This window comes from Rhodococcus ruber (genome assembly GCF_016804345.1).
GTDB classification, from domain to species: domain Bacteria; phylum Actinomycetota; class Actinomycetes; order Mycobacteriales; family Mycobacteriaceae; genus Rhodococcus; species Rhodococcus ruber.
Genome location: NZ_CP044211.1, coordinates 4,299,347 through 4,524,266, shown reverse-complemented (window position 1 = coordinate 4,524,266; position 224,920 = coordinate 4,299,347). Strand labels below are relative to the sequence as shown.

Below are 224,920 nucleotides of genomic sequence, written 5' to 3'. Positions count from 1 at the left end.
CGGCGGGCGAGCAGCCCGGCGATCTGGACGACGGCCACGTCGGCTCCGTCGCGGGTCTCGAGCAGCATGCTGTTGCGCTCGTTGACTTCGCTGGCATCGGCGAGATCGGCCGAGAGGAACTGCCCCGGCCGGTGCACGACCTTGGTGACGGTGCCGCCGACGGGACTGCGCTGGACGTGCACGTCCAGCACGGAAAGGAAGATGCTCACCCGCGGCCGTGGTTCGGTACCCATCTCGAGTTCGGCGGGTGGCACCGCCGTGTCGACGAGGGCCACCTCCCCGTCGGCGGGCGCCACGACGACGCCGACCCGGTTCGGCGGCACCCGGTGCGGGTGCCGGAAGAACCCGGCGGTGGCGGCGGCCGAGACGAGGCCGGCGCGACGGATCCACTTGCGGTTGCGGCCGAGCGCCGCGACGGCGAGAGGCGCGGCGACGAAGGGGATGCCGGCCGGGTGGAGCGGTGGAATCGTCTTCCGGACCAGTTCGAGTACGTGTTCGACGCTGGTGGGCGGTGGGGTTCCGGGGGGTGTGGGCTTTCGGGCCACGGCTCCTCTTAGTGTCGCGCGGTGTGACCCGCGGGCGTGCGGCCCGCGGGCTCTCACAGCCTACGCGAGGAGGGTCACCGGGCGAGGGCCGCGCCCTCCGCCTCCCGCTTGATGCGCGCGAGGGTGGCGTTCATGCCGACGACCATGTCGTCGTCGAAGGCGGTGGCGCCACCGAGAACCTTGTCGATGAGGAACTGCGAGACCTTGCTGGTGCCGTTGGGGGCTTCCCGCCTCTGGGTCACACGGGTGCCGGTCTGCGTCGGTTCCAGAGCGAACGACCAGACGGTGCCGTTCTCCGCGACCCGGAAGCGGAGCAGGCGGCCCGGCTCGAACGAGAGCACCTTGGCGGTGGTGGGCCACACGAGCAGGCCCTTGCGGTTGATGTTGATCGTCTTGGTCCCCGCGCCGACGGGTCCGCCGAGGACGACCATCTTCCGGCACTGCGGGCTCCGCTCGCCCATCCGCTTCAGGTCGGAGATCACCTGCCACACCTGCTGCGGCGATGCGGTGATCTCGACGGTGGCTTCGAGGGTCTTCGACACGGGGGTCCTCCCTGATCCTTCGCGTAACCGCGAGTTACAAGTAATTCCCGTCGATCATAGCCGAGTTTGTGATGCGCACCACCGGAGGGTGTGCCGTCCGCCGAGGCCGGGGCCCCTCGGGAGGGTGGTGCCCTCTCGGCCGGCGAGCGTTCGGCCGAGCAGTACCAGTCCCCACGGTCCGATCACCCAGATCGGCCACGGGTACACCGTCGCGCCGACGGCGATCGACACGATCGACCAGATCACGAGGTTGATCGTCCCGGCTGCAGCCCACGCCGCCCATTCGATCCGCTGATGCGCGGGGAGCCGGGGGGCTGCGGTGCGGGCGGGGGTGCGAGCGGGGGCGCGGACGGGTGCGGGGGCGGGTGGGGGTGCCGTGGGAAGGTCGCTCAGCACGCGGCGCGCCTCGTCGGTGGTGACGGATCGGTACACCGCTCCGACGCGCTGGTCGAACTCGCCGATCGTGAGCCGGCCGGCGGTGAGGTGCCGGCCCAGCTCGTCGACGAGGCGTTCACGTTCGGAGTCGGAGATGCGGATGCCGTCGGCGTAGTCCATCGCTGCCTCCCGGAGGGGTCGAAGCGACCGAGGGTCTGCGGATGGAAGTTCCACAATGGAAGGTCGCTATCACCATGGTGGATATGCCACAGTGGAATGTCAACCCCCTGGAAGGTGCCGAATATGGCCGATCGCCCGTCCGAGGCCCCCGCCCGTCCGCACGAGGCCACTGCGGCTCGTCCGCTCGAGGCCACCGCGGCGCGCCCGCTCAAGGCCACCGCGGCGCGTCCGCTCGAGGCCACCGCGGCGCGTCCGCTCAATGCCACCGCGGCATCGCTGCTGGGATTCCTGCACGAAGGGCCGAAGACGGGGTGGGACCTGGTGGTGACCGCGCAGGAGCGGATCGGGAAGTTCTGGTCGATCACGACCAGCCAGGTGTACCGCGAACTCGCCGCGATGGAACGGGCCGGTCTGGTCGAGGCCGGCGAGGTGGGCCCGCGCGACCGCAAGCCGTTCGCGCTCACCGGCGCCGGCCGGGCCGCGTTCGCCGAGTGGATCGAACGCGAACCCGGGCCGGAGAACATCCGCTACCCGCTGCTGCTCACCGTCGCGTTCGGCAGGCACCTGCCCCCCGGCAGGCTGGCCGAGATGCTCGCCGTTCACCGTGTCGCCCACGAACGCCGGCTCGCCGACTACGAGCGCGCGGCCGCCGAGTGCGGTGCGGACCCGTACTCGTCGGCGACCCTGGACTTCGGCATCGTCTACGAACGAGCCGTGCTCGAGTGGTTCGACCGGGTCGAGGGCTCGTTGGGGGGCGGACTCGTGAACCCGGACGTCGTGTGAACCCGAGGCAGGCGACCGCGCCCCCGATCGAACCGGACCTGCCTCGGTCACCCGGCCGGCCTTGCCGCCGCGATTCCGCGGCGCACCGGCCGGTGCCCGGGACACAATCCGGATAGCGCGTATCGATCGGGAGGTGACCGTGGCCGGGGAGGTCGTCGTCGGGGTCGGTCCCGTCGCCGCGGACGACGTCCTGCGCGTGGCGCGGTCCGGTGTGCCGGTCCGGATCTCCGCGGAGGCGCTCGCCCTCGTCGGCGCCGCCCGCGCAGTGGTCGACGCGCTCGCCCACGACCCCCGGGCCGCGTACGGCATCACCACCGGCTTCGGCGCGCTCGCCACCCGCCACATTCCGCCGGAATCACGAATCGATCTGCAGCGCAGCATAATCCGATCCCACGCCGCCGGGACCGGCCCCGAGGTGGAACGGGAGGTGGTCCGCGCGATGATGCTGCTGCGCCTGTCGACCTTCGCCACCGGGCACACCGGGGTCCGTCCCGGGACGGCCACGGCCTACGCCGCGATGCTGAATGCGGGCATCACCCCGGTGGTGCCCGAGCACGGCAGCCTCGGCTGCTCCGGGGATCTCGCGCCCCTCGCCCACGTGGCCCTCGCACTCACCGGCGAGGGCGACGTCCGCGACGCCGCGGGCAGGCTCGTACCGGCCGCACAGGCTCTCGCCGCGGCGGGCCTCGATCCCGTCGTGCTCGCCGAGAAGGAAGGACTCGCCCTCGTCAACGGCACCGACGGGATGCTGGGCATGCTGGTCCTCGCGTGCCACGATCTGCGCGCCCTGCTGCGGCTCGCCGACGTCACGGCCGCGATGAGCACCGAAGCGCTGCTCGGCACGGACCGGGTCTTCGCCGCCGACCTGCACGCCCTGCGGCCGCACCCCGGCCAGGCGGTGGCCGCCGCCAACATGACCCGGCTCCTCGCCGGTTCCGCCGTCGTGGCCAGCCACCGCACCCCAGACTGCCCGGTGGTGCAGGACGCCTACTCGCTGCGGTGCGCCCCGCAGGTCGCGGGAGCGGCCCGCGACACCCTCGCCCACGCCGAGCAGGTCGCCGGGCGCGAACTCGCCTCCGCGATCGACAACCCCGTCGTCACCGGCGACGGCCGGATCGAATCGAACGGCAACTTCCACGGCGCCCCGCTGGCGTACGCCCTCGACTTCCTCGCGATCGTCGTCGCCGACGTCGCGAGCATCAGCGAACGCCGCACCGACCGGCTGCTCGACGTGGCCCGCAGCCACGGCCTGCCGCCGTTCCTCGCGCACGACCCCGGCGTCGACAGCGGGCACATGATTGCCCAGTACACCCAGGCCGCGCTCGTCGCCGACCTCAAACGCCTCGCCGTGCCGGCCAGTGTCGACTCCGTTCCGTCGTCGGCCATGCAGGAGGACCACGTGTCGATGGGCTGGTCCGCTGCCCGCAAGCTGCGCCGCAGCCTCGACGCACTGACCCGCGTCCTGGCCATCGAGGCCCTGACCGCGGCGCGCGCCCTGGACCTGCGTGCCCCGCTTGCTCCGGCGCCCGGGACCGGCGCTGTCGTCGCCGCACTCCGCCGGTACGTGGCCGGGCCCGGCCCGGACCGGCGGCTCGGTCCCGAGATCGACGTCGCGGTCCGGCTCGCCGCGAGCGGGGAACTCGTCGCCGCGGCGGAGGCGGCAATCGGGGCGCTGGACTGATCGTCAGCGCAGCGGATCGAAGTGCCGCAGGACCGCCGCCGGCGTACCGGTCATCGCGTCGGCCAGCAGCCGCCCGGTCAGCGGGCCCAGCGCCACCCCCCACATGCCGTGACCGCCGGCGACGAACACACGCGCCGAGCGGGTCCCCCCGACCAGTGGCAGACCGTCCGGGGTGCAGGGACGCGAGCCCACCCATTCCTCCGTGCGGGCGGACCAGTCGATGCCGGTGAGCAGCGGCCGTGCGGCGTCGACGATGGCCTGGATCCGGCGCGGGTCGAGCGGGGCGTCGGGCCGCCGGAACTCCATCATCCCGGCGATGCGGAACCGGTCGTGCAGCGGCGTGCACGCGACCCGCTGGGCCGGGAAGTAGATCGGGTTCTTCGGCAGGTCCGCCGGGCGCACGCTGAAGCTGTACCCGCGGCCGGCCTGAACCGGCGTCCGGACCCCGAACGGCCGGAGCAGGTCGGTCAGCCTGGCGCCGGTGGCCAGCACCACCGCATCCGCCGCCCGGTCCGTGCCGTCGGTACCGACTACCCGCACACCCCGGGCGTCGTCCCGGACCGCCTGCACCTCGCATCCGGTGACGACCGCACCGCCGCGGTCACGCACCGAGTCCGCCAGTGCGGCGACGAACCGCGGCGGATCGACGAACCGCTGCCCCCGAAGGCGGATCCCGGCCCGCACCCCGTCGCCGAGCAGTGGTTCCAGAGTGCGGATCGTGTCCCCGTCGAGCAGGTCGAAATCCACCTCGCCGCCGGCCGCGGTCACCTGCTGGAACTCCTCGACGAGGACGCGACGGTCGTCCTCGGACGCGAACGCGGCCAGGAACGGATCCGCCGGGCGGGTCTGTTCGACGACACCGCCGCGGGCCAGATCGTCGTAGGCGCCCAGCGCGCTCCGGTTCACCTCGGCGAACACGGTCATCGCCGCCCGCCACCGGCGGGGGGTGCAGTGCCGCGCGAAGCCCACCAGGAACCGCCACAACCGCAGGTCGACCGCGGGCGGCACGTACACGGGCGACGACGGCGTGAGCATCGATCGGATCCCGTACCGCAGCACCGCCGGTTCCGGCAGCGGCAGCGTCAGCGCGGGCGCCAGCCAGCCGGCGTTGCCCCACGACGCATCCGCCGCCACCCCGGTCCGGTCGAGCACCGTGACCTCGACGCCGCGCTCCTGCAGGAACCACGCCGTCGACAGGCCGGCGAAGCCCGCCCCGACGACGACGACCCGACGAATCGCCATGACGCACTCCCGATCTCGAGGTACCCCATCACCTCCATCATGGACCGCCGGCGGGTTCGGTGCCCGCGAACCGAGGGTGGCCGTCGTCCGGCCGGCCCGTGACGATCCGGTGGATCAGCCGCGCCGCCGCCCGCGCCGTCCGCCCGTCGACGTCGAAGGCCGGCGCCAGTTCGGCGACGTCGACGAGCGCGAGCCGGCCGCTGCGCGCCACGACGTCGCACACGTGCTGCACCACCTCGAACGCGACCCCGCAGGCCGCCGGGGCGCTCACCCCGGGCGCCACCCAGCCGGGCAGCACATCGAGATCGATCGTCAGATGCACCGCGTCCAGCTCGCGGACGAACTCCTCCACGAACGTCTCCACGACGGGCAGGTTCGTGGCGCGGCACTCGTCGTCCAGCAGGTACCGCGCCCCGATCGCGTCCGCGGCGGCGAACAGCGCGGCCGTGTTGCTCGGCTGCGCGATGCCCACTACCGCGTAGCGCAGCGACCGGCCCTGCTCGCGTTCGCGCTCGGCCATCTGCCGGAACGGGGTGCCCGACGTCGCGACGGGCGCGGCCCGCAGGTCGAAGTGCGCGTCCAGGTTCAGCACGCCCCACCGGGCCCCGGCCCGCGCGGCCGCGGACCCCGCCCAGCCCAGGTAGCTGCCGAAGGCGACCTCGTGCCCGCCGCCGAGAACCACCACCGCGTGCTTCGCGTCGAGCAGCGCGGCGACCGCGGCACCGAGACGGCGCTGCCCGTCGTCGAGGGCGCCGCCGCGCACCTCGATGTCACCGGCATCGTGGATGACGGCCGGCGCGGGCAGCGCCAGCGACGCCAGGGCGCGCCGCAACGCGACCGGCCCGTCCACCGCGCCGGCCCGCCCCTGGTTGCGGCGCACGCCCTCGTCACTGCGGAATCCGATCAGGACCTGAGCCCGCGCCGCGTCCGCCGGCAGCGGCGAGACCACGCCGTGCCAGCGCAGGTGTTCGACACCGGGCCCGTCGTCGCGGCCCGTCCACGGCACCGGCGGCACGTCGACCGGAATCGTCACATCAAAAGTCCCTCCAGCCAGACCTCACGGATCAGCTGCACACCCGGCCGATACGCCAGGTGCAGATACGACGGGGCGTCCAGCGCGATCAGATCTGCCCGTGCGCCCTCCCGGACGACGCCGACGTCGGTGCGGCGCAACGCCGCGGCGCCACCGGCGGTCGCCGCACCGACCGCCTCCTCCGGGCTCATGTGCATCTCACGCACCGCCAGCGCGACGCAGAACGGCATGCTCGTCAGGTACGAGGTGCCGGGGTTGCAGTCGGTGGCCAGGGCGACGGTCACGCCCGCGTCCAGCAGTGCCCGCGCGTCCGGATACCGGTTGCGCGTGCAGAAGTCGGCGCCCGGCAGCAGCGTCGCGACCGTGCCGGAACCGGCGAGCGCCGCCACGTCCGCCGCCGTCGTGTACGTGACGTGGTCCACCGACGCCGCGCCGAGCTCCACCGCCAGCTGCACGCCGGGCCCGGGACCGAGCTGGTTGCCGTGCACCCGCGGGGTGAGGCCGTGCGCCATCCCCGCCTGCAGCACGGCCCGGCACTGATCGGCGTCGAACGCGCCCCGCTCGCAGAACACGTCGATCCACCTGGCGTGCGGAGCGCACGCGGGAACCATCTCCTCGCACACCAGCCGGACGTAGTCGTCGGGGCGGCCCGCGAACTCCGGCGGCACGACGTGCGCGGCGAGCAACGTCGTCTCGGGTGTGTACACCTCGGCGATCTGCAGGCTGCGCAGTTCGTCGGCGACGGACTGGCCGTACCCGGACTTGCACTCGACCGTCGTCGTCCCGGACCCCCAGCCCTCCGCGACGAGCCGCGACGCCGTCGCCGCGAGCGCGCGATCGGTCGCCGCGCGGGTCGCCGCGATCGTCGTGGCGATCCCACCGGCCGTGTAGGGCACACCGGCCATCCGGGCGGCGAACTCCTCGGCGCGCTCACCGGCGAACACGAGATGGGCGTGACTGTCCACGAACCCGGGCAGCACGGCTCGGCCCTGCAGGTCGTGCCGGGTCCCGGCGGCGCCCTCGGGGATCCGTGCGCTCGGCCCCACCCACCGAACCAGACCCTCGCCGACGACGACGGCGGCGTCGACGAGCACCCCCAGCGGGCCCCGGCCCAGCTCCGGGTCGTTCGTGACGAGGCAGCCGATGTTGTCGAGCAGGGTCCAGTTCCGTCCGGGCGACATGGCGTCAGCTCTCCCGCATCGGGATGCGCAGTCCGCGACGCGCCGCGACCTCGGTGGCCCGGGAATACCCGGCGTCGGCGTGCCGGAGGACGCCGGTGCCGGGGTCGTTCGTCAGCACCCGCTCGAGCTTGCGCGCGGCGAGGTCGGTGCCGTCGGCGATGCACACCTGTCCGGCGTGCAGCGACCGGCCGATACCGACCCCGCCGCCGTGGTGGATCGACACCCACGATGCCCCGGACGCCGTGTTGACCAGGGCGTTGAGCAGCGGCCAGTCGGCGATCGCGTCCGAACCGTCGGCCATCGCCTCGGTCTCGCGGTACGGCGAGGCGACCGACCCGGCGTCGAGGTGGTCCCGGCCGATGGCGATCGGAGCGGAGAGCTCTCCGGCGGCGACCATCTCGTTGAACCTCAGGCCCGCCCGGTCCCGTTCGCCGTAGCCGAGCCAGCAGATGCGGGCCGGCAGCCCCTGGAACGGCACCGCGCGTCCGGCCAGCGTGAGCCATCGGGCGAGATGCTCGTTCTCGGGGAACAGTTCGAGCACGGCGCGATCGGTGGCGGCGATGTCCGCGGGATCGCCCGACAGCGCGACCCACCGGAACGGTCCGCGGCCCTCCTCGAACAGCGGACGGAGGTACGCGGGGACGAAGCCGGGAAACGCGAACGCCCGGTCGAAGCCGCCCTTGCGGGCCTCGTCGCGGATGGAGTTGCCGTAGTCGAACACCTCGGCGCCGCGATCGAGGAACCCGACCATGGCTTCCACGTGCCGGGCCATCGACCGGCGGGCCTGCTCGGTGAACCACACGGGGTCCTTCGCCGCGAGGGTGGGCCACTCCTCGACCGTCACCCCGCGCGGCAGGTAGGACAGCGGGTCGTGGGCCGAGGTCTGATCGGTGACGATGTCGATCGGGGCCTGCATCGCGAGCAGCTCCGGCACGACGTCGGCGGCGTTTCCGACCACTCCGATCGAGCGTGGTTGCCGCGCATCCCGTGCCGCGAGCGCCTCGGCCAGCGCCGCTTCGACGCCGTCGGCCTTGGTGTCGAGGAAGCCCTGCGCGAGCCGGCGGCCGACCCGGGCCTCGTCGACCTCGACGCAGATCGCCACACCCTCGTTCATCGTGATCGCCAGCGGCTGCGCCCCGCCCATGCCGCCCAGGCCCGCGGTGAGGGTGACCGTTCCGGCGAGAGTGCCCCCGAACCGCGCGCGGGCGACGGCCCCGAACGTCTCGTAGGTTCCCTGCAGGATGCCCTGCGAGCCGATGTAGATCCAGGACCCGGCGGTCATCTGCCCGTACATCGTCAGTCCCAGCGCCTCCAGGCGGCGGAACTCCTCCCAGTTCGCCCAGTCGCCGACCAGGTTCGAGTTGGCCAGCAGCACGCGCGGTGCCCACTCGTGGGTGCGCAGCACCCCGACGGGTTTGCCGGACTGCACGAGCAGCGTCTCGTCGTCGCCGAGGGTCTCGAGGGTCCGCACGATCGCGTCGAATGCGGCCCAGTTGCGGACCGCCCGGCCGGTGCCGCCGTAGACCACCAGGTCGTCCGGCCGTTCGGCGACGTCGGGGTCGAGGTTGTTCATCAGCAGTCGCAGCGCGCCCTCCTGCTGCCAGCCCCGGCACCGCAACCCGGGGCCGCGCGGGGCGCGCACGGGCCGCGGTCCGGGCCCGGGGGAGGGGGTTGTTCCGGTGGCCATGGGGCCTCCTCTCGACACCGGCGCGCCTTCGCCTCACTCCATGACACTGCGGTGGAGCACCCCACGACAACAGGTCCGGGCGGATGTGTCGGATCCGAGACCGAGTGCCGCCCGCGGCCCGGGCGCGGCCCCTTGGAACAGTGGACCGGACCGGTCGTACGATTTCGTCGAACGTTCTGCTGTCGAAGGGAACCATCCATGACTACGGGTATCGAACAGCTCGAGTTCCAGGCGGAGACTCGTCAGCTGCTGGATCTGCTGATCCACTCGGTGTATTCGAACAAGGACACCTTCCTCCGGGAACTCGTCTCCAACTCGTCGGACGCGCTGGACAAGCTCAAGCTCGAGGCATTCCGCAACAAGGACCTGCAGGTCGACACCTCGGACCTGCACATCGAGATCGAGGTCGACAAGGAGCAGCGCACCCTCACCGTCCGCGACAACGGCATCGGCATGTCGCGGGACGAGGTGGTCGACCTGATCGGCACCCTCGCGAAGTCGGGCACGGCGGAACTGCGGCGCAAGCTGCGCGAGGCGCAGGAATCGGCTGCGCCGGCAGAGCTCATCGGGCAGTTCGGCGTCGGCTTCTACTCGACCTTCATGGTCGCCGACAAGGTCACCCTGCTGACCCGCAAGGCAGGGGAGCACGACGGCACCCGGTGGGAGTCGAGCGGTGAGGCGACGTACACGATCGAGACGGTCGAGGGCGCACCCCAGGGCACGTCGGTGACGCTGCATCTCAAGCCGGAGGACACCGAGGACCACCTGTTCGACTACACGGCCGAGTGGAAGATCAAGGAGATCGTCAAACGCTACTCGGATTTCATCGCGTGGCCGATCCGGATGCAGGTCGAACACACCGAGCCGGCCGAGGGTGAGGGGTCCGTCGCCGAGGTGGTCCGCGAGACCGAGACCCTGAACTCGATGAAGGCGCTGTGGGCGCGCTCGAAGGACGACGTCTCCGCCGAGGAGTACAACGAGTTCTACAAGCACGTCAGCCACGCGTGGGACGAGCCGCTCGAGGTCATCCCGATGAAGGCCGAGGGCACGTTCGAATACCAGGCGCTGCTGTTCATTCCGTCGCAGGCGCCGTTCGACCTGTTCATGCGTGAGCGCAAGACCGGGATCCACCTCTACGTCAAGCGCGTGTTCATCATGGACGACTGCGAGGAACTGGTCCCGGAGTACCTGCGCTTCGTCAAGGGCGTGGTCGACGCACAGGACCTGTCGCTCAACGTCTCCCGCGAGATTCTGCAGCAGGACAGGCAGATCCGCGCGATCCGCCGGCGGCTCACCAAGAAGGTGCTGTCGACGATCAAGGACATGGCGGCCACCGAGCCGGAGAAGTACCGGACGTTCTGGTCGCAGTTCGGCCGGGTCCTCAAGGAGGGTCTGCTCTCGGACTTCGACAACCGCGACACCCTGCTCGCCGTGTCCTCGTTCGAGTCCACGCACAGCGAGGACGCGACGACGACGCTCGCCGAGTACGTCGCGCGGATGCAGGAGGGCCAGGACGAGATCTTCTACATGACCGGCGAGTCCCGGCAGCAGATCGAGAGTTCGCCGCACATGGAGGCGTTCCGCGCCAAGGGGCTCGAGGTGCTGCTGCTCACCGACCCGGTCGACGAGATGTGGGTGGGGTCCGTCCCCGAGTTCGAGGGCAAGCGGTTCCAGTCGATCGCCAAGGGTGAGGTGGACCTCGGTACCGAGGACGAGAAGAAGGCCGCGGAGGCCGAGCGCGAGGAGCGGGAGAAGGAGTACGCCGGCCTGCTGTCGTGGCTCGGCGAGACGCTCGACGAGCATGTGAAGCAGGTGCGGTTGTCGTCGCGGCTGACCACGTCGCCCGCGTGCCTCGTCGGCGACACGTTCGCCATGTCGCCCACCCTCGAGCGGATGTACCGGGCGTCGGGCCAGCCCGTCCCGCACACCAAGCGCATCCTCGAGCTCAACCCGGACCATCCGTTGGTCACGGCCCTGCGCGACGCGCACGCTCAGCGCGCCGACGATCCGACGCTCGGTGAGACCGCCGAATTGCTGTACGGCACCGCGCTGCTCGCGGAGGGCGGCGAACTCGACGACCCGGCGGCGTTCGCCCGCCTGCTCGCCGATCGCCTCGCGCGCACGCTGTAGCCGCTCACCCTTCCGGCCGAATGTCACATCGCGTCGATCCGATCGACGCGATGTGACATTCGGTCCGTGGGCGGCGGGGGCGGGGCGACCCGATAGGCTCGCACCATGGCCGGTGTGGACGGGGTGTTGTTCGATATCGAGGGCGTGATCGTGACGTCGTGGGTGCCCGTGCCGGGCGCCGCCGAGGTGCTCGCCGGGCTTCGTGAGCGCGGCGTGCATCGGGCCTTCCTGACCAACACCACGTCGCGGACGTGTGCGCAGATCGCCGAGACCCTCTCCGGCCTGGGCATGCCGGTCGAACCCGCCGAGATCGTGACGGCCGCGTCCCTCACCGCCGAGTATCTGCGGCAGACCTACCCGGACCGGCGCTGCTGGGTGCTCAACCACGGCGACGTGGAGGCGGACCTCGCGGGCATCGTGCGCGACGAGGACGATCCCGAGGTGGTCGTGCTGGGCGGGGCCGGGCCGGAGTTCAGTCACCGCGCCCTCAGCCGTGTCGCCGAACTGATGCTCGACGGGGTGCCGGTGGTGGCGATGCACCGCGGCGCCACGTGGCAGGCCGCGGACGGGTTGCACATCGACACCGGCGTCTACCTGCCGGGTCTCGAGGAACTGAGCGGGCAGACCGTCGTCGCGGTCGGGAAGCCGTCGATGCGGGGCTTTCTCGCCGCGGCCGAGCTGATGGGCACCGAACCGGACCGGATGGCGGTGGTGGGCGACGATCTCCACGCCGAGGTCATTCCGGGCCAGCGCCTCGGTATGACGGGAATCCTGGTGCGCACCGGCAAGTTTCGGCAGTCGGTGCTCGATCTCGCGGTCGAGCGTCCCGACCGGGTGATCGATTCGGTGGCCGACCTGCCGGAGCTGCTCGACACGCTCTGAAGACCTCTCGCTCCGGAAGGGTCCGGCCGGTACCCTCGCGCCGGGGGAGTCGCCCCCGTCCGCAGTATCCGAGCCCCGGCCCAGCGCAGAGGAGACCTTGTTGTCCATCCGATCCATCCGTGCCGTCGTAGTCCCCCGCCGTCTCCTCCGGGCCGGTGTGGTCGCCGCTCTCGGTGTCGCATCGGCGGCCCTGCTCGGCGTGGGCACCGCCGCGGCGGCACCGGTGACGTGCGTGTCGCCGCCGTCGGCCAACGAGATCCTGGTGTCCGACGCCGCGAGCTGCGGTGCGACGGCCACCGAGGGCGGCACGGCCCACTCCTTCGCCTCCGAGAGCGGCACCGCGGTGTCGTCGGCCCGGACGGCCGGCGCGGCCGAAGCCCGTGCGACGGGCTTCGGGACGGCCTTGAGCGGCGCCGGGGACGGTGGCCGCGCCTACGCGTACGCCCTCGGCGGCGGGCTGAGCCATTCCTCGGCCCAGGGCCCGGTGACGACGGTGTCCGTCGCCGGCTGGGGTTCGGGGGCGACGGCCGATCCGACCGGCGTGACCTGCGTCGGTCCGCAGTCGTTCGCGGTCAACACGGCCACCGGCCAGTGGTGCGCCGTCGGCGTCGGTTCCACGCGTCGCTGAGCCCACCCCGGACCGGTCCTGCACGACGAGGGTGGCGGGTGCTCCAAACCTTGCACTCGCCACCCTCGAGTGCTAAGAATGCTCTTGGCACTCGCAACACGTGAGTGCCAGGTCGGGACGGTGAGGCCGGGAATATCGACACCCCTGGTCGTCCGTCGCGGGCACTGCTTCCGGCCGAAGGCGTACATGGGGCGACCCGACGAGCGGTCGCCCTGCGTGTCACCCCCATATCCGGAGGATCACTTCGCAATGGCCAAGATCATCGCGTTCGACGAAGAGGCCCGTCGCGGCCTCGAGCGGGGCCTGAACAGCCTCGCCGACGCTGTCAAGGTGACGTTGGGGCCCAAGGGTCGCAACGTCGTGCTCGAGAAGAAGTGGGGCGCCCCCACGATCACCAACGATGGTGTGTCCATCGCCAAGGAGATCGAGCTCGAGGACCCGTACGAGAAGATCGGCGCCGAGCTGGTCAAGGAAGTTGCCAAGAAGACGGACGACGTCGCGGGTGACGGCACCACCACCGCCACCGTGCTCGCCCAGGCGCTGGTGCGCGAGGGTCTGCGCAACGTCGCTGCCGGTGCGAACCCGCTCGGTCTCAAGCGCGGCATCGAGAAGGCCGTCGAGGCCGTCACCGCCAAGCTGCTCGACACCGCCAAGGAGGTCGAGACCAAGGAGCAGATCGGCGCCACCGCCGGCATCTCCGCGGGCGACCCCGCGATCGGTGAACTGATCGCCGAGGCCATCGACAAGGTGGGCAAGGAAGGCGTCATCACCGTCGAGGAGTCCAACACCTTCGGCCTCCAGCTCGAGCTGACCGAGGGTATGCGCTTCGACAAGGGCTACATCTCGCTGTACTTCGCCACCGACGCCGAGCGTCAGGAGGCCGTGCTCGAGGACGCCTACATCCTGCTCGTGTCGGGCAAGATCTCGACCGTCAAGGACCTGCTGCCGCTGCTGGAGAAGGTCATCCAGTCCGGCAAGCCGCTCGCGATCATCGCCGAGGACGTCGAGGGCGAGGCCCTGTCCACGCTGGTCGTCAACAAGATCCGTGGCACCTTCAAGTCGGTCGCCGTCAAGGCCCCCGGCTTCGGTGACCGTCGCAAGGCCCAGCTCGCCGACATCGCCATCCTCACCGGTGGCGAGGTCATCAGCGAAGAGGTCGGTCTCTCCCTCGAGACCGCCGGCCTCGAGCTGCTCGGCCGTGCGCGCAAGGTCGTCGTCACCAAGGACGAGACCACCATCGTCGACGGTGCCGGCGACGCCGACGCCATCGCCGGTCGCGTGAACCAGATCCGTGCCGAGATCGAGGCGTCGGACTCGGACTACGACCGCGAGAAGCTGCAGGAGCGCCTGGCCAAGCTGGCCGGCGGTGTCGCGGTCATCAAGGCCGGCGCCGCCACCGAGGTCGAGCTCAAGGAGCGCAAGCACCGCATCGAGGATGCCGTCCGCAACGCCAAGGCTGCGGTCGAGGAGGGCATCGTCGCCGGCGGCGGCGTCGCGCTGCTGCAGGCCGCTCCGGTTCTGGACGACCTGAAGCTCGAGGGTGACGAGGCCACCGGTGCCAACATCGTCAAGGTCGCCCTCGAGGCTCCGCTGAAGCAGATCGCCTTCAACGCCGGCCTCGAGCCCGGCGTCGTCGCCGAGAAGGTGCGCAACCTGCCCGCCGGCCACGGCCTCAACGCCGCCACGGGCGAGTACGAGGACCTGCTGGGCGCCGGCATCAACGATCCGGTCAAGGTCACCCGCTCGGCGCTGCAGAACGCGGCGTCCATCGCGGCCCTGTTCCTGACCACCGAGGCTGTCGTCGCCGACAAGCCGGAGAAGGCCGCCGCTCCCGCCGGCGACCCGACCGGCGGCATGGGTGGCATGGACTTCTGATCCACCCCCGACCGTCTTCGAGGCCCGGTTCCACTTCGGTGGGGCCGGGCCTCGTGGCGTCGGTCGTTCGGGTGATTTCTCCGATTTCCGCGTTCTCGGGTCGTCGACTCTTGTAACAATGGCGTCGCGGCCGTACTTCCAGGACCGCGCATCCGTGACACGGACGAAATCAAGGAGGAGTCGCCATGGGATCTCTCGCGGACATCATCGGCTGGGTGCTCGAAAACTTCGATCTGCTGGAAGTTCTGGACTCGCTGAGTGCAGACGACTAGCGGCCACCCACGACCTGGACGGAGAAGATCATGATCGGCAGCCTGCTCGACCTCATCACGCCCATCCTCGAACTGATCGCCGACCTCGGCTCGGGCAGCGCGGACTAGTCCCGGCCCGAGAGCACACCCGAATCGCAGCCGCAGCGCCGGGATCTCCCGCCGCTGCGGCTGCGTTCGTGTGAGGTGCCGACCGGGTCAGACCGCGACGGCCGGGGCGGCCGCGCGCTTCGCCAGCCGCGCCGCGATCGCCGCGCACACCAGCAGCTGGATCTGGTGGAACAGCATGAGTGGCAGGACGATCAGTCCGATCGGTTGGCCCGGGAACAGGACCGTCGCCATCGGCAGGCCCGTGGCCAGGGACTTGGTCGAACCGCAGAACAGGATCGTCGCGCGGTCCTCGTAGGCGAAGCCCAGGCGCGGTGCGCCGAACCACGTGAGCGCCAGGACCAGGGCGAGCAGCACGAGGCACACACCCGCCAGGGCGAGCAGCCGCCCGAGCGACAGGCTCGACCAGATGCCCTCGTTCATGCCGCGACTGAACGCGACGTACACGACGAGCAGGATCGAGCCGCGGTCGACGATCTTCAGCGGCCCGCCGTGCCTGCCGACCCATCCGCCGATCCAGCGGCGCAGGAGCTGGCCGGCCAGGAACGGGACCAGCAGCATGAGCACGATGTCGAGCACCGCGGAGGCACTGAACGTCACGCCCTGCGTGGTCATCGTCAGCGCGACGAGCAGCGGCGTCACGACGATGCCCAGCAGGCTCGAGGCACTGGCGGAGACGACCGCACCCGCGATGTTGCCGCGGGCCACGGAGACCAGCGCGATCGACGACTGCACAGTCGACGGCAGCAGGCACAGGTAGAGGACCCCGAGATACAGCGGTTCGGTCAGTACGGTCGGCACCAGCATCTTCGTCGCCAGCCCGAGCAGCGGAAACAGCGCGAACGTGGTGGCGAGGATCGTCAGGTGCAGGCGCCAGTGCCGGAGGCCCTCGAACGCCTCACGCGTGGACAGTCGCGCCCCGTAGAGGAAGAACAGCAGACCGATGGCGATCTTCGCAGCCCACGTGAAGATGTTCAGGGCCGTGCCCGAGGCCGGCAGCAGTCCCGCGACCGCGACGGTGGTGAGGATGCCGACGAGGAACGGGTCGAGGCGACCGAGCACGGGAATCCTGGAGAACATGAGTCGACGCTAGGACACCGCCGGGACGAGCCGACACCCGGTGTGGGAAGCGTGCACCCTCTCCGGCGTCCCGGAGCGGGTGCATGCTTCCTGGAACGGGTGCAGGCTCGCGGTCACTCCGGCAGCAGCATCCACAGTGCCAGGTAGACCAGGGCGGCGCCGCCTCCGGTCACGAACGCGGCGACCACCACGCCGGCGCGGACGAGGTTGACGTCGATGCCGAAGTACTCGGCGAGGCCGCCGCACACACCGCCGAGCATGCGCTGCGAGCGGGACCGGGCGAAGGGACGGGGAGCGGGGGTGTTGTTCTCGAATGTCATGCGACAAGAGTGCCGCCACGGGCCTGCCGGTCGCATCGGGTGACGCCCCGATTCCTACCCTGATCTTTCGTCTCGGGGTGTGTCCTCAGCGCTTCTGGGCAAGCGTCTTCTTGAAGACCACCAGGGGCAGCAGCATCCGGGCGACCAGCGCGACGGCCCACACGATCACCGTCGCGAGGATCCAGGTCGCCGCGCCACTGATCTGCAGTCCGTCGCTGACGAGTGAGGTGACGATCAGCGCGACCAGCGTCGAGACGAGCGCGCTGCTGCCCAGGAGCGCCGGGGTCTTGGTGACCGCCAGCTGGCGCAGCAGCGGGTCGACGAGCATCGCCGTCACGGTGAACAGGGCGACGGCGATGACGAAGGCGACGCCGTCGAGCGACATGCCGGGCAGGACCCAGGCGCCGACGAGCAGCGCCAGGGCATTGGCGAGCAGTGCGACGACCGCGGACGCGAGCAGACGGACCATGCGAGGAGAGTAGCCTTCCCGGCCGGGTCGGTGAACCGGAAAGACGATCGGGCGGGCCGGAATCCCGGCCCGCCCGATCGTCGGCGAGAACTCGTCAGTTGCAGACCACCGTCAGGCCCACACCCCGCCAGAGCGGCGTCTCGACACGTTCGAACTCGTTCTTCTCGTGGTTGTACTGCATGTCGACCTCGGTGCGGTAGCCCCGGTCGCGCTGCCCGGTGACGTGGCAGTGGCCGGACGCCGTGCCCGCGCGGTTGACCACGCCGTACGGCACGCCCTGCGCCTCGAGCGTGGCCCGGGCGCTCTGTTCGCTCATGCCGACCACGTTCGGGACCGGCCGGGTCGCAGCCTGGGCCGCCGCCGTCCCGGCGCCCAGGAGCACCGCCGTCCCGGCGCCCAGCAACACCGCCGTCCCGGCGCCCAGCAGCACCGCCGCGGTGCACACGGCGGCGACCGAGGCGCGTATCGAACGTCCTGCGCGGTGCGCGGTTTCGGGTACGACGAGAGAACTGCTCGAAGTGGATGTCATGCCTTCGAGCGTGCCGGGCGCAGGACCCGCTCCACATCGGGTGACGCCCCGATCCGCACCCTGAACTTTCTTCTCGGGGTGCGCGCCGACGATGCTCCGTAGGATCTGGGAATGGCCGGACCGACGCGGGTGGCGCTCGCCCTGGGCAGCGGGGGTGCCCGCGGCTACGCCCACATCGGTGTGATCGAGGCGCTCGAGGAACGCGGACTCGAGATCGCCGGCGTGGCGGGCTCGTCCATGGGCGCGCTCGTGGGTGGGTTGTACGCGGCCGGCAGGCTCGACGACTACACCCGCTGGGCGACGTCGTTGACGCAGCTCGACGTGCTGCGGCTGCTCGACGTGTCGCTGTCCGCGCCGGGCGCCATCCACGCCGAGAAGATCCTCGACAAGGTGCGCGAGATCCTCGGCGACACCCCCATCGAGGGGCTGCGGATCCCGTACACGGCCGTCGCGACGGACCTGGCCGCCGGACGATCCGTCTGGTTCCAGCGCGGCCCCGTCGACGTGGCGATCCGCGCGTCCATCGCGATTCCCGGCGTGATCACCCCGTACGTGCTCAACGGGCGGGTGCTCGCGGACGGCGGGATCCTCGATCCGCTGCCGCTCGCCCCGATCCTCGCCGCGGGTGCCGACGTCACCATCGGTGTCAGTCTCGGGGCCGAGGAACGCGACGTCGACGGCGGCGCCCCGGCCCACGCGAGTGCGGAGCCGCGACCGGTCGACGAGTGGATCGGCCGATTCCGCCGCAGCGCCGCGCAACTGCTGGAGCGGGACGTCGTCCGCTCGATGGTGGGTCGTTTCGGCGGTGGGCCGGGGGCGCGCAGCGACGCCGCGGAGGACGTGGCATCCGAGGACGCCGAGGTCGTCGACGATCCGGTCCCGGTCCCGAAGCTGAGCCGTTTCGAGGTGATGAACCGCTCGCTCGATCTGATGCAGTCGGCCCTGGCCCGCTACCAGCTCGCCGGGTACCCGCCGGACGTGCTCATCCGCATCCCCCGCAAGTCGGGTCGCAGTCTCGACTTCCACCGCGCGGCGGAGATGATCGCGCTCGGCCGCAGCCTCACCGAGTCCGCCCTCGACGCCGCGGGACTCGGGACCGCGCCGGCGGCCGAACCGCCTGACCCGGACACCGGAACCGCCTAGGCTGAGCCGGTGGAGACCGTACCGATCCAGCTGCCGGGCGGCACGACGACACCCGTTCGCCTGTTCCCCGGTCCGGAACAACCGGCCCGCATCGACGCGCCGCGGCCCGTGGTGGTGATCCTGCCCGGTCTCGGCATTCCGTCGGGCTACTACGAGCCCTTCGCCGACGCCCTGACCGCGCACGGGTTCGACGCCGCGCTCTGCGAGCTGCCCGGACAGGGCGACAGCCGGCCCCGCCCCGGACCCGACAGCGACTACGGCTACCAGGAGCTGGTGGCCGTCGACCTGCCGGCCATGCTGGAGGTGGTGCACGAGCGGTTCCTCGACTCCACCCCGTACCTGCTGGGGCATTCGATGGGCGGGCAGCTCGGGGCGCTCTATGCCGCCCGCAACCCCGGACGGCTCGGCGGGCTGGTCCTCGTCGCCGCGGGGACCCCGTACTACCGCCACCACGCGGGCATCCGCGGGCCGGGTCTGCTCCTCGGGTCCGCGGCGATGTCGATCACCGCGAGCATCGCCGGATTCTGGCCCGGCGACCGGCTCGACGTCGCCGGTTTCGGTCGCCAGTCCCGGCAGCTCATCTCGGACTGGGCGCGCCTGGCCCGGAGCGGGCGTTTCGAGCCCCGCGACGCCGACGTCGACTACGAGCAGCGGCTCGCCGAGCTGAGCCTGCCGGTCCTGTCCGTCACTGTCGAGGGCGACGACCTCACGCCGGTCGCCGCCGCCCGGCACCTGCTCGAGAAGATGCCGGGCGCGGACGTGACGACGTGGCACCAGTCCCGGCCGCTGGGGCACAACGGCTGGATTCGCGACAACGCGGACACCGTCGACCGCATCGCGGCCTGGTTGAAGGACCGGTGAGTTCTACCCGGACAGCATGCGTTCGAGGAACGTGAACGTCAGCGCCGCCTTGAAGGCGGCCTGGGCGTTGTCCGCGGCACCGCCGTGGCCGCCCTCGATGTTCTCGTAGTACCAGACCTCGTGGCCCTGTTCCTCGAGCCGCGCCACCATCTTCCGGGCGTGCCCGGGGTGCACCCGGTCGTCCCGCGTCGACGTGGTGATGAGGATCGGCGGGTACTTCGCGTCCGCGGCGGTGTTCTGGTACGGCGAGTACTCGCGCAGGTAGCCCCACTCGTCGGGGTTGTCGGGGTCGCCGTACTCGGCCATCCACGACGCTCCGGCGAGCAGCAGGTGGTAGCGCTTCATGTCGAGGAGCGGCACCTGGCACACGATCGTCCCGAACAGTTCGGGGTAGCGGGTGAGCATCACGCCCATGAGCAGGCCGCCGTTGCTCCCACCCTGGATGCCGAGACGATCGGCGGTGGTGATGCCCCGCGCGACCAGATCTCGTGCCACCGCGGCGAAGTCCTCGAACACCTTGTGCCGGTTCTCCTTCAGCGCCTGGGTGTGCCACTGCGGTCCGTACTCGCCGCCGCCGCGTATGTTGGCGATCACGTACGTGTACCCGCGTTCGAGCCACGCCAGGCCGACACCGCCGCTGTACGCCGGCACCATCGAGTTCTCGAATCCGCCGTAGCCGTACAGCAGGGTCGGAGCCGGGGACGAGGTGTCGCGGCCGACCACGAAGTACGGAATCCGGGTCCCGTCGTCCGAAGTGGCGAAATGCTGTGTGGCGGTGATGTTCTCGGCTTCGAAGAACGCCGGTGCCTGCTTGATCGACGCCAGCGGCCCGCCGACCGTGCCGGACAGCAGCGTCGCGGGCACGGTGAAACCGCTGGAGTTGAGGAAGAATTCGTCGCTCTCGAGCGGATCGACGTCGATCACGGAGGTGGTGGTCGCGGGCGGCACGTCGTCGACCGGCCGATCGGTCCACCCGTCCACGCCCGGGGTGAGCACCCGCACCTCGGTCTGCACGTCGCGCAGCACGACCGTCAGCAGGTGGTTGCGCGTCCAGGCGTACTGTTCCAGCGAGCTGTGCGCGTCCGGCGCGAACAGCACCGTCATCTCCCGGGAGCCGGCCAGGAAATCCGGGTAGTTCGCGGCCAGCAGGGTGCCCGCCGGATGTCCGAGCCACGGCGACCGGGTCCGGATCAGCAGGTGGTCGCGGTACACGGAGACCTTCGCATCGTCCGGGGCCTCGATCCGGACGAGTTCCCCGTCGGGCCGCAGTTCGAACCGGTGCGACGTGTAGAAGTCGATCGCGCGCTCGACGAAACTGCGCTCGAAACCCGTGCGGTCGTACCAGGCGGAGACGGCGACGTCGGATCTGTCGCCCTCGTACACCGTCTCGGCCTCCGCCAGCGGCGTACCGCGGCGCCAGCGCTTGGCCAGGCGCGGGTACCCGGAGTCGGTGAGCGAGCCGTCGCCGAAGTCGGTGCCGACGTACACGGTGTCCGCATCGATCCAGCCGATGTCGGTCTTCGCCTCCGGCACCGTGAAACTGTCCGGTCCGTCGACGAATTTCCGTGACTCCATGTCGAACTCGCGGATCACGGTGGCGTCGGCGCCGCCGCGTGACAGTCCGATCAGGGCCCGGGACTGGTCGGGTCGCAGCACCTGCGCCCCCGACCACACCCAGTTCTCGCCCTCCGCCTCGGCGACCGCGTCGAGGTCGACCAGCACGTCCCAGTCCGGTTCGTCGCGCAGGTACTGCTCCATGGTGGTCCGCCGCCACAGGCCGCGCACGTGCCGAGCGTCGCGCCAGTAGTTGTACAGATACTCACCGCGGCGCCGCGCGTACGGGATGCGCGCGTCGGTGTCGAGCACCTCCCGGATCCGGGACTGCAGCGTCCCGAACGCCTCCGTGCGGGTGTATTCGTCGACGGTGCGGTCGTTGTGCGCGCGCACCCACCCGAGCTGGTCGTCGCCGGTGACGTCCTCGAGCCAGAGGTGCGGGTCGTTCGTGTCGTCGGCCATAGGCAATTCTTACCCATCCGGCCCGGGACGACCCGGCGGGGACCGCGGGCGCGGCTCCCGCGCCGCGCCCGCCACACTGGCGGAATGCAGTTGCATCCCTCCGACGCCCTGCGGGACTGGCTCGACGACCGTGTCCGCAGCGACCAGTTCCTGCTGTTCTGTTTCGAAGGGGAAGCCGGCGACCCGGACACCCTGGTGACCGAGCTTCGGCATCGGGCGTCGGCCGTCCCCGAACTCCGGTTGCGCGCCGTGCCGGTGCCGGGTCGTCTGGACTATCCGTACTGGGCGGCGGGGCTAGGGCGTGTTTCATAAGCGGTCGGGCCGGAGCCACTGATTGATAGCCGCGATTCGGACGGTGGCGGTATAGCGGACCGCGAGTTTGTCGTATCTGGTTGCCACCGCGCGGTTCTGCTTGAGCTTGTTGATACCGCACTCGACAGCATGACGCTGCTTGTAGTGCTCGGTGTCGAACTCCGGCGGACGCCCACCGGACGACCCCTTCCGCTTCCGATGGGCGGCCTGATCGGACTTGACCGGAATGGTCGCGCGGATACCGCGTCTGCGCAGGTAGGCGCGGTTTCCGGTGCTGCTGTATGCCTTGTCGGCCAGCACACGATCCGGCCGGGTACGCGGCCGACCGCGGCCGGTCCGCGGCACACCGATCCCGTCGAGAACCGCGGTGAACTGCGGACTGTCCCCACTCTGACCGGCGGTGACCACGATCGACAACGGTTTGCGGCCCTGCTCGCAGGCCAGGTGGGTCTTGGTGGTCCACCCACCACGCGACCGTCCCAACGCGTGATCATCCGGTTCGGTCTCCACCCCGCCGGGTGGCTCGATCTGCTGATCGCCGTCCCCGCGGGCCCCGGCCGCATGCTGGTGGGCCCGCGCGATGGTCGAGTCGACGCTGACGTCCCACACGATCGCGCCGGCAGCGTCGGCGAGCGCCTGCAACGCCGTCAGGATCTGTGCCCACACTCCGCCGCGTTGCCAGCGACGGAACAGCCCGTACACCGTCTGCCACGGTCCGTACCGGGCCGGGATGTCCCGCCAGGGGGTACCCGTGCGGGTCCGCCACCGGATACCGTCGATGAGCTGGCGTTTCGTCCACTTCGGCGGGCGGCCCGCCTTCTTCCCTCGGGGCAGCAGCGGAGCCAACCGCGCCCACTGCGCGTCGGTCAGGTCTGCTCGCCCCGGCACCGCTACGCTGGGCACGAGGTCTCCGGTATTCAAGGTTTTGCTTGGTCGCTAAACCCAGATACCGGAGACCTCGCTCATTCAGTGGCAGCGACACACCTACCGTGTCCGAACTCCCTCACAGTGAGCACTTTTGAAACACGCCCTAGTCGGCGCCGACCGGTTCGTCGTGCACCGGCTGCCGGATCCGTCCTGGCCGGGAGTGCAGCGGGCCCTCGGTGAACTGCTCACCGACCGGCTCGACATCACGACCTCGCCGTGGCGAGTGCATCTGCTGGCCGGCGTGACGGGGGCGCCCCGCTGCGCCACAACCGCAACCGTTGTGGTGCTGCAGGTTTCGCACGCCTTCGCGGACGGGATGCGCGCCTCGGTCCTGGCCCGGGCGTTGCTGTCGGGTACGGGCCCGGCCGCCGACGGTACCCCGACGGGGCCGGAGGCGCCGTCGGTGCCGGCGATGCTGCTGCGTGCCGTGGCCCGGGTGCCGATCCAGCTGGGCGCACTGCTGGCGACGGGGGTACGCGCGGGCCGCGCCGAACGGGACCTGGCCGATCCGGCTGTCCCGCCGGCGGCCCCGGGATGTCCGCTGAGCGCCGTGAACACCGACCCCGGCCCGGGGCGTGCGGTGCGGACGATCGTGTGCTCCGCGACGGACCTGCGCACGGTGGGGACCGTGACCGTCGGTGCACTGACCGCGATCGCGTCCGCGCTCGGCGAGTTCCTCGGCGACTTCCCGGCCGACCGGCTCGGCGCGGAGGTGCCGGTCTCCGTCGCCCCGAACGGGACGGCGCGCAACTCCTACCGCAGCGCCGGTGTCCGGCTGTTCGCGCACGTGGACGATCCCCGGGAGCGTGCCGCGGCGATCGCCGCCGACCTGGCGCTGCGGCGACGACGGCTCGTGCATCCGGCCGTGGATCTCCGGGACCGTCCGTTCGCGCACCTTCCGGCGCCGCTGTTGCGGTTCGGGCTCGCCCGCGCCGACCTGGGTGCGGTGCCGCGAACCGTCACCGGCAACACGGTCGTGTCCAGCGTGTACCGCGGCGCGGACGACCTGGTGCTCGGCGGGGCCGCCGTGCGCTTCACCGCCGGTTTCCCGGGGTTGTCGCCTGTCATGGGCCTGACCCACGGCGTGCACGGAATCGGCGACGCGGTCACGTTGTCGATCACCACCAGTCCGCAGGTGATCGGGCTTGGGGAGCTGGACCGGTACGAGAGCTTGCTGCGCGGCGCCGTCGCGCGGCTCGCGCGCGCGTAGGGGGCGCCGTCGCGCGGCTCGCGCGCGTAGGACAGGCGCGCCCGGAGGCCCCGAGGTGGCGGGCGAGCAACTGCTTGGTTCGGGGTGGCTCCGGCGGTAGCGTGCCGGTCGGAACCGGATCGACGAGGGAGTGGCGATGGGCGTGTACGCGGTGACCGGGGCGGCGTCCGGCATGGGCGCGGCGAGCGCGGACCGGCTGCGGGCCGCGGGCCACACCGTGATCACCGTCGACCTGAAGGAGGCCGACGTCGTCGCCGACCTCTCGACCCCCGCGGGGCGGTCCGCGGCGGTGCGTCGAACCCTCGAGCGGGCCGGGAACCGGCTCGACGGTGCGGTGCTCGCGGCGGGTCTCGGCCCGGTGCCCGGCAAGGAGCACACCCTCGCCCAGGTCAACGTCCGGGGCGTGATCGAGTTGCTCGAAGGGTGGCGGCCGGCGCTCGCCGCGGCCGGAAACAGCAAGGTCGTGGTGTTCGGGTCGAATTCGACGACCACCACCCCGGCCGTGCCCATGTCGGCCGTGCGGGCGTTTCTCGCCGGCGACCTCGAGAAGGGGGTGCGGCGGGCGGGACGCATCAGGCCCGCGGCCGCCCCCTTCACCTACGCCGCGTCGAAGATCGCCGTCACCCACTGGGTGCGCCGGAACGCGGTGACCCCGGACTGGGCGGGGGCGGGGATCCGCCTGAACGTCCTCGCGCCGGGCGCGGTGTCGACCCCCCTCCTCGACACTCAGCTCGCGAGCCCGGAGGGCGATCGGGTCCGGAGTTTCCCCGTCCCGATCGGGGGGTTCGGTGAGCCGGACCGGATTGCCGAGTGGGTGGAGTTCATGCTGTCCCCGGCCGCCGACTTCCTCGTCGGCTCGGTCGTGGTGGTCGACGGCGGCAGCGAGGCGTGGTTCCGTGCCGTCGACTGGCCGCGACCGGTGCCGGTGCGGAAGGTGCTGCGGTACGTGCGGCGGATGCGGAGCTTCCGCCGCTGACCGGGGGCTGCGCCCGCCGCTTCCGCCACGTTCGGGCCCGTGTGCACGCCCGATTCGTGCCTGGTGCCGGGACTACCGGCGGGTAACCGGACCATCCGCAGACACGCCGGAGCGGCAGGTCTACGCTGTTTGTTCGTGACCTCACACTATGACGTCGTTGTCCTCGGAGCCGGTCCCGGTGGGTACGTCGCTGCTATCCGCGCGGCACAGCTGGGCCTGAGCACCGCCATCATCGAGAAGAAGTACTGGGGTGGTGTCTGCCTGAACGTGGGCTGCATTCCCTCCAAGGCGCTTCTCCGCAATGCCGAACTGGCGCATCTCTTCACGAAAGAGGCCAAGACGTTCGGCATGTCCGGGGACGTGTCCTTCGACTTCGGTGCGGCCCTGGACCGCAGCCGCAAGGTCGCGGACGGCCGCGTCAAGGGCGTGCACTTCCTGATGAAGAAGAACAAGATCACCGAATACGACGGTGCCGGCTCGTTCGTCGACGCCAACACCATCTCGGTCGAGCTCAACAAGGGCGGGACCGAGACGGTGACCTTCGACAACGCGATCATCGCGACCGGGTCGGTGACCAAGCTGCTGCCCGGCACGCAGCTGAGCGAGAACGTCGTCACCTACGAGGAGCAGATCCTCACCCGCGACCTGCCGGGCTCGATCCTGATCGTCGGCGCCGGTGCCATCGGCATGGAGTTCGGCTACGTGCTGAAGAACTACGGCGTGGACGTCACCATCGTCGAGTTCCTCGACCGGGCGCTGCCCAACGAGGACGCCGACATCTCCAAGGAGATCGCGAAGGCGTACAAGAAGCTCGGCGTGAAGATCATGACCGGGGCCGCGGTGCAGTCCATCGACGACGACGGCAACAAGGTGACCGTCGCGATCAAGGACAACAAGTCCGGCAACGTCGAGTCCGTGGTCGTCGACAAGGTCATGCAGTCCGTCGGGTTCGCCCCGCGGGTGGAGGGCTTCGGCCTCGAGAACACCGGTGTCGAGCTCACCGACCGGGGCGCCATCGCCATCGACGACGTGATGCGCACCAACGTGCCGCACATCTACGCCATCGGCGACGTCACCGCCAAGCTCATGCTCGCGCACGTCGCAGAGGCGATGGGCGTGGTCGCGGCCGAGACCATCGGCGGCGCCGAGACCCTCACCTTCGACGACTACCGGATGATGCCGCGTGCGACGTTCTGCCAGCCGCAGGTCGCCAGCTTCGGACTGACCGAGCAGCAGGCGCGCGACGAGGGTTACGACGTCAAGGTCGCCACCTTCCCCTTCACCGCGAACGGCAAGGCCCACGGCCTCGGCGATCCCAACGGCTTCGTCAAGCTGATCGCCGACAACAAGCACGGAGAGCTGCTCGGCGGCCACCTGATCGGCCCCGACGTCTCCGAACTCCTGCCCGAGCTGACCCTCGCGCAGAAGTGGGACCTGACGGTCAACGAACTGGCCCGCAACGTCCACACCCACCCGACGCTGAGCGAGGCGCTGCAGGAGGCCATCCATGGCCTCGCAGGCCACATGATCAACTTCTGATCCCGGCGCGTCGAAGATCCTCCGCGCGGGCAGATCCCCGTTCGGATGTACCGGCCTCAGCCCGCGGTGACCGAAACGTCGCCGCGGGCTGTCGTCGTCTCGGGCAACGACGAAACCTGATTGGATACCCGTGACGCGGGGTACCTTGTCGGCATGGCAGAACGGGGTGCGCGTCCCAGGGTGCATCCGGTGCGCAGAATGATGTTGCGCGCCGTCCGACACCTTTTCACTCCTCTCCGGCCCGACGACTACCTCGAGATGATCAATCCCCTGTGGACCACGAGGGAGTTGCGGGGCCGGGTCGAGCGGGTGGTACCGGAAGGTCCCGACGCGGCGTCCGTGCTCATCCGTCCCGCCTACGAGTGGCGCGGACACCGCCCCGGCCAATACGTACGACTGGGCGTGATCATCGACGGCGTCTACCACTGGCGTGCCTACTCGCTGACCTCCGATCCCGATCCCGAGGACGGGCTCATCAGCGTCACCCCGAAGGTGGTCGAGACCGGCGTGGTCTCGCCGCACCTGGTGCGCCGCATCCAGCCCGGCGACGTGGTGCGGCTCGGCGAGGTCGAGGGCGTGTTCACCCTGCCCGATCCACTGCCTGCGAAGATGCTGTTCGTCAGTGCCGGCAGCGGTATCACCCCCATCATGAGCATGCTGCGCAGCCTGGACCACCGCGACCGCCTCGACGACGTCGTTCTGGTGCACTCGGCGCGCACCGCCGACGAGGTCATCTTCGCTTCCACGTTGCGTGACCTCGAGGCACGCCGGTCCGGGTTCCGGCTGGTGCTGCGGCTCACCGCGGAGCAGGGCCGCATGACGCCGGCCGATCTGGACGAGCTGTGCCCCGACTGGCGGGAGCGGGAGGCGTTCTGCTCCGGCCCCGGCGACATGCTCGACGCATTCGTCGAGCACTGGAACGACCACGGTGATCCGAAAAAACTCCACATGGAGCGTTTCCAGCCGATCATCGGCGGGAATGCGGGATCGGGTGAAGGCGGCACGGTCCACTTCCTCGACAGCGAGGCCGACGTCGAATGCGACGGCGGCACGCCGATCCTGGTGGCGGGCGAGAAGGCGGGTCTGCAGCTTCCGTACGGATGCCGGATCGGGATCTGCCATACCTGCGTGGGCACGCTGCGCTCCGGCAAGGTGCGGGACCTGCGCACGGACGAGGTCGCCGAACCCGTCGGCGCTGCGGTCCGCACCTGCATCCACACCGCCGAAGGCGACATCGAAATCGAGCTGTGAACGGAAGGAACGCGAGATGACGACGGAGATCGAGAGTCCACTCGCGCATCTGAGCGAGGAAACGCTGGACGCGTTGGCGAAGGAGTTCGACGCCATCCACGACAGGGTCTACTCCGAGCTGGGGGAGCGGGACCGTCGCTACATCAAGACCGTGATCGCGACGCAGCGACAGCTCGCCGTCGCCGGCCGTGCGCTGCTCCTGGGTTCGGCGTCGAAGTCGGCCTGGGTCGCGGGCACGGCATGCCTCGGCATGGCCAAGATTCTCGAGAACATGGAGATCGGCCACAACGTCATGCACGGGCAGTGGGACTGGATGAACGATCCGGACATCCATTCGTCGGTGTGGGACTGGGACACCGCCTCGACCGCGGCGGGCTGGAAGCACTCCCACAACTACATCCACCACACCTTCACGAACATCCGCGGCAAGGACAAGGATCTCGGGTACGAGATCATGCGGATCGATCCGCACCAGAAGTGGCACCCGGTCTACCTGGCCCAGCCGTTCTACAACGTGCTGCTCATGGCGTTTTTCGAGTGGGGTGTGGCGCTGCACGACCTCGACCTCGATGCGTTGTGGGCGGGAGAGAAGACGCCGGGGCAGGTGCTCGAGGAGCTGAAGGGCATCGCGGGCAAGGCGCGGCGGCAGTTCGTCAAGGACTACGTGGGTTGGCCCCTGGTCTCGGCCGGCGCGTTCGCGGCCGCGGCGCTGCTGTCGGGAGGGCGGATCCCGCAGCCGCGGACCTCTCGCATCGGACGCCGGCTGCGCGGACTCGGCCGTCTCGGGCGCGGCGGTGCCGCCCCGCGGGCCGACGCCGTCGCCGACGTGCTCGACAAGGTCCTGCCGGGCGTGGAGAAGACGTTCCTGGCCACCCTGGCGGCGGACTTCACCGCCAACATCATCCGCAACGTGTGGTCGCACGCGATCATCTTCTGCGGGCACTTCCCGGACCAGACGTACACCTTCAGCCGGAAGGAGGTGGAGAACGAGAGCCGCGGCGGATGGTACGTCCGCCAGCTGGTCGGCGCGGCCAACATCGAGGGCAGTCCGCTGTTCCACGTCATCAGCGGAAACCTCGGCTACCAGGTCGAACACCACCTCTACCCCGACATGCCGAGCACCCGGTACTCCGAGGTGGCGCCCGCGGTGAAGGACATCTGCGAGCGGTACGGGCTGCCGTACAACACCGGACCCCTGTCGAAGCAGTGGGGCACCGTGCACCGGACGATCCTGCGCCTCGCGTTCCCCGGCGGCAAGCCGCGACCGAAGCCCGGTCCGTACCACAGCGCGGACGATCCGTCGCGCAAGACGGCGCCGAGCGAGGCGGCCCGCTTCCGCAGCCGGCTGCCGGCAGACCACCCGGCCGCCGGTCCGGAGCACGAGCACGGTGGCGTGGAGGTCGAGCCGCCGCCGCGCTGACGATCGCGGATTCGCGCGCCCCTTCGGAATCCGCTCACGTCGTGGCGTGAGCGGATTCCGAAACGCCGTGGGAATCCCGGTTATCCACAGGCTGCGGCTTCATCCCCAGATGTGCCGGTCCGCGCAAAGTCGAGCCGCGGCCGCCCGAGCGGTGCGTCGCCCTCCTTGCATGACCGATCCCATCGCCGTGACGAGACAGGACCTCCTGACGCAAGGCGTGCCGGACGACCGGATCCGGGCGGCGCTGCGTGCCGGAGACCTCGTTGCGCTGAAACCCGGCGTCTATCTGCGCCGCACCGACGTCGCGTCCCTCGACGACGTGAGCCGCCACCGGGTCCTGGCGCGGCACTTCGCCGCGGCTCTCCGCCCCGGGGAGGCACTCAGCCACGTGTCTGCCGCCGTCCTGCTCGGCCTGGACGTGTGGAACGTCGACCTGCGCCGGGTGCACGTCTCGCGGGCATCCGCAAGCGGGCGCAGGGCCACGTACCTCCACGTGCACGGGACCGACTGGCGCGACGGCGACGTCGTCGCAGTCGACGGCGTCCACGTCACCTCGGTGGCGCGCACCATCGTCGACCTCGCGCGGTCGTTGCCGCTCGACGAGGCCGTCGTCGCCGGGGACTCCGGCCTGCGCGCCGAACCGTCCGCGCGGGAACGCCTGCCGGATGTTCTCACCGCCGCCCGCCACCGCACCGGGGTGTCCCGGGCGGCCGCCGCGGTGCGTCTGCTCGACGGGCGCAGCGAGAGTGTCGGAGAGTCGTTGTCTCGCCTGCGGATGACGCGATGCGGCCTGCCGCGGCCCGAACTGCAACACGAGGTCGTGGCTCGGGACGGGCGTCGCTACCGGGTGGACTTCTTCTGGGAAACCCCGGGCGTCGTCGGCGAGTTCGACGGCGCCGGAAAGTACTCCGACCGACGCGACCTCGTGGCCGAGAAGCACCGCGAGGACGCGCTGCGCGATCTCGGCCTCGAGGTCGTCCGGTGGACGTGGGCGGACCTGGAGCGGTTCGACCTCGTCGCCGAGAGATTCGCCCGGGCCGTCGATCGGAAATCGAAGCGGTGAACCGGAATCCGCCCACGCCGTGGCGTGGGCAGATTCCGAAGTAGCGCACCGATTCAGCGCGTCCGGTAGGCCACCCAGCCGCCGAACTCGGTGATGTCGACGGCGTCCGCCGCGGCGTCGTGCGTGCAACCGAAACCGACGACCCAGCGCCCGTCCGAGAGTTCGACGCTGGTGAGCGTCATCGGAGCGGGCAGTGCGGCTAGGAACCGGCCGAGTCCCGCCTCGGAGACCCGGAAGAGCTCGCCGGCGATCGGCGCGCCCCGGCCCGCGCCGTGCCGGACGAGACCGGGCTTCGGGGGAGTGGTCCTCAGCGCCGTCAGCCGGTACGCGTCGGAGGTGCGGACCTCGTCGACGAACCGGGCACCGATCTGCTCCAGTTGGACGTGCAACGGCTGGCCGCGCAGGTGCGCCCCGAACACCGCCAGCTCCACCCCGCCCGAGACGAACTTCGGCGTGGGGACACCCGTCAGCCGGGCCGCGAGATCGACAGCGACCTGATCGGCGAAGGCCGGCACGACGAACATCACCCCGAAGGGACGATCCTCGGCGGTCGGTGCACCCGGTACCGCGACGGCCGCCATGTCGAGCAGATTGCAGAAGTTCGTGAACGTGCCCATCCGCCGGTTGATCCCGATCGGGTCGGACTGCACCGCCGCGATCGTCGGGTGCTCGGTGGTGGTGGGCAGCAACAGCCCGTCGAACCCGTCCAGCAGGCCCGCCGCGAACGCCTTGGCGCGGGTCAGCGTGTCGAGGTCGGCCACCAGCTCGTGCGCCGCCGGGTGCTCCGCGGCCGCGACGATCGCCGCGACCGTCGGATCGGCTCCGGCGGGGTTCGTCGCCAGGAACTCGCCGACGGCCGCATACCGCTGGGCGACGACGGCGCCGTCGTAGAGCAGTGTCGCGGCCTCCAGGAGCGGGGTGACGTCGACCTCGGTCACCTCCATCCCGGCGTCGCGCGCCGCGCCGACGGTGCGCGCGAATGCGTCCCGGTAGTCGTCGCACAGCGCGACGAGATTCCCGGCGCGCGGAACCGCGACCCGCGGCGACGCGGGCGCCGCGAACGGTACGTCGGCCGGCCACGTCCGGCTGCGCGGGTCGCGCGGTTCCGGCCCGGCCATGACCGCCGCGGCGGTCGCCGCCAGGTCGAGCGACGTGGCGAACACCGTGAGGCAGTCGTAGTCCACGCATGCCGGCACCACGCCGTGGGCGGGGATCACGCCCAGCGTGGCCTTGATCCCCACCAGACCCTGCAGCGCGGCCGGGACGCGGCCGGAACCCGCGGTGTCGGTACCGATCCCGATGTCCGCGATGCCGAGCGCGACCGCCGTCGCCGAACCCGAACTCGAGCCGCCCGACACCCGTTCCGGATCCCAGGAGCAGCGCACCGCGCCGTACGGGCTGCGGGTGCCGACGAGACCGGTGGCGAACTGGTCGAGATTGGTCTTGCCCAGGATCACCGCGCCGGCGTCGACGAGCCGCGCGACGCCCGCCGCGGTATCGGTGGGGGTGTACGCGAATTCGGGACAGCCCGCCGTGGTCGGCATCCCGGCGACGTCCACGTTGTCCTTCACCGCCACGAGCAGGCCTGCGAGCGGCAGGTGCTCGCCCGCCGCGACGCGCGCGTCCACGGCGTCGGCGTCGGCGAGCACCTCGGCGGCAGGCCGCAGCGCGATCCACACCTCGGGCCGGTCGACGTCGTCGATCCGGCGCAGCGCCGCCTCCGCTCGCGCCCGGCTCGATGTCGATGCAGCCGAGAGTTCCTGTTCCACAACGATGCTCATGCTGCTCCGATCACGAGAAGGGGAGTGCCGGGGGCGACCTTCGCGCCCGGCCCGACGAGGACTTTCAGGACGATCCCGTCCACGGCGGCCGGCACCGGCATCTCGAGCTTCATGGCCTCGAGGATGACGGCGGTGTCGTCGGCGCCGACCTGTTGGCCCTCCGCCACCTCGACCCGCCACACGTTGCCGACCATGGGGGCTTCGACGACGACCGATCCCGCCGGCATCCCGGCGAGCGGGTCGACGGCCTCGGTGACCTCTGCCGGTGTCGTCTCGGCCCGGTCGAACTCACCGGCCGCGTGCCATGCCTGCTTCTCGGTCTCGAACGCCGCGGCCTGACGCTCGTGGAACGCGTCGATGGACTCGGCATTGTCCGCCAGGAACCGCAGATGGTCGGCGAGGGCGAACGTACCCTCCGAGACGTCGGCGTCGAACCGGCCCGCCAGGGACGCGGCGCGGTACTCGAGCAGCTGTTCCGGGCTCACCGGTTCCCATACGATCCGGTCGAAGAAGCGGAACAGCCACGGCTTGCCGTCCTCGAACGGCCCGGACTGCCGGTATCCGGACCAGATCGGTACCGTCCGCCCGATCAACTGGTAGCCGCCGGGGGACTCCATCCCGTAGACGCACAGGTACTTGCCGCCGATGCCCACGGCGTCCGACGGGGTCCACGTGCGTGCCGGGTTGTATTTCGTCGTCACGAGCCGGTGCCGGGGGTCGAGCGGGACGGCCAGCGGCGCACCGAGGTACACGTCGCCGAGACCGAGGACGAGGTACTCGGCGTCGAACACCGTGTCCCGGACCTGCTCGACCGAGTCGAGTCCGTTGATGCGCCGGATGAACTCGGTGTTCGACGGCAGCCACGGCGCCGAGTCGCGCACACCGCTGTGGTAGCGGGAGATCGCCTCGGCGATCGACGGGTCGTCGAACGAGAGCGGCAACCGGACGGTGCGGCTGGGCACCACCAGATCGTGCGTGGCCGGCAGTTCCGTCTCGAGGTCCTGCAGGGCCCCGAGCAGGCGGTGCTGGGGCAGCACGTCCGGGTCGAAATGCACGTGCAGCGAGCGCACCCCGGGCGTGACGTCGACGATCCCCGACAGGCGCAGCGCCGCGAGCGCCTCGGACAGGGCGTGCACCCGCATCCGCAACCCCAGGTCGAGCACCATGTCGCCGTACTCGACGAGGATGTTGTCGTCGCCGCCGCGCAGGTACCCCACCTCGGGACGGTCCAGGAAAGCCGGGGTACCGGCCAGCCGGCCGCCGTCGAGCGCGGCGGGCCGCGCCACTGGCGGGACGTCGAGGGCGCGGGTGGCGGCGCCGCGCAGCTCGACCGCGGCCTCGTCGGTCACGGGGACGAACCGCACCGAATCCCCGGGCCGGATCTGCCCCATCTTCCAGCGGTGACCGGAGACGACCGTGAGCGGGCAGGCGAACCCGCCCAGGCTCGGACCGTCCGGGCCGAGCAGGATCGGGGTGTCGCCCGAGACGTTGAGCGCGCCCACCGAATAGGGGTTGTCGTGCAGGTTCGACGGGTGCAGCCCGGCCTCGCCGCCGTCCGTCCGCGACCAGGTGGGCTTCGGGCCGTCCAGACGGATGCCGGTGCGGTTCGCGTGGGACTGCACCGTCCACGTGGTGTCGTAGAACTGGGCCAGGTCGTCCTCGGTGAAGTAGGCCGGTGCGGGCTGCGGACCCTCGGTGACGGCGAGATGCCACGTGTGGGTGAACTCCGGCCGGCGGTCCACGGGTACCGGTGCCGGGGAGGCAAGCGCGCGGGACTCGGCCACACCGAGCACGTCGCCCGTGGCCACGGCCCTGCCGGTGAGGCCCCCGAAGCCGCCGAGTGTGAACGTCGAAGCGCTGCCGTGGTAGAGCGGGGCGTCGAGACCGCCACGCACCGCGACGTAGGTGCGCAGGCCCTGCTCGGCCGGCGATCCGACGTCGAGCACGCCGCCGGCCGGCACCTCCAGGGGCTCCCACATCGGCACGGGGGTCCCGTCGACGGTGACCACGACCGGGGCACCGGTGACGCACACGAGCGTCGGGTCGGAGAACTCGAGGCGCGGGCCCTGCAACGTGCACTCCAGCGCCGGTGCCCCCTCCGGATTGCCGACCGCGCCGTTCGCGGCGCGCATCGACAGGTCGTCCATCGGACCCGACGGCGGAATGCCGACCGCCCACAACCCGATCCGGCCGGGGAAGTCCTGCACCGTGGTCATGGTGCCCGCGCGCAGCACGTCGATGCGGTGGCCCGTCGCCCGTACCTCCCGCAGCGTCGCGGTGGTGTGGGCGGCCCCGAGCACCTGCTCCGCCGTGCAGATGCGCCGCAGCTGCGGCAGATTCGTCTGCACGCCGTACAGGTGCGTGTCGTCGAGCGCCTCGGCGAGCGCCGCGAACGCGGTGCGGCGGGACTCGCCGCGCACGATGATCTTGGCGAGCATCGGGTCGTAGAACGAACTCACCTCGGTGCCGGTGTCCACCCACGTCTCGACGCGGGTGTGGGCCGGGAACTCGACGGCGGTGAGCAGTCCGGCGCTGGGCCGGTAGTCGTGCCCCGGGTCCTCCGCGTACACGCGCGCCTCCACGGCGTGACCGAGGATGCGGGGCCCGCTGTCGGGCAGGGCGTCGAGCATCTCGGTCTCGCCCCGGCCGAGCCGCAGCATCCACTCCACCAGGTCCACGCCCGTGACCTCCTCGGTGACCGGATGCTCCACCTGCAGACGGGTGTTCATCTCGAGGAACGAGGCCTCACCGCGTTCGACGTCGTACACGAACTCCACGGTGCCGGCGGAGCGGTAGCTCACCGACGACGCGAGCCGGCGCGACGACGCGAGCAGTTCCTCGACGACCGCGTCGGGCAGGTTCGGGGCGGGCGCCTCCTCGACGACCTTCTGGTTGCGTCGCTGCAACGAGCAGTCGCGCGTACCGAGGCTGATCGTGCGGCCGCGACCGTCGCCGAACACCTGCACCTCGAGGTGGCGGGCGTGGGCGACGAACCGTTCGAGGAACACCCCCGACGAGGAGAAGTGTGCGGACGCGAGACGCTGCACCCGCTCGTACGCGTCCCGCAGTTCGCCCGGAGTGTGGCAGGCCTGCATCCCGATGCCGCCCCCGCCGCCGACGGCCTTGAGCATCACGGGGTAACCGACGGTGTCGGCGGCCGCGAGGGCGGCGTCGACGGACCCGAGCAGGCCGCTGCCCTCGACGAGCGGGACGCCGACGGCGCGTGCCGCCTCTCGCGCGGTGTGCTTGTCGCCGAAGACCCGCAGCTGCCCGGGGGTGGGCCCGATGAACGCGATGCCCGCCTTCTCGCAGGCGTCCGCGAATTCGGCGTTCTCCGAGAGGAATCCGTAGCCGGGATGGACCGCGCCGGCGCCCGCCGACAGGGCCGCCTCGATCACCAGATCCGCCCGGAGATACGACTGCGCTGCCGGGGCCGGGCCGAGACGCACGGCCATGTCCGCCATCTCGACGTGCGCGGCGGACGCGTCCGCATCCGAGTACACGGCGACGGTCTTCAGCCCCAGCGCATGCGCCGAACGCATGATGCGGCAAGCGATCTCGCCGCGGTTGGCGACGAGCAGGGTGTCGAAAGCGAACGTCACGACAGGCTCCTTCGGTGACGGGGAAGGGGAAGGTATGGGGCGGAACAGACCTCAGTGAGCGAACGACATCGCCGACACGGCGCGGGTCACCCGGTCGAGCACCACCGCGAGGGATTCGCCGATGTGCCGGTGCAGCAGCCGGTGGGCGAGTTCGAGTTCGTCGCCGAGGACGGCATCGACGATGGCGAGATGTTCGGCGATCGACGTCTCGATCCGGCTGTTGACCATGAAGTCGTACATCCGCACGTGCCGGATCCGGGAGTTGACCGACTCGAGCGAGCCGGCCAGTTCCGCATTGCCCGACGCGGCTATCAAGGCCATGTGGAACTCCTCGTCGAGCACCACGAAACCCGGTTCCTGCTGCGGCGGGTCGGCGGACAGACGCAACCATCGTTCGCGCTCGGCGGTGAGGGCGACGCGGTCGTGCCGCACATCGGGATTGTCGATCGCGCGCGCAATGCCCTGCAGTTCGAGGGTGATCCGCAGCTCGTAGAGGTCACGGACGCGGGGAATGCTCACCGGGACCGGCGAGAATCCGAACTCCTCGCGGCGCAACAGCCCGTCCGCGCACAGCATCGCGAGCGCCTCCCGGACCGGGGTGCGGGAGATCCCGAACCGCGCGGACAGTTTCGGCTCGGTCAGCCGCTCGCCGACGCGGATCGAACCGTTCATCAGCTCGGTGCGCAGTTCCCGGTACACGCGCGTCCGCAGCGGTTGCGCCGTGGCTGTATCCGTACGTGTCGACATAGCTGTATACGCTATGGACGTCGTGTTTCGCCGAGATTGCCCGCGGTAAAGCGACGGTTAGGAAGAGCTCTCAGAAGTCCCGCTCGAGGCGCAGCACGCCGATGGTGGTGGCCAGTCCGTCGTATTGCGCTACGAGCAGGCAGAATTCGATCATCCGACGGTCGTCGAGGTGAGCGGCCAGCGCCGCCCACGTCTCGTCGCCGAGGTCTCCGGTGGCGATCAACTCGTCGACGGCTGTGAGCATCGCCCGGTGCCGCGGGCTCCAGCCGGGCGCGCCGGGTCCGTCGAGGATACGCTGCAGGATCTCGGGGGTGATGCCGGCGCGACGGCCGAGCCGGGTGTGGTGGTCCATCTCGTAGCCGCACTCGCGTAGGTGCGCCACCCGCAGGATGACCAGTTCGGATTCGAACCGGGGCAACCGCCCGAACGGCATGAGCTTGCCGGAGTAGTGCAGCCAGCCGCGGAACAGGCCGCCGGTGCGGCCCAGGGTGCTGAACAGGTGCGCGTCCTTCGTTCCCGCCGCGGTCGAGAGCACGCGCCAGACCGCCCAGTTGAGCGGGCCGAGTTCCTTGAACCGTCCGGGCCGGATGCGAGGCGACATGCCGGTCAGTCTCGCACGGCACGCGCCAATCGGGCCATCGTCCGGGCCTGCTCGGCGCGCTGCACCACCACCGCCCGTGAGGTGTCGATGTGGGCGAGGAGCTGGTCGTGGGCGTCCTCGAGACGGCCGGCGAGCACCGCCTCCGCCACACCGATGTGTTCGTCGACGGTCGCCGCGATCCGGTCGTGCGTCAGGTAGTCGAACATGCGCACGGGCCGGACCTTCGCGTTCACGGCAGCCAGCGCGTCGCACAGGGCCGGGTTGCCGGCGGCGGCCAGCAATGCCAGGTGGAACTGTTCGTCGAGGACGACGAAGCCCGCATCCGGTTCGGGGAGGTCGCGCCGCAGCGCGTACCACCGGTCGAGCTCGGCGCCGAGCACGTCCGGATCGTGGCGGATCGAGTGATCGGCCAGCGCGCGGCGGATGCCGCGCAGCTCCAACGTGGTCCGCAGCTCGTACAGGTCGGCGAGGTCGTCGAAGCGCGGCCGGTACGGGAACAGCCCCTGCTCGCGCCGCTCGACCAGACCGTCGGACACCAGCCGCGCCAGCGCCTCCCGTACCGGCGTTCGGGAGACCCCGTACTGCTCGGCGAGCCGTTCCTCGCCGAGCCGTGTGTCCGGCGGCAGAACGCCCGTCATCAGATCCGAACGCAGCGCCCGGTAGACCCGATCACGCCGCGTGCCGCCGGCGCTCATCAGATCGCCATGGCCGCGCGGACGGTGCCTGCGGCATCGGTCCCGCCGTCGCCGCTGGCGGTGATGCGTCCGGATTCGAGGACGTAGTACCGCTGCGCCGCCTGCAGGGCGAAACCGATGTGCTGCTCGACGAGCAGCACCCCGAGGTCGCCGCGCCGGCTGAGTTCGACGACGGTGCTTTCGATCTCGGCGACGACCGACGGCTGGATCCCCTCGGTGGGTTCGTCGAGGATGAGCATGCGGGGCTCGGTGATCAGGGCGCGGGCGATCGCGAGCTGCTGGCGCTGGCCTCCGGAGAGCAGACCGGCGCGCCGGTCCAGCAGTGGCACGAGGGCGGGGAACAGCTCGAGCATGTCGGCGACGAGCTGCTTGCCGCGCTTGCGTCCGTCGGCGACGACCTGCAGGTTCTCGGCGCAGGTGAGCTGCGCGAAGGACTGCTGGCCCTGGGGGACGTAGGCCAGGCCGCGGGCGACGCGCGCGGCCGGCCGCAGCGAGGTGATGTCCGCACCGTCGAGGAGGATCCGGCCGAAGGTGGTGGGCAGCAGGCCGACGGCGGCGCGCAGCAGGGTGGTCTTTCCGGCTCCGTTGTGACCCATGACGGCGACGACCCCGTCGGCGGGGACGGTGAGGGTGGCCCCGTGGATGATCTCGGTGCGGCCGTAACCGGTCCGCACGTCGACGAGCTCGAGCATCTCACGCCTCCTGTACTGCAGTGGCGGTCCCGAGGTAGACCTCCTGGACCTGCGGGTTGTTCTGCACCTGTTCGACGGTGCCGTCGGCGATCACCCTGCCGCGGGCCAGGACGGTGACGGAGGTGGCGAAGGCGCGCATGAAGTCCATGTCGTGTTCGACGACGACGACGGTGCGCTGCGCCCCGATCCGGCGCAGCAACTGCCCCGTCTCCTCGCGTTCGTCGTGGCTCATCCCGGCGACCGGCTCGTCGAGCAGCAGCACGTCGGAGTTCTGGACGAGCAGCATGCCGATCTCGAGCCACTGCTTCTGCCCGTGGGCGAGGATGCCGGCGGGCACGTCGCGCAGGCCGGTCAGGCCGATCGTCTCGAGGGCTTCCTCGATCTGCGGCAGCACGGTCGTGCGGCGGCGCAGCAGCGACCACGGGGAGCGGCCGGAGCCGGCGGCGATGTCGAGGTTCTGCAGCACCGTGAGTTGCTCGAACACCGACGCGGTCTGGAAGGTGCGGCCCACCCCGAGGCGGGCGATCTTGTGCACCTTCTTGCCGAGCAGTTCGATGCCGGACTTGGTGACCGACCCGGTGGCCGGCACCAGGCCGGTGACGGCGTCGACGAGGGTGGTCTTGCCGGCGCCGTTGGGGCCGATGAGGAAGCGCAGGTCGCCCTGCAACAGGGTCAGGTCCACGCCGTCGACTGCGGTGAAGCCGTCGAAGCTGACGCGCAGGTCGCGGATCTCGAGGTACTCGCTGGACATGCCGGCGTTGCCGCCGTAGTGGGGTTCGGTCATCTCGCCGGCTCCATCGTCGTGGTCGGTTCGGGAATCGGGCGCGCCGGGCCGGTGCGGGTGCGTCGCCGGCGCAACGTCGCCAGCCCGGCGAGGCCCGCGGGGAAGAACCCGATGACGACGATGAACAGCAGGCCCTGCGCGTAGGTCCACGCGGACGGGAAGCTCTCCGACAGGGCGGTCTGGGCCCACGCGACGCCGATGGCGCCGAGGACCGGGCCGAGCAGGGTCGTGCGTCCGCCGATGGCGACGCCGATGAGGAAGGCGAGGGAGGGGACGATGCCGACGTCGGCGGGGGAGATGATGCCGACGATGGGCACGAACAGCGCCCCGGCGATGCCCGCGAAGAAGGCCGCTGTGGCGTAGGCGACGACCTTGACGTCGGCGGGGTCGTAGCCGAGGAAACGGACCCGCTCCTCCTGGTCGCGCACGGCCACGAGCAGTTCGCCGTAGCGGGAGAACATCAACTGCCGGGTGAGCGCGACGACGGCGAGCAGGACACCCGCGGCGACGAAGAACAGCATGCGCTTGTTGGCCGGGTCGGCGAGGGACAGGCCGAAGAAGCTGCGAAAGCGGTTGAGCCCGTTCGATCCTCCGATCGACTGCTGGCCGATCAGCAGGATCGCGAAGGCGGCGGTCAGGGCCTGGGACAGGATCGCGAAGTAGGCACCCTTGACGCGGCGCTTGAACACGCCGAGCCCGAGCAGCACCGCGACCAGGGCGGGCAGCACGAGGATCGCGGCGATCGTCACCAGCGGAGAGGCGAACGGCGCCCAGTAGCCGGGCAATTCGCGGATACCGGCGATCTGCATGAAGTCCGGGACGGTGTCGCCGCGCAGCCCGGCGTCGGCGATCTTCAGGTGCATCGCCATGAGGTAGGCGCCGAGGCCGAAGAAGACGCCCTGGCCGAGGGTGAGCATGCCGCCGCGGCCCCACGCGAGACCGATCCCGACGGCGACGATCGCGAAACACAGGAACTTCGCGAGCAGGTTCAGACGGAAGTCCGACAGCACGGCGGGGGCGAGGGCGAACAGAACGAGTGCGGCGAGGGCGAACCCGGCCCACGTGCGGGCCGGGCCGGGCCGGGTGAGCGCCGGAAGACGTGTCGGGGCAGGCATCAGACCAGGCTCCTTGTCTTGACCGCGAACAGGCCCTGCGGCCGGACCTGCAGGAAGATCACGATGAGCACGAAGACGATCACCTTCGCGATCGATGCGGTGGTGGAGTATTCGATGAACGAGTTGAGCAGGCCGAGTGCGACCGCCGCGATGACGGCACCCTCGATCCGTCCGAGGCCGCCGATGACGACCACCAGGAACGCATCGATCAGGTAGGACTGGCCGATGGTGGGGCTCGTGGAGCCGATCAGGGTCAGCGCCACGCCGGCCAGGCCGGCCAGGCCGGAGCCGAGGAAGAACGTGGTGATATCGGTGCGCCGCGACGAGATGCCCACCGTCTCGGCGAGGTCGCGGTTCTGCACGACGGCCCGGATGCGTCGGCCCATCGGGGTGAACTTCATCGCCGCGATCAGGATCGCCACGCACACCACGGCCAGCGCGAGGATGAACAGCCGGGTCCTGGGCACCACCGCCCCGAGGATCTCCACGCCACCGGAGAGCCACTGCGGCGCAACCACGTTGACGGCCGGTGCGCCGAAGATGTCGCGGGCGGCCTGTTGCAGCAACAGGCCCACGCCGAAGGTCACCAGCAGGGTGTCGAGCGGGCGGTGGTACATGCGGCGGATGAGGGTGACCTCGAGCAGCACCCCCATCACGCCGCCGACCAGGAAACCGACGAGCAGCGACACCAGCAGGGACACCCCGGCGGCCGAGACCACCTGCTGCACCACGTACGCGGTGTAGGAGCCGGCCATGATGAACTCGCCGTGGGCCATGTTGATCACGCCCATCTGCCCGAACGTCAGCGACAGGCCCAGCGCCGCCAGCAGCAGGATCGAACCGATGCTCAGTCCCGTGAACAGCTGTCCTACAACGACATCCATGTCGCCTCCCTTCTCGTCGGCTTCCCGGTCACGATGGTCAGCTGCCGGACAGGCCGGCGGCCCAGTCGTAGCTCTCGAGGTACGGGTCCGGCTCGATCGCCCCGTTCGACTCCCACACCGTGTAGATCAGTCCGTCGCCCCGGATCTCGCCGATGCGGGCCGTCTTGGTGATGTGGTGGTTGTCCCCGTCGATCGTGACGGTGCCCTCCGGCGCGTCGAACGAGACGCCGTCGGCCGCGGCCTGCACGTCGGCGACGGCGAACGAGTCCGCCTTCTCGACGGTGTTCTTCCACAGGTACACCGACGCGTACGCGGCCTCCATCGGGTCGGAGGTGGGCTTGTTCGCACCGTACTTCGCCTTGTACGCATCGACGAACGCCGTGTTCTCGGGACCGCCCACGGTCTGGTAGTAGTTCCAGGCCGTGAGCTGGCCGGTGATGTTCTGCGCGCCGATTCCGACCACTTCCTCCTCGGCGATCGACACCGAGATCACCGGCATGTCGGCGGCGGTGAGGCCGACGTTGGAGTACTCGCGGAAGAACGCGACGTTCGAGTCGCCGTTGAGGGTGTTGAACACCGCGTCCGCGTCGGCGGTGCGGACCTTGTTGACGATCGTGGAGAAGTCGGTGGATCCGAGTGGGGTGTAGTCCTCACCCTTGATCTCGATGCCGTTGGCCTCGGCGTACGCGCGGATGATGCGGTTCGCGGTCTGCGGGAAGACGTAGTCGCTGCCCACGAGGTAGAGGGACTCGACGCCCTTCTCCTTCAGGTAGTCCAGCGCCGGCACGATCTGCTGGTTGGTGGTGGCGCCGGTGTAGAAGATGTTCGGCGACGACTCGAGGCCCTCGTATTGCACGGGGTAGTACAGCAGCGAGTTCAGGTCCTCGAACACCGGCAGCATCGCCTTGCGGCTCGACGACGTCCACCCGCCGAACACCGCGGCCACGCAGTCGGAGCTGATCAGCTTCTCGGCCTTCTCGGCGAACACCGTCGGCTCCGACGCGCCGTCCTCGGCCACGATCCGGATCTGCTTGCCGAGAACGCCGCCGTTCGCGTTGATCTCCTCGACGGCCAGCGCGATCGAATCGCGCACCGTGACCTCGGAGATCGCCATGGTGCCGGACAGCGAGTTCAGCGAACCGACCTTGATCGTGTCCCCGGAGGTGTCGACGCACGAGGCGGACCCGGCGGCGTCGGTACTGTCGGTGGCCTTGCTGCCGCAGGCGCTGAGCACGAGGCCGACGGCGGCCAGCGCGACCGGCGCGGCGACGGCGCGCCTGGCGAACGTGGATGTGGCAACTGGCATGGAGGTGCCCTTCGTCGAAGGTGGGAACCGGACGGGGCCCGGTGTATCCGGGCTGCGTATACAGCGCTGTATCCGTGGGTCCGAAGAGTAGGCGGCCGGTGTTGCGTCGGAATGTCTCGCGGTGACGAGTTCATGACGCGTGTTACGACCTCGTTGCCGAACGCGCACACCCCGAGGTAGCACCTTATCCGCACCACGAATAGCCGTCCGCGCCGGCAATTGCCGATGCGGATGCCTGGGAGTTTCGCGGCTGTTCGCAGCGACGCGATCGGGCGATGGCCCGTTCGAAGCGGGCGACGACGGTCGGGAACCGGAACAGCTCCGCCCACGTCCAGCGGACCACCTCGAAGCCGAGGTCTCGCAGCGCATCCTCGCGCAGCTTCTCGCGCCGCACCGTTTCGGCGGTGGCTCCGGGGTCGCCGGTCCCGTACTTGCCCATGCCGTCGAACTCGCCGACGATCCCGGTCTCTTCCCAGAAGAAGTCGGTCCGCGCGACGAATCGGCCCTCGCTCGTCCGGACTTCGTGCTGGAGCGCCGGGGCCGGCATTCCGGCCTGGTGGATGCGGAGCCGGCTGATCGATTCGCCGGGACTCTCGCTGCGACCGTCCAGGAACGGGACGATGCGCCGTGCCGCGGCGATTCCCGTCCGCGCCCCGGCCCGGTGAAGTGCGGCGGCCAGCGCCGGCCGCAGGCCGGGATGCCCGCGCAACGCGGAGTCCCCCGCCACCACGGCCTCCTCGGCGGTGACCGTGCGCGAGAGGTCCACGACCGTCCGCGCAGCCGAGGTGACGCGGATCCCCTCCACGGTCTCGACTTCGTCGTGGGGGAGGGCCGCGGCGTGGACGTGCTGACGCGGAGTACGTCGACCGCCCGACGCGCGATCGCGGGTGAGGTGGATGCGGGACAGGTCGGTGCGCCAGACCGCGAAGCCGTGGACGACGGCGGCCGAGACGTGGCTGATCGCAGCGCCCTCGTGCAACCGCGCTGCGCCCGACCGGATCCGCAGCACGTGGCGTGCCGCGTCGTCGAGTTGCCCGGCGTCCTCACGCTCGAGGTACACGCCGGGCACGATGCGTTCGAGACGACCCGTACGGATTCCTCGGCGTAATTCGGCGTCGGTGATCCCGGTTGCGAGGACGGCAGGACGCAGCAGTGGCGTGGGTTCGCTCATACGGGGAGCGTGCCCGAATACCGGCGCTGCGTCCGCGAGCCGCGGGCGTGAGGTGGAGATCTGTGGATGAATCGTCCGCCTGTGGACAGAGTATCCGCGAACGTCGCAGTCAGCCGCGCACGCAATTGCTTTCGCGCACGGCGAATACGTGCGCGGGTGTTACTTGATGAGGTAGGGGGACACCGAGCTCTGGTGCTCGTTGATGACGAGTTCCTTGCCCAGCGGGGGGAATGCGCGCTGCGGGCAGTTCAGACGCTCGCACACTCGGCAGCCGGAACCGATGGGGGTACCCGGGTTGGCGTCGCTGAGGTCGAGTCCGTCGGCGTAGACGAGGCGGTGGGCGTGGCGCAGTTCGCAGCCGAGGCCGATCGCGAAGGTCTTCGACGGCTGCCCGTAGCGGGCGGCGCGGCGTTCGACCGTGCGCGCGACCCACAGGTAGCGACGTCCGTCGGGCATCTGGGCGAGCTGGGTCATGATCTTGCCCGGGTACGCGAACGTCTCGTACACGTTCCACAGGGGACAGGTGCCGCCGCTGGTGGAGAAGTGGAAGCCGGTGGCGGACTGGCGTTTGGACATGTTGCCCGCCCGGTCCACGCGGACGAACGAGAACGGCACGCCGCGCAGCTTCGGCCGCTGCAGGGTCGACAGCCGGTGGGCGATGGTCTCGTAGCTGACCGCGTAGAAGGCGGAGAGCCGCTCGACGTCGTATCGGAAGTCCTCGGCCATCTCGTGGAACTGCGCGTACGGCAGCATGATCGCCGCGGCGAAGTAGTTGGCGAGGCCGTGGCGGGCCAGGGCGAGGGAGGCCTCGCTGGTGAACGCGCCCTCGGCGACCAGCTTCTCGATCAGCTCTCCGCACTCGAGGTAGGCGAGCTCGGTGGCGAGCTTGAACACCTGCTGGCCGCCCGACAGTCGCGCGGAGATCTCGAGGGTGCGCGTGGCGGGGTCGAACCGGTGCAGGACGTTCTCGCCGAGGTCGACGCGACGGACGAGCTGCACGTCGTGCACCGTCTCCATGCGCTTGATGATGCCGCCGGAGATGTCGCCGCGATGGAAGCGGATCCGGGTGGCGAGTTCCTCGGCGGCGGTGTCGAGGTCGTGCAGGTAGTTCTGCCGCTGGTAGAAGTAGTCGCGGACCTCCTCGTGCGGCATGGTGATGGTGCCGGTGCCGCTGCCGTCGCTGTACCGGTCCTCGGTGGCGGCGGCGAGTTGCGCGGTGGTGTTGCGGAATCGCCGGTGCATGTTGACCATGGCCCGTGCCAGCCCGGGGTGGGCCGACACCATCGCGGCGATCTCCTGGGCGTCGGCGTCGATGCCCATCTCCTGGTCGAGAGCCACCTCTCGCATCTCGGCGATGAGCCGGGTGTCGTCCTGGGACGAGAAGAACGTGGTGTCGACCCCGAAGACCTCGCTGATGCGCAGCAGGACCGGAACCGTGAGCGGCCGCACGTCGTGCTCGATCTGGTTGAGGTAGCTGGCCGAGATCTCCAGGGTCTTGGCCAGTGCTGCCTGGCTCAGTCCCCGCTCGGTCCGCAGCTGGCGCAGGCGGGCGCCGACGAACGTCTTTGGCATCACCCCAGCGTACGAGCGTCTACACAGCTTTGCAACGGCGGATTCGCAACGTTAGCTCTCCTCGAGTCCCAGCCAGGATCCGGGCGCGAAGGCCTCGTAGTGGACGGCGTCGGGCGACACCCCCGCAGCGAGCAGCGTCTGCCGGATCGACCGCATGAACGGGACCGGACCGCACACGTAGACCTGCGGGTCGGCCGGCAACTCGACCCCGTCGAGCGGGGAGTGGCCGTCCTCGCGGAGTTCCTCGAACTCGGAGTAGCGGGTCTGCATGCGGGCCCGCGGCAGGCGATCGACCAGGGCCTGCGTCTCCGCGCGGCGGGCATGGTCGTAGGGGGAGCGGTCGACGTGCACGACGAGAACCTCGCGCTCGGATCGGTGCGCCGCCAGGTGCTGCAGCGCCGCGAGCGTCGGGGTGATGCCGATGCCGGCCGAGATCAGCACCAGGGGATCGTCGCCGTCCTCGACGACGAGACTGCCGAACGGATGGGAGACGACGAGTTCGGTGCCGATGCCGACGCCCCCGGCGAGGAACGGGGAGACGATCCCGCCCCGGACCCGCTTGACGGTGACGGCCCACTCGCCCGGGACGTGGCTGCGCACGAGGGTGTACTGGCGGATCTGGCGGGTGCCGTCACCCAGCGTGGTGGCGACGGAGATGTACTGTCCGGGAAGGAAATCCGGCAGCGGGGTGCCGTCGGGGGAGCGCAGCGTCAGCGTCGCGACCTCGGCGCCGTCGAACTGGACGTCGCTGACCACGACGACGCGCCAGATCTGACCGGGCCGGACCCCGGCCTTGTCGTAGAGGGCTGCCTCCTGCTCGATGAGCGAGTTGGCCATCAACGTGTAGACCTCGCGCCAGGCCGCGGCGACCTCGGGGGTGACCGCGTCGCCGAGCACCTCGGCGATCGCGGCGAACAGCTGGTGCCGCACCACCTCGTAGTGGGGCGCCTGGACGCCGAGCGAAGCATGCTTGGCGGCGATCCGGGCCATGATCGCGTCGATGTCCGCGGCGTCCTCGGTGACCAGGAGCGTCGCGAACGCGGCGACCGAGCTGGCGAGTGCCTTCTGCTGCTCCCGGTTCTCCTGGTTGGTGCGGTTGAACAGGTCGGTCCGCAGCGAAGGCGCGGCCGCGAAGAGCTTGTCGTAGAACAGTTCGGAGATCCGGCCGATATGGGCGCCGACGATCGGCAGGGTGGCCTCGATCACCGGCTTCGATGTGGCGGAAAGGATGGCGCCCTCCTCGACTCGTGTGCGAGTGGGGAGTGGGCACGCCCGATCGGCGTGACCGGCCCCGACTGATCAACGCGCACATGGTAGACGAGCGATCTCTAGCCCCCCACCGATTCGACCGGCGCGACTTCCCGATTTGCCGGAGTGCCTCTTGTGAGACTGATCACAATCGCGACGGCATCCCTTGCTCCTGTGGCTGGTGGGCTCGCGTTCGGGGGTTTCGTGACCCGCGCCCGGCCGAGGCGCCGGCGCGGACAATGCCGAGGTAGTTGCTACCGGCGGGTAGCTCGGGGCTCGGCGGCCGCGTTCGTTGGACGCCCCGAACATTTACAACCTTTGCAAGGGTGTGGGAAAACCTAGCGAAGATTGGCATTAGCAACAGGTAGACGGCACTTTCCGGGTGTGTCATTGTCGAGTGGTACATCCGAAAGGTCCGCGAAGGATGTGAAGTAGTACGCACGTACTGCAGAGCTTCCGGCGCGGATCAGATCTAGAGAGTGGAGCTTAGATGTCGACCACCGGCACCCCGAGGACCGCTGAGGAAATCCAGAAGGATTGGGACACCAACCCGCGCTGGAAGGGGATCACCCGCAACTACACGGCCGAGCAGGTCGCGAAGCTGCAGGGCACCGTCGTCGAGGAAGCCACCCTCGCCCGCCGCGGCTCGGAGATTCTGTGGGACCTCGTGAACAACGAGGACTACATCAACTCGCTGGGCGCCCTCACCGGCAACCAGGCCGTGCAGCAGGTCCGCGCCGGCCTCAAGGCCATCTACCTGTCCGGCTGGCAGGTCGCCGGCGACGCGAACCTGTCCGGCCACACCTACCCGGACCAGTCGCTGTACCCGGCGAACTCGGTGCCGCAGGTCGTCCGCCGCATCAACAACGCGCTGCTGCGCGCCGACGAGATCGCCAAGATCGAGGGCGACACCTCCGTCGAGAACTGGCTCGCCCCGATCGTCGCCGACGGTGAGGCCGGCTTCGGTGGCGCGCTCAACGTCTACGAGCTGCAGAAGGCGATGATCGCGGCCGGTGTCGCCGGTTCGCACTGGGAGGACCAGCTCGCGTCGGAGAAGAAGTGCGGCCACCTCGGTGGCAAGGTGCTCATCCCGACCCAGCAGCACATCCGCACCCTGACCTCGGCTCGCCTCGCGGCCGACGTCGCCGACGTCCCGACGGTCGTCATCGCCCGCACCGACGCCGAGGCCGCCACGCTGCTGACCTCCGACGTCGACGAGCGTGACCGCGAGTTCCTCGACGGCACCCGCACCGCCGAAGGCTTCTACGGCGTCAAGAACGGGATCGAGCCCTGCATCGCGCGCGCCAAGGCGTACGCGCCGTACTCCGATCTGATCTGGATGGAGACCGGCGTGCCGGACCTCGAGGTCGCCAAGAAGTTCGCCGAGGCCGTCCGTGGCGAGTTCCCGGACCAGCTGCTGGCCTACAACTGCTCGCCGTCCTTCAACTGGAAGGCGCACCTGGACGACGCGACCATCGCGAAGTTCCAGAAGGAGCTCGGCGCGATGGGCTTCAAGTTCCAGTTCATCACCCTCGCCGGCTTCCACTCGCTGAACTACGGCATGTTCGACCTGGCCCACGGCTACGCCCGCCAGGGCATGACCGCCTTCGTCGACCTGCAGGAGCGCGAGTTCAAGGCGGCCGAGGAGCGCGGCTTCACCGCCATCAAGCACCAGCGTGAGGTCGGCGCCGGCTACTTCGACGCCATCGCCACCACCGTCGACCCGAACACCTCCACGGCTGCCCTGAAGGGCTCCACCGAGGAGGGCCAGTTCCACTAGGAACCGGCAACGGATGCAGGCGCGGCGGGATCTCGGACGACCAGGTCCCGCCGCGGCCGTATCCACCCTCTGTCGAAAACCACCTTCACGACCCCCACATGACGAGTAGGAGCTGACGTGACCAGCGAAAAGATTCAGCGCGTCGGCGTGATCGGCGCCGGGATGATGGGCGCAGGTATCGCCGAGGTGTGCGCGCGCGCTCATGTCGACGTACTTGTGTACGAGCAGACCCGCGAGCTCGCGGCTGCCGGGCGTGCCCGCATCCTCCGGTCCCTCGACCGCGGTGTCAGCAGCGGCAAGATCACCGAACGGGAGCGTGAGCAGGCCGCCTGGCGGCTGCGCTTCACCTCCGACCTCGGCGACTTCGCCGATCGCCAGCTCGTCGTGGAGGCGGTCGTCGAGGACGAGAAGGTCAAGGCCGAGATCTTCGCGGAACTCGACAAGATCGTCACGGATCCGAATGCGGTGCTGGCGTCCAGCACCTCGTCGATCCCGATCATGAAGCTGGGCATCGCCACCACCCGGCCCGAGCGGGTCATCGGCATGCACTTCTTCAACCCGGTTCCGGTGCTGCCGCTGGTCGAGCTCGTCACCACGCTCAAGACCAGCCCCGCGGTCTCCCAGCGCGCGGAGGCCTTCGCCTCCGAGGTGCTCGGCAAGCAGGTCGTCCGGTCCTCCGACCGGGCCGGCTTCATCGCCAACGCGCTGCTCGTGCCCTACCTGCTGTCGGCGATCCGGATGGTCGAATCCGGCTTCGCCACCAAGGAGGACATCGACAAGGCGATGGTTCTCGGATGTGCGCACCCGATGGGTCCGCTCGCCCTGACCGACCTGGTGGGTCTGGACACGGTCAAGTCGATCGCCGACTCGATGTACGGGGAGTTCAAGGAGCCGCTCTACTCGGCTCCGCCGCTCCTGCTGCGTATGGTCGAGGCGGGCCTCGTCGGCAAGAAGTCGGGCGCCGGCTTCTACGAGTATGCCGACAACGGTCGTGCCGCCAAGAAAGTCAGCTAGGTAGGTAGCACCACACCGCATCTCGGCGCCCGTGTGCCGACAGCACAGCCGTTGCGCTGGCTGTCGGGGCACGGGCGCGAGGTGCATCGAGGGAAAGGTCGACCCCTGATGGCCAGCAATGCAGACGGATACGGCTCCAGCATTCTCGGGTATCCGCGCATCGGACCCCGCCGTGAGCTCAAGCGTGCGCTCGAGGCCTACTGGCACGGGACCGGCACGCGCGACGAGCTCGTCGCCGTGGCCCGCGAGATCCAGGAGTCCACCTGGAGCGAACTCGCCGCCACCGGACTCACCCAGGTGCCGGGCAACACGTTCTCCTACTACGATCACGTGCTCGACAACGCACTGCTGTTCGGTGCGATCCCCGAGCGGTTCCGTCCGCTCGTCGGCGAGCTCGATCCGCTCGACTTCTACTTCACGCTGTGCCGGGGCCGTGAGGACTTCCCGCCGCTCGAGCTGGTCCGCTGGTTCGGCAGCAACTACCACTACCGGCAGCCCGAGCTCGACGAGACCACCACCTTCGCGTTGAACTCGGCGGCGGTCCTCGACGAGTTCGAGCGCGCCAAGGCCCGTGGCATCGAGCTGCGGCCGGTCGTGCTCGGCCCGATGTCCCTGCTGCTGCTGTCCAAGGTCTCGGAGACGTCGGAGCAGGACGGGTTCTCCACGCTCGATCTGCTCGACCGGCTGCTGCCGGAATACGAGAAGCTGTTCGCGGAGCTCGCGCGCGCCGGCGCCTGGTGCGTGCAGCTCGACGAGCCGTCCTTCACCGAGGATCGCACCCCGCAGGAGCTCGAGGCGTTCGCGCGCGCCTACGACACCCTCTCCCACGCACCGCTGCGCCCGCGCCTGCTCGTCACCGGTCCCTACGGTCACCTCGGCGAGGCGCTGCCCCTCCTCGCTGCCACCAAGGTCGAGGCCATCGGTCTCGACCTGGTCAACGGCCGGATGAGCGCGGAGGAGCTGGCCGCGGTGCCGGGACTCAAGCGCAAACGCATCTACGCCGGGGTCGTCGACGGCCGCAACGTGTGGAAGGCCGACCGGCACCGCACGCTCGAATACCTGAGCAGCCTCGCCGCCGTGGCGCCCGACCTGGTGGTCTCCACGTCGTGCTCGCTGCTGCACGTGCCCTACGACGTGCTCGCCGAGTACGACATCCCGGGCGACGTGGCGGACCGGCTGGCGTTCGCCAAGCAGAAGGTGGGAGAGGTGGTCTCGCTCGCCAAGGCGCTGACCACCGGGGCGGAGGAGCGGTGGCGCAAGCCGCCGACCTCGGTGCACTTCAAGCAGAAGCACACGATCCGCGCGCGCGTCAACGCCCTGCGACCCGAACACCGCCGCCGGGTCCCGTACGAGGAGCGCCGCGCCGCGCAGCAGGAGCGCCTGAAGCTGCCCCCGGTGCCGGCGACCACACTGGGGTCGTTCCCGCAGACGGCCGAGGTCCGCAAGGCTCGCTACGAGCTGGGCGAGGGCCGCATGTCGTGGGACGACTACGTCAAGCGCATCCAGGAGGAGATCGAGTCCACCATCCGGTTGCAGGAGGACATCGGTCTCGACGTGCTCGTCCACGGCGAGCACGAGCGCAACGACATGATCCAGTACTTCGCCGAACTGCTCGAGGGCTTCGCCACGACGCACTTCGGCTGGGTGCAGGCCTACGGTTCGCGGTGCACGCGTCCGCCGATCCTCTACGGCGACATCGTGCGGCCGAAGCCGATGACGGTGGAATGGATCGCGTTCGCACAGTCGCTGACCGACAAGCCGGTCAAGGGCATGCTCACCGGCCCGGTCACGATGCTGGCACGGTCGTACGTGCGGCAGGACCAGCCGCTGCACGAGACGGCCGACCAGCTGGCGCTGGCGATCCGCGACGAGATCGCCGATCTCGAGCGGGCCGGCATCGCGATCATCCAGGTCGACGAGCCCGCGATCCGGGAACTGCTGCCCTTGCGGCAGGACGGCCGGGCCGAGTACCTGGACTGGGCGGTCGACGCATTCCGGCTCGCGACCGGCGGCGCCAAGCCCGAGACGCAGATCCACACGCACCTGACCTACTCCGGTCAGGCGTCGGTGGTCGACGCGATCGCACGGCTCGACGCGGACGTCACGGCGATCGTCGCGACCCGTTCGATCCGCTGGGTGCTCGAGGCCATCAAGGACAAGGCGCTCACCCACGGTGTCGGGCCCGGGGTCTACGAGAGCCGATCGGCACGCATTCCCGACATCGACGAACTCGACGAATTGCTCAGCACCGCTGCGGAGTCCGTCGAACTCGACCGGTTGTGGGCCAATCCGGACGGTGGGCTCAAGACCCGGCACTACTGGCAGCTCGAGCCGTCGCTGCGCAACCTGGTCGCCGCCGCACGTCGACTGCGGCGCCGGGCCGCCGGACGGTAACCGCCGGCGCGCACCCGCGAGCAGCCCCGCGGGTGCGCGTCGTCGCGCCGGCAGGTAGGCATGAACGCATGACTACCGTTGCTGCGTACGCCGCCACCGCGGCGGACGCTCCCGTCGTCAAGACCACCATCGAGCGGCGCGAGCTCGGTCCCCTCGACGTGCTCGTCGAGATCCGGTACGCCGGGATCTGCCATTCCGACATCCACACCGCCCGCAACGAATGGGGCGGCACCCGTTACCCGGTCGTTCCCGGTCACGAGATCGTCGGGGTGGTGAGCGCTGTCGGCGCCGAGGTCACCAGGCATGCGGTCGGCGACCGGGTCGGTGTCGGCTGCTTCGTCGACTCGTGCCTCGAGTGTGAGGCGTGTACCAGCGGCGACGAGCAGTACTGCGCCGGCCGGGTCACCGGCACCTACAACGCGGTCGGCCGCGACGGCGAGGTGACCCAGGGCGGATACTCCACCCATATCGTCGTCACCGAACACTTCGTCCTGAAGATCCCCGACGGCCTCGAGCTCGATGCGGCGGCGCCGCTGCTCTGCGCGGGCATCACCCTGTACTCCCCGCTCCGGCACTGGGGCGCCGGGCCGGGCAGGAAGGTCGCCGTCATCGGCATGGGCGGTCTCGGTCACGTCGGCGTGAAGATCGCCGCGGCGATGGGTGCCGAGGTGACCGTGCTGGGGCATTCACTGGCCAAGCGGGAGGACGGGCTGCGCTTCGGGGCCGTGGACTACCGCGCCACGACCGATCCGCAGACCTTCGTGGATCTGCGGGGCACGTTCGACCTGATCGTCAACACCGTGTCGGTGAACCTCGACATGGATGCCTACCTGTCGATGCTCGCCCGCAACGGCACCCTCGTCGAGTTGGGTCTGCCCGAACACCCCATCACGGTCCGGGCGTTCTCGCTCGCCCGGAACCGCCGCAGTCTCGCCGGCTCCATGGTCGGCGGGATCCCGCAGACGCAGGAGATGCTCGACTTCTGTGCCGAACACGGGATCGGCGCCGAGATCGAGGTCGTCTCGGCCGACCGGATCGACGAGGCGTACGACCGCGTCGTCGCGAGCGACGTGCGCTACCGATTCGTCATCGACGCCACCACCATCTGAGCCGTCCGGCAGGTGTGAGACCGCGACGGCCGGGTACTCCCGCCTCGTACCTCGACACGTGGAGGAAATGTGAAGAAGGCGTTGTACCGGCCCGTGAGCCTCGTAGTCAGTTCCCTGGCGGGTGTGGCCGCCGGAATGGTGTTCCGGAAGGTGTGGGCGCTCGGTGCCGGCCAGGAGGATCCGCCCGAGGCCATGGACAGCCGCTTCGGGTGGCGTGAGGTGCTGGTCTCCGCCGCCGTGCAGGGTGCGATCTTCGGTGCGGTGAGCGCGGCGGCGAACCGCGCGAGCGCGGTCGGCTTCCGCCGCGTCACCGGCACCTGGCCCGGAAAGGAATGACCCGGGGGACGGGCACGCGACTCGCGGTCCTAGAAGCCCTCGCCCAGTTGTTCACGCAGCTGGGCGAGGGTTTTCGTCAGCAGCCGTGACACGTGCATCTGGGACACGCCGACCCGTTCGGCGATCTGGGTCTGGGTCATGTTCCCGAAGAAGCGCAGCAGCACGACCGTGCGCTCGCGTTCCGGCAGGGCGGCGAGCAGCGGACGCAGCGCTTCGTGGTTCTCCACGTGCGCGAGCGCGGCGTCGTAGTCGCCGAGGGTGTCCGCCAGGGTGACGCCGTCGTCCCCGGCCGGGGCCGGTCGGTCGACCGAGACCGCCTGGTAGGCGTTGCCGGCGACGAGGCCTTCCGCGACCTCTTCGGGATCGAGGCCCAGTTCCGCGGCGAGTTCGGCCGCCGTGGGGGCACGGCCGAGGCGCTGCGACAGCTCCCCGGTCGCCTTGCTCAGCGCCAGGTGCATCTCCTTCATGCGGCGCGGGACGCGCACCGCCCACCCGGCGTCGCGGAAGTGGCGGCGCACCTCGCCCATGATGGTCGGAACCGCGAAGGACACGAAGTCCGAGCCTCGCTCGGGATCGAACCGGTCCACGGCGTTGACCAGGCCGAGGCGGGCGACCTGGAGGAGGTCGTCGAATGCCTCGCCGCGGCCGTCGAATCGGCGGGCGATGTGTTCCGCGAGTGGCAGGCACCGTTCGACCAGGCTGTCCCGCATGGTTCCGCGGGCGGGATCGTCCTCGCCGAGCGTCGTCATCTCCTCGAAAACGGGGATGACGTCGGCGTATTCGTCGGCGGCTCGGCCGCTGCGCCGTTGGGCGCCGGTCCCCGTCACAGAACAGCGCTGCTGTCGGTCAGGGACACGTCGATGGTGGTGACAGACCCCTCGTCGGTCTCGTCCACCTTCACGTCGACGGAGTCGGCGAGCGCATTGAGCACGTGCCATCCGAAGGTCCGCGAGTCCGCCGTCAGTCCGCCGTCGACCGTGAGGGCGGACGCGCTGATCCGCAGTGCGGGCGGCATCGCCTGGAACCGGCACGACAACGTCGCACCTTCCGGAGCGCGGGTGATGAGCCGGGTGCCCGCCTCGTCGATCGCAAGCTTGACGTCGGCCACCGCGTCGAGGTCGAAACCCTGCTGGATGGCGATGGCGGCAGCGACCGCGCGCAGTACGGGAAGCTGGCCTGGTTCTGCGCGTACCCGCAACTCCACTACGGGATGGGTGCGTTCGAGGGCCGGATCGATCGATGCCGTGTTCGCCATGTGTGTTGTATCTCCGTTGCGGCAGGTTGAGGGCCCGGGCGAGCGGGTGTTCCTGGCGAGACTACCCGCGGCGCGGTGTTCTCAATCATGCGGAAGCGGCCCCCGTCCGGACGCATCGGGTCCGGCAGATCGGCTCTTTGCAGTGCCGCAACGGCTGCCGTAGGGTGTCAGTGAGGTTGAGCACACAGCCTGACTCGGAGGTGCCGCATACCTGCGGAGACCGGTGTCGGTGCGGTCCCGCTCTGTCGACGCTTCCATCCTCTTCCGAAGATGGGAAGCTCATGACTGTCGCTACTCAACGCAAAGTCACATCGCTGTGGGTCACCCGTTCGGATCGGTCGTCGACCTTCTTCGCCTCGACCGGTGCCGATTTCTCCACCGAGAGAATCAGTTCCGCTCTCGTCCGGGTCGCTGTGGCGGGCGAACTCGACCTTCGCAACGCTCCCGCGTTGTGCAGCTACGCGGGCGCCCGGCTGCACACCTCGTCGCGTCTGGTGCTCGACCTGTCGGAGGTGGAGTTCTTCGGCTCGGCAGGACTGACCGTGTTCGAGGAACTCGACACCCTGGCCCGGCATCGGAGCTCTCGGTGGGCGCTCGTGGGCGGACGGGCGGTGAACCGGCTGCTGCGGGTGCTCGGCGAACCGGTCCACGCGCATGCCACCCTCGAGAGCGCGATCCACGCCCTCCGAGTGCCGGCCTGATCCGTACTCGCCCTGATGCGCCGACGCGACGTTGCGTCCGAGCACCGGCTCGCTCGACTGCGGATCAGGCAGGTTTCGGGGGCTTCGGGCGACGGTTACCGCGCGGATCGACCGCCAGGACGAGCAACAGCACGCCCAGGGCCAGGTGCAGCCAGTTGTCGGCCGCATTGACCGGCACCACGTTGACACGGCTGTCGTGTCCGACCACCATGCCGAACGCCGACAACGCCAGGTATCCGGCACCACCCGCGATCAGGTAGATGCGCGACGCACGCACCTTGCGGGCGGCCAGGATTCCCACCGCGCCGTAGGCGAGGTGCAGCAGGTTGTGGGCGATCGAGACCCGGAACAGGCCCAGCAGATGGGCGTGCGACTCCTGTCCCGCGAGCGTCATCGAGTCGTACCCGCTGGTCAGGCCGGGCACGAATCCGAGCGCCCCGATGAGGAGAAACACGATGCCGACCGCGAAGGCATAGCCCTGGACCCGGGTGCGCTGCACCCTGGGATACGGACTGGGTCGGATCATCGTTCCTCCATCGGGGTGCGCGGGGCGCTGCGCCCCGGGACGGAGGAATAGCCCGGGCGGGTGTTCCCGAAACACGCCCGGCGGGCGTCCTCGCCGGCTCACCCCGTGACGAGGACGCCGGACGAGATCGTCCCGTACACCAGGGTCAGGATCATCAGCCCCCAGCCCGTGCCGTGCCAGATCGGCCATGTCCCACCCGAGCGCCACACCCGGTAGGTCTGCACGAATGCGCCGACCGCGCCGAGGAGCAGGATCGCCGTGGGGCCGAGGGCCAGGACCAGCCGTGCCGGGTCGGTGCACACGAGGAACTCCTCGTCGGCGCACCGGTCACCGTTCGCGGCGGCCCAGATCACCACCGCCGCCATCAGCAGCAGGGCCGCGACCACGACGACGGCCGCATAGCGCACCGCCGAGCGCGCGGTGCGGGGATCCCGCCATCGCTTCTCCACATCCTGTGTCACACTGTCTCCTCATGCTCGGTCGGTAAGCGCACTCTGCCCCGATTGCCGGGCGCAGTGGGCGCAGCAGAACATGGTGCCGTCGGCTTCGACGCCGTGGCCGAGAATGCGGCAACCGCAGTGCGCGCACTGCGGCGCCATCGCCTGTGCCGCACATTCGAAACTGTCGAATGTGCCGGAGACGTCGCCCCGGGTCACGGTGAAGGTCTTGTCGTAGTCGTTGCCGCACGTATCGCACGTGGTCATCACGGTCCTCCTCTCCGGATGTCCGGTCCTGTGGATCGGGTGCCCGGCGCCCGGACCCCTCAAACTGCTCGTCGTCGCCGGCCCTCCACGCCCGTCGTAACCCGGCCGTTTGGCCGGAGACGGTGCGGGAATTCTCCGAGGGATGGGGTGCCCGCTGCGGTCGCGAACCCGTCGGTTCCGGGGTCACCGGCCGCCGAGAGAAGGAGTGGGTGATGAACGCACCCGATCCGCGCAACATCCCCGATCCGCAGGCACATTCCGGTACCGATCCCGATCCTGCCCGCACACCCGATCTGGAGCCCGGCGGCGGGGTGGCACCGGGGTCGACGCCGCCGGACTCGGGAACCACCTCCGGACTGTCGGCGCCCGAGCCGCGCACTCGGAACAATTTTCCGCCCACCGGCGTCCTCGCGATCGTTGCGGTCGCGCTGATCGTCGTTCTCTTCCTCGTGGTGATCGTGGGAATTCTGCTGTAGGCGGCGCAGGTTCGGCTGCCGCACGCGCGCGTGGTTTGCCGGAGTCCGCCGAGGGTATTCCTGGCTCGCAAGCGAGGAACGCCGACGAGGGAGAGTCGCATGGCAGAGAACACGAGCGGACCGAGCGAAGGCGTGAAGGGCGTCGTCGAAGACGTCAAGGGAAAGGCCAAGGAGGCGGCCGGCGCCGTCGCCGGCAACGACGAGCTCACCCGGGAGGGGCGGGCCCAGCAGGACAAGGCGGACAGCCAGCGCGAGGCCGCGAAGAAGGAAGCCGAGGCCGAGAAGGCCCGCGCCGACGCCGACGTGGACGAAGCACGGCAGCGCTCGCATCAGCAGTGACGGGGAGCGGCCCCCGGGTCGCGCCCGACGTTCGTCCCACGACCCGGGGGCCGCTCGGCTCCCGGGTCTTCGTCCCTAGGAGCAATGATGCGCATTCTGACGTTCGTGGTGCTGGTGTGGCTGGTGATCGGAGCGGTTGCGGCGGGCCAGCGCGGATACTTCACGGAAGCCGAACAGAACTGCGCCGACTTCGCCACCGTCGCGGTGACGGTGATCGCGGGACCGCTGAACTACGCCGGGGTCAATCCGAAGGTGGAGTGCGAGCTTCCGCAGCCGAGTCCGTGACCGGACCTGGAGGCGTCTGCACAGACGGGACGCGCTCGTGCACGGTCATGAGCAGATGGTCGAACTCGTTGCGGAACGTCGTCGGTACGTCGAGTCCGGTGGAGACGTCCCGGACGAGCTGCTCGGCGAGCGCGCGGAGCTTGACATTCGACTCCTGCGACCGCCAGGCGAGGATCTCGAAGGCGTGATCCGCCTGGATCCGGTAGACCGCCATGATCATGCCCTTGGCCTGTTCGATGACGGCACGGTCGTGCGCGAGTGCCGAGACCGCCTCGTCGACGCCCTCGCGGACCTCGTCCTCGTACGCGTCGGACAGGTCCACATAGAACCCGGACGTGCCGACGATCCGTCCGCACTCGTCCAGCAGACGGTCGGCGACCACGACCACCGGCCGGACCTTGCCGTGCGCATCGACGATGCGGTGCCGGCCGCTGAACGGCTCGCCGTTGCGCTGCATGGCGCCCAGCAGGGCTGCGACCTGGACCTTGTCGTCGGGGTGCTTGTGCTTCAGCAGCAGTTCGGTGGTCGGCCGTACGGTCCCGGGGCTGTACCCGTGCATCCGTGCCACGTCGTCCGACCATTCCCACGCGTCGTCGTCGATCAGATAGCGGAAACTGCCGACCCGCTGCGGCTTCACACTCGCGAACACCTGTTCGAAGGCGTCGCCCGCCCTCGTGTCGCTGATGCGCGTGCTCGGTTCACTCACGCAACGATTATGCCCCCGGAAGCGCGCACGACCGCCGGGGTCGCAGGACGGGACCCGAGCTAACCGGCGCGCTGCTCCGCGTTCGCGAACACCTCGACGAGGGTCGTGCAGAAGGCGGGCAGATCCTTCGGATTGCGGCTCGACACCAGGTTCCCGTCGACGACCACCTCCTCGTCGACCACGTTTCCGCCCGCGTTGCGGATATCCGTGCGGACACTCGGGTAGGACGTCAGGGTCCGTCCCCGGACCACGTCGGCCTCGACCAGCGTCCAGGGGCCGTGACAGATCACCGCGACGGGCCGGCCCGACTCGACGAAGTCCCGTACGAACGCCACGGCGGTGGGGTCCTGGCGCAGGTGATCGGGGTTGGTGGTGCCACCGGGCAGGATCAGCGCGTCGAAGTCCGACACCGACGCCTCCTGCACCGCCTGGTCGACCCGGTATCTTCCGGCCGCGTTCACGTCGGACTTCATGGCCTGGATCTCGCCGGGTTCGAGCGACAGCAGGCGCACCGTACCGCCCGCTTCCTCGACCGCGCGCCGCGGCTCCACCAGCTCGACCTCCTCGACACCGTTCGTGGCGAGGACGGCCACGGTGCGTCCCGCCAGCCGGCCGTTTCCTGGATCACTCATCGCCGAGTCGTCCTTTCGTCGTGGTTCACCGGTCGCGTACCCGACGCCGGCAACGGGGAAACGTCACTCCCGCGGCAGGTCCCGGGTGGCGGGACCCTCGAGCAGGCCCCCGTCCGCGGCGAAGCGGGAGCCGTGCAGCGGACAGTCCCAGGAGGCTTCGGCATCGTTCCACCGCAGCACACCGCCCAGGTGCGGGCACACCGCGGAGACCCGGTGCGTGGTGCCGTCCACGGTGCACACCCCGACCGGGCGGAGCTTGTCCCGGCGAACCTCGCCGCTGCCGTCGGGCGGCGGCGCGCCGTCCCCGGACAACTCGGCACGCATCCATCCGCGCGTCATCTCCACCGCCACGGCGGCATTGAGACGGGTCGCGGCCGGGAGGTCGAAAACCTGCGTGGGATTCCAGGACTGGAACGCCGATCCCCACTCCGGGGCCGCCTCGCCGAGGATGCGGTCCGCCAGCAACCGGGCCGCAGCCACCCCGTTCGTCATTCCCCACTTGCCGTACCCGGTCCCCACGAGCAACCGGTCGTTTCCGGGTAGCAGCGGACCCACGTACGGCAGATGGTCGAGCGTCGAATAGTCCTGCGCCGACCAGCGTGCCACGGTCTTCGCGCCGGGGAAGTGGCGGCCCGTCCACGCGACGAGATCGTCCGCGGCGCCGCGATGATCGTGTGCCCGCCCGACGGTGTGCCCGTTGCCGCCCACGAGGAAGTACTGCCCCCCGTACGCCGTGCGCAGCGAGCGCGTCGGCGAATCCACGGACAGGTACATGCCGCTCGGGACGTCGCCCGGCACTTCGAATGCGGCCGCATACGACCGTTGGGGCTCGAGGCGGGCGAAGAATCCGCCGCGATCGAGGATCGGTGTCCCCGTTGCGAGCACGATGTGCCCGGCCCGCACCTCGCCGCGATCGGTGACGGCCACGCATCCGTTCCGGTCCGAGCGGACCTTCCGGACCCGGCAGCCGGTGAACAGCGCGCCACCGCGTTCCCGGAATTCCCGGACCAGTTCGTGCAGCAACGGCATCGGATCGATCTGCGACTGGTCCGCCAGCGTCACCGCGGCGGCCACGGGGTACGGCAGTTCCGTCTCGGTCGTCATGCGGGCGTCGAGCCCGGCGGCGCGGCAGGCCTCGTACTCGGCGCGCACCGTGGCGGCGCCCTCCTCCCCGGCGCTGTAGGTGAAGGCCGCCGCGGATTCGATCGGCAGATCCCGTTCGCGGCACAGCTGCACCACCCACCGTTGGGCCTCGAGGTTGCCGGCCACGTAGTTGCGCAGGACGTCGCGCGAATGGCCCCTGGCGATACTCGAGAGGGTGCTGCCCTGCAGCAGGCTGACCTTGCCGGTGGTGTTGCCGGTGGTGACGGCGCCGACCGTGCGGGCCTCGAGGACGGCCACGCGGTGCCCGGCGCGCGCGAGCAGGAGAGCGGTCACCACTCCGGTGAGGCCGGCCCCGGCCACGACGGTGTCGAAGCGGGCCGGACCCTCGGGCCACGGAGTGTCGTCGAGGCGGGCGGTGTCGTCGAGGCGGGCGGTGTCGTCGAGGCGGGCGGTGTCGGTGCGGGCGGTGCCGGTGCGGGAGAGCCACAGGGAGGTCACCTGTGGGGAATGCCCCGTGCCGCGGACGGGAAACCTGCGATTGTCCGGGTGCCCGCAGGGGTATCCGCGGCGCAGCGCGCCGGTGGACGAGTGCGCGAGGAGGAGCGACCGGGATGCGAGTGCGGCGGAGCAACCCGTTCGGTCCCGGCATCCGGCGGGTGCGGCGCGGGCGGGGCTTCACCTATCAGGACGCCGACGGCAATCGTGTGACCGACGAGGCCGTCCTCGCCCGTATCGACGAACTCGTCATCCCTCCGGCGTGGCGCAAGGTGTGGATCTGTCCCCACCCCGACGGGCACATCCAGGCCGTGGGCATCGACGCCGCCGGTCGGCGCCAGTACCTGTACCACCAGCGGTGGCGCGAGGAGCGTGACGAGGAGAAGCACGACCGGGTCCTGGCGATGGCGGCCCGGCTGCCGGCCTGGCGGGACCAGGTGCAGGCCGACCTGACCGAGCGGGGGGTCGGGCGGCGCCGGGCCGAGGCGGTGGCGCTGCGGTTGCTGGACCGGGCCGTGTTCCGGGTGGGTGGGGAGGAGTACGCGGCCGAGAACGGAACCTACGGGGTCGCGACGTTGCTGCGCAGCCACGTGCGGCTGCGTGATACCGCCCTGACGTTCGACTACCCGGCCAAGGGCGGAATCCGGCGGGTCGTCACGGTCGACGACGCCGACCTGGCGACGGCTGTCCGGGCGCTGCGCCGGGTCCGCAGGGGGCCCGGCCGGCTGCTGGTCTACCGCGACGGTGACGCGATCCGCGAGTTGCACGCGGACGACGTCAACGCCCGGTTCAAGGAGCTCGCCGGTGAGGACTGCAGTGCGAAGGATCTGCGCACGTGGGGTGCGACGGTGCTGGCCGCCGCGGCCTTCGCCGAGCACGACGTGCCTGGGAGTCGGCGCGGCCGGGCGCGGGTCGAGGCGGCCGTGATGCGGGCGGTCTCGGAGGAGCTCGGCAACACCCCCGCCGTGGCACGGGCCTCGTACGTCGACCCGCGCGTGGTGCGGGCCTGGGCGGAGGGCCGCACGATCCGTGCCGCACTGCGGCGAGCCGGAAAGTGCGGCGATCCGGACGAATCCCGGGCCGTCGTCGAGCGCGCCGTGATCCGGCTGCTGCGCCGGTCCTGAGTCCGCCCGCGTGTTTCGACGCGGGCGCGGCGCGGTATCCGGCAGTGCCCGCTCGTGGACCCGCGGGCATCGGACTGCGAGGTGGATCCGGTGGGAGCAGGGTACGGGAGCGTGGGGCGGACGGTCGCCGCATGGCTCGTCGCATCGGCCGCGGTGCTGAGCGGCTGTGCGGGGCTGCCGGGTGGCGCGGAGGGTGACCTCTCGCGGGCCGCAGCGCAATCCGCCTCGGCCACCGCCTCCGCGGGACTGGCGATGGAACTGGTGTCCGAGCACCGCACCACCCGCGCCCACGCCGTGACCGTGCTGTCGGACGCACTCGACGAGGTGCTCGCCGCCTACTCGGCCGTGGCTGCGGTCGAGGTCGCCACCGGGCAGCAGGCGGCGCACCGCGCCGCGCTTCTCGACCGGATCGATGCCGCCGCCACCGTCCTCGGCGAGGCCCGCGCTCGAACGGACGCCGTCGCCACAGCCCCGCCCGCGTCGGACCTGACGGGCCGCCTGGCCGATCTCACCGGCTACCTGTCCGAGTTCGCGGAGGGACGCCGATGAAGAGACTCCTCGGTGTCGCCCTCGGAATCCTCACGGCCATCGGCGGCTTCCTCGACATCGGCGACATGGTCACCAACGCTGTGGTGGGCTCGCGGTTCGGGCTGGGCCTGGTCTGGGTCGTCGTCCTCGGGGTCGGCGGCATCTGCCTGTATGCGAGCATGGCCGGGCGCGTCGCCGCGGTGAGCGGCCGCGCGACCTTCGAGATCATCCGGGAACGGCTCGGCCCGCGCGCGGCGCTGGCGAACCTCGCTGCGTCCTTCCTGATCAATCTGCTGACCCTGACCGCCGAGGTCGGTGGGGTGGCCCTGGCCCTGCAACTGGCCGCGGGGACGGGACCGCTGATGTGGATGCCCGTGGCGGCGCTCGCGGTGTGGCTTGTGATCTGGCGGGTGCGGTTCTCGGTGATGGAGAACGTCACGGGACTGCTGGGCCTGTGTCTGATCGTGTTCGCCGTCGCGTTGTTCCTGACGGGCCCGGACTGGGGAGAACTCACCGGTCAGGCTTTCGCGCCCGCGATCCCCGAGTCCGAGGCGACGTCCGTGTACTGGTTCTACGCCGTCGCCCTCTTCGGTGCCGCGATGACCCCGTACGAGGTGCTCTTCTTCTCCTCCGGCGCCGTGGAGGAGCGGTGGACGGTCGCCGATCTCGCCCGCTCCCGGATCAACGTGGCGGTGGGGTTCCCGCTCGGTGGGATCCTGTCGGTCGCGATCGCCGGATGCGCCGCGGTGGTTCTTCTTCCCCGCGGCATCGAGGTGACGTCGCTGTCGGAGGTCGTGATGCCCGTCGTGGTGGCCGGGGGCACGCTCGCGTTGGCGTTCGTCCTCGTCGGGATCGTCGCGGCGACCTTCGGGGCGGCGCTCGAGACCACCCTGTCGAGCGGGTACACGCTCGCGCAGTTCTTCGGGTGGTCGTGGGGCAAGTTCCGGCGGCCGGCGGAGGCAGCCCGGTTCCACCTGTCGATGATGATCGCCCTGGTCGTCGGTCTCGCGGTGCTGGCGACCGGGGTGGACCCGATCCTGGTCACCGAGGTGTCGGTGGTGTTCTCGGCGGTTGCCCTGCCGCTGACCTACCTGCCGATCCTCCTGGTCGCGAACGACCTCGAGTACATGGGAGAACACGTCAACGGACCGGTCGTCAACGCGCTCGCCCTCGCCTACCTTCCGGTGATCGTGGTCGCGTCGATCGCAGCGGTGCCGTTGCTGGTGATGACGGGAGCGGGAGCATGAACGAATCCGGACGGCTGCCCGAGGCGCCGCTGCGCGGCCGGCTCGTCGATGCCCGGCTGCATCTGCTCGACCGGCTGGTCGTGGACGTCGACGGCCGGCCGGTGACCACCGTCGACGATGTCGACCTGGCCGGGGTCGAGGTGGGGACGGACGTCGACCCCGCCGCGCCGGCACCGACGGTGCGGGCAATTCTGAGCGGAAACGCGCTTCCCACGAGGATATTCGGCGGCCGACCGCCCGATTCCCGACTCGACACGATCGACTGGTCGGACGTCGCCCGGCTGGGCACCACGGTGGAGTTGCGCGTGACCGGTGACCGGCTGGACCACCTGTGGGTCGAGCGGTGGGTCCGGGACCGCATCGTCGCGCGCATCCCCGGAGGTCGTCGTGCGCCTCAGTGAACTCGTCGGGGCGCGGGTGCACGACGCGGACGGTCGTCGCGTGGGTTTCGCCGTCGATGTGCGGTTCGTGGAGTCGCCGCAGAACCGGCTGCGGCTCGAGGGCCTGCTCGTCAGCCCGAGTTCGAGCGGCTCCTTCCTCGGCTACGAACGCACGGAGGAGATCCGGCCCGCGCTGATCGCCCGGTATCTGCGGTGGCGTCACCGTGGTGCGTTCCTCGTGCTGTGGCGCGACGTGCGCCGGGTCGGTGACGGCCGGGTCGAGCTGCGGCCGGGGTATTCGCGCTGGTCGCCGATGCTGCGGTAGGGCAGGGAAGGTTTGCGCCCCGCCGTGCGGGGTAGGCGGTTCGAGCCGGCGTTGTGCCGCGTAGCCCACGAGGAAGAGAGCCCGGCACGGCCGGGGTGAGAAGAGCCCGGCACGGCCGGGGTGAGAAGAACCCGGCACGGCCGGGGTGAGAAGAACCCGGCACGACCGGGGCGAGAGGAGCGGCGATGAAGGCAGTGACATGGCAGGGCAAGCGGAAGGTGAGCGTCGACACGGTCCCCGATCCGAAGATCGAGCAGCCCACCGACGCGATCATCCGTGTGACGACCACCAACATCTGCGGTTCGGATCTGCATCTGTACGAGGTGCTCGGGCCGTTCATGTCGCCGGGGGACATCCTCGGGCACGAACCCATGGGCATCGTCGAGGAGGTCGGGGCGGACGTCACGAAGATCAAACCTGGTGACCGCGTGGTCATTCCGTTCCAGATCTCGTGCGGCAGCTGTTTCATGTGCGGGGACGGCCTGTTCTCCCAGTGCGAGACCACGCAGGTGCGGGACCAGGGATCCGGTGCGGCGCTGTTCGGGTACTCGAAGCTGTACGGGAGCGTTCCCGGCGGCCAGGCGCAGTATCTGCGTGTGCCGCATGCGGATTCGACCCACATCTCGGTTCCGGAGGGGCCGTCGGACTCGCGGTTCGTCTACCTGTCCGACGTGCTGCCCACCGCGTGGCAGGCCGTGGAGTACGCGCACGTTCCCGACGGCGGTTCGGTGACGGTGCTCGGCCTCGGACCCATCGGTGAGATGGCCGGGCGGATCGCGGTGCACCACGGCTACCGGGTGATCGGTGTCGACATGGTGCCCGAGCGGCTCGGGCGGGCCGCCACGCGCGGCATCGAGACCATCGACCTGAAGGAGGCCGGGAACTCGCTGGGCGAGATGATCCGGGACCGCACGGACGGCCGTGGCACGGATTCGGTGATCGACGCCGTCGGCATGGAGGCCCACGGGTCACCCGTCGCGACGGCGATGCAGACCGCGACGGGCCTGCTGCCCTCCGCGCTGTCGGCGCCGCTGATGACCCACGTCGGCATCGATCGTCTGCACGCCCTCTACACCGCGATCGACGTGGTACGGCGGGGCGGCACGATCTCGCTCAGCGGCGTGTACGGCGGCATGACCGACCCGATGCCGATGATGACCCTGTTCGACAAGCAGATCCGGCTGCGGATGGGTCAGGCGAACGTCAACAACTGGGTGCCGCAGATCATGCCGCTGCTCACCGACGACGATCCGCTCGGTGTGGACACCTTCGCCACGCACCGGCTGCCGCTGTCGGACGCCCCGCACGCGTACGAGATCTTCCAGCGCAAGCAGGAGGGGGCGATCAAGATCCAGCTCGAACCCTGACCGGGTTCCCGGCTTTCGGTGCCGCCGGGGTCACCCCAGGTCGGCCGCGGTGCGCGGCAGATCCTCGGTGGCGACGTCGGCGGCCTCGAAAGGCGACCGCAGCACCGTCGCGGTCGCCCAGCCCTGGGCGAGCAGGCCCGCATCCGTGTCCTCGGACTCGTCGGCCCGGATGTCGCTGAACGTCACCGTCACGAACCGGCGGTCGTCGTCGTCCGGGGTCTGGTCCGACTCGCCGATGTCGGCCTGCACGGCACCGAACGCAGCGAGCGGTGCCGTGCGCAGCCCCCGCAGCTCGCTCAGCGGGACGTCGGGCACGTTGACGTTGAGCACGGTTCCCGGCACGCCCTGGCCCAGCACCCATTGCAGGGCATGCCGGGCGATGACCTCCGCGCCGTCCCAGTGCTCGTGGACCGATCCCGCCAGGGACACGGCCAGGGCCAGACTGCCGTGGTTGGCGCCGGTCAGCGCCGCGCCGACCGTTCCGGAGTGCAGGATCGCATGACCGGTGTTGGGGCCGTGATTGATCCCGGAGAGCACGATGTCGGGCCGGGGACCGAAGGCGCCGTACATCGAGACGAAGGTGATCAGTGCCGGCGACGCCTCCACGGCGAGCACCGTCGTGTCCGGCAGGTCCGGGAACGTGCGCGGCGAGACGACGAGCCGGCCGTCCTCCTCGAGGGCGCTGAGCGAGGCGCTGGCGCCGCTGCGTTCGGCGTGCGGCGCGGCGACCACCACGTCGAGACCGGCCTCGACCGCCACCCGGCTGAGCACCGAGATGCCGTGACTGTCCACCCCGTCGTCGTTGACGATCAGCGCTCTCACGTGACTACCTCCCCTTCTTCCCCTTCGCGAACGGCCGGACCTCGACGCTCTCGGCGACCTTGGCGACGAGTTCTCGCTGCCCGGTGGCCAGCCCGTGCCGGGTGACGTTGACGGCGCCCGCGGCCGCCCCGAGCCGGAGGGCCTCGGCGAGGGGCCGCCCGGCAGCCAGCGCAGCTCCGATCCCCGCGGTCATGGAGTCGCCGGCGCCGCGGTGGTCGGCAATGTTCAGCGGCGGCGAGACGATCTCCATCAGTTCGTCGTCGACGAGCGCGAGCGCCGGGTCGCCGGCACGGGAGAGCACCACGTTCCGGGCCCCCTGGGCGACGAGTTCCTTCATCGCGGCGATCAGGTCGTCGACGTCGTCGGACCGGGCGCGACCGTCTTCGATGAGATCCTCGTGGCTGACCTTGAGCACGCTGAGGCCGCCCTCGAGCGCCGCGGTCATCGTCGGACCGGACAGATCGGCGACGACGGGGACGTTCATCGCGGTCAGGTCGGCGGCCAGCCGGGTGTAGACGTCGTGCGGTATCGCCTCGTCGCAGTGCGGGCCGCCGAGCAGCGCCACGTCCGCGTCGAGACCCTCGGACAGTGCCGCACCGAACAGGTCGTCGGCCTCGTGCCGGTTGAGTGTCGGCGGCGGGACCTCGACGATCTCCTCGCGCTCGCCGCCGCGACGGTCGTGCACGTACGAGCCGTTCTGCCCGGCGGTGACCACCGGCCGCACCGACACGCCCTCGCGTGCGATGAGATCGCTGACGACGGGACCGGTCTCGCCGCCGAAGGTGCCGCACAGCCGCACGTTCAGGCCGAGGGTGGCTGCCATGCGGGCAATCCAGAACCCCTGCCCGCCGGCGTGGATGTGCAGTTCCGGGACGTCGGACGGCGACGACTCGATGGTGACGGTGAGCAGCGGGGTGGGAGCGAAAACGAAGGCGGAGGGGGCACTGTCGTCGTTGCCGTCTCGGGGCGGGGGAGTCATGCGGATCCTTCGGAGAGAGGTGGACGCGCCGCCCGTGGGGACGGGCGTGCAGTTCGGATGGCGGTGTCGGCCCGTCAGGCTGTTCCGTCGGGCGAGCCCGCGAGGACGGGATCGTAGGCGGGAGCGTTCGGCACCTCGGCCGGGCGCACGTTTGCGCCGAGCGAATACGCGAGGTGACCGCCCAGCAGGCCACCCAGCCCGATCAGTGCCGCGCCGGCGGCGCTGAGTGCCACCGCGCCGGGGGCGTTGAGGGTCACCGCGCCGGGGGCGTTGAGGGTCACCGCGCCGGGGGTGCGCCCGCGCCGCCGGCGGCGGTAGGACAGGGCCATCAGGGCCGCTCCGGTGCCGTTGACCACCGCATGGATCAGCCCGACCCGGCGCTGCACGGTGTCGGTGTGTACCCAGTCGACCCAGCCGGCCAGGACCGTCGGCGGAGCCGCCAGCAGTCCGAGCCCGATCAGCCGCCGCGCGGCCTCGGGTTGCCGCAGGGCGTCGAAGGCGACGGCCGCGGTCCATGCCCCGATGGGCACGGTCACGAGTGCCGGATGCAGTGGGTGACCCACCGGCGTCCCGTGGAGCACGGCGCCGACCGGAGTGTCCGCCAGCCGCGAGAGCTGCCTGCCCAACAGTTCGGCGGGGCCGTCCAGCCACGTCGCCGATTCCGTCCCGGAATAGAGGATCTCCATCTGCGAGCCCGTCATGCCCACGGGCATACCCGTCCCCGAGCGGGTGAAACCTGCCACGACGGGTGTACGACGCAGCCCGGTGGGGAAACTCCTGCGATCATGGGACAGCGCATCGTGATCACCGGCGCCAGCGGCAACGTCGGCACCGCCCTGCTGCGACGACTCGCTCTGCGATCGGAACCGCCGGAGATCGTCGCCGTCGCCCGCCGCGTGCCACCGGCCACCGAACCCTACGGCGAGATGACCTGGCACAGCATCGACCTCGCCGCGCCCGACGCCGGGACCAGGCTGCGCCCGGTCGTCGAGGGCGCCGACGCCGTCGTGCACCTGGCCTGGGGCTTCCAGCCCTCGCACCGCCGGGACTACCTGCGCCGCACCGGGGTGGACGGCACCGCAGCCGTGATCGACGCCGTCCTCGCCGCGGGTGTCGGGCATCTGGTCCACATGTCCTCGGCTGCGGTGTACGCGGCCGGGGCGTACGGCCGTGCGGTCGACGAGTCGTGGCCCGCGACCGGCATCGACTCGTGCGCGTACAGCGTCGACAAGGTCGCGGCGGAGCGGCTGCTCGACCGACGCGTCGCGGACGCGGCCGCGGCGCCGACCGTCACCCGGTTCCGGCCGGGATTCATCGGTCAGTACGCGGGTGGCAGTGCGTTGCGACGCTACGCGGTGCCGGGATACGTGCCCGACCTGGTGCTCCGTCACCTACCGTTGCTGCCCGTGGACCCCGGAACGACGATCCCCGCCGTGCACGCCGACGACGTGGCCGCCGCCCTCGACGTCGCTCTGGAGCGGCGCGCACCGGGGGTGTTCAACCTCGCGACGCCCGAACCGCTGCGGGCGGCCGACATCGCCGGCGCGTTCGGGGCGCGGGCCGTCCCGCTGCCGCGGCAGGTACTGCGTGCCGTCGTCGAGGCGACCTGGCAGGCCCACCTGCAACCGATCGCCGGTGGCTGGATCGACCTGGCGTACAACACCCCGATGCTGAACTGCGACCGGGCCCGCCGGGACCTGGACTGGGAACCGACCGTCCCGGGTCCCCGGGTGTGGCGCGAGGCCATTGCGGGTATGCAGGCCGAGGCCGGCACCGACAGCCCGGTCCTGCGCAGTCGCGGACCGCTCGAGACGATGAGCGCCCTGCTCGGGCGGGGGACCGTCGGGCGCCGCGTGCCGCCGTGACCACTCGCGGCGGAGCGACGAGAGAGGGTATCGGGATGAGTGAGACGGCGCAGCGCGACACCACGGCGACGTCGCAGCAGGTGTGGGACGTCCTCGCCGACGGCTGGTCGTACGCGAGCTGGGTGGTGGGGGCCTCCCGGATCCGGGCGGTGGACGACACGTGGCCGGCGGTGGGCAGCCGCATCCACCACTCGGTGGGGGTGTGGCCCGCCCTGCTGAACGACCACACCGAGGTGGTGGCGTCGGTTCCCGGCAAGGAGCTGAAGCTGCGTGCGCGGGCGTGGCCGGCCGGACAGGCCGAGATCACCATGCGCCTGCACGAGCGACCCGGCGGTTGCCGGATCGAGATGGCGGAGAAGGCCGCCGCCGGCCCGGGTCAGCTCGTTCCCGATGCGATCCAGGCCCGGCTGGTGCTGCCGCGCAACATCGAATGCCTGCGCCGGCTCGTCCTCATGGCCGAACGCGCCACCGAGCCGAAGGGCGTCGGCGAGTGAGTACCGAGACCGTCGATGCCGTCGTCGTCGGCGCCGGTCAGAACGGCCTGACGGCCGCGGCCGTGCTCGCCGACGCCGGGTGGGACGTCCTGGTGCTCGAGGAACAGCACGAGGTCGGCGGCGCGGTCCGCACGGCGGAACTGCACCCGGGCTTCCGGATGGACCTGTTCAGCGCCTTCTATCCCCTCGCGGCGGCCTCCCCGGCCTTCCGCGCGCTCGACCTGTCCTCGCACGGGTTGCGGCTGCGCCGGGCGCCGAGGGTGTACGGGCACGCCGCCGGTCCGCACGACGAGGACGCCGCGGTGGTCTTCCCGGACGTCACCGAGACCGCGGCCGAACTCGAACGGCGGCATCCCGGCGACGGCAGCACCTGGATCCGGCTGACCGAGCAGTGGAAAGACATCCGTGAACCGTTCCTGAGCGCCCTGTTCGAACCCTTCCCGCCCGTGCGCGGCCCGGCGGGGCTGATCCGCCGACTCGGTACCGCGGACGCTCTGCGCTTCGTCCGGATGCTGGCGCTGCCGGCGCGCCGGATGTCCGAGGAATTGTTCGGTGGCGAACACGCGCGGCTGCTGCTGCTCGGCAACGCGATGCACGCCGACACTCCCGTCGACTCGGCGGGCAGCGGAATCATGGGGTACGTGCTGACCATGCTCGCGCAGGATGTGGGCTATCCGGTGCCCGAGGGCGGGGCCGGGGAGCTCGCGGCGGCCCTGGCGCGTCGCGGCGAACACAGCGGGGCCCGGATACTGTGCGGCCGGAAGGTCACCGGCATCGAGGTCGGCGGCGGCAGGGTGACCGAGGTCCGCACCGAGCAGGGCGAACGCGTCCGGGTCCGGCGGGCGGTACTGGCCGACGTGTCCGCGCCGGCGCTGTTCGGCTCGCTCCTGCCCGCGGACGCCGTGCCCGCCGCCGTCCGGGACGACCTGCGGCGCTTCGAGTGGGACACACCCGTCGTGAAGGTGAACTACGCGTTCGACCGGCCGATTCCGTGGCGCTCGCAGGCACTCGCGACGGCCGGGACCGTCCATCTCGGCGCCGACGCCGACGGTCTCGTGCACTGGTCGGCCGACCTGGCGACCGGCCGCGTGCCGGAGCACCCGTTCATCATCTTCGGTCAGATGACCACCACCGATCCGGCCCGCTCCCCGGAGGGGACGGAAAGCGCCTGGGCGTACACCCACCTGCCGCGCGGTGTCGCCGACGACGCCTCCGCCGAGGAGCTCGCCCGGCGCGTCGACGCGGAGCTCGAGGCACACGCTCCGGGGGTGCTGAGCTCGATCGTGCACCGCAGCGTGCAGCGTCCCCGCGACCTCGAGGCCGCCAACGCGAACCTGGTCGGCGGCGCGGTCAACGGCGGCACCGCTCAGATCCATCAGCAGCTCGTGTTCCGGCCGTTGCCCGGCTTCGGTGGTCCCCGCACGCCGGTCGAGGGCGTGTATCTGGCCGGATCGTCGACTCACCCCGGCGGCGGTGTGCACGGCATGTGCGGGTGGAACGCGGCCCGCGCAGCCCTGCGTGACCACGGCGTGGGCGGCAGGCTGCGCCGGCGGCTGAACGAGGCGATCTCGGACGTGCTGACGCGCAGCTGATTTCCCGATGCCGTTGCCGACGCGATTGAGCAGTCCGCCGAACGGGTATCAGTAGGCATGGGAATGCCAGTGGGAACACCGATCCGGCAGGTACACGGCCCGTCGCTCGTGCCGCAGGCGCTGCGCGAGGTGGAAGGCGGAGTCGCCGCCCTCGCTGCCGGGATCTGCGTGATCGCCGCCGTCGGTGTGGGTGTGCTCTCCGCTTCCGCGCTCACGGGCGTCGGGGCCGGACTCGCCGTGGCGGCGGGCCTGTCGTTCATGCTCGGTTCGCTGACCTCGGCACCGGCCGCCGGACAGCCGGATCCGGCGCGGTCCTCGGCGGTCCGCACTCGACCGGACGGAGCCGCGGTGTCGCGACGCGGCACCGCCACCGCCACCGCCTTCCGCCGGCACCGGGTTTCGGGGGGCGTCCCGGAGGGGTACTCCCACGTATGACAACGACGTCTCGCCCGGAATTCATCGTGTCCCTCGCCCGGTCCACCTACGGGGGCCGTGCCGTCACAGCCGGGGTCCGGTAACGTGCCGGCGCCCAGGAGGGTGTGGCGACTGCCCGGTGTGTACCGCCCGCAGGAGGATTCGCATCTGCTCGCCGGAGCGCTCGACCGTGCTGCGGCACCCCCCGGCGCCAAGGTGCTCGACTTCTGCACCGGCACAGGCTTCATCGCCGTGTCGGCGGCGATGTCCGGAGCCGGGTCCGTGACGGCACTGGACATCGCCCCCCGCGCGGTCCTCGCGGCGCGTCTCAATGCGAGGTCGCGGAAGCTTCCGATCCGCGTCGTGCGCGGCGGGCTGGACGAGGCCGGCCGGCACGGACCGTTCGACGTGGTCCTGTCCAACCCGCCCTACGTTCCGCACGACGCCGATTCCGGCGACGCCCGCTGGGATGCCGGGGCCGACGGCCGGGCGGTGCTGGACCCGCTGTGTCGGAGACTGCCGAACCTGTTGTCTCCCGGCGGTTTCGCTCTCGTCGTGCATTCCGAGTTCTCCGGGGTGGACGAGACGCTCGTCCGGTTGCGCGACGCCGGTCTCAAGGCCTCCGTCGTCGCCCGGCGCCGGATTCCGTTCGGGCCCGTGATGCGCAGCCGCGCCGGATATCTGCGGACGCGCTACGAGCTGCCTGCCGGCGTCGACACCGAGGAAGTGGTGGTGATCCGTGCCGATCGAACACACTGCCCGTGAGGTAGCCACGGGTGACAGCCCCCGGGACACGTCCCCCGGGGGCGTCGCTGTGCCCGGCCTGTGCCCGGGACTGCGGGTGGAGGGTCTCGCGGCGGAGGAGCCGAGGGTCGTCCGGCTGGTCCGCGGCGGTCCCGCCCTGGTGGAAGGTCCGGTGCGCATCGTCGCCGAGGACGGCGACGAGGTGGAGTCGGACCGGTTCGTCGTCGCGATCTGCCGGTGCCGTCGCAGCGAGCGGTACCCGCTGTGCGACACCAGTCACCGTCGGCCCCGGCGCGATCCGCGCTGAGTCCGGTCCACGTCCGGTCCACGTCGACCGGCCCCTGGCGCACGGCACGCACACAGCGGGGCGGGCGGTTCCTGAGGAACCGCCCGCCCCGCAACGCGTCACACGTCACGCGTCAATACCAGTACTTCCGGCCGCCGACAGCCCGGCCCGTCGCTCCGAGGATCGCCAGGATTGCGCCCACCACCAGGAGAATGATCCCGAGTGTCCACAGGATCGAGATGTTGGTGAGGAAACCCACCACGAGCAGAATCAAACCCAGAATGATCATGAGTGTCACCTCGCTGTCGGTGCCCGTTGCCGGTCGGATCCGGGCCTTGCCGAGGGGATACCCGCATCGGATGTGCCGAAACCTCACGAACCTCACACCGGTGGACAGCAGGTACTTCGCGTCGATTCGTGGCGCGCCGACGGTCCCGGTGGCATTGTCTGGGGCATGCCTACTTCGGAGAACCCCGGGGACAGCGTCCCGGGCGAGTACAGCGTCGACGACGAGGACCAGTTGCAGCCGGAGGACTCCCTGATCGACCGCGGCGTCGACGACGTCCTCGACGAGGGATTCTCACCGATGGAACGACCTGTCGGCCTCGACCGGCACGAGACCCTGGACGAGCGGCTTCGTGAGGAGGAGCCCGAACGGGAGGACGAGGGCGAGAGCGAGTTCCGCAGCTCCGTCGCCGAGGCCGGCCGGACGCGCGCCGGGCGCCTCGTCGCGCCGGACGAGGGCACCGCCGAGGACGAGGACGCCGAGTTGTTCGGAACGGACGTGGGAATCGACGGGGGCGCCGCGTCCGCCGAGGAAGCGGCCGTGCACCTGATCGACGAGGAGGATTCCCGCCGGGAGGACTGAACGGCGACGGCCCGGCACCCGAGAACTCGGATGCCGGGCCGGATATCGGCCGGAGGGACGCTCAGACGGATCCGGTGCCGAGCAGGGACGATTCGTCGTTCTTCCACCGCTCGAGCAGGTACGCGGCGAGCCGGCCCTCGAGGTATTCCATCGCCTCTGCGCCGAACGCGACGTCGCCGGCACAGCGCGGATCGCGCTCGACGAGATCACCCGCCACGTCGTAGCGGAGCACCTGCTCGTGCACCGCGTCCGCCTCGATGTGCTCGGTGTAGAAGTGGATGCACGCGTCCGGCGCGCCCAGGCGTTCGAGGCCGCGTGCCATCCGGCGCGCCATCGGCGAGGAGGTGATCTCCGCGGAGGCGAACAGGCCCACGAGTTTCGGGGTGTGCGCGCGGTGCAGTCCGCACAGGGACATGAAGTTCACCGTCGCGAGCGTCTCCGCGGGCACCCGGTCCAGATAGGCCAGGTATCCCGTGTCGAGACCGGCCGCGGCGAGCAGGTCCGAGTAGAGGACCGAGTGCATGCGCTCGGCCCGGCCGCCGCCGAACTCGTCGAACTCCACCGCCACCAGCGCCGCCTTCGCCCTGCCGGTGAGCCGCGGGATGGCGAACGAGTGGGGGTCGGCCTCCTTGAGGTGGTAGACGGACCGGTGGACGAAGAACTCGCGCACCTGCTCCCACGTGCCCCGGTCACGGATGTGATGGGACACGCCCCACGCGTCCTCGGGTTCGCGGCACAGGTCGTCGAACACCCGCTGGGGATCGTCGCCCGACGGCACGTCGGCGCGCAGCCGGTCCAGGAAGAGCCGTTCGAGACCGGCTCGGACGGCCAGCGGGCCCGGCGCCCATTCCCAGCCGGCGTCGACCCCGTCGAACCCGCGGTAGGACAGTTCGTACAACACCGTCAGAGCCAGCTGGGCATCCTCGCCGTAGGGGTCGGTCCCGGCCACCTCGATCGGCCAGAGGCCGGTGTCGGCCGGACGCGCGAGCCGTTCGATCACCTGCCCGGAGACAGGCCCCCGGGCCCGGGGGAGGGCGGCGGACTGCAGCACGGCGGTCGCAGAATTCGCAGGCATGTGCGCGGATACCCGGACCCGATTCGTGCGAAACGCCGGGTGTGGGGCGGGTCCGGGCGGGTATCCGCCCGGACATGAACAGTGAAAAAAGCGACGGTGACAACAGCGACGTGGAGAACGGGACTCCATCCGGCGGCGAGGATGTCGAGCGCCCGCCGCACACGATCGATTACCCCGGTGAGACGGCCGACATGGCCGAGCAGCCCCGCGACGAGATGCGGAACTATCGGGGCCGCGACCTGCTCGCCGGCCGCAAGGCCCTGATCACCGGCGGTGACTCCGGTATCGGGCGCGCGGTGGCGGTGGCCTTCGCGAAGGAGGGCGCCGACGTCGCGATCGCCTACCTCGACGAGCACGACGACGCCGAGCACACCGCGGACCTCGTGCGGCGTGCGGGTCGTCGATGCCACCTCCTCCCGGGAGATCTCGCCGCGGCGGACCACTGCCGGGCGGTCGTCGCCGAGACGGCCGCGGCGCTCGGCGGCCTCGATCTGCTGGTCAACAACGTCGCGTACCAGGAGCCGGTGGACGACCTCACCGAACTCGACGACGCCCAGTGGCGGCGGACGTTCGCGGTGAACATCGACAGCTACTTCCACGTGACGAAGGCGGCGCTCGCCCACCTGCCGCGCGGTTCCGCGGTGATCAACACCGCCTCCATCAACGGTCTGCGGGGCAACAAGTCGCTGATCGACTACTCGGCCACCAAGGGTGCGGTGCTCGCGCTGACGTACTCGCTGGCGCAGTCGTTCCAGGACCGGGGAATCCGCATCAACTGCGTCGCGCCGGGACCGGTGTGGACGCCGCTGATCCCGGCGACCATGGATGCGGAGAAAGTCGCGACGTTCGGGCAGCAGGCCCCGTTCGGCCGGGCGGCGCAGCCGGACGAGATCGCACCCTCGTACGTGTTCTTCGCCTCCGAGACGATGTCGTCGTACTACAGCGGTGAGGTGCTCGCACCGATCGGTGGTGAGACGCTGCCGGGCTGAGCCGGGTCAGCGTCGGTATCGCCAGGGGTAGGCCACCCACAGGGTCAGGAACAGCACGACCGTGACGAGGCCCCCGGCGATGCCGGCGGCGGTGTTGACCACCAGCCCGACGACCAGCACGACGACGCCGGCCATCGCGACCCCGAGCAGGAGCAGGCCCGCCATGGCGAAGCGGTGCGCCGTGACCACCAGTTCCGGGAGGCGGCGCTGCCGGAAGAGCAGGCGGTGCATACCGACGGGGGCGACGAGCAGGATGGTGGCCGTGATCGACGCCAGCACGGTGACGAGATAGACGCCGCGCTGGAAGCCGGTCAGCTCGTCGAACCGGCTCTGGAACGGCAGGGTGAGCAGGAAGCCGGTGAGGAGCTGGACGCCGGTCTGCACGACGCGCAGCTCCTGCAGCAGACTCGACCAGTTCCGGTCCAGTCGCTGCACGGGCGTCTCGTGCCGGACCCGCTTGTTCCAGTCCTCGTTCGGAACCGCTGTGGGCTGCACTCTCTCGGCATGCCCCGTACGGCGCTCGTCAAACCTCCCCGGTAGCACCACCGTCCTCTTGTGACCTGTATCACTGTACGGGTACTGTCGGCTCCACCAGGGACAACGTCGCTCCGAGGAAAGGAGGGCGGTCATGAAGCTCAATCTGTTCGTCGCATGGACCGGCTACATGCTCGCGTTGGTCTCGATCGTGAGTCTTGCGGGTTTCCTCTACGCCGCGGGGTCCGGCAACGGCGGGTGGGCGCTCGTCGCGGGCGCGGTGTGCGTCCTCGCGGTGGCGTCGGCGATCGCGATGATCGGTAGTACCGTCCATCACGACCATCGTCTGCATCGCGAGACACCGCACCTGTTCTGACGGTTCCGCCGTCTCACGCCTCGGCCAGGCGCCGCTTCTCGAGTTCCACATCGAACCCGGCTGCCGGCCAGTCCAGGTCGAGGCGCTCGAACGCGTCGACGAGCAGTTCCATGACGGCGATGCGGCTGTACCACTTGCGGTCGCAGGGCACGACATACCAGGGGGCGTGCTCCGTCGAGGTCTTGTCCAGCATCGCCTGGTACGCCTCCTGGTAGGCGGGCCACAGCGTGCGTTCGGAGACGTCGCCGGGGTTGTACTTCCAGTGCTTGTCCCGCCGCTCGAGCCGTTCGGCCAGGCGGCGCTTCTGCTCGTCGAGCGAGACGAACATCGCCACCTTGACCAGCGTGGTCCCACTGTCGACGAGTTCACGCTCGAACTGGTTGATCTCGTCGTACCGGGTGCTCCACACGCTCTCGGGCACGAGGTTGCGGACCCGCACGACGAGCACGTCCTCGTAGTGCGAGCGGTCGAACACCCCGAGCTGTCCCGCCCGCGGCAGCGCCTTGTGGATGCGCCACAGGTAGTGGTGGCGCTTCTCCTCGGGCGTGGGCACACCGAACGACGTGTGGTCGACGCCCTGCGGATCCACGTGGCCGATGACGTTGCGGACCATGCCGCCCTTGCCCGCGGTATCCATGCCCTGCAGGATCAGCAGGATTGACCGGCGGTCCCCCGAGCGTCCGTTGGCGAACAGCATCTCCTGCAGGCGCGAGAGCACCGCCCCGCGTTCCTCGATGAGCCGTTCGCCGGTGGCCTTGTCGCCGGTGAAGCCCGGGGTTCCGTTCGTCTCGATGTCGGCGACCCTGGTCCCGGGGTGGGCACGGAGCACCTCGACGGCCGGCGCCTGCCACGGATCGGTGCTCTTGACGGTCATCTGCCGAGCGTGCCACATCCCGTGGCCGGATCAGCCGAGTTCGAGCTCGGTGTCGTCCGGGCGGGTGGGGTAGGGCGGAGCCGACATCCCGTCGACCATGTGGCTGCCCCACAGGTCCGTCTCGGTGATCCGGGCGATCGCCGGAACGGGGCCGTCGGGTCCGGGCACCGTGAGGTGGACGTCGGTGCCGGGGGAGAGGTCGGTGCCCGGCAGGGCTGCCGCGAGTCCGCGGAGACGCCCCCGCCAGCGGTAGCGGCCGCTGATCGGGTCGAATGCCCCCGAGAGCTGGACCTCCGTCGTGGCGTGCTGCTCGCCGACGGTGACCTCGGCGGGGCCGCGGTAGCCGTCGGGTTCGTCGTCGTGTGGGTCGGACATGCCCGCGACCTTACATGTAAACGTCAGTTACACAAACAGGGTCACGGGGTGCCGGCGTCCGGAAGCAGCGGGTGCGGCCGGCTCTTGAAGCGGGCCGGCGAGCCGCCGACGGCTGCGATCCCGGATATGCCGCCCCAGGTCATCATCGTGAGGTAGTTGGTCAGGTCCTCCGCCGACATCGACTTGTTGGAAATCCACCAGTGGGTGGCGAGCTGGATCGCGCCCACGATCGCGTACGCCCACGGGACGGACCCGCCCGAGTCCATCTCCAGGTGCCGCAGCCGCTCACCGATCACCGTCGCGACGAGCTCGGCGATCATCCGCTCCGAGTCGGCCACGACGTCGCGCCCGGCCGCGGCGCTGTTGGTCATCACGTACAGATACACCTCGGGATCGGAGGCGACGGTCTCGACGTAGGTGGCGATCGCGACCCGGGTCAGGTCGTACTCGTCGAGGTCCTCGGCCACCGCCGCGTAGATGCGCGGCGCCAGGATCGTCTCCACGTACCGCAGCATCGTCGCCGTGGTCAGGTCGTTCTTGTCGGTGAAGTACCGGTAGAGAACGGTCTTGGAGACACCGATCTCGGCGGCGATCTCGTCCATCCCGACGTCGCGTCCGCGGGACCGGATCGCCTTGATCGTGCCGTCGACGAGTTCCTCGCGCCGGGCGATCTTGTGTTCGTGCCAGCGACGCTTGCGGCCGTCCTGTTTGGTCGGCGCGGCGGCCGTCGGGACCGGCGTGTCGGTCGGGGACGGGGGCTGGGGAACTCGGTGGTTCGGCACTGGGTGGCACATCCGTTCGCTCGATCGTCCGTCCAGTTTAGAGGGGGCCACGCGGCCGGCCGTGCGGACGTCCCGTTCGGGGCACGACGTCCGTTTCCGCCGCGTCCGCCCTCGCCGGGCGCAGCTTCGGCACAATAGCGGAGGTGCAGCTGATGAGCATCGACGATGACGCCAAGCGCAGGGACCTGCGCCGGATGAAGGCGGTCGCCACCGGCTTCCTGCTCGTGGCGACCGCAATCTACCTGTTCTGCCGCTGGCAGGAGACGCGCGGCGCCGGCGAATGGGTGGGGTACGTGCGGGCCGCCTCCGAGGCCGGGATGGTCGGCGCGCTCGCGGACTGGTTCGCGGTCACGGCGCTGTTCCGGCATCCGCTGGGCATCCCCGTTCCGCACACGGCCATCATCAAACGGAAGAAGGATCAGCTCGGGGCGAGCCTGAGTTCGTTCGTCGGCTCCAACTTCCTCGCCCCCGAGGTGGTGTCGGCGAAGGTCGAGAACGCCCGGATCCCGCTGCGCCTGGGAACCTGGATGGCGGAGCCCGAACACGCCGAGCGGATCGCGCAGGAGACGTCGACGGTGCTGCGGGGACTCGTGACGGTCCTGCGCGAGGAGGACATCCAGCAGATCATCGACAACACCATCGTCAAGCGCATCGCCGAGCCGGAGTGGGGGCCGCCCATCGGCCGGGTGCTGTCCGAGCTGCTCGCCGAGAACCGGCAGCTGCCGCTGATCGACATGCTGGCCGAACGGGCTCACCAGTGGGCCCTCGGCAGCCAGGAGACGATCGATCGCATCATCAGCCGCGACTCGCCGTCGTGGTCGCCGAAGTTCGTGGACCTGCTGCTCGGCGAGCGGATCCACCGCGAGCTGGTCGAGTTCACCTGGAAGGTGCGGTCCGACCCCGACCACGAGGTGCGTGTGGCCGCGAACCGGTTCCTCGCCGACTACGCGCGGGACCTGCAGCACGATCCGGTCACCATCGCCAAGGCGGAGAAGGTCAAGGCGGAGATCATGGGTCGGGAGGAGGTCACCCAGCTGGCCTCCGCGACGTGGCGGGCCGCCAAGCGGATGATCCTCGAGTCGGTCGACGACCCGCACAGCACGCTGCGCACGAAGGTCACCGAGAACGTCATCCACTTCGGGGTGCGGCTGATGGAGGACCACGAGCTGCGCGGCAAGTTCGACCGCTGGCTGCTCGACGGGGCCCGGTACATCGCGGCCAACTACGCCGACGAGATCACCGCGGTCATCCGGGAGACGGTGGAGCGCTGGGACGCGGAGGAGGCCAGCCGCAAGATCGAGCTCCAGGTGGGGCGCGATCTGCAGTTCATCCGGATCAACGGCACGGTGGTCGGGTCGCTCGCCGGTCTGGCCATCTACACGTTCTCGAATCTGCTGTTCGCGTGACGTTCCACACCTGCTAGCAGAGTGCTTGCTACAGCTAGCACTTGTCGGTACAGTGGAACCGTGTCCACGAAGGAACGGGGTGAACCCGCCGACGGAGGGGACGATGACAAGGACGATGCGTCCGGCGCCACCGAGATCGCCACGCGGGTGGTCAGCACTGCCGCGCAGGACATCGGCAGTTTCATCCGCTCGCAGCGCGAGGCGGCGCAGGTGTCCCTGCGTCAGCTTTCCCAGCTCGCCGGCGTCAGCAATCCCTATCTGAGCCAGATCGAGCGAGGGCTGCGCAAGCCCTCGGCCGAGGTGCTCGGGCAGATTGCCAAGGGGCTCCGGATGTCCGCGGAGGTCCTCTACGTCCGGGCCGGGATCCTGGAGCAGCGCCCGACGAGCGCGGTGCGCGACGCGCTGCTGGCCGACGCCGTGCTCAACGAACGGCAGAAGCAGGTCCTGCTCGACATCTACGAATCGTTCTGCCGAGAGAACGGTTCCCACCCTTCCGGGGCGGACCTCTCACCCGAGGTGTCTGCACCCGAGGTATCCGCACCCGCGGCCGCTGCCCCGAACGGCGCGACCGACCCCGATCGACAGGAGAACTGACATGACCGATCCGAAGAACCTCGCCACCCCGCTGTACGCCGCTGTCGGCGCCGGCGACACCGTGGTCCAGGCGGTGGCCGACATCGTGGCTCGCACCCGCCGTCGCGCCGAGACCACCCAGACCGACGTCGGCGACCGGGTCGACAGTGCCCGGGGCCGTCTCGCCGACTTCCAGGAGGACCTGACCGAGAACGTCGAGTCCCTGCGCGAGCGGCTCGCCGGCCTGCCGGCCGAACTGCCCGAGGATCTCGCCGAGCTGCGCGAGAAGTTCACCGCAGAGGAGCTGCGCAAAGTCGCCGAGGCCTACCTGAAGGTGGCCTCCGACATCTACACCGCACTCGCCGAGCGCGGTGAGGAGACCATCGAGCGGCTGCGCAAGCAGCCGGTCGTGGAGGAGGGCATCGGTCGCGCCGAGGCCGCGTTCGGTGACGCCGTCGAGCTCACCGAGGAGGCGCTGGGCACCGTGGCCCGACAGACCCGCGCCGTGGGCGAACAGGCCGCCCGGCTCGCGGGCCGCGCCGCCGGCCGGATCGAGGAGACCGCCGGCGACGTCGGCGAGGCCATCTCCGGGGCCGGCGAGGAGGCCGGCCTGCGGGTGCTCGACCTCGGTGGCCAGGCCCAGGAGGCGGCTTCGGAGGCCGCGGACCGGGTCGAAACCGCCGCGCTCGAGCTCGACGAGGCCGCCACCAAGGTCGAGGAGGCCGCGGAGAAGGCAGCCGCGCCGAAGACCGAGGCTCCGGCGCCCAAGACGCCGGCCAAGGCCCCCGCCAAGGCTGCGGCCAAGACGCCGGCCAAGGCGCCCGCCAAGAAGGCGGCGCCGCGCAAGACCACCGGCGCCTGATCACACCGGTCGGTAGAACCGCCGACGGCCCCCACGCGACCTCCGCGTGGGGGCCGTTGCTCGTACCATGGGAACGTGCCCAACGTCGATTCTCTCGCCGCCCTGATCATTTTCGCTCTGCAGATCGTCGCGCTCGCCGGGGCGGGTTTCGCCCTCCTGCATGCCGTGCGGCAGCCCGCCGAGGCGTTCCCCGCGGTCGACAAGCTCACCAAGCCGGTGTGGCTCGGCATCCTCGCCGCCTCGCTGCTGGTGATCGTCGTCTTCTGGGGCACCTTCATGATGCTCGGAATCATCGCGGTGATCGCCGTGAGCGTGTACCTCGTCGACGTGCGACCGCGGGTGGACGAGGTACAGCGGCCGCGCTGGTAGTTCCGCTCGGAGGCCTTGACAAGCGCCGAGCGGTTGATGACACTTCGGGTAACGGGTAATTACCGAGACGAGGTGATCGACGATGGCGCTCACCCGGACCGTCCGCACGGACGACCGTGAGGACACCGCCGAGAGGCTGCTGGCCTCCGCGGCCCGTTCCTCCTACGACCCGGCCCTCGAGATCGACTGGGATGCCCCTGTCCCCGCCGACAAGTACGGGATGACCCCCGAGTGGAGCAGCCTCTACGGCACCGCCCTGTGGGAGTCGATGAGCGAGCGGCAGCGGATCGTCCTGACCCAGCACGAGGCCGCCAGTATCGCCGGCACCGGCATCTGGTTCGAGATGATCCTGATGCAGATGCTCGTACGCGACCTCTACCGCCGTGACCCCGCCACCGCCTACGTCCAGTTCGGGCTCACCGAGATCGCCGACGAATGCCGGCACTCGACGATGTTCGCGCGCGCGGCACAGCACTTCGGGATCCCGTCCTACCGGCCGAAACGCTGGATCCGGGAGAGCGGCCGGCTGTTCAAGGCCACGGCAGGCGGGGCCCTCGCGTTCGGTGGAACCCTGTTCGCCGAGGAGATCCTCGACGCGATGCAGCGCGACTTCATGCGCGACGAGCGGGTCCAGCCCGTCACCCGCACCGTCAGCCGCATCCACGTCGTCGAGGAGTCCCGGCACATCCGCTACGCGCGCGAGGAGATCGTCCGCCGCACCCGCCACCTGTCCCGCACCGAGCGCGTCCGCGTCCGGCTGCAGCTGGGCATCTCCGCGTACTTCGTCGTCACGAGCCTCGTGCACGACGACGTCTACGCCGCCGCGGGGCTCGACGTGGCCGAGGCCACGGCTGCGGTACGGGCCAACACGCACTACCACGACCGGCTCCGTGAGGGCGCCCGACGGACGATCGAGTTCCTCGACGGCGTGGGCCTGATCGGGGGGCCGTCGACCCTGCTGCTCCGCCGCGCCCACGTCCTGTGATCGCGGACCCGTCCCTCGGCCGCCGCGTCCCGCGACGGCCGTCGTTCCAGGAACCAGGAGAACAACACAGGTGAAGAAGCCGTCCCGCAGGACCACCCTGGCGCTCGCCGGGGCGGCCGGCGCTGCCGCCGTCGCCGGACTCGTGGCCTACCGCGCCCGCCGTCGCCGCACCGTGGTGCGCGCCGCCGACCGGCCACCGCACGCGCTGCTCGCGCCGCCCACGCTGGACCCCGACATCGTCGACCTCACCACCGACGACGGCGCTCACCTCCACATCCGCGCCTACGGCGATCCGGACGCCGATCCGATCGTGCTCAGCCACGGGTGGACGTGCAACGCCGACTACTGGATCCCGCAGATCAACGCACTCGCCGGGCGCTACCGGGTGATCACCTACGACCAGCGCGGTCACGGCCGCAGTGACCTCGGTACCCGGACCTTCGGCCCCGACGTCCTCGCCGACGATCTCGCAGCGGTCCTCGCGGCGACGGTGCCGGCCGGCCGCAGGGCAGTGCTCGCCGGGCACAGCATGGGCGGCATGAGCATCATCGCGTGGGCCGGCCGCCACCCCGAGCAGGTGCGGGAGAAGGCGTCCGGAGTGCTGCTCGCGAGCACCGGCACCGACAGCCTGCTCGCCGAGGCCGCGCTGCTGCCGCCCCGCCTGGGCCGGGTACCGGAGCCCGTCGCGCGGCGTGTTCTCGGCGCCGCCGTGCCGCTCGTCGCCTCCCCCCTGACCACCCGCGCGCTGAAGTACGTCGCCCTCGCGCCCGGTTCGAGCACCGCCGAGGTGGAGTTCTGCGAGAAGATCGTGCTCGGCTGCACCCCCCGGGCCCGGGGCAACTGGGGGACGGCGCTCAGCGCAATCGACATCCGAACGGGGCTCGAGCACCTCACCGTCCCGACCACCGTGCTGGTCGGCACCGCGGACCGCCTCACGCCGCCGGTGCACGCGCACCGGCTCGCCGAGGCCCTCGAGGCCGCCGGGCACCTCGAGCATTTCGTCGTCCTCGACGGGATCGGACACATGAGCTCGGTCGAGGCGATCGACGCGTTCGACGACGAACTGCTGTACCTCGCCGAACGGGAGCCCGTGCAGGCAACCGCCTGACGCTCCCATCCGCGGGGGTCGCGGCACCGAACCCCCGGTGTGCCGTCGACCGGAGAAGGACCCGTGACAGTGTCGGGCCACCGCGCCGCGCGTGCCCTCGCCGGACTGGTGTCGTTCGGCGTCGTCCTCGGCGTCGGCGAACTGCTCGCCGCGCTGATCGGCCCGGCGTCGTCGCCGTTCTACGCCGTCGGCGCCACGACCGTGGACCGGGCGCCCGCGTGGGCCCGCGAGTTCGCGATCGACACCTTCGGAACGTCGGACAAACCGGCGTTGTTCATCGGCATGTCGGTGATCCTCGCGGTGCTCGCCGTGGTGGCGGGGCTGCTCGAACAGCCCCGCCGCCCGCGTGGCGGCGTCGTCATCGCGGTCCTGGCCGCCGTCGGCGGGTACGCGGCGCTGAGCCGGCCGGGCGCCACCGCCGTCGCCGCGTTGCCCACGGTCGTCGGCGCCGTCGCGGGCGCGGTGCTGCTGCAGTACGCCGTCCGGCTCCTTGCCGCATCCGGCGTCCGCGACGACGGGACGGTCACCCCGGCGGCGTGGCCGCGCCGCCGGTTCCTCACGGTGCTCGGCACCGCGGCCGCCGTGGCCGTGGCCGCCGGCGCCGCCGGCCGGCACCTCACCGACCGGCTGGCGCGGGCCGTCGAGGACCGTGCCCGGTTCCTGATCCCGCGGCCGGCCCGGGCCGCCGCTCCCGTGCCGGCGGGCACCGAGGTGACGGTCCCCGGCGCGACGCCCTTCCTCACCTCGCCGGCGGAGTTCTACCGCATCGACACCGCACTGCGGGTGCCGCGGTTGCGCACCGCGGACTGGCAGCTGCGCATCCACGGCATGGTCGAGCGGGAGGTGACGCTCACCTGGGACGATCTGGCCGCGTTCGAACCCGTCGAACGGATCCTCACCCTCACCTGCGTGTCCAACGAGGTCGGGGGCGACCTGGCCGGCAACGCCCGCTGGATCGGATACCGGATGCGCGACCTGCTCGCGTGGGCCGGGGTCCGGGCCGACGCCGACATGCTCCTGTCCACCAGCGCCGACGGCTTCACCTGCGGCACCCCCGTCGCCGCCGTCCTCGACGGCCGCGACGCCCTGCTCGCCGTCGCGATGAACGGCGAACCGCTGCCGTTCGAACACGGATACCCGGCCCGGCAGGTGGTACCGGGCCTGTACGGCTACGTCTCCGCCACCAAGTGGGTCGTCGACTGGGACCTGACCCGCTTCGACCGGGCCGAGGCCTACTGGACGAAACGCGGCTGGGCCGAGCAGGCCCCCGTCCGGACCGCCTCACGCATCGACGTTCCCGCCGCCTTCGGCCGGCTCGAATCCGGGCCCGTGGTCGTCGCCGGTACCGCGTGGGCGCAGCATCGCGGCATCGACCGCGTCGAGGTCCGCGTAGACGGCGGCCCCTGGAACGACGCCGTGCTCGCCGAGGAGTACTCGCTCGACACGTGGCGGCAGTGGACGTGGCGCTGGGATGCGACACCTGGCACGCACACCCTCGAGGTGCGTGCCACCGACGGGGAGGGCCGGGTGCAGGACGAGCAGCGCCGCCCGCCGATCCCCGACGGCGCCACCGGCTGGCACAGCCGCACCGTCACCGTCGGCTGACCGGCGGATCCCGCGTCGTCAGCTGAAGACGACGGTCTTGCTGCCGTGCACCAGCACCCGGTCCTCGAGGTGCCAGCGCAGACCGCGGGCCAGCACCAGCTTCTCGACGTCCCGTCCGAGGCGCACCATGTCGCCGACGGTGTCGGCGTGACCGACGCGCACCACGTCCTGCTCGATGATCGGGCCGGCGTCCAGCTCGGGGGTCACGTAGTGGCACGTCGCGCCGATCAGCTTCACACCGCGTGTGAAGGCCTGATGGTAGGGGCGTGCGCCGATGAACGACGGCAGGAAGCTGTGGTGGATGTTGATCGCCCGGCCCGCCCAGTGCTCGCACAGCTCGGGCGGCAGGATCTGCATGAACCGCGCGAGCACGACCGCGTGCGGATCGTGCACGTCGACGAGCTTGCGCACCTGCTCGAACGCGGGCCCGCGCTGCTGCGGATCCTTGGGGAAGGACACGTAGTGGAAGTCGATGCCGTGCCGGCGGGTCACCCGCTCGAGGTCGGGATGGTTCCCCACGACCGCGCAGATCTCCGCGTTCAGCTCGCCGGCGGCCACCCGGCCCAGGATGTCGTGCAGGCAGTGGCCTTCCTTGCTGACGAGGAGCACCACCCGCTTGGTCTCGCCGGTGTCCTGCAGCGTCCACTCGGTTTCCGGGCCCAGTTCCGCCGCGACGGTCGCGAATCGCTGGCGCAGTTCGTCGAGGCCGAGCGGAATGGAGGAGGCGCGCACCGCCTGACGAGTGAAGAACCAGCCGCTGTCGGGGTCCGCGTGGTAGCCGGCTTCGACGATCGAGCCGCCCACGTCCGCGAGGAAGGTCGAGATGCGGGCGACGATGCCGGTGGCGTCGGGGCAGCCCAGTGACAGTACATACCGACGGTCGTCGGACGAGGCAGCGGAGGTCATGCCGTCCAGTCTCTCAGGTGGGATCCCGGCCCCACCCGACCGGTCACACCGTCGCGGGGGGCCGCCGGACCGTGGCGGTCCCGACGAGGGTCGTCGCGTCGATCGTGTGGATGCCGCGCTCGGTGACGGCCGCGAGGAATTCGGCGCGCACCGCGGCGACCGCGTCGGCGTCGAGCCCGGCCAGGACCGCCCGCAAGCCCGATCCGGTCACCAGTGCCCAGCACAGCTCGTCGGTGGCGGGGAGCAGGCTCGACAGGGTGCGTACCTCCACCGAGTGGGTGCCGGCGGCCGCGAGCCACGCCTCGAGGGTGCGCGGCAGGTCGATCGTGTGCAGCGGCGTCCGGTCCCGCAGCGACGGCCGGCCGGCCACCGCCGGGTTGCGCCGGCCGACGACGTCGAACAGCGTCGCGCTGATCTCCTCCATCGCCCCGGCCCGCCACACGGTCACACCGACCCGGCCGCCGTGCCGCACCAGGCCCACCAGACGATCGAACGTCGCGTCCATGCGGGGCAGCAGGAACACCCCGTAGGAGACGGCGAGCGCGTCGTACCCGGCCTCCGGGACCGCGGACGGCGGTTCCCACGTGGTGGCGTCCGCGCACACGAAGTCGATGTTCTGCAGCGCCCGCTCGGCGGCGACGAGCCGGCCGATCTCGAGCAGGTCGTCGGCGACGTCGATCGCGTGGACCCGGCCGGTCGGTCCCACCGCCGCCGCAGCGGGCAGCGCCGAGGCGCCGGCGCCGCAGCACACGTCCAGCACCGTCGCGCCGGGACCGGGCCCGAGCTGGAAGATCAGCGCCTGCCCGGCCGGACCCCACACCGTCGGGGTGAGCCGGTCGAAGTCGCCGCTCGCGTCGTCGAAGGTGCTCGCGAGCCGTGCCGTCTCGTCCACTGCGTCGGCCATGCCTGGTCCTCGGGTTCTCGAAGCCGGGGCCGGAGCCCCGGACGCCCAGCGGTGCAGCCGATACCTTATTGCAATTCCGAACGTTTCAGTTCCGTAGGCTGGATGGCTCCTTCGCGTCCGGTGAGACGAGTGCGGTGCGGCGGCGAGGACGGGGATGCCGGTCGTGACCGTCTTCCGGGCGACAGGAAGCGTTGGGCGAGTTCGACGTCGGAGCCGGGGTGCGCATGGTCACCGCCGGCGCGGTGCCGTTCACCCGCGCAGGACCTCGCGCTCCTCGCCGGCAGGGAATGACCCGCGAATCCGGCCGCAGCCGTGGAGAGAACCGGCCCGTCGGCACGACGGACTTCGCGCGGGCGGCGCCTAGAATCGGAAGCAATCCGAGGTGGCGTCATGATCAGGTCCGCAGATCACCGGCCGGCAGAACCGGCCACCGGCAGTGCCGCGGTATACCTCCCGGAGTGCCGGGCGCAGTCCGAAGACCGGGTGCACAGTGTCCGGTGACGCCGCTGCACGTTCCGCTGATCCGCCCCCGAGGGAGCTCGCGGACGAATTGGGCGCGGCCGGTTTCGTCGAGCCGCGGGTGGCAGGGCGGGGAGGGTTCGGCATCGTCTACCGCTGTCGTCAGCCCGCCCTCGACCGAGTGGTAGCGGTCAAGGTGATGAGTCCCAGTCCGGACGAGACCGACCGCGTGCGGTTTCTGCGCGAGCAGCAGGCGATGGGCCGGCTGTCGGGGCATCCGAACATCGTGCACGTGCTCGAGGCCGGCGTCACCCGTACCGGGCGTCCCTTCATCGTGATGCCGTTCCACCGCCGGGACTCCCTCGAAGCCTGGATCGACCGGCGCGGGGCCCGCACGGTCGCCGAGGTTCTCGACATCGGCATCAAGGTGGCCGGGGCGCTCGAGACGGCGCATCGGGCGGGTGTCCTGCACCGCGACGTCAAACCGGCGAACATCCTGATCTCCGAGTACGGCGAACCGCAACTGACCGATTTCGGGATCGCCCGGCTGTCGGATCGGCAGGACACCACGCGGGGCTTGGTGGTGGGCTCGCCCGCCTACACCGCGCCGGAGCTGCTGCACGGGCAGTCTCCGTCGGTCGTCTCGGACGTCTACGGACTCGGCGCCACCTTGTTCACCGCTCTGGCCGGCCGGCCTGCCTACGCGCGCCGCCGTGGGGAGGAACTGGTGGCGCAGCTGCTGCGGATCAGCACCGAACCGATTCCGGATCTGCGCGAGCGGGATGTTCCGGAGGGGGTGTGTGCGGTGATCGAGCACGCGATGGCCCGGGAGCCCGCCCACCGTTTCGGTACGGCGGCGGCGTTGGGGGAGGCGCTGCGCAGCGCCGGGACCGATCTCGGTTACCTCGTTGCCGACCTGCCGCTGCCGTTGGCCTGGGACGAGGAGAGCCCACCGCAGCCGGAAGGTCGCGAATCCCCCGCGACCGCGGCGTATCTGCGCCTCGACCCGTCGGCTGGTGGATCCGTGCCCGCTCGTCCGCCCGCCGTGGCGACCAAGTACCGTCCACCGGTCGCGGCTCATGCGATGGTGCAGCGCACCCGGTTGCTCGACCGGCTCGGTACCGCGACCCGGGCGCGACTGATCTTGATCCACGGCCCGGCCGGATACGGCAAGACCACTGTGGCCGCCCAGTACGTGCGGATGCTCGAGCACGACGGTGGCAAGACCGCGTGGTTGTCGATCGACGAGGACGACAACACCCCCGCCTGGTTTCTCGCGCATCTCGTCGATGCGGTCACTGTGACCCTGCCCCGGCTGGGCAGAGAGCTGACCCGTGTCCTGGAGGGACACGGGGAGGGCGCCGAGCGGTTCGTGCTGACCACCCTCATCAACCGGACACACACGGGCGGGCAGCACATCGCGGTGGTACTCGACGACTGGCACCGGGTGACCAACCCCGCCAGCCGGGCCATCACCCGGTTCCTGCTCGAGCAAGGGTGCCACCACTTGCAGCTGGTCGTCACCAGCCGGGCCCGGCAGGGCCTGCCGCTGAGCGGCCTGCGCGTGCACAACGAGTTGATCGAGATCGACGCCGCCGCTCTGCGCTTCGATGTCGACGAGTCCCGCGAGCTGCTCACCGGTACTACCGGATTGACCATGGAGGACAAAGACATTGCCGAGCTCGAGGAAACAACCGATGGGTGGGCGGCGGCCCTGCAGCTGGCCTCGCTGGCACTACGCGAACACCATGACCCCCGGACGGTCATCCGCCAGCTGTCGGGCCGGCATCGCGCCCTCGGCGAGTACCTCGCCGAAAACGTCCTCGACAGCCTCGAAACGGACCTGCTCGACTTCCTGTTGGCCACCGCGGTCAGCGAACGCACGTGCGCAGCCCTGGCCACCGCCCTGACCGGCCGCCGGGACGCCCAGGCCGTGCTCGAGGACGTCGAAGACCGGGACCTGTTCCTCACCCGGCTCGACGAGGAAGGACAGTGGTTCCGTTACCACCACCTGTTCACCGACTATCTACGCCGCCGGCTCGAACGAGGCGACCCGGAACGGCTGCACGAGCTGCACCGGACCGCGGCCCGGTGGTTCGCCGATCAACGCCTCTCGAGTGCGGCGGTCGATCATTTCCGCGCTGCCGGCGACGACGACGCGGCGATCGACGTGGTCGAGCGGGAAGCAATCCCACTGCTCGAACAATCCCGGATGAACACTCTGCTCGGGTTGGAGACCAAGCTACCGACGACCGCCGGCGCGATGCGGCCACGCCTGCAGCTGGCGGTGGCCTGGGCGCACGCACTGCTGCACCACCGCACTGCGGCCAACGACGCTCTCAGCCGCCTCGAGGCAGTGCTGCCGACCGTGTCCGGCGACGAAGAGGCTGACGCCCGGGCCGAGGCCTCTCTCATCCGGGCCACCATCACCGTCTTCGACGACCGTCTCGACCACCTCGGTGAGGCACTCGAGGCATGCATCGCCCGCGCCGACAGACTCCGTCCGTGGATTCTGTGCGGTGTTGCCGATGTGGCCTCGTTCCGCGAGATCCAGCGGTTCGACTTCGACGAGGCCCGGCGCTGGCAGCAATGGGCACGCCCGTACCACCGCCGCGCCTCCGGGCCGTTCAGTGTCATCTACGGCTATTGCCTCGATGCAGTGGCCGCACGGGAACAACTCGATCTCGACGGCGCCGAGACGAGCCTGCGCCACGCCATGCACCTGGCCACCGCTTCCGACGAAGACAATTCCTACAGCTCCCGCCTCACCGGTGCCCTCCTCGGGGAAATGCTGTACGAACAGGGAAACCTCGCCGAGGCCGAAGGCCTGCTCGACGAGAGCTACAGCCTCGGCGCCGAAGGCGGAACCGTCGAGTTCATGCTCGCCACGTACGTCATCGGCGCTCGCCTGAAGCATCGCCTGGGGCAGCACGAACAGGCCGCCGGGCGACTGGCCGAAGGGGAGCGGCTGGCACTGTCACTGCAACTGCCCCGTCTGGCGGTACATATCACCAACGAGCGCATCCGGACGGGCATCGGGATACCGCAGGTCTCCCCGGACGCCTTTCCTCCCGGGCTTCCGAGCGACGTTCCTGACGGGATCGCCCAGGTCACGGCCGAGACCACGGAAGAGGCGGCAATCCGGCTGCTGCTCGCCGCCGGCTCCGACAGTGACCGGACACACGCGTGCCGGCGCGCCCGAATCCTCACCGAGTCGATCAGCGCCACCGACCGGCCCCGAGCGTCCCTCTATGCCCGCTTGCTGCTGACCGAGTGCCTTGTCACGGTCGGCTCACTCGAGGAAGCGGAACGAGTGTTGCTGCCCGTCCTCGAGCAGTGTGCACGGTCGGGGTTGGTCCAGCCGGTCCTCGATACCGGACCCGCTGTGCGAGAACTCGTTCGACGGGTCGGTGCGGACCGGCACGACCGCAGCATCAGCCCCGCCCTCGCCCACTTCCTCGATCGGCTGCACACAGCACCACAGCCGTCCGCAACACCGGAGGACACGTGAGTCCTCCCACTCCGGGGAACACCGGATCGAGCGCATCGCGACACCGCGATTGCCGCCCCGACGATCCCCCGCGCTAGCCGATCTCGTAGAACGGAGGGGCGTAGTGGAAGACGCCGCGCAGCTGCGGCCGGTGCGCGGTGAGGGCGCGGGCCTGCAGGTGCGACGCCCATTCGGGCACGTCGGGATCGACACCGAGCTCGGCGGCCGGGACGAACCCGAAACGCGGGTAGTAGTCCAGGTGCCCGAGCAGCACGACGAGCGGTTCGTCGAGGGCATCCGCCGCGCCGAGCACCGCGTGCATCAGGGCGCCCCCGACGCCGGCGCGCTGCCACGCCGGCAGCACCCCGATCGGCCCGAGCGCCAGCGCCGGCTCGCCGTCGACCGTGCCGCGGGTGACGCACACGTGCCCGACGACCGAGCCCTCGGCTCCGGTTGCGACGAGCGAGAGCCGGGGCAACCACGCCGGGCCGGCACGCAGCGCCTCGACGAGGCCGGGCTCGACCGGCTCCACGCCGGCGGGAGCGAGCGGCGCGAATGCGGCGCGGTGCACGTCGCTGATCGCAGGGATGTCGGCGGGACGTTCTCGTCGGATGAACACGAGAGCAGTGTGGACACCGGCGCCGGGCCGGGCAACGGAATATCGCTGTGGAAAGCTGACGGGCATGCCGGAGACCACCCTCACCCGTGCCCGGGTCGCCGCGATGGTCGACCACACCCTGCTCAAACCCGAGGCGTCGGGCGCCGACGTGCGCGCGCTCGTCGACGAGGCCCGCGAACTCGGGGTCTGGTCGGTCTGCGTGTCGCCGTCGATGCTGCCGCTGCGGGCGGACGGACTCGTCGTCGCCACCGTGGCGGGCTTCCCGTCGGGCAAGCACCATTCGCTGATCAAGGGCGCCGAGGCCCGGCTCGCCGTGGATCAGGGCGCCGCCGAGATCGACATGGTGATCGACATCGGCGCGGCCGTCGCGGGGGACTACAACGCGGTGCTCGCCGACATCCTCACCGTCCGGGAGGCGATCGGGTTCGAGCCCGTGCTGAAGGTGATCCTCGAGTCGGCGGCCCTGTCGGACGAGGCGATCGTCGAGGCGTGCCGGTGCGCCGAGCGGGCGGGCGCGAACTTCGTCAAGACGTCCACCGGGTTCCATCCCGCCGGGGGCGCGTCCGTGCACGCGGTGCGGCTGATGGCCGAGACCGTGGGCGGCCGGCTCGGCGTCAAGGCCAGCGGCGGCATCCGCACGGCCGAGGCGGCGCTGGCCATGATCGAGGCCGGTGCCACCCGGCTCGGCCTGTCCGGCACCCGCGCGGTGCTCGACGGCCTGCCCGAGTGAGCGGGCTGCGGCCTCAGCAGTCGAGCTGGTTCTGCGACTGCTGGCCGGCCGGCGGCTCGGGCATCGTGTAGGCGCCGCCCTCGAGCGTCACCTCGATGCCGGAGTCGGTGACCGACACGGACGTCGCCTGCATGTCCAGCGGGTACTGCTGCAGGCTCTCGGTGAGGATCTGCACGATGCCGTCGACCAGCGCTGTCGGCAAGCCGATGCCGAACAGCGACGCATCCACCGTCTCGATCGCGATTGCCCCGTTCCGGGCCTCCGGTCGCACGGTCAGTTCCGCCAGCCCGGCGCCGCCCACGGTGAATCGGAGGGTGCCGGCGTCCGCGTCGGGGGTGACGTCGGTGATCAGCGAGCCGAGGGGCAGCGTCTGCACCGTCGCGAGAATGCCCGACGACGGCCACACGACCTCCGCGCTCGAGCTGCCGATGGTCCCGGCGCCGGCGGCGCTCTCCCGCAGGTCCACGTCGCGGACCACGGCGTGTACCTGCATCTCCTGGGCAGGGCCGAACGCCGTGTCGTCGCTGTCGAGCGTGACGGACGAGACCTGCTTGTCCACGAGCGAGAGCAGCACCGGTTTCCACCCGAGATCCACGTCGACGTTCGTGCCGAGTTCGCTCTCGAACGACTGCGCGAGGCAGTTGGTGGCACGGTTGCGGACGTAGACCTCGGCGCCGACGAGCACCGCGACCAGCGCGACGGCGAGGACGATGCCGATGGTGGCGAAGGGGACACGCTTCCGGTTCGTCATGGTTCCGGATTCTCCCGAAGAACTCTGAGGAAGGTCTGTGAAGATGCGCCGCCGGGACCGGAAAGTGTGAGGTGTACCACAGTTGTTCGGTACTGTGGCGGCATGACGGGCTGGACGGAACCTGAACACGACGCCTCCGGCCGGGTGGATCCGGACGAGGCCCTGCGACACACCGCGCTCGCCCAGGCGGGCTTCTTCACCACGCGGCAGGCCGTGGCCCACGGCATCGCCACGATCGACTTCGTCGGCCGGATCGCGGCCGGGCACTGGGTCCGGATCCAGACGGATCTGTTCCGGCTCGGTGACAGCCCGCACACGAAGTTCGACGAATTCGCGCAGTGGTGCGCCTGGTACGAGGGCGCCGCGGTGGTCTCCCACCAGAGCGCGGCGGACCTGCACGGCATGGGCCACCTGCAACCCCGCTTCCTGCACCTGTCGACAGCCGACCAGCGGACGGTGCCGAGCAACCGGCTCGCCCTGCACCACCGGCAGCTGCGCGAGCAGGACTGCGAGCAGGTGGGGTGCTTCCGCATCACGACCCCCGCGCGGACCGCCGTCGACCTGGCGGCGGGCGGAGTCTCCCAGGAGGTGCTCGACGAGCTCGTCGGCGACGCCATCGCCATCGGACGGGTCACCTCGGCGCAGCTGCACGCCGCGGTCGTCGATCAGCCCGCGGCCGTCGCCGACCGCATCGAGCTCGCGCTGCTCGCGGCCGGCTGAGTCTGCGCGGGGGCGACGAAGTCCCACGGCACGGTCAGCACACAGTCCCGCAGGCGACGGCGTTGCGGCGCCGCCGGCACCCCCTGGGCGCGCAGCAGGTCCAGGGTCGCGCGCCAGCGCACGCGCGGCCCGAACGCCGCGTGCGGGGCCGCCGCCGCCCAGGCCCGATCCGCCACCTGCAGCAGCTCGTGGATCCGTTCCCCCGGCACATTGCGGTGGATCAGCGCCTTCGGCAACCGCTCGGCCAGGTCCGACGGTGCAGCTGAATGGAACGGGCTCCACGCGAGGGTGAGCGTGCGCGGGCCGTGCTCGTCGAGCAGCACCCATGCGCACCGCCGGCCCAGTTCGTCGCACGTGCCGTCGAGCAGCAGCCCGCCCGGTGCGAGCCCGGCCCGCAGCCGAGCCCACGCCGGCGCCACCGCCTCCTCCGGGTACTGACGCAACACGTTGAATGCGCGGATCAGCACCGGCCGGAGCCCGGCCAGCTCGAAGCCCCCGCGGGCGAACTCCACGCCGTCGCGGCCCGGCACCACCCGCCCGGGATCGATCTCGAGACCCACCACCCGCAGCCGGCGGCGCACCGTGCGCAGCCGCGCGGCCAGTTCGAGGGTGGTCACCGGCATCGCGCCGTAACCGAGGTCGACGACGAGCGCATCGTCCCGCGAGTGCAGGACGCGGGCGACGTCGGGATGGTGCATCAGCCACCGGTCGCTGCGGCGCAGGCGATTGATGCCCGTGGTGCCGCGGGTGACGACACCTTCCGGGCGCGGTACGCGCACGGGGGGAACTACCCGAACCGGCGCGCGAGCCAGTCGGCGGTGATCTCCGCCTCGGTGCGGAACAGGTCGACGAGGTTGACGAGCATGAGCTGCTCGAGTTTGCCGCCGATGAACGGCAGGAAGACCTTGGCCTCCGACGTGGTGCGCAGGGTGCTGCCCCCGTCCGAGGCGAACAGTTCCATCGTGCCGGTGAGGCTGCCGGGCCCGGCGGGGACCGAGGCCTGGTAGCTGCCGGTGATCGTGTCGCCGAGGGGGGTGTAGGTCTCCTTGCGGGTGATGACCATGTCCTTCTTCATCACCGTCCGGGCGATCTCGGGCAGTTCCGTGCGGGGCAGGACGTGGTGCAGGACCAGGTCGATACCGTCGTCCGACACCTCGAACTCGGCGAGATGGTTCTCGGAGTACTTGCGCATCTCCACGATGCGCGCCTCCCAGTGCGTGCGGTCCGAGAGCGCCTCGTACACCTGCTCCGGGCTGTACGGATAGCGGGCGGAGTAGTCGATTCGCCGTGCCATGACAGCCGAGGTTACCGGTTCGTTACCGAACCACGGAAATCGTCACGGCTCCGCAACGGCACGTCGGTGCGGTTCGGACAGCCGTCAGTGCGGTTCGGACAGCCACTGCGCTGTGAACGTGCGCTCGACGTCGAACAGTTCGACGATCTGCTCGACGATGATGCCCTCGATCTTGCCGCCGAGGAAGGGGATCCGCACCTCGGCGGTGCCGTCGATCTCCACGATGGTGCCCGAGCCGTCCGGGGCCATCGTGGACGTGCCGTCCACCTTGCCGGGCAGCCCGTCCACGTGCGCGGAGAAGCTGCCCGTCGCGCGGTCCCCGCTCAGCGGCTGCCACGACTCGTGCCGATGGATGACCAGGTCGCCGGGATGGAAGTTGGTGACGAAGCTCGGCAGGTGCTCGGCCGGGATGGACTGCGTCATGTGCAGGTCGATCGTCCCGTCGCCGATGCGCACGTCCTCGAGGGTCGCGCCCGGGCCGCCGATCTCCGCCAGCCGGGTCCGCCAGTAGTTCTCGTCGACGAGCGCCGCGTGCACCGTGGCGACGGGGAACGCGTAGTGCGAGTAATGGTCGATGCGGCTGCCCATGGTCGGCACGCTACCGTTTGCGGGTGTCTGATCCGCGTATTGGGGCCCAACTCGTCGAGGCGGGCGCCGCTGTGTCCGAGCACGTGCCGCTGTCGACGCTGACCACGCTGCGGCTGGGCGGTCCGGCGCGGTGGCTCGCCGAGTGCACCACCACCGACACCCTCGTCGACGTCGTCCGCCTGCTCGACGCGGCCCGCGTCCCCACCCTGGTCCTGGCGGGTGGCTCCAATCTCGTGATCGGCGACGCCGGATTCGACGGCGTGGTGGTGCGCATCGCGACCACCGGGATCGAACCGGGGGAGGACACCGTCCGCGCCGAGGCGGGCGCGGTGTGGGACGACGTCGTCGCCCTCACCGTGAAGTCCGGTCTCGGGGGACTCGAGTGCCTGTCGGGGATCCCCGGCTCCACCGGCGCGACCCCGGTGCAGAATGTCGGCGCCTACGGGGTGGAGGTCGGATCGGTCCTGCGCGCCGTACGGCTGCTCGACCGCACCAGCGGCGACGTCCGGTGGGTCGGCCCCGGGGAACTCGGGCTCGGCTACCGCACCAGCGTCCTCAAACATTCCGACGACGCGCTGGTGCTCGAGGTGGACCTCGCCGTGCGGCCGGACGGGGCGAGCGCACCGCTCGGCTACCGGGAACTGGCGTCGGCGCTGCACGCCGAGGAAGGGGAGCGGCGCCCGGCGGCGGAGGTGCGTGAGCAGGTGCTGACGCTGCGCCGCGGCAAGGGCATGGTGCTCGATCCGGGCGACCTCGACACCTGGAGCGCCGGATCGTTCTTCACCAACCCGGTGCTCTCCGACGACGAGCTGTCCCGGGTGCTCGCGGTCGTCGAGGAACGCGTCGGGCCCGACGTGCGGATCCCGCGATTCCCCGCGGACGGCGGCACCAAGCTCTCCGCGGGATGGCTGATCGAGCGAGCCGGGTTCGGCAAGGGCTTCCCCGGGGCCGACGCACCGGTGCGGCTGTCCACCAAGCACACCCTCGCACTCACCAACCGGGGAGCCGCGACCACCGCCGATCTGGTGGCCCTCGCCCGGGAGGTGCGCGACGGCGTGCAGGACGCGTTCGGGGTGCGGCTCGAGCCGGAGCCGGTGACCGTGGGCTGCTTCATCTGAGAGCCGGTCTGCCAGACCTGCCGCCGCGCTGCGACGCGACAGCGCGGCGGGCGTACCCTCGTCGGAGTGCTCCACCTGGGTGAACGAAGTCGTCGGTTGTTGTGGTTCGGGCTGCTCGCACTCGTCGCGGTGCTTGCGGCGTGCTCGTCGGGTCCCGGCGGGAGCGCGGTACCCGCCGGCACCGGGCCCGTCGTGTCGATCGTCACCGACCCCGCCGACGGCGCCACCGACGTGAACCCCACCGCCCCGGTCCGTGTTTCGGTCACCGACGGCGAGCTCACCGACGTCGCCCTCACGAACGTCGGAACGAGCGCCGTCGTGCGTGGCGCCCTCGCCGCCGACCGCCGCAGCTACACCGTCGCCGAACCGCTCGGCTACGGCGCGACCTACCGCTGGTCCGGCACGGCCGTCGGCTCCGACGACGAGACCGTGGCCGTCGAGGGCAGCTTCGACACCGTCGACCCCGACCGGGTCGTCTCCGCGAACCTGAACATCGCCGACGCACAGCCGGTCGGAATCGCCGCCCCGATCATCGTCCAGTTCGACGGCCCGATCACCGACAAGGCCGCCGTCGAGAAGGCCATGGTGGTCGGCACCGACCCGCCGACCGTCGGCAGCTGGGCGTGGCTGCCCGACGACAACGGCGGTGCCCGCGCGCACTGGCGCCCGCAGCAGTACTGGACGCCGGGCACCGCGGTACACCTCGACGCGCGGCTCTACGGCCTCGACTACGGCGACGGCGCCTACGGGGCGGAGGACCTCACCCTCGACTTCACCGTCGGCCGGAGCCAGGTCGTCGTGGCCGACGCCACGTCGCACCGCATGCAGGTCGTGCGCGACGGGGTGACGATCATGGACATCCCGGTGAGCTACGGGCAGGGCAACCAAGCCCGCAACGTCACCCGCAGCGGCGTCCACGTGGTCACCGAGAAGCACGAGGACTTCCTGATGTCCAACCCGCCGTACTACGAGAACGTGCGGGAACGCTGGGCGGTGCGGATCTCCAACAACGGCGAGTTCATCCACGCCAACCCCGCGACCCTCGGCCAGCAGGGCGCGACCAACGTCACCAACGGCTGCATCAACCTCTCGCTCGGGGACGCCCAGGAGTACTTCGCGACGGCGATGTACGGCGACCCGGTCGAGGTGTCCGGAACGTCGATCGAGCTGTCCGCCGCGGACGGCGACCTGTACGACTGGGCGATCGACTGGCCCACCTGGCAGTCGATGTCCGCGCTGTAGAAACCCGCCGGAACCGGGGCGGCACCGAGCGGCAACGGGTGCAGGCTGCGGCGCTGTCGGGGGGACCGCGCGTCGTCGGTGGCCACCGAGTATCCGCTGAATTCTCACGTGCTGGAAAAGCTCTTCGGTGCCGAGGTGCAGAAGCTCCCGACGCGGGCAATCAGGGACCCGGTCGTGCTTGTGGGATCGCGACCGATCGCATCCGAAACGCCGGCGACGGGACGGCGTGAGGGTGATCATGTAGGCGGAGGTAACCATGGAACCGAAGGTCCCGGGTTCGCGCGGCGGTTCGCTGCCGAGCACCCCAGAGGCACCGGACGACCATGGAGTTCGGCTCGAGACCGGGCAGGGTGCCGCGGCGGTCCGGAATGCCGCCGGCACCGACGCTGGTGGGCCGCCCGAGGCCGGGGAACGCCGGAAGCTGCTGTACGTCACCTTTCCGGGGTGCTGGGGTGCACTCGTTTTCGCGTGTCTGTCGTTCACGCCGTCGCTCGCTCCCGCGCGGCGGGCTCCTGCAGGGCATGATCTGCGGGATCACTGCCGCGATCGGATACGGGCCGGGCGTGCTCGCAGCCTTCGTGTGGCGCGCGTTCGCCGACCGCCCGGCCCTGGAGCCGATTCGGAGCTATGCCGGGCTCACCTCGGCCGAGGACTCCGAGAGCCGGGCGGCCGTGGCAGTCGAGGGCCTGACCCGGGTCGGGGTTTCCAGCGCGGCGATTCGGTCGTGGTGACGACGACCGGGAGCGGCTGGGTGGACCCGGCCCTGGTGGACACGCACCCGCCCCCGCAAGCCCGACGCGGGCGACCGGGCGTTCGACCACGTCCACGGATGCGAGGAGGGTGGGTCTGCCGTGACCGAAGAATCGACCGCCGCCGGTTCCGCGGGGGCAGCGCGCCCGCAACGACTGCTGGCCATCCTGCTGGCGATGGCGATGTTCGTGCTGGTCGTCGACACGTCACTGATGAACGTCTCGATCTCGTCGGTGGTCCGGGATCTCGAGACGACCGTGAGCGGCGTCCAGGCGGCGATCGCGCTCGAGGCGCTGGTGTCGGCGGCGTTCATCCTGATAGGTAGCAAGGTCGGCGATCTGATCGGACGCAAACGTGCCTACGTGCTGGGTCTGCTCGGCTACGCCGTAGGTGCGGCGGCGATGGCACTCGCGCAGAGCCTGACGGCGGTCATCGTCTTCTGGGCACTTCTGGGTGGAATCGGCGCATCACTCCTCCTGCCCGCGATGCAGTCCCTCATACACGGCAACTTCGAAGGAGACGATCAGAAGAAGGTCTACGCCCTCGTCGGGGCGGCGGCCGCGATCGCCGCGGCCGTCGGACCGCTGCTCGGAGGTTTCATCACCACCTACCTTTCCTGGCGCCTCGCGTTCGTGCTCGAGGTCGTCATCATTGCGATCGTGCTGTCCGGCATCAGACTCGTCCGAGATGTGCCGTACACAGGACCTCGGGGCGTCGACACAGTCGGTGCCGTGCTCTCGGTGTTGGGCATGGGCGGCATCGTGCTGGGAATCCTGGTGTGGCAGGAGGGCGGCGAGGCAGTCGCCGCGCTCCTGGTGAGCGGTGCGGCGGCCCTGGCCGGACTGGCGTACTGGCTCGGGCGGCGCAAGCGGCGAGGCGAACCCAGCCTGCTGGACCCGGATCTGTTCACGTCCAAGATCTTCAGACTGGGGATCTCCCAGCAGATGCTCCAGCAGATAGCGCTGGGTGGCACCATGATTGCGCTGCCGATCTACCTGCAGATGGTGCTCGAATACAATGCGATGCAGGCGGGTTTGTCCCTCGCACCCCTCTCCCTCAGCATGTTCGCAGTGGCGCTGCTCGCGGGGAAGAAGGCGGGCGATCGGCGCCCCAGCAGCATCATCCGGTGGGGATTCGTTCTGCTCACGATCGGGATCGTGGCGCTGATCCCGATCGTGCCCCGGGCAGAGTTCGGTTGGGCCCTGGTGGTCCCCCTCATGATCGCGGGGTCGGGTCTGGGGCTGTTGGTGTCGCAACTCAACAACTACACGCTGGCTCCGATCTCGCAGGAGCGTGTCAGCGAGGCAGCAGGTGTGAACTCGGCGGCCGGATCGTTCGGGTTGTCGTTCGGGTTGGCGTTCGCCGGTGCCATCATGCTGGCAACGCTGTCCATCACGTTCACCGCGATGGCGGAATCGAGCACCGTCCTTCCCCCAGCCGAGCAGCAACAGGTGGCACAGGTGCTCGAGGACGACGCCGAGGTCATGAGCAACACCCAGCTCACGGAGTTGCTCGCCGATCAGCCCCCGGACGTTCAGGACGAGATCATCCGCATCAACACGGACGCGCGGCCTCTCGCCCTGCAGGTGGCGCTGCTCGTTCCGCTCCTGGCCGGTCTCCTCGGGCTGTTCAACTCGTTCCGAATGAATCGGCTACCGGACACCCCGTCCACGGTCTCCGACCGGACGGAACCGCACTGACGGACGGGAATGTCACGGCTCGGGTGGACCTTCGACCCGAGATCGTCCGTCCCCCTGCCGTGGACGGACGATCATCATGCCCGAGCCGCATGCCGTGGAGTTCCGCGCGACGTCGTTGCGTGGCAGGAATGACTGCAGTACTCCGGCACGCGCACGCCACTCGTCTCGTCGGTGCACCGCGACTCGGTGGACTGCGGTTCAGGGGATCGGGACTCAGTGGCGGTGGAAGCGCATGGGGCTGGCCTGGTCGCGCGGCTGCACGATGATCTGATCCAGGTTCACGTGCGACGGGCGCGACGCGACGAACCCGACGATCTCCGCGATGTCCTCGGCCACCAGCGGGGTGATCCCCTCGTACACCTTGGCGGCGCGCTCGGCGTCGCCCTCGAACCGCACGAGGGAGAACTCGGTCTCCACCGCGCCCGGCGCGATCTCGGTCAGGCGCACCGGCTTGCCGAGCAGCTCACCGCGCAGCGTCCGGTGCAGCACCGCCTGGGCGTGCTTGGCGGAGGTGTAGCCCGCGCCGTTGTCGTAGGCGTGGAACGCCGCCACCGACGTGATCGTGACGATCAGGCCGTCGCCGGAGTCGACGAGCTTGGGCAGCAGGGCCTTCGTCATCCGCAGGGTGCCGAGGACGTTGGTCTCCCACATCCAGCGCCAGTCGTCGAGGTCGGCCTCGGCGACCGGGGCCATGCCCTTGGCGCCGCCCGCGTTGTTGACCAGGACGTCCACCCGGGGGAGCACCGTCGTGAAGGCGGTCACCGAGTCCTCGTCCGTGACGTCCAGCTCGAGGGCCGTGCCCCCGATCTCGTCCGCGAGCTTCTCGATCCGGTCGACGCGGCGAGCGCCGACGACGACGTGGAAGCCCTGGGCTGCGAGGGTGCGGGCGGTGGCCTCGCCGATGCCGGAGGAGGCACCGGTGACGACGGCGACGGGAGAATCGGGAGAAATCGTCATGCGAGCGATCCTAGGGTGCCCCGGGTGCGGTCGCGCGGGGGTCCGCGCGACCGCGGCACCCGCTACGACGCGAGCGGCCGGGGCGTCTCGATGATCGAGTAGGCGCCCGCGTCGCCGGCGACGGACCGGCTCGTCTCGCCGTGGACGCTCACCGGGACGTCGCCGGCGAGGGTGATGCGGTGCAGCCGACGATGCCGGCCGTCGTAGTCGGCGACGGCGTAGTGCTGGGTGGCCCGGTTGTCCCAGATCGCGACGTCGCCGGCGGCCCAGTGCCAGCGGGTGGTGTACTCGAGCCGCGTCTGGTGGTCCTGCAGCAGCCGGAACAGCGCCTGCGACTGCCGGCCGCTCAACCCGACGAAGCCCTCGACGAAGTGGCCGAGCAGCAGCGACCGCTCCCCGGTCTCGGGGTGCACGCGCACCACGGGATGCTCGGTCGCGAAGTATTCGGACCGGAACTCGGCGCGGTACTCGGCGACCCGCTCGTCGGCGCCGTCGCGGAGGTGCTCGGCGCTCTCGGCGGCGTAGTCGTACACGTTGGTGTGGGTGGCCCACAGGTTCTCGGCCAGTGTCTTCAGCGGTCCGGGCAGGCCCTCGTAGGCCGCCACGCCGGAGGCCCACGTGGTCGAACCACCGTAGGGGGGCAGTTCCACCGCGCGCAGGATCGACGCCTTCGGGATGCGGTCGACGAACGAGACGTCGGTGTGCCAGCTGTTCGCTGTGCCGTAGTCGGAGTCGATGGGCAGCACGTGCGCCCCGCGCGACGTCACCGTCGGGTGCGCGGTGGTCGGTGTGCCGAGCAACTCGGCGAACGCGTACTGCGACGCGTCGTCGAGGTGGTGCTGGTCCCGGAAGAAGATCACCTTGTGCTCGGCCAGCGCGCGACGGATCGCTTCGACGGTGCGCCCGTCGAGGTCGCCGCCGAGCCGGACTCCGTCGATGCGGGCACCGACGTGCCCGCCCAGGCGGACCACGGTCACGTCGCGAGCGGGTGCGGTGCGGGTATCGAAATCGACAGACATGAAGGACCTTTCGTGGATCGGATATCGGTACCGTCGACCTCATCACCGGTGATGTTCCGGCGTAAGGGTTTTCGTCACCCTGATCGGGATGGTTGCCTGCGCGTCGCCGGGCGGAGTGGACACGGCGGCGCGCGGCGGCTAGGTTGCGGGTATGTCAGCTCGCCGTCTCCGTGCTCCGCGGGTCACCTATGTGACCGCCGCGCTGGGCTCGCGGCTGCCGCTGGCGCGCGACCTGTGTTGTCGCTGACACCGCACCTCGCGCCCCGCTTCGTCGCCCGCCGTCACCCGGCGGATCGCCACGGTCGAGCGGATCGGCGCCTCCCCGTCACGCCCCGGGTCCTCGAACCCGTCCCCGAGGAAGAGCCGCAGTGTCTGCAGCAACCACATCGAATGTCTTGTACCCCAATGTCGTCCGTCCGAAGACCGGTGCCCGGTCCCGCGGCGCCGCCGCCCGCGTGCAGCCGACGGCGCGCGTGCAGATCGTGCCGCCCGAACTGAAGATCGCCGACGGCACCGCCGCGGCCGTGTTCCGGACCGCCGCGGCGCGCGGGCCGATCTGCCGCGACCAGGCGGCAGCGGCGACGGGCGCGAGCATCGCCACCGTCAACCGACAGGTCTCCGCGATGCTCGCCGCGGGACTGCTGCGGGAGCGGCCGGAGCTGATCGAGTCCGGCGCCGTGGGCCGGCCCCGGGTGCCGTTCGAGACCGACCACGAGCGCTACCTGACCGTCGGGATCCACGTCGGGGCGGCCGTCACCGGTATCGTCGCGAGCGATCTGCGCGGGCGCGTGATCGGCGGGGTGGAGATCCCCACTCCGCGCGGCGGCCAGGAGGCGGCGCTCGGGACGATCACCGGCAGTGCGAGGGCCTTCGCGGCGCGCTGGCATCGGCGCATGCCGCTGTGGGCGGGCGTCGCGCTCGGCGGGCGCGTCGACTCGGCCACCGGAACCGTGGACCACCCGCGGCTCGGCTGGACGGATGCGCCCGTCGGCGCGGTGGTGAGCCGGGGTCTGGGCCTGCCGGTTTCCGTCGCCGCGCACGTCGAGGCGATGGCCGCGTCGGAGCTGCTGCTCACCCCCGACCGCGACACCGCCGACGTCGAGGGCGCCACCCTGTACTTCTATGCCCGTGAAACCGTGGGTATCGCAATCGCATTCGACGGCCGGGTGCACACGCCGCGCGGTGGCCCGGGTTCGGTCTCGCACCTGCCCACCGGATCGTCCGTGCCGTGCGCCTGCGGTGCCCGCGGCTGCCTCGAGGCCACCGTCGCCGACCGGGCGGTGCTGGCCCGGGCCCGTGCCGCCGGGTTGCTCGACGCGCGTGCCACGTCCGTCGCCGCGCTGTACGCGCTGGCCCGCAACGGCTCTCGCGAGGCGCACGAGATCCTCGCGGAGCGCGCGCAGGTGCTGGGGCGGTCCGTCGCGATGCTGCGCGACCTGTTCAATCCGGACCGGGTGATCCTCGGCGGCCAGGCGTTCACCGCGTACCCGGCGGCGGCGCCGCACGTCGCGCGCGCGCTCGGGTCGACGTCGGGCGCCGACGTCCGCGTCACCGGATTCGGCGACCGGGTACAGGCGCACGCCGCGAGCGTGGTGTCCCTGAGTTCGCTGTACTCCGACCCGCTCGGAGCGATGCGTCGGGCGCTGGGCTGATATGCGCACGAAATATCCATCCGAGCATACGATTTCATTCGCGTGTGGCCGGAAAGTGCGCGGATCCGGGGCCGCCGGTCATCGGCTGCGCAGGGGCGGGCCGTCCGTGGCGTCCGCCGGCGCAGCGCGACGGTCCAGTTCGGCCCGTGCGCGCGCCAGACCGCCGTGTTCGAGTGCCGCGAGGGGGGACTCGTCCGCCCACACCGGGGTGCCGCGGTCTCGGACCGTCACGCTCAACGAGCCCGCCAGGTGCTCGAGGGAGCCGGGCACGTTGCGGCGTTCGAGCGGCAGCGGGACCGGCAGCACGTGCGCGTCGCCCAGCGGGGCGGTCCCCTCGATCTCGACGGTCCACCGCGGCCCGCGCCCGAACAGCGACCACCGCTCGTCGGTGACGTGGGCCCGCACCGGCGAGACCACCGGGTTGCCGAGCCGGATCACGGGCCCGTCCGGCAGGGCGACCACCACGGCCGTCACCTCGGTCCGCAGGGGACCGGCGTGGACCTGCCCACCGGCGAAGGCGACGCACGCGGCGGAGTCCGCGAAGCCGTGTGCCTGGCCCCACCACCACGACTCCGGGAAACCGCCCCTGCCCCAGTTCTTCTCCGCGTACACCTGCGCGCCGTCGAGGTTCCACGTCTCGCCGCCGAGCACGGCCTCGCCCTCGGCCCGCCCGTCGAGCAGCCACGGGTGCCAGTACTGGTTGAGGGCGGGAACCGCGTGGAAGACGCTGGAGCCGCCGAATCGGCGACGCGGCCACGGCCGGGGCGCCGTCACTCGCACCTCGAGGCGTGCGTCGTCGCCGAGGTCCACGCGCAGCCGGTCGGGTTCCCCGCGGAACGCCGTGCCCGCCGAGGCGCCGAGCCGCAGGGGGTCGGCGAATCCGTCCGGATGCGCCGTCGTCCGCAGGAACCCGCCCGGGTGCGCCGCCAGGCCGAGCGTCGCCCACGACCCGTCGCCGGCGCGGTTGACGCCGCACAGCGCGATCACCACCCGTTCGGTTCCGGGTTGGGTGAATCGCCAGAAGTACCCCTCCATCGCGACGTCGTGGGCCGTCAGGGGGTCGCCGAAGGGCAGGTCGGCGCCGGTGGCGCGGTAGCGCGAGTACAGCGACACGGCGCTCAGATCCCGGCCCGGGCCGCGGCCGCGATGTCGTCGAGGTCCCGCTGCAGCGCCGTGCGCGTCGCCCGCAGGCCCAGCGGAGCGAGGAGCGCCGTCAGTACCCGCCGGATCCGGCCGGGACGTCCGTCGTCCGCGGAGAACCGCACGGTCAGCATCGTGCCGGCCCGATCCGGGGCCACGTCGAATTCGGTGCGGTAGCGCACCCCGCCGGATTCGGCCTCGACGACCGTGTGCCGCCCCGGCTCCACGGCCGTCACCGTCATCTCCTCGGTTGCCGCCCTGCCGAACATCGTGCGTGTCTCGCGCCAGCGGGTGCCGACCTCGTAGCCGACGCCCGCGAGCCGTTCGACACTGTCCACCCCGCTCAGGACCTGCGGGGCCGAGTCGACGGAGGTGAGCACCCGCCACACCCGGTCGGGTGGGGCGTCGACGGAACGGCTCAGCTCGATGTGGTGGCCCATTCGTGCTCCTTCGGTCGGATCGGTCACAGGGGCAGGGCGTGCTCGCGCAGCGCCGGTTCCGCGCCGCGCCGGCGGAACCACTCGAGCCCGAACGCGCTCGCGAGCTGTTCCGGCGTCATCGCCAGCATCGGCCCGAAGTCACCGACCTGCGAGGCGTGCGCGAGCATCGCCGCCCGTTTCGCAGGGATCGTCGCGGACACGTCGATCGTGGTGGTGATCTCGGCCTCCGGCAGGCCGAACGTGTCCAGGTCCGGTGGCGCCGCGTCCGGGCTCACCTCCGGGGTGGCGGCGAGCAGGCGACGGATGTGGTCCCGGTTCATGGCCGCCTCGTACACCGACGGATGTGCCGTCAGCTCCTGGGCCCGGGCACCGACGCGGTGCACCTGCACGTGGTCGGGGTGCCCGTACCCGCCGTTGGGGTCGTAGATGGTGACGACGTCGGCGCTCTCCTCCTCGAGCACGGCCGCGAACCGGGCCGCGGCCGCCTCCACATCGACGTTGCAGAACGCCGCCGGGTCCGAGTTCCGCGGCGTCCCCGCCATGCCCGAATCGGCGTAGCCGAGCGGCACCAGGCGGGCGACCCCGAGCGTCTCGGCCGACGCCTCGAGTTCGGCGCGGCGGCGCTGGGCCAGGGACTCGCCGGGACCGAGCAGGCCGTCGGGAACCTCGCCCGCGGCACCGTCCGTGGCCACGACCAGCACCACCCGATGCCCCGCGTCCGCGGCCAGGCGCATCACCCCGCCGGTGGTGAACACCTCGTCGTCGGGATGGGCATGGAAACACACCAGCACGCTCACGTACTGCATGCTGGCACGAATGCGCTCCTACCGTGCACTGTTCACCGCGCCGGGCGCCGCCGCGTTCTGCCTGGCGGGGTTCGTCGCGCGGCTGCCGATCGCGATGGTCGGCATCGGCATCGTGACGATGTTCTCGCAGCTGCGCGGCGACTACGGCCTCGGCGGCGCCCTGGCCGCGGTGTTCGCGCTGTCCTACGCCGCGCTCACCCCGCTGGTCTCGCGGGCCGCCGACCGGCACGGACAGTTCCGCGTCCTGCCGGTCGCCGCCGGGATCAGCGCGGCCGCGACCGCCGCGATGCTGGCGGGGGTGCGGTGGGAGGCCCCCGAGGCGCTGCTGTTCGCGTGCGCGATCCCGGCGGGACTGATGCCCACGATCGGTGCCATGGTCCGGGCCCGGTGGACCGAGCTGCTCCGCGGCACCGATCGGTTGCGGACCGCGTTCGCGCTCGAGGCGGTGATCGACGAACTGTGCTTCATCGTCGGGCCGGTGCTGTCGGTGGGGCTGAGCGTCGCCGCGTTCCCCGAGGCGGGCGCGTTGCTCGGGGCGGTGCTGCTGGTGATCGGCACCGTCGCCCTCGCCGTGCAGCGCGGCACCGAACCTCCCGCGCGCCCGGTCGCCCGGGGTGCGCCCGGGGTGAGCGTGCTGCGGATCCCGGTGTTGCTCGTGCTGGTGGTCGCGATGACGGCGATGGGCACGATCTTCGGTGTCGTCGACGTGGTCGGGGTCGCGTTCACCGCCGAGCAGGGCGTGCCCGGCGCCGCGACCGTGGTGCTGGCGATGTTCGCGACGGGATCCGCGCTCGGCGGCCTCGTCTTCGGTGCGGTGCGGCTGCGGGCGCCGCTGACGCGGCAGCTACTCGGGGCGACGACGGCCGTCGCGGTGCTGCTGTGGCCGCTGCTGCTCGCCGGCACCGTGCCGGCCCTCGCCGTGCTCTACCTCGCGGCCGGGGTGGCCGTCGCCCCCACCATGATCGTCGCGACCTCCCTGACCGAGCGGATCGTGCCGCCGGGCCGGCTCACGGAGGGCATCACCTGGACGGTCACGGGACTCGGGGTCGGGGTCGCGGTCGGCTCCGCCGTCGTCGGTCAGGTCATCGACCGGTCCGGGCCGAGTGCGGGCATCGCGGTCGCCGTCGTGGCCGCGCTCGTCGGGTGCGCGTGTGCCGTGGGAGTGGCCCGGCTCGCCCGGCTAGGGTGACCCGCATGACAATCCGTGAGGTCGAGAGTTCCGACGGCACCCCCATCGTCTACCGCGTCACCGGCGATCCCGCCCACCGCCCGCTGGTCCTGCTGCACGGATGGGCCCAGTCGTCGCGGTGCTGGGGCGAGTCCGTGCTCGACGAGCTGGCCCGCACCCACCGGGTGATCGCCGTCGACCTCCGCGGACACGGGTACTCGGGCGCCCCGGAGACCGGATACGACGAGTCGAAACTGTGGGCCGGGGACGTGCAGGCCGTGCTCGGCGCCGAGGACGCCCACGACGCGGTGCTGCTCGGCTGGTCCTACGGCGGCCTGGTGATCTGCGACTACCTCGCGACGCACGGCACCGACCGCGTCGCCGGGATCGTGCTGGTCGGCGCGATCACCAGCATCGGGCGCGGTGAGAAGGGCGGCAAGGTCGGGTCGGCCATGCGCGCCGCCGTCCCCGACGCGATGTCCGAGGATGCGGCGACGGCGATCCGCGCACTCGGTGCCTTCGGCACCGCCCTCACCGGGACCGGGGCGGACACGGGCGTCGCGGCGCAGGCGCTGTTCGGCACCAGCCTGTGCACCCCGCCCCGCGTGCGGGCGGCGATGTTCGCCCGGACGGTGAGCAACGACGAGCTGCTGCGCAGTCTCGACATCCCGGTGCTCGTCCTGCACGGCACCGCCGACTCGGTCGTCGACGTCTCGGCCGCCGAGCACGCGGCGGCACTGCTGCCGAACGCGACGACGTCGTACTGGGAGGGCACCGACCACGGCCCGTTCGTCGAGGACCCGCAGCGGTTCGCCGCGGAGGTCACGCGCTTCGCGGGATCGCTGTAGCGTCCACCGACCCGATCGCCTGCGTCCCGGCGAGCAGGAGCGTCTCCTCCGGTGTGAGCGGGTGGAACTTGACCCCGCGCACGTCGCGATAGCACTGTTCGAGCGGGCTCGACCGGTAGAAGCCGCGGCCCCCGGCGACGTCGAGCGCCAGGTCGCACACCTCGATCGCGGTCCGCGCGATCTCGGCCTTGGCGGTCATCACCGCGGCGACCGTGCTCATCGACGGCACCGGATCGTCGCCGACGGTGTCGAGGGCACCGTCGAGGGCCCACGACGCGACCTGCAGGCGGGTGGCCGCCACCCCGAGCTGGCGGCGCACCGTCGGGTCGTTCGCCCGCGGGGTTCCGGCGACGAGTGCGTTCGCGGTCGCGTGCGCGGTCTCGGCGACGCCGAGATAGACGGCCGCGACCACGGGCATGGCGACGCTGAGCACCAGCTGGAACGGCGGGTCGATCACCCCGTAGGGGCGGCGGGCGACCACGGCCGCGTCCGGGACGAACACGTCGGTCAGCTCGACGTCGTGGCTGCCGGTGCCGCGCATGCCCAGTGAGTCCCAGTTGTCGTGGACTCGTACCCCGTCGGTGTTCATCGGGATCATCATGTTGAGCACGATGCGGCCCTCGTCGGGGTCGTCGAACGGGAACATGGTGGCGAGCACGTCGCCGACGGGGGCCTGGCTGCAGAACACCTTGCGGCCGTCGACGCGGTAGCCGCCGGGCACCTTCCGGGCGGACCCGCGGGGGTGGGTCTGGTCGGCGCCGCCGGTGGAGACGAGCACGAGCGCCTCCTCGGCGACGCGGCGCAGCATCCGGTCCGCGCCGGGCGCGCCGTGCCGGTACCGCCACGCGGCGGCGAGCACGACGTGGTGGTGCATGGCCGAGGCGAGCGCGGTCGCCGCGCAGTGGTGTGCCAGGGTGCGCTGCACGGTGGCGACATCGCGCACGGTCGCGCCGCCGCCGCCGAGTTCGCGGGGGACGGCGAGGGCGAGACGGCCCTCCGAGCGCAGGATCTCGTAGGCCTCGGCGACGAACGTGCCGTCGCGGTCGTGGGCGCGGGCGTAGGGGGCGATCCGCCGGCCGAGTTCGTCGGCGCCGGCGACGAGTTCCTCGCGGGGCCGGGATCGGGGGTACTGGGTGATGTCTACGGTGGTCATGTCTCGACGGTAGGAGCACGGATCGATACCGCCCAGTGCACGTTCTGGACCTACTCTGGAGGTGTGCGCGAGTACGGGCAGTACTGTCCGGTCTCGATCGGCAGCGAGGTGCTCGCCGACCGGTGGACCCCGCTGATCCTGCGCGAAATGGTCTACGGAAGTACCCGCTTCAACGAGATCGAACGCGGTCTGCCCGGCATCTCGCGCACCCTCCTCGCCACCCGGCTGCGGCACCTCGAGCGCAAGGGCGTGCTGGAGCGGGTCCCGCAGGCGCGGGGCTGCGAGTACCACCTCACCCCGGCCGGCCGCGAACTCGCCCCGATCCTCGTCGCGATCGGGGAGTGGGCGGTGAAGTGGTTGTTCTCCGAGCCCCTGCCCGCCGAGGTCGACCCCGTGACACTGACCTGGTGGATGCACCGGCGGGTGGACCGGGACCGGGTGCCGCCGCAACGGGTGGTGATCGAGTTCGACTACACCGGTCCCGCCCCGATCCGGTTGTGGATCGTCCTGGACCGCGGCGAGCCGTCGGTGTGCCGGAAGCATCCGGGCTTCGACGTCGACGTGTACGTGACCGCGGAACCGGTGGCCCTGATGCGCGTGTTCGCCGGCACGCGGACGCTGATCGAGGCGCTCGACGACGGCAGCGTGCGACTGCACGGGCCGGCCGCGCTGGTGCGCGGGTTCGGCGTCTGGTTCCTGTGGAGCCCGTTCCACGCCGCGGTGCGCCGCGCAGTCACGGGTTCCGAGACGGGCGAGCGGTCCTGACCGGCCGGGTGCGACGTCGCGCAGACGAGCCCGGTCGGGGCGCAGCGGGACGGAGCGCAGGGGAGGGCGGAACCGGACGGGGATGCCCGGCAGGGCAGTATGGAGAAGTGACGTCGAAGTCGAACAGCCGTCCCCGCCGCGTGGCCGTCCTGTCGGTCCACACCTCGCCTCTCGCCCAACCCGGCACCGGGGACGCCGGCGGAATGAACGTCTACGTTCTGCAGACCGCCGTGCAGCTCGCGCGGCGCGGGGTGGAGGTGGAGATCTTCACCCGGGCGACCTCGTCGGCGGACCCCGTGGTGCAGGAGGCGGCACCGGGCGTGCTCGTACGCAACGTCGCCGCCGGTCCCTACGAGGGACTCGACAAGCACGACCTGCCCACGCAGTTGTGCGCCTTCGCCGCCGGGGTGCTGCGGGAGGAGGCCCGGCACCCGCAGGGCTACTACGACCTGGTGCACTCGCACTACTGGCTGTCCGGCCAGGTGGGCTGGCTCGCCCGCGACCGGTGGGGCGTCCCGCTCGTGCACACCGCCCACACTCTCGCCGCAGTGAAGAACGCCTCGCTCGCCGACGGTGACGTGCCCGAGCCGGCGGCCCGGCAGATCGGCGAGCAGCAGGTGGTCGCCGAGTCCGACCGGCTCGTCGCCAACACGATCGACGAAGCGGCGCAGCTCGAGCGCAGCTACGGTGCCGACCCGTCACGGATCGACGTGGTGGCGCCGGGCGCGGACCTGTCCCGCTACCGGCCGGGGGACCGGGCGCTCGCCCGCGCCGAGCTGGGGCTGGACCCGAACGAGACGATCGTGACATTCGTCGGCCGGATCCAGCCGCTCAAGGCACCCGACGTGCTGCTGCGCGCCGCCGCGGCGGCGATGGCCGCCGACCCCGAGGTGCCCCTGCGGGTGCTGGTGGTGGGCGGGCCCTCGGGCACCGGGCTCGAGCGCCCGCACTCGCTGATCGACCTGGCCGCCGAGCTCGGGATCGCCGCCCGGGTGACGTTCCTGCCCCCGCAACCTCCCGAACGGCTCGTGCAGGTCTACCGCGCGTCGGACGTGGTGGCGGTGCCGAGCTACTCCGAGTCGTTCGGCCTGGTGGCGATCGAGGCGCAGGCGTGCGGGACCCCGGTGCTGGCGGCGAACGTCGGCGGCCTCGGCGTCGCGGTGCGCGACGGCGAGACCGGGCTGCTCGTCGACGGGCATCGCACGAGCGACTGGGCCGCCGCGCTGCGCTCGCTGGTCACGGATCCGGGTCGGCGGGCCGTGCTGGCGGCGGCGGCGCCCCTGCACGCGGAGAACTTCTCCTGGGAGCACACGGCGGACGGGCTGCTCGCCAGTTACCGTAAGGCCGGTGCGCTGCGGGACCGCTCCCTCGCGAGCGGCGAGTTTCCGCTGCGCCGGCAGCGCGGAGTGTGGAAGATCCGGCGGACGACGGGGGTGCGGGCGTGAGCGAGCGACTGAGCGAGACGATCGAGGCGACGCTGCGCGATCGCGGCCTCGAGTTCTCCCGCAAGGAGGGTGGGCACTTCGTCGTCGACCTGCCGGGGGAGAACAAGCTCAAGACGACGACCCTGCTCTCCCTCGGCAACCACGGCCTGCGGGTCGAGGCGTTCGTGTGCCGCAAGCCCGACGAGAACTTCGAGGGCGTGTACCGGTTCCTGCTCCGGCGCAATCGGCGGCTGTACGGGGTCGCGTACACCCTCGACAAGATCGGGGACATCTACCTCGTCGGCCGGATGTCGGAGGCATCGGTCACTCCGGACGAACTGGACGCGGTGCTCGGCCAGGTGCTCGAGGCCGCCGATCACGACTTCAACGTCATCCTCGGGCTGGGTTTCCTCGCCTCCATCAAGCGGGAGTGGGAGTGGCGGGTCTCCCGGGGCGAGTCGCTGCGCAACCTCGAACCCTTCCGGCACCTGATCGAGGACGGCCGGCCCTTCGTGGTGGAGGACGCGCAGCCGTAACGGCGCGATATCGGTGACCCGTCCCACAATATTACTGTGAGCCTGGTCACATAACGGCCGTGTAACTACGCGGTGTCGAAACGGCGATACTTCCGACGTCACCTGGGAAAACGGCGCCGCCCGATCTTGGAATGTGGGACGCACGTGCCGGAAAACAGCGCGTGACCGATCCGTGATGACTCTCTAGCGTCGTAATCAGCCCGATACCACCGGGCAAGCAAGACCGGCCCGTCGCCGCTGACTCTGCCCCGCGGGACCGGAACTCGATACCTGATCGAGGGGCAGGGACGAGGCACAGCTCCGAATCCGGGCAGCGGGATCGACATCGTCGGCCGCCGCAGTGCCTCGCCAGCAGACGCGAGAGGAATTCAACCGCATCATGGCTAACTTCACCTTCAAGCGCGCCCTCGGCACCGTCGCCGCCACCGCGGCCCTGGCCGTCACCCCGCTCGCCCTCGGCACCGGCACCGCCAACGCCGCGTCCGGCAACTGGGACGCCGTCGCGCAGTGCGAGAGCAGCGGGAACTGGGCGATCAACACCGGCAACGGCTACCACGGCGGCCTGCAGTTCGCTCCGAGCACCTGGAACGCCTACGGCGGCCAGCAGTACGCCCCCACCGCCGACCAGGCGACCCGGGAGCAGCAGATCGCCATCGCCGAGAACGTCCTGGACGGCCAGGGTCGCGGCGCGTGGCCGGTGTGCGGTCAGTACCTCTGATCCGACACTCGGACACGTGCCCGGGCTCGCGCCCGTAGCAGCCGAACGAGCCCCGCGTGCACCGCACGCGGGGCTCGTCGCATCTCACCGGATCGCCGCACCTCGATAAGCGGCGGTCTCGAAGTCGAGATAGCCCTGGAACGACACGGCGTCCGCGAACGGCAGGATCTGCGTGGCCCAGAAGCCGCCGAGCCCGTTCTCCCGGTCGATCCAGTAGTAGAGATTCGCCAGACCCGCCCAGCCGAGGGCACCGGCCGGGCGGCCCGTCGGCGCCGGCTCCTCGTTCACCAGGAACGTGTACGCCCAGTTCTTGGCCAGCCCAGGGAAGAACTCCGCGTCGTTCGACAGCGCCGGGACGACCCCCGGCAGCGCGGTCACCTGCTGCCCGTCCAGGCCGCCACGCACCGCGTCGGCGACGGTCGCAGGCGAGAGAACCCGGTCACCGCCGGGGGCCGCGCCGTCGCGCAGCCACATCCGGATGAACTTCAGGTAGTCCGGCACGGTGGTGTAGAGCCCGTGGCCTCCCATGTGGATCTCCGGGTCCTGGGGCAGCACCATCTCCGGCATCGGCGCGAGTGCTCCGTCCTCGCTGCGCTGGTGGACGACGGCCAGCCGCGCGCGCATGTCGTCGGTGAGTGCGAACGCCGTGTCGCCCATCCCGAGCGGCTCGAAGATCCGCTCGCGCATGACCTCGCCGAGACGCCGGCCCCGCACGGCCTCCACCACGAGACCGCACCAGTCGATGTTCGAGCCGTACATCCACCGGTCGCCGGGATCGAACAGTAGCGGTGTCGTCAGCGCGGCCTTCGATCCCGTGATCACGCTGGGCTGACCGTGCTCCTCGGCGAGGCGCCGGTAGTTCTCGTCGAAGAAGTCGTATCCGAGACCGGCCGTGTGGAGCAGCAGCATGCGGGTGGTGATGTCGCGCTTCGGCGCGCGCAGCAGGGGCGCGCCGTCCGTTCCGAAGCCCTCGAGAACCTGGAGTTCCCCGATCTCCGGGACGTAGCGGGCGGCGGGGGCGTCGAGGTCGAGCAGGCCCTCCTCGACGCACTGGAGTGCGGCGGTGCCGGTGATCGCCTTGGTCGTGGAGAAGGCGGCGAACACGGTGTCCGCCGTCATCGCCGAGCCCGAGCCCGCTGCGCGTTCCCCGGCCACCCCCTCGTACACGACGCCGTCCCGGTCGGTGAGCATGGCCACCACGCCCGGCACGCCCGTCGGGCGGTGGGTGAGTTCTCGCAGGGTTGCGTCCATCGTGGTCGCGAAGTCGTCTGTCACGGTTCCTCCTGTGTGCGGTCCGCCGCCGGCCGGCGTCGGAGGGGGACGCTACGGACGGAGCTGTGACGCGGGCCACCTCGGATCGGCACGCGTTGTCGGATTACGGCACTCGGCGCCCGCGGGCCCGGGCGAGCGTGCGCGACGGATTCTCGCCGAATCGGCGACGGTAGGCGGCGGCGAAGACCCCCATGTTGACGTAGCCCCACCGGGCCGCCACCGCCGAGACGGTGCACTCGGCCGACGGGATGGAGAGCTCGTCGCGGATGTGCCGCAATCGCACGTCGGTGAGGTACCGGTTCGGCGTGGTGTCCAGGTGGCGGCGGAACGCCCCCGACAGGGCGCGCACGCTGACACCCACGGCGGCAGCGACCTCGGAGACCGTGGGCAGGTCCGCGGCGTGCTCGCGGATGTAGCGCTCCGCGTGCCGGACGTACGCCGGGGCGGCCGGCGGTTCGCCGGGGTCGAGCGCGACGCCCGCCGCGGCGGCCCATTCGGTGACGAGGTGACCGAGGAGCAACTCCTGCAGATGGGCGCCCGGCCGGCCCTGCGCGATCCGCACCGGATCGGCCCGGATCGCGCGGACCGCATACGCGAGCAGCGTGTTCCAGCCCGACGACCCGGTCCCGACGACGCACTTGTGCTGCCACAGGCGATCGTCGGGGACGACGCCGAACCAGCGGTCGGCGAGGTCGGCGACGAGCCGGTGCGGCACCGTCAGGTTCAGCTGCAGGTGCTCGTCGTCGAAGTCGACGCGATGCTCGATGCGGCTGCAGTTGGCCACGAACGTGGCGCCGGAATCGACCTCCACCTCGCCCGCTCCGACGCGGTGCCGCGCGTGCCCACGGATCGTCGTGAGCACGAGGATGTTGCCGGCCTCGGCGGAGAGCCGGTCGACGGTCACCGGAATGCCGTAGCGGAACCGGGTGAGCACGATGTCGCCGATCGACGCCGAGAACATGCTCGATCGCGGGTGCAGCAGGCGTCCGCTCGGCCGCACGCGATAGGGCATGTACACCCGGTCCGACCACGTCCGGATCTCGTCCCAGTCGGTCGAGACCGTCGCGGGCGAGGAGCCGCGGCCGGAGAACGGGTCCAGCGAGTGCACGACGTCCGTCATCCGGTCGAGCCTAGGGTGCCGGACCGGCCGCCGACACTGCCCGATCGGCCGGGCTCCGGGGCGCGTGACCGGGCCCGCGACGGTCCCCGACCCGGTAGTGTCCGGCATGCCTGTGACTGCCTTCACAGCCGTCGGATACCGTACTCCCGGCACGTCTGGCACGGCGTGCCACAGATTCCTGCCCCCGAGGAGAACCAATGAGCTTTCGCAGTCCCTTTCCCGACGTCGACATCCCGGCACTGAGTGTCTACGACTTCCTGTTCGGTTCGATCGCGGAGTCGGACCTCGATCGCCCGGCGTTGACGGAGGGCGCGACCGGGGCCGTCACCGACTACCGGACCCTGATCGGGCAGATCGACGCGATCGCGGGTGCTCTTGCGGCGCGCGGTGTGGGAGTCGGCGACGTCGTCGGCCTGCTCTCGCCGAACGTGCCCGCCTTCGCGGCCGTCTTCCACGGCATCCTGCGGGCGGGGGCCACCGCGACCACCGTCAACGCGCTCTACACCGCCGAGGACATCGCCAAGCAGCTCGAGGATTCCAAGGCGACGTTCTTCTTCACGGTCTCGCCGCTGCTGCCGCACGCGAAGGAGGCCGCGGCCGCGGTCGGTATCCCCGACGATCGCCTGGTCGTGCTCGACGGCGCCGAGGGGCATCCCTCCCTGCGCGACCTGCTCGCCGAGAACGCCCCCGCCCCCGAGGTGTCGTTCGATCCGGCCACCCATCTGGCGGTGCTGCCGTACTCGTCCGGCACCACCGGTCGCCCGAAGGGCGTGATGCTCACGCACACCAACCTGGTGGCCAACGTGTGCCAGATCAAGTCCCCGATCAGGATCGACCCCGACGACCGGATCCTCGCCGTCCTGCCGTTCTTCCACATCTACGGCATGACCGTTCTTCTCAACGCCGCCCTGTTCAACCGCGCGTCGCTGGTGACGATGCCGAAGTTCGACCTGCCGGAGTTCCTGCGGATCGTCTCCGAACAGAAGTGCACCTACGTGTTCATCGCACCGCCCGTCGCGGTCGCCCTGGCCAAGCACCCGCTCGTGGACCAGTACGACCTCTCGAGCGTGCACACCGTGTTCTCCGGCGCGGCGCCGCTGGACAGGGCGCTCGGGAACGCGGTCGCCGCGCGACTGGGATGGAAGGTCCGTCAGGGGTACGGCATGTCCGAGATGAGCCCGGTCAGCCACGCCATCCCGTTCGACGGCGACGACGTGCCACTCGACTCGGTGGGACCGACGATCGCCAACATGGAGTGCAAGCTCGTCGACCCGACCACCGGCGAAGAGGTCGAGTACCCCACCGGTGAGGGTGTCTCCGAGCCGGGTGAGCTGTGGTGCAAGGGCCCCAACGTCATGGTCGGCTACCTCGGCAACCCGCAGGCCACCGCGGAGACCCTCGACGCCGACGGGTTCCTGCACACCGGCGACATCGCCACGGTCGATGCGGCCGGCAACGTCACCATCGTCGACCGGCTCAAGGAGCTGATCAAGTACAAGGGCTACCAGGTGCCGCCCGCCGAACTCGAGGCGCTGCTGCTGACCCACCCGAAGATCGCCGACGTCGCGGTGATCGGTGTGCTCGACGACGAAGGCGAGGAGGTGCCCAAGGCGTTCGTGGTGCGTCAGCCGGACGCCGAACTCACCGAGGCCGAGGTCGTCGAGTTCGTCGCCGAGCGGGTCTCGCCGCACAAGAAGGTGCGGCAGGTGCAGTTCATCGACATCGTCCCGAAGTCCGCCGCCGGCAAGATCCTCCGGAAGGATCTGCGCACCCCGGCGACGTAGCCGGTCATTGCCCGGGCCGCAGGATCCGGCCGAGATGCGCCGCGAGCGCCTCGATCGTCGGATCCTGCGCCCGGAACCCGACGTAGCCGTCCGGCCGCACCACCACAGCCGCGGCGGCACCGTCGAAACCGTACGCCCGCGCGGCGCGGCCCGCGTCGTCGCGCAGTACCCGGCCGTCGGCCGGGCTCCCGGTGCTTCCCGCCACGAGCACGTACGCCCGCAGCGCGTCACCGAAGCGGTCCGTCGCCCGCTCGGCGAGCTCTCGCTGCGCCTGCAGCGCCTGCGCCGTGGGCGCCCACAGCAGCACGGTGTGACCGGGATGGCGCAGCAGCTCGTGCAGCCGCAGCGGCGAGGCGACGGCGTCCTGCCGCAACTCCGTCGCATCGGGGGCGCGATCGCCGGGAGCCGGACCGCCGCCGTGCGGCACGTCGCTACCGCCGCCGTGCGGCACGTCGCTACCGCCGCCGTGCGGCACGTCGCTACCGCCGCCGTGCGGCATGTCGCTACCGCCGCCGTGCGGCACGTCTTCACCGACGAGCGGGCTGTCCCGGTAGCCGAGCAGCAGCTGGGCCTCGCGCGCGATCGCGGTCGCGGCGTCCGTCTCGCCGGCCCCGAGGCCCTGCCGGGCGTGCCGCACGGTGCGGCCCACCACCTCCTCCCCGACGGGCCGGCGCTCGGCGTCGTAGCTGTCGAGCAGGCCGTCGGCAGCGCGTCCCTGCACCGCCAGCGCGAGCTTCCAGCCGAGGTTGTAGGCGTCCTGGATGCCGGTGTTCATGCCCTGTGCCCCGGTCGGGGGATGGATGTGCGCGGCGTCTCCGGCCAGGAACACCCGGCCCCCGCCGTAGCTCCCGGCGAGGCGGTGGCTGATCCGGAACACCGACGACCAGCGCAGGGCACCGGCCCGGGTCGGTTCGGGCGCCAGCCGGTCGAGCACGGCCTGGATGTGGCCGAGCGTGGGCCGGCGCCCGCCCTCCAGTCCGTGCGCCACGGCTCCGGCGCCGGACGCGGAGGTCGCCAGGTCCGGCGCGACGAAGGTCGACAGGCGGTAGCGGCCGGTGCCGGGCAGCGGGATGCACACCATCATGTCCGTGGTCGTGCCGTCGCTCGTCGTCGAGGCGCGGATGCCGTAGCCGCCCGGCATCGACCAGTCCAGTTCGACGTCGGCGAGCATGTACTCCTCGCGGAACGCGTCGCCGTCGAAGGACACGCCGAGTCCTTTCCGTACGGCGCTGTGCGCACCGTCGCAGCCGACCAGGTAACGGGCCGCCAGCCGCGTCGTGTCGTCGCCGTCGCGCAGGTCGGCGACCACGCCGTCCGCGGTCTGCTCGAACCCGGTGAGCTCGATGCCGCGGCGCACGACGGTGCCGTGCTCGGCCAGGGCCTGCGTCAGCACCCGTTCCGTGGCGTACTGGGGCATGCAGACGAACCGGTACGGCACGTCCTCGGGCAGTTCGAGTTCGAGGCGCATCACCTGCCGGCCGTCGACGTAGACGATCTGCCCGTGCATCGGCGCGGACACGTCGAGCGAAGGGCGGACCACGCCCATCGCGTCCCAGACCTCGAGGGTGCGCGGCTGGATGCCGACCGCCTTGGCGTACTGCGGCGGTTCCGGCAGCCGGTCGACGATCACGACGTCGACGCCGCGCCGGCGCAGTTCCAGCGCGGCGGTCAGTCCGACCGGGCCGGCGCCGACCACGAGTACCGAGGTCTCGCTCATGGGCATGCCCTTTCGTCGCGTTCGAGGGCAGTATGTCGGAATTCGGCGGCCGCGCGGGCCTGTTCGCCGCATCCGGATCCTCGACGTGAGCGGTGCCCGGCGCCGGAACGCGCGCCGTCACACGTCGAGCAGGTGCGGCAGGCCCGCGCGGTAGCGGTCGGCGTCGATGCGGCGCATCGGTTCGAGTTCGGGTGGCTCGTGCAGTCGGTACAGCGCCGGCGGTGCGGCGGGCGAGTCGGCGGCTTCGAGCAGCGCGGTGACGGCCGCACGCGCGGATTCGCCGGCCGACTCCATGGTCGCGAGATCGATGTCGGTGCGGACGTAGTCCCCGGCCAGGAAGAGGTTCGGGATCGCGGTGCGGGCGTCGGGCCGGTCGGACAGGGAGCCGACGGTGTTGACGAGCAGGGGTGTGGCGTTGGTGTTGCGGCCCTGCGCGGGATCCCACCGGATGCCGGGGTCGAGGAACCACGAGACGATGTCGTCCTCGTCGAGGACGCTGGTGCCGGTGTCGTCGAGGCATGCCGACATCTGGGCCCACGTCTCCTGGGCGATCTCCTCGGCCGTGCACTCCTTGGCGGTCTTGCCGTGGAGGACGCCCGGGGTGTCCCAGTCGGAGATGTCCACGGACAGGCAGTCGTGGGCGCTGCCGTCGCCGTAGCGGCCGGCGAAGTCGCCGCGCCAGAACTGGCCCTGGCTGATGGAGGTCAGTGCCCACGGCGAGCCGAGGTATGCGACGTGGCCGGCGGCGATCGGGGTGGGCCGGCGCAGGAAGTACTGGATGCCCACCATCCAGTCCGTCTGCAGGTTCCGCATGCCTTCGAGGCGAGGATCTGCGGCGAGGATCCGCGGTGACCACAGGGGCGCGGCCCGTTCGACGGGCATCGCCGCGACGTACCAGTCGGCTTCGGCGACGGACCGGGTGCCGTTGCCGTCCACCAGCCGCACTCCGGTGATCGAACCGGACGCGATGTCGAGTGCTTCTGCCGCCCAACCCATTTCGAATACGACGCCCAGGTCGCGCAGGTGCGCGGCCCACGGGCCGATCCACGCCTCGTCGGTGGGAGCGGCCAGGACCCGGTCCAGATGGCCGTATGCGGGGACGGTGCCCATCGCGTTCCACACGAACGCCTGGCCCATGATGCCGATGGTGCGGGTGGAGGCGACGGTGGGCCGGGCGGCCACCAGTTGACGGGTCAGGGCCGAGACGAGGATGTCGCGGTAGGCCGACGACTTGCCGTCGGCCTCGAGCGTCTGCGACCACGTCCGGTGTTCCCACTGGCCGTCGCGTCGTTCGAGACTGCTGGTCAGGAACATCACCAGCTTGCGGGTGAAGACGGCCAGTTCGTGCGGGGGGATGGCGTTGCCGAGGGAGAAGGCCGCGGCCAGGGATTCCTGCAGCGAGGCGGGATCGAGGACGCCGTGGGGGAGCGGGGCGATCGACGCCGGGGCGATGAGGTCGGGCCCGCCGGGGATCGCCATCCGGAAGGCGGCGCCGGCGACGAGATTGTCGAACACGCCGTTCGGATTGCCCGGGAAGGGGATCCGTCGCATCGTGTCGGGGATGTGCTGGTAGAAGCCCGGGAAGAAGCGGAATCCGTGCTCGCCGGGCAGGTCGGCGCGGCCGCCGGCCGCGGTGCCCGGCGACGGGATGCTGCGGGCCTTGCCGCCCAGGGCGGTCGGTTCGAAGACGGTGACGTCGAAGCCGCGTTCGATCAGTTCGTGGGCGGCCGTCAGGCCCGCCACCCCGCCGCCGAGCACGGCGACGCGGCGGCCCGTCGAGCGCAGCGCCGGGGAGCGCGGGGCGGCGTGGGCGGGGGCGGGCGCGACCGCGAGGGCGCCCAGGGCGGTGAGGAAGGTGCGGCGGGAAAGTCGGGTGTCGAACACGAGAAGCCCCCATCCGGACGTCGTTCTGAAAACAACCGTTGTCACATATATCCGATGTGTGCGTCTCGCGCGGGGAATTCACTGAACGGTGCCGACGTAGCGTTGCCACGCGGGCGTGCCAGGATTGGCCCATGACCAACGGAACACTTGTGTTGCTCCGCCACGGCGAGAGCGAATGGAACGCGATGAACCTCTTCACGGGATGGGTGGACGTCCACCTGACCGACAAGGGGATCGCCGAGGGCAAGCGGGCCGGCGAACTGCTCGCCGAGCACGATCTCCTGCCGGACGTGCTCTACACGTCGCTGCTGCGCCGCGCCATCAGCACCGCCTACTACGCGCTCGACGCCGCGGATCGGCACTGGATTCCGGTCGTGCGCGACTGGCGCCTGAACGAGCGGCACTACGGTGCGCTGCAGGGCAAGAACAAGGCGGAGATCAAGGCGGAGTTCGGCGACGAGCAGTTCATGCTGTGGCGCCGCAGCTACGACACCCCGCCCCCGCCGATCGAGCCCGGCAGCAAGTACAGCCAGGACAGCGACGTCCGGTACGCGGACGTCGACGAGGTGCCGCTCACCGAGTGCCTGAAGGACGTCGTCGATCGCCTCATCCCGTACTGGGAGGAGACCATCTCCCAGGACGTGCGGGCCGGCCGGACCGTCCTGATCACGGCCCACGGCAACTCGCTGCGTGCTCTGGTCAAGCACCTCGACGGGATCTCCGACGAGGAGATCGCCGGGCTGAACATCCCCACCGGCATCCCGCTGCGTTACGACCTCGACGAGAACCTGCGCCCGCTGAACCCGGGTGGCACGTACCTCGATCCCGAGGCGGCCGCGGCGGGTGCCGCCGCCGTCGCGGGTCAGGGCGGCCGGTAGTTCCCAGGGGCCGCGGGCGACTGTCCGCGGCCCCGGGAAACGGGCGGTGAACACGCGGCAAATGCTGCGAACATGCGGTGTGACGTGCGGCGGAATGCCCCGACCCGCTGTCACCGCCGCGCCGCGCGTACGTACGATTCGAGACGTGACTGTTGCGCAGGCCGTGCTGCTCGCCGGGGCCGCCGTCCTCGGTGCCGTGTCCGCGATCGTGCTGATGCGGCTCCTCCGGCGCCGGGCCGCCGACCGCACCGACGCCGACCTCACCATGGCGCAGGTCCTCGATCGCGTGGTCTTCGGCGCGGACACCGGCATCGCCGTCGTCGACCGGTTCCACGACGTCGTCCTGTTCAATCCGCGTGCGGAGGAACTCGGCCTGGTCCGCAACCGGCTCGTCGAGGACTCGGCCTGGGCCGCCGCCACCCGTGTCCTCGAGACGGGTGAACCCGCCGAACTCGACCTCACCGCGAAGACGCCCCGCGGTCGCGAGCGCGTGGCGGTGCGCTGCGTCGCGCGGCGTCTGCTCGACGACGACGCGCGCTTCGTCGCGCTCTACGCCTACGACGACTCCGAGCAGGTCCGGATGGAGGCCACCCGCCGGGACTTCGTCGCCAACGTCAGTCACGAACTCAAGACCCCCGTGGGCGCGATGGCCCTGCTCGCCGAAGCCCTGCTCGAATCCGCCGACGACCCGGAATCCGTGCGGCACTTCGGAACCCGGCTACAGAGCGAGGCCAACCGGCTCGGCAACATGGTGACCGAACTGATCGCGCTCTCGCGCCTGCAGGGGGCCGAGAAGCTGCCGAACCTCGAGGTGGTCGAGGTCGACGACGTCGTCGAGGAGGCGCTGCGCCGCACCCGCCTGACCGCCGAGAACGCGCAGATCACCGTCACCACCGACGCCGCCGGCGGGTACGAGGTCCTCGGCGACCAGACCCTGCTCGTCACCGCGCTGGCCAATCTGATCGAGAATGCGATCGCCTACTCGTCTCCGGGTTCGCCGGTGTCGGTCAGCCGGTCCCTGCGCGCGGGCAAGGTCGCGATCGCGGTGACCGACCGCGGCATCGGGATCGAGAAGGAGGACCAGGAGCGCGTCTTCGAACGGTTCTTCCGGGTCGACAAGGCCCGTTCCCGCGCCACCGGTGGCACCGGTCTCGGGCTGGCGATCGTCAAGCACGTCGCCGCCAACCACAACGGGGAGATCCGGTTGTGGAGCCAGCCGGGAACCGGGTCGACGTTCACGCTCCTCATCCCCGCCTGTTCGCCCGATCCCCGCGAATCCCACGGAGCCACACCTCGCCACGAGGGCGGCCCCGCGCTGACGGTGGAGCGGTGACGGGCGAGCGGTGACGGTGGAGCGGGGCGACCATGCCGACACCTACGACGAGAATCGGAAATGAGCCGGATGCACCAGGTGACAAAGGGTACGGAGGACCAGCAGTGACGCGTGTGCTGATCGTGGAGGACGAGGAATCGCTGGCGGATCCGCTCGCGTTCCTCCTGCGCAAGGAGGGCTTCGAGACCACCGTCGTCGGTGACGGACCGTCGGCGCTCGCGGAATTCGACCGCGCCGGCGCGGACATCGTCCTGCTGGACCTGATGCTGCCCGGCATGAGCGGCACCGATGTCTGCAAGCAGCTGCGCAACCGGTCCGGCGTGCCGGTGATCATGGTGACCGCGCGCGACAGCGAGATCGACAAGGTGGTCGGCCTCGAACTGGGGGCGGACGACTACGTCACCAAGCCGTACTCGGCGCGCGAACTCATCGCCCGCATCCGTGCGGTGCTGCGCCGCGGCGGGGAGAACGACGCCGAGGCGACGCAGGACGACGGGATCCTCGAGGCCGGGCCGGTGCGGATGGACGTGGACCGGCACGTCGTGCACGTGGCCGGGAATCCCGTCACGCTGCCGCTCAAGGAGTTCGACCTGCTGGAGTACCTGCTGCGCAACTCCGGCCGGGTGCTCACGCGCGGCCAGCTGATCGACCGGGTGTGGGGTGCCGACTACGTCGGCGACACCAAGACCCTCGACGTGCACGTCAAGCGGCTGCGCTCGAAGATCGAGGCCGACCCCGCCAAGCCGCAGCACCTGGTCACGGTCCGCGGCCTCGGCTACAAGCTCGAGGGGTAGGGGCCCGCCCCCGGGGTGCGCTCGGCGGCGGCCGTCGTCGCGGGATGCACGGCGATCAGGCCCAGCCCCTCGCGACGACGGCACAGCCGCGCGAGTTCGTCGTAGGCGGCGTCGCCGATCAGCTCGCGCAGTTCCGGTGCGTACGACTGCCACACCGGTGCGGCCCCCACGTGGGCGTCCGGCGAGCCGGAGCAGTACCAGTCCAGGTCGTGGCCGCCCTCGCCCCAACCGCGCCGGTCGTACTCGGTGACGACGGTGCGCAGCACCTCGGTGCCGTCGGGACGCTCGACCCAGTCCTGGGTGCGGCGGATCGGCAGTTGCCAGCACACGTCCGGCTTCACCTCGAGAGGCTCGATGCCGCGTCGCAGCGCCATCTTGTGCAGCGCGCAGCCGATGCCGCCGGCGAAGCCCGGCCGGTTGAGGAAGATGCACGCCCCCTTGTAGCGGCGAGTGCGCAGGGCCGGCTCGTCCTCGAGGTCGTCCTCCTCGAGATAGCCCTTCTTGCCGAGTCCCTTCGGCATCAACTGCCAGTCCTCCGGCGTGAGATGTCTCACTGCGGCGTCCAGCTTGGCGCGATCGTCGTCGTCCGACAGGAACGCGCCGTGCGAGCAGCATCCGTCGTCCGGCCGGCCGGCGATGATGCCCTGGCACGCGGGCGTGCCGAACACGCAGGTCCAGCGGGAGAGCAGCCACGTCAGGTCGGCGGCGACGACGTGCTCGCTGTTGTCCGGGTCGATGAACTCCACCCATTCGCGCGGGAAATCGAGGGGCACTTCGGGGGCCGGGACCTGCTTGTGTGCGGCACCGGGCATACCTGCTGTCACAGGACCCGACGGTAGACCCAGTACCGTATGTATGTGCGCCTTGGGGTACTCGACGTCGGAAGCAACACCGTTCATCTACTCGTGGTGGACGCTCATCGCGGTGGCCATCCCACCCCCATGAGCTCGACGAAGGCAACCCTGCGCCTGTCCGAGAACACGGACGACCGCGGTGACATCACCCCGCAGGGCGCCGACCGGCTGGTCGAGACGGTCGCCGACTTCGCCGGCATCGCCCGCACCTCCGGATGCGAGGAGCTGATGGCGTTCGCGACCTCCGCGGTGCGCGATGCCACCAACTCCGACGCGGTGCTCAGTCGCGTCCGCGCCGAGACCGGCGTCGCGCTCGAGGTGCTCTCCGGTGTGGACGAGGCCCGGCTGACGTTCCTCGCGGTGCGGCGGTGGTACGGCTGGAGCGCGGGACGCATCCTGTGCCTGGACATCGGCGGCGGCTCCCTGGAGCTGACCTTCGGCGGCGACGAGGACCCCGATGTGGCGTTCTCGCTGCAGCTCGGTGCCGGGCGCCTGACCCGGGACTGGCTGAGCGAGGACCCGCCCGGTAAGCGGCGCGTCGCGGTGCTGCGGGACTGGCTCGATGCCGAACTCGTCCGGCCCGCCGAGGAGCTGCGGGCGGCCGGTGCTCCCGACCTGTGCGTGGGGAGCTCGAAGACCTTCCGCACCCTCGCACGGCTGACCGGTGCCGCCCCGTCGTCGGCGGGCCCCCGGGTGCGGCGCACCCTGACCGCCGCCGGGTTGCGTCAGCTCATCGCATTCATCTCCCGCATGACGGCCGCGGACCGTGCCGAGCTCGAGGGCGTGAGCTCCGACCGGTCGCAGCAGATCGTCGCCGGTGCCCTCGTCGCGGAGGCCGCCATGCGCGCGCTGGGAGTGGAAACTCTCGATATCTGTCCCTGGGCCCTGCGCGAGGGGCTCATTCTCCGCAAGCTCGACACCGAGATGGGGGGCGAACTGATGGTGGTTTCGCAATGACGGACGGCAGCAGCACCGACACCGGGCAGATCTCCGTCGCGGAGCTGCTGGCCCGCAACGGCCAGAAGGTGAATTCCCGCGCCGGCGGACGCCGCCGCCGTGGCGTCAGCGGCGGCATCTCGGTTGCGGAACTGACCGGCGAGATTCCCGTGACCGCCCCGGAACCGGCCCAGGCGCCGAAGACCGGAGTCTCCGAGGCCGACGTCCCCGAGACCGAGGCTGCCGAGACCGAGGCTCCCGAGACCGAGGCCCCCGAGACCGAGGCCCCGGAGAGCGAGGCCCCGGAGGCCGAACCCGTCGTGTCCGCTCCGCCGAAGGCGCAGGCGCCGGTGCCCTCGACGACGCAGGCGCCGGTGGCTCCGAAGGCGCAGGCGCCGGTGGCTCCGAAGGCGCAGGCGCCGGTGGCTCCGAAAGCGCTGGCGCCGGTGCCGCGGCGGCCGGACCGTCGCGAACCCGAGCCCGAACCCGAACCGTCCGAGACCGAGGCGACCGGGCCCGGGACCCCGGCCCCGACGTCCCCGCCCCGGACGCGCGAGGAGCCGGCGGCCGAGCGGGTGCCGGTGAAGGTCGAGTCGCCGACCGAGATCATCCGTCCGGCCGTCCTGCCGCGACGAGCGCGCGCGCACGCCGAGGTGGCCGTGAGTACTCCGGCGCGGCCCGCGGATACCCCCGAGCCGAGGCTGCTGTCCGGGCCCGCGAGCGACCTGCGGGGCAGCGGCGACGACACCGCCGACGGCGAGACCGAGACGATCGGCAAGGCCGTGGCCGCGGACGAGCCGGACGTGGAGCAGCGGGAGAAGCCCGCGTCCCGTCGCAGCGACGCCGCAGCGGCGGAGACCCCGTCCGCGGCGGAGTCCGACGTCTCGTCCGGCACCGGCGAGTCCCGCAGCGCGATCGCGCAGTGGGCCCGGTTGATCGGCGAGGGTGTCGTCGCGATCGTCGCGGGCGCCCTGCTGTTCAAGGGCTTCGAGCAGTTGTGGGATGCGTTGCCGTGGGTGGCATTCGCACTCGCCCTGCTGGTCATCGTCGGCCTGGTGGCGATGGTGCGCATCCTGCGCCGCACCGACGACATCGCGAGCCAGCTCATCGCCCTCGCCGTGGGTGCCTTCGTGACGTTCGGTCCGCTGTTGTTCCTGCTGCCCACCGGCTGACCCGGCACATCGTCATGAGCACCCTGTCGCGAGAGATCCTGGTCGGACTGTCCACCGCTTCGGTGTACCCGGAGAACACCGAGGCGGCCTTCCGCTATGCGGCCGAGCTCGGCTACGACGGCGTGGAGCTGATGGTGTGGGCGGAGTCGGTGAGCCAGGACGTGCGTGCGGTGCAGGCGCTGGTGCGCAAGTACGGCATACCGGTGCTGGCGGTGCACGCGCCGTGCCTGTTGATCTCGCAGCGTGTGTGGGGTTCGGATCCGGCCGCGAAGCTCGAGCGGTCGGTGCGCGCAGCGGAAGCGCTCGGGGCCGCGTCGGTGGTGGTGCATCCGCCGTTCCGATGGCAGCGCCGGTACGCGGAGGGCTTCGCGGATCAGGTCGCGGACCTCGAGGACCGCAGCCACGTGGTCGTGGCGGTGGAGAACATGTACCCGATGCGCGCCGACGTGTTCTTCGGCGGCCGCGACCGCACCGCGCAGCGCATGAGACGGCGTGGCGGGCCCGGCCGTGCGGTGTCGGCCTTCAGCCCGTCGATCGATCCCACCGACACCGGCTTCGCGCACTACACACTGGACCTGTCGCACACGGCCACGGCGGGGATGGACGCGATGGCCCTCGCCGAGCGGATGGGCGGCGGTCTGGCTCATCTGCACCTCGCGGACGGTCACGGCGCGTCGACGGACGAGCATCTGCTCCCGGGCGACGGCGGCCAGCCGTGCGAGCAGGTGTGCCGGCTACTGGCCGAGAGCGACTTCACCGGGCACGTCGTCCTGGAGGTCAGTACCCAGGGGGCGCGCACGCGGTCCGCGCGGGCGGGAGCGCTGACCCGGTCGCTGGCCTTCGCGCGCGAGCATCTGCACCGGGCCCCCCGCCTGGCGATCACCACCGGGCCCGAGCATCCGCGTGCGACGACGATCGAGCAGGTGCACCCGTCAGGCCAGAGCACCGAGTCCGGCGCCGAGAACCACGACTCCTGAGATCGTCACGCCGGCGACGAGGGCGGCGGCACCCAGCCATACGCAGGCGATCATGGCGCCCGGCCGCCTGGGGTCCGGGCCGAGCACGGACAGGAAGAACCCGGCGGGAATCAGGATCGCCGAGCCGAGCACTGCGATCGCGCCGGCGGCGGCCCATCCGGGTGAGGCGCCGACGGCGTCGGTGAGCACGGCGACCAGCAACCCCAAGGTGACGAGGACGCCGGCGTGGGCGTGACCGGCGCGGAAGAAGGACTTCTGCAGGTCGTTGGCCGGCACGTGCCCGCCCGCGACGCGCAGCAGGAACGTGCCGCCGAAGGCGATCCCGGTGACGGTAAGCAGGGTGGCGCCGAGAGCGACGACGAGTACGGGGTGCACGGAATCCTCCTCGCGGAGTATTGGATAGTTACAGTATCCAATACTGGATAGTTGTACTATCCACTGTCAAGGGGAGGTGGCAATGCGGATCTCGGAACTGGTGGACCGGACCGGCGTCCCGCTGGCGACCGTGAAGTACTACCTGCGCGAGGGGCTGCTGATGCCGGGCGAGGCGACCAGCGCCACCCAGGCCCGGTACGACGGGCGGCACGTGCGGCGCCTCGCGCTGATCCGTGCGCTCGCCGCCCAGGGGCTGCCGCTGCCGCGCATCCGCGAGATCGTCCGCCTCCTCGACGGCACCGACGAGTCGCTGTTCGTCGCCCTCGGCCGGGCCATCGCGGCGCTGCCGCCCTACCCGCCGGGCGACGGCGAGTCCGTACCCCACGACTATCCGCGCGCCCGGCACGTCCTCGAACGGCTCGGTCAGCTCTACGACCCCCGGTTCGCCGCCGTCGCACAGCTCGAGCGGGCCCTCGCCGCCCTCGACTCCGCCGGCCTGACGATGAGCGACGAGCGCATCGACGTCTACGGACGGCACGTGCTCGGCATCGCCGAGATCGACATCGACCTGCTGCCCACCCGCTCCCGGGAGGCGACGGTCGAGGCGGCGGTCCTCGGCACCGCCCTGTACGAACCCGTCCTCACCGCGATGCGCCGTCTCGCACACCAGCACCTTGCCGCCCGTCGCCTCACCGAGTCCGGCCCGCCCGTCCCCGATTCACCGGACGGACCCGTCCCCGATTCACCGGACGGACCCGTCCCCGATTCACCGGACGGACCCGTCCCCGATTCACAGGAGCAGCAATGACCGACACCGTGCCCGATCCCGGCAACCACCCCTTCCGCGACCTGACGACGCTCGACGCCGCCGGCGACGACCGTTGGCTCGCGCACATCGCCCCGGTCTGGACGATCGGCCCCAAGGTCCACGGGGGCTGCATGCTCGCGGTGTGCGCCGCGGCGGCCCGGTCGGCGGCGCAGGCGGCGGGAGCCGATCCGGCGGTGCAACCTCTTGCGGTCAGCGCCGGGTTCGTTGCCGCCCCCGACCCGGGCGACGTCCAGCTGACCACCATCGTCCGCAAGCTCGGGAAGCAGGTCGGGCTCGTCGACGTGGAGCTCTCGCAGGGCGATCGGGTCGCGGTCCGTGCCTCGGTGACGCTCGGTCGGCCCGACACCGGCGAGCCGCGATACACCACTGCCCATCCGGTGGCCGAACTGTCGGTGCAGCCGCCCGCGGACGCGCCGCTGATCGGCCCCGGCCACCCGATGGCCCAGGTGGTGAACCTGTGCGGGGGCGCCGACCTCGTGGTGGACGAGACCAGTGCCCGTTTCCTCGCGGGAGAGCAGGGTGAACCGGTGGTGCGGATGTGGGCGCGGCCGTGGCCGGGGGACGAGGCCGACGTCGACACCGCCGCGCTGTTCGCGCTCATGGCCGGGGACATCTCGGCTCCGGTCACCATGAACCGGGGCCTGTTCGGCTGGGCGCCGACCGTGCAGCTCACCGCGTACCTGCGGCGACTGCCGGCGCCCGGCTGGCTGCGGATCATGGCCGACAGCACGGTCCTGGGCAACGCCTGGTTCGAGGAGGACCACACCGTCGTCGATGCCACCGGCGCCGTCGTCGTGCAGAGCCGTCAGCTCGCCATGGTCCCGCGCTGATCGTCGGGGCGATGCGGGCCCCGGCAGCGGCCGTGGCAGGCTGTTGCCCATGACGAGAATTGCGGTGATCGGCGGCGGCAGGATCGGTGAGGCGCTGGTCTCGGGGCTGCTGCAGAGTGGATTCGCGACCAAGGATCTGGTGGTCGTCGAGAAGTTCCCGGCGCGGAGCGAGGAGCTCACCGCCGAGTACTCGATCCGGGTCACCGACTCGATCGCCGACGCGGCCGAAGGTGCGGACGTGCTGGTGATCGCGGTCAAGCCGGGCGACGTCGACGTCGTGCTCGCCGATCTGGGCAAGGCAGACCTCGACAGCGAACGCGAGAAGCTGCTGATGTCGCTGGTCGCCGGCGTGCCCACGTCCCGGTACGAGAACCGGCTGCCGGCCGGATCGCCGGTTGTGCGCGTCATGCCCAACACCCCGATGCTGGTGGGGGAGGGCGCGAGCGTGATCGCCGCCGGCCGGCACGTCAAGCCCGACCACCTGGCGCTGGCACGTGAGGTCCTGGAGTCGGTGGGGACCGTGACGGTGGTTCCCGAGTCCCAGATCGACGCGGTGACCGCTGTGTCCGGTTCCGGTCCGGCATATTTCTTCCTCGTCGCCGAGGCGATGATCGACGCGGGCGTCGCCCTGGGACTGACGCGGGCGACGACGACCGAGCTCGTGGTGCAGACGATGACCGGCTCGGCGGCCATGCTCGCCCGGTCGGGGGAGAACGCCGCCGACCTGCGCGCGGCGGTGACATCGCCGGGTGGAACCACCGCGGCGGCGATCCGGGAACTCGAGCGCGGCGGCGTGCGGACGGCGTTCTACGAGGCCCTCGCGGCCGCCCGGGACCGCTCTGCGGCACTCGGTTCGTCCGCCGATTGAGGAAATTGGTCGTCCGCATCGTCGCACGGGAACCATTGGTCACGCTAAGCTCGATTGAGCACGTGCGTGTCTGTTCCGCCGGAGGGGAAGCCGGCGGCGCGGGACGTGCCGGAGGTGTGTAATGGTATCTGGAAGCAAACCGTCGAAGGGTCAACCCGAGGACGGTCAGTCGGTTCTCTCCGGCACCCAGTTCCTCACCGTCGCCGAAGTGGCGGCGCTGATGCGGGTGTCGAAGATGACCGTGTACAGGCTGGTGCACAGCGGGGAACTGCCCGCCGTGCGAGTGGGACGTTCGTTCCGGGTGCACGCCAAGGCCGTGCACGATTACCTGGAAACGTCCTACTTCGACGTCGGCTGAGCGGTCGACGGCCGCAATCGGAGCCCGGAGCGGACCTCGGTTTCACTACTCGAAACCCGCCCCGGTACGATTGCTTGTCGTCGTACCGGCCACCCGGTGTCGTGAGGCGCTGAGCTCGTCACCACGCGGCCCAGCGTCGACTACAGGCGTACGTCACCGGCGTGCGCGCAGGAACGCTAGAGAGAACGTGAGGGAAACCCAGATGGGTTCTGTGATCAAGAAGCGCCGCAAGCGCATGTCGAAGAAGAAGCACCGTAAGCTGCTCCGCCGCACCCGAGTGCAGCGTCGTAAACTCGGCAAGTAGATCGATTCCCCGATGCCCGTCACCCGTGTGGTGGCGGGCATCGAGCGTCTGTGCCGACGGCCCGTCACGAGGTCGTCCGCGGAACGCCCGATCCGGGTGGTATGCGGAGTCCGGGTGGCTGAGGACGAACGTCCCGCCTCCGGGTCTTTCCAGTGATCGGTTACGCCGGTGTAATGCTCTGTTGCGAGAGTCACCGTATCGTGAGAGACCGGAGTGACAGCAGGGGGTGAGTGGGTGAGTTCGGAGATCGACGGCATCGACCCGCCGAGGGTGGCTCTGGTCACCGGCGCGAGCCGATTCCTCGGCGGGTACCTGGTCACCCGTCTGGCCCAGCACCCGGACGTCGAACGCGTCATCGCGGTCGACACCCAGTCGCCCACCAAGGACATGCTGCGGCGCATGGGCCGCGCCGAGTTCGTGCTCGCCGACATCCGCAACCCCCTCATCGGCAAGGTCATCCGGAACATGGACGTCGACACCGTCGTCCACACGTCCACCCTCACCAAGGCGCCGAAGTCCGGCAGTCGCGCCGCCATGAAGGACATGAACGTCCTCGGCGCGATGCAGTTGTTCGCCGTGTGCCAGAAGACCCCGTCCGTGCGACGCGTCGTGCTGCGCTCGTCGTCGGTGGTGTACGGATCGAGCGCGAAGGACCCCGCGAAGTTCACCGAGGAGATGAGCGCGCGCCGCCGTCCGACCGGCGCCTTCGCCCGCGACATGATCGAGGTCGAGGGCTACCTGCGCGGGATGGCACGCCGGCGGCCGGACATCGCGGCGACGATCCTGCGCCTGGCCCCGACGGTGGGCAACCACCTGCCCGGCTCCGTCTCGCGATACCTCACCTCCCCGATCGTGCCCACCATTCTCGGCCGCGATGCCCGGTTGCAGTTGCTGCACGAGGAGGATGCGCTCTCGGCGCTCGAGCGAGCCACCGTCGCCGGCCAGTCCGGGACCTACAACGTCGCCGGGGACGGCATCGTGATGATGTCGCAGGCCGTGCGGCGGGCCGGCGGACTGACCGTGCCGATGCCCTACGGCTTGTTCCGCACCGTCGGGCAGGCGCTGATGGGGCCGGTGATGAAGTCGTTCAACAAGGAAGAACTCGACTACTTCCACTTCGGGCGCGGGCTGGACACCACGCGGATGCGCACCGAACTCGGCTTCGAGCCGAGGTGGACCACGAGGCAGGCCCTCGACGACTACGCTCGCAGCGTCGGGCTGCGGCAGGTCGTCAGGACGGAATGGGTCGATCGAACCGAGTCGATCCTGCTCTCGGCGCTCGGAGAGCGAATGGAGGCGCGATGACAGAAGTGGCCAAGGTGATTCCACTCCACGGGGGAGCGGGGTCGGCACGACGGGCGGGTGCACGCCCGGGCGCCGGTTCCGGTCACCCGTCGACGTACGGCTCCCCGATCCCACCCGAACCGCCCGCGGCGCCGGTGCAGGAGACGGCGGCGGACGGGTTCCTCGACGACCTGCGGCACAAACTGGTCGGGCAGATCACCGGCACCGCCGAGTTCCTGCGGCGACGGATCACCGGCGACTACGAGGTGGACGACTTCGGCTTCGACCCGCATTTCACCGACAACGTCCTGCTGCCGGCGCTGCGGCCGCTGTTCGAGAAGTGGTTCCGTGTCGAAGTGCGGGGCATCGAGAACATCCCGGCCGACGGGCGCGCGCTGATCGTCGCCAACCATGCCGGCACCTTGCCCGTGGACGCATTGATGACCTCCGTCGCGGTGCACGACCTCGCCCACCGTCCCCTGCGTATGCTCGCCGCCGACCTCGCCTTCGGTATGCCGGTCGTCGGCAGCGTCACCCGCAAGGCGGGGCACACCCTCGCGTGCCATCCGGACGCCGAGCGGCTCCTGCGCGAGGATCAGGTGGTCGCGGTGTTCCCCGAGGGGTACAAGGGTCTCGGCAAGCCGTTCAGCGAACGCTACAAGCTGCAGCGGTTCGGGCGCGGGGGCTTCGTCTCGGCTGCGCTCCAGACGAAGGCACCGATCGTGCCCTGCTCGATCGTGGGTTCGGAGGAGATCTACCCGAAGATCGCCGACCTGACGTCCATCGCCCGGCTCCTCGGTCTTCCGTACTTCCCGATCACCCCGTTGTTCCCGGCCCTAGGCCCGCTGGGCATCGTGCCGCTGCCCTCGAAGTGGTACATCGAGTTCGGTAGTCCGATCGCCACCGACGTCTACGACGATGCCGCGGTGGAGGATCCGATGGTGTTGTTCGAGGTGACCGACCACGTGCGGGAGACCATCCAGCAGACGCTGTACCGGTTGCTCACCAAACGGCGCAACGTATTCCTCGGTTGAGTCCGGCCGTCACGCCGCGGAGTCGCGGCGACGGCCGAGAGCGGCGGCGAGCGCGCCCCCCGCGGCACCGAGAGCCAGCGCCGTCGGAACGCCGATGCGCGCCGCCTTGCGGGCCGTGCGGAAATCCCGGATCTCCCACCCCCGGGTCTTCGCGAGTTCCCGCAGGTCGGCGTCGGGGTTGACGGCGACCGGCGTGCCGACGAGCGAGAGCATGGGTACGTCGTTGTGGCTGTCGGAGTACGCCGTGCAGCGCTTGAGGTTCAGTCCCTCGCGGATCGCCAGGGCCCGCACCGCGTGGGCCTTGCCCAGGCCGTGCAGGATGTCGCCGACGAGACGGCCGGTGAACACGCCGTCCTGCGACTCGGCGACGGTGCCGAGGGCGCCGGTCAGACCGAGGCGCTCGGCGATGACATTCGCCAGTTCGACCGGGGTGGCGGTCACCAGCCACACCTGCTGCCCGGCGTCGAGGTGCATCTGCGCCAGCGCGCGAGTGCCGGGCCAGATCTTGTCCGCGATGATCTCGTCGTAGATCTCCTCGCCGAGGCGGGCCAGCTCCGCCGTGGACCGGCCGGCGACGAACGACAGCGCCTTCTCGCGGCCGCTGGCGACGTCGTCCGAGTTCTCCTTGCCGGTGACCCGGAACTTGACCTGCTGCCAGGCGAACTCGGCCAGGTCGGACTTGGTGAAGTAGTCGCGGGCGGCGAGTCCGCGCGCGAAGTGGATGATCGACGCGCCCTGCACCATCGTGTTGTCGACGTCGAAGAACGCGGCCGCGGTCAGATCCTGCGGAACGGGAGTCGTCGAGATGCCGACGGGCTCGGCTTCGGTGCGGGCCTCCTGCAGGGCGAGCGCGGCATCGGCACTCGCCTGTCCGGCGAGGTTCGCGCGGACCTCGGCCTCGCTGGGGCCGAACTTGCTCCACAGCCGGCGCCGGCCCGGCCGGATCAGACCGGCCAGGGTCTCGCTGACGCGACCGGCCAGGTTCTCGCCGAATCCCCAGCCGTGTGGCACTGGACGTTCCGGCACCTGCACCTCCCTGTTGCGCGACGGCCGTGCCGTCGAGTGCTGCCGGCCGGGTTTGCCGGCGGCCGGCCGTCGTGTGTGGCAGACCGCCTCAGCCTAGCCCGCGCCGTGCCCCGCTCCGCGCGTTGCCGCATGTGGACCGGGGGTGTGACATTCGTCTCGGCGGGGTATGGCGCACAGTTGACCTCATGAGCGAACACCTGTCCGGGCCCGCCGCCACACCCGGCGCCCGCCACGAGATCACTCTCCTCGTCCGAGCCGGCTGCGGCGCCTGCGCTCCCGCGCTGGCGCTGCTCGAGCAGCTGTGCGACGAGTTCGGCGCGGGCCTGACGTGCATCGATGTCGATCGGGCTGCCTCGACGGATCCCGACCTGCGCGCCGAATTCGGCGATCGTCTGCCGGTGGTGCTGCTCGACAGCCGGGAGCACAGTTACTGGGAGGTCGACGAGGCACGATTGCGGGCCGATCTGGCCGGTTGAACACCGTCGGGCGGAACCGTGGTGCAGGTGAGAAGCACATTCGGGGCCGTTCGAGCAACTTTGTGCAGGGCTTCACAAGCGGTTACCGTGGTGTGAACGAATCCCCCGGATCACCGTGAGGACCGACGTGTACCCGTCGGCCGGACGAGGAGCCACGAACGTGACAGAGCTGCACCCCCCGCAGGGCGATGCCGCCCGCGGCGGCGTCGCCGAAGTCGACGGGGGTGCGTCTCCCGGTGTCCCCGTGCGGGACATCCCCCAGGCTACTGTGACGCGTCTCGCGACGTACCTGCGGGTCCTCGGAATGCTCGCCGACGAGGGCACGCTCATCGTCTCGAGCGAGGAACTCGCCACCGCATCCGGGGTCGGTTCCGCGAAACTCCGCAAGGATCTGTCCTTCCTCGGCCCCAACGGGGTGCGTGGCGTCGGGTACGACGTGCTGCGCCTGCAGGCCCGCATCGAGAACGCGCTCGGCCTCGACCGGGGACACCGCGTGGTCCTCGTCGGCGTCGGCAATCTCGGTCGCGCACTGGCCGGCTACGCAGGGTTCGACCGCCGCGGCTTCACGATGGCCGGACTGTTCGACGCCGACCCGGCGCGGGTGGGCACCCGGGTGGGCAACCTGACCATCCGGCACGTCGACGGGCTCGAAGCGGCCGCCCGCGAACTCGCCGCCACGATCGGCGTGATCGCGACCCCGGACGACGCTGCTCAGGGCGTATGCGACCTGCTGGTGCGGTCCGGCGTCCGGTCCGTGCTGAGCTTCGCCGCGGCACCGCTCGAGGTACCCGACCATGTCGAGGTCCGGCGGGTCGATCTGTCCGTGGAAATGCAGGTCCTCTCGTTTCACAGCGCCCGCAACGACACGCCGGTGGACGGCGGTCGCGCCGGTCTGCCCGACATCCGCCGGGTCGCGTCGGGCGAAGCACGACGGGCCGCGACCGGCGCGTCCCGGCTCACCGCCCAGAGAGCGAGCGCGACCGGGCGCACCGCGCCGAGCGCGACCGGGCGCACCGCGCCGAGCGCGACCGGGCGCACCGCGCCGAGCGCGACCGGGCGTACCGCGCCGGGCGCGACCGGATTCACCGCATCAGGAACGCCGAGCCCAGTGGCCTCGGCAGCGACAAGAAACGGATCGGTGATTGCGCCGTGAGTGTTCTCCTCGTCGGGGTCTCGCACAGGACCGCGCCCGTCTCGGTGCTCGAAAAGGTGGCCGTCACCGACACCGACCGACCCAAGCTCACCGACAAGATGATGGCCTCCGGCCACATCTCGGAGGCGATGATCGTCTCCACCTGCAACCGGGTGGAGATCTACGCGGTGGTCGACGCGTTCCACGGCGCGCTGGCCGACGTGAGCGAGCTCATGGCCGAGCACTCGGGTCTGACCCTCGTGGATCTGCACAAGCACGCGTACGTGCGCTACAGCGAGGCGGCCGCCGAGCACCTGTTCGCCGTGGCCAGCGGCCTGGACTCGATGGTGGTCGGTGAGCAGCAGATCCTCGGCCAGATCCGTACCGCCTACGCGAGTGCCGACGCTCAGCAGGCTGCCGGCCGGGCCCTGCACGAGCTGGCTCAGCAGGCGCTGCGCGTGGGCAAGCGAGTGCACACCGAGACCGGCATCGACGCGGCGGGTGCGTCCGTGGTGTCGGTGGCGCTGGACAAGGCGGCGACCGTGCTCGACGGTCTGGCCGGCCGCACCGCCGCCGTGATCGGTGCGGGCGCGATGGGCGGGCTCGCCGTCGCGCACCTCACCCGCGCCGGGATCGCGCGCATCGTGGTGGTCAACCGGACCCGGGAGCGCGCCGAGCGGCTCGCCGAGACCGCCCGCGGCAACGGCATCGAGGCCGACGTGCTGCCGTTCGACCGGCTCGCGGCCGCGTTGTCGCAGGCCGATGTGGCCGTCACCTGCACGGGTGCGGTCGGTACGGTCGTCACTCTCGCCGACGCACACCGGGCCCTCGCCCAGCCCGAGCGCGGCACCCGTCCGCTGGTGATCTGCGATCTCGGCCTGCCGCGCGACGTGGAGCCGGCCGTCTCGGGTCTGCCCGGCGTCACCGTCTTCGACATGGAGTCGCTGCAGCGCGATCCCGCGGCCGGCGCCGCCGCCTCCGATACGGACGCCGCGCGTTCGATCGTGGCCGCCGAACTCGCCGACTATCTCGCCTCCCAGCGTCTGGCCGAGGTCACCCCCACCGTCACCGCGCTGCGTCAGCGCGCCGCCGAGGTCGTCGAGGGCGAACTGCTGCGGCTCGAGTCCCGGTTGCCGGGGCTCGACGACGGCCAGCGCGGCGAGGTGGCCCGCACGGTGCGCCGCGTCGTCGACAAGCTGCTGCACGCGCCGACGGTGCGGGTCAAGCAGCTGGCGTCCACCCCGGGCGGCGACCAGTACGCCGAGGCGCTGCGCGAGCTGTTCGAATTGCGGCCGGGTGCCGCCGAGGCCGTCGCCACCCCGGTGGCGAAGGAACTCGGTGCTCTTCCCGACGTGACCGGCGCGACCGACCTGTCGGCCGCGCTGGATCCGGCCGTCACCACGGAGCTGCGGTCGCCCCGGAAGCAGTCGCCCGGAGCACTGGGAGCTTCTCGAGAGGAAAGGCAGGCATGAGCGCCGAGGTCGCATCGGACACCCGGATCGAAGCCGGAACCGGCAGCCGCACGCTGCGGATCGGAACGCGCGGCAGCCTGCTGGCGACGACGCAGGCGGGCACCGTCCGGGATGCGCTGATCGCCGCCGGCCATCCCGCCGAACTGGTCGTCATCACCACCAAGGGTGACGTCACCGCGGGCCCGGTCGAGCGGATCGGCGTCGGCGTCTTCACCGCCGAGCTGCGTGAGGCGCTGCTCGCCGGCGACGTCGACCTGGCCGTGCATTCGTACAAGGACCTTCCGACCGCGCAGGATCCGCGACTGGTGATCGCCGCCGTGCCGCCGCGTGAGGATCCGCGCGACGCGCTCGTCGCCCGCGACGGGCTGGTCCTCGGCGAGCTGCCGCCGGGCTCGCGGGTGGGCACCTCCGCGCCGCGGCGGCGTGCCCAGCTCGCCGCCATGGGTCTGGGCCTCGACATCCGGCCGCTGCGCGGGAACATCGACACCCGGCTCGGGAAGGTCGCGTCCGGCGAACTGGACGCCATCGTCATTGCGCGCGCGGGACTTTCGCGTATCGGCCGCCTCGACCGGATCACCGAGTCCCTCGAACCGGTGCAGATGCTGCCGGCGCCCTCCCAGGGTGCTCTCGCGGTCGAATGCCGCGCGGAGGACACCGCACTGATCGAGATCCTCGCCGGTCTCGACGACCGCGCCAGCCGCGCGGCAGTCGTCGCCGAGCGGGCGCTGCTCGCGGAGCTCGAGGCCGGCTGCACCGCCCCCGTCGGGGCCGTTGCCGAGGTCGTCGAATCCCTCGACGACGACGGCCGCGTGATCGAGGAACTGTCCGTGCGCGGCTGCGCCGCCGCCCTCGACGGCTCGGATGTGCTGCGCGCGAGCGCCGTCGGCGCCACCGCGCGCGCGGAGGAACTGGGCCGGGCGGTGGCTCGCGAGTTGCTCGATCTCGGTGCGCGTGAGCTGATGACCAGCCGGGGGGACGACGCGCCGGAACAGGGCACGGCCGATGTTTGACGCCGTCCGCCCGCACCCCAGGTTTCCCTTTACCGCAGATTCGACCGCACTGGAGAATGACCGATGAGCCGAGTCCGTAAGCACAATCCCGGACGGATCCTGTTCGTGGGAGCTGGGCCGGGCGACCCGGCTCTGCTGACCGTGCGTGCCCGCGACGTGCTCGCGGGCGCGACGATCGCCTTCACCGACCCCGACGTCGACAGGGGGGTGGTGGCGCTCGTCGGCACCACCGCCGGCCGGGACGCGGAGACCGGGGAGCCCGTCGCCGAGGTGCGTCCCGCGCTGGGCGAGCCCACCGAGGTCGCCAAAACCCTCGTCGCGGAGGCGAAGAACGGCCACGATGTCGTGCGCCTCGTCGCCGGCGACCCGCTGACCACCGACTCGGTGATCGCCGAGGTCAACGCCGTCGCCCGCACCCAGGTGGTGTTCGAGGTCCTGCCGGGGCTGACCCCCGGCTCGGCCGTGCCGAGCTACGCCGGTATGGCGCTGGGCTCGTGCCACACCGAGGTCGACGTGCGCGGCGAGGTGGACTGGGCGGCGCTCGCCGCCGCGCCCGGCCCGCTGGTGCTGCACGCCACGTCCGGTCATCTCGCGGAGACTGCGAGCGCCCTCGTCGAGCACGGGCTCGCGCCGCAGACCCCGGCGGCGATCACCGTCCGTGGCACGACCCGGCAGCAGCGCACCGTCGAAGCCACCCTCGCCACGCTCAACGACGCCGGTTCCGAGCTCGTCGGTCCGCTCGTCGTCACCGTCGGCAAGATCGTCTCGCAGCGCGGCAAACTCTCGTGGTGGGAGTCCCGCGCCCTGTACGGGTGGACGGTGCTGGTGCCGCGCACCAAGGAGCAGGCCGGGGAGATGAGCGAGCGGCTCGTCACGCACGGAGCGATCCCGATCGAGGTACCGACCATCGCGGTGGAGCCGCCCCGCAGTCCGGCCCAGATGGAGCGGGCCGTCAAGGGACTCGTGGACGGCCGCTACCAGTGGGTGGTGTTCACCTCCACGAACGCGGTGCGCGCGGTGTGGGAGAAGTTCGAGGCGTTCGGCCTCGACGCTCGCGCCTTCTCGGGTGTGAAGATCGCGTGTGTCGGGCAGGCGACCGCGGACAAGGTGCGCTCGTTCGGGATCACCCCCGAGCTGGTGCCCTCGGGCGAACAGTCCAGCGAGGGGCTGCTGGCCGAATTCGCCCCGTACGACGACGTTTTCGATCCCGTCAACCGGGTGCTGCTGCCGCGCGCCGACATCGCCACCGAGACCCTCGCGGAGGGCCTGCGCGAGCGGGGCTGGGAGATCGACGACGTGACTGCCTACCGCACGGTGCGGGCGGCACCGCCGCCGGCCGAGACCCGCGAGATGATCAAGACCGGTGGGTTCGACGCGGTGTGCTTCACCTCGTCGTCGACGGTCCGCAACCTCGTGGGTATCGCGGGTAAGCCGCACGCGCGCACCATCGTCGCGTGCATCGGGCCGAAGACCGCGGAGACCGCGATCGAGTTCGGGCTGCGGGTGGACGTGCAGCCGGAGACCGCGCAGATCGGTCCCCTGGTGGAGGCGCTCGCCGAGCACGCCGCCCGGCTGCGGGCCGAGGGCGCATTGCCGCCGCCCCGCAAGAAGTCCCGCGCCCGCCGCTGACCCCCGTGCGCGGTTCCGGTAGCCCCCGCTACCGGAACCGCGCACGGCTTGCCCGGAAGGTGAGTCCGCCGATGTATCCCGATGTCCGTCCCCGCAGGCTGCGCACCACCCCGGCCATGCGCCGGCTGGTTGCCGAAACCTCCCTCGAGCCGCGGCATCTGGTGCTGCCGATGTTCGTCGCCGACGGCCTCGACGCGCCGCGAGAGATCCCGTCGATGCCCGGTGTGTACCAGCACACCCCCGATTCGCTGCCCGCCGCGGCGACCGCGGCGGTCGAAGCCGGTGTGGGTGGGCTGATGCTCTTCGGCGTGCCGCGAGCCGAGGACAAGGACGCCCGCGGCTCGGGCGGCACCGACCCCGACGGCGTGCTCAACCGTGCGCTGCGGGACCTGCGCGCCGAACTCGGCGATGCGACGGTCCTGATGGCCGACACGTGCCTCGACGAGTTCACCGACCATGGTCACTGCGGCGTCCTGGGCGCCTCGGGTGCGGTGGACAACGACGCCACCCTCGAGCGGTACGCGGAGATGGCCGTCGCGCAGGCCGAGGCCGGCGCGCACCTGCTCGGTCCGAGCGGGATGATGGACGGTCAGGTCGCGTCTATCCGCGCGGCGCTCGACGCCGCGGGGCATCAGGACGTGGGGCAGATCGCGTATTCCGCGAAGTACGCCTCCGCGTTCTACGGGCCGTTCCGGGACGCGGTGGGGTCCTCGCTCGAGGGCGACCGGCGCACCTACCAGCAGGATCCGGCGAACCGCCGGGAGGCGCTGCGCGAGGTCGATCTCGATCTCGCCGAGGGCGCCGACCTGGTGATGGTCAAACCCGCGATGTCGTACCTCGACGTGCTGCGCGAGGTCGCCGACCGCTCGGACGTGCCCGTCGCGGCGTATCAGATCTCGGGCGAGTACGCGATGATCACCGCTGCCGCGCAGAACGGCTGGATCGACCGGGATACGGCGATCCTGGAGTCGCTGACGAGCATCCGCCGCGCCGGTGCCGACATCGTGCTCACGTACTGGGCGGCCGAGGTCGCGGGCCGGCTCTCGTGAGCACGCCCGAACCGTCGCAGTGGCCCGGGCCGCCGGACACCCCGCCCGGGCCGGCACCGGCGCAGCGGCGCCCCACTCCCGTGGACGTCGAGACCGCGTTCCAGTTGTGGTGCGCGGTCGCGGTCCTGGGGTTGGTGTACCTCGGCGCGAGTGTGCTGCTGATGTGGGAGCGCCGGGACGAGTTCGTCGACCAGATGACGGCGGAACTGGCCCGGCAGACGCCACCGGTGGACATGCCGCGCGAGACGGTGGAATCGTTGCTGCCGTTGGGATTCGGCATCACCGCCGTCCTGGGGCTCGTGTTCACCGGCCTGTTCCTGCTCGTGGCCTTCGCGATGCGGCGCGGCCGGAACTGGGCGCGCATGCTGCTCACGATGATCGGTGTCTTCCTGACCGTCACGGCGATCCCGACGGTGTTCGGCGTGGGTGCGCTGGGCGGCGGTGCCGGCCTCGTGATCGGTCTGGTGAGCATCCTGCAGGGGGTGTGTTCGGTCGGGGCGATCGTGCTCATGCACCGCCGCGAGCCGAATCTGTACTTCCTCCGGTTGCCCCCGAGCTGACCCGACGAGCGCGCGGAGTACGGTGTCTGACGACCCACGGCCCGCGCGGTCGTTTCCGACGAGCGAAGAGGACTTTCATGCAGGTGGAGCCCCGGCCCTACGGTCGTCGTCGTGAGCTGGTCCTGATCGGCCTCATCGCCGTCCTGGGCGTGGTGACGCTGGTGCTGGTCGTCGTTCCGGGCATGCTCAGCGCCTGATCACGACGTGAACGAGTCGGCCGAGCCCCGCTTCCACGAGCCCGGTGGCCGTTGGCGCACCGTGGCGTTCGGGCCGGTGCTGTGCCTCGTCGCGCTCGTCGTCGAACTGGCGACCGGGCCGGTGGTGCACTGGGTCGCACTGCCGGTGATCGCTCTGGTGCTCAGCGGCTTCGCGTACGTGATGGTCGTCGCGGCCCGGCGGCACGTGAGCGTGGAGCTGACCGCGAAGACGCTGCGCCTCGGGACCGAGGAACTGCCGCTCGAGGAGATCGAGGCGGTGCTGTCCGCGGCCGATCCCCGGGCCCGGGATCCCGAGCGGTGGGAGACCGCCCGGCCGTTGGGGGAGCTGGCGAACGTGCCGCGGGGCCGGACGGCCGTCGGCCTGCGGTTGCGGGGTGGCGCCCTGGTGCGGGCGTGGGCCCGGGACCACGAACGGCTGCGGTCCGAACTCGAGGCGGTGCTGGCCGAGCGCGCCGATCCGCCCTTGCTCTAATACCCCCTAGGGGTACGATACGAGTATGGCCGGATACACCCCGCACCAGGAGGACCTGCTCAAGCGCCTGCGCCGCATCGAGGGGCAGGTCGCGGGCATCGCCCGGATGATCGAGGACGACCGCTACTGCATCGACGTCCTGACCCAGGTCTCCGCCGTCACCAAGGCCCTGCAGACGGTCTCGCTCAAGCTGCTCGACGCGCACCTGGCCGGCTGCGTCGTCGACGCCGCCCGGCAGGGCGGACCCGAGGCCGACGCGAAGATCCAGGAGGCCTCGGACGCCATAGCGCGCCTCGTCCTCAAACCCTGACCACCGAGGAGCCGATCGGCATGCGGATCGCCCACGGACTGTGCGCTGCGGCGCTGGCCTGCGCGCTGACCGCGTGCGCGTCGGAGGAGCCCGCGCGGACGGTGCTCTCGGGCGCACCCACCGCGGTCCCCGACGCGGGAACCCCGCCGCGGGTCACCGTCACCACCGTCGTCGACGGTCTCGACCATCCGTGGGACGTGGTGCAGGCCCCCGACGGGACGTTGCTGACCGGTGAACGCTCGGGCCGGTTCGTCGTCCGCCGGCCCGACGGGCGCGTCGAGGAGCTGCGCGCCGACCTGTCGGACCTGTACGCGGTGGGGGAGACCGGCCTCATGGGCGTCGCGCTCGCCGTCGACTTCGGGGTCAGCCGCACCGTCTACACGTGCCAGGGACACCGCGACCCCGACGACGTCCGCGTCTACGCCTGGACCGTCGATCCCGGCTGGACCACCATGACGCGGCAGCGCACCGTCGTGGAGGGGCTGCCCGTCGCGCGCGGCGGCCGCCACGCCGGCTGCCGCATCCTCGCGCACCCGGACGGCACCCTGTACATCGGCACGGGCGACGCCACCCGCCCGACGGCGCCGCAGGACCCCGGCAGCCTCGGCGGCAAGGTGCTGCACCTGAACCCCGACGGGTCGCCGGCCCCCGGCAACCCCGACCCGGGCAGCGTGGTGTTCACCCTCGGCCACCGCAACGTGCAGGGGCTGGCGCTGCAGCCCGGCACCGGGCGGCTCTACGCGGTCGAGCAGGGCAGCAGCCGCGACGACGAGGTCAACCTGCTCGTGCCGGGCGGCAACTACGGCTGGCGACCCGACCGGGAACCCGGAATGTACGACGAGTCGGTGCCGATGACCGATCCCGAGCGCGTCCCCGGCGCGATCCCGGCGGTGTGGAGTTCCGGGTCGCCCACCATCGCCACCCCCGCGCTGGCGTTCGCGGCCGGACCGGGGTGGGGCCCGTGGTCCGGCGCGCTCGTCGTCAGCAGCCAGCAGGACGAGAAGCTGCTGCTGCTGCGCCTGTCCGAGGACGGCCGCAGCGTGACCGAATCGACCGACCTGCTCGAGGGGGAGTACGGGCGCCTGCGGTCGCTCACCCCACTGCCCGACGGCTCGCTCCTCGTCACCACCGACAACGGCTCCGACGACAGGGTGCTGCGAATCGCCCCCGTCTAACGTGCCCCTGGGTCGACGCGCCGCGCGCCCGCGCCGTCCTTGCCCAGCCGATCGCCCGGATTGAACAGTGTGCACGCCTGCAGCGACAGGCAGCCGCAGCCGATGCACCCCGCCAGTTCGCGCTGCATCCGGTCGATCGCCTGCTTGCGCTCCTCGAGTCGCTCGTGCCACGCCCGCGAGATGCGCATCCAGTCCCGTCGGGTCGGGGGCCGTTCGGCCGGCAGCGCCGAGAACACCTCGGCCACCTCGGCAAGCGGAATGCCGAACCGGGTCGCCAACTGGATGATCGAGATGCGCCGGATCGTGTGCCGGGGGAAGCGGCGCGTGCCGCCTGCGGTGCGGTGTGCGGTCACGAGTCCCAGCGACTCGTAGTAGCGAATCGCAGACACGGCGGCTCCGGTGCGCCGGGAGACTTCACCGATCGCCAGCAGTTCTTCGCTCGTGCGGCTCATCACGACTCCGTTCCCCGCGCTTGATCTCGAGTGCACTTGAGACTCTACAGTCACCGTCATGCACGGATCCACGACTCGCGCCGGCGCCTGGTCGGAACTTCTCGGACGCGAATACCTCGGTACGGCAGCGGTTCTCGCCGGCGGAGTTGCCCTCTACGCCACCAACGTGTACCTCACCACGAGCCTGCTGCCGACCGCGGTCGAGGAGATCGGCGGCCACGCCTACTACGCGTGGACGGCGACGGTGTTCCTGCTCGCGTCGGTGATCTCCTCGACGGCCGTGGCCCGGACCCTCGCCGTCCGCGGACCCCGGGGCGCCTACCTCATGGGGCTCGGGTCTTTCGCGGCCGGCACCCTCGTGTGCGCGCTCGCACCGTCCATGGAGGCGCTGCTGGCGGGCCGGGCGGTCCAGGGGCTCGGTGGCGGCCTGCTCGCCGGACTCGGCTACGCAGTACTGAACAGTGCTCTGCCGGAACGTCTCTGGAGCCGCGCCGCGGCGCTCGTATCGGCGATGTGGGGTGTGGGGACCTTCGCGGGACCCGCCGTCGGCGGCGTGTTCGCCCAGTTCCACGCCTGGCGATGGGCGTTCGGCGCGTTACTGGTCTGCACGCTCGCGGTCGCAGCCGCGGTGCCGTTCGCCCTGCCGGCGCACGCCCGCGGATCGCGCGCTGCCGGCAGGATTCCGCTCGTTTCGCTGGCCCTGCTCACCGCCGCGGCCCTGGCGGTCGGCGTGGCCGCCGTCGTGACCGGCGGTGCGCCCACGATCGCCCTGCTCGCGGTCGCGTCCGCCGCCGTGGTCGCGTTCGTCGCCGTCGACCGCCGCAGCCCGCACGGCATCCTGCCGGCGGCGACGTTCACCACCGCCCGGCTGCGCTGGGTGTACCTGACGATCGCAGTGCTGGCGGTCGTCTCGACCGCCGAGACGTTCGTCCCGTTGTTCGGGCAGCGCCTCGCCGGCCTCGCGCCGCTGGCCGCCGGCTTCCTCGGCGCCGCCCTCGCGGTGGGGTGGACGCTCGGCGAGATCCCGAGCGCCTCGGCGTCCGCGCCCCGAACCGTGGTGAGTGCTCCGGTGCTCGTCGGCCTCGGTCTCGCGCTCATGGCGGCCGCCGTGCGTGACGAGGCCGGACCGGCTGCGGTCACGGTGTGGGTCACGGGACTGGTCGTCGCGGGCGCGGGCATCGGCATCGCGTGGCCGCACCTCGCGGTCGGCGCGATGAACGCCGTCGCCGACCCGCGCGACAGCGGCAAGGCGTCCGCTGCGATCAACACCGTCCAGTTGATCGCGAACGCGTTCGGCGCAGCACTGGCCGGAGTCCTCGTCAACGCGGGACAACCGTCCGACGTGCGTTCGGCGCGGCTGCTGCTGTTCGGGTTCGCTGCCGTGGCGGTGCTCGGCGTGCTCGCCGCGCGCCGCGCGGGTCCGGCGCGCGCGCACCGGAACCGGTCGGCACCCGCGGACGCCTCCGCAGCGGAACCCGAACGAATCTGACGCCGCCGCGCGTGTCGTCGCCGTCCGGCGCATCGTCTTCCGTAGCATCGCCGGGATCCGACGACGAGGAGATGCGCGTGCGAATCTCGGGGAGATGTGCGGCGGCGATCGCAGTCGGCGTGCTCGCGGCCGGGACGCCGAGCGCCCACGCGGCGCCACCCGAGGCGGGCGCGCTGCCCGAGCTGACCGTGACGCCGCTGATGGAGGGGCTGAGCAAGCCCTGGGACGTCGTCGCCGCTCCGGACGGGACGATCCTGACCGGGGAACGGCGGGGCCGCTTCGTGGTCCGGGATCCGGACGGTGGGATCCGGGAGGTGCGCGCCGACCTGTCCGGCCTGTACGCCGAGGGCGAGACCGGCCTGATGGGTCTGGCGCTGGCACCGGATTTCGGGACGAGCCGGACCCTCTACAGCTGTCAGGGCCACCGCGGCCCCGACGGCACCGACATCCGCGTGCAGTCCTGGACGGTCGATCCCGGATGGACGGAGCTGACCCGCGGCGCCACGGTGCTCGCCGGCATCCCGGTCGGGCAGGGCGGCCGGCACGGCGGGTGCCGGTTGCTCGCCCATCCCGACGGGTCGCTGTTCGTCGGGACGGGCGACACCGCCCACCCCCAGGTGCCTCAGGACCGGAACAGCCTGGGCGGCAAGGTGCTCCACATCGATCCCGACGGCACCCCGGCGGCGGGAAACCCCGACCCGGGCAGCCCCGTGTTCACTCTCGGGCACCGCAACGTGCAGGGACTGGCGCTGCGTCCCGGGAGCGGCGAGCTCTATGCCGTCGAGCAGGGCACCGTCCGCGACGACGAGGTGAATCTCCTGCAGCCCGGCGGCAACTACGGGTACCGCCCCGACCGCTTCCCGTTCGTCTACGACGAGTCGGTGCCCATGACCGATCCGGCCCGCGTGCCGGGAGCGATCGGGGCCGTGTGGAGTTCCGGTGCCCCCACCCTCGCGACTCCCGGCGGCACGTTCGTCTCCGGCGCCGGCTGGCAGGGCTGGGACGGCGCGCTGGTGATCACGAGCCAGCAGCAGGAGAAACTGCTGTTCCTCGAACTCACCGCCGACGGCCGGTCGGTGGACGAGACCGCGACGGCGCTCGAGGGGCGGTTCGGCCGGCTGCGGTCGGTGACCGCACGACCCGACGGGGCGCTGCTCGTCACGACGGACAACGGCCGCGACGACCGGGTCCTGCTGGTGGAACCCGCCGACTGAGAGGCCGAGACGAATGTGCTCACCGACCGTGCTCGACCGGGTGTACCGCGAAATCGAGGACGGCCGGCCGCGGTTCGGCCGCCGGTCCTTCCTCGCCGCCCTCGGCGTGAGCGCCGCGGGTCTGGGCGCGGCGACCGCCGCCGCGGCGCCGGCACGAGCCGGCGGGGACACGGCCGCCGTGCGGGCCGACGCGGTGATCGACCTGACCCACACGCTGACCCCGCAGTTCCCGGTGTGGCCCGGCAACGAGCGGTTCGCGATGCGTCCCGTGGCCACGTTCGACACCGGACGGTTCGCCGTCAACGTGATGTCGCTGTGGGAGCACACCGGCACCCATCTCGACGCCCCGGCCCACATCGTGCGCGGCGGCGCGACCGTCGAGGCGCTGCCGGTGCGCGACTTCGTGGCCCCGCTCGCCGTCGTCGACATCGCCGGCAAGGCCGCGCAGGACGACGACGCGGTGGTCACCGTCGACGACGTGGCGACGTGGGAGCGGCAACACGGCCCGATCCCGCCGGCCGCCTTCGTCGCGATGCACTCGGGATGGGAGGCCCGCCTCGCCGACCCCGGCCGCTTCGTCAACGCCGACGCACTGCGCATCCCGCACGCACCGGGCTTCGACCGCGAGGCCGTGCGCATGCTCGTGCACGAACGGAACGTCGTGGGGCTCGGCGTCGACACCCTGAGCCTCGACCGGTCGGGCGAGGTCGGCGCCCACGTGGAGTTGCTCGGCGCGGGCCGCTACGGCATCGAGGCGATGGCGAACCTCGCGGCCGTGCCGCCACGCGGCGCGACCGTCGTCGTCGGCGCGCCGAAGCACGCCGGCGGCACCGGTGGGCCGTGCCGGGTGCTGGCACTGGTCTGAATCCCGCACCCGGCCCGGCGGGTCAGCCGAGGCGACCGGCGTCCGTGCCCGGGCCGTCGAGCATCGCCGACCCGAGCAGGTGCTCCGGCACGCCGAGGCCCTCGACGAGGGTCGTCACGTGGGGACGCAGGGTCCGGCAGCGCTCGTTGATGCCGCGCAGCACCGCCTTCGCCCGTTCCACCGACAGCTGCCGGTGCTCCATGTACCAGGCCTTGTCCTCGTCGATGACGCTGAGCGCGTACAGATCGCACAGGTCCGACAGCAGCTCGCGGGCCTCCTCGTCGGGACACGACTCGATCCCGGCGACGAACGCCTCGAGCACGACCCGGTCGATGTGGGCGCGCGCCGCGTGCAGCACGTGGTCCTGCACGAAGTTGAAGGCGTCGAACAGGTTCTCCTCGCGGTTCGACGCGGCCTGCAGTCGCCGCGCCGCCGTCGAGAGCAGGTATTGTTCCCGGTCCTCGAACATTGCCATCTGCGTGCCCCGATCGAAGAGGCTGCCGTCCTCCTCGTTGTCCTTCCGGGTGTCGACGAGCGTCTGGAGGATCTGCTGGGCGGCGGTGCGCTTCTTGACGATGTCCGACACCGTGACCGCGGCGAACTTCATCCATTCCACCGGGCTCATGCCGCGGACCTCGTCCGCGTAGGCGGTGAGGAGTTCCTTGGCGACGAGCTGGGTCAGCACGTGGTTGTCGCCCTCGAAGGTGGTGAACACGTCCGTGTCCGCCTTCAGCGCGGTGAGCCGGTTCTCGGCCATGTACCCGGCACCGCCGCAGGCCTCACGGCACTCCTGGATGGCGCGCGTCGCGTGGGCGGTGTTGGCGACCTTCAGCCCGGCGGCGCGGCCTTCGAGCTCACGCTGCTCCTGCGGATCCACCTCCTCGACGGGCGTGGTCTGGATCCGGTCCATGGTGGAGATCAGCTCGTTCTGCGCGAAGGTCAGCGCATACGACTTGGCGATGAGCGGCAGCAGGCGGCGCTGATGGACCAGATAGTCCATCAGCAGCACTTCCTTCTCGTCGCCGGGGGCGCTGAACTGGCGGCGCTGCAGCGCGTACCGCGTGGCGACCGACAGCGCGACGCGGGCCGCGGCACCGGCCGAGCCGCCGACGGTGACCCGGCCCCGCACGAGCGTGCCCACCATGGTGAAGAAGCGGCGGTTCGGATTCTCGATCGCCGAGACGTAGGTGCCGTCGGGCTCGACGTCGGCGTACCGATTGAGCAGGTTCTCCCGGGGAATCCGCACGTGGTCGAACATGATCCGGCCGTTGTCCACGCCCGGCAGGCCACCCTTGTGGCCGCAGTCGGAGGTGGTGACCCCGGGCAGATCGTCGCCGTTCTCGTCGCGGATCGGCACGACGAAGCAGTGCACGCCCTGGGACTTGCCGCCGGTGATCAGCTGTGCGAACACCGCGGCGACCGTCGCGTGCTGTGCCGCCCCGCCGATGTAGTCCTTGCGCGAGGACGGGGTCGGGGAGTGGACGACGAACTCCTCGGTGCCCGGGTCGTACGAGGCCGTCGTCTCGAGCGACTGGACGTCGGAGCCGTGGCCGGTCTCGGTCATCGCGAAGCAGCCGAGCAGATCGAGATCGATGAGCGGGCCGATGTAGCGGTCGTGGTGCCGGGCCGTGCCGAGATTCTCGATCGCGCCGCCGAACAGACCCCACTGCACACCGGCCTTGACCATCAGGGACAGGTCCGACATGGCGAGCATCTCGATCGACGCCACCGCGCCGCCGGCGTCGCCGCCGCCGCCCACCGCTTTCGCGAAGCCCGCCCGGGCGTAGCCGGATTCCGCGAGCATCCGCATCTGCTTCAGCGTGATCGCCCGGGCCTCGTCCAGGTCCGGTGTGTAGTGCGGGGCGAACTCGGGCCGGTCCAGGTCCGTGCGTGCCCGCTCGCGTGCCTGCCGCCACGCGCCGTCCAGGGTGATGCGGATGTGCTCAGCTGTGGTCGTCATGGACCGACATTAGGACGATTCGAGCCCGTCGTGTGGGTATGTGCGAACGTCGGTATCGGCTGCGGCATGCGCCCAGTCCGTCGGCACGTCCGCGCCCCCTTCCGGACTGACCCGGGTGCCGACGCGCGCGAGCAGCGGAGTCGGGGCGATCGGCCCGGCGAACAGTGCCTGGCCGAGTCCGAAGGTGGTGGCGCGTTGCAGCATCGCCGGGGGGACGTGGGAGAACAGGTGGGACAGCTCCTCGATGTCGGTGCTGCCGTTCATCCGCATCAGGAGCAGGTTGTCGCACTGGGAGACGACGTTCGGATGCACCTTCCCCGGCCGCTGCGTCGCCACGAACAGGTGCAGCCCGAACTTGCGTCCCTCGCCGGCGATGAGCACCCCCAGATCCGCGGTGCTCGACAACAACGGATCCGCCGTGACCGACGGCAGGATGTTGTGGGCCTCGTCCACCACGACGAGCATCGGCAGGCGCCGCCGTCGCAGCATCCACAGCCGGCCCAGCAGCCCGAGGGACACCGCGGCGCGCTCCCCGGGGCTGTTCAGACTGCCGAGATCGATCACGAAGCACCGGCCCGTGCGCACGTCGAGTTCGGCGGCCGAGCGTTCCTCCCCTCGCCGCCACAGCTCCCACGACGCGATCCCCAGATTGTCGATGCGGGTCGCGAGACGCTCCGTCGCGGGGTCCGCCGCCGCCGCGGACCGCACGTCCGCGACGGAGTAGGGCGCGTCGAGGGCAGCGGTGACGCGGCGCAGGGCCGAGTACTCGTCGAGATCGTGCACCGGGTCCAGGCGCAGCAGCAGCGCCTGCGCGACGAGGGGAAGGTCGCTCAGGTCCAGGCACAGCAGGTGGTCGGAGCCGGTGCCGCGGGCCCGTACCACCCGCACTCCGGTGGCGGCCCCGCGATGCCGCTGCGCGGCGGGGGAGTCGTCCTCCGGATCCCGCAGCCGGCCGAGGTGTACGTGGTCGGAGTTGGGGTCGAGCACCACGATCGGCAGGGTCGTCGCGGCGAGCAGCCGCTCGAGGACCGCGCCGGTGGTGTACGTCTTGCCGGAGCCGGACTGGCCGCACATGAAGGTGTGCCGGGCGAAGCCCGCCGGGTGCAGCCGCGCCGCCACGGCCGGGGCGTGCAGCAGGGTGCCGACGTCGAGACTGCCGGTGAGGGCGGCCGCGAGCGTCGCCGTCTCGGCCGCGGTGGCCGGGCGCACATGCCGCTCGGGAAACGGGGCGACTTCCGCCGTGGCGGCGAACCGGTCGTCGCCGAACACGCCCAGCACACTCGCGGACCCCGCCAGCGTCCGCACCATGGCGCGGCCGCGCACGGAGCGCACCGGCAGACCCGGTTCGTCCACGGCGACGTCGACGTCCGCGCCCTCGCGCTCGACGATGCGCACGCTGCGGACCTGCACGGCGAGACGGCGCTCGTCGTCGAGTTCGACGACCGCGAATCCGCCGACCTCCAGGCCGACGTCCACCGGTCCGGTGAGAAGTACCTCACGACCGTCGGCGGACAACGCGGCGGTGACGACCCGGAACCGGTCGGCGAGGGCGGTACGGACGTCGTCGAACGAGACCATGGTCACATTCCTACCGCAACGACCGCCGTTGCAGGGCCCGCGCCTTTTGGCAAATCCCGCGAAACTGGGACACTGGAGGTCGTGACTGCGACCCCCGATGCATCTCGCGCCCGCGACTCCGTTTCCACCGCACTGTTCGACCGGGCGTCGAAGGTGATTCCCGGGGGTGTGAACTCGCCGGTCCGCGCGTTCGGATCGGTCGGCGGCACCCCGCGCTTCGTCGCCTCCGCATCCGGCTGCACCCTGACCGACGTGGACGGCAATTCGTATGTCGACCTGGTGTGTTCGTGGGGGCCGATGATCCTCGGCCATGCGCACCCGGCCGTCGTCGACGCGGTGCGCAGTGCCGCCACGACCGGGCTGTCGTTCGGCGCGCCGACCGCCGGTGAGGTGGAACTCGCCGAGGAGATCGTGGCCCGCATCGAGCCCGTCGAGCAGGTCCGGCTCGTCAACTCCGGTACCGAGGCGACGATGAGTGCGGTGCGACTGGCACGCGGATTCACCGGCCGGACCAAGATCGTCAAGTTCGCGGGCTGTTATCACGGTCACGTCGACGCCCTGCTCGCCGACGCCGGCTCCGGCGTCGCCACCTTCGGGCTGCCGACGTCGCCGGGTGTGACGGGCGCCCAGGCCGAGGACACCATCGTCCTGCCGTACAACGACCTCGAGGCGGTGCGCGCGGCGTTCGCGGCCGAACCGGGGAAGATCGCGGCGGTGATCACCGAAGCCGCGGCCGGCAACATGGGCACCGTCCCGCCGCTGCCCGGCTTCAACGCCGGTCTGCGCGAGCTGACCCGCGAGCACGGCGCGCTGCTGATCATGGACGAGGTGATGACCGGGTTCCGGGCGGGACCGGCCGGGTGGTACGGCATCGACGGCGTCGCCGGTGACCTCATGACGTTCGGCAAGGTGATGAGCGGCGGACTGCCCGCGGCCGCGTTCGGCGGCCGCGCCGACGTGATGGCCCATCTCGCGCCGGCCGGGCCCGTCTACCAGGCCGGCACCCTGTCGGGCAATCCGGTCGCCGTCGCCGCCGGCCTCGCCAGCCTGCGCGCCGCCGACAGCGACGCCTACGCCGCGCTCGACCGCAACGCCACCACCCTCGGACGGATGCTCGGTGAGGCGCTGACGGCGGAGGGCGTGGCCCACCGGGTCCAGTTCGCCGGCACCATGCTCAGCGTGTTCTTCACCGAGGAGCCGGTCACCGACTACGCGCAGGCCAAGGCCGCGCAGACGTGGCGGTTCCCGGCGTTCTTCCATGCCCTGCTCGACCACGGCGTCTACGCCCCGCCGAGCGCGTTCGAGACGTGGTTCGTCTCGTCCGCGCTCGACGACGACGCGTTCTCCCGCATCGCCGACGCACTGCCGCACGCCGCGAAGGCGGCGGCCGCCGCCACCGCCTGAGCGCGCCCCTTCCAGGCCGTCCACACCCGCCGCACACCCGAGGAACTCCCACGTGACCGAACCTGCCCCGTCCGAGACCCGCACCATCGTGCACGTGCTCCGGCACGGCGAGGTGCACAACCCCAGCGGCATCCTCTACGGCCGGCTGCCCGGCTTCCGGCTGTCCGTGACCGGGGAGGCGCAGGCCCGGTCGGTGGCCTCGGCCCTCGCCGACCACGACATCGCGCACATCGTCGCCTCCCCGCTCGAGCGGGCCCAGCAGACCGCCCAGCCCATCGCGGACAAGCACGGCCTGCCGGTGGCGACGGACGAGAACCTCGTCGAGGCGGGCAACCAGTTCGAGGGCCTGCGCGTGGCCGTCGGCGACGGGGCGCTGCGCCGCCCGCGGCACTGGTGGAAGCTGCGCGACCCGTTCACCCCCTCGTGGGGTGAGCCCTACCTGCAGATCGCGCACCGCATGCTGGCCGCGGTCAACGCCGCTCGTGTCGCCGCCGTGGGCCGCGAAGCCGTGTGCGTGAGCCATCAGCTTCCGGTGTGGACCCTCCGCCGCTTCCTCGAGGGGGAACGGCTGTGGCACAACCCGCAGCACCGGCAGTGCAGCCTGGCATCGCTGACCTCGCTGGTGTACCAGGGCGACACCCTGGTCGACATCGTCTACTCCGAACCGGCCGGGGCCTCGGACCCGACCGTCCACGGCGCATGAGTCGCCGGGCCACGCGACGGGCGGCGCTGGCGGCGACGGCGCTGGCCTGCGGCGTCCTCACCTCGTGCGCCACCGGCGACGACGCCGTCGCCACCGGCGGCACCTTCGACTTCGTCTCGCCGGGCGGTCAGACCCGCATCTTCTACGACCCGCCCGCCGAGCGCGGCACCCTCGGGACGCTCTCGGGGGAGGACCTGATGAACGAGGGCGAGACGATCTCGCTCGACGACTACGCCGGCCAGGTGGTGGTGCTCAACGTGTGGGGCCAGTGGTGCGCCCCGTGCCGTAGCGAGGCCGACGACCTCGAACAGGTCTACGAGGCCACCGAGGACCAGGGCGTGCAGTTCCTCGGCATCAACGTCCGCGACAACCAGCGCGACAAGGCCCAGGACTTCGTCGTCGACAACCGGGTCGGCTACCCGTCGATCTACGACCCGTCGATGCGCTCGCTGCTGGCGCTGGGAGCGAACTACCCGACGTCGGTCGTCCCCACCACCGTCGTCCTCGACCGTGACCACCGCGTCGCGGCGGTCTTCCTCACCGAACTGCTTGCGAGCGATCTGCAGCCCGTCGTCGAGCGGGTCGCCGCGGAAGCCCCCGCCGAGCAGTGACATGGGTGGTGCAGTCGTGAGCAGCAATCCGCTCGTGAGCGAAGCCGTCCTCGCCGCGGGCATCGGGGACACCTTCCAGTCGGTCGCCTCGTCCGGCCCGCTGCTGCTGGCCCTCGGAGCGTGCCTGCTGGCCGGGCTCGTGTCCTTCGCGTCGCCCTGCGTGGTGCCGCTGGTGCCCGGCTACCTGTCCTATCTGGCCGGGGTCGTGGGCGCCGAGGCGCCGGCGGTCACCGCCGCCGAGGCGCGTGGACGCACCACCACCGTCCGCGCCGACGGACGGCTGCGCGTCGCCGGAGCAGCCGCGCTGTTCGTCGCCGGATTCACGGTGGTGTTCGTCCTCGCCACCGCGTCGGTGTTCGGGGCGATCTCCGCGCTCGCCGTCAACCGCGAGCTGCTGATGCGGATCGGCGGGGTGGTCACCATCGTGATGGGCCTGGTTTTCGTCGGCCTGATCCCGGCGCTGCAGCGCGACACCCGCCCCGAACCCCGGCGGATCTCCGGCCTGGCCGGCGCGCCGCTGCTCGGCGGCGTCTTCGCCCTCGGCTGGACGCCGTGCCTCGGTCCCACCCTTGCCGGGGTGATCTCCCTGGCCGCCGGCACCGAGGGCGCCACCGCCGCCCGGGGCGTCGCGCTCATCGTGGCGTACTGCCTCGGTCTCGGGTTGCCTTTCGTCGTACTCGCGCTGGGCTCCGCCCGGGCCCTGCGCGGGGTGGGCTGGTTGCGCGCCCACGCCCGCACCGTCCAGCTCGTCGGCGGCTTCATGCTCGTGGCCGTCGGAATCGCCCTCGTCACCGGCGCCTGGGACGTGTTCGTCTCCTGGATCCGGGACGCCTTCATTTCCGAGGTCACGCTCCCCATATGACGGCCACCGACACACCCACCGCCCCACCGTCACCGACCCCGCCGCGGCAGGGCCCGGCCGGTCGCGCCGCGGCGTTCGTCCGCAACACCTGGCGCGGCCTGACGTCGATGCGCACCGCGCTGGTGCTGCTGTTCCTGCTCGCGCTGGCCGCGATCCCCGGCGCCCTGCTGCCGCAGCGCAGCCTCAACGCCGGCAAGGTCGACGAGTACATCGCCGCGCGTCCGACCCTCGGTCCGCTGATGGACCGGCTGGAGCTGTTCGACGTGTTCGGCAGCTTCTGGTTCACCGCGATCTACGTGCTGCTGTTCGTCTCCCTGATCGGCTGCATCCTGCCGCGCTGCACCGAGTACTACCGGGCGCTGCGCACCCGGCCCGTGCCGGCGCCGCGCAACCTGTCGCGACTGCCGCACCATCTCGAGACCACGGTCGACGGCGCCCCGGACGAGGTGCTCGCCCGGGTGCGGGGCCAGCTGCGGGGCTGGCGCGTCGCCGAGCGTGGCGAGACGGCCGCCCGCCGGGGCGCGCGCGACGGGGAACTCACCCTCTCCGCGGAGAAGGGATACCTGCGCGAAGCCGGCAACCTGCTGTTCCACCTCGCGCTGGTGGGGCTGCTCGCCGCGGTCGCGGTGGGCAAGCTGTTCGGCTACGAGGGCCAGCGCATCCTGGTCGCCGACGGTGAGGAGTTCTGCACCAGCTCGCCGGCGGCGTTCGACTCCTTCCGCGCGGGCAACACCCTCGACGGCACGGGCCTGACTCCGATGTGCATCCGCGTGAAGGACTTCTCCGCGGACTATCTCGACAACGGCCAGGCGGAGATGTTCACCTCGAACATCGACTATCAGGCGGGCGCCGACCTGGCGACGAACACCTGGCGCGAGGCCCAGCTGAAGGTCAACCACCCGCTGCGGGTCGGCAGCGACCGCGTCTACCTGCAGGGCCACGGTTTCGCGCCGTCCTTCACGGTGACATGGCCCGACGGCGAGACCCGCACCGAGACGCTGCAGTGGCGACCGGACGACGCGACCACCTTCCTCAGCAGTGGTGCGATGCGGTTCGACCCGCCGGGCGGAATGTACCCGGATGCCGACGAGCGGCGGCGCAACCAGATCGCGATCGAGGGGCTGTTCGCGCCCACCGCGGTGTTCCACGGCAACCTGTTGTCCTCCGGCTACCCGGCGCTGACCGATCCCGCCGTCGCGATCGACATCTACAAGGGCGACACGGGCCTGGACACCGGCACTCCGCAGTCGCTGTTCTCCCTCAACGGCGAGCTGATCAACCAGGGCCGGCTCGTCAAGCAGGACCGCGTGAACCTGTATGCGGGAGAGAGCGTGACACTCGCCGACGGGACGCAGATCCGGTTCGACGGCGCGACCGACTTCGTGAACCTGCAGGTCTCCCACGACCCGGCGCAGACGTGGGTGCTGGTGTCGGCCGTCACGATGATGGCGGGGCTGCTGGTGTCGCTGCTGATCAAACGTCGCCGCGTCTGGGTGCGGGTCTACCCGGCCGGTACAGTGGCCGACGGGGAACGACGTACCGTAGTAGAACTCGGTGGTCTCGCCCGGACCGACCAGGCCGGATGGGGTGACGAGTTCGAGCGTCTGACCGGCCGACTGCTCGGCGACGACACGACCGCACGTGCGAAGGCAGCACAGGAGAAGAAGGCATGACCCTCAACGAGACCCTCGCGCAGTACAGCGACTGGGCGTTCGAATCGGCGTTCGCGGTACTGGTGCTCGCGCTGGTGCTGCTGATCGCCGAGTACGCGTCGCACCGGGCCGACCTCGTCGCCGAGCGCGAGCGCAAACTCGTCGCCGTGGGCGCGGCGGCCGAGCCGCCGCCGGTGCCGGCCGGGCCGGGCCGGGTCGAGGAGGTGGGGGGCCGGACGCTGTCCGAGCGTCTCGGCAACATGGGGCGCGCGCTCGTCGTCGTGGTGGCTGCCCTGCAGGTGACGTCGATCGTGCTGCGCGGGCTGTCCACCGAGCGCTTCCCACTCGGCAACATGTACGAGTTCGTGGCCATGGCGTGCGCCGCGGCGGTGCTGTTCGGGCTGGTGGTGCTGCGCAAGCCGGCCTACCGGATCATGTGGGTCTACCTGCTCGTGCCGGTGCTGATCCTGATGTTCCTCGCGGCGACCGTGCTGTACGCCGACGCCGCCCCCGTCGTGCCCGCCCTGCAGTCGTTCTGGCTGCCCATCCACGTGACCATCATCAGCGTCGGCAGCGGCATCTTCCTGGTCTCCGGCGTCGCCAGCCTGCTGTTCCTGCTGCGCATCCGGTTCCCGAAGGGCGAGGAGGGCCGCGGCGTGTTCGGCCGGATCGCCGAACGCCTGCCCGACGCGCAGACCCTGGACCGTCTCGCCTACCGCACCACCATCATCGGGTTCCCGCTGTTCGGTGCCGGCATCATCCTGGGCGCGATCTGGGCCGAGGCCGCGTGGGGCCGGTTCTGGGGCTGGGATCCCAAGGAGACCGTCTCCTTCATCACCTGGGTGATGTACGCGGCGTACCTGCACGCCCGCGCGACGTCGGGCTGGCGCAACACCCGTGCGGCGTGGATCAACGTCGCCGGGTTCGTCGCCATGCTGTTCAACCTCTTCATCATCAACATGGTGGTCTCCGGTCTGCATTCGTACGCCGGCCTGAACTGATCTGTTATCGTCCGCGTCGGCCGGGCCGTGGGGGACCGGGGACGGGGGACGACAGCGTGGTGCCGCAGGAGGGCGAGCGGGCAGGGACAGCACAGCCGTCGGCGCGGGATCTGGACGCGTCGCTGCTCGTGAACCGGGTACAGTCGGCGCCCGCGCGGGGGTGGCGCCGGGCCGTGTACCGCGGCACCGGCGGGCGCATCGATCCGGGCGACGGCCGGCGGGACCGGCAGCGGCGTGAGTTGACAGAGCAGGTGCGCGGACCGCTCCGGGGCTGCTACCGGATCGCACTGCTGAGCTTGAAGGGCGGGGTGGGAAAGACCACCACCACGGTCACGCTCGGATCCACGTTCGCGTCCCTGCGAGGCGACCGGGTGATCGCGGTGGATGCCAACCCCGACCGGGGGACGCTCAGCCAGAAGGTCGCCGACCGGACCTCGGGGACGGTGCGCACGCTGCTGCGCGACGAGGCGAGCATCCGCCGCTACGGCGATGTCCGGGCCCACACGGCACAGAATCGGCATCGGCTCGAGGTGCTGGCCTCGGACAGCGATCCGGCCGTCTCGGAGGCGTTCAGCGCGCGGGACTACGAGCGGACGCTGGCAATCCTCGAACGTTTCCACACGATCGTGCTCACCGACTGCGGCACCGGACTGATGCACTCGGCGATGCGGGCGATCCTCGAGAACGCGGACACACTGGTAGTGGTCAGTTCCGGCTCGGTGGACGGTGCGCGCAGCGCCTCGGCGACGCTGGACTGGCTCGACGCCCACGGCTACCGGGCCCTCGTGGCCCGTTCCGTGGCTGTGGTCAACGCCGTGCGGCCCCGGTCCGGCAAGGTGGACGTGGACCGGTTGGTCGAGCACTTCGCGCGGCGCTGCCGCGCCGTCCACGTGCTGCCGTTCGATCCGCACCTCGAGGAGGGCGCGGAGGTCGACCTGGCCCGGCTGCAGCCACGCACCCGGCGGGCGCTGCTGGAACTGGCGGCGGGGGTCGCCGCCGACTTTCCGCGCCGAGGCGGCCTCGGCGAGCGCAGCGACGGGGCATGAACCTGGGCGAGCGCAGCGACGGGGCATGACCCTGGGCGAGCGCAGCGACGGGGGATGACCCTGGGCGAGCGCAGCGACGGGGGATGACCCTGGGCGAGCGCAGCGACGGGGGATGACCCCTGCGAGCGCAGCGAGGGATCACTCCGGCGCGAGCGCAGCGACGGAGCGGGCGCCGCGGCCCGAGGTCAGTCTCCGGGGTCCTGATCGGGGCCGGGGGTGCCGTCGGTGGACCTGCGACGGAACTCCCGGTCGACCTTCCAGAGGAAGTCCGGGTCGTCGTCGGGGCCGATCACGCGGGTGGGCTGGGAGCGAAGTCCGGGACCGAACGCCTTCCACAGCAGCACCGCAATCGTGAGGGCACCGACTATGGCCAACAGGTAGAGCACCACGCACCTCCTCGCCGCGAGCAGTCCGCCGGCGTTTCCGCGGCCGGCCGGGCCTGCTCCTTCAGTCTATTCGTTGTGACGAGGGTGCCGGTGCGCCCCGGGTCCCCGATGCGGCGTGGGCCCGGGTCAGCGGGTGGCTTCGGTGGTGAGGGAGCGCAGCAGCGCCAGCACCTCGGACTCCCGGAAGCGGCGGTGCCCGCCCGGGGTTCGCAGCGAGCCGAGCCGGCCGGCGTGGGCCCAGCGGGTGACCGTCTTCGGGTCCACGTGGAACAGCGCCGCGACCTGGCCGGGGGTCAGCAGTGATTCCTTCGCGCCGTTGAATGCGGGTGCGCTCATCGATGGTCCTTCCGGGTGTTTCGTCTCGTTCGGATCGTCGTGGCCATGTTGACACCGAATACCCTGGTTGCTCGAACGGTCTACGGTTGGTAAAGCGGAAGTAATAGACAAAACGGACGGTCGACCAGATGGGCCGCGGCGCGCGGCGGTTACCCTGGACGGGTGAGTGAAGCATCGCAGAACCGTCCTGACCAGCCCGGAAATCCCGGCCGGCCCGGCAACGCCGGCACCGACAGAGGCACCCTGGCCCGGGACGTCGCCCTCTACTCGCTGGCCCGGCTGGGCCTCGTCCTCGTGCTCGCCGTGGTGATCCTCTACCTTCCCCGCCTGTTCGGGGTGGAGATCCCGTTGCTGGTCGCCGCGCTCTTCGCGGTGCTGATCGCGCTGCCGCTCTCGCTCGTCGTGTTCGCGCCGCTGCGCCGCCGGGTGAACGCGGGCATCGCATCCGTCGACGCGCGCCGACGCGCCGACCGGGCCGACCTCCAGTCCCGGCTGCGTGGCGAGGATCGTTAGGTGAGCGAAGGCGTCGTCGACCGCAGTGCGTCGCGGGAGTGGGTGGATCGTGCCGTCCAGCTGATCGAGGCCGACTCCCAGCGCAGCGCCGACACGCATCTCCTGCGCTATCCGCTGCCTCCCGAGTGGGGCGTGCAGCTGTACCTCAAGGACGAGTCCACGCACATCACCGGCAGCTTGAAGCACCGGCTCGCGCGATCGCTGTTCCTCTACGCCATCTGCAACGGCTGGGTGCGTGCGGACACCCCGATCATCGAGGCGTCGTCCGGCTCGACCGCCGTCAGCGAGGCGTACTTCGCGAAGCTGCTCGGCCTCGACTTCGTCGCGGTCATGCCGCGGAGCACCAGTCCGGCCAAGGTTGCGCTCATCGAGGCGCAGGGTGGGCAGTGCCACTTCGTCGACCGGCCGCCGGAGATCTATGCCGAGGCGCGCCGGCTCGCCGCCGAGCTGGGCGGTCACTACATGGACCAGTTCACGCACGCGGAACGAGCCACCGACTGGCGCGGCAACAACAACATCGCCGAATCGATCTTCACCCAGCTGCAGCTCGAGGAACATCCGATCCCGGAGTGGATCGTCGTCGGCGCCGGCACCGGCGGCACCAGCGCCACCGTCGGCCGGTACATCCGGTACCGCCGGCACCGTACCCGGCTGGCCGTCGTCGATCCCGAGAACTCCGCGTTCTACGGCGGGTACGAGACGGGATCGGCGGACTACACGACGGGCATGCCGTCGCGGATCGAGGGCATCGGACGGCCCCGCGTGGAGCCGTCGTTCGTCGGGCAGGTGGTGGATCGGATGATCCGGGTGCCGGACGCCGCCTCGATCGCCGCGATGCGTCACGCGAGCGAAGCGCTGGGCCGCCGCGTCGGGGGCTCGACCGGGACCAATCTCTGGGGTGCGTTCGGCCTGATCGCGGCGATGATCGCCGACGGCCGGCACGGCAGCGTCGTCACCCTCCTGTGCGACGGCGGGGAACGCTACGCGGGTACCTATTTCGACGACGAGTGGGTGGCCGGGGAGGGTCTGGACCTCGCCGGCCCGACCGCGACGCTCGAGAAGTTCGCGGCCACCGGCAGATGGGCGGCCTGAGCCTCGCCGCCCCGGACCCTACGAGTCCGTAGCCTACGGGTGCGTAGGTTCGGTATCGTGAGGACATGGAGCGCCCCGCCGTGTCCCTGGACAACTACGAAGCCGTGTACGACTTCTACCTCGGGCACCGGCAGAGCCGGCCCGTCGCCCGGGCGGCCTACGCCCTGCTCGCCGCTCGGTATCGCCCCCGGGTGTGCTGCGCAGGGGACGTCCGCGATCGTCTCCGCGAACTCGTGCGGGGCGGGACGCCCCTGCTGATCGTCGCCAACCATCTCACCCACAGCGATCAGTACGTCCTCGCCGCGACGGCGTGGCGCTCGCCGCTGCGCCCGGTGATCGGCAGGACGCGGGTGCTGGCGAAGGACGAGCTGTTCGCCGACGAGTCACGACGCCGCAAGGTCGACATGATGGGTGGGATCCCGGTCTTCCGGGCCAAGAACCACGGCCTGCGGGCGGTCTCCGACGCCGGACGCCGGATGATGGACGTCTCCGCCGCCCGGCTGCATCGCGGCGACAGTGTCGCGATCTTCCCGGAGGGCACCTGCAACGAGGGCGACCCCACGCGGTTGCAGCCGCTCGGGACCGGCATCGGCCACATCGTCCGCCGGGCGCGCGACCTGGGGGCGCAGCCCGCCCTGGTGTGCGTCGGGATCGGATACGGGCCGGACAAGGACCCGTCGCGTCCGGCGAGTGTGTTCCTCACCGGCCCGGTCACCGACCTCGACGGCAGGGTCCGTGACGTCACGCGCCTGGTGCAGGACGAACTACAGCGTGCCGTGGACGCTGCCGTCGCGCGGTACTGATCGGGTGGCCGGACCCGTCCTGTCAACTTGTCTTGACGTTCGCCGGTTGTCAACGTAAATTGACGGCATGACCGAGGCCACCACGCTCGCCGCCGCCGCCGGAAGCCCCGATCCCGCGGAGGGGCTGCGGGCGGTGCGCGCCCTGCGACGGTTGCTCGAGCGGCTCGAGGCGATCCAGGTCGACAACGCCCGCCGGCAGGGCTGGTCGTGGCAGGCGATCGCCGATGCGCTCGAGGTGAGCAGGCAGGCCGTCCACCAGAAGTACAACCGGAAGCGTGGGTGATCCGCCGTGTTCGAACGATTCACCGCCGGCGCGCGAGCCGCCGTCGTCACCGCGCAGGAAGAGGCCCGGGAGCTGGACGCCCGACGGATCGAGCTGGCCCACCTGCTGCTCGGCGTCCTCGGCACCGCGGACACGACGCTCCGTGACCTGCTCGCCGACCTGGGTCTCACCGCCGGGACCGTGCGCAGCGAACTGGTCCGGGACGCCGGGATGCTCGGCGACGAGGACGCCGCCGCGCTCGGCGCCATCGGCATCGACCTCGATTCCGTCCGGGCGAGGCTCGAGGAGAGCTTCGGCGAGGGCGTCCTCGATCGGGGACCAGGCGGCGGCCGGCGGGGACCGTTCGCGCGGCATCTGCCGTTCCATCCTGCCGCGAAGAAGTCCCTGCAACTCGCCCTGCGGGAAGCTCTCGCGCGGCGGGACCGCGTCATCGGCTGCGAGCACCTGCTGCTCGGAATCCTGCGCTCCGACGACGATCGTGCCCGCACGCTGGTCGAGTCACACGTCCCCCGCAGGGTCCTGCGCGACCGTCTGCGTGACTACCGGGGCCGGGCGGCCTGACCGTCCGGGATTCGCGACGGCGTCCCCGGGGGCCGGATGTGGAACAGTGTCGGCATGATCAACTTCCTGGTCCGGCTGGTCCTCAACGCCGTCGCCATCTGGCTGGCGGCCCAGTGGGTCTCCGGCATCGACTTCACGGGATCCGGCACCGGCGCCACCGACGAGATCATCGCCCTGCTGGTGATCGCGCTCGTCTTCACCGTCGTCAACGCATTCGTCAAGCCGCTCGTGCAGTTGCTGTCGCTACCGCTGCTCATCCTGACGCTGGGTCTGTTCACCCTCGTCGTGAACGCGCTGATGCTCCTGCTCACCGCATGGCTGAGCGAGTTCACCGACTACGGTCTGACCGTCGAGGGCTTCTGGACCGCGTTCTGGGGCGCCCTGATCATCTCGATCGTCAACTGGGCGCTCGGCCTGCTGGTGCCCGACCGGAAGTGAGGTTTGCGGGCGCGACCGCTCAGGCGACGAACAGCGCCGCCGCGGTCGCGACGGCCCAGGCCAGCATCGCCACGCCCGAGTCCCGCAGCGCCGGGATCAGGTGCATACCGAGACCACCGGATCGCACCGGTGCGTGGGCACGCACCGCGAACGGCAGCGCGAGCAGGCCCGCCAGCGCCCACGGCGTGCGCGCCACCAGGGCCAGCGACGCCACGAACGGCACGGCCAGCAGGATCAGGTGCAGCGTCCGGGTCCGCGGGTCGCCCAACCGCACCGCGAGCGTGCGCTTGCCCGAGACGGTGTCGGTGGGGATGTCGCGCAGGTTGTTGGCCACCAGCACCGCGCTCGAGAACGAACCCACTGCCACCGCGCACGCCAGCCCGACCCAGTCGATCCGGCCGGCCTGCACGAACTGCGTGCCCGACACGGCGACCAGCCCGAAGAACACGAACACCGCGACCTCGCCGAACCCGCTGTAGCCGTAGGGACTGCGGCCGCCGGTGTAGTACCAGGCGCCGGCGATGCACACCGCACCGACCAGGAGCAGCCACCAGGCGCTCGTGAGCGCCAGCGCGATCCCGGCGATCGCGCCCACTCCGAAGCACGCGAACGCGGCCCGCTTGACCGCGGCCGGCGCCGCCGCGCCCGAACCCACCAGCCGCAGCGGACCGACGCGGTCGTCGTCGGTCCCGCGGATGCCGTCGGAGTAGTCGTTGGCGAAGTTGACCCCGACGATCAGCGCGAGCGCGACCACCAACGCCAGCAGCGCCTTCCACCACACCGCGCCGTCGAGCGCGGCTGCGGCGCCGGTACCGGCGACGACCGGGGCGATCGCGTTGGGAAGTGTGCGCGGACGGGCGCCTTCGAGCCATTGACCAGCGGTTGCCATGCGTCGATCCTGCCATCGAGCGAATAGGGCATCCCGCCGGGCCGAGGAGACGACCGAGGGAGATGACCGATCCGCCCGCTCGGCCGTGACGGGTCGACCTACGAGAACCGGGCGACCAGCGCCCGCCGGTCCACCTTGCCGGGGCCGCGCAACGGCAGGGCGGGGACGACGTACAGCGCCCGCGGGGCCGCGGTGACGTCCAGCGAGGCGCTCGTCCAGGCTCGCAGTTCGTCGAGGGTGGGGGAGGCGCCGGCCTCCGGGACGACGACGACCGCCACCCGCTGGCCGAGCCGCGGATCGGGCAGGCCGATCACGGCGCACTCGCGGACCGCGGGGTGCTCGAGCAGGACGGCCTCGACGACCTGCGGCACGACGGTGAGGCCGCCCGTGGAGACGGCCTCGTCCAGGCGCCCCAGGATGCGCAGGATCCCGTCGGCGAGTTCGCCCGCGTCGTCCGTGCGGAACCAGCCGGGCTCCGCGAACGCCGGATGATCGGGCAGACCACGGTAGCCGCGGGCAAGGGTGACCCCGCCGAGCCACACCCGGGACTGCGCGTCGACCCGGACCGTGGTCCCGGCCAGCGGGACGCCGTCGTACACGCACCCGCCGCACGTCTCGCTCATCCCGTAGGTGCGGACCACGGTGATCCCGGCGTCCCGCGCCCGGCGCAGGGCCGGAGCGGGCGTGGCGGCACCGCCCAGCAGGATCGCATCCAGCTCGGCGAGAGCCGCGACGGCGGCCGGGTGATCGAGGGCCTTGATCAGCTGGGTGGGCACCAGCGACGTGTAGCGCCGTCCTGCGGGCATCGCGGCGATCGCCGCGGGCAACCGGACCGGATCGAAGCCGCCGGCGACGTCGATCACCACGGGCCTGGTTCCCGCCAGCAGGCCCCGCAGCAGCACCTGCATGCCGGCGATGTGGTGGGCGGGCAGCGCCAGCAGCCACGAGCCGGGCCCGCCGAGACGCTCGTGCGTGGCGTCCCCGCTGGCCCGCAGCGCTGCGGCGGTCAACTGGGCGCCCTTCGGGGTGCCCGTGGTGCCCGAGGTGGCGACGACGAGACCGATGCCGTCGTCGACGGGTTCGCCCGGGCGCAGGGCCCCGGTCAGTCGCCGGATCTCCCGGTCGTCGGCGGCCGGCACCGGGAGCAGGGCCGGTCCGTCGCCGTCGAGCATGCGCCGGAGTGCGGGCAGGACCGCCTGCACGGCGTCGCCGGAGGGGACTGGCAGCACCTCGAGGTTCATGTGGCGGGGCCGGTGAGGGGCCATCCTCCGGTCTCGAGGTGCCGGCGCACCCGATCGATGTCCTGTTCGAGCGGCATCTCGTTGGTGATCTTCGTGATCAGCACGGCGATGTCCGTCTTCGAGATGGGCAGGTCCCCGTCGTCGACGAGGGCGTGCGCGACCTGGTCGACCTCGTCCTCCGACAGCCGCCGGCTGAGCAGCGCGAACAGCGGCACGTAGTCCTGTTCCGGCACGCCCTCCGGATAACCGGCACGCAGCCATTCGATGATGGAGGTGAGGAACGGCGGAAGCGTCACGGGGGCACCTCCTCAGTCCGTCCCGTCGTCGCCGGTCACCACGGTCCCGTCCTCGGCGACCACCGGCCAGCCCCCCGCGGCGAGGTGCCCGGCGACTCGTTCGAGGTCCTCCTCCGACGGTTCCTCGTGGAGCACGCCGGCGATGATCTGCTTGAGCGTGTCGTAGTCGACGTGGCGCTCGGGATGCTCGTGGGCCGTGGCGATCGACATCTCGCACACTTCGGCGATCTCCTCGTCCGTCAGACGCCGGCGCAGCACGGCGAGCAGCGCGAAGTGATCCTTGGCCGGGATGCCTTCCGGGTAGCCGGCACGCAGCCAGTCGAGGACCGAACGGAGCGAGTACTTGGACAATGTCGTTCTTTCGTGGGACGGACGGCGGGGCGGTGGCTCAGAAGAGGTCGAGGCCGAAGGTGCTCGACAGGAAATCCGAGGCCAGCAACAGTATCCCCGCGACGATCGCGATCAGCACGACGGCGAAGCAGACGACGGCACCGGCGATGCCGAGCGGGTTCGGCCGGGCCTGCTCACCTGCGCGACCCGCCACGAGCGAGCGCATGCCGAGCGCGAAGACCGCCGGCAGGCCCGCCCCGAAGAAGAGGCCGACGAGGACGACCTGCCACAGCGAGCTCAGGGTGTTCGTCAACAGGGTCACGGGCGTCCCTCCGTGGGAGTGGTCGGTGCGGCCGGCACGTCCTCGGGCGCCGGGGCCGGGGCCGGGGTCTGCGCGGGAGCGAGCTTGCCGTCCCACTCCGCGGTGACGTTTGAGGCGTCGATCGGCTGCCGGCGCGAGCGCACGTACATCAGCAGCGACAGCGCGCACAGCACCGCGAACACCACCACCACACCCGGCAGGCCACCGATCAGATGGGCCAGCCCCCAGCACAACGCGCCGACGAGAGCCGCCGACGGCAGGGTGATCAGCCAGGCGACGGCCATGCGGCCCGCGACGCCCCAGCGCACGTTCGCCGAGCGGGTGCCCAGACCGGACCCCAGGATCGACCCGGTCGCCACGTGGGTGGTCGACAGGGGCAGGCCGAAGTGGCTCGAGGTGAGGATGATCGCGGCCGACGACGACTCGGCCGCCATGCCCTGCGGGGGTGCGATCTCCACCAGCCCCTTGCCGAGCGTGCGGATGATGCGCCAGCCGCCGAGGTACGTGCCCAGGGCGATCGCGACGGCGCAGGAGAACTTCACCCAGAACGGCATCTCCGCGTCGGCGGTGATGCTGCCGTGCGCGACGAGCGCCAGGAAGATCACGCCCATCGTCTTCTGCGCATCGTTGGTGCCGTGCGCGAGCGAGACCAGCGAGGCCGAGCCGATCTGGCCGATGCGGAAGCCGTGACCGCGCGTCTCGTCGGGCACCGCGCGGGTGATGCGGTGCACGGACCAGGTGCCCACCGTGGCGACGAGGGCCGCGACCACCGGCGCCAGCAGCGCCGGAATGATCACCTTGCCGATCACTCCGTCCCACACCACGCCGCCGATTCCGAGCGACGCCAGGGCCGCGCCGATGAGGCCGCCGAACAGCGCGTGCGACGAGCTCGACGGCAGGCCGAACAGCCACGTCGCGAGGTTCCAGAGGATGCCGCCGACGAGACCGGCGAACACGATGAGCAGCAGGGCCTCGCCGCCGGTGCTGTCCAGGTTCACGACGCCCTTGGCGACCGTCGCGGCGACCTCGACCGACAGGAACGCGCCGACCAGGTTCAGCGAGGCGGAGAGGGCGACCGCGACCTTCGGTTTCAGGGCGCCGGTGGCGATCGATGTCGCCATCGCGTTCCCGGTGTCGTGGAAGCCGTTGGTGAAGTCGAATGCGAGGGCAGTGACTACCACCACCAGGAGGACGACAAGCTCTGCGGTCACATCTGCCGATTGTGAGGTAGCCGGTGGGTAAAAGTACAGCGACGGGTCGGTGAACACCGACACCTCGACGGTTCCGCCGGTGGCAGGGTGCCCGCGGCGGTTCCCCGCTGTGCGGAGATTCACTCACCGATCGGTGTGTGACCGACTTCACCGCAGGTCTCACTGACCGGGAATCCCACGTCGCGGCCTCCGCGGCCCTGGCTAGCTTTCGCCGCACCACCCCTCCCGCGCCGACCGCCGGACAGGGGTTGCTGTGACGAAGGAGACACCCGACCTTGAACAAGCACACACTCGCCAGGACCGTGCTGGCGCTCACGGCCTCTGTCGCGTTGCTCTCGGCCTGTGCCGGCGAACGCGGCGCCGATCCGTCGGGCGGGGCCGGCACCGGCGGCACCGGAGCCGCCGCGGCCGACACCCTCACGGTGGACAAGTTCGGCACCCTGGACTCGCCGTGCGGCGAAGGCGACGCCACGGGTGCCACCGACCAGGGCGTGACCGACACCGAGATCAGGATCGGCTACGGCGACGACCGCGGCTACGCCAAGAGCCCCGGCCTGAACAAGGAGATGTCCGACGCCGTCTCCGCGATGATCGACTGGTGCAACGCCCAGGGCGGCATCAACGGGCGCACCATCGTCGGCACCGACTACGACGCCGCGATGACCCAGGCCAACTCGGTCATGCAGGATGCGTGCCGCTCCGAGTTCATGATGGTCGGCCACGGCTTCGCGATGGACCAGACCGCCGAGCAGACCCGCGTGGCCTGCAACCTCGCGGCGGTGCCCGGGTTCACCGTGTCCCCGGAAGCGGCCAACGGCCCGATGACCTACCAGGGCGTGCCGTTCCCCGTGGACTTCGCCAACGGCTCGGCCTGGTTCCAGCTGGCACAGCTGCGACCGGACCTGAAGGACAAGTTCGACCTCGTCGGCAGCACGATGCCGACGATCGTCACGTCCCTGACGAAGGTGCGCTCGATCGCCGAGGCCGCGGGGTTCGAGCTGAAGAACTGCGGCGTCACCATCAACTACGACGGCGAGGCCAGCTACGTCCCGTTCGCCGAGAAGTTCAAGGAGTGCGGCGTCGAAGGCCTGTGGACCTCCCGGTCGCCGGTGCCGAACGAACTGAACTTCTTCAAGGCACTCGGACAGGTCGGCATCGATCCCGTCCTGATGGGTGAGGCCACCTGGTACGGCGAGACCGTCAAGGAGGCCAACGCCGGGGGTCTGCTCGACAACCTGTACGCGGGCATGGGCTTCCAGATGCTCGAGAACGCCGACAAGGTGCCGGCCGTCCAGCAGTACGTCGACCTCGTCGAGGAGCAGGGCGGCAAGACCGCGTTGCTGGGCATGCAGGCCACCTCGTCGTTCCTGCTGTGGGCCACCGCGGCGAAGGAGTGCGGGTCGGACCTGACCCGGCAGTGCATGATCGACGAGCTCTCGCAGATCCACGAGTGGGACGGCGGCGGTCTGCACGCCGTCACCGATCCCGGCGCCAACATGCCCGCCAAGTGCGGCCTGATGGTCTCGCTGAAGGGCGACGCGTACACGCAGGCGTTCCCGCAGTCCTCCGGCGAGTTCGAATGCAACGACGAGTACCTCGTCGCCACCGCACCCGAGACGTGGGGCACCGAACTCGGTCCCGACCGGATCGCCACCAAGTTCATGAACCCGAACGTGCTCGCGCCGCAGGACTGACCGGCCTGCACCGACCGGCGGGGCGGTGCCCGCGCGGCACCGCCCCGCCTCCACACGACCGGTTCTCTACCGACAGGGCTTCACCATGAACACATTCGTGACGTTCACGATCCTGGGCCTCGTGCTCGGGTCCGTGTACGCGATCGCGGCCTCCGGGCTCGTTCTGACCTACAACACCTCCGGAATCTTCAACTTCGCGCACGGCGCCCAGGCGATGCTCGGCGCGTTCCTCTACTGGCAGCTCACGGCCGGCTGGGGGCTGCCCGTCCCGCTGGCCCTGCTGGTGGTGCTGTTCCTCGCGGGGCCGCTCATGGGCCTGGCGCTGTACGTGGTGATCATGCGGGGCCTGCGGGACACCGCCGAGGTCACCAAGATCGTCGTGACCGTCTCGATCATGCTGGGGATGCTGTTCCTGTCCCAGTGGTTCTGGCATCCCGAGAAGCCCCGCTCGCTGGGCATGTTCTTCGGCGACGACACGGGGATCCGGGTGCTCGGCGCGTTCGTCCGCGTCCACGAGATCCTGTGCGTGCTCGCGGCCGTGGGGATCGCGGTGGGATTGCGCATGCTCTTCCAGCGCACCCGGACCGGCGCCACGATGCGCGGCGTCGTCGACGATCCCGACCTGCTGCGCCTCAACGGGCACAACCCCGAACGGATCGCGGCGTTCTCCTGGGCGCTCGGCTCCACGCTCGCCGTCCTCGCCGGCGTGCTGATCACCCCGATCAGCGGCGGCAGCCTCGAGGCCAACATGCTCACCCTGCTCGTCATCGACGCGTTCGCGGCCGCCATGTTCGGCCGGATCAGCTCGATCCCGCGCACCTTCGTCGGTGCCCTCGTCCTCGGCCTCGCCGGCGCCTACCTGATCGGCTACGCCCCCTCCTCGTGGGCGTGGACGTCGAATCTGCGTGTCTCGCTGCCCATGGTGGCGTTGTTCGTGGTGCTGATCGTGCTGCCCCAGGACCGGCTGCGCGGCGCGGCGATGCGCACCCGCGAGCGCTACCACGTGCCGAGCGTCCGCAAGGCCGTGGTGTGGGCGGTCGCTCTCGTGGCCATCGTCTACCTCATCCGCCTGCTCATGGTGGAATCCGCGATCACCACCTTCACCCTCGGCATGACCTTCGCGATCGTCGCGCTGTCGCTGACCCTGCTCACCGGGTACGCGGGGGAGATGAACCTCGCCCCGCTGTCGTTCGGGGCGATCGCCACGATCGTCGTGTTCCACTTCGGGATCACCGGCACCGGACTCGACCAGCGGCTGACCGTGTGGGGTGTGCTGCTCGCCGTGGTCGTCACCGCGCTCGTCGGCGGGCTCGTCGCGCTCCCGGCGCTACGCCTGCGCGGCCTGTACCTCGCGCTCGCCACCATGGCCTTCGGCGTGTTCGTCTCCAACATGGTGCTGCGCGACACCACCGAACACGAACTGTTCGGCGTCGAGTTCTCGATCTTCACGGGCGGTTCGCTCGTGATCCCGCCGCTGCGGATCGGCCCGCTCGACCTGCAGGACGAGACGACGTTCCTCATGACGGCGACGGTGCTGTTCGCGCTGCTCGGTGTCGGGGTCGTCGCCCTGCGCAACAGGGGCTACGGACGTCGCCTGGCGGCCATGAAGGACAGCCCCGCCGCATCGGCCATGCTCGGGCAGAACCTGATCACCCTCAAGCTGAGCGTGTTCATGCTCTCGGCCGCCATCGCCGGACTCGGCGGTGTGCTGATGTCGAGCGCCACCGGTGCCGTCGCGGGCGAGAACTTCAACATCATCGTGAGCCTGACCCTGCTCATGCTCACCGTCGTCGCGGGCATCGGGTACGTCAGCGGCGCGCTGTTCGGCGGTGTCATGGCCGGCGTGGGCTTCGCGGTCATCATGGTCTCGTTCAACAACCTCGCCAAGACGCAGCCCGAACTCGAGGGCCTGTACCTCCTGCTGGGCAACATCGCCGCCGTCAGCCCCGCGCTGATCGGTATCGGGGTGGGTCACAATCCGTCCGGCAGCGTGCACCAGATGGTCGAGGGCTACCGCCGTCTGCTCTCCGCCCGGCCGGTGCTGTACGGCGGCGGCGCGGCGATCGCGCTGCTCTACGTCCTGGCCCTGACGGGCGTCCTGGGCAACTGGTGGTTCGCGGCCCTGACCATCACGATCGTGTTCCTGCTGCCCGTCGTCGGCGAGTGGCTCATGCCCGGTGCGGTGCTCGGCGCCGACGAAATGGAACGGCGCCGCACCACCCCGCCCGAACTCGTCGGTCTCGACGAGCCGTACACGGCCGAGGGGCGCTACCGCCTCGACCGGGAACTGGGCCTGCCCGCGGCGCGGCCCACCCCGGCGGCGCCCGAATCGTCCGCGAGCGTCGCGAAGGAGCTGAGCGCGCATGTCTGACACCCTGCTCGAGACCCGGGGCATCACGGTCCGGTTCGGCGGGCACACCGCCGTCGACGACGTGAGCATCAGCGTCGCCGCGGGCACCGTGACGGGGCTGATCGGCCCCAACGGTGCCGGCAAGACCACCCTGTTCAACACCGTCACCGGACTGCAGAAGCCGACCGCCGGGCAGGTGTTGCTCGACGGCGTCGACCTCACCCGCGCCGCGCCCTACAAGCGCGCCCGGCGCGGACTGGCCCGCACCTTCCAGCGGCTCGAGCTGTTCCTGTCGCTGTCGGTGCGCGACAACCTCCGGGTCGCCGGCGACATGCACCGCACCGCGACCCGTGCGCGGCACGACATCGACGCCGAGACCGACCGGCTGCTCGACCTGACCGGACTCACGGACGTCGCGGACATGGACGTCTCCGACATTCCCACCGGCCGCGCCCGCGTCGTCGAGGTCGCGCGGGCGCTGATGACCCGGCCGCGGGTGCTGCTGCTCGACGAACCGGCGTCCGGACAGACGGAACAGGAGACCGACGACTTCGCGGACCTGCTGTGCCGGCTCGCGGACGACGGCCTCGGGATCTGCCTCGTCGAGCACGACCTGCCGCTGGTGATGCGGGTGTGCTCGCGCATCCACGTCCTCGACTACGGCGCGCTCATCGCCTCGGGCAGCCCCGAGCAGATCCGCAACGACCCCGCGGTGATCGCCGCGTACATCGGAACCGAGGAGGTGGCATGAACGCCCCCGTCACCGATCTCGTCGACGTCTCCGGCGACGAGCCGACCCCGTTGCTCGAACTCGTCGACGTGCGGGCGAGCTACGGACCCATCGAAGTGCTGCACGGGGTGAGCCTGACGCTGCAGCCGGGCTCGGTGGTCGCCCTGCTCGGGCCGAACGGCGGCGGCAAGACCACGACGCTTCGGGTGTGCTCGGGCGTACTGCCCGTCGAGCACGGCGAACTGCGCGTCGCCGGCCGCGTCGTCAACGGTGTCGACGCCGCCGCGCTCGCCCGGCTCGGCGTCTGCACCATCCCGGAGGGGCGGGGGATCTTCCCCAACCTCACCGTCCGGGAGAACCTGTGGGTCGCCACCGGCACCGGCGTGTCGCTCGAGGATCTCGAGACCGTCGCCTACGAGCGCTTCCCGATCCTCGGGAAGCGACGCGGCCAGCTCGCGGGGTCGATGTCGGGCGGCGAGCAGCAGATGCTCGCCCTGTCCCGCGCCCTGGGCACCGATCCCACCGTGCTGCTGCTCGACGAACTGTCCATGGGGCTCGCCCCCCGGATCGTCACCGAGATGTACGACATCGTCGGCCGGCTCGTCGAGGACGGGTTGTCGATCCTCGTCGCCGAGCAGTTCGCGCGGGCGGTGCTGCCCATCGCGACGTCGGCCGCGCTGATGCTGCAGGGCCGCGTCGTGCGGATCGGTGAGCCCGCCGACATCGAGAACGAACTTTCGACCAGTTATCTAGGAGGATGACCATGACCGCACTCACCGAGGAGCGGCGCGCCAAGTTCCGGAAGGACGCGGCGGAGCTGAAGCTCGACACCGGATCCGCGAAGGGGGACGGACCCGCACGAATCGGCGGGCTCGTGCTGATGATCGGCGGTGCCGTCGCCGCGTTCGTCGTCTACTTCGCCTCGCTCACCCAGGCGGACCTGCGCAACATCGCGTCGTACCAGATCCTCGCCACGGCGTTGCTCATCGTCGCGATCCTCGGCGCCGCGCTGTACGTCGCCGGCGCGATCGCCCGGGTGCTGAGGCTGTGGCTGCTGCGTCAGCTCTACGAGTCGCAGGCCCACACCGAGCAGATCGCGGCCGCCCTCGAGACCCGCCGCTGACGCGGCCGGTGTGTCCTTTGGGCTGCCAGGGCAGCCCAAAGGACATACCGCTCAGCGGGTGTCGCGGCGCAGAGGGTGATCGGCCGGGATCTGCACGAGCACGATCGGGATGCCGTCCGGATCCGCGATCCACAGTTCGTGCAGTCCCCACGGCTCCTGCCGGGCCTCCCGCACGATGGGGACGCCCTTCGTCACCAACTCGGCCTCCGCGTCGTAGACGTCGCGCACCTGCAGCCACAGTGCGCCCTCGAAGTGCTGCGGCCGGGCGCTGCCGCCGTGCGCGGCCACCTCGAGGAGCGACTGACCGGCGAAGAACACCGTTCCGCCGGGATACTCGCGGTAGATCGCCAGACCCAGGACTTCGCCGTAGAACCTCAGGGCGACGTCGTAGTCCGACGGCCGCAGGATCGTCCGGCCGGCGAGAATCTCCATCTCACCCGTCCTCGACCGGTCTGGCCTCGTGCCCGCGTCGCCCGTGGGTGCGGCGGTCCTCCTTCATCTCGGCCTCGAACAGATGCCGGCGGCCGGCGACCAGCTCGTCGCGCACCTGCCGGTCGAGCTCACGGAACTCCGTCCAGTAGCCGTCGTCGAAGTCCTCCACGATCTGGAAGGTCCACCGCCCCTCGACAACGTTGCGTCCGACCATCTCCGTCCGGACCCGGTCGGCGAGCTCGCGGTGACCGGCTTCGGCGAGCTTGTCGACGGCGTCGCCGAGCAGCAGGTCGGCGCGGCCCATCAGCTGGTGGAAGGCGTACAGGTTGCCGCGGGCCTGCTCGACCGTCTCGAGCGCCTCGGAGAGTTTGCCGGCGGCCGCGACCGTCTCGTCGGAGACGCCGGCGGGGCGGATGTGGTCGGGGAGTGGTTGCTCGCGATCCGTCATGGTCAGGAGTGTGCCCGATTCGGACCGTTTCAATCGGGACGTTCTCGCGACGAGCGGGAGGTTGGCGTGCACTGCACCCGGACGACGAGGCGACAACCTCCCGCTAACCTCCCGCTCCGCGCGGGCAACTCCCGATCAGTAGTGCCAGGGGTAGGGCGACCAGTCGGGTTCGCGTTTCTGCAGGAACGCGTCGCGGCCCTCGACCGCCTCGTCGGTCATGTACGCCAGCCGAGTGGCCTCGCCCGCGAACAGCTGCTGGCCGACGAGCCCGTCGTCCTGCAGGTTGAACGCGTACTTGAGCATGCGCTGGGCCTGCGGGGACTTGCCGTTGATCTTCGCGGCCCATTCGAGCGCGACGTTCTCGAGCTCGGCGTGGTCGACGACGCGGTTGACCGCGCCCATGTGGTGCATCTCCTCCGCCGTGTAGGTCTCGCCGAGGAAGAAGATCTCGCGGGCGAACTTCTGCCCCACCATTTTCGCGAGGTACGCGCTGCCGTAGCCGCCGTCGAAGCTGCCCACGTCGGCGTCGGTCTGCTTGAACCGGGCGTGTTCCCGGGACGCGAGCGTCAGGTCGCACGTGACGTGCAGACTGTGCCCACCGCCGGCGGCCCAGCCGTTGACGAGGGCGATCACGACCTTCGGCATGAACCGGATCAGCCGCTGCACCTCGAGGATGTGCAGCCGGCCCGCCCGGGCCCTGTCCACGGTGTCGGCGGTCTCGCCGTTCGCGTACTGGTAGCCGCTGCGCCCACGGATCCGCTGGTCGCCGCCGGAGCAGAAGGCCCAGCCGCCGTCCTTCGGGCTGGGGCCGTTGCCGGTGAGGAGCACCGCGCCGACGTCGGACGTCATGCGGGCGTGGTCCAGCGCCCGGTACAACTCGTCGACGGTGTGCGGACGAAACGCGTTGCGCACCTCGGGCCGGTCGAACGCGACGCGGACGGTGCCCTGCGTGACGTGCCGGTGGTAGGTGATGTCGGTGAGGTTCTCGAACCCGGGTACGGGCCGCCACAGCTCGGAATGGAAAGTCACCCGTCGACCATAGAACCCCGATGCGCCACCGCGGCACCGACGTCCTGCCGGAACACCGTCCTGCCGGAACACCGTCCTGCCGGAACACCGTCCTGCCGGAGCACCGTCGTGCTGGAACGCGTTACCGTGCAGGCATGAGCGAGCAGACGGACAGCACGGTGGACGCCGAGTACGAACATCACGGCGGGTTCCCGGTGTACACGCCCGTGAAGGCCGGACCGAACTTCGGCCGCCTCGTCGAGGCCCTGCGGCGGCTGCAGGATCTCGCCGTCTCCACCCACCTCCCCGACGACGTCGTCGACCGCGCCATCGAGCAGGCCGAGGCGCTCGGGGACCTGCTCGAGCCGCACGTCGTGCCCGAAGGCCGGTCTCCGGCCGGCTTCAACGTCGACCTGCCCGGCCGCGGCAGCCTGCTGATGCTGCCGTGGATGCTCGAGAAGTTCGATGCCGAGTCGGTTCGCTCGCGGGGCACGTTCCGGGTCTATCACCGCGGCGGCAACAGCGCGGCGCACGGCGGAACCCTTCCACTGCTGTTCGACGACCTGTTCGGGATGGTCGTCCACGCGGCCGGTCATCCCATCGCCCGCACCGCCTACCTGCACGTGAACTACCGCAAGATCACTCCGCTCGAGACCGAACTCGTCGTCGAGGGCCGGGTCGACCGGGTCGACGGGCGCAAGTTGTTCTGCTCGGCCGAGCTGCGCGACGTCGACGGCACGCTGCTCGCCGACTGCGAGGCCCTGATGGTCCAGTTGCGGCCCGGCCAGCCGTGACCGCCGCGGCCCTGCCGCCCCTCGACGAGATCCTCGACGCTGCCGTCGTGGTGTCGCTGCCCATGCGGGTGCGGTTCCGCGGCATCACCGCACGTGAGCTCGTGCTCGTGCGAGGTCCCGCCGGCTGGGGAGAATTCGGGCCGTTCCCCGAGTACGCCGACGAGGAGGCCGCCCACTGGCTGCGTTCGGCCCTCGAATCCGCGTGGCTCGGGCCTCCGGCTTCGCGCCGGGACACCGTCCCCGTCAACGCCACCGTCCCGGCCGTCGGCCCCGGCGACGTACCGCAGATCCTGGCCCGGTTCCCCGGAGCCCGCACCGCGAAGGTCAAGGTCGCCGAACGTGGACAGGACCTCGCGCAGGACGTCGCACGGGTGCGGGCCGTGCGCGAGCTGGTGCCGAACGTCCGCGTCGACGCGAACGGCGGGTGGAGTGTGGACGAGGCCGTCGTGGCGCTCGGGGAACTCGTCGCCGACGGCCCGCTCGAGTACGCCGAGCAACCCTGCGCGACCGTGCCCGAACTGGTCGAGGTGCGTCGCCGCATGCCCGACGTGCCGATCGCGGCGGACGAGAGCATCCGGCGCGCCGAAGACCCCCTGAAGGTGGTCCGGGCCGGCGGCGCCGACGTGGCGGTGGTCAAGGTGGCCCCGCTCGGCGGGATGCGACGGCTGCTGGCACTGGCCGACGAGCTGGCCGGGCACGGCGTGCCGGTGGTGGTGTCGAGCGCACTCGACTCGGCCGTCGGAATGGGGGCCGGACTGGCCGCCGCGGCCGCGCTGCCCGCGCTGCCCTACGCGTGCGGACTGGGCACGGGCGGGTTCTTCACCGCCGACGTGGCAGCGCCACGGACGATGGCCGACGGGCAGCTCCCGGTGGGACAGGTGACGCCGGATCCGGCGCTCCTCGACACGGTGCGAGCCGACCCCGAACGGACGCGCTGGTGGTTCGACCGGGTGCGGCGGTGCCGCGCCGCGCTCGACTAGGTGCGGCTCGGGTCGTCGTATATCGTTCCGGGCGTTCGTACTCACGAGTCACATTACGGAGGCAGTGGAAGTGGTTGCAGCTCTGGATGATGCCCTGCTCGGCGCCGACAAGGTCCCGGCGGTCGTCGCCGACGTCGAGGCGCTGATCGACGCCGAGGTGGCGGACAAGAAGGGCGCGTCGGGTCTCGCGCTCAAGGCCGGTTACGCGGCGGTGACGAAGCTCGGCCCGTCGATCGTGCCCAGCGCCGTCGAGGGCCTGCTGCCGGAGTTCGTCGCCAAGATCCAGCCGTTCTGGCAGGACTACGCCGGCAACGGTGACTTCGCCGACTACCTCACCGCGCGCGGCGAGACCGTGGCGGACTCGCTGCTCGGGGTGACGGACGCGCGCATCGCGGCCTCGTCGCGCACGGCGATCAAGAAGGTCTACGACAAGCTGCGTCCGTCGGCGCAGAAGCACGTCGTCGAGGCCCTGCCCCGCGTGGGCGCGCTGGTGCAGAAGCACGCCGGCTGAGACGTCGACGGCGCCCTTCCGGTCCCCGCACACAGGGCCGGAAGGGCGCCGCCTCAGTACGCGGCGGCCCCGTACTTCCAGTACCCGCTGAACGTCACGGCCGACTTCTCGAGGCCCCGTTCCCGCACGAGGTGACGGCGCATCGCCGTCACCAACCCGGACTCTCCCACGACGAATCCGTAGCCCGGCCCGTCCGGCAGCTCCGCGGCGCGCACCGCGTCGAGCACCTGCGCTCCGGGCCGCACATCCGTCCGGGTCACCGGATGCACACGGGTCCGCGGTCCCGTCACCAGGTTCTGCGCCGCGACGTCCTCGAGGTGGGAAACCTCGACGAACACCTCCGTGACCGTCGCGTCGTTCCGCTCGGCCGACGAGGCGAGGATCCCGGCGATCGCCGGCAGCGCACTCTCGTCGCCCACGACGATCTGCCAAGTCGCCCCGGCCGGGCGGTGGAACATGATGCCCTCGTCGAGCAGCGCGAGCGCCGCACCCGGTTCCGCTGTCCGCGCCCACGCCGACGCCGGTCCGGTGTCGCCGTGGGTCGCGACGTCCACGACGAGTTCCGCTCCGGGCCCGTAGCGGCCGCAGCCCGCCTCCCGGTAGTCGCGCACCGTGTAGTTGCGCAGGATCGGACGTATCTGTTCCGGCATCGCCTGCATCTGCGGCCACCAGCTGTGGTCGGCGGCTCCCGGCAGGGTCGGCGCGTGCCGGCCGGGACCGGGCAGGAACATCCGGAACCACTGGTCGAACCCCATCGGCGCGAACCGGGCGAGTCCGTCGCCGCCGACGGTCACGCGCACGAAGCTCGCCCCGAGTGGTTCGGCCGCGAGGACGTGGGCGGTGACGATCTCGCGGGTGGCGGGCGGCGTCCGGGTCGTGGTGCGCGCAGCCATACATAACCTCCGTCCCGAGACGCCGGGCGTCGTCGGCGACACTCGGTCGACGATAAAATCAGCGGAGGCTAACCTATCATTCGGGTCGATCGAGGTGGCGCACCCGCGGTGTCAGACCCCACTCGTTCCGCCCCAGCCGGCTCGCCGGTGCCAGAGCCGCCACGTCCGGCAGCCCGTCCTCGGCCAGTACGTCGGCCCGGACCGACACGGCCACCACGTCGCCCATCACCACGAAGCAGTCCCCGACCTCGATCACCCGGTGCAGAGTGCACTCGATCGCCGCCGGCGATTCCGCGACCCGGGGTGGATGCACCCGCTCGCTGCGCTCGGGCCGCAGGCCCACGGTCGCGAACTCGTCCACGTCGTGCGCGAATCCCGCCGACGTCGCGTTCACCCGTTCCATCAGCGGCACGGTCGCGACGTTGATCACGAACTCGCCGGTCTCCTCGATGTTGCGGACGCTGTCCTTGCGCCCCACCGAGGTGAACTGCACCACCGGCGGGTCCACGGCGGCGACGGTGAAGAAGCTGTACGGCGCGACGTTGGGCACACCGTCTGCGGACACCGTCGACACCCACGCGATCGGCCGCGGCACGATCGTGGCGGTCATCAGTCGGTAGAAGCGGCCGGTGCCCAGCTCGCCGGGATCGAAGACGGTGCGCATCGGCCCATTGTCGCTGTGACCCGCGTCCCGCGCCGCCCGGGGGACCGGGGCGCGCCGTCCGGGGGACCGGGGCGCGCCGCCCGCCCCGCACTACTCTGGGTTCCGTGAACCCGTCCACCGCCCAGGCCACCGCCGTCGTCGACGAACTCGCCCGAGGGGGCGTCCGCGACGTGGTGCTGTGCCCCGGCTCCCGCAACGCACCGCTCGCCTTCGCGCTGCAGGCCGCCGACAATGCGGGCCGGTTGCGGCTGCACATGCGCATCGACGAGCGCACCGCCGGATTCCTCGCGATCGGCCTGTCGGTTGCCTCCGGCCGTCCGGTGCCCGTCGTGATGACCTCCGGCACCGCTGTCGCCAACCTCGCGCCGGCCGTGCTCGAAGCCAACTACGCCCGGGTGCCGCTCGTGGTGCTCAGCGCCAACCGGCCCTACGAGCTGCTCGGCACCGGCGCCAACCAGACCGTCGAACAGCTCGGCATGTTCGGCACCCAGGTCCGCGCCACCATCAGCCTCGGCCTGGCCGAAGGGATCGAGCAGAACAGCCAGTGGCGCTCCGCGGTCAGCCGCGTCCTCGCCGCCGCCCGCGGCACCCGCTCCGGCAACGCCGGTCCGGTCCACTTCGACATCCCGCTGCGCGAGCCGCTCGTCCCGGACGTGCACGCCCAGGGCCCGGGACCCGAGGGCCGCCCCGACGGCAGCGCCTGGACCACCACCGTGCACGCCACCCTCGACGTGCCGATGGACCTCGACATCACCGCCGACACCGTGGTGATCTCCGGGCACGGCTCCGCCTACCGGCCCGAACTGTCGGCACTGCCGACCGTGGCCGAACCCACCGCGCCGCTCCACGGTGTCCCGCTCCATCCGATGGCGCTGCCGCATCTGAAGCCGCGGCAGGCGATCATCACCGGCCGGCCCACGCTGCACCGGCCGGTCTCCAAGCTGCTCGCCGATCCGTCGGTGGCGGTGTACGCCCTCACCACCGGACCGCGCTGGCCCGACGTGTCCGGCAACGTCCTCGCCACCGGCACCCGCGCCGTCGTCACCGGCCGGCCCGATCCGGCCTGGCTGGAACGCTGCCGGAACCTGTCCGCCCACACCGACAAGGCCGTGCGCGCCCAGCTCGACGCCCATCCGAAGCCGACCGGCCTGCACGTCGCGGCGACGGTCACCGACGCGCTGCGGGAAGGGGACCAGCTGCTGCTCGGGGCCTCCAACCCGGTGCGCGACGCGGCGCTGGTGAGCTACCCGCGCGACGGGGTGCGCGTGCTCTCCAACCGGGGTGTCGCGGGCATCGACGGCACCGTCTCGACCGCCGTCGGCGCCGCCCTGGCCTACCCGCAGGGCCGCACCGTCGCCCTGATGGGTGACCTGACGTTCCTGCACGACGCGTCGGGGCTGCTGATCGGCACCGCCGAACCGCGACCGCAGAACCTGACCGTCGTCGTCGCCAACGACGACGGCGGCGGCATCTTCGAGCTGCTCGAGCAGGGCGACCCGCAGTACGCCGGCGTCTTCGAGCGGGTGTTCGGCACCCCGCACGGCATGGACCTCGCCGCGCTGTGTGCCGCGTACCGGGTACCGCACGAGCGGGTGGACCTTCCCGCACTGACCGCCGCGCTGGCCGACCGGGCCGAGCTCCCCGGCGGCATCCGGGTGCTCGAGGTGATCACCGACCGTTCCGGCCTGCGGGAACTGCACGCGGCCGTGCGCGCCCAGCTGTGACGGACGCATGAGCGGAATCGACAGGGCACGCCGGGCGGTGCTCGGCGTCGCGATCGGCATCTCGGTGCTCGCCGTGATCCTGGTCCTTGCGGCGTGGCGCAACGACCATCTGATCGCCTCCGACATGGGCACCGCCACGGCAGAGGTGCTTTCCGCCGGGTCGCTGCGCTCGGCGATCAGCTTCGTCACCCCCGACGGTGTCACCCACAATCCCGAGCTCGGTGTGCTGTATCCGACGGGACTCACGGCCGGGCAGCGGATCGCCGTCGAATACGCCCGCAGCGACCCCGACCTCGTGCGGGTCACCGGCCGCGACGCCCGGGTCGCTCTCGTGCCCGCCGCCTCGCTGATCGTGGTGACATGGCTGGTCGCGGCCCCCGTGCTCACGTATCTCCGGCGGCGCAGCGAGGCGCGCGCGTAGCGGTGCAGCCGGGAGGATTCGCCGGAACTTCGCCCGGCGGACACCTCGACCACCCCGCCCGGACCGCCGCCACGGCGATGCTGGGCCGGTGCGAGTAGCCATCGTCGCGGAATCCTTCCTCCCGAACGTCAACGGCGTCACCAACTCGGTGTTGCGCGTGCTCGAGCACCTCGACCGCCACGGCCACGAGGCCCTGGTCGTCGCTCCCGACACCGTCGCCGGTCTGCCGCCGGCGCCCGCCCATCACGACGGCATCCCGGTGCATCGGGTGCCGGCGGTGCACGTGCCGAAGGTCAGCTCCCTGCCCGTGGGGCTGCCACAGCCCGCGCTCACCGGCATCCTGCGCGGATTCGCACCCGACGTCGTGCACCTGGCGTCGCCGTTCCTGCTCGGTGCCGGCGGCCTCGGCGCGGCCCGCAGGCTCGACCTGCCCACCGTCGCGGTCTACCAGACCGACGTCGCCGGATTCGCGTCCAGCTACGGTCTCGGCCTCGCGGCCCGGGCCGCCTGGCAGTGGACACGCCGGATCCACCGGGCCTGTGACCGCACGCTCGCGCCGTCGACGGCCGCCGCCGCGGACCTCGCCGCGCACGGCATCCCCCGGGTGCACCGCTGGGCGCGGGGCGTCGACACCGCACGCTTCACCCCGGCCCGGCGCAGCGACGCGCTGCGCCGGGCCTGGTCGCCGGACGGCCGGCTCGTGGTGGGTTTCGTGGGCCGGCTCGCCCCGGAGAAGCACGTCGACCGTCTCGCGGTCCTGTCGGCCGACCCCCGCTACCGGCTCGTCGTCGTCGGGGACGGCCCCGAACGCGCCCGGCTCGAGACGGCCCTGCCCGGGGCGGTGTTCACCGGCCACCTCGGCGGTGACGCCCTGGCCGACGCCTACGCGAGCCTCGACGTGTTCGTCCATCCGGGCGAGCACGAGACGTTCTGCCAGGCCGTGCAGGAGGCGCTCGCCAGCGGCGTCCCCGCGATCGCGCCCGACGCGGGCGGCCCACGCGATCTCGTCGCGCACTGCCGCAACGGCTATCGGCTGCCGGTCGACGGCTTCACCGACCTGCTGCCGGGCGCGGTCGGCGCACTCGCCGACCCGGTGCTGCGCGCCCGGTTCGGCGCGGCCGCGCGGCGCGGTGTGCTCGGCCGCACCTGGCCCGCGGTGTGCCACGAACTGCTCGGGCACTACGAGCAGGTCTGCTCGGTCCGGCCGGGCACGCTGCGGCGCAGCGCGTAGCGGTAACGTCGGCACAGCGCGTAGCGGTAACGTCGGCACAGCGCGTAGCGGTAACGTTTCGACCGTGGCAACTACTCACGGGTCGCGGGCCTCGCTCGCGAAGGATCCGCGCGAGGTCGCGTCGATGTTCGACGGCGTCGCCCAGCGATACGACATCACCAACACCGTGCTCTCCTTCGGGCAGGACCGCAGCTGGCGACGAGCCACCCGGGCGGCGCTGGACCTGCGGCCGAGGGAGCGCGTCCTCGATCTGGCCGCCGGCACCGGGGTGTCGACGGTGGAACTCGGCCGGTCCGGTGCGTGGGTGGTGGCCACCGACTTCTCCACGGGAATGCTGCAGGCGGGCGCGTTCCGGCAGGTGCCGATGGTCGCGGGCGACGCGATGCGCCTGCCCTTCGCCGACGCGGTCTTCGACGCCGCCACCATCTCCTTCGGGCTGCGCAACGTCTCCGACTTCGAGGCCGGGCTCCGCGAGATCGCGCGGGTGACCAAACCCGGCGGCCGCCTCGTGGTGTGCGAGTTCGCCACACCCGTCTCGGCTCCGCTGCGCGTGCTCTACCTCGAGTACCTGATGCGGGCACTGCCGCGGGTCGCGCGGACCGTCAGCAGCAACCCCGACGCGTACGTCTATCTCGCCGAGTCGATCCGGGCGTGGCCCGCGCAACCCGAGCTCGCCGAGCGGATCCGGGCCGCCGGCTGGCGGTCGGTGCAGTGGCGCAACCTCACCGGCGGGATCGTGGCCCTGCACCGGGCGGTGCGCTGACCGGACGCGGCTCAGGCGAAGAGCGGTCGGCGGTCCCAGCGCAGCGACGCGCCGCCCCCGGCCCGCCACGCCCGTGCGACGACATCCTCGTCGCGCTCGGTGACGAGGTTGCCCATCACCCGGACGGCCACCGTCATCAGCGACGTCGAACTCATCCCCACAGGCCCGGTGGCCGGCAGAAACCGCGGCAACGTCAGCAGCCCGGCCAGTCGCCGGGCTGCGGAGAACGCCCGCCCGTAGCGCTCGCGCAGCAGGGCCGGCCACAGCTGCGTGAGATCGTCCGCATCCAGGACGCCGGCGACGAGCCGCCCACCCTCGAGGCCGTAGTCGATGCCCTCGCCGTTGAGCGGATTCACACACGCCGCGGCGTCGCCGACCAGGGCCCAGTTCGGGCCCGCCACACCGGACACCGCACCGCCCATCGGCAGCAGCGCCGACGCCACCCGGGTCGTCTCGCCGAGTCCCCACTCGCCGCGCCGCCGCGACGCATACAGCTCGATCAGCGGGCGCAGCGACCCGACGGCCGGCCGCTTGGAGGTGGCGAGCGTGCCCACGCCGATGTTGACCTCCCCGGTGCCGAGGGGGAACACCCAGCCGTAGCCCGGGTGCAGCGTGCCGGCGTCGTCGCGCAGCTCCAGGTGCGACGTGATCCACGGGTCGTCGCTGCGGGGGGAGGTGGCGTAGGCGCGGGCCGCGACCCCGTACGCGGTGTCGCGATGCCACTGCCGGCCGAGCAGCCTGCCCAGCGGAGAACGGACCCCGTCCGCCACGACGAGTCGTTCGCACCCGACGGTGCGCGGACCGCGCGCGGTCGCGAAGGTCACCGCGGTCACCCGCGTTCCCTCGCGCTCGACGGCGACGGCCTTGGTTCCCTCGGCGGCCGCGGCGCCCGACTCGAGGGCGACGCGGCGGATCCGGTCGTCGAGTTCGGTGCGTGGCACGGCGCTGCCCTGGGCCGGGAAGGAACCCGACGGCCACGGAAGTTCGAGGCTGCGACCGAAGCCTTCGAGCCGCAGGCCCCGGTTGACGGTGCGCGTGCGCACCCAGTCGCCGAGGCCGAGGCGGTCGAGTTCGGCCACCGCCCGCGGGGTCAGGCCGTCGCCGCACGTCTTGTCCCGGGGGAAGGTCGCGGCATCGACGAGCAGTACGTCGCGGCCGGCGCGGGCCGCCCAGGCGGCGGCCGCCGACCCGGCAGGACCTGCGCCGACGACGAGCACGTCGGTACGGTCGGGGAGCTCCGGAAGGTCGGGCCGCGGTTCGGACCCAGCGTGTTCTGCCACCACGGCTCCATCCTTCCAGGTACGGCTTCGGTGCCTCGGGGAGGTAGCCGACCGGCGGAGCGGCTAGGTTCACTACCGTGGAGCCGATTCGACAGCGGACAGCGGTAGCCGGGTCGACAGAACAGGATGGGTACCTCATCGTGAGCACTGAAGGGGCGGCGCAGTCCGCCGGTCCGTCCGGCGCGACGTCGGACACGGTGGTGGCCGGGGTGGACCTCGGCGATCCGGTCCTGGCGGGCGCCGTCCGGGACGGTCTCGCCCGGGTCGAGGAAGTGCTGATCTCCGAGCTCTCCGACGGCGAGGACTTCCTGACCGAGGTCGCACTGCATCTCGCCAAGGCCGGCGGCAAGCGGTTCCGTCCGCTGTTCACCCTCCTGACCGCCCAGCTCGGTCCGAAGCCGAACGATCCGGCGGTCGTGACGGCGGCGACCGCGGTCGAACTCGTGCACCTGGCCACGCTGTACCACGACGACGTGATGGACGAGGCCACCATGCGCCGGGGCGCACCCAGCGCGAACGCGCGGTGGAGCAACAGCGTGGCCATCCTCGCCGGGGACTTCCTGTTCGCGCATGCGTCGCGACTGGTGTCGACGCTCGGTCCCGCTGCGGTACGGACCATCGCCGAGACGTTCGCCGAGCTCGTGACCGGACAGATGCGCGAGACCATCGGCAGCGGGAAGGAACGGGACCCGGTCGAGCACTACCTGAAGGTGGTGTGGGAGAAGACCGGCTCGCTGATCGCGACGAGCGGACGCTTCGGCGGGACGTTCTCCGGCGCCGACCCGGACCAGATCGCGCATCTGGAGCGGCTCGGCGACGCCGTCGGCACCGCGTTCCAGATCGCCGACGACATCATCGACATCTCGTCGGCGTCGACGGAGTCCGGCAAGACCCCGGGGACGGATCTGCGCGAGGGTGTCCACACCCTGCCGGTCCTCTACGCCTTCCGTGAGACCGGGCCCGACGCCGATCGGCTGCGCGAACTGCTCGCCGGACCGGTCGAGGACGAGGCCGCCGTCGCCGAGGCCCTGGAGCTGCTGGCGCGGTCGCCGGGAATGGCGGCCGCGAAGCGGACGCTGGGCGAGTACGCGGACAAGGCCCGCACGGAACTGGAGTCGCTGCCGCCGGGACCGGCGAACGAGGCCCTGCGCCGGCTCGTCGACTACACGATCGCGCGCGTGGGGTAGGAACCCGGACGTCGGGAGGCCGCTGCAGCCGATGACGGCAGGGAACCCGCTCCCCACCCTGCTTCGTTGAATGCTGGGGCAAGATCGACGGGAAGAGGCGTGACGTGCACGGGAATGCGAACCGGCTGAAGACGGCGGGGCTCCTCATCGGGATGTCCGCCCTCATCGTGTTCATCGGCGCCCTGTTCCGCAACCCGACGATCCTGATCGGGTCGATCGTCCTGGCCGTCGGGATGAACGCCTACGCCTACTTCAACAGCGACAAGCTGGCGTTGCGGGCCATGCATGCCCAGCCGATCACCGAGGTACAGGCGCCGGTGATCTACCGGATCGTGCGCGAGCTGGCGACCACGGCGCATCAGCCGATGCCCCGGCTGTACATCAGCCCGACCAGCGCACCCAACGCGTTCGCGACCGGCCGCAATCCCCGCCATGCGGCGGTGTGCTGCACGTCCGGGATCCTGCAGATCCTGAACGAGCGGGAGTTGCGCGCGGTGCTCGGGCACGAGCTGTCGCACGTCTACAACCGGGACATCCTGATCTCCTCGGTGGCCGGTGCGATGGCGGCGGTGATCTCGGGGCTGGCGAATCTCGCGTTCTTCGCGAACATGTTCGGCAACCGCGACCAGGGCACGAATCCGCTGGCCCTGCTGCTGGTGTCGCTGCTCGGTCCGATCGCGGCGACCGTCGTCCGGCTCGCGGTGTCGCGTTCCCGCGAGTACCAGGCGGATCAGTCCGGCGCCGAACTCACCGGAGATCCGCTGGCGCTGGCCTCGGCGCTGCGCAAACTCGAGCAGGGCACCCGGGCGGCGCCCCTGCCCCCCGAGCCTCGGATCGCCGCGCAGTCGCACATGATGATCGCGAACCCGTTCCGTCCGGGGGAGCGGGTGAGCCGATTGTTCTCGACCCACCCGCCCATGGCGGAGCGCATCGACCGGCTCGAGCGCATGGCCCGCGGGGGCTGACGCCCGCACTGCCTACCGGACGCACTGCCTACCGGACGCACTGCCTACCGGACGCACTGCCTACCGCCCGCACCGGCTACCGGACGCACTGGTAGTCGATGCACTGCCTACCGGTAGTTGACGAACTGCAGCGCGATGTCGAGGTCGGCGTTCTTGAGCAGTGCGATCACGGCCTGCAGGTCGTCGCGCTTCTTGCTGGTCACGCGCAGCTCCTCGCCCTGGATCTGCGCCTTGACACCCTTGGGTCCCTCGTCGCGGATCAGCTTGGAGATCTTCTTGGCGTTCTCGGTGCTGATGCCCTGCACCAGGGACCCGCTGATCTTGTAGACCTTGCCGGACTGGGTGGGCTCGCCGGCGTCGAAGGACTTCAGGGACAGATTGCGCCGGATCAGCTTCTCCTTGAACACCTCGAGGGCGGCCTTGACGCGTTCCTCCGTGTCGGCGGTCAGGGTGATGGACTCTTCGCCGCTCCACTCGATGCCCGCCCCGGTGTTGCGGAAGTCGAAACGGGTGCCGAGTTCCTTGGCGGCCTGGTTCAGCGCGTTGTCCACCTCCTGGCGGTCGACCTTGCTCACCACATCGAACGACGAATCAGCCACGTGCACTCCACTTCGGATCGGTTCTGTACGGGTTGCCGCCCCGACGCTATCGGGTGGCGCAGTGCCGCTGTCCACCCGGTTTGCACAACAGGGGGGTGTGCGTTGTATTGTTTCAAACGCGCCAGGGACACGGTCCCGATCGCGCCCGGCAGGTTGCCCGAGCGGCCAATGGGAGCGGACTGTAAATCCGTCGGCTTACGCCTACGTAGGTTCGAATCCTACACCTGCCACCGGAACGGCCCCGATCCGAACGGATCGGGGCCGTTCTGCGTTCGCAGACGTTCCGGTACCGACCAGTCGCCGGGTTTCGGCGGGCGCAGACTTCAGAGCGCCTCCGGGTGTTCGGCCGAGGGGTGAAAAAGTCGATTTACGGCCCCTGAACTGGCGATTTTGTTCCTGCAGAGGAGTGTGTGTAATCTTTTGGAGGCCGCAGCGAGCAGAGATGCTCACGGTGGTCGCGCCCCCTTAGCTCAGTCGGCAGAGCGTTTCCATGGTAAGGAAAAGGTCGACGGTTCGATTCCGTCAGGGGGCTCGCTGGATTGTGGTGCCGCCGTTGTTCGCGACACTCGACACCGAGGCGGTGTAGCTCAGTTGGTAGAGCAAACGACTCATAATCGTTGCGTCGCCGGTTCAAGTCCGGTCACCGCTACCACAGTTGAATGAACCACCCTGATCGTCGTTGATCAGATTGACGCGAAAGAAGGCATCCCGTGGCCTCCTCCACCGACGTGCGGCCGAAGATCACCCTGGCCTGCGAGGTGTGCAAGCACCGCAACTACATCACGAAGAAGAACCGTCGCAACGACCCCGACCGGTTGGAGCTGAAGAAGTTCTGCCCCAACTGCGGCACTCATCGCGCACACCGCGAGTCGAAGTAGTCGTACAGGGTCGACGTCGACGCGTGAGCTCCCCGCACAATCGCCCACGCCGGCCGGCGTCCGGGCGAAGTTGCGGGAGTTCTGCGTATGACGGGCACATTCGTGAGTGAAGAATCGGTCGTGGACGGCACCGAACAGGCCGGGATCCAGTTCGATGTAGCGGCACATGCGGCCTCGATGGTCGGTCACCACTATCGCGTCGAGGACTTCTACGAGGTCGGGCGGGAAAAGGTCCGCGAGTATGCGCGCGCCGTGCTGGACAACAATCCGGCACATCACGACGAGGAAGCGGCGAAGGGCCTCGGCTACGACGGCCTCGTCGCGCCCCTCACCTTCATCTCCATCGTCGGCATGATCGCCCAGCGCAAGCTGTTCGACGAGGTCGTCACCGGATACGACCTCAGCCAGATCATGCAGACGGACCAGCGGCTGGTGTTCCACCGGCCCATCCAGGTGGGCGATCGGTTGTTCTGCGACGTGTACCTCGACGATTTCCGTCAGGCTGCCGGCAGCGACATCATCACCACCAAGAACATCATCACCGATCAGCACGACAACCTCGTGATGACCTCGTGGACCACCCTGGTGGGCCGCACCGGTGGCGAGGTGGACGAGAACATCGCCCACGCAGTCAAGGATGTGATGATGCATGTCGCGCCGTAGGTTCGAGGACGTCGCCGTCGGTGAGGAGCTGCCCGTGCGGGTGGTGACGCTCACCCGTGGCAACCTCGTGAACTACGCGGGTGTGTCGGGTGATCCCAATCCGATCCACTGGAGCGACGAGGTCGCCAAGCTCGCCGGCTTGCGCGACGTGGTCGGCCACGGCATGCTCTCCATGGGCATCGCGGCCGGCTTCGTCACCGACTGGCTCGGTGACCCAGGGGCGGTGACCGAGTACAACGTTCGGTTCACCAGTCCGGTCTACGTCGAGGCCCACCGGGCCGCCGAGGTGGAGTTCTCCGGCAAGGTCAAGTCGGTGGACGCGGACAGCAAGACAGCAGTGGTCGCGATCGTGGCGAAGTCCGAGGGACGTAAGATCTTCGGGCGGGCCACGGCAACGGTCCGTCTGGCCTGACCGGCCGGCGGATTGGGTTTGTCCCGGGGCTATGAAGTACACTAAGACTTCTGGGATCGCATAGCGCAGCGCGCTGCTCTCGAAGGCCGTAACGGCTCACGGGGTGGCGCGCATGTCATGTGGTCGCAGATGGGTCGATCGAGACGCCGGTTTTCCGGCGGAGGCATCGACCAGAGGGGCGTAGCTCAATTGGCAGAGCAGCGGTCTCCAAAACCGCAGGTTGCAGGTTCAAGTCCTGTCGCCCCTGCCCCCGGACGGCCAGCGACCGAGAGGAACGATGTGAGCGAGGAGCGCGGTAAGCGCGACGGCGGTACCGCAGGGACTTCCAGCCCTGAGGACGCCGGATCGGCGACCGACGCGACCCCCGGCGCTTCCTCCGCATCCGCTGCCCCCACCGGCAAGAAGTCCCCGCGGCGTTCCGCTGCTCCGGCGTCGACCGCGGTGGCGGCAGGTCGCCGGCCCGAATCGAAGCCGGCCAAGTCCGCCGCTCGCTCCGGTGCCCAGGGCACCGAGAACATCTTCAAGCGCCTGCGGCGCTTCTTCCGTGAGGTCCTCGCCGAGCTGCGCAAGGTGATCTGGCCGAATCGCAAGCAGCTGGTCACGTACACGACGGTCGTCGTGGTCTTCGTGGCGGTCATGACCGCGTTCATCTTTGGATTGGATCTGGCGTTCGTGAAGGGCGTCAGCTGGTTGTTCGGCTAGCGCGTCAGCGTGCCGGCAAATGTGATCGACGAGAGGAAAGTGCCCGGTGAGCACCCCCGAGAACGACTCCTACGAGCCCTCGGCCGAAGAGCGCGTTTCGGACGAGGTCTTTGTCGACGACTCCGTGACCGTGGACGCGGCCGACGAGTCGGCAGGGGAACCGGCCGACGAGACGGACGGGGAACCGGCCGACGAGACGGCAGAGACGGGCATCGAAACCGACGAGACGGCCGGTGACGAGCCCGAGGCGCCCGCGGAGGCCCCGGCCGAGGAGGTCGATCCCGCGGAGGCCCTCGAGAAGCAGCTTCGGCTCGAGCCCGGCGACTGGTACGTCGTGCACTCCTACGCCGGTTACGAGAACAAGGTCAAGGCCAACCTCGAGACCCGCGTGCAGAACCTGGACCTCGGGGAGTACATCTTCCAGGTCGAGGTGCCCACCGAAGAGGTCACCGAGATCAAGAACGGCCAGCGCAAGCAGGTCAACCGCAAGGTCCTGCCGGGCTACATCCTGGTGCGGATGGAACTGAACGACGAATCGTGGGGCGCGGTGCGCAACACCCCCGGCGTCACCGGATTCGTGGGTGCCACCTCGCGCCCGTCGCCGCTGACGATCAAGGAGGTCGTGAAGTTCCTCCTGCCGCAGCAGGCGAAGAAGAAGCCCGCCGCCGCGACCAGTGCCGCCGAAGGCGCTGCGACGGCTGCCAAGCCCACCATCGAGGTGGACTTCGAGGTCGGCGAGTCCGTCACCGTCATGGACGGGCCCTTCGCGACGCTGCCGGCGTCGATCAGCGAGGTCAACGCCGAGCAGCAGAAGCTCAAGGTCCTGGTGTCGATCTTCGGTCGTGAGACCCCGGTGGAGCTGTCCTTCAACCAGGTGTCGAAGATCTGACGGTCCGACCCACTCAAACTTGCGATAGCAGTACGCAAGAACCACACCGAGCAAGAAACTAGGAATAGAGATGCCCCCGAAGAAGAAGAAGATTGCCGGGCTCATCAAGCTCCAGATCCAGGCAGGTCAGGCCAACCCGGCTCCGCCGGTCGGCCCCGCGCTGGGTCAGCACGGCGTCAACATCATGGAGTTCTGCAAGGCGTACAACGCGGCGACCGAGTCGCAGCGCGGCAACGTCGTGCCGGTCGAGATCACGGTCTACGAGGACCGCTCGTTCGACTTCAAGCTCAAGACCCCGCCGGCAGCCAAGCTGCTGCTGAAGGCCGCGGGTGTGCAGAAGGGCTCCGGCGAGCCGCACAAGACCAAGGTCGCGAAGGTCACCATGGACCAGGTGCGCGAGATCGCCAAGACCAAGCAGGAAGACCTGAACGCCAACGACGTCGAGGCCGCCGCGAAGATCATCGCCGGCACCGCGCGTTCGATGGGCATCACGGTCGAGGGCTGAGCGCAGCGCCGCTCGGGACCCGCAGGGCCCAGTGCCCGGCAGCAGTAATCCGTGGGAGGGCCGGCCAGGCTCGACAACCACGACCGAACCGTTCACCTTCCGGTGACAAGTTAGGACAGAACAATGGCAAAGCGCAGCAAGGCGTACCTCGCCGCCGCTGAGAAGATCGACGCCTCGACGCTCTACAGCCCCCTCGCGGCCGCTCGGCTCGCGAAGGACACCTCGTCGAAGAACTACGACGCCACCGTCGAGGTCGCCATGCGCCTCGGTGTGGACCCCCGCAAGGCGGACCAGATGGTCCGCGGCACGGTCAACCTGCCGCACGGCACCGGTAAGACCGCCCGCGTCATCGTGTTCGCGGTGGGCGAGAAGGCCGCCGAGGCCGAGGCCGCCGGTGCGGACGCCGTCGGCGCCGAGGACCTGATCGAGCGGATCCAGGGCGGCTGGCTGGACTTCGACGCCGCGATCGCGACCCCGGACCAGATGGCCAAGGTCGGCCGCATCGCGCGTGTCCTCGGTCCGCGCGGTCTGATGCCGAACCCGAAGACGGGCACGGTCACCCCGGACGTCACGAAGGCCGTCGCCGACATCAAGGGCGGCAAGATCAACTTCCGCGTCGACAAGAACTCGAACCTGCACTTCGTGATCGGCAAGGCGTCGTTCGACGACGCGAAGCTGGTGGAGAACTACGCTGCCGCGCTGGACGAGGTCCTGCGTGCGAAGCCGTCCACCGCGAAGGGGCGTTACGTCAAGAAGGTCACCATCGCGACCACCACCGGCCCGGGCATCCCGGTGGATCCGTCGCGCACCCGGAACCTCCTCGAGGACGCCGAGTAAGGAGACCGGTACCCGGTCTTCGCAGGCAACGCACGAACGGCCGGCACGGAACTGCTCCGTGCCGGCCGTTTTGCGTCGGCGCGTCCCGTCGGGTACGCTGGCTCGCGGAGTTCGGCGCGTGCCGATCTTCACCCCGATCATGTTCTACCCAAGACCGTTGGTCACCGGGTCCGCGTGTGGATTCGGTTGAAGGTCCGGGATTGCCCGGCGGCCCACGCAGGAGGACGAGGTAGGGGAGATACGACATCGTTCGCGATGCCGTCCTTCTCTCTGTACGCCCCGTGTGCCCTGCACCGGGGCGTTTTGCATTTTACGGATTTCGAGTGGAACTTCCCGAGCGGGAAAACGACTGTTACTGAGAGGAGGCGAAGTATGGCAAAGCCTGAGAAGGTTTCCGCGGTTGCGGAGATCACCGAGCAGTTCAAGGACTCGACTGCCGCCGTGATCACGGAGTTCCGTGGTCTGTCGGTGACCAGTCTGACGCAGCTGCGACGCGCTCTCGGAGAGGGTGCCACCTACTCCGTCGCCAAGAACACCCTGGTCAAGCGTGCCGCCGCAGAGGCGGGCGTCGAGGGCCTTGACGACCTGTTCGTCGGACCGACCGCCATTGCGTTCATCAAGGGCGAGCCGGTCGACGCTGCGAAGGCCCTGAAGACCTTCGCGAAGGACAACAAGGCGCTCGTCATCAAGGGCGGCTACATGGACGGCGCTGCGCTGTCCGTGGAACAGGTCAACCAGATCGCGGACCTCGAGTCCCGCGAGGTGCTGTTGGCCAAGCTCGCCGGCGCGATGAAGGGCAACTTGGCAAAGGCCGCCGGCCTGTTCAACGCTCCTGCCTCGCAGGTGGCCCGTCTCGCGGCCGCTCTGCAGGAGAAGAAGGCGGACCAGGAGTCTGCCGCAAGCTGATCCGCACCCTCGCGAATCACTGACCCACCCACCCCGCGCGCCCCGGCGCGTATCCCATCCGGTCGCGGATCAGCGACATGGGATCCACAAGGAAGGACCGCCACCATGGCGAAGCTCACCACCGAAGAGCTGCTCGACGCGTTCAAGGAACTGACCCTCCTCGAGCTCTCGGAGTTCGTGAAGGCCTTCGAGGAGACCTTCGAGGTCACCGCTGCCGCTCCGGTCGCCGTCGCCGCTGCCGGCGCCCCGGCCGCTGCCGCCGAGGCCGAGTCCGAGCAGGACGAGTTCGACGTCATCCTCGAGGGTGCCGGCGACAAGAAGATCCAGGTCATCAAGGTCGTCCGCGAGATCGTTTCGGGCCTCGGCCTGAAGGAGGCCAAGGACCTCGTCGAGGGCGCTCCGAAGCCGATCCTGGAGAAGGTCGCCAAGGACGCTGCCGACGCCGCCAAGGCGAAGCTCGAAGAGGCCGGCGCCAAGGTCACCGTCAAGTAAGAGGTGCGAGGCTGCTCGACTCCGGTCGAGCGATCCGGCAAGGCCGCTGCCCACGGATTCACGTCCGTGGGCAGCGGCCTTTTCGCGCATTCGTGACCGGTTCGGCGGGCACGCGGAATGCATCCGCGATAGGTTGACGTCAATGCCGCACGGGGACGGCAAAGACGCAGGTCATCACCCTGATCGACGGGTGTTATGCCCGAGTTGACCTGTGTTCTTACTCGCTAGTAGGATCCCGTGTCACAGGTAACACTTCGATGCGCTACAGTGACGCAATCCACAGTGGGGAACAGCATCGAGCCGTGCGGAGGTAATGGTGGGAGTCGAAGTAGCTGTCGAGGGCTTGACGAAGTCCTTCGGGTCTCAGCGGATCTGGCAGGATGTGACGTTGACCCTCCCGGCGGGCGAGGTGAGTGCCCTGCTGGGCCCGTCCGGCACGGGCAAGTCGGTGTTCCTCAAGTCGCTGATCGGTCTGCTGCGGCCGGAGCAGGGCTCGATCGTCATCGACGGCACCGACATCCTGCAGTGCTCGAGCAAGGAGCTCTACGAGATCCGCAAGCTGTTCGGGGTGCTGTTCCAGGACGGCGCGCTGTTCGGGTCGATGAACCTCTACGACAACGTGGCGTTCCCGCTGCGCGAGCACACCAAGAAGTCCGAGTCCGACATCCGCAAGATCGTGATGGACAAGCTCGAGCTCGTCGGTCTGCTCGGCGCCGAGGACAAGCTGCCCGGCGAAATCTCCGGCGGCATGCGCAAGCGCGCCGGGCTGGCGCGGGCACTGGTGCTCGACCCGCAGATCATCCTGGTCGACGAGCCGGACTCGGGACTCGACCCCGTGCGGACCACCTACATCTCCCAGACACTGATCGACATCAACGCCGAGATCGACGCGACGATCCTGATCGTCTCGCACAACATCAACCTGGCGCGCACGGTGCCGGACAACATCGGCATGCTGTTCCGGCGCGAACTGGTGATGTTCGGTCCGCGTGAGGTGCTGCTCACCAGCGACGAGCCGGTGGTCAAGCAGTTCCTCAACGGCACCATGATCGGGCCGATCGGGATGTCGGAGGAGAAGGACGAGGCCACGATGGCGCAGGAACAGGCGCTCGTCGAGGCCGGGCATCACGCCGGTGGCGTGGACGACATCGAGGGCATCGTCCCGCAGATGAAAGCCACCCCGGGGATGCCCGAGCGGCAGGCGGTGCGCCGCCGGCAGGACCGGGTGCGGCACATCCTCCACACCCTGCCCGAGCCCGCCCAGCACGCCATCCTCGAATCCTTCGAGGAGAGCAACGGATCGCACGCGGCACCGGCGTATCAGGACCATTCCTACCGCGACGACGACACGCAGGTCATTCCGGCGTACCCCGGTGACGGGTACGACGAGTCCGCCCGCCACCACACCAGCTAGGAGAACACATGGGGGTCGGTTCGGGCACCAGCTCGTTCGTGCGTCCGATACACGGTGCACTCACCCAGGCCGGAAACATCGTCGAGTTGTTCGTCGACGTCGTGCGCAACCTGTTCCGCCGGCCGTTCCAGTTCCGCGAGTTCATCGAGCAGGCGTGGTTCATCGCGAGCGTGACGATCCTGCCCACCGCCCTCGTGGCGATTCCGTTCGGTGCCGTCGTCTCGCTGCAGACCGGGTCGCTGATCAAGCAGCTCGGCGCGGAGTCGTTCACCGGCGCCGCCAGCGTACTGGCGGTGATCCAGCAGGGCAGTCCCATCGTGACCGCGCTGCTGATCGCCGGCGCGGCCGGTTCCGCGGTCACCGCCGACCTCGGGTCACGCACGATCCGCGAGGAGATCGACGCGATGGAGGTGCTCGGTATCAACCCGGTGCAACGCCTCGTGGTCCCGCGCGTGCTCGCGATGGTGCTCGTCGCGCTGCTGCTCAACGGGCTGGTGTCCGTGGTCGGCATCGCCGGCGGCTACTTCTTCAACGTCATCCTGCAGGGCGGAACTCCGGGCGCCTACCTGGCATCCTTCTCGGCCCTGGCCCAGCTACCCGACCTCTACGTGGCCGAGATCAAGGCAGCGATCTTCGGTGTCATCGCCGGCGTCGTCGCGGCCTACAAGGGCCTGCACCCCGGCGCCGGACCGAAGGGTGTCGGTGAGGCCGTCAACCAGACCGTCGTCATCACCTTCCTCCTGTTGTTCTTCGCGAACCTGATCCTGACGATGGTGTACCTGCAGATCGTTCCGGCGAAGGGATCCTGACTCGATGACAATCGCAAAGGGCCGCGGAGATGTCATCTGGCTCCGCGGGCGCAGAATCGTGCGCGCTCCTCTCGACATGCTGGATCGGGCAGGCGACCAGATGTCGTTCTACGCGCGGGCCATCGCCTGGACCCCACGCACCCTCGTCCACTACCGCAAGGAGGTGCTGCGGCTGCTCGCCGAGGTCACCTTCGGCAGCGGCGCGCTCGCCGTCATCGGCGGAACCATCGGCGTGATCGCGATGATGTCGGGATTCACCGGCGTCGTCGTGGGTCTGCAGGGCTATGCCGCCCTCGAGCAACTCGGCTCCTCGGTGCTCACCGGCTTCCTGTCGGCATACGTCAACACGCGCGAACTCGCGCCGATCGTCGCGGCGCTGGCGCTGTCGGCGACGGTGGGCTGTGGTTTCACCGCCCAGCTCGGTGCGATGCGGATCAGCGAGGAGATCGATGCGCTCGAGGTGATGGCGGTGCCGTCGGTGCCGTTTCTCGTCACCGCCCGGATGATCGCCGGTTTCGTCGCCGTCATCCCGCTCTACATCATCGGCCTGCTCGCCGCGTACCTCGCGACACGCGTGATCAGCACGATGTTCAACGGGCAGTCGTCGGGTTCGTACGACCACTACTTCAACCTGTTCCTGCCACCGGAGGACGTGCTGTACTCGTTCGCGAAGGTGCTCGTCTTCGCGTTCTTCCTGATCCTCATCCACTGCTACTACGGCTTCAACGCCAGCGGTGGTCCGGCCGGCGTCGGCGTGGCTGTCGGCCGTGCCGTCCGCACCGCGATCGTTACGATCGCCGTGCTCGACTTCTTCCTCAGCCTCGCCATCTGGGGCACCTCCACGACCGTGAGGGTGGCCGGATGAACCCGACTCCCTCGACCCTCAAGCGGAGGGTCCTCGGCCTCATGTTCTTCGTCGTGCTGGGGTTGTTCCTGTTCGTCACGATCGCTATGTACAACAAGACCTTCAAGAAGGTCGTCGAGGTGGACCTCGTGACCGACGAGATCGGCAACGCGCTGCCGATGAACGCGGACGTCAAGGTGCGGGGGCTGATCGTCGGCGAGGTGCGCGGCACGACGGCCGAGGGCGGGACGGTGACCGCGCATCTCGCGCTCGAACCGGACAAGGCCGCCCTGATCCCCGCGAACGCGACCGCTCAGCTGCTGCCGAAGACGTTGTTCGGCGAACGGTACGTCTCGCTGATCCTGCCGGACCAGCCGGCGCGCCCGGTCCAGGCAGGGGACACCCTGGTGCAGGACACGAGCGCCGAGACCGTCGAACTCGGCGAGGTGCTCGACGGCCTGCTGCCCCTCCTGGAGGCCATCCCGCCGCAGGACCTCGCGAACACCCTGGGCGCCCTGGCCCAGGGCCTGAGCGGACGCGGCGAGACCCTCGGGCAGACCGTGGACCGGCTCGAACAGGTGTTCCGCGAGGTCAACGTGGAACTCCCGGCCGTGCAGGAGGATCTGCGCGGACTCGCGGACTTCTCCCAGACCTACTCCGACGCCGCGCCCGATCTGATCAGTGCCCTCGACAACCTGCGCACCACCGGCAACACGGTGGTCGAGCAGGAGAACCAGCTCGAGACGTTGCTCGTCACGGCGACGGGAGCGTCGTCGGCGACCGCCGGGCTGCTCGAACAGAACGCCGCCTCGATCATCAGCATCGCCGCCGACTCCAAGCAGGCTCTGCAGCTGCTGGCGCGGTACTCGCCGTCGTACCCGTGCATGCTGAAGGGCTTCGCCGACGCGGCGCCCGCCGCCGCCGGCGTGCTCGCGGCCGACGACCCGTTCCCCGGCGTCCGGGCGAGCATCCAGTTCGTCAATCCGAAGGGCCGGTACCTGCCGAACCAGGACGAGCCGCGCCTGCTCGACACTCGTGGCCCCACCTGCTACGACAACGTCACGGCCCCGGGACGGTTCTTCCCGCAGTACCCCGGCGGCTCGATCAACGACGGTTCCTACCAGGTGCCGTCCCGGAATCCGGGGCCGGAGTCCATGTCGTATTTCCCGGCGCCCGAGGGGTCCGGGGTGCCGAACGACGTCGGCGAGCTGATCGGGACGACCCCGGCGACGGCGCAGGTCGCGTACTCCGGGTCCCGGGCCGAGCAGGACGCCCTCGACGTCGTGTACGGGGAGGCGACGGGCATCGCGCCCGAGGACGTGCCGACCTGGACGACGCGCCTGGGTGCGCCCGCACTGCGTGGAACGGAGGTGAGCTTCCGATGAGAGGCCTGGCAGCACCACTGATCAAGCTGATCGTCTTCGCCGTGGTCACGATCTTCGCCACCGGGATGCTCGCGGCGACCATCGCGAGCCTCGGCGGCGGGGGCGGGACGAAGTTCCACGCCATCTTCTCGGATGTGACCTCGCTCAACGAGGGTGACGACATCCGCATCGCCGGCGTCCGCGTCGGCCAGGTCGAGGAGATCGAGATCGTGGACCGCAGCGAGGCGCGCGTGACGTTCTCGGTGTCCGATCGGGACTGGCTGCCCGCCGCGACCACGGCGACGATCCGCTACCGCACGCTCGTCGGCCAGCGGTACATCGCTCTCGACCAGGGTGAGGGCATGCAGGGGATGAAGCTGACCGACGGCGACACCATCCCGCTGGAACGCACCAAACCGGCCGTGAACCTGACCACCCTGTTCAACGGTTTCCGCCCCCTGTTCCAGACCCTCAGCGCCGAGGACGTCAACACGCTGTCCTCGCAGATCGTCCAGGTGTTCCAGGGCGAATCCGGGACCATCGACGACCTGGTGCGCACGACGGCGAGCCTGACCAACACGATCGCCGACAAGGACCGGGTGATCGGCGCGGTCATCGACAACCTGAACTCGGTGCTCACCAACATCAACGAGCGGGACGCGCAGCTCGACTCGCTGCTCGTCAACACCCAGGCGCTGGTGAGCGGACTGGCCGCCGACCGCGACACGGTGGGTGCGGCAGTACAGTCGCTGGCCGGGCTGACGGACGCGACGGCCGATCTGCTCGAGCCGACCCGGCCGGCGATCGCCGGTTCGATCACGGCGGTCGAGCAGCTCGGGGCGAACCTGAACAACAACCGCGACGCGGTCGACGAGATCCTTGCGACCCTTCCGGTCAAGCTCGAGAAGCTGGGCCGGGTCGCGAGCTACGGGTCGTGGTTCCAGTTCTACCTGTGCGGCATCGACGTGATCGCCGGTCCGGGTTCGGTTCCGTACCTGAATCTGCCGACGGGTCTTCCCACGGTGAACCAGCCGATCTACACCAATGCTGCGAAGCGCTGTACGCAGGACGGGATGCAGGAGTTGCAGGGACGATGAGCAGACGTCGCAGTCCGGCCGTGTCCGGCGCCCTCGGGATTCTCGTGGTCCTGCTGGCCACCCTGTCGGCCTTCTTCCTGGATTCGCTGCCGATCATCGGGGCCGGCGCCACCTACCGCGCGGAGTTCACCGAGGCGGCCGGCCTCAAACCCACCAACGAGGTGCGCATCGCCGGCGTCAAGGTCGGCCAGGTCACCGACATCGAGCTCGACGGTGACCGGGTGCTCGTGTCGTTCAAGGTCAAGGACGCCTGGCTCGGCGACGACACCTCCGCCTCGATCCAGATCAAGACCATCCTGGGCCAGAAGTACCTCGCCCTGGAGCCGCGGGGCACGGAGGTGCTCGATCCGGACGATCGGATTCCGTTGTCGCGCACCGTCGCCCCGTACGACGTGATCGAGGCGTTCTCGTCGGCGGCCACCACTCTGGGCGAGATCGACTCCGAGCAGCTGGCCACGAGCTTCGACACCCTCTCGGAGGCGTTCTCCGAGACACCGGACGACATCCGGGCCTCGCTGGACGGCGTGACCAGGCTGTCGCAGACGGTGGCGAGCCGGGACCAGGAACTGAAGCGGCTGCTCGAGGCGACCGGCCGGACGTCGCAGATCCTCGCGGACCGGAACGCGGAGTTCAACCGGCTGATCAGCGACGGAGCGCTGCTGATCGCCGAACTCAACAACCGCCAGCAGGCCATCTCACAGCTGCTGACGGGGACGCAGCGGCTGTCGGCGGAGTTGACCGGCCTGGTCCGTGACAACGAGGCGACGATCGGTCCGGCGCTCGACCAGCTGCGGGGTGTCGTCCAGATCCTGCAGGACCGCAACGACGATCTGGACCGGGCGATGAAGCTGTACGAGCCGTTCGTCCGGCTGTACTCGAACGTCGTCGGCAACGGCCGCTGGTTCGACCAGGTCGTCGTCAACCTCATTCCGCCCGGATTGCCCGAGATCCCCGGATACCGCGATCCGGTTCGCACGTTGGGAGAGAACTGATGTCGCATGCCGAGTCCGGTGGCGGCTCACGGCGCGGCCCGATCGTGCTGATCGCCGCGATCGTCGCGGCCGTGGTGCTGATCGCGGGCGTGCTGTGGTGGGTCTTCAACCGCATGGGCACCACCGAGATCACCGCGTACTTCGACAAGGCCGTCGGCGTGTACGAGGGGTCCGACGTCCGGGTCCTCGGCGTCGAGGTCGGTAAGGTCACCGCGGTCGTCCCGGAAGGGGACCAGGTGCGGGTGGACATGCGTGTCGACCGCGGCGTCGACATCCCCGCCGACGCCAAAGCCGTGCAGATCACCCCGTCGGTCGTCGCGGACCGCTACGTGCAGCTCGCTCCCGCGTACACCGGTGGCGAGACGATGGCCGACGGCGCCGTCATCCCGCGGGAACGGACCGCCACCCCGGTCGAGGTGGACGAGCTGTACGCCAGCGTCGACGAGCTGTCGCGGGCTCTCGGCCCGGAGGGCGCGAACAAGGACGGGGCACTGACCCGATTCGTGGAGACCGGCGCCGAGAACCTCGAGGGCAACGGTGCTGCGCTCGGCCAGACCATCGAGCAGCTCTCCGCCGCGTCGCGCACGCTCAACGAGTCGCGGGGTGACCTGTTCGGCACCATCGAGAACCTGCAGATCTTCGTATCCGCGCTGGCGGCGAACGATCAGCAGGTGCGCGAGTTCAACACCCAGCTGTCGGACCTGTCGGGCTACCTGGCCGGTGAACGGGAGAACCTCGGGCTCGCGCTGAATCAGCTGTCGGAGTCGCTCGGGGTGGTCGCGCAGTTCGTGAACGACAATCAGGCGGCGCTGAAGGACAACGTGGACGCCCTGGTCCCCGTGACGAACAACCTTGCTGCCAACCGGGATTCACTGGTGAATTCGCTGACCCTGCTGCCCCTGGCCGTGAGCAACCTGGTCAACTCCTACGACGCGGAATCCGGGTCGCTCGCCTCCCGTCTGGTGGTGACCGACCTGCAGGACCCGGCCGGCGTGATGTGCAAGCTCATCGATCTCGGTCGGCTCGTGCCGGGCGACCCGAGGTTCGAGCAGCTGGGCCGACAGATGCAGCCGCTGATCGATCAGTGCTCCGGCCTCGCCGAACAGATCACCAACGACATCCGGACCCCGGATCTGATCCTGCCGTTCGGTGTCCTCAGCGGCGAGAACATCCAGCGTCAGGTGGTGCCCGGCACCGTGCCCGGTGTCGAATCCCAGCGCCTGAACCTCGAGGAGGGCGGACAGTGAGACGCTCGGTGATTCTCGGTGCCGGAGCCTGCGCGACGGCCCTCGCGGTGTCCGCGTGCGGTGGCGCCGAGAGCCTGCCCCTGCCCGGTGGCGCGGACGTCGGTTCGGACCCGATCCACGTGACCGTGCAGTTCGACGACGTGCTCGACCTCGTGCCGCAGTCGACCGTCAAGGTGGACGGCGTGCCCGTCGGCCGGGTGGAGACGGTGTCCGTGGGACCCGACGGGTGGACCGCGGACGTCGGGATCGTGGTGGACTCGGCGGTGGAGTTGCCGGCCAACGCGTATGCCGCGGTGGAACAGACCAGCCTGCTGGGTGAGAAGTTCGTCCAGCTCACTCCGCCGCCGAGCGACCCGTCGAGTGAACTGCTCGCCGACGGCGACGTCATTCCGCTGGACCGGACCCGGCACGCCACGGAGCTCGAACCCGTACTCGGTGCGCTCTCGCTGCTGCTCAACGGTGGCGGCGTCGGCCAGTTGCAGCCCGTGGTCGAGGAGCTGTCCACCGCGTTCGAGGGACGCGAAGGCACCACGAAGAGCCTTCTGCAACAGGCGGATCGGCTCATCGACGGTCTCGATCGGCAACGTGACGACATCACCCGCGCCCTCGACGGCCTCGACGTGCTCACCGTCCGGGTCGCGGAGCAGAACGACCGGGTCGCGGCGATCCTCGACGACCTGCCGGTGGCCACGGCGGTGCTCGAGCAGCAGCGTCCCCAGCTGACCGAGCTGCTCGTCCAGCTCGACCGGCTGGGAACCGTGGGCACCGACGTGCTCGACCAGTCCAAGGAGAACCTGATCGCCGACCTGCTGGCCCTGCGCCCCACGCTGCAGCAGCTCGCCGCGTCCGGGGACGACCTGGTGAAGGCGCTGCCGTTCATCCCGACGGTGCCCTTCCCGGACGGGGTCGAGAGGATCGCCCTCGGTGGCTCGGTCAACCTGTTCCTCGCTGTGGACATGCAGATCGGGGACGCGCTGGCCTCGCTCGGCGTCGGACAGGGTGAACCGGTCTACCGGCAGCCCAAGTTCGGTGAGCCCAAGCCCGTCGTGGATCCGTCGAATCCGTACTACAACGGCAACGGGCCGAGACGGGGCTGGCCCACGGTCTCGCTGCTGCCGGAGCTCCCGGAGCCGAGGCTGCCGGCGGGACTCGAACTGCCGCCGGGGGTGACGCTGCCCGGCCTGCCCGCCGCGGCGCCGGACTCCGGTGCAGCGCCGGCCAATCCGCTGGAAGGCCTGCTCAACCAGCTCGGAGTCGGGGGAGGGCGATGATGAAATCGCGATTGCTGCGGGTACAGATCGTCGCGTTCGTGGTGATCGCGCTGCTCGGCGTGGTCTTCGTCGGCGCGCGGTACGTGCGCCTCGACAACCTGCTCGGGTTCGGGCAGTACACCGTCCACGCCCGGTTCGCCGATTCGGGGGGCATCTTCACCAACGCCGAGGTCACCTACCGGGGCGTGCCGGTCGGGCGGGTCGGGGAACTCGGTCTGACCGAGGACGGCATCGACGTCACCCTCCTCCTCGACAACGGCGGGCCGCAGATCCCCGCGTCCACCCGTGCCGTGGTGGCGAACCGCTCGGCGATCGGCGAGCAGTACGTCGACCTGCTGCCGGACACCGACGAGGGTCCCTACCTCGAGGAAGGCTCGGTGATCGGGGAGGACGCCACCGACGTGCCGGTGCCGGTGCAGGACCTCCTGGTGAGCACGAACGCGCTCGTCCGGTCGGTGCCGGTGGACTCGCTGCGCACGGTGGTGACCGAACTGGGGGCCGCGTTCGACGGCCGCGGCGGCCAGCTGCAGACCCTCGTGGACTCTCTGGCCCAGCTCAGCGACGCCGGAGTGCAGTACCTGCCCCAGACGGTGTCGCTGATCCGCGACAGCCAGACCGTGCTCGACACCCAGTCGGTGCAGGCGTCGGCGATCCGGCAGTTCAGTGCGGATCTGGACCTGGTGACCGCGCAGCTGCGCGACAGCGACCCGGACGTCCGTCGCCTCCTCGAGACCGGGACGGCGGCGAGCGAGGAACTCACGCAGCTGGTCGCGGACTCGGGCCCCGGCCTGACGGCGAACCTGACGAACCTGGCGCTGCTCGGCGACAAGCTCGGCCCGCAGGCGGTGGCCTTGCAGCCGCTGCTCGCGTTCCTGCCGGCCGTCGCGGCCAGCGCCGGGACCGTGGCGCCCGGCGACGGTGCGGTCCGGCTGGGCATCCTGTTCGAGACGAACAACCCGCCGTCGTGCACCATCGGGTACGAGGGCACCCAGGCGATCCTCGACGAGATGCAGCGCCGGGATCCCAACTTCGACGACACCCAGCAGGACTTCCCGTTCAACACGGAGGCATCCTGCGAGGTCCCGCAGGGCAGCGTCACCGGCGTGCGGAGCGCGAACCGGATCGTGTTCGCCGACCCGGCCACGATCCAGCCGTGGGACTTCACGCCGAAGAAGGACCCGGACAAGCTCAATTTGAATCCGATCGCGACGCAGCTCGCGCCGCTGCTCGGAGTCACCCCGAAGTAGGTAAGTAGGTTGGTGCAGTGAGTTCAGAAACGACGTCCCGTCCCCCGCAGACGGCGGGGGCGGGCGGCGACACGATACGCAGGATCGTTCTGGCAGTGGTGAGCGTGCTGGCGGTGGTCGCCCTCGTCGCGGCCGCCTGGTTCGGCTTCGGGTGGGGGCGGGCCCTGCTCGTGGACCGTCCGGCGGCCGAGGCGCGGGACGCGGCCCTGTCCGGGGCGATGCAGGCCGCGATCAACCTCAACAGTGTCGACGCCGCCGACGTCGACACGTCGATCGAGAACATGCGGTCGTCGATCACCGGCGAGGCCCTGAACAACGATCTGGCCGCGACGGAGCAGCAGATCCGGGAGCAGGTGGCCCAGACGGGCACGGGCATGTCGGCAGACGTGCTGTTCGGTTCGCTGACCGCGCTGGACACGGACGCCGACACGGCGCAGGCCCTGATCGTCCTGGCGGTGAAGACCACCTGGCCCGACAACTTCGTCGAGAACAAGGTCACCGTGAACGTGGCGATGCGCAAGGACGGCGACGTGTGGAAGGCGGAGACGATCCAGCCGCTGGACTCGGTGCAGCTCGGTGCCGGGCCGGCGGAGGGCGCGCAGCAACCCGCGCCGCCCGAACCCGCCCCCGTGCCCCCGGCCGAACCCGCCCCCGTGCCCCCGGCCGAACCCGGTCCCGCCGCAGGCGAGTGAGCCGATGAAGGAGAGTGTGTAGTGCCCCCGCAGCGTCGCAAGCCCAATCCGGCCGGCCCCCCGAGGGGGCGACGGCCCAAGATCGCGGGGACGGGCCGGACCGGCGGTGCCGTCCGCCCCGAGGCCACCGGGCCCACCCCGAGCGGACCCACCCCGCCGGAGTCCCCCTCGCCCGAGTCCACCCCGCTCGAGCCGACCCCGCCCGAGTCCCCCCCGGCTCCGACGGCGGGAGCGGGAACGGCGGCCGCCGAAGCGACCGGGTCCTCGGCGGCCCCGGCGGGGCCGGGCTCCGGATCCGACCGGACGAGCGCCCCGGAGCCGCATGAACCGGCGCCCGTCGACGACGGTGGGGACGCGGAGGAGCCGGCAGCGCAGGCCGCCGGCACCGCCTCGCGCGGCAGCTGGCGTGCGGTGGCGATCGTCGGCGGGGCCGCGCTCGCGCTCGGTGCGTTCGCCGCGGTCGCGGCCGCCCGTCCCGGCGCGACGGTGAGCAACGAGGCGTGGGTCGACAGCACCGCGACGTCCGAGGTCACCGCCGCTGCCGGCAATGCGATCGAGACGATGCACGGCTACAACTACGAGACGATCGACGAGGACTTCGCCGAGATCCGCGAGGTCCTCACCCCGCCGATGCGGGAGGAGTTCGATCTGACCGCGGAGGTCACCAAGCAGGCGGCGGTGCAGACGCACACCGCGACGGAGGTGCGCATCGACCACATCGGTGCGTCGATGCTCGACGACGACCGGGCCGAGGTCGCGGCGTTCATCAGTGTCAGCGCGACCGGCGACGCGGTCGCCCAGGGCAGTGCGTCGGCGCCGCTTCTGGTGCGGATGGAGAAGATCGACGGCAAGTGGCTGGTCTCGGAGATCCGGGACAGCTGACGAGCGCGCCGACCGGGAATCGGCCCGGTTGCTCTTGACGCGGGCGGCGTGAGCGGTCACTCTATCGGTACGCACGCACGAACATGCGTCCTGGGCGCCCGGGGTCGGGCGCTTCTTTTCGTGCCGTCGCTCGACATCTGCGACTTTTGGGTGTAAGTTCGGACTTTGCGCTGGCTGCCTCCTGTCCATCTCTCGACCGCATCGCGGGGAGCGTTGCCCTCCGGGGCCCGTTCCGCCGACTTCGCGGTGGGGTTGTCGTTCGGGTCGCAACCAGCGATAACGCCCCACATGAAGAAGCAGGTACAGCGGCGGTCGCACCGGTTGGAGCGGCCCGCGTGAGGTGCTGGAAGGACGCATCTTGGCAGTCTCTAGCCAGACCAAGGCAGTTGCCGGAATCCCCGGAGCCCCGAAGAGGGTCTCGTTCGCAAAGATTCGCGAACCTCTCGAAGTCCCCGGGCTCCTCGATCTACAGACAGATTCCTTCGAATGGCTGATCGGCTCCGAGCGCTGGCGCGCGCTCGCTGCCGAACGCGGTGACGGTCCCGTCGTCGGCGGCCTCGAGGAGATCCTGGCGGAGCTCTCTCCGATCGAGGACTTCTCCGGGTCGATGTCCCTGTCCTTCTCCGACCCGCGCTTCGACGAGGTCAAGGCCTCCGTCGAGGAGTGCAAGGACAAGGACATGACGTACGCGGCGCCGCTGTTCGTCACTGCCGAGTTCATCAACAACAACACCGGCGAGATCAAGAGCCAGACGGTCTTCATGGGTGACTTCCCGATGATGACCGACAAGGGCACCTTCATCATCAACGGCACCGAGCGCGTCGTCGTCTCGCAGCTGGTGCGTTCCCCGGGCGTGTACTTCGACCGCGCGGTCGACAAGAGCACCGAGAAGGACCTGCACAGCGTCAAGGTGATCCCGGGCCGCGGCGCGTGGCTCGAGTTCGACGTCGACAAGCGCGACACCGTCGGCGTGCGGATCGACCGCAAGCGCCGCCAGCCGGTCACCGTGCTGCTCAAGGCGCTCGGCTGGACCAACGAGCAGATCGTCGAGCGCTTCGGCTTCTCCGAGATCATGATGTCCACTCTCGAGAAGGACAACACGGCCGGCACCGACGAGGCCCTGCTCGACATCTACCGCAAGCTGCGCCCGGGCGAGCCGCCCACCAAGGAGAGCGCGCAGACCCTGCTGGAGAACCTCTTCTTCAAGGACAAGCGCTACGACCTGGCGCGCGTGGGACGTTACAAGATCAACAAGAAGCTGGGCCTGAACGCCGGCCAGCCGATCGAGGCGTCGACCCTCACCGAGGAAGACATCGTCGCCACCATCGAGTACCTGGTGCGCCTGCACGCGGGGGAGACCACCATGACGGCGCCGGGCGGCGTCGAGGTTCCCGTCGAGGTCGACGACATCGACCACTTCGGCAACCGTCGCCTGCGCACCGTCGGCGAGCTCATCCAGAACCAGATCCGCGTCGGCCTGTCCCGCATGGAGCGCGTCGTCCGTGAGCGGATGACCACTCAGGACGTCGAGGCCATCACGCCGCAGACGCTGATCAACATCCGTCCCGTCGTGGCCGCGATCAAGGAGTTCTTCGGAACCTCCCAGCTGTCGCAGTTCATGGACCAGAACAACCCGCTGTCGGGCCTGACCCACAAGCGCCGCCTCTCGGCGCTCGGCCCGGGTGGTCTGTCCCGTGAGCGCGCCGGCCTCGAGGTCCGCGACGTCCACCACTCGCACTACGGCCGCATGTGCCCGATCGAGACCCCGGAAGGCCCGAACATCGGCCTGATCGGCTCCCTGTCGGTGTACGCGCGGGTCAACCCGTTCGGTTTCATCGAGACCCCGTACCGCAAGGTCGAGAACGGCATCGTCACCGACCAGGTCGACTACCTCACCGCCGACGAGGAGGACCGCCACGTCGTGGCGCAGGCCAACTCGCCGGTCGACGCCGACGGCCGCTTCAGCGAGGAGCGCGTCCTCGTCCGCAAGAAGGGCGGCGAGGTCGAATTCGTCGCGGCGACCGAGGTCGACTACATGGACGTCTCGCCGCGGCAGATGGTGTCCGTGGCCACGGCCATGATTCCGTTCCTCGAGCACGACGACGCCAACCGTGCCCTCATGGGTGCGAACATGCAGCGTCAGGCCGTGCCGCTGGTGCGCAACGAGGCCCCGGTCGTCGGTACCGGCATGGAGCTGCGTGCCGCCGTCGATGCGGGCGACGTCGTCGTCACCGAGAAGTCCGGCGTGATCGAGGAGGTCTCGGCCGACTTCATCACCGTGATGGCGGACGACGGCACCCGCCGCACCTACCGTCTGCGCAAGTTCGACCGTTCGAACCAGGGCACCTGCTCGAACCAGCGGCCGATCGTGGACGAGGGGCAGCGCGTCGAGTCCGGTCAGGTCCTCGCCGACGGCCCCTGCACCGAGAACGGTGAGATGGCGCTCGGCAAGAACCTCCTCGTGGCGATCATGCCGTGGGAAGGCCACAACTACGAGGACGCGATCATCCTGTCGCAGCGCCTCGTCGAGGAGGACGTGCTCACCTCGATCCACATCGAGGAGCACGAGATCGACGCCCGCGACACCAAGCTCGGTGCCGAGGAGATCACCCGCGACATCCCGAACGTCTCGGACGAGGTCCTCGCGGACCTGGACGAGCGCGGCATCGTGCGCATCGGCGCCGAGGTGCGCGACGGCGACATCCTCGTCGGCAAGGTCACCCCGAAGGGCGAGACCGAGCTGACCCCGGAGGAGCGGCTGCTGCGCGCGATCTTCGGTGAGAAGGCCCGCGAGGTGCGTGACACGTCGCTGAAGGTGCCCCACGGCGAGACCGGCAAGGTCATCGGCGTCCGCGTGTTCTCGCGCGAGGACGACGACGATCTGCCCCCGGGTGTCAACGAGCTCGTCCGCGTGTACGTCGCGCAGAAGCGCAAGATCCAGGACGGCGACAAGCTCGCCGGCCGGCACGGCAACAAGGGCGTCATCGGCAAGATCCTCCCGCAGGAGGACATGCCGTTCCTGCCCGACGGCACCCCGGTGGACATCATCCTCAACACGCACGGTGTCCCGCGTCGTATGAACATCGGCCAGATCCTCGAGACGCATCTCGGCTGGATCGGCAAGGCCGGCTGGAACGTCCAGGTCGCCGGCGACGGTGAGCGTCCCGAGTGGGCGAAGAACCTGTCCGACGACATGCTCGCCGCCGATCCGGACACCAACATCGCCACCCCGGTGTTCGACGGTGCCCGCGAGGACGAGCTGACGGGTCTGCTCGGCTCGACGCTGCCGAACCGCGACGGCGAGGTCATGGTCGGCGCGGACGGCAAGGCGACGCTGTTCGACGGCCGTTCCGGCGAGCCGTTCCCGTACCCGGTGTCGGTCGGCTACATGTACATCATCAAGCTGCACCACCTGGTCGACGACAAGATCCACGCCCGTTCGACCGGCCCGTACTCGATGATCACCCAGCAGCCGCTCGGTGGTAAGGCGCAGTTCGGTGGCCAGCGGTTCGGTGAGATGGAGTGCTGGGCCATGCAGGCCTACGGTGCCGCGTACACGCTGCAGGAGCTGCTCACCATCAAGTCGGACGACGTGGTGGGCCGCGTGAAGGTCTACGAGGCCATCGTCAAGGGCGAGAACATCCCGGAGCCGGGTATCCCCGAGTCCTTCAAGGTGCTCCTCAAGGAACTCCAGTCGCTGTGCCTGAACGTGGAGGTGCTCTCCAGCGACGGCGCGGCCATCGCGATGGCCGACGGCGACGACGAGGACCTCGAGCGGGCGGCGGCCAACCTGGGCATCAACCTTTCCCGCAACGAGTCGGCCACGGTCGACGACCTCGCGAACTAGGAGCCGACCCGATGAGATGCACTCCCGCACGGCGGACTGCATCTCGTCGGGCCCCGGCAGCAACAGCGACAACTAGCAGCAACAAAACCCGTGAAGGGGAAAGGAAGTTACGTGCTCGACGTCAACTTCTTCGATGAACTCCGCATCGGCTTGGCCACTGCGGAGGACATCCGCAACTGGTCGTACGGTGAGGTCAAGAAGCCGGAGACCATCAACTACCGCACGCTCAAGCCCGAGAAGGACGGCCTCTTCTGCGAGAAGATCTTCGGCCCCACCCGGGACTGGGAGTGCTACTGCGGCAAGTACAAGCGTGTCCGCTTCAAGGGCATCATCTGTGAGCGCTGCGGCGTCGAGGTGACTCGCGCCAAGGTGCGCCGCGAGCGCATGGGCCACATCGAGCTCGCCGCGCCGGTCACGCACATCTGGTACTTCAAGGGTGTGCCGAGCCGCCTCGGTTACCTGCTCGACCTGGCGCCGAAGGATCTCGAGAAGATCATCTACTTCGCCGCGTACGTCATCACGGCCGTGGACGACGAACTGCGCCACAACGAGCTCTCGACCCTCGAAGCCGAGATGGAGGTCGAGAAGAAGTCCGTCGCCGACCAGCGCGACGCCGACCTCGAGGCACGCGCGCAGAAGCTGGAAGCCGACCTGGCCGAGCTCGAGGCCGAGGGTGCCAAGTCCGACGTCCGCCGCAAGGTCAAGGACGGCGGCGAGCGCGAGATGCGTCAGCTGCGTGACCGTGCCCAGCGCGAGCTGGACCGGCTCGAGGAGATCTGGAACACCTTCACCAAGCTCAAGCCGAAGGACCTGATCGTCGACGAGCTGCTCTACCGGGAGCTGCAGGACCGCTACGGCGAGTACTTCACGGGTGCGATGGGCGCCGAGTCGATCCAGAAGCTCATCGAGAACTTCGACATCGACGCCGAGGCCGAGTCGCTGCGCGAGACGATCCGCAGCGGCAAGGGCCAGAAGAAGCTGCGCGCCCTCAAGCGCCTGAAGGTCGTCGCGGCCTTCCAGCAGTCCGGCAACTCGCCCATGGGCATGGTCCTCGACGCGGTGCCGGTGATCCCGCCGGAGCTGCGCCCGATGGTGCAGCTCGACGGTGGCCGCTTCGCGACCTCCGATCTCAACGACCTGTACCGCCGCGTCATCAACCGCAACAACCGCCTCAAGCGACTGATCGACCTCGGTGCCCCCGAGATCATCGTCAACAACGAGAAGCGGATGCTGCAGGAGTCGGTGGACGCGCTGTTCGACAACGGCCGTCGCGGCCGGCCGGTCACCGGCCCGGGCAACCGTCCGCTCAAGTCGCTGTCCGACCTGCTCAAGGGCAAGCAGGGCCGGTTCCGTCAGAACCTGCTCGGCAAGCGTGTCGACTACTCGGGCCGTTCGGTCATCGTCGTCGGCCCGCAGCTCAAGCTGCACCAGTGCGGTCTGCCGAAGCTGATGGCCCTCGAGCTGTTCAAGCCGTTCGTGATGAAGCGTCTGGTCGATCTGAACCACGCGCAGAACATCAAGTCCGCCAAGCGGATGGTCGAGCGGCAGCGTCCGCAGGTGTGGGACGTGCTCGAAGAGGTCATCAACGAGCACCCCGTGCTGCTCAACCGTGCTCCCACGCTGCACCGTCTCGGCATCCAGGCGTTCGAGCCGCAGCTCGTCGAGGGCAAGGCCATCCAGCTGCACCCGCTGGTGTGTGAGGCGTTCAACGCCGACTTCGACGGCGACCAGATGGCCGTGCACCTGCCGCTGTCCGCGGAGGCGCAGGCCGAGGCCCGCGTGCTGATGCTGTCGTCGAACAACATCCTGTCGCCGGCATCGGGTCGTCCGCTCGCCATGCCGCGTCTGGACATGGTGACGGGTCTGTTCCACCTGACCCGCCTGGTCGAGGACGCGCCCGGCGCGTACCGGCCGGCCACCGACGGTGAGCCGGAGCAGGGCGTGTACTCGTCTCCCGCCGAGGCGATCATGGCCGTGGACCGCGGTGTGCTGTCGGTGCAGGCCCCCATCAAGGTGCGCCTGGAGCGGCAGCGGCCGCCGAAGGACCTCGAGACGGAGCTGTTCCCCGACGGCTGGAACTACGGCGACGGCTGGACCGTGCAGACCACGCTCGGTCGCGTGCTGTTCAACGAGCTGCTGCCGGTGAACTACGGCTTCGTCAACGACGTCATGCCGAAGAAGCGCCAGGCCGCGATCATCAACGATCTCGCCGAGCGCTACCCGATGATCGTCGTCGCGCAGACCGTCGACAAGCTCAAGGACGCCGGCTTCTACTGGGCCACCCGTTCGGGTGTGACCGTGTCGATGGCCGACGTGCTGGTGCCGCCGGAGAAGAAGGAGATCCTCGAACGCTACGAGGCGTCGGCGGATCAGCTCGAGCGCAAGTTCGCTCGTGGTGCCCTCTCGAAGGAGGAGCGGCGCGACTCGCTCGTCAAGCTGTGGCAGGAGGCGACCGAAGAGGTCGGTCAGGCCATGGAGGCGCACTACCCGGACGACAACCCGATCCCGACGATCGTGAAGTCCGGCGCCGCGGGCAACATGACCCAGATCCGCTCGCTCGCGGGCATGAAGGGTCTGGTGACGAACCCGAAGGGCGAGTTCATCCCGCGTCCGATCAAGTCCTCGTTCCGCGAGGGCCTGACCGTGCTCGAGTACTTCATCAACACCCACGGTGCGCGTAAGGGTCTGGCCGACACCGCGCTGCGTACCGCCGACTCGGGTTACCTGACCCGTCGTCTGGTGGACGTGTCGCAGGACGTCATCGTCCGCGAGACCGACTGCGGCACGCCGCGCGGCATCGAGATGATCATCGCCGAGCCCGAGCGGGACGGGACGGGCGCCGAGACCGGTCGTCTGGTGCGCGACGCCCACATCGAGACCAGCACGTACGCCCGTACGCTGGCCACCGATGCGGTCGACGCGGACGGCAACGTCGTCGTCACCCGGGGCAGCGACCTCGGCGACCCGGCGATCGAGGCCCTGCTGGCCGCCGGCATCCGGAAGGTCAAGGTCCGCTCCGTGCTGACCTGCGACACCGGTACCGGCGTGTGCGCCACCTGCTACGGCCGCTCGATGGCGACCGGCAAACTCGTCGACATCGGCGAGGCCGTCGGTATCGTCGCAGCCCAGTCCATCGGTGAGCCCGGCACGCAGCTGACGATGCGTACGTTCCACCAGGGTGGCGTCGGTGAGGACATCACCGGCGGTCTGCCCCGAGTGCAGGAGCTGTTCGAGGCCCGCGTTCCGAAGGGCAAGGCGCCCATCGCCGACGTCTCCGGCCGCGTGCGACTCGAGGACGACGACCGCTTCTACAAGATCACCATCGTCCCGGACGACGGTGGCGAGGAGGTCGTGTACGACAAGCTGTCGAAGCGTCAGCGTCTGCACGTCATCCGTAAGGCGGACGGCACCGAAGGTGTCCTCGCGGACGGCGACCACGTGGAGGTCGGTCAGCAGCTGCTCGAGGGTGCGGCCGATCCGCACGAGGTGCTGCGGGTCATGGGACCGCGCCAGGTGCAGGTCCACCTCGTCAACGAGGTCCAGGAGGTGTACCGCAGCCAGGGTGTGTCGATCCACGACAAGCACATCGAGGTCATCGTGCGCCAGATGCTGCGCCGCGTGACGATCATCGACTCGGGGTCGACGGAGTTCCTCCCCGGATCGCTGGTCGAGCGCAGCGAGTTCGAGGCCTCGAACCGGCGCGTCGTCGCCGAGGGCGGGGAGCCGGCTGCCGGCCGTCCCGTGCTCATGGGCATCACGAAGGCGTCGCTGGCCACCGATTCGTGGCTGTCGGCGGCGTCGTTCCAGGAGACCACTCGCGTGCTGACCGACGCGGCGATCAACTGCCGCTCGGACAAGCTGATCGGTCTGAAGGAGAACGTGATCATCGGCAAGCTGATCCCGGCCGGCACCGGCATCAACCGGTACCGGAACATCCAGGTGCAGCCGACCGAGGAGGCCCGCGCGGCCGCGTACGCGATCCCGTCGTACGAGGATCAGTACTACTCGCCGGAGGGCTTCGGCCAGAACACCGGCGCTGCGGTTCCGCTCGACGACTACGGTTACTCCAGCGACTACCGGTAGAGCCGTCACCGCAGCCGGTTCGCCGGCCGCGGTCAGGCACCTGCCGTAGCCACGAAGGTCCCGCCCTCTTCTCTTCGGGGGCGGGGCCTTCTGGGTTCCGGGGGTACCCGCGCGGCGACCCAGTCGATCCGCTAGTTTGGGTAGGCACTCCTAATTAATCGAAGGGAACGCCAGTGCCGTCGACCCGAATCCCGAGATTGCTTGCCGCAGCCGGTCTCGCCCTCGCATTCGTCCTGACCGCGTGCTCGTCGGGCGGCGACGACCCCTCCGAGGCATCCGGCTCGGGCGCGGGCGCGTTCCCCGTGACGATCGAGCACGCCCTCGGCAGCACCACGATCGAGACCGAACCCGAACGGGTGGTCACGTGGGGCTTCGGGAGCACCGACGCCGCGCTCGCGCTCGGGGTCGTCCCCGTCGCCATGCCGGCACAGCCGTACGGCGGTGACGAGCAGGGTGTCCTGCCGTGGATCGGAGACGAGCTCACCGAACTCGGTGCCGAGACACCGACGATCCTGCAGAACGACGGCACGGACGTGCCGGTCGAGCAGATCGCGGCGGCCCGCCCGGACGTCATCCTCGCCAACTACTCCGGGCTCACCCAGGATCAGTACGACACCCTCAGCCGGATCGCTCCCACCGTCGCGTACCCCGGTGAGCCGTGGGCCACCCCGTGGCGTGACGTCGTCTCCACGGTCGGGCAGGCGCTGGGCCGGTCCGCCGACGCCGAGCGCCTGATCGCCGACACCGAGGCGATCATCGCCGACAAGGCCGCCGCGTACCCGCAGTTGCAGGGCCGCACCGTCGCCGCGGTATGGGACACGGGTGACACGTTCTACGTCTACAAGCCCGCCGATTCGCGGGTGGAGTTCCTCACCGACCTCGGTCTCGTCAGCGCCCCGAGCGTCACCGAACTGAGCACGGACGAGTCCAGCTTCTACTTCACGATGAGCTTCGAGGAGGTCGGCAAGCTCACCAGCGACATCCTCCTCTCCTACGCCGACGACGCCGCAGCGCAGGAACGCACCCTCGCCCAGCCGTGGGCGCAGACCATGCAGCAGGTCACCGAAGGCAGGGTGGCGACGGTGAACGGCACCGAGCTGATCGCCGCGGTGTCGCCCCCCACGGTCCTGTCCCTGACCTGGGGGATAGATGCCTACCTGGAGGCGCTCGCCGCCGCGGTGAAGTAGGGGCTCGCCGCGGTGCAGTAGGGGCGGCTCGCCGCGGTGCAGTAGGGGCGGCTCGCCGCGGTGCAGTAGGGGCGGCTCGCCGCGGTGCAGTAGGGGCGGCTCGCCGCCGTGCAGTAGCGGCCGTTCCCGGTCAGCGCGGGATGTGGAAGTCGACCAGGGCGGCCTCACCGGCACCGAGGTCGTGCCACGTCCCGCGCACCTCGAGCACCGCCACGGCGGAAGTCGGGAACTTCTCGACGATCTGACGGGCGGCGTCGGAGTCGTGGTCGGCCGAGAGCAACAGCGTCGTCGCCGACAGGACGGGCTCGTGTCCCACGACGAGCAGCGTGGACACGTCGTCCGGGACCCGGCGGATCGCGGCGACCACCCGCTCCGGTGTGGTCTCGTAGAGGTCGTCGAGGAAGTCGGTGGACGCCTCGACGGCGGCCTCTGCGAGCGTCTTGCGGGCCCGCGTCGCGGTCGAACACAGCACCGCGTCGACGGGGGGCTGGTGGGCCCGCAGCCAGCGCCCGGCGAGACCGGCCTCGCGCCGCCCGCGGGGGGCGAGCGGGCGCTCGTGATCGGCGACGTCGTCCGGGTACGCGGACTTCCCGTGCCGCAACAGGATCAGGGTGCGGGTCATGGGTTCACCCTAGGCGGTGACGTTCACCGGCGGCCGACGCGTGCCACCGCCCGCACCTCGTCGTCGACCGTGAACCACAGGGTCAGCGAGTCGGCGTCGTGCCGGGCGCGCAGGACGAGCGTGTCGCCGGCGACAACCGGTCGAAGATGCTCGATCGCCGCACGATACGGGGCCGTCTGCAACTCCGGCCGTCCGGCGAGGTGCTCCTCGATGCCGTGCCAGTAGGCGGCGTTGTTGACGTGGTCGAACGGGTCGATGTCGGTGGCCCGCAGCGGGAAGTGCGTGCCGGCGTCGGCGTCTGCGGACGGCGTGGGCGGCAACCATGCCCGCCACCGCAGACGGGTGTCCGCGGCGTGACGAGCCATGTGTTCCCAGAGCCGGTCGCTGATCCGAGCCGGCATGCCGTTGGTGGGCCCGATGTTGATCCAGAACGCCGACGTGTCCATCGCGGCGCCGCCGGTGCCCTCGAACCGCACACGGACGTTGGCCCATCGCGTGGACAGGGCGTCACACCATCGGCGCAGTTCGAGCTGTTCCCGGAAGCGGGCCGGCCGGTGCACGTCGACGACGGTGCGGCGCACGATCCACAGCGGATCGGTGTCGGTGGCGTCGACGGCGTCGAGGTTGTCGGTGCCGATGTCCTGCAGGTAACGGGCCACGCCGTCGAGCCGGAGCCGTTCCCGGCTGTCGACGTCGCCGGTGCGCACCGTGCGCGTGGACCGGAACGCGTCGTCGGGCGGGGGAGCGGTGGCGAGGGGCTGCGCCCAGGCGTCCTCGGGTACGTGCTTTCCCGGTGCCGCTGCCGCGGCGGTATCCGTAGGTGCCGCTCCCGCGGCGGTATCCGAACCCATGCGTCCCCCTGGTCTTCGTCGGGCCCCGCCGATTCTGACAGTTGCGGGGCAGGCCCGCAGCGAATCTTGCGAGCGGCGGACCCCGAGGCTACAGTCGATATAACTGTTACCGGATGTCACATGAAATCCGGTCCCGGCTCTTCGAGGACGCGACATGGCCTACGTGATCACCCAGACGTGCTGCAACGATGCGAGCTGCGTCGCCGTGTGCCCGGTGAACTGCATCCATCCCACTCCGGAGGAGCGGGAGTTCGCACAGACCGAGATGCTGCACATCGATCCGCAGACCTGCATCGACTGCGGCGCGTGCGCGGACGCCTGCCCGGTCGAGGCGATCTTCCCCGAGGACCGGCTCACCGAGGCTCAGACCCGGTTCAAGGACATCAACGCGGAGTACTACACGGCGCATCCGATGCCCGAGAACTGGAACCCGCTCACCCCGACGCCCGCCCCGCCCCGGGGGCAGGAGACTCTGCGCGTCGCGGTTGTCGGGGCCGGGCCGGCGGCGTGCTACGCCGCGCAGGAACTACTCGAGCGCTCGAATGTCGAGGTGGAGATGTTCGACCGGCTGCCGACCCCCTGGGGCCTGGTCCGCAGCGGCGTCGCGCCCGACCATCCCGGGACGAAGGCTGTCACCGAGTCGTTCGAGTGGTCGTTCCGTCGCGAGGCGTTCGCCCTGCACCTCGACGTCGAGGTGGGCCGCGACATCGACCACGACGAGCTGCTCGCCCATCACCACGCCGTCGTCTACGCCACCGGCGCGTCCGCCGACCGCAGTCTCGGCATTCCCGGCGAGGACCTGCCCGGCAGCCATGCCGCCACCGAGTTCGTCGCCTGGTACAACGGCCACCCCGACTACGCCGACCGGGTCTTCGATCTCTCCGGTGAACGCGCCGTCCTCGTCGGCAACGGCAACGTCGCACTCGACGTCGCCCGCATTCTCACCATGGACGTCGACGAGCTGGCCCGGACCGACATCGCCGACCACGCGCTCGAGGCGCTGCGCCGGAGCAACATCCGCGAGGTCGTCCTGCTGGGCCGCCGAGGGCCGGCGCAGGCGGCCTACAGCAATCCGGAGTTCCTCGCCCTCGGTGATCTGAACGGGGTCGACGTCGTCGTCGACGAGTCCGAGCTCGACCTCGACCCCGCCAGCGCGGAGCTCGCCGCGGCGGATCCCGCCGTCGCGATGCGGATGCGGCTCGCCCGCGAGTACGCGCGCCGCGAACCCCGGCCGGGGAACAAGCGCATCGTGTTCCGTTACCTCGTGTCACCCACCGCGATCGAGGGCACCGACCGGGTCACGGGCCTGCGGGCGGTGCGCAACGAACTGATCCCCGGCGACGACGGTGCGCTCGTCGCCCGCCCCACCGAGCAGACCCTGCATCTCGACGCGCAGCTGGTGCTGCGCTCGATCGGCTACCGCGGGGTTCCGCTCCCGGGGGTGCCGTTCGACGAGCGGCGCGCGATCGTTCCCAACGAGGACGGGCGGGTCACCGGGGCCGGACCTGGCGTGTACGTCGCCGGGTGGATCAAGCGCGGGCCGAGCGGCGTGATCGGCACCAACAAGGCATGCGCCAAGGAAACGGTCGCGGCTCTGCTCGCCGACTTCGACGCCGGTCGGCTCGCGCGGCCGGCGTACGGCCGGCGGGAACTCGATCGCCTGCTCGGGCAGCGGCGCCCGAGCCGGGTGGGACTGAGCGGCTGGCACGAGATCGACGAGGCCGAGCGCGCGGCCGGTCGTGCGGCCGGCCGGCCACGGGTCAAGCTGACCGATCGTGCGCGCCTGACGAAGACGGCGGCCGGCCGCCCGCGGTCGGGACGCAGCCTGCTGCGTCTGGTCCGCCGATAACCGGTTGGGGCTTCGTCTGCACCGGCACTAGAATCTTCCGACGGTGCCCGGCACCGCCCGCGGCGACGTCCGCCGGGGGAGCGCAGGCCGGGATGTCGATCCGCCGCGCTGTCGGGGCGCGCGCTGGTCGCCGGGCACGTCGAGGGTGACACGCGGTCCACACCGGCGGTGACACGCGGCTCGCGCCGGCGGTGACACGCGGCTCGCGCCGAGACGGTCGTCGCCGTCCGGCACGACGTGGTGCCCGGCCCTCGACTCCGTTCCGGCAGGTCCGCCTGCCCTCGCGCCTCGAGAGGACCGACCCATGACAGCCCCCCATGCGGGCCCGGCCGCCGCGCCGGTGAGCGACAAGCTCGACGCGGCAGTTCTGAAGATCGCCTCGGTGGTGGTGCTCGGCGCCATCATGTCGATTCTCGACGTGACCGTCGTCTCCGTCGCTGTGCCGACGTTCATGGAGGAGTTCGACGCCGGCTACGCGACCGTCGCGTGGACCATGACCGCCTACACGCTGGCGCTCGCCAGCGTGATTCCGCTCACAGGCTGGGCCGCGGACCGATTCGGCACCAAGCGCCTCTACCTCGCCGCACTCGTCCTGTTCGTCGCCGGTTCCGTGCTGTGCAGCATGGCGTGGGACATTTCTTCGCTCATCGCATTCCGGGTCGTGCAGGGCCTCGGTGGCGGCATGCTCATGCCGCTCGGCATGACGATCATGACCCACGCGGCGGGCCCGCACCGGGTCGGCCGCGTGATGGCGGTGCTCGGTATCCCGATGCTGCTGGGCCCGATCGGCGGCCCGATTCTCGGCGGGTGGCTGATCGACACCGCCAGCTGGCACTGGATCTTCCTGATCAACCTGCCCATCGGTGTCCTGGCGCTCGTCGCCGCCGTGGTGATCCTGCCCAAGGACCGCCCGAGCAGGTCCGAGTCCTTCGACTTCGTGGGCATGGCGCTCCTGTCGCCGGGGCTGGCGCTGTTCCTGTTCGGTGTCTCCTCCATCCCGGAGGTCGGCACCGTCGCCGCGACGCGGGTCCTCGTTCCCGGCGTGATCGGCGTCGCGCTGATCGCCGCGTTCGTGTTCCACGCCATGCGCGCCCGGAACCCGCTCATCGACCTGTACCTGTTCCGCAACCGCCAGCTGACGTTCGCGGTGCTCACCATGTCGGTGTTCGCGATCGCGTTCTTCGGTGCGGGGCTGCTGTTCCCCAGCTACTTCCTCCAGGTGCGGGGCGAGTCGACCCTGGCGGCGGGCATCCTGCTCGCACCGCAGGGCCTCGGCGCCATGCTCACCATGCCGGTCGCCGGCCGGCTCGTCGACCAGATAGGCCCCGGGAAGATCGTGCTCGTCGGCCTGACCCTCGTCACGCTCGGTATGGCGGTCTTCACGCAGGTGGGCACGGACACCTCCTACGTCCTGCTCCTCGGCGCGCTGTTCGTCATGGGCATGGGCATGGGCGCCACGATGATGCCGACGATGACGGCCGCGCTGCAGACGCTGACCCATCAGAGCGTGGCCCGCGGGTCGACACTGATGAACATCGTCCAGCAGGCCGCCGGCTCCGTGGGCACCGCGACCATGTCGGTGATCCTGAGCAGCCGCCTCGCGACCCCGGCGGGGGCACCCGAGGGCGGGGGACAGATGGACCAGGCGGCGCTCGACCAGATGCCCGCACCGGTACAGGAATCGATCCTCACCTCGCTCGCCGACGCGTTCGCGACCACGTTCCTCGTCGCGACCGTTCTCATGGCGCTCGCGGTGATCCCCGCGCTGTTCCTGCCGCGCACCCGCGTCAAGCATCCGGCGGGGGAGGGACTGCAGCCGGTCGTCGTCCACTGAACCACCCGCCCGGAGGGGCCGTGACGTAGGTCGCGGCCCCTCCGCGCGTCTGCGGCTAACCTCGTTCCGGCACCACGACGGCGACCCGAACGGACGATCCCATGAGCATCGAACCCACCGACCCACGCTCCGCGTCGACAGACGGACAGCCGCGTCTGTGCCGGCGCACCCTCTTCGGCGGGGCCGGTGCCGTCGCCGCCGCCGCGGTCCTGTCCGCGTGCGGCGCCGAGAGCGAGGGCACCGAGCGGGCAAGCACCGACAGCGCCCCCGCCGCGCCGACCACGCCGCCGGAGCCCGGTCCGGACGCCACGGTCGTCGCCGCCGCGGCCGACATCCCGGTGGGCAGCGGCGTCCTGTTCGCCGACCGGCGTCTCGTGGTGACGCAGCCCGTCGCCGGGGACTACCGGGCGTTCGTCGCGCTGTGCACGCATTCGGGGTGCAACATCACCGGTGTCGAGGCCGACGAGATCGTCTGCGACTGTCACGGCAGCCGGTTCCGTCTGGACGGGACCGTGAGCCGAGGTCCCGCCCGCAAGCCGCTGAAGGCGCGCCCGGCCGCGGCCCGCGGTGCGGACGTCGTCGTCGACTGATCTACGCGATCGGCTGAGCGGACGGGCGGGGGCGGAGTAGATTCGACCGCGACATCATCCCTGAAGTGCTGACCGGCAAGGGGACCCCATGGTGCGCAGGGGGCCGTTGATCACGTTGGCGGCGGTGGTGGTCCTCGCCGCCGTGCTGCTCGCGGTGAATGTCTCCAAGGAGGACGACGGCGCGACGCCGGCCCCGGGTCCTGCCGCGACGGCGGCGCCGGACCCCACGACGACGGCGACCTCGGCTGCGGTGGAGTTCCCCGCGCAGGCCACCTACGTCGGACAGATCCCCGTCGCGACCGGGACTCTCACGCTCGCGATCGCCGTCGAGGGCGAGGACGCCGTCGCGTACGCGTGCGACGGCAGCGCGGTCGAGTCGTGGCTGGCCGGCGACGCAGAGGCCGGCCGGCTCGAGCTCGAGGGCCGGGAAGGAGCCCGTCTCGAGGGCGAGTTCGACGGCGCGACGGTGCGCGGCACCCTGTGGCTCGGCGACCGCAGCTGGACCTTCGACGCCGCGCCGGCCGAACCGCCCGCCGGCCTCTACCTCGCGAACGTCGGCGATGTCCGGGCGAGCTGGATCGTCACGCAGGACGGAACCGTCACGGGCGTGCTCCGCGGCGGCGACGGCGGCACCACACCTGCCCCGGCCCTCGCACCCGACGGGACGGCGGTCGTCGACGGGGAGACCGTGACCGCGGACCCGGTGTCCGGCAGCGACACATTCTGACGTGCCACCGCGCGGTGACACCGAGAGGAGGACGGATGAGCACACCGCAGGTCCATCCCGCCGCGCCGCCGCGCACGGCCCCCGTGATCGTCGCATTCCTGGTGGGTGCCCTCGTCGCGGTGGGGCTCGGCGCCTACGGCCGTGTGCACGAGCCGGCCTTCTTCTCGATCAACGTCGCCGGGTTCTCCAGCCCGACCGCGGTCAAGACCTGGCTGGCGACCCTCGCCGGCGTGCTGGCACTGGTGCAACTCGTCTCGGCGGCCGGGATGTACGGCCGGTTGCCGGGACTGCGCACGCCGAGCTGGATCGGGACCCTGCACGTATGGTCGGGCCGCCTCGCTGTGCTGGCGACCGTCCCCGTCGCCGTGCACTGCCTGTATGCGCTCGGTTTTCGCACCGGCGAGCCGCGGGTGCTGTGGCACTCGCTGGCGGGATGCCTCCTCTACGGGGCGTTCGTCACCAAGATGCTGCTGCTCAGTCGGCGGGGCCTGCCGGGATGGGCGGTTCCGGTGGCCGGCGGTGTCCTGTTCACGGCGATCGTGGTCGTGTGGACGACCTCGGCGCTGTACTTCTTCCGCACGACGGGCATCACGTTCTGACGCACCGACCCACTGTGTCCCTCCCACGATCGGAGCCGGAAAATGGATCTCGAGCAGTTTCCCGTCAGCCGCCGTTCGGTGCTGCTCGGTGCCGGGGTGGCCGCCGTGGCCGCCGCCGCGGCCTGCAGCACGTACGGCGACGAGCCGGCCTCCGGGCAGACCTCCGCGGCGGAGGACGCCGGCACCGGGGCCCCGGCCGGCGCGGCTGCAGGACAACCCCTCGCGGCCGTCGCCGACATCCCCGTCGGCGGGGGACAGGTTTTCCCCGATCAGAAGGTCGTGGTGACCCAGCCGGCCGCGGGCGAGGTGCTCGCGTTCAGCGCGATCTGCACCCATCAGGGCTGCACGGTCGCGGCCGTGCAGGACGGCACGATCAACTGTCCCTGCCACGGCAGCCGGTTCAACCTCGACGGCACCGTCGCGAACGGTCCCGCCGCGCGTCCCCTCGAGAGCAGGGCTGTCACCGTCGACAACGGCGAGATCACACTCGCGTAATCGGTTCCGCCGTCCCGTCGCCGGACCGTCCGGGGCGGCACCGGGATAGGGTCGACTGCGTGATCGGACCTCTGCGCGACTGGCGGCCGCGGGCGTTGCGTGACGGCGACGAACCCGACGCCCGCTTCACCCTCGCCAACGAGCGCACGTTCCTCGCGTGGATCCGCACCGCGCTCGGCGTGATCGCGGCGGCCGTCGCGCTCGAGACCTTCGCCGGCGACGTCGTGGGACCGGTGGTGCGCACCACGCTGGCGTGCGCCCTGCTGGTCTTCTCCGCGGTCCTCGTGGTCGCCGCACTGCGGCGCTGGCTGCAGATCGAGGCCGCGATGCGCACCGCACGCCCCCTGCCGCCGCCGCGGATCGCCTTCCTGCTCGCCGCGATGCTGGCGGTCGGGGCTCTGGCCCTCGCCGCGGCGCTCCTCCTGTGACCGTGCCACCGGGTCCACGACGCGAGCCGGGTCGGCGATGAGACACGACGACCCCGGGTTGCAGCCGGAGCGCACCACTCTCGCGTGGCTGCGCACGGCGACCGGCCTGGGAGCGGTGGTCCTGCTGTTCCTGCGCCTGGCGCCCGGCCCGGCACCCGTGGTGGTGGCGATCGGCCTGCTGTGCCTGCTGCCGGCGCTCGTGCTGCTCGTGACGAGCGGACGCGAGCACCGGGCCCGGGTGAGCCGCTTCATCGAGGGACGGGCGAAGCATCACTGGTGGCGCAACATCGTCCTGACCGTCACGGTCGTCGTCCTGGCGCTCGCCGCCACCGCGCTCATCGTCACGTCGAAGGTGTGAGCGCCGCCCAGGCCGAGGCTCCGGCCGGTTCGGCTCCTTGGAACCGGACCAGACCCGTCCGGGCCACCGCGGCCCCTACGAACCGGCCCCCTGCCCCGAACGCCGGTCGAGGTCGATCACCCGGGCGCCGCCCTGCGCCGCGGCCACCCTGGTCTCGGTACCGTCCTCGGTCACGGCGACGATCTCGCACCGGCACAGCGCCTGTCGCCGGCTCGAGTCGACGACCGTCGCCTCGGCTCGCAGCAGCGTGCCGCGACCCGGGCGCAGGTAGTCGATGGTGAACCCGGTGGTCACGATGGACGATCCGAGCACGGTTCCCGCTGCGAAGGTCAGGGAATTGTCCGCCGCATAGGCCAGCACTCCACCGTGTACGAACCCGAACTGCTGCAGCAATTCCGGGCGCAAAGGGATCTCGAGCACCGCGCGTCCCGGCTCGTACCCGACGACCCGGGCACCGACCAGGACGCTGAACGGTTGCGCGGCGAGCACGGCCGCCGCGTCGTCCACTCCGCGAAGTTCCACGGCCTGCAGTCTGCCCCACCCTGTCGGGAAGGGCCATATCATTCGCGCATGACGCAGCCACCTCCGTCGCCGACGGTCCGTTGGCCCGACCTCGCCGCCCTCGAACTGCTCGTCGGCATCGACGATCACGGCGGGCTCGGCGCGGCTGCTCGCGCGGCCGGTGTCGCGCAACCCAATGCCAGCCGTGCGGTGCGCCGCCTCGAGAAGCAGCTCGGGGCCGTGCTCGTGCGCCGGGGGCGCGCCGGGTCGGCGCTCACCCCGGAGGGCACCGTGGTCGCGCACTGGGCGCGGCAGACCCTCACCGACGCCCGTCGACTGCTCGACGCCGCGGCGGCGTTGCGCACCGACCGGCAGGCCGAACTGACCGTGGCGGCCAGCATGACCGTCGCCGAACACCTCATCCCGCGCTGGCTGGGCCGCTTCCGCGGTCTCCACGACGACGTGCACATCCAGTTGCAGGTCCACAACTCGCGGCAGGTGTGCGACGCCGTCGCGGCAGGCCGCTGCCACGTCGGATTCGTCGAAGCTCCCGCCGTTCCACCGGGACTGCACAGCACCCCGGTGGCGCAGGACCGGCTGGTGGTGGTCGTCACGCCGGCTCATCCGTGGGCGCGCCGCCGGCGACCGCTCACCGTCGCCGAACTCGCGGCGACGCCGCTCGTCGTGCGTGAGGAGGGGTCGGGGACGCGGCACACGCTCGACCTCGCCCTGCGCGAGTTCGATCGGCCGGCACCTCTGCTCGAGCTCGGCAGCGGCGCCGCGGTACGCACCGCGGCGCTCGGGGGTGTCGGTCCGGCCGTGCTCAGCACCTTGGCCGTGGCCGACCACCTCGCGGCCGGGGAACTGCGGGCCGTCGACGTCGAGGGCCTCGATCTGGCCCGCACCCTGCGCGCGGTGTGGCGCCCCCCTCGCAAGCTCGCCGGCCCGGCCGGGGACCTGGTGCGGATGATCGTCCGCGGCGCCTGATCGCGTGCCGATCGCCCCGATCGGCCCGGATCAGCGTTCCGGTGCGTCATCATGATCGTCGAGGACACTGCCATCGGGAGTGGGACATGGACGCATCGCGGCACCACGGGACGTCGCGGTGACGGTCGCCGAGGTCGACCGTCGCCCGCAGCGAGCGGGCTCGGTCCTCGCGACGCTGATCCTGGTCGCCACCGTCGCCAACCTCAATCTCTCGGTGGCCAACATCGCACTGCCCGCGATCGGCCGGGCATTCGAC

At 70.7% G+C, this 224,920-nt stretch carries 230 protein-coding genes, 4 tRNA genes and 1 pseudogene (2 of these 235 cut by a window edge); 151 read left to right on the top strand and 84 right to left on the bottom strand.

Translation table 11 applies throughout. The features are described from left to right. The 3 genes from F1734_RS20790 to F1734_RS20780 all read right to left on the bottom strand — a co-directional run. Positions 1–545, bottom strand: the 5' portion of a protein-coding gene (locus tag F1734_RS20790) for a phosphatidylserine decarboxylase (protein WP_010592213.1). It extends 169 nt beyond the left edge of the window; the window shows 545 of its 714 coding nt (coding positions 1–545); the start codon lies at positions 543–545; its stop codon lies beyond the left edge, outside the window. 74 nt (positions 546–619) lie between these two features. Continuing rightward, positions 620–1,087 carry an SRPBCC family protein gene (locus F1734_RS20785; protein ID WP_010592212.1) on the bottom strand — a complete coding sequence of 156 codons (468 nt, stop codon included), beginning with the start codon at positions 1,085–1,087 and terminating at the stop codon, positions 620–622. Between the two features lie 54 nt (positions 1,088–1,141). Continuing rightward, positions 1,142–1,642 carry a DUF1707 SHOCT-like domain-containing protein gene (locus tag F1734_RS20780; protein WP_010592211.1) on the bottom strand — a complete coding sequence of 167 codons (501 nt, stop codon included), beginning with the start codon at positions 1,640–1,642 and terminating at the stop codon, positions 1,142–1,144. A gap of 123 nt (positions 1,643–1,765) precedes the next feature. On the opposite strand from F1734_RS20780, the gene F1734_RS20775 reads away from it, so the two are divergent. After that, positions 1,766–2,425 carry a PadR family transcriptional regulator gene (locus F1734_RS20775; protein WP_238424000.1) on the top strand — a complete coding sequence of 220 codons (660 nt, stop codon included), beginning with the start codon at positions 1,766–1,768 and terminating at the stop codon, positions 2,423–2,425. A gap of 133 nt (positions 2,426–2,558) precedes the next feature. Further along, entirely contained in the window at positions 2,559–4,106 is a 1,548-nt protein-coding gene (gene hutH, locus F1734_RS20770) for a histidine ammonia-lyase (RefSeq protein ID WP_203010996.1), read from the top strand. A 3-nt stretch (positions 4,107–4,109) separates the two neighbouring features. Here the strand turns inward: hutH and F1734_RS20765 are convergent, their stop codons facing one another. The 4 genes from F1734_RS20765 to hutU are packed head-to-tail and all read right to left on the bottom strand — an operon-like array spanning position 4,110 to position 9,249. Continuing rightward, complete coding sequence (locus tag F1734_RS20765) at positions 4,110–5,348, bottom strand: NAD(P)/FAD-dependent oxidoreductase (RefSeq protein ID WP_203010995.1); 1,239 nt, start codon at positions 5,346–5,348, stop codon at positions 4,110–4,112. 37 nt (positions 5,349–5,385) lie between these two features. Then, positions 5,386–6,381 carry a formimidoylglutamase gene (gene hutG, locus F1734_RS20760; protein WP_064066787.1) on the bottom strand — a complete coding sequence of 332 codons (996 nt, stop codon included), beginning with the start codon at positions 6,379–6,381 and terminating at the stop codon, positions 5,386–5,388. Next, a complete protein-coding gene (gene hutI / locus F1734_RS20755; protein WP_203010994.1) occupies positions 6,378–7,562 on the bottom strand; it encodes an imidazolonepropionase in 1,185 nt (394 codons plus the stop codon). The genes hutG and hutI overlap by 4 nt, the downstream gene beginning before the upstream one ends. 4 nt (positions 7,563–7,566) lie before the next feature. Then, positions 7,567–9,249 (bottom strand): urocanate hydratase, encoded by a 1,683-nt coding sequence (hutU, locus tag F1734_RS20750; protein WP_048772219.1) that lies wholly within the window; start codon positions 9,247–9,249, stop codon positions 7,567–7,569. 198 nt (positions 9,250–9,447) lie between these two features. Here hutU and htpG point away from each other — a divergent pair, with 198 nt between their 5' ends. From htpG to groL, 4 genes are all read left to right on the top strand, one after another. Beyond that, a complete protein-coding gene (gene htpG, locus F1734_RS20745) occupies positions 9,448–11,379 on the top strand; it encodes a molecular chaperone HtpG (RefSeq protein WP_048772221.1) in 1,932 nt (643 codons plus the stop codon). A 105-nt stretch (positions 11,380–11,484) separates the two neighbouring features. Beyond that, entirely contained in the window at positions 11,485–12,261 is a 777-nt protein-coding gene (locus F1734_RS20740; protein WP_010592202.1) for an HAD-IIA family hydrolase, read from the top strand. A 100-nt stretch (positions 12,262–12,361) separates the two neighbouring features. Then, positions 12,362–12,889, top strand: coding sequence for a DUF6764 family protein (locus F1734_RS20735; protein WP_010592201.1), 528 nt, complete (start codon positions 12,362–12,364; stop codon positions 12,887–12,889). 249 nt (positions 12,890–13,138) lie between these two features. Continuing rightward, a complete protein-coding gene (gene groL / locus F1734_RS20730) occupies positions 13,139–14,764 on the top strand; it encodes a chaperonin GroEL (protein ID WP_010592200.1) in 1,626 nt (541 codons plus the stop codon). A gap of 467 nt (positions 14,765–15,231) precedes the next feature. Here groL and F1734_RS20725 read toward each other — a convergent pair whose 3' ends face one another. The 4 genes from F1734_RS20725 to F1734_RS20710 form a co-directional block, all read right to left on the bottom strand. Then, a complete protein-coding gene (locus F1734_RS20725) occupies positions 15,232–16,221 on the bottom strand; it encodes a bile acid:sodium symporter family protein (protein ID WP_029539851.1) in 990 nt (329 codons plus the stop codon). A gap of 113 nt (positions 16,222–16,334) precedes the next feature. Then, the gene (locus tag F1734_RS20720; RefSeq protein WP_003937438.1) at positions 16,335–16,541 is read right to left on the bottom strand and encodes a PspC domain-containing protein; all 207 of its coding nucleotides are present in this window, start codon (positions 16,539–16,541) and stop codon (positions 16,335–16,337) included. 85 nt (positions 16,542–16,626) lie between these two features. Then, positions 16,627–17,010, bottom strand: a complete 384-nt coding sequence (locus F1734_RS20715; protein WP_048772226.1) for a phage holin family protein — start codon at positions 17,008–17,010, stop codon at positions 16,627–16,629. Between the two features lie 94 nt (positions 17,011–17,104). Then, positions 17,105–17,539: a PASTA domain-containing protein gene (locus F1734_RS20710; RefSeq protein ID WP_238423998.1), complete on the bottom strand. Its 435-nt coding sequence runs from the start codon at positions 17,537–17,539 to the stop codon at positions 17,105–17,107. 111 nt (positions 17,540–17,650) lie between these two features. Between F1734_RS20710 and F1734_RS20705 the strand changes: the two genes are divergently transcribed. Together F1734_RS20705 and F1734_RS20700 are read left to right on the top strand one after the other, a co-directional pair. Beyond that, complete coding sequence (locus F1734_RS20705; protein WP_010592196.1) at positions 17,651–18,682, top strand: patatin-like phospholipase family protein; 1,032 nt, start codon at positions 17,651–17,653, stop codon at positions 18,680–18,682. Between the two features lie 9 nt (positions 18,683–18,691). Further along, positions 18,692–19,543 (top strand): alpha/beta hydrolase family protein, encoded by an 852-nt coding sequence (locus F1734_RS20700; RefSeq protein WP_203010993.1) that lies wholly within the window; start codon positions 18,692–18,694, stop codon positions 19,541–19,543. A gap of 3 nt (positions 19,544–19,546) precedes the next feature. Here the strand turns inward: F1734_RS20700 and F1734_RS20695 are convergent, their stop codons facing one another. Continuing rightward, a complete protein-coding gene (locus tag F1734_RS20695) occupies positions 19,547–21,559 on the bottom strand; it encodes a prolyl oligopeptidase family serine peptidase (RefSeq protein WP_203010992.1) in 2,013 nt (670 codons plus the stop codon). 84 nt (positions 21,560–21,643) lie between these two features. Between F1734_RS20695 and F1734_RS20690 the strand changes: the two genes are divergently transcribed. After that, a complete protein-coding gene (locus tag F1734_RS20690; protein ID WP_238423995.1) occupies positions 21,644–21,871 on the top strand; it encodes a hypothetical protein in 228 nt (75 codons plus the stop codon). Here F1734_RS20690 and F1734_RS20685 read toward each other — a convergent pair. After that, the gene (locus F1734_RS20685) at positions 21,866–22,759 is read right to left on the bottom strand and encodes an IS5 family transposase (RefSeq protein ID WP_203011788.1); all 894 of its coding nucleotides are present in this window, start codon (positions 22,757–22,759) and stop codon (positions 21,866–21,868) included. The two genes, F1734_RS20690 and F1734_RS20685, sit on opposite strands and share 6 nt — an antisense overlap. Positions 22,760–22,889: 130 nt before the next feature. Between F1734_RS20685 and F1734_RS20680 the strand changes: the two genes are divergently transcribed. The 6 genes from F1734_RS20680 to F1734_RS20655 all read left to right on the top strand — a co-directional run bounded on the left by F1734_RS20680 (position 22,890) and on the right by F1734_RS20655 (position 30,257). Continuing rightward, on the top strand, positions 22,890–24,008 hold the full coding sequence (locus tag F1734_RS20680) for a wax ester/triacylglycerol synthase family O-acyltransferase (protein WP_238423992.1): 1,119 nt from the start codon (positions 22,890–22,892) through the stop codon (positions 24,006–24,008). A 136-nt stretch (positions 24,009–24,144) separates the two neighbouring features. Further along, positions 24,145–24,984, top strand: a complete 840-nt coding sequence (locus tag F1734_RS20675) for an SDR family oxidoreductase (RefSeq protein WP_017681257.1) — start codon at positions 24,145–24,147, stop codon at positions 24,982–24,984. Between the two features lie 135 nt (positions 24,985–25,119). Further along, positions 25,120–26,523, top strand: a complete 1,404-nt coding sequence (gene lpdA / locus F1734_RS20670; RefSeq protein WP_040270821.1) for a dihydrolipoyl dehydrogenase — start codon at positions 25,120–25,122, stop codon at positions 26,521–26,523. Between the two features lie 153 nt (positions 26,524–26,676). Then, positions 26,677–27,774, top strand: a complete 1,098-nt coding sequence (locus F1734_RS20665; protein WP_026137882.1) for a ferredoxin reductase — start codon at positions 26,677–26,679, stop codon at positions 27,772–27,774. 16 nt (positions 27,775–27,790) lie between these two features. Continuing rightward, positions 27,791–29,194 (top strand): fatty acid desaturase family protein, encoded by a 1,404-nt coding sequence (locus F1734_RS20660; RefSeq protein WP_010592190.1) that lies wholly within the window; start codon positions 27,791–27,793, stop codon positions 29,192–29,194. A gap of 169 nt (positions 29,195–29,363) precedes the next feature. Next, complete coding sequence (locus F1734_RS20655; protein WP_203010991.1) at positions 29,364–30,257, top strand: hypothetical protein; 894 nt, start codon at positions 29,364–29,366, stop codon at positions 30,255–30,257. Positions 30,258–30,310: 53 nt separating this feature from the next. Here F1734_RS20655 and atzF read toward each other — a convergent pair whose 3' ends face one another. From atzF to F1734_RS20590, 13 genes are all read right to left on the bottom strand, one after another. Then, a complete protein-coding gene (gene atzF, locus F1734_RS20650; RefSeq protein ID WP_064065801.1) occupies positions 30,311–32,038 on the bottom strand; it encodes an allophanate hydrolase in 1,728 nt (575 codons plus the stop codon). Next, a complete protein-coding gene (gene uca / locus F1734_RS20645; RefSeq protein WP_420803915.1) occupies positions 32,035–35,580 on the bottom strand; it encodes an urea carboxylase in 3,546 nt (1,181 codons plus the stop codon). The genes atzF and uca overlap by 4 nt, the downstream gene beginning before the upstream one ends. Before the next feature lie 111 nt (positions 35,581–35,691). Then, a complete protein-coding gene (locus F1734_RS20640) occupies positions 35,692–36,387 on the bottom strand; it encodes a GntR family transcriptional regulator (protein WP_029539848.1) in 696 nt (231 codons plus the stop codon). Between the two features lie 70 nt (positions 36,388–36,457). Beyond that, positions 36,458–36,988 carry a carboxymuconolactone decarboxylase family protein gene (locus tag F1734_RS20635; protein ID WP_010592183.1) on the bottom strand — a complete coding sequence of 177 codons (531 nt, stop codon included), beginning with the start codon at positions 36,986–36,988 and terminating at the stop codon, positions 36,458–36,460. A gap of 5 nt (positions 36,989–36,993) precedes the next feature. Further along, on the bottom strand, positions 36,994–37,683 hold the full coding sequence (locus F1734_RS20630; protein WP_048772243.1) for a GntR family transcriptional regulator: 690 nt from the start codon (positions 37,681–37,683) through the stop codon (positions 36,994–36,996). After that, positions 37,683–38,375, bottom strand: coding sequence for an urea ABC transporter ATP-binding subunit UrtE (gene urtE / locus F1734_RS20625; RefSeq protein WP_048772245.1), 693 nt, complete (start codon positions 38,373–38,375; stop codon positions 37,683–37,685). The genes F1734_RS20630 and urtE overlap by 1 nt, the downstream gene beginning before the upstream one ends. A gap of 1 nt (position 38,376) precedes the next feature. Next, positions 38,377–39,159 (bottom strand): urea ABC transporter ATP-binding protein UrtD, encoded by a 783-nt coding sequence (urtD, locus tag F1734_RS20620; RefSeq protein WP_010592180.1) that lies wholly within the window; start codon positions 39,157–39,159, stop codon positions 38,377–38,379. Then, positions 39,156–40,274, bottom strand: a complete 1,119-nt coding sequence (urtC, locus tag F1734_RS20615; RefSeq protein WP_203010989.1) for an urea ABC transporter permease subunit UrtC — start codon at positions 40,272–40,274, stop codon at positions 39,156–39,158. The genes urtD and urtC overlap by 4 nt, the downstream gene beginning before the upstream one ends. After that, complete coding sequence (urtB, locus tag F1734_RS20610) at positions 40,274–41,158, bottom strand: urea ABC transporter permease subunit UrtB (protein ID WP_010592178.1); 885 nt, start codon at positions 41,156–41,158, stop codon at positions 40,274–40,276. The genes urtC and urtB overlap by 1 nt, the downstream gene beginning before the upstream one ends. Before the next feature lie 37 nt (positions 41,159–41,195). Next, the gene (gene urtA / locus F1734_RS20605; RefSeq protein WP_040270797.1) at positions 41,196–42,464 is read right to left on the bottom strand and encodes an urea ABC transporter substrate-binding protein; all 1,269 of its coding nucleotides are present in this window, start codon (positions 42,462–42,464) and stop codon (positions 41,196–41,198) included. 184 nt (positions 42,465–42,648) lie between these two features. Then, positions 42,649–43,635, bottom strand: coding sequence for a hypothetical protein (locus F1734_RS20600; protein WP_238423990.1), 987 nt, complete (start codon positions 43,633–43,635; stop codon positions 42,649–42,651). A gap of 159 nt (positions 43,636–43,794) precedes the next feature. Next, entirely contained in the window at positions 43,795–45,207 is a 1,413-nt protein-coding gene (ramB, locus tag F1734_RS20595; RefSeq protein ID WP_017681246.1) for an acetate metabolism transcriptional regulator RamB, read from the bottom strand. A gap of 51 nt (positions 45,208–45,258) precedes the next feature. Continuing rightward, complete coding sequence (locus tag F1734_RS20590; RefSeq protein WP_010592174.1) at positions 45,259–46,413, bottom strand: globin domain-containing protein; 1,155 nt, start codon at positions 46,411–46,413, stop codon at positions 45,259–45,261. A 532-nt stretch (positions 46,414–46,945) separates the two neighbouring features. Here F1734_RS20590 and aceA point away from each other — a divergent pair. The 5 genes from aceA to F1734_RS20565 all read left to right on the top strand — a co-directional run bounded on the left by aceA (position 46,946) and on the right by F1734_RS20565 (position 53,088). Beyond that, positions 46,946–48,235, top strand: a complete 1,290-nt coding sequence (gene aceA / locus F1734_RS20585; protein WP_010592173.1) for an isocitrate lyase — start codon at positions 46,946–46,948, stop codon at positions 48,233–48,235. A 117-nt stretch (positions 48,236–48,352) separates the two neighbouring features. Next, a complete protein-coding gene (locus tag F1734_RS20580) occupies positions 48,353–49,249 on the top strand; it encodes a 3-hydroxybutyryl-CoA dehydrogenase (RefSeq protein WP_203010988.1) in 897 nt (298 codons plus the stop codon). A 108-nt stretch (positions 49,250–49,357) separates the two neighbouring features. After that, positions 49,358–51,643, top strand: coding sequence for a 5-methyltetrahydropteroyltriglutamate--homocysteine S-methyltransferase (gene metE / locus F1734_RS20575; protein ID WP_010592172.1), 2,286 nt, complete (start codon positions 49,358–49,360; stop codon positions 51,641–51,643). 68 nt (positions 51,644–51,711) lie between these two features. Further along, positions 51,712–52,752 (top strand): NAD(P)-dependent alcohol dehydrogenase, encoded by a 1,041-nt coding sequence (locus tag F1734_RS20570; RefSeq protein ID WP_203010987.1) that lies wholly within the window; start codon positions 51,712–51,714, stop codon positions 52,750–52,752. Positions 52,753–52,821: 69 nt separating this feature from the next. Continuing rightward, positions 52,822–53,088 carry a DUF4235 domain-containing protein gene (locus F1734_RS20565; protein ID WP_010592170.1) on the top strand — a complete coding sequence of 89 codons (267 nt, stop codon included), beginning with the start codon at positions 52,822–52,824 and terminating at the stop codon, positions 53,086–53,088. Positions 53,089–53,117: 29 nt separating this feature from the next. On the opposite strand, the gene F1734_RS20560 is transcribed toward F1734_RS20565, so the two are convergent. After that, the gene (locus F1734_RS20560; protein WP_119699950.1) at positions 53,118–53,915 is read right to left on the bottom strand and encodes a SigB/SigF/SigG family RNA polymerase sigma factor; all 798 of its coding nucleotides are present in this window, start codon (positions 53,913–53,915) and stop codon (positions 53,118–53,120) included. Further along, a complete protein-coding gene (locus tag F1734_RS20555) occupies positions 53,912–54,343 on the bottom strand; it encodes an ATP-binding protein (RefSeq protein ID WP_010592168.1) in 432 nt (143 codons plus the stop codon). The genes F1734_RS20560 and F1734_RS20555 overlap by 4 nt, the downstream gene beginning before the upstream one ends. 281 nt (positions 54,344–54,624) lie before the next feature. On the opposite strand from F1734_RS20555, the gene F1734_RS20550 reads away from it, so the two are divergent. Further along, positions 54,625–55,044, top strand: coding sequence for an STAS domain-containing protein (locus tag F1734_RS20550; RefSeq protein WP_010592167.1), 420 nt, complete (start codon positions 54,625–54,627; stop codon positions 55,042–55,044). 64 nt (positions 55,045–55,108) lie between these two features. Here F1734_RS20550 and F1734_RS20545 read toward each other — a convergent pair whose 3' ends face one another. From F1734_RS20545 to F1734_RS20535, 3 genes are all read right to left on the bottom strand, one after another. Then, positions 55,109–55,570, bottom strand: coding sequence for a DUF4383 domain-containing protein (locus F1734_RS20545; RefSeq protein ID WP_010592166.1), 462 nt, complete (start codon positions 55,568–55,570; stop codon positions 55,109–55,111). A 98-nt stretch (positions 55,571–55,668) separates the two neighbouring features. Then, positions 55,669–56,031, bottom strand: coding sequence for a hypothetical protein (locus F1734_RS20540; protein WP_026137879.1), 363 nt, complete (start codon positions 56,029–56,031; stop codon positions 55,669–55,671). Positions 56,032–56,040: 9 nt separating this feature from the next. Next, positions 56,041–56,274, bottom strand: coding sequence for a hypothetical protein (locus tag F1734_RS20535; protein ID WP_010592164.1), 234 nt, complete (start codon positions 56,272–56,274; stop codon positions 56,041–56,043). 212 nt (positions 56,275–56,486) lie between these two features. Here F1734_RS20535 and F1734_RS20530 point away from each other — a divergent pair, with 212 nt between their 5' ends. The 3 genes from F1734_RS20530 (at position 56,487) to F1734_RS20520 (ending at position 57,374) form a co-directional block, all read left to right on the top strand. Next, positions 56,487–56,750 carry a DUF6480 family protein gene (locus F1734_RS20530; protein ID WP_119699949.1) on the top strand — a complete coding sequence of 88 codons (264 nt, stop codon included), beginning with the start codon at positions 56,487–56,489 and terminating at the stop codon, positions 56,748–56,750. Positions 56,751–56,849: 99 nt separating this feature from the next. Then, a complete protein-coding gene (mbp1, locus tag F1734_RS20525) occupies positions 56,850–57,089 on the top strand; it encodes a microaggregate-binding protein 1 (RefSeq protein WP_010592162.1) in 240 nt (79 codons plus the stop codon). A gap of 84 nt (positions 57,090–57,173) precedes the next feature. Beyond that, a complete protein-coding gene (locus F1734_RS20520) occupies positions 57,174–57,374 on the top strand; it encodes a hypothetical protein (protein WP_010592161.1) in 201 nt (66 codons plus the stop codon). Here the strand turns inward: F1734_RS20520 and F1734_RS20515 are convergent. The 3 genes from F1734_RS20515 to F1734_RS20505 all read right to left on the bottom strand — a co-directional run bounded on the left by F1734_RS20515 (position 57,331) and on the right by F1734_RS20505 (position 60,314). Continuing rightward, positions 57,331–58,080 (bottom strand): PAS and ANTAR domain-containing protein, encoded by a 750-nt coding sequence (locus F1734_RS20515; RefSeq protein ID WP_010592160.1) that lies wholly within the window; start codon positions 58,078–58,080, stop codon positions 57,331–57,333. The two genes, F1734_RS20520 and F1734_RS20515, sit on opposite strands and share 44 nt — an antisense overlap. 59 nt (positions 58,081–58,139) lie before the next feature. After that, complete coding sequence (locus F1734_RS20510) at positions 58,140–58,712, bottom strand: type 1 glutamine amidotransferase domain-containing protein (RefSeq protein WP_010592159.1); 573 nt, start codon at positions 58,710–58,712, stop codon at positions 58,140–58,142. A 63-nt stretch (positions 58,713–58,775) separates the two neighbouring features. Continuing rightward, positions 58,776–60,314, bottom strand: a complete 1,539-nt coding sequence (locus F1734_RS20505; protein ID WP_048772253.1) for an FAD-dependent oxidoreductase — start codon at positions 60,312–60,314, stop codon at positions 58,776–58,778. A 113-nt stretch (positions 60,315–60,427) separates the two neighbouring features. On the opposite strand from F1734_RS20505, the gene F1734_RS20500 reads away from it, so the two are divergent. The 6 genes from F1734_RS20500 (at position 60,428) to F1734_RS20475 (ending at position 65,282) form a co-directional block, all read left to right on the top strand. Beyond that, a complete protein-coding gene (locus F1734_RS20500) occupies positions 60,428–61,435 on the top strand; it encodes a DNA topoisomerase IB (protein WP_010592157.1) in 1,008 nt (335 codons plus the stop codon). A gap of 90 nt (positions 61,436–61,525) precedes the next feature. Next, positions 61,526–61,984: a hypothetical protein gene (locus tag F1734_RS20495; RefSeq protein WP_228287080.1), complete on the top strand. Its 459-nt coding sequence runs from the start codon at positions 61,526–61,528 to the stop codon at positions 61,982–61,984. Next, positions 61,981–63,210, top strand: a complete 1,230-nt coding sequence (locus tag F1734_RS20490) for an NRAMP family divalent metal transporter (RefSeq protein ID WP_203010986.1) — start codon at positions 61,981–61,983, stop codon at positions 63,208–63,210. Before F1734_RS20495 ends, F1734_RS20490 begins: the two co-directional genes overlap by 4 nt. Next, complete coding sequence (locus F1734_RS20485) at positions 63,207–63,611, top strand: hypothetical protein (RefSeq protein ID WP_017681240.1); 405 nt, start codon at positions 63,207–63,209, stop codon at positions 63,609–63,611. The genes F1734_RS20490 and F1734_RS20485 overlap by 4 nt, the downstream gene beginning before the upstream one ends. Then, positions 63,598–63,915, top strand: a complete 318-nt coding sequence (locus F1734_RS20480; protein WP_010592153.1) for a PRC-barrel domain-containing protein — start codon at positions 63,598–63,600, stop codon at positions 63,913–63,915. The genes F1734_RS20485 and F1734_RS20480 overlap by 14 nt, the downstream gene beginning before the upstream one ends. A gap of 185 nt (positions 63,916–64,100) precedes the next feature. Next, entirely contained in the window at positions 64,101–65,282 is a 1,182-nt protein-coding gene (locus F1734_RS20475) for a zinc-dependent alcohol dehydrogenase (RefSeq protein ID WP_010592152.1), read from the top strand. Between the two features lie 30 nt (positions 65,283–65,312). Here F1734_RS20475 and surE read toward each other — a convergent pair whose 3' ends face one another. The 3 genes from surE to F1734_RS20460 all read right to left on the bottom strand — a co-directional run bounded on the left by surE (position 65,313) and on the right by F1734_RS20460 (position 67,796). Further along, a complete protein-coding gene (gene surE / locus F1734_RS20470; protein ID WP_010592151.1) occupies positions 65,313–66,104 on the bottom strand; it encodes a 5'/3'-nucleotidase SurE in 792 nt (263 codons plus the stop codon). Positions 66,105–66,108: 4 nt separating this feature from the next. Next, complete coding sequence (locus F1734_RS20465; RefSeq protein WP_010592150.1) at positions 66,109–67,083, bottom strand: PfkB family carbohydrate kinase; 975 nt, start codon at positions 67,081–67,083, stop codon at positions 66,109–66,111. A gap of 74 nt (positions 67,084–67,157) precedes the next feature. Continuing rightward, positions 67,158–67,796: a DUF2231 domain-containing protein gene (locus F1734_RS20460; protein WP_203011905.1), complete on the bottom strand. Its 639-nt coding sequence runs from the start codon at positions 67,794–67,796 to the stop codon at positions 67,158–67,160. A gap of 72 nt (positions 67,797–67,868) precedes the next feature. On the opposite strand from F1734_RS20460, the gene F1734_RS20455 reads away from it, so the two are divergent. From F1734_RS20455 to F1734_RS20430, 6 genes are all read left to right on the top strand, one after another. Beyond that, a complete protein-coding gene (locus F1734_RS20455; RefSeq protein ID WP_010592148.1) occupies positions 67,869–68,948 on the top strand; it encodes an NAD-dependent epimerase/dehydratase family protein in 1,080 nt (359 codons plus the stop codon). Between the two features lie 35 nt (positions 68,949–68,983). Further along, positions 68,984–69,442 (top strand): SRPBCC family protein, encoded by a 459-nt coding sequence (locus tag F1734_RS20450; RefSeq protein WP_010592147.1) that lies wholly within the window; start codon positions 68,984–68,986, stop codon positions 69,440–69,442. Then, positions 69,439–71,034 carry a phytoene desaturase family protein gene (locus F1734_RS20445; RefSeq protein ID WP_017681237.1) on the top strand — a complete coding sequence of 532 codons (1,596 nt, stop codon included), beginning with the start codon at positions 69,439–69,441 and terminating at the stop codon, positions 71,032–71,034. Before F1734_RS20450 ends, F1734_RS20445 begins: the two co-directional genes overlap by 4 nt. A 69-nt stretch (positions 71,035–71,103) precedes the next feature. Further along, on the top strand, positions 71,104–71,469 hold the full coding sequence (locus tag F1734_RS20440) for a hypothetical protein (protein ID WP_017681236.1): 366 nt from the start codon (positions 71,104–71,106) through the stop codon (positions 71,467–71,469). A gap of 102 nt (positions 71,470–71,571) precedes the next feature. Beyond that, positions 71,572–72,213, top strand: a complete 642-nt coding sequence (locus tag F1734_RS20435; RefSeq protein WP_017681235.1) for a HemK2/MTQ2 family protein methyltransferase — start codon at positions 71,572–71,574, stop codon at positions 72,211–72,213. Between the two features lie 76 nt (positions 72,214–72,289). Continuing rightward, complete coding sequence (locus F1734_RS20430) at positions 72,290–72,499, top strand: CDGSH iron-sulfur domain-containing protein (protein ID WP_040270934.1); 210 nt, start codon at positions 72,290–72,292, stop codon at positions 72,497–72,499. A 112-nt stretch (positions 72,500–72,611) separates the two neighbouring features. Here F1734_RS20430 and F1734_RS20425 read toward each other — a convergent pair whose 3' ends face one another. Then, the gene (locus tag F1734_RS20425) at positions 72,612–72,767 is read right to left on the bottom strand and encodes a DUF6131 family protein (RefSeq protein WP_003937495.1); all 156 of its coding nucleotides are present in this window, start codon (positions 72,765–72,767) and stop codon (positions 72,612–72,614) included. 165 nt (positions 72,768–72,932) lie between these two features. On the opposite strand from F1734_RS20425, the gene F1734_RS20420 reads away from it, so the two are divergent. Then, entirely contained in the window at positions 72,933–73,346 is a 414-nt protein-coding gene (locus F1734_RS20420) for a DUF5709 domain-containing protein (protein WP_064065790.1), read from the top strand. 61 nt (positions 73,347–73,407) lie between these two features. On the opposite strand, the gene F1734_RS20415 is transcribed toward F1734_RS20420, so the two are convergent. Beyond that, positions 73,408–74,421, bottom strand: coding sequence for an iron-containing redox enzyme family protein (locus F1734_RS20415; RefSeq protein WP_119699944.1), 1,014 nt, complete (start codon positions 74,419–74,421; stop codon positions 73,408–73,410). 191 nt (positions 74,422–74,612) lie between these two features. Between F1734_RS20415 and F1734_RS20410 the strand changes: the two genes are divergently transcribed. After that, entirely contained in the window at positions 74,613–75,410 is a 798-nt protein-coding gene (locus F1734_RS20410; RefSeq protein ID WP_048772316.1) for an SDR family oxidoreductase, read from the top strand. Positions 75,411–75,416: 6 nt separating this feature from the next. Here the strand turns inward: F1734_RS20410 and F1734_RS20405 are convergent, their stop codons facing one another. Beyond that, positions 75,417–75,905 (bottom strand): DUF6328 family protein, encoded by a 489-nt coding sequence (locus tag F1734_RS20405; protein WP_203010985.1) that lies wholly within the window; start codon positions 75,903–75,905, stop codon positions 75,417–75,419. Positions 75,906–76,038: 133 nt separating this feature from the next. On the opposite strand from F1734_RS20405, the gene F1734_RS20400 reads away from it, so the two are divergent. Beyond that, positions 76,039–76,260, top strand: a complete 222-nt coding sequence (locus F1734_RS20400) for a hypothetical protein (protein ID WP_010592138.1) — start codon at positions 76,039–76,041, stop codon at positions 76,258–76,260. Positions 76,261–76,273: 13 nt separating this feature from the next. Here the strand turns inward: F1734_RS20400 and F1734_RS20395 are convergent, their stop codons facing one another. Genes F1734_RS20395 through F1734_RS20385 form a run of 3 tightly spaced genes read right to left on the bottom strand, consistent with a single transcriptional unit; the run spans position 76,274 to position 78,291 of the window. Beyond that, positions 76,274–77,134 (bottom strand): PPK2 family polyphosphate kinase, encoded by an 861-nt coding sequence (locus F1734_RS20395; RefSeq protein ID WP_010592137.1) that lies wholly within the window; start codon positions 77,132–77,134, stop codon positions 76,274–76,276. A gap of 30 nt (positions 77,135–77,164) precedes the next feature. Continuing rightward, positions 77,165–77,509, bottom strand: coding sequence for a DUF4873 domain-containing protein (locus tag F1734_RS20390; RefSeq protein WP_010592136.1), 345 nt, complete (start codon positions 77,507–77,509; stop codon positions 77,165–77,167). 41 nt (positions 77,510–77,550) lie between these two features. After that, positions 77,551–78,291 carry a TetR/AcrR family transcriptional regulator gene (locus tag F1734_RS20385; RefSeq protein ID WP_203010984.1) on the bottom strand — a complete coding sequence of 247 codons (741 nt, stop codon included), beginning with the start codon at positions 78,289–78,291 and terminating at the stop codon, positions 77,551–77,553. 152 nt (positions 78,292–78,443) lie between these two features. On the opposite strand from F1734_RS20385, the gene F1734_RS20380 reads away from it, so the two are divergent. The 7 genes from F1734_RS20380 (at position 78,444) to F1734_RS20350 (ending at position 85,199) form a co-directional block, all read left to right on the top strand. Next, positions 78,444–79,697 carry a DUF445 domain-containing protein gene (locus tag F1734_RS20380; RefSeq protein WP_225222515.1) on the top strand — a complete coding sequence of 418 codons (1,254 nt, stop codon included), beginning with the start codon at positions 78,444–78,446 and terminating at the stop codon, positions 79,695–79,697. A gap of 60 nt (positions 79,698–79,757) precedes the next feature. Continuing rightward, entirely contained in the window at positions 79,758–80,291 is a 534-nt protein-coding gene (locus F1734_RS20375; RefSeq protein WP_010592133.1) for a helix-turn-helix domain-containing protein, read from the top strand. Position 80,292: 1 nt separating this feature from the next. Next, positions 80,293–81,132: a hypothetical protein gene (locus F1734_RS20370; RefSeq protein ID WP_010592132.1), complete on the top strand. Its 840-nt coding sequence runs from the start codon at positions 80,293–80,295 to the stop codon at positions 81,130–81,132. A 75-nt stretch (positions 81,133–81,207) separates the two neighbouring features. After that, positions 81,208–81,501 (top strand): DUF2516 family protein, encoded by a 294-nt coding sequence (locus F1734_RS20365; RefSeq protein ID WP_003937507.1) that lies wholly within the window; start codon positions 81,208–81,210, stop codon positions 81,499–81,501. Positions 81,502–81,583: 82 nt separating this feature from the next. After that, the gene (locus F1734_RS20360) at positions 81,584–82,486 is read left to right on the top strand and encodes an AurF N-oxygenase family protein (protein WP_010592131.1); all 903 of its coding nucleotides are present in this window, start codon (positions 81,584–81,586) and stop codon (positions 82,484–82,486) included. Positions 82,487–82,556: 70 nt separating this feature from the next. After that, complete coding sequence (locus tag F1734_RS20355) at positions 82,557–83,594, top strand: alpha/beta fold hydrolase (protein WP_203010983.1); 1,038 nt, start codon at positions 82,557–82,559, stop codon at positions 83,592–83,594. Between the two features lie 63 nt (positions 83,595–83,657). Further along, positions 83,658–85,199, top strand: coding sequence for a molybdopterin-dependent oxidoreductase (locus F1734_RS20350; RefSeq protein WP_203010982.1), 1,542 nt, complete (start codon positions 83,658–83,660; stop codon positions 85,197–85,199). A gap of 18 nt (positions 85,200–85,217) precedes the next feature. On the opposite strand, the gene purU is transcribed toward F1734_RS20350, so the two are convergent. Together purU and F1734_RS20340 are read right to left on the bottom strand one after the other, a co-directional pair. Beyond that, positions 85,218–86,105: a formyltetrahydrofolate deformylase gene (gene purU / locus F1734_RS20345; RefSeq protein WP_203010981.1), complete on the bottom strand. Its 888-nt coding sequence runs from the start codon at positions 86,103–86,105 to the stop codon at positions 85,218–85,220. A gap of 43 nt (positions 86,106–86,148) precedes the next feature. Next, entirely contained in the window at positions 86,149–87,009 is an 861-nt protein-coding gene (locus tag F1734_RS20340) for a class I SAM-dependent methyltransferase (protein ID WP_203010974.1), read from the bottom strand. A 436-nt stretch (positions 87,010–87,445) separates the two neighbouring features. Between F1734_RS20340 and F1734_RS20335 the strand changes: the two genes are divergently transcribed. Continuing rightward, on the top strand, positions 87,446–90,979 hold the full coding sequence (locus F1734_RS20335; protein WP_476655336.1) for a protein kinase domain-containing protein: 3,534 nt from the start codon (positions 87,446–87,448) through the stop codon (positions 90,977–90,979). 73 nt (positions 90,980–91,052) lie between these two features. Here the strand turns inward: F1734_RS20335 and F1734_RS20330 are convergent, their stop codons facing one another. After that, the gene (locus F1734_RS20330; RefSeq protein ID WP_203010970.1) at positions 91,053–91,577 is read right to left on the bottom strand and encodes a GNAT family N-acetyltransferase; all 525 of its coding nucleotides are present in this window, start codon (positions 91,575–91,577) and stop codon (positions 91,053–91,055) included. Positions 91,578–91,641: 64 nt separating this feature from the next. Here F1734_RS20330 and deoC point away from each other — a divergent pair, with 64 nt between their 5' ends. Further along, positions 91,642–92,307 (top strand): deoxyribose-phosphate aldolase, encoded by a 666-nt coding sequence (deoC, locus tag F1734_RS20325; RefSeq protein WP_010592123.1) that lies wholly within the window; start codon positions 91,642–91,644, stop codon positions 92,305–92,307. A gap of 13 nt (positions 92,308–92,320) precedes the next feature. Here the strand turns inward: deoC and F1734_RS20320 are convergent, their stop codons facing one another. Continuing rightward, positions 92,321–93,058 carry an LmeA family phospholipid-binding protein gene (locus F1734_RS20320; protein ID WP_102031366.1) on the bottom strand — a complete coding sequence of 246 codons (738 nt, stop codon included), beginning with the start codon at positions 93,056–93,058 and terminating at the stop codon, positions 92,321–92,323. 102 nt (positions 93,059–93,160) lie between these two features. Between F1734_RS20320 and F1734_RS20315 the strand changes: the two genes are divergently transcribed. After that, positions 93,161–93,778: a type IV toxin-antitoxin system AbiEi family antitoxin domain-containing protein gene (locus F1734_RS20315; RefSeq protein ID WP_010592121.1), complete on the top strand. Its 618-nt coding sequence runs from the start codon at positions 93,161–93,163 to the stop codon at positions 93,776–93,778. Here F1734_RS20315 and F1734_RS20310 read toward each other — a convergent pair. The 3 genes from F1734_RS20310 to F1734_RS20300 form a co-directional block, all read right to left on the bottom strand. Further along, positions 93,724–94,557 carry a hypothetical protein gene (locus F1734_RS20310; RefSeq protein WP_010592120.1) on the bottom strand — a complete coding sequence of 278 codons (834 nt, stop codon included), beginning with the start codon at positions 94,555–94,557 and terminating at the stop codon, positions 93,724–93,726. The genes F1734_RS20315 and F1734_RS20310 overlap by 55 nt on opposite strands. Positions 94,558–94,565: 8 nt before the next feature. After that, positions 94,566–95,072 (bottom strand): DUF2505 domain-containing protein, encoded by a 507-nt coding sequence (locus F1734_RS20305; protein WP_003937518.1) that lies wholly within the window; start codon positions 95,070–95,072, stop codon positions 94,566–94,568. Between the two features lie 84 nt (positions 95,073–95,156). Further along, complete coding sequence (locus F1734_RS20300) at positions 95,157–95,660, bottom strand: DUF2505 domain-containing protein (protein ID WP_010592119.1); 504 nt, start codon at positions 95,658–95,660, stop codon at positions 95,157–95,159. A gap of 71 nt (positions 95,661–95,731) precedes the next feature. Here F1734_RS20300 and F1734_RS20295 point away from each other — a divergent pair, with 71 nt between their 5' ends. The 4 genes from F1734_RS20295 to F1734_RS20280 all read left to right on the top strand — a co-directional run bounded on the left by F1734_RS20295 (position 95,732) and on the right by F1734_RS20280 (position 100,470). Beyond that, entirely contained in the window at positions 95,732–96,778 is a 1,047-nt protein-coding gene (locus tag F1734_RS20295) for a UDP-N-acetylmuramate dehydrogenase (protein WP_010592118.1), read from the top strand. A 66-nt stretch (positions 96,779–96,844) separates the two neighbouring features. Next, complete coding sequence (locus F1734_RS20290; RefSeq protein ID WP_043804083.1) at positions 96,845–98,020, top strand: L,D-transpeptidase; 1,176 nt, start codon at positions 96,845–96,847, stop codon at positions 98,018–98,020. Positions 98,021–98,343: 323 nt separating this feature from the next. Beyond that, positions 98,344–98,751, top strand: a complete 408-nt coding sequence (locus F1734_RS26495) for an alpha/beta-hydrolase N-terminal domain-containing protein (RefSeq protein ID WP_325051589.1) — start codon at positions 98,344–98,346, stop codon at positions 98,749–98,751. Positions 98,752–98,871: 120 nt separating this feature from the next. Then, complete coding sequence (locus F1734_RS20280; protein WP_010592115.1) at positions 98,872–100,470, top strand: MFS transporter; 1,599 nt, start codon at positions 98,872–98,874, stop codon at positions 100,468–100,470. A gap of 213 nt (positions 100,471–100,683) precedes the next feature. Here F1734_RS20280 and F1734_RS20275 read toward each other — a convergent pair whose 3' ends face one another. Beyond that, positions 100,684–101,427 (bottom strand): SDR family NAD(P)-dependent oxidoreductase, encoded by a 744-nt coding sequence (locus tag F1734_RS20275; RefSeq protein WP_203010969.1) that lies wholly within the window; start codon positions 101,425–101,427, stop codon positions 100,684–100,686. A 62-nt stretch (positions 101,428–101,489) separates the two neighbouring features. After that, the gene (locus F1734_RS20270) at positions 101,490–102,446 is read right to left on the bottom strand and encodes a TauD/TfdA dioxygenase family protein (RefSeq protein WP_040270874.1); all 957 of its coding nucleotides are present in this window, start codon (positions 102,444–102,446) and stop codon (positions 101,490–101,492) included. Between the two features lie 395 nt (positions 102,447–102,841). Between F1734_RS20270 and F1734_RS20265 the strand changes: the two genes are divergently transcribed. After that, a complete protein-coding gene (locus F1734_RS20265) occupies positions 102,842–104,098 on the top strand; it encodes an ROK family protein (RefSeq protein WP_140189152.1) in 1,257 nt (418 codons plus the stop codon). A gap of 78 nt (positions 104,099–104,176) precedes the next feature. Here the strand turns inward: F1734_RS20265 and F1734_RS20260 are convergent, their stop codons facing one another. Genes F1734_RS20260 through F1734_RS20250 form a run of 3 tightly spaced genes read right to left on the bottom strand, consistent with a single transcriptional unit; the run spans position 104,177 to position 106,484 of the window. Beyond that, complete coding sequence (locus F1734_RS20260; RefSeq protein WP_102031361.1) at positions 104,177–105,211, bottom strand: tocopherol cyclase family protein; 1,035 nt, start codon at positions 105,209–105,211, stop codon at positions 104,177–104,179. Positions 105,212–105,216: 5 nt separating this feature from the next. Next, a complete protein-coding gene (locus tag F1734_RS20255; RefSeq protein WP_010592109.1) occupies positions 105,217–105,678 on the bottom strand; it encodes an SRPBCC family protein in 462 nt (153 codons plus the stop codon). A 23-nt stretch (positions 105,679–105,701) separates the two neighbouring features. Next, positions 105,702–106,484 carry a PIG-L family deacetylase gene (locus F1734_RS20250; RefSeq protein ID WP_059174370.1) on the bottom strand — a complete coding sequence of 261 codons (783 nt, stop codon included), beginning with the start codon at positions 106,482–106,484 and terminating at the stop codon, positions 105,702–105,704. Here F1734_RS20250 and F1734_RS20245 point away from each other — a divergent pair. Next, entirely contained in the window at positions 106,483–107,673 is a 1,191-nt protein-coding gene (locus tag F1734_RS20245) for an MFS transporter (protein WP_010592107.1), read from the top strand. The two genes, F1734_RS20250 and F1734_RS20245, sit on opposite strands and share 2 nt — an antisense overlap. 5 nt (positions 107,674–107,678) lie before the next feature. Continuing rightward, the gene (locus tag F1734_RS20240; RefSeq protein ID WP_119700324.1) at positions 107,679–108,500 is read left to right on the top strand and encodes an alpha/beta fold hydrolase; all 822 of its coding nucleotides are present in this window, start codon (positions 107,679–107,681) and stop codon (positions 108,498–108,500) included. Here the strand turns inward: F1734_RS20240 and F1734_RS20235 are convergent. After that, the gene (locus tag F1734_RS20235) at positions 108,475–109,653 is read right to left on the bottom strand and encodes an acyl-CoA dehydrogenase family protein (protein WP_203010968.1); all 1,179 of its coding nucleotides are present in this window, start codon (positions 109,651–109,653) and stop codon (positions 108,475–108,477) included. The two genes, F1734_RS20240 and F1734_RS20235, sit on opposite strands and share 26 nt — an antisense overlap. A gap of 63 nt (positions 109,654–109,716) precedes the next feature. Between F1734_RS20235 and F1734_RS20230 the strand changes: the two genes are divergently transcribed. From F1734_RS20230 to F1734_RS20215, 4 genes are all read left to right on the top strand, one after another. Beyond that, positions 109,717–110,418: a winged helix-turn-helix transcriptional regulator gene (locus F1734_RS20230; protein WP_040270891.1), complete on the top strand. Its 702-nt coding sequence runs from the start codon at positions 109,717–109,719 to the stop codon at positions 110,416–110,418. Between the two features lie 107 nt (positions 110,419–110,525). After that, the gene (mshA, locus tag F1734_RS20225) at positions 110,526–111,863 is read left to right on the top strand and encodes a D-inositol-3-phosphate glycosyltransferase (protein ID WP_119699936.1); all 1,338 of its coding nucleotides are present in this window, start codon (positions 110,526–110,528) and stop codon (positions 111,861–111,863) included. After that, the gene (locus F1734_RS20220) at positions 111,860–112,378 is read left to right on the top strand and encodes a type III secretion system chaperone family protein (protein ID WP_026138013.1); all 519 of its coding nucleotides are present in this window, start codon (positions 111,860–111,862) and stop codon (positions 112,376–112,378) included. The genes mshA and F1734_RS20220 overlap by 4 nt, the downstream gene beginning before the upstream one ends. 379 nt (positions 112,379–112,757) lie before the next feature. Further along, the gene (locus F1734_RS20215) at positions 112,758–113,096 is read left to right on the top strand and encodes a transglycosylase family protein (protein WP_017681788.1); all 339 of its coding nucleotides are present in this window, start codon (positions 112,758–112,760) and stop codon (positions 113,094–113,096) included. An 84-nt stretch (positions 113,097–113,180) separates the two neighbouring features. Here F1734_RS20215 and acmB read toward each other — a convergent pair whose 3' ends face one another. Beyond that, positions 113,181–114,371 (bottom strand): methyl acetate hydrolase AcmB, encoded by a 1,191-nt coding sequence (gene acmB / locus F1734_RS20210; RefSeq protein WP_017681789.1) that lies wholly within the window; start codon positions 114,369–114,371, stop codon positions 113,181–113,183. Positions 114,372–114,471: 100 nt separating this feature from the next. Then, positions 114,472–115,488: a helix-turn-helix transcriptional regulator gene (locus F1734_RS20205; protein ID WP_203010967.1), complete on the bottom strand. Its 1,017-nt coding sequence runs from the start codon at positions 115,486–115,488 to the stop codon at positions 114,472–114,474. A 197-nt stretch (positions 115,489–115,685) separates the two neighbouring features. Here F1734_RS20205 and F1734_RS20200 point away from each other — a divergent pair, with 197 nt between their 5' ends. Further along, positions 115,686–117,272 (top strand): AMP-binding protein, encoded by a 1,587-nt coding sequence (locus tag F1734_RS20200; RefSeq protein WP_140188760.1) that lies wholly within the window; start codon positions 115,686–115,688, stop codon positions 117,270–117,272. 4 nt (positions 117,273–117,276) lie between these two features. On the opposite strand, the gene F1734_RS20195 is transcribed toward F1734_RS20200, so the two are convergent. Both F1734_RS20195 and F1734_RS20190 read right to left on the bottom strand, forming a co-directional pair. Next, positions 117,277–118,989, bottom strand: a complete 1,713-nt coding sequence (locus F1734_RS20195) for an FAD-dependent oxidoreductase (protein ID WP_203010965.1) — start codon at positions 118,987–118,989, stop codon at positions 117,277–117,279. A gap of 117 nt (positions 118,990–119,106) precedes the next feature. Further along, positions 119,107–120,873: a hydroxysqualene dehydroxylase gene (locus F1734_RS20190; RefSeq protein ID WP_203010964.1), complete on the bottom strand. Its 1,767-nt coding sequence runs from the start codon at positions 120,871–120,873 to the stop codon at positions 119,107–119,109. A gap of 131 nt (positions 120,874–121,004) precedes the next feature. Here F1734_RS20190 and F1734_RS20185 point away from each other — a divergent pair, with 131 nt between their 5' ends. From F1734_RS20185 to F1734_RS20175, 3 genes are all read left to right on the top strand, one after another. Beyond that, positions 121,005–121,751 (top strand): phosphoglyceromutase, encoded by a 747-nt coding sequence (locus tag F1734_RS20185; RefSeq protein ID WP_203010962.1) that lies wholly within the window; start codon positions 121,005–121,007, stop codon positions 121,749–121,751. A gap of 145 nt (positions 121,752–121,896) precedes the next feature. After that, complete coding sequence (locus tag F1734_RS20180) at positions 121,897–123,084, top strand: sensor histidine kinase (protein WP_010592093.1); 1,188 nt, start codon at positions 121,897–121,899, stop codon at positions 123,082–123,084. A 104-nt stretch (positions 123,085–123,188) separates the two neighbouring features. Next, positions 123,189–123,878, top strand: coding sequence for a response regulator transcription factor (locus F1734_RS20175; RefSeq protein WP_010592092.1), 690 nt, complete (start codon positions 123,189–123,191; stop codon positions 123,876–123,878). Here F1734_RS20175 and F1734_RS20170 read toward each other — a convergent pair. After that, on the bottom strand, positions 123,860–124,690 hold the full coding sequence (locus F1734_RS20170) for a DUF3109 family protein (RefSeq protein WP_010592091.1): 831 nt from the start codon (positions 124,688–124,690) through the stop codon (positions 123,860–123,862). The genes F1734_RS20175 and F1734_RS20170 overlap by 19 nt on opposite strands. Positions 124,691–124,735: 45 nt before the next feature. Between F1734_RS20170 and F1734_RS20165 the strand changes: the two genes are divergently transcribed. The 3 genes from F1734_RS20165 to F1734_RS20155 are packed head-to-tail and all read left to right on the top strand — an operon-like array spanning position 124,736 to position 127,817. After that, positions 124,736–125,689, top strand: a complete 954-nt coding sequence (locus tag F1734_RS20165) for a Ppx/GppA family phosphatase (protein ID WP_082061233.1) — start codon at positions 124,736–124,738, stop codon at positions 125,687–125,689. After that, complete coding sequence (locus F1734_RS20160) at positions 125,686–126,840, top strand: hypothetical protein (RefSeq protein WP_040270910.1); 1,155 nt, start codon at positions 125,686–125,688, stop codon at positions 126,838–126,840. Before F1734_RS20165 ends, F1734_RS20160 begins: the two co-directional genes overlap by 4 nt. A gap of 14 nt (positions 126,841–126,854) precedes the next feature. Further along, on the top strand, positions 126,855–127,817 hold the full coding sequence (locus tag F1734_RS20155) for a sugar phosphate isomerase/epimerase family protein (protein ID WP_017680057.1): 963 nt from the start codon (positions 126,855–126,857) through the stop codon (positions 127,815–127,817). On the opposite strand, the gene F1734_RS20150 is transcribed toward F1734_RS20155, so the two are convergent. Then, the gene (locus tag F1734_RS20150) at positions 127,773–128,192 is read right to left on the bottom strand and encodes a hypothetical protein (protein WP_017680056.1); all 420 of its coding nucleotides are present in this window, start codon (positions 128,190–128,192) and stop codon (positions 127,773–127,775) included. The two genes, F1734_RS20155 and F1734_RS20150, sit on opposite strands and share 45 nt — an antisense overlap. Positions 128,193–128,274: 82 nt before the next feature. Here F1734_RS20150 and F1734_RS20145 point away from each other — a divergent pair, with 82 nt between their 5' ends. The 7 genes from F1734_RS20145 (at position 128,275) to F1734_RS20115 (ending at position 133,699) form a co-directional block, all read left to right on the top strand. After that, positions 128,275–129,000, top strand: coding sequence for a MerR family transcriptional regulator (locus F1734_RS20145; protein WP_017680055.1), 726 nt, complete (start codon positions 128,275–128,277; stop codon positions 128,998–129,000). After that, positions 128,997–129,851 (top strand): thioesterase family protein, encoded by an 855-nt coding sequence (locus F1734_RS20140; RefSeq protein ID WP_017680054.1) that lies wholly within the window; start codon positions 128,997–128,999, stop codon positions 129,849–129,851. The genes F1734_RS20145 and F1734_RS20140 overlap by 4 nt, the downstream gene beginning before the upstream one ends. Before the next feature lie 49 nt (positions 129,852–129,900). Then, positions 129,901–130,719 carry a pyrroline-5-carboxylate reductase gene (gene proC / locus F1734_RS20135; RefSeq protein ID WP_026137606.1) on the top strand — a complete coding sequence of 273 codons (819 nt, stop codon included), beginning with the start codon at positions 129,901–129,903 and terminating at the stop codon, positions 130,717–130,719. Positions 130,720–130,840: 121 nt separating this feature from the next. Continuing rightward, positions 130,841–131,077 (top strand): helix-turn-helix domain-containing protein, encoded by a 237-nt coding sequence (locus tag F1734_RS20130; protein ID WP_003937551.1) that lies wholly within the window; start codon positions 130,841–130,843, stop codon positions 131,075–131,077. A 202-nt stretch (positions 131,078–131,279) separates the two neighbouring features. Continuing rightward, complete coding sequence (locus F1734_RS20125; RefSeq protein ID WP_003402602.1) at positions 131,280–131,381, top strand: 30S ribosomal protein bS22; 102 nt, start codon at positions 131,280–131,282, stop codon at positions 131,379–131,381. A 234-nt stretch (positions 131,382–131,615) separates the two neighbouring features. Further along, positions 131,616–132,686 carry an NAD-dependent epimerase/dehydratase family protein gene (locus F1734_RS20120; RefSeq protein ID WP_017680052.1) on the top strand — a complete coding sequence of 357 codons (1,071 nt, stop codon included), beginning with the start codon at positions 131,616–131,618 and terminating at the stop codon, positions 132,684–132,686. Beyond that, positions 132,683–133,699 (top strand): lysophospholipid acyltransferase family protein, encoded by a 1,017-nt coding sequence (locus tag F1734_RS20115; RefSeq protein ID WP_040270916.1) that lies wholly within the window; start codon positions 132,683–132,685, stop codon positions 133,697–133,699. The genes F1734_RS20120 and F1734_RS20115 overlap by 4 nt, the downstream gene beginning before the upstream one ends. A gap of 9 nt (positions 133,700–133,708) precedes the next feature. Here F1734_RS20115 and F1734_RS20110 read toward each other — a convergent pair whose 3' ends face one another. Next, positions 133,709–134,725, bottom strand: coding sequence for an HAD family hydrolase (locus tag F1734_RS20110; RefSeq protein ID WP_026137603.1), 1,017 nt, complete (start codon positions 134,723–134,725; stop codon positions 133,709–133,711). Between the two features lie 185 nt (positions 134,726–134,910). Here F1734_RS20110 and F1734_RS20105 point away from each other — a divergent pair, with 185 nt between their 5' ends. The 10 genes from F1734_RS20105 (at position 134,911) to F1734_RS20060 (ending at position 144,228) form a co-directional block, all read left to right on the top strand. Further along, entirely contained in the window at positions 134,911–135,201 is a 291-nt protein-coding gene (locus tag F1734_RS20105) for a glutaredoxin family protein (RefSeq protein ID WP_010592079.1), read from the top strand. Between the two features lie 160 nt (positions 135,202–135,361). Next, the gene (locus F1734_RS20100) at positions 135,362–136,354 is read left to right on the top strand and encodes a redox-sensing transcriptional repressor Rex (RefSeq protein WP_082900274.1); all 993 of its coding nucleotides are present in this window, start codon (positions 135,362–135,364) and stop codon (positions 136,352–136,354) included. Further along, positions 136,351–137,805, top strand: a complete 1,455-nt coding sequence (locus tag F1734_RS20095) for a glutamyl-tRNA reductase (protein WP_010592077.1) — start codon at positions 136,351–136,353, stop codon at positions 137,803–137,805. The genes F1734_RS20100 and F1734_RS20095 overlap by 4 nt, the downstream gene beginning before the upstream one ends. Then, a complete protein-coding gene (gene hemC / locus F1734_RS20090) occupies positions 137,802–138,815 on the top strand; it encodes a hydroxymethylbilane synthase (RefSeq protein WP_010592076.1) in 1,014 nt (337 codons plus the stop codon). Before F1734_RS20095 ends, hemC begins: the two co-directional genes overlap by 4 nt. 63 nt (positions 138,816–138,878) lie before the next feature. Continuing rightward, complete coding sequence (locus F1734_RS20085) at positions 138,879–140,444, top strand: bifunctional uroporphyrinogen-III C-methyltransferase/uroporphyrinogen-III synthase (RefSeq protein WP_010592075.1); 1,566 nt, start codon at positions 138,879–138,881, stop codon at positions 140,442–140,444. 71 nt (positions 140,445–140,515) lie between these two features. Further along, the gene (gene hemB / locus F1734_RS20080) at positions 140,516–141,493 is read left to right on the top strand and encodes a porphobilinogen synthase (protein WP_010592074.1); all 978 of its coding nucleotides are present in this window, start codon (positions 140,516–140,518) and stop codon (positions 141,491–141,493) included. Further along, complete coding sequence (locus tag F1734_RS20075; protein ID WP_010592073.1) at positions 141,490–142,053, top strand: hypothetical protein; 564 nt, start codon at positions 141,490–141,492, stop codon at positions 142,051–142,053. Before hemB ends, F1734_RS20075 begins: the two co-directional genes overlap by 4 nt. 204 nt (positions 142,054–142,257) lie before the next feature. Beyond that, positions 142,258–142,743 carry a DUF3093 family protein gene (locus F1734_RS20070; RefSeq protein ID WP_010592072.1) on the top strand — a complete coding sequence of 162 codons (486 nt, stop codon included), beginning with the start codon at positions 142,258–142,260 and terminating at the stop codon, positions 142,741–142,743. Between the two features lie 25 nt (positions 142,744–142,768). Next, positions 142,769–143,053, top strand: coding sequence for a metal-sensitive transcriptional regulator (locus tag F1734_RS20065; RefSeq protein ID WP_003937563.1), 285 nt, complete (start codon positions 142,769–142,771; stop codon positions 143,051–143,053). 20 nt (positions 143,054–143,073) lie between these two features. Beyond that, positions 143,074–144,228 carry a PQQ-dependent sugar dehydrogenase gene (locus F1734_RS20060; RefSeq protein WP_010592071.1) on the top strand — a complete coding sequence of 385 codons (1,155 nt, stop codon included), beginning with the start codon at positions 143,074–143,076 and terminating at the stop codon, positions 144,226–144,228. Here F1734_RS20060 and soxR read toward each other — a convergent pair. Then, positions 144,225–144,680, bottom strand: a complete 456-nt coding sequence (gene soxR, locus F1734_RS20055; RefSeq protein ID WP_010592070.1) for a redox-sensitive transcriptional activator SoxR — start codon at positions 144,678–144,680, stop codon at positions 144,225–144,227. The genes F1734_RS20060 and soxR overlap by 4 nt on opposite strands. 58 nt (positions 144,681–144,738) lie before the next feature. On the opposite strand from soxR, the gene F1734_RS20050 reads away from it, so the two are divergent. The 3 genes from F1734_RS20050 (at position 144,739) to F1734_RS20040 (ending at position 148,248) form a co-directional block, all read left to right on the top strand. Beyond that, the gene (locus F1734_RS20050) at positions 144,739–146,169 is read left to right on the top strand and encodes an MFS transporter (RefSeq protein ID WP_203010960.1); all 1,431 of its coding nucleotides are present in this window, start codon (positions 144,739–144,741) and stop codon (positions 146,167–146,169) included. Between the two features lie 71 nt (positions 146,170–146,240). Then, positions 146,241–147,383 (top strand): PQQ-dependent sugar dehydrogenase, encoded by a 1,143-nt coding sequence (locus F1734_RS20045; protein ID WP_202637480.1) that lies wholly within the window; start codon positions 146,241–146,243, stop codon positions 147,381–147,383. A gap of 13 nt (positions 147,384–147,396) precedes the next feature. Further along, positions 147,397–148,248 carry a cyclase family protein gene (locus F1734_RS20040; protein WP_203010958.1) on the top strand — a complete coding sequence of 284 codons (852 nt, stop codon included), beginning with the start codon at positions 147,397–147,399 and terminating at the stop codon, positions 148,246–148,248. Positions 148,249–148,270: 22 nt separating this feature from the next. Here the strand turns inward: F1734_RS20040 and F1734_RS20035 are convergent, their stop codons facing one another. Together F1734_RS20035 and F1734_RS20030 are read right to left on the bottom strand one after the other, a co-directional pair. Continuing rightward, positions 148,271–150,208 carry an acyl-CoA dehydrogenase family protein gene (locus tag F1734_RS20035; RefSeq protein ID WP_017680041.1) on the bottom strand — a complete coding sequence of 646 codons (1,938 nt, stop codon included), beginning with the start codon at positions 150,206–150,208 and terminating at the stop codon, positions 148,271–148,273. 9 nt (positions 150,209–150,217) lie between these two features. Further along, complete coding sequence (locus tag F1734_RS20030) at positions 150,218–151,786, bottom strand: ATP-binding protein (RefSeq protein WP_010592065.1); 1,569 nt, start codon at positions 151,784–151,786, stop codon at positions 150,218–150,220. Between the two features lie 81 nt (positions 151,787–151,867). Between F1734_RS20030 and hemL the strand changes: the two genes are divergently transcribed. The 7 genes and pseudogenes from hemL to F1734_RS19995 all read left to right on the top strand — a co-directional run. Beyond that, positions 151,868–153,190: a glutamate-1-semialdehyde 2,1-aminomutase gene (hemL, locus tag F1734_RS20025; protein WP_010592064.1), complete on the top strand. Its 1,323-nt coding sequence runs from the start codon at positions 151,868–151,870 to the stop codon at positions 153,188–153,190. A 52-nt stretch (positions 153,191–153,242) separates the two neighbouring features. Further along, on the top strand, positions 153,243–153,893 hold the full coding sequence (locus tag F1734_RS20020; RefSeq protein ID WP_003937572.1) for a histidine phosphatase family protein: 651 nt from the start codon (positions 153,243–153,245) through the stop codon (positions 153,891–153,893). After that, the gene (locus F1734_RS20015; protein WP_040271939.1) at positions 153,890–154,504 is read left to right on the top strand and encodes a TlpA disulfide reductase family protein; all 615 of its coding nucleotides are present in this window, start codon (positions 153,890–153,892) and stop codon (positions 154,502–154,504) included. The genes F1734_RS20020 and F1734_RS20015 overlap by 4 nt, the downstream gene beginning before the upstream one ends. Before the next feature lies 1 nt (position 154,505). Then, positions 154,506–155,366, top strand: coding sequence for a cytochrome c biogenesis CcdA family protein (locus F1734_RS20010; protein WP_010592062.1), 861 nt, complete (start codon positions 154,506–154,508; stop codon positions 155,364–155,366). Continuing rightward, positions 155,363–157,039 (top strand): cytochrome c biogenesis protein ResB, encoded by a 1,677-nt coding sequence (gene resB, locus F1734_RS20005; RefSeq protein WP_040271941.1) that lies wholly within the window; start codon positions 155,363–155,365, stop codon positions 157,037–157,039. Before F1734_RS20010 ends, resB begins: the two co-directional genes overlap by 4 nt. Beyond that, positions 157,036–158,019 (top strand): c-type cytochrome biogenesis protein CcsB, encoded by a 984-nt coding sequence (gene ccsB, locus F1734_RS20000; protein WP_010592060.1) that lies wholly within the window; start codon positions 157,036–157,038, stop codon positions 158,017–158,019. The genes resB and ccsB overlap by 4 nt, the downstream gene beginning before the upstream one ends. A gap of 35 nt (positions 158,020–158,054) precedes the next feature. Further along, positions 158,055–159,065 (top strand): annotated as a pseudogene (locus F1734_RS19995) (MinD/ParA family ATP-binding protein); the annotation flags it as partial. Between the two features lie 185 nt (positions 159,066–159,250). Here the strand turns inward: F1734_RS19995 and F1734_RS19990 are convergent. Beyond that, positions 159,251–159,451 carry a hypothetical protein gene (locus tag F1734_RS19990; RefSeq protein ID WP_010592058.1) on the bottom strand — a complete coding sequence of 67 codons (201 nt, stop codon included), beginning with the start codon at positions 159,449–159,451 and terminating at the stop codon, positions 159,251–159,253. A gap of 126 nt (positions 159,452–159,577) precedes the next feature. Further along, positions 159,578–159,787 carry a BldC family transcriptional regulator gene (locus F1734_RS19985; RefSeq protein ID WP_006935908.1) on the bottom strand — a complete coding sequence of 70 codons (210 nt, stop codon included), beginning with the start codon at positions 159,785–159,787 and terminating at the stop codon, positions 159,578–159,580. Positions 159,788–160,030: 243 nt separating this feature from the next. On the opposite strand from F1734_RS19985, the gene F1734_RS19980 reads away from it, so the two are divergent. From F1734_RS19980 to F1734_RS19955, 6 genes are all read left to right on the top strand, one after another. Further along, positions 160,031–160,300: a DUF4229 domain-containing protein gene (locus F1734_RS19980; protein WP_172603578.1), complete on the top strand. Its 270-nt coding sequence runs from the start codon at positions 160,031–160,033 to the stop codon at positions 160,298–160,300. Beyond that, positions 160,301–161,392, top strand: coding sequence for an L-cysteine desulfhydrase Cds1 (cds1, locus tag F1734_RS19975; RefSeq protein WP_017680034.1), 1,092 nt, complete (start codon positions 160,301–160,303; stop codon positions 161,390–161,392). It begins immediately after the preceding gene. 65 nt (positions 161,393–161,457) lie between these two features. Then, the gene (locus F1734_RS19970) at positions 161,458–162,195 is read left to right on the top strand and encodes a lysophospholipid acyltransferase family protein (protein WP_010592054.1); all 738 of its coding nucleotides are present in this window, start codon (positions 161,458–161,460) and stop codon (positions 162,193–162,195) included. Between the two features lie 67 nt (positions 162,196–162,262). Further along, entirely contained in the window at positions 162,263–162,478 is a 216-nt protein-coding gene (locus tag F1734_RS19965; RefSeq protein WP_003937583.1) for a hypothetical protein, read from the top strand. A gap of 6 nt (positions 162,479–162,484) precedes the next feature. Continuing rightward, positions 162,485–163,039, top strand: coding sequence for a Clp protease N-terminal domain-containing protein (locus F1734_RS19960; RefSeq protein WP_203010956.1), 555 nt, complete (start codon positions 162,485–162,487; stop codon positions 163,037–163,039). A gap of 54 nt (positions 163,040–163,093) precedes the next feature. Next, positions 163,094–163,477, top strand: a complete 384-nt coding sequence (locus F1734_RS19955; protein WP_010592052.1) for a phage holin family protein — start codon at positions 163,094–163,096, stop codon at positions 163,475–163,477. Positions 163,478–163,496: 19 nt separating this feature from the next. Here F1734_RS19955 and F1734_RS19950 read toward each other — a convergent pair whose 3' ends face one another. The 6 genes from F1734_RS19950 to F1734_RS19925 form a co-directional block, all read right to left on the bottom strand. Continuing rightward, positions 163,497–164,366: a 1,4-dihydroxy-2-naphthoate polyprenyltransferase gene (locus F1734_RS19950; RefSeq protein WP_010592051.1), complete on the bottom strand. Its 870-nt coding sequence runs from the start codon at positions 164,364–164,366 to the stop codon at positions 163,497–163,499. 98 nt (positions 164,367–164,464) lie between these two features. Beyond that, positions 164,465–165,607, bottom strand: coding sequence for an o-succinylbenzoate--CoA ligase (gene menE, locus F1734_RS19945; protein ID WP_010592050.1), 1,143 nt, complete (start codon positions 165,605–165,607; stop codon positions 164,465–164,467). Continuing rightward, entirely contained in the window at positions 165,604–165,903 is a 300-nt protein-coding gene (locus F1734_RS19940) for a DUF3349 domain-containing protein (RefSeq protein WP_010592049.1), read from the bottom strand. Before F1734_RS19940 ends, menE begins: the two co-directional genes overlap by 4 nt. Positions 165,904–165,915: 12 nt before the next feature. After that, complete coding sequence (locus F1734_RS19935; RefSeq protein WP_010592048.1) at positions 165,916–166,254, bottom strand: DUF3349 domain-containing protein; 339 nt, start codon at positions 166,252–166,254, stop codon at positions 165,916–165,918. Between the two features lie 37 nt (positions 166,255–166,291). Continuing rightward, positions 166,292–166,555 carry a hypothetical protein gene (locus tag F1734_RS19930; RefSeq protein WP_017680030.1) on the bottom strand — a complete coding sequence of 88 codons (264 nt, stop codon included), beginning with the start codon at positions 166,553–166,555 and terminating at the stop codon, positions 166,292–166,294. Further along, a complete protein-coding gene (locus F1734_RS19925; RefSeq protein ID WP_010592046.1) occupies positions 166,552–167,766 on the bottom strand; it encodes an inorganic phosphate transporter in 1,215 nt (404 codons plus the stop codon). Before F1734_RS19925 ends, F1734_RS19930 begins: the two co-directional genes overlap by 4 nt. Before the next feature lie 275 nt (positions 167,767–168,041). Between F1734_RS19925 and F1734_RS19920 the strand changes: the two genes are divergently transcribed. From F1734_RS19920 to F1734_RS19900, 5 genes are all read left to right on the top strand, one after another. Next, positions 168,042–169,460, top strand: a complete 1,419-nt coding sequence (locus tag F1734_RS19920) for an ABC transporter substrate-binding protein (protein WP_040271946.1) — start codon at positions 168,042–168,044, stop codon at positions 169,458–169,460. An 85-nt stretch (positions 169,461–169,545) separates the two neighbouring features. Then, positions 169,546–171,831, top strand: coding sequence for a branched-chain amino acid ABC transporter permease (locus tag F1734_RS19915; RefSeq protein ID WP_040271949.1), 2,286 nt, complete (start codon positions 169,546–169,548; stop codon positions 171,829–171,831). Beyond that, the gene (locus F1734_RS19910) at positions 171,824–172,561 is read left to right on the top strand and encodes an ABC transporter ATP-binding protein (RefSeq protein WP_010592043.1); all 738 of its coding nucleotides are present in this window, start codon (positions 171,824–171,826) and stop codon (positions 172,559–172,561) included. Before F1734_RS19915 ends, F1734_RS19910 begins: the two co-directional genes overlap by 8 nt. Beyond that, positions 172,558–173,301: an ABC transporter ATP-binding protein gene (locus tag F1734_RS19905; RefSeq protein WP_010592042.1), complete on the top strand. Its 744-nt coding sequence runs from the start codon at positions 172,558–172,560 to the stop codon at positions 173,299–173,301. Before F1734_RS19910 ends, F1734_RS19905 begins: the two co-directional genes overlap by 4 nt. Before the next feature lie 2 nt (positions 173,302–173,303). Further along, the gene (locus F1734_RS19900; RefSeq protein ID WP_010592041.1) at positions 173,304–173,663 is read left to right on the top strand and encodes a hypothetical protein; all 360 of its coding nucleotides are present in this window, start codon (positions 173,304–173,306) and stop codon (positions 173,661–173,663) included. A gap of 51 nt (positions 173,664–173,714) precedes the next feature. Here F1734_RS19900 and F1734_RS19895 read toward each other — a convergent pair whose 3' ends face one another. The 3 genes from F1734_RS19895 to F1734_RS19885 form a co-directional block, all read right to left on the bottom strand. Next, positions 173,715–174,095, bottom strand: a complete 381-nt coding sequence (locus tag F1734_RS19895) for a VOC family protein (RefSeq protein WP_010592040.1) — start codon at positions 174,093–174,095, stop codon at positions 173,715–173,717. Position 174,096: 1 nt separating this feature from the next. Beyond that, the gene (locus F1734_RS19890) at positions 174,097–174,543 is read right to left on the bottom strand and encodes a hypothetical protein (protein WP_026137596.1); all 447 of its coding nucleotides are present in this window, start codon (positions 174,541–174,543) and stop codon (positions 174,097–174,099) included. A gap of 135 nt (positions 174,544–174,678) precedes the next feature. Continuing rightward, the gene (locus F1734_RS19885; RefSeq protein WP_003937599.1) at positions 174,679–175,572 is read right to left on the bottom strand and encodes a 1,4-dihydroxy-2-naphthoyl-CoA synthase; all 894 of its coding nucleotides are present in this window, start codon (positions 175,570–175,572) and stop codon (positions 174,679–174,681) included. Between the two features lie 134 nt (positions 175,573–175,706). On the opposite strand from F1734_RS19885, the gene F1734_RS19880 reads away from it, so the two are divergent. From F1734_RS19880 to F1734_RS19870, 3 genes are all read left to right on the top strand, one after another. Further along, positions 175,707–176,345 (top strand): PaaI family thioesterase, encoded by a 639-nt coding sequence (locus tag F1734_RS19880; RefSeq protein WP_010592038.1) that lies wholly within the window; start codon positions 175,707–175,709, stop codon positions 176,343–176,345. Continuing rightward, positions 176,342–177,325 (top strand): o-succinylbenzoate synthase, encoded by a 984-nt coding sequence (locus F1734_RS19875; protein ID WP_040271952.1) that lies wholly within the window; start codon positions 176,342–176,344, stop codon positions 177,323–177,325. The genes F1734_RS19880 and F1734_RS19875 overlap by 4 nt, the downstream gene beginning before the upstream one ends. Before the next feature lie 70 nt (positions 177,326–177,395). Next, the gene (locus F1734_RS19870) at positions 177,396–177,836 is read left to right on the top strand and encodes a DUF6918 family protein (protein WP_026137595.1); all 441 of its coding nucleotides are present in this window, start codon (positions 177,396–177,398) and stop codon (positions 177,834–177,836) included. A 53-nt stretch (positions 177,837–177,889) separates the two neighbouring features. Here F1734_RS19870 and F1734_RS19865 read toward each other — a convergent pair whose 3' ends face one another. Next, positions 177,890–178,729 carry a siderophore-interacting protein gene (locus F1734_RS19865; protein WP_010592035.1) on the bottom strand — a complete coding sequence of 280 codons (840 nt, stop codon included), beginning with the start codon at positions 178,727–178,729 and terminating at the stop codon, positions 177,890–177,892. A gap of 76 nt (positions 178,730–178,805) precedes the next feature. Beyond that, the gene (locus F1734_RS19860) at positions 178,806–179,393 is read right to left on the bottom strand and encodes a flavin reductase family protein (RefSeq protein ID WP_010592034.1); all 588 of its coding nucleotides are present in this window, start codon (positions 179,391–179,393) and stop codon (positions 178,806–178,808) included. Positions 179,394–179,497: 104 nt separating this feature from the next. Here F1734_RS19860 and menD point away from each other — a divergent pair, with 104 nt between their 5' ends. The 4 genes from menD (at position 179,498) to F1734_RS19840 (ending at position 183,532) form a co-directional block, all read left to right on the top strand. Then, positions 179,498–181,117, top strand: coding sequence for a 2-succinyl-5-enolpyruvyl-6-hydroxy-3-cyclohexene-1-carboxylic-acid synthase (gene menD, locus F1734_RS19855; RefSeq protein ID WP_010592033.1), 1,620 nt, complete (start codon positions 179,498–179,500; stop codon positions 181,115–181,117). A 7-nt stretch (positions 181,118–181,124) separates the two neighbouring features. Then, positions 181,125–181,538: a DUF3592 domain-containing protein gene (locus tag F1734_RS19850; RefSeq protein ID WP_010592032.1), complete on the top strand. Its 414-nt coding sequence runs from the start codon at positions 181,125–181,127 to the stop codon at positions 181,536–181,538. An 88-nt stretch (positions 181,539–181,626) separates the two neighbouring features. Beyond that, the gene (locus F1734_RS19845; protein WP_017680024.1) at positions 181,627–182,769 is read left to right on the top strand and encodes a glycosyltransferase family 4 protein; all 1,143 of its coding nucleotides are present in this window, start codon (positions 181,627–181,629) and stop codon (positions 182,767–182,769) included. Between the two features lie 64 nt (positions 182,770–182,833). Continuing rightward, positions 182,834–183,532: a demethylmenaquinone methyltransferase gene (locus F1734_RS19840; RefSeq protein WP_082061262.1), complete on the top strand. Its 699-nt coding sequence runs from the start codon at positions 182,834–182,836 to the stop codon at positions 183,530–183,532. 11 nt (positions 183,533–183,543) lie between these two features. On the opposite strand, the gene F1734_RS19835 is transcribed toward F1734_RS19840, so the two are convergent. Continuing rightward, positions 183,544–184,815: a geranylgeranyl reductase family protein gene (locus tag F1734_RS19835; RefSeq protein ID WP_010592028.1), complete on the bottom strand. Its 1,272-nt coding sequence runs from the start codon at positions 184,813–184,815 to the stop codon at positions 183,544–183,546. A 137-nt stretch (positions 184,816–184,952) separates the two neighbouring features. Between F1734_RS19835 and F1734_RS19830 the strand changes: the two genes are divergently transcribed. Together F1734_RS19830 and htpX are read left to right on the top strand one after the other, a co-directional pair. Continuing rightward, positions 184,953–185,999: a polyprenyl synthetase family protein gene (locus F1734_RS19830; RefSeq protein WP_010592027.1), complete on the top strand. Its 1,047-nt coding sequence runs from the start codon at positions 184,953–184,955 to the stop codon at positions 185,997–185,999. Positions 186,000–186,103: 104 nt separating this feature from the next. Next, entirely contained in the window at positions 186,104–186,964 is an 861-nt protein-coding gene (htpX, locus tag F1734_RS19825) for a zinc metalloprotease HtpX (RefSeq protein ID WP_010592026.1), read from the top strand. Positions 186,965–187,071: 107 nt separating this feature from the next. Here the strand turns inward: htpX and F1734_RS19820 are convergent, their stop codons facing one another. After that, positions 187,072–187,563: a YajQ family cyclic di-GMP-binding protein gene (locus F1734_RS19820; protein ID WP_010592025.1), complete on the bottom strand. Its 492-nt coding sequence runs from the start codon at positions 187,561–187,563 to the stop codon at positions 187,072–187,074. A 147-nt stretch (positions 187,564–187,710) separates the two neighbouring features. Here F1734_RS19820 and F1734_RS19815 point away from each other — a divergent pair. The 27 genes from F1734_RS19815 (at position 187,711) to F1734_RS19685 (ending at position 214,823) form a co-directional block, all read left to right on the top strand. Beyond that, positions 187,711–187,793 (top strand) — tRNA-Tyr (locus F1734_RS19815). Positions 187,794–188,022: 229 nt separating this feature from the next. After that, positions 188,023–188,095 (top strand) — tRNA-Thr (locus F1734_RS19810). 44 nt (positions 188,096–188,139) lie between these two features. Further along, positions 188,140–188,215, top strand: a tRNA-Met gene (locus F1734_RS19805). Between the two features lie 58 nt (positions 188,216–188,273). Then, on the top strand, positions 188,274–188,441 hold the full coding sequence (rpmG, locus tag F1734_RS19800) for a 50S ribosomal protein L33 (RefSeq protein ID WP_003937613.1): 168 nt from the start codon (positions 188,274–188,276) through the stop codon (positions 188,439–188,441). 87 nt (positions 188,442–188,528) lie between these two features. Then, positions 188,529–189,104 carry a (3R)-hydroxyacyl-ACP dehydratase subunit HadA gene (gene hadA / locus F1734_RS19795; RefSeq protein ID WP_010592024.1) on the top strand — a complete coding sequence of 192 codons (576 nt, stop codon included), beginning with the start codon at positions 188,529–188,531 and terminating at the stop codon, positions 189,102–189,104. Then, positions 189,091–189,516, top strand: coding sequence for a (3R)-hydroxyacyl-ACP dehydratase subunit HadB (gene hadB, locus F1734_RS19790; RefSeq protein WP_010592023.1), 426 nt, complete (start codon positions 189,091–189,093; stop codon positions 189,514–189,516). Before hadA ends, hadB begins: the two co-directional genes overlap by 14 nt. A gap of 174 nt (positions 189,517–189,690) precedes the next feature. Then, positions 189,691–189,763: transfer RNA gene (locus tag F1734_RS19785), tRNA-Trp, on the top strand. A gap of 32 nt (positions 189,764–189,795) precedes the next feature. Continuing rightward, entirely contained in the window at positions 189,796–190,218 is a 423-nt protein-coding gene (secE, locus tag F1734_RS19780) for a preprotein translocase subunit SecE (protein WP_010592022.1), read from the top strand. Positions 190,219–190,264: 46 nt separating this feature from the next. Continuing rightward, positions 190,265–191,107 (top strand): transcription termination/antitermination protein NusG, encoded by an 843-nt coding sequence (gene nusG, locus F1734_RS19775; protein ID WP_010592021.1) that lies wholly within the window; start codon positions 190,265–190,267, stop codon positions 191,105–191,107. 70 nt (positions 191,108–191,177) lie between these two features. Next, positions 191,178–191,612, top strand: a complete 435-nt coding sequence (rplK, locus tag F1734_RS19770) for a 50S ribosomal protein L11 (RefSeq protein ID WP_003937618.1) — start codon at positions 191,178–191,180, stop codon at positions 191,610–191,612. Positions 191,613–191,735: 123 nt separating this feature from the next. Next, the gene (gene rplA, locus F1734_RS19765) at positions 191,736–192,449 is read left to right on the top strand and encodes a 50S ribosomal protein L1 (RefSeq protein WP_010592020.1); all 714 of its coding nucleotides are present in this window, start codon (positions 191,736–191,738) and stop codon (positions 192,447–192,449) included. 372 nt (positions 192,450–192,821) lie between these two features. Further along, the gene (gene rplJ / locus F1734_RS19760; RefSeq protein ID WP_003937620.1) at positions 192,822–193,355 is read left to right on the top strand and encodes a 50S ribosomal protein L10; all 534 of its coding nucleotides are present in this window, start codon (positions 192,822–192,824) and stop codon (positions 193,353–193,355) included. Positions 193,356–193,460: 105 nt separating this feature from the next. Beyond that, positions 193,461–193,847: a 50S ribosomal protein L7/L12 gene (gene rplL, locus F1734_RS19755; RefSeq protein WP_003937621.1), complete on the top strand. Its 387-nt coding sequence runs from the start codon at positions 193,461–193,463 to the stop codon at positions 193,845–193,847. Positions 193,848–194,160: 313 nt separating this feature from the next. Next, on the top strand, positions 194,161–195,261 hold the full coding sequence (locus F1734_RS19750; protein WP_026137592.1) for an ABC transporter ATP-binding protein: 1,101 nt from the start codon (positions 194,161–194,163) through the stop codon (positions 195,259–195,261). 8 nt (positions 195,262–195,269) lie between these two features. Beyond that, a complete protein-coding gene (locus tag F1734_RS19745; RefSeq protein WP_010592018.1) occupies positions 195,270–196,070 on the top strand; it encodes an MlaE family ABC transporter permease in 801 nt (266 codons plus the stop codon). Between the two features lie 4 nt (positions 196,071–196,074). Further along, positions 196,075–196,935: an MlaE family ABC transporter permease gene (locus F1734_RS19740; protein WP_026137591.1), complete on the top strand. Its 861-nt coding sequence runs from the start codon at positions 196,075–196,077 to the stop codon at positions 196,933–196,935. Then, positions 196,932–198,299, top strand: a complete 1,368-nt coding sequence (locus F1734_RS19735; RefSeq protein WP_010592016.1) for an MCE family protein — start codon at positions 196,932–196,934, stop codon at positions 198,297–198,299. The genes F1734_RS19740 and F1734_RS19735 overlap by 4 nt, the downstream gene beginning before the upstream one ends. Further along, positions 198,296–199,375 (top strand): MCE family protein, encoded by a 1,080-nt coding sequence (locus F1734_RS19730; RefSeq protein ID WP_040271964.1) that lies wholly within the window; start codon positions 198,296–198,298, stop codon positions 199,373–199,375. The genes F1734_RS19735 and F1734_RS19730 overlap by 4 nt, the downstream gene beginning before the upstream one ends. Next, positions 199,372–200,367 carry an MCE family protein gene (locus F1734_RS19725; protein ID WP_010592014.1) on the top strand — a complete coding sequence of 332 codons (996 nt, stop codon included), beginning with the start codon at positions 199,372–199,374 and terminating at the stop codon, positions 200,365–200,367. The genes F1734_RS19730 and F1734_RS19725 overlap by 4 nt, the downstream gene beginning before the upstream one ends. Beyond that, positions 200,367–201,614, top strand: a complete 1,248-nt coding sequence (locus tag F1734_RS19720) for an MCE family protein (RefSeq protein WP_017680018.1) — start codon at positions 200,367–200,369, stop codon at positions 201,612–201,614. The genes F1734_RS19725 and F1734_RS19720 overlap by 1 nt, the downstream gene beginning before the upstream one ends. Beyond that, positions 201,611–202,885 carry an MCE family protein gene (locus F1734_RS19715; RefSeq protein ID WP_026137590.1) on the top strand — a complete coding sequence of 425 codons (1,275 nt, stop codon included), beginning with the start codon at positions 201,611–201,613 and terminating at the stop codon, positions 202,883–202,885. The genes F1734_RS19720 and F1734_RS19715 overlap by 4 nt, the downstream gene beginning before the upstream one ends. Continuing rightward, positions 202,885–204,132 carry an MCE family protein gene (locus F1734_RS19710; RefSeq protein WP_040271967.1) on the top strand — a complete coding sequence of 416 codons (1,248 nt, stop codon included), beginning with the start codon at positions 202,885–202,887 and terminating at the stop codon, positions 204,130–204,132. Before F1734_RS19715 ends, F1734_RS19710 begins: the two co-directional genes overlap by 1 nt. Before the next feature lie 95 nt (positions 204,133–204,227). Next, positions 204,228–204,824, top strand: a complete 597-nt coding sequence (locus tag F1734_RS19705; protein WP_040271969.1) for a type II restriction endonuclease — start codon at positions 204,228–204,230, stop codon at positions 204,822–204,824. A gap of 21 nt (positions 204,825–204,845) precedes the next feature. Beyond that, positions 204,846–205,706, top strand: coding sequence for a hypothetical protein (locus F1734_RS19700; RefSeq protein WP_017680017.1), 861 nt, complete (start codon positions 204,846–204,848; stop codon positions 205,704–205,706). Positions 205,707–206,046: 340 nt separating this feature from the next. After that, entirely contained in the window at positions 206,047–209,553 is a 3,507-nt protein-coding gene (gene rpoB / locus F1734_RS19695) for a DNA-directed RNA polymerase subunit beta (protein ID WP_010592008.1), read from the top strand. A gap of 111 nt (positions 209,554–209,664) precedes the next feature. Next, positions 209,665–213,636 (top strand): DNA-directed RNA polymerase subunit beta', encoded by a 3,972-nt coding sequence (locus F1734_RS19690; protein WP_010592007.1) that lies wholly within the window; start codon positions 209,665–209,667, stop codon positions 213,634–213,636. A gap of 197 nt (positions 213,637–213,833) precedes the next feature. Continuing rightward, positions 213,834–214,823 carry an iron-siderophore ABC transporter substrate-binding protein gene (locus F1734_RS19685; protein ID WP_040272234.1) on the top strand — a complete coding sequence of 330 codons (990 nt, stop codon included), beginning with the start codon at positions 213,834–213,836 and terminating at the stop codon, positions 214,821–214,823. Positions 214,824–214,953: 130 nt separating this feature from the next. Here the strand turns inward: F1734_RS19685 and F1734_RS19680 are convergent, their stop codons facing one another. Continuing rightward, a complete protein-coding gene (locus tag F1734_RS19680; protein WP_010592005.1) occupies positions 214,954–215,445 on the bottom strand; it encodes a SixA phosphatase family protein in 492 nt (163 codons plus the stop codon). A 23-nt stretch (positions 215,446–215,468) separates the two neighbouring features. Next, on the bottom strand, positions 215,469–216,296 hold the full coding sequence (locus F1734_RS19675; RefSeq protein WP_010592004.1) for an acyl-[acyl-carrier-protein] thioesterase: 828 nt from the start codon (positions 216,294–216,296) through the stop codon (positions 215,469–215,471). 154 nt (positions 216,297–216,450) lie between these two features. On the opposite strand from F1734_RS19675, the gene F1734_RS19670 reads away from it, so the two are divergent. From F1734_RS19670 to F1734_RS19635, 8 genes are all read left to right on the top strand, one after another. Next, entirely contained in the window at positions 216,451–218,145 is a 1,695-nt protein-coding gene (locus F1734_RS19670; RefSeq protein WP_010592003.1) for an FAD-dependent oxidoreductase, read from the top strand. 304 nt (positions 218,146–218,449) lie between these two features. After that, entirely contained in the window at positions 218,450–219,979 is a 1,530-nt protein-coding gene (locus F1734_RS19665) for a DHA2 family efflux MFS transporter permease subunit (RefSeq protein WP_017680014.1), read from the top strand. A gap of 101 nt (positions 219,980–220,080) precedes the next feature. Then, positions 220,081–220,569: a Rieske (2Fe-2S) protein gene (locus F1734_RS19660; RefSeq protein WP_017680013.1), complete on the top strand. Its 489-nt coding sequence runs from the start codon at positions 220,081–220,083 to the stop codon at positions 220,567–220,569. An 88-nt stretch (positions 220,570–220,657) separates the two neighbouring features. Continuing rightward, on the top strand, positions 220,658–221,296 hold the full coding sequence (locus F1734_RS19655; RefSeq protein ID WP_040271974.1) for a hypothetical protein: 639 nt from the start codon (positions 220,658–220,660) through the stop codon (positions 221,294–221,296). Between the two features lie 35 nt (positions 221,297–221,331). Next, the gene (locus F1734_RS19650; RefSeq protein ID WP_040271976.1) at positions 221,332–221,895 is read left to right on the top strand and encodes a DUF6529 family protein; all 564 of its coding nucleotides are present in this window, start codon (positions 221,332–221,334) and stop codon (positions 221,893–221,895) included. A 42-nt stretch (positions 221,896–221,937) separates the two neighbouring features. Further along, complete coding sequence (locus F1734_RS19645; protein WP_017680010.1) at positions 221,938–222,390, top strand: QcrA and Rieske domain-containing protein; 453 nt, start codon at positions 221,938–221,940, stop codon at positions 222,388–222,390. A 59-nt stretch (positions 222,391–222,449) separates the two neighbouring features. After that, positions 222,450–222,818: a YidH family protein gene (locus F1734_RS19640; protein WP_010591997.1), complete on the top strand. Its 369-nt coding sequence runs from the start codon at positions 222,450–222,452 to the stop codon at positions 222,816–222,818. Positions 222,819–222,855: 37 nt separating this feature from the next. Next, on the top strand, positions 222,856–223,176 hold the full coding sequence (locus F1734_RS19635; protein ID WP_010591996.1) for a DUF202 domain-containing protein: 321 nt from the start codon (positions 222,856–222,858) through the stop codon (positions 223,174–223,176). Between the two features lie 75 nt (positions 223,177–223,251). Here the strand turns inward: F1734_RS19635 and F1734_RS19630 are convergent, their stop codons facing one another. Continuing rightward, complete coding sequence (locus tag F1734_RS19630; RefSeq protein ID WP_040271979.1) at positions 223,252–223,683, bottom strand: PaaI family thioesterase; 432 nt, start codon at positions 223,681–223,683, stop codon at positions 223,252–223,254. A gap of 63 nt (positions 223,684–223,746) precedes the next feature. Here F1734_RS19630 and F1734_RS19625 point away from each other — a divergent pair, with 63 nt between their 5' ends. Together F1734_RS19625 and F1734_RS19620 are read left to right on the top strand one after the other, a co-directional pair. Further along, complete coding sequence (locus F1734_RS19625; protein ID WP_017680005.1) at positions 223,747–224,664, top strand: LysR family transcriptional regulator; 918 nt, start codon at positions 223,747–223,749, stop codon at positions 224,662–224,664. A gap of 118 nt (positions 224,665–224,782) precedes the next feature. After that, positions 224,783–224,920 carry the 5' portion of an MFS transporter gene (locus F1734_RS19620; protein ID WP_017680004.1) on the top strand. 1,503 nt of this gene lie beyond the right edge of the window, so the window shows 138 of its 1,641 coding nt (coding positions 1–138); it begins with the start codon at positions 224,783–224,785; its stop codon lies off the right edge, out of view.

Bases quoted from the DNA above. Each gene is read 5' to 3' on its own strand.
- F1734_RS20780 (WP_010592211.1), bottom strand. From the start codon at position 1,642: ATGGACTACGCCGACGGCATCCGCATCTCCGACTCCGAACGTGAACGC.
- F1734_RS20775 (WP_238424000.1), top strand. From the start codon at position 1,766: ATGGCCGATCGCCCGTCCGAGGCCCCCGCCCGTCCGCACGAGGCCACT.
- F1734_RS20765 (WP_203010995.1), bottom strand. From the start codon at position 5,348: ATGGCGATTCGTCGGGTCGTCGTCGTCGGGGCGGGCTTCGCCGGCCTG.
- hutI (WP_203010994.1), bottom strand. From the start codon at position 7,562: ATGTCGCCCGGACGGAACTGGACCCTGCTCGACAACATCGGCTGCCTC.
- hutU (WP_048772219.1), bottom strand. From the start codon at position 9,249: ATGGCCACCGGAACAACCCCCTCCCCCGGGCCCGGACCGCGGCCCGTG.
- htpG (WP_048772221.1), top strand. From the start codon at position 9,448: ATGACTACGGGTATCGAACAGCTCGAGTTCCAGGCGGAGACTCGTCAG.
- F1734_RS20740 (WP_010592202.1), top strand. From the start codon at position 11,485: ATGGCCGGTGTGGACGGGGTGTTGTTCGATATCGAGGGCGTGATCGTG.
- groL (WP_010592200.1), top strand. From the start codon at position 13,139: ATGGCCAAGATCATCGCGTTCGACGAAGAGGCCCGTCGCGGCCTCGAG.
- F1734_RS20725 (WP_029539851.1), bottom strand. From the start codon at position 16,221: ATGTTCTCCAGGATTCCCGTGCTCGGTCGCCTCGACCCGTTCCTCGTC.
- F1734_RS20720 (WP_003937438.1), bottom strand. From the start codon at position 16,541: ATGACATTCGAGAACAACACCCCCGCTCCCCGTCCCTTCGCCCGGTCC.
- F1734_RS20715 (WP_048772226.1), bottom strand. From the start codon at position 17,010: ATGGTCCGTCTGCTCGCGTCCGCGGTCGTCGCACTGCTCGCCAATGCC.
- F1734_RS20710 (WP_238423998.1), bottom strand. From the start codon at position 17,539: ATGACATCCACTTCGAGCAGTTCTCTCGTCGTACCCGAAACCGCGCAC.
- F1734_RS20705 (WP_010592196.1), top strand. From the start codon at position 17,651: ATGGCCGGACCGACGCGGGTGGCGCTCGCCCTGGGCAGCGGGGGTGCC.
- F1734_RS20695 (WP_203010992.1), bottom strand. From the start codon at position 21,559: ATGGCCGACGACACGAACGACCCGCACCTCTGGCTCGAGGACGTCACC.
- F1734_RS20690 (WP_238423995.1), top strand. From the start codon at position 21,644: ATGCAGTTGCATCCCTCCGACGCCCTGCGGGACTGGCTCGACGACCGT.
- F1734_RS20675 (WP_017681257.1), top strand. From the start codon at position 24,145: ATGGGCGTGTACGCGGTGACCGGGGCGGCGTCCGGCATGGGCGCGGCG.
- F1734_RS20665 (WP_026137882.1), top strand. From the start codon at position 26,677: ATGGCAGAACGGGGTGCGCGTCCCAGGGTGCATCCGGTGCGCAGAATG.
- F1734_RS20660 (WP_010592190.1), top strand. From the start codon at position 27,791: ATGACGACGGAGATCGAGAGTCCACTCGCGCATCTGAGCGAGGAAACG.
- F1734_RS20655 (WP_203010991.1), top strand. From the start codon at position 29,364: ATGACCGATCCCATCGCCGTGACGAGACAGGACCTCCTGACGCAAGGC.
- atzF (WP_064065801.1), bottom strand. From the start codon at position 32,038: ATGAGCATCGTTGTGGAACAGGAACTCTCGGCTGCATCGACATCGAGC.
- uca (WP_420803915.1), bottom strand. From the start codon at position 35,580: ATGCGTTCGGCGCATGCGCTGGGGCTGAAGACCGTCGCCGTGTACTCG.
- F1734_RS20640 (WP_029539848.1), bottom strand. From the start codon at position 36,387: ATGTCGACACGTACGGATACAGCCACGGCGCAACCGCTGCGGACGCGC.
- F1734_RS20635 (WP_010592183.1), bottom strand. From the start codon at position 36,988: ATGTCGCCTCGCATCCGGCCCGGACGGTTCAAGGAACTCGGCCCGCTC.
- F1734_RS20630 (WP_048772243.1), bottom strand. From the start codon at position 37,683: ATGAGCGCCGGCGGCACGCGGCGTGATCGGGTCTACCGGGCGCTGCGT.
- urtE (WP_048772245.1), bottom strand. From the start codon at position 38,375: ATGCTCGAGCTCGTCGACGTGCGGACCGGTTACGGCCGCACCGAGATC.
- urtD (WP_010592180.1), bottom strand. From the start codon at position 39,159: ATGACCGAACCCCACTACGGCGGCAACGCCGGCATGTCCAGCGAGTAC.
- urtC (WP_203010989.1), bottom strand. From the start codon at position 40,274: ATGCCTGCCCCGACACGTCTTCCGGCGCTCACCCGGCCCGGCCCGGCC.
- urtB (WP_010592178.1), bottom strand. From the start codon at position 41,158: ATGGATGTCGTTGTAGGACAGCTGTTCACGGGACTGAGCATCGGTTCG.
- urtA (WP_040270797.1), bottom strand. From the start codon at position 42,464: ATGCCAGTTGCCACATCCACGTTCGCCAGGCGCGCCGTCGCCGCGCCG.
- F1734_RS20600 (WP_238423990.1), bottom strand. From the start codon at position 43,635: ATGAGCGAACCCACGCCACTGCTGCGTCCTGCCGTCCTCGCAACCGGG.
- ramB (WP_017681246.1), bottom strand. From the start codon at position 45,207: ATGCCAAAGACGTTCGTCGGCGCCCGCCTGCGCCAGCTGCGGACCGAG.
- aceA (WP_010592173.1), top strand. From the start codon at position 46,946: ATGTCGACCACCGGCACCCCGAGGACCGCTGAGGAAATCCAGAAGGAT.
- metE (WP_010592172.1), top strand. From the start codon at position 49,358: ATGGCCAGCAATGCAGACGGATACGGCTCCAGCATTCTCGGGTATCCG.
- F1734_RS20570 (WP_203010987.1), top strand. From the start codon at position 51,712: ATGACTACCGTTGCTGCGTACGCCGCCACCGCGGCGGACGCTCCCGTC.
- F1734_RS20555 (WP_010592168.1), bottom strand. From the start codon at position 54,343: ATGGCGAACACGGCATCGATCGATCCGGCCCTCGAACGCACCCATCCC.
- F1734_RS20550 (WP_010592167.1), top strand. From the start codon at position 54,625: ATGACTGTCGCTACTCAACGCAAAGTCACATCGCTGTGGGTCACCCGT.
- F1734_RS20545 (WP_010592166.1), bottom strand. From the start codon at position 55,570: ATGATCCGACCCAGTCCGTATCCCAGGGTGCAGCGCACCCGGGTCCAG.
- F1734_RS20535 (WP_010592164.1), bottom strand. From the start codon at position 56,274: ATGACCACGTGCGATACGTGCGGCAACGACTACGACAAGACCTTCACC.
- F1734_RS20530 (WP_119699949.1), top strand. From the start codon at position 56,487: ATGAACGCACCCGATCCGCGCAACATCCCCGATCCGCAGGCACATTCC.
- mbp1 (WP_010592162.1), top strand. From the start codon at position 56,850: ATGGCAGAGAACACGAGCGGACCGAGCGAAGGCGTGAAGGGCGTCGTC.
- F1734_RS20520 (WP_010592161.1), top strand. From the start codon at position 57,174: ATGATGCGCATTCTGACGTTCGTGGTGCTGGTGTGGCTGGTGATCGGA.
- F1734_RS20510 (WP_010592159.1), bottom strand. From the start codon at position 58,712: ATGAGTGATCCAGGAAACGGCCGGCTGGCGGGACGCACCGTGGCCGTC.
- F1734_RS20500 (WP_010592157.1), top strand. From the start codon at position 60,428: ATGCGAGTGCGGCGGAGCAACCCGTTCGGTCCCGGCATCCGGCGGGTG.
- F1734_RS20490 (WP_203010986.1), top strand. From the start codon at position 61,981: ATGAAGAGACTCCTCGGTGTCGCCCTCGGAATCCTCACGGCCATCGGC.
- F1734_RS20485 (WP_017681240.1), top strand. From the start codon at position 63,207: ATGAACGAATCCGGACGGCTGCCCGAGGCGCCGCTGCGCGGCCGGCTC.
- F1734_RS20475 (WP_010592152.1), top strand. From the start codon at position 64,101: ATGAAGGCAGTGACATGGCAGGGCAAGCGGAAGGTGAGCGTCGACACG.
- F1734_RS20465 (WP_010592150.1), bottom strand. From the start codon at position 67,083: ATGACTCCCCCGCCCCGAGACGGCAACGACGACAGTGCCCCCTCCGCC.
- F1734_RS20460 (WP_203011905.1), bottom strand. From the start codon at position 67,796: ATGCCCGTGGGCATGACGGGCTCGCAGATGGAGATCCTCTATTCCGGG.
- F1734_RS20455 (WP_010592148.1), top strand. From the start codon at position 67,869: ATGGGACAGCGCATCGTGATCACCGGCGCCAGCGGCAACGTCGGCACC.
- F1734_RS20450 (WP_010592147.1), top strand. From the start codon at position 68,984: ATGAGTGAGACGGCGCAGCGCGACACCACGGCGACGTCGCAGCAGGTG.
- F1734_RS20425 (WP_003937495.1), bottom strand. From the start codon at position 72,767: ATGATCATTCTGGGTTTGATTCTGCTCGTGGTGGGTTTCCTCACCAAC.
- F1734_RS20420 (WP_064065790.1), top strand. From the start codon at position 72,933: ATGCCTACTTCGGAGAACCCCGGGGACAGCGTCCCGGGCGAGTACAGC.
- F1734_RS20415 (WP_119699944.1), bottom strand. From the start codon at position 74,421: ATGCCTGCGAATTCTGCGACCGCCGTGCTGCAGTCCGCCGCCCTCCCC.
- F1734_RS20410 (WP_048772316.1), top strand. From the start codon at position 74,613: ATGGCCGAGCAGCCCCGCGACGAGATGCGGAACTATCGGGGCCGCGAC.
- F1734_RS20400 (WP_010592138.1), top strand. From the start codon at position 76,039: ATGAAGCTCAATCTGTTCGTCGCATGGACCGGCTACATGCTCGCGTTG.
- F1734_RS20395 (WP_010592137.1), bottom strand. From the start codon at position 77,134: ATGACCGTCAAGAGCACCGATCCGTGGCAGGCGCCGGCCGTCGAGGTG.
- F1734_RS20390 (WP_010592136.1), bottom strand. From the start codon at position 77,509: ATGTCCGACCCACACGACGACGAACCCGACGGCTACCGCGGCCCCGCC.
- F1734_RS20380 (WP_225222515.1), top strand. From the start codon at position 78,444: ATGAGCATCGACGATGACGCCAAGCGCAGGGACCTGCGCCGGATGAAG.
- F1734_RS20370 (WP_010592132.1), top strand. From the start codon at position 80,293: ATGACCGATCCGAAGAACCTCGCCACCCCGCTGTACGCCGCTGTCGGC.
- F1734_RS20360 (WP_010592131.1), top strand. From the start codon at position 81,584: ATGGCGCTCACCCGGACCGTCCGCACGGACGACCGTGAGGACACCGCC.
- purU (WP_203010981.1), bottom strand. From the start codon at position 86,105: ATGACCTCCGCTGCCTCGTCCGACGACCGTCGGTATGTACTGTCACTG.
- F1734_RS20340 (WP_203010974.1), bottom strand. From the start codon at position 87,009: ATGGCCGACGCAGTGGACGAGACGGCACGGCTCGCGAGCACCTTCGAC.
- deoC (WP_010592123.1), top strand. From the start codon at position 91,642: ATGCCGGAGACCACCCTCACCCGTGCCCGGGTCGCCGCGATGGTCGAC.
- F1734_RS20320 (WP_102031366.1), bottom strand. From the start codon at position 93,058: ATGACGAACCGGAAGCGTGTCCCCTTCGCCACCATCGGCATCGTCCTC.
- F1734_RS20315 (WP_010592121.1), top strand. From the start codon at position 93,161: ATGACGGGCTGGACGGAACCTGAACACGACGCCTCCGGCCGGGTGGAT.
- F1734_RS20305 (WP_003937518.1), bottom strand. From the start codon at position 95,072: ATGGCACGGCGAATCGACTACTCCGCCCGCTATCCGTACAGCCCGGAG.
- F1734_RS20300 (WP_010592119.1), bottom strand. From the start codon at position 95,660: ATGGGCAGCCGCATCGACCATTACTCGCACTACGCGTTCCCCGTCGCC.
- F1734_RS26495 (WP_325051589.1), top strand. From the start codon at position 98,344: ATGGAGTTCGGCTCGAGACCGGGCAGGGTGCCGCGGCGGTCCGGAATG.
- F1734_RS20275 (WP_203010969.1), bottom strand. From the start codon at position 101,427: ATGACGATTTCTCCCGATTCTCCCGTCGCCGTCGTCACCGGTGCCTCC.
- F1734_RS20270 (WP_040270874.1), bottom strand. From the start codon at position 102,446: ATGTCTGTCGATTTCGATACCCGCACCGCACCCGCTCGCGACGTGACC.
- F1734_RS20255 (WP_010592109.1), bottom strand. From the start codon at position 105,678: ATGGGCCACCACATCGAGCTGAGCCGTTCCGTCGACGCCCCACCCGAC.
- F1734_RS20245 (WP_010592107.1), top strand. From the start codon at position 106,483: ATGCTGGCACGAATGCGCTCCTACCGTGCACTGTTCACCGCGCCGGGC.
- F1734_RS20250 (WP_059174370.1), bottom strand. From the start codon at position 106,484: ATGCAGTACGTGAGCGTGCTGGTGTGTTTCCATGCCCATCCCGACGAC.
- F1734_RS20240 (WP_119700324.1), top strand. From the start codon at position 107,679: ATGACAATCCGTGAGGTCGAGAGTTCCGACGGCACCCCCATCGTCTAC.
- F1734_RS20235 (WP_203010968.1), bottom strand. From the start codon at position 109,653: ATGACCACCGTAGACATCACCCAGTACCCCCGATCCCGGCCCCGCGAG.
- F1734_RS20215 (WP_017681788.1), top strand. From the start codon at position 112,758: ATGGCTAACTTCACCTTCAAGCGCGCCCTCGGCACCGTCGCCGCCACC.
- F1734_RS20205 (WP_203010967.1), bottom strand. From the start codon at position 115,488: ATGACGGACGTCGTGCACTCGCTGGACCCGTTCTCCGGCCGCGGCTCC.
- F1734_RS20200 (WP_140188760.1), top strand. From the start codon at position 115,686: ATGAGCTTTCGCAGTCCCTTTCCCGACGTCGACATCCCGGCACTGAGT.
- F1734_RS20195 (WP_203010965.1), bottom strand. From the start codon at position 118,989: ATGAGCGAGACCTCGGTACTCGTGGTCGGCGCCGGCCCGGTCGGACTG.
- F1734_RS20185 (WP_203010962.1), top strand. From the start codon at position 121,005: ATGACCAACGGAACACTTGTGTTGCTCCGCCACGGCGAGAGCGAATGG.
- F1734_RS20170 (WP_010592091.1), bottom strand. From the start codon at position 124,690: ATGCCCGGTGCCGCACACAAGCAGGTCCCGGCCCCCGAAGTGCCCCTC.
- F1734_RS20160 (WP_040270910.1), top strand. From the start codon at position 125,686: ATGACGGACGGCAGCAGCACCGACACCGGGCAGATCTCCGTCGCGGAG.
- F1734_RS20155 (WP_017680057.1), top strand. From the start codon at position 126,855: ATGAGCACCCTGTCGCGAGAGATCCTGGTCGGACTGTCCACCGCTTCG.
- F1734_RS20145 (WP_017680055.1), top strand. From the start codon at position 128,275: ATGCGGATCTCGGAACTGGTGGACCGGACCGGCGTCCCGCTGGCGACC.
- F1734_RS20140 (WP_017680054.1), top strand. From the start codon at position 128,997: ATGACCGACACCGTGCCCGATCCCGGCAACCACCCCTTCCGCGACCTG.
- proC (WP_026137606.1), top strand. From the start codon at position 129,901: ATGACGAGAATTGCGGTGATCGGCGGCGGCAGGATCGGTGAGGCGCTG.
- F1734_RS20130 (WP_003937551.1), top strand. From the start codon at position 130,841: ATGGTATCTGGAAGCAAACCGTCGAAGGGTCAACCCGAGGACGGTCAG.
- F1734_RS20125 (WP_003402602.1), top strand. From the start codon at position 131,280: ATGGGTTCTGTGATCAAGAAGCGCCGCAAGCGCATGTCGAAGAAGAAG.
- F1734_RS20115 (WP_040270916.1), top strand. From the start codon at position 132,683: ATGACAGAAGTGGCCAAGGTGATTCCACTCCACGGGGGAGCGGGGTCG.
- F1734_RS20105 (WP_010592079.1), top strand. From the start codon at position 134,911: ATGAGCGAACACCTGTCCGGGCCCGCCGCCACACCCGGCGCCCGCCAC.
- hemC (WP_010592076.1), top strand. From the start codon at position 137,802: ATGAGCGCCGAGGTCGCATCGGACACCCGGATCGAAGCCGGAACCGGC.
- F1734_RS20085 (WP_010592075.1), top strand. From the start codon at position 138,879: ATGAGCCGAGTCCGTAAGCACAATCCCGGACGGATCCTGTTCGTGGGA.
- hemB (WP_010592074.1), top strand. From the start codon at position 140,516: ATGTATCCCGATGTCCGTCCCCGCAGGCTGCGCACCACCCCGGCCATG.
- F1734_RS20065 (WP_003937563.1), top strand. From the start codon at position 142,769: ATGGCCGGATACACCCCGCACCAGGAGGACCTGCTCAAGCGCCTGCGC.
- F1734_RS20060 (WP_010592071.1), top strand. From the start codon at position 143,074: ATGCGGATCGCCCACGGACTGTGCGCTGCGGCGCTGGCCTGCGCGCTG.
- soxR (WP_010592070.1), bottom strand. From the start codon at position 144,680: ATGAGCCGCACGAGCGAAGAACTGCTGGCGATCGGTGAAGTCTCCCGG.
- F1734_RS20050 (WP_203010960.1), top strand. From the start codon at position 144,739: ATGCACGGATCCACGACTCGCGCCGGCGCCTGGTCGGAACTTCTCGGA.
- F1734_RS20045 (WP_202637480.1), top strand. From the start codon at position 146,241: ATGCGCGTGCGAATCTCGGGGAGATGTGCGGCGGCGATCGCAGTCGGC.
- F1734_RS20040 (WP_203010958.1), top strand. From the start codon at position 147,397: ATGTGCTCACCGACCGTGCTCGACCGGGTGTACCGCGAAATCGAGGAC.
- F1734_RS20035 (WP_017680041.1), bottom strand. From the start codon at position 150,208: ATGACGACCACAGCTGAGCACATCCGCATCACCCTGGACGGCGCGTGG.
- F1734_RS20030 (WP_010592065.1), bottom strand. From the start codon at position 151,786: ATGGTCTCGTTCGACGACGTCCGTACCGCCCTCGCCGACCGGTTCCGG.
- F1734_RS20015 (WP_040271939.1), top strand. From the start codon at position 153,890: ATGAGTCGCCGGGCCACGCGACGGGCGGCGCTGGCGGCGACGGCGCTG.
- F1734_RS20010 (WP_010592062.1), top strand. From the start codon at position 154,506: ATGGGTGGTGCAGTCGTGAGCAGCAATCCGCTCGTGAGCGAAGCCGTC.
- resB (WP_040271941.1), top strand. From the start codon at position 155,363: ATGACGGCCACCGACACACCCACCGCCCCACCGTCACCGACCCCGCCG.
- ccsB (WP_010592060.1), top strand. From the start codon at position 157,036: ATGACCCTCAACGAGACCCTCGCGCAGTACAGCGACTGGGCGTTCGAA.
- F1734_RS19985 (WP_006935908.1), bottom strand. From the start codon at position 159,787: ATGAGCGCACCCGCATTCAACGGCGCGAAGGAATCACTGCTGACCCCC.
- F1734_RS19970 (WP_010592054.1), top strand. From the start codon at position 161,458: ATGGAGCGCCCCGCCGTGTCCCTGGACAACTACGAAGCCGTGTACGAC.
- F1734_RS19965 (WP_003937583.1), top strand. From the start codon at position 162,263: ATGACCGAGGCCACCACGCTCGCCGCCGCCGCCGGAAGCCCCGATCCC.
- F1734_RS19955 (WP_010592052.1), top strand. From the start codon at position 163,094: ATGATCAACTTCCTGGTCCGGCTGGTCCTCAACGCCGTCGCCATCTGG.
- F1734_RS19950 (WP_010592051.1), bottom strand. From the start codon at position 164,366: ATGGCAACCGCTGGTCAATGGCTCGAAGGCGCCCGTCCGCGCACACTT.
- menE (WP_010592050.1), bottom strand. From the start codon at position 165,607: ATGAACCTCGAGGTGCTGCCAGTCCCCTCCGGCGACGCCGTGCAGGCG.
- F1734_RS19915 (WP_040271949.1), top strand. From the start codon at position 169,546: ATGAACACATTCGTGACGTTCACGATCCTGGGCCTCGTGCTCGGGTCC.
- F1734_RS19910 (WP_010592043.1), top strand. From the start codon at position 171,824: ATGTCTGACACCCTGCTCGAGACCCGGGGCATCACGGTCCGGTTCGGC.
- F1734_RS19905 (WP_010592042.1), top strand. From the start codon at position 172,558: ATGAACGCCCCCGTCACCGATCTCGTCGACGTCTCCGGCGACGAGCCG.
- F1734_RS19900 (WP_010592041.1), top strand. From the start codon at position 173,304: ATGACCGCACTCACCGAGGAGCGGCGCGCCAAGTTCCGGAAGGACGCG.
- F1734_RS19895 (WP_010592040.1), bottom strand. From the start codon at position 174,095: ATGGAGATTCTCGCCGGCCGGACGATCCTGCGGCCGTCGGACTACGAC.
- F1734_RS19890 (WP_026137596.1), bottom strand. From the start codon at position 174,543: ATGACGGATCGCGAGCAACCACTCCCCGACCACATCCGCCCCGCCGGC.
- F1734_RS19880 (WP_010592038.1), top strand. From the start codon at position 175,707: ATGAGCGAGCAGACGGACAGCACGGTGGACGCCGAGTACGAACATCAC.
- F1734_RS19865 (WP_010592035.1), bottom strand. From the start codon at position 178,729: ATGGCTGCGCGCACCACGACCCGGACGCCGCCCGCCACCCGCGAGATC.
- F1734_RS19860 (WP_010592034.1), bottom strand. From the start codon at position 179,393: ATGCGCACCGTCTTCGATCCCGGCGAGCTGGGCACCGGCCGCTTCTAC.
- F1734_RS19850 (WP_010592032.1), top strand. From the start codon at position 181,125: ATGAGCGGAATCGACAGGGCACGCCGGGCGGTGCTCGGCGTCGCGATC.
- hadA (WP_010592024.1), top strand. From the start codon at position 188,529: ATGACGGGCACATTCGTGAGTGAAGAATCGGTCGTGGACGGCACCGAA.
- hadB (WP_010592023.1), top strand. From the start codon at position 189,091: ATGTCGCGCCGTAGGTTCGAGGACGTCGCCGTCGGTGAGGAGCTGCCC.
- rplK (WP_003937618.1), top strand. From the start codon at position 191,178: ATGCCCCCGAAGAAGAAGAAGATTGCCGGGCTCATCAAGCTCCAGATC.
- rplA (WP_010592020.1), top strand. From the start codon at position 191,736: ATGGCAAAGCGCAGCAAGGCGTACCTCGCCGCCGCTGAGAAGATCGAC.
- rplJ (WP_003937620.1), top strand. From the start codon at position 192,822: ATGGCAAAGCCTGAGAAGGTTTCCGCGGTTGCGGAGATCACCGAGCAG.
- rplL (WP_003937621.1), top strand. From the start codon at position 193,461: ATGGCGAAGCTCACCACCGAAGAGCTGCTCGACGCGTTCAAGGAACTG.
- F1734_RS19750 (WP_026137592.1), top strand. From the start codon at position 194,161: ATGGTGGGAGTCGAAGTAGCTGTCGAGGGCTTGACGAAGTCCTTCGGG.
- F1734_RS19745 (WP_010592018.1), top strand. From the start codon at position 195,270: ATGGGGGTCGGTTCGGGCACCAGCTCGTTCGTGCGTCCGATACACGGT.
- F1734_RS19740 (WP_026137591.1), top strand. From the start codon at position 196,075: ATGACAATCGCAAAGGGCCGCGGAGATGTCATCTGGCTCCGCGGGCGC.
- F1734_RS19735 (WP_010592016.1), top strand. From the start codon at position 196,932: ATGAACCCGACTCCCTCGACCCTCAAGCGGAGGGTCCTCGGCCTCATG.
- F1734_RS19730 (WP_040271964.1), top strand. From the start codon at position 198,296: ATGAGAGGCCTGGCAGCACCACTGATCAAGCTGATCGTCTTCGCCGTG.
- F1734_RS19725 (WP_010592014.1), top strand. From the start codon at position 199,372: ATGAGCAGACGTCGCAGTCCGGCCGTGTCCGGCGCCCTCGGGATTCTC.
- F1734_RS19720 (WP_017680018.1), top strand. From the start codon at position 200,367: ATGTCGCATGCCGAGTCCGGTGGCGGCTCACGGCGCGGCCCGATCGTG.
- F1734_RS19710 (WP_040271967.1), top strand. From the start codon at position 202,885: ATGAAATCGCGATTGCTGCGGGTACAGATCGTCGCGTTCGTGGTGATC.
- F1734_RS19680 (WP_010592005.1), bottom strand. From the start codon at position 215,445: ATGACCCGCACCCTGATCCTGTTGCGGCACGGGAAGTCCGCGTACCCG.
- F1734_RS19675 (WP_010592004.1), bottom strand. From the start codon at position 216,296: ATGGGTTCGGATACCGCCGCGGGAGCGGCACCTACGGATACCGCCGCG.
- F1734_RS19670 (WP_010592003.1), top strand. From the start codon at position 216,451: ATGGCCTACGTGATCACCCAGACGTGCTGCAACGATGCGAGCTGCGTC.
- F1734_RS19665 (WP_017680014.1), top strand. From the start codon at position 218,450: ATGACAGCCCCCCATGCGGGCCCGGCCGCCGCGCCGGTGAGCGACAAG.
- F1734_RS19660 (WP_017680013.1), top strand. From the start codon at position 220,081: ATGAGCATCGAACCCACCGACCCACGCTCCGCGTCGACAGACGGACAG.
- F1734_RS19655 (WP_040271974.1), top strand. From the start codon at position 220,658: ATGGTGCGCAGGGGGCCGTTGATCACGTTGGCGGCGGTGGTGGTCCTC.
- F1734_RS19650 (WP_040271976.1), top strand. From the start codon at position 221,332: ATGAGCACACCGCAGGTCCATCCCGCCGCGCCGCCGCGCACGGCCCCC.
- F1734_RS19645 (WP_017680010.1), top strand. From the start codon at position 221,938: ATGGATCTCGAGCAGTTTCCCGTCAGCCGCCGTTCGGTGCTGCTCGGT.
- F1734_RS19635 (WP_010591996.1), top strand. From the start codon at position 222,856: ATGAGACACGACGACCCCGGGTTGCAGCCGGAGCGCACCACTCTCGCG.
- F1734_RS19625 (WP_017680005.1), top strand. From the start codon at position 223,747: ATGACGCAGCCACCTCCGTCGCCGACGGTCCGTTGGCCCGACCTCGCC.